This is a genomic window from Defluviicoccus vanus (genome assembly GCF_014672695.1).
GTDB classification, from domain to species: Bacteria; Pseudomonadota; Alphaproteobacteria; order Rhodospirillales; family Defluviicoccaceae; genus Defluviicoccus; species Defluviicoccus vanus.
In genome coordinates, this window is sequence record NZ_CP053923.1 from 395,791 (window position 1) to 626,476 (window position 230,686).

Below are 230,686 nucleotides of genomic sequence, written 5' to 3' on the forward strand. Positions count from 1 at the left end.
AATCGAGCGCGCGGGCATAGCCGCGGATCAATACGCCGAACCAGCCAACGGTCGCCTGGTCATGAACCTTTTCGCCAGTGGAGCGAAGCAGGCGGGCACAAAGCATCGGCACCAAGGTCAGCGAGACGACCGCGGAAATGAGGATGGTAACGGCGAGCGTCACGGCGAATTCACGAAACAGCCGGCCGACCACATCTTCCATGAACAAGAGCGGGATCAACACCGCGATCAGCGAAACAGTCAGCGAGATGATGGTGAAACCGATCTGCTGGGAGCCCTTCAGTGCCGCGGCAAGCGGCGTCTCGCCCTGTTCCAGGTACCGAATGATGTTTTCAATGACGACGATGGCGTCGTCGACAACGAAACCGACCGCCACCGTCAGCGCCATCAGGGACAGGTTGTTGAGGCTGTAGCCAGCCAGATACATCACGGCAAAGGTACCGACGATCGAGAGCGGCACCGACAGGCTGGGAATGATCGTCGCGCGGATGTTGCGCAGGAAGACGAAGATAATGAAGACAACGAGGCCCACCGCCAGCGCCAGTTCGATCTGCACATCGTTGACCGAGGCGCGGATGGTGGTGGTGCGGTCGCTCAGCACGGCAATGTCGACCGATGGCGGCAGACTGCTGCGCAACTGCGGCAGCAACTCCTTTACCGTGTCGGCGACGCGGATGACGTTGGCGCCCGGCTGGCGCTGAATGCTGATGATCACCGCCGGGACCTCGTTCATCCAAGCGGCCAGCTTGACGTTCTCGGCCCCTTCCACCACCGACGCCACATCGGCGAGGCGGACCGGAGCGTTGTTGCGATACGCAATCACCAAATCCAGGAATTGGTCGGGGTCGAGCAACTGGTCGTTGGCGTTGATGGTGAACGCGCGCGCCGGCCCGTCGAAGCTGCCCTTGGGAATGTTGACGTTGGCGTTGGCGATCGTCGTCCGCAGGTCGTCGATATTGAGTCCATAGGCGGCGAGCTTCTGCGGATCAAAGCGGATGCGCACCGCCGGGCGTTGGCCGCCACTGATGCGGACAAGGCCTACCCCTGGCAGTTGTGACAGCTTTTGCGCCAGCCGGGTGTCGATCAGATCGTAGACCTCGGTAAGCGGCAGCGTTTTCGAACTCGCGGCCAGTGTCAGCACCGGGGTGTCGGCCGGGTTGACTTTGGCGTAGACCGGGGGTGCGGGAAGATCCGACGGCAACAGGTTGCTCGCAGCGTTAATAGCCGCCTGCANCTGTTGTTCGGCAACGTCGAGGGCGAGATCAAGACTGAACTGCAGCGTGATGACCGAGGCGCCGGCACCGCTGGTGGACGTCATCTGCTCGAGGCCAGGCATCTGCCCGAACTGGCGCTCCAGCGGGGCGGTGATCGACGACGTCATCACATCGGGGCTTGCCCCCGGATAGAAGGTGCTGACCTCGATCGTCGGATAGTCCACCTCAGGCAGCGCCGAGAGCGGCAGAAAGCGGTAACCGACGAGACCGACCAGGACGATCGCCAGCATGATCAACGACGTAGCGACCGGCCGGAGGATGAAGATCCGCGACGGGTTCACGGACGCGCCTGCTGTACCGTCGTCCGCCGCTGCCTCGCNTCGCCGTCTCGCTCACGGGACTCGACCGGCGGAAGCCGGCTGCCGTTGCCCGGGATCGGATGAGTTGGATGACACTGGCGGAACCGCCGGCGCCTGCTCGGCCGCCGCTGACGGTACCGTCACCTTGCTCCCTTCGCGCAGCCGGTCGACGCCATCGCTTACGATCCGTTCGCCGACCGTCAGGCCACTGCGGATCTGGGTACGATCGCCGCCCGCCGTGCCGATGGTGACCGGCCTTACCGCAACGGTGTGGTCAGCATTGATAACATAGACGTAGGCGCCCGATGCGCCCCGCTGCACCGCCGCCGATGGGACCACGGTAACCCCGGTCAGCGTATCGACCAGCAGACGAACGTTGACGAACTGGTTCGGATAGAGCCTCTCATCCGCGTTGGCGAAGCTTGCCTTGAGCTTGATGGTGCCGGTGGTTGCATCGATCTGGTTGTCGATCGTTGCCAGCGTACCATCAGCGATCCGGGTGACACCGCTGCGATCGTACGCGGTGACAGGCAGCGAGGGTGAGCGTTGCAAACGGGAGAGCACCAGCTGCAGCTTGTCCTCGGGGATGGTGAAGATGACGGTGATCGGCTGTAACTGGGTGATGACAACGATACCGCTGGTGTCGCTGGCGCGGATGTAGTTGCCCTCGTCCTTCAGCCGCAGGCCGACGCGTCCATCCACTGGCGAAAGGATGCGGCAGTAATCGAGGTTAAGCCGCGCTTCGTCAACCAGTGCCTGGTCCAGCTTCACCTGCGCGCTATACTGGCGAACGAGCGACTCCTGGGTATCAAGCTGTTGGCGGGCGATCGAATCTTCGGCAACCAGGTTGCGATAGCGGTTAAGATCCACTTCGGCGTTACGCAGCAACGCCTGATCCTTGGCCAACTGTGCCTCGGCCTGTTCGAGGGCAATCCGGTAAGGGCGCGGGTCCACTTCGGCGAGGAAGTCACCCTTGCGCACGTCCTGACCTTCACGGAAACCGATGCGAGTCAGTGCACCGTCGATGCGGGTCTGCACCGTGACGGTGGCAAGCGGTGTCACCGTCCCCAGCGCATCGATGGTGACCGGCACATCGGCTACCGCCACGACGGCGTCGGCAACCGGCACCGGCCTCTCCGTGCGCGCACTCGTCGGCCTTGCGTGCCTCGTCAGCGCGGCGCACGAGCAGGAGGCCGACGCCGACGGCAAGCAGCAGCGCCAGTACGACCCAGAGCCAACCGCGACGGCGGTGCGGGCGTGGCTGATCAGGCGCGACGACCTCGGTTTCAGGCGTGGTATGAGCGTCCATGCCGGCTTACACCCTTCGCCTGGCGGATCCCGTGCGGTTATCAATTAGGGAGACGATGGGATCGCGTGTGGATTGGTAAAGGACGGGCGTGCTCCCGCTGAACGTCATGCCTTGCCACAACCGGGGGAATGGGCGCGCGCGCTGCCGCCTCCGCCGCAGACAACACGAGATATAGTCTGCGCTCCGATCCGGCGCAAATTACGTCACACCACGCAGGATTACGATCTCGCAGCCGTGATCACGGCCGGCCGCCGTCCCATACGACCGTAAGTACGGGCGCTCGCAAACCGCATCGACAACCCGACCCGCCGACTGCTGACACCGAAGTGACTCGATCTGTCGATGATCATTTTTTGTCCGAGCCGGAGGATTACGACAGCGGCGAGCGTCTGGCAGCAGTCACCTGGATTCAGAGCATGCTCCAGGACCAGGGCAAGCGCACGCTGCTGTACGAGCTGGCGCAATGGGCCAGCCAGATAACGCCGGACACCCCCAAAGCCACCAGCTCAACAACGTCCGCGCCAACATCGTCCGTATGTGGCCAACGGCCGCCGCGCTGCTGCTTTTGCCGCTGCGCCGTTGCGTCATCTCCTGGTCTTCGATCGTCGACGGCGCGACGTTCGGGGTGGAGCGATGCTGGGCGGGGGCTACCAGTGACGCTGTCTAGCCGCGTTCACCCACCGGCGCCATCGAGCCCTGGGCGATCGAAACCAGCCGCTCCTCGCCCTTCTCGTCGGCGACGAACACGTCGGCACGACAGACGATCAGTGTCCGTCCCGGTTTGAGGACACTGCCGCGGGCAATCAAAACCGCGCCTTGCGCCGGTGCCAGAAAGTTGACCTTGTATTCGGCGCCGACCACGTTCACGCCAACGGCGACCAGGGTCGCTGCGGCCGCCCCCATCACCGCTTCGGCGAGGCCGCCGACAACGCCGCCATGAAAGAAGCCGTTCTGTTGGCCAAGGTCCGGCCGATAGCGCAACCGATACTCCGCCTGTCCCGGCGCGCAGCCGGCAAACTGCACTCCGAGCATCGCCAGATAGCCCTGCGCCGCAGCGTAGCGGGCGAGGAACGCGGCAAATTCGGGATTTCGTGGTTTGAAGCCGGTGCCGGCAGTCGTCATCCGTCCATCCCCGCTGCTTGCAATCGCCTGCACTATATCGCGCGTCGATTCGCGCCCGCAAGGCAACGCCGGACCAATCTTCCGTCTTCGGCCAACCGGTTCGTGATTTGGCGCCATCGCCGGATTATCGCTACACCCTGATCAGTCGTGTTCCACCACCCGGGACGACAATTTTCCGACGCCCGCAAGCGTATGGTCAACCGGCAGCGGAAAGGGGAGTGCCATGGAGATCGAGGCTATCGCACCTTGGGCGGTGCTCGCCGTAACCTGCGGCATCACCTGGATGGCAACGCCACGGCGGGTGACGTCACCGCAGTTCTTCGATGGCCGCGCCGCAGACGGCGCCCACCCGGGAATCTGGCTGGTGGCGATCAGTGCTGCGATCACCTGGATCTTTGCCAAGTCAATCGCCAATGCCTCCGATCTCGCCTACACCTTCGGCCTCGCTGGTGGCGTGGGCTACACTCTCTATTACATCAGCTTCGTTGTCGCTGGCATCGCCATCTACCTCCTGCGAACGCGCGGGCGCTATCGATCACTGGCACACTTCCTGATCGAAAAATATGGCATGCTCTGTTCGCGGCTATTTCTGTTGACGATCGCTTTTCGGTTGTTCAACGAAGTCTGGTCGAATACCAAGGTGATGGCGCTTTACTTCGGTACCGAGGGCAGCCCCGCCTACTGGATCGCCACCGTCGCCGTGACCGCATTCACCCTCAGCTATGCCTGGACTGGCGGCATGCGCGCCAGCCTGCTCACCGATCGTATTCAGACGATCCTCGCCTTCGTCCTGCTGGGGATCGTTCTGGCAGTGCTGTTTCCGGGGCTGTCGGCGAAAGGGCTGCCGCAGATGCCGATCGATGTGCATCAGGCGGGACTGACCTTTTGCCTGCTCGCCCTGGTCCAGGTGCTGTCGTATCCCTTCCATGACCCGGTGCTGACCGACCGGGCGTTCCTCACTCCACCACGGCAGATGCTCAAGAGTTTCCTCCTGGCGGCGCTGATCTCNGGNGGGTTCATCTTTCTTTTCAGCCTGATCGGCCTCTACGCGCGGGCATCCGGATTGCCGGGCAGTCCTTCGGTCAGCGTGCCGGCGGCGTTCGGCCTGATGATGATGCTCGTCTTTACCGGCATTATGCTGCTGTCGGGCTGCTCGACCATCGATTCCACCTTCACCAGCGTCGCCAAGCTGGTGGCGCGCGACTGGCGCAACGATCCGCGTGAACCGGCGAGGCGCCACCTTACTGCTGGCCGCATCGCTGTCCTTGCCGTCGCCGTCATCGGCAACCTGCCGCTGTTGACGGTCTATCTCGGCGACAAGGTGGGGCCGGCAGTCATTGCCGCGACGACGATCAGCGGCACCATGGTCATGGGGCTGGCGCCAATCTTCCTCTTGTCCTGGATCAAGCCGGCCGGCCGGCTCAGCTTCCATCTGGCGTTCTGGCCGGGGCTTGCCTTCGGGGTGCTGCGGACGCTGGAGGTGTTCCTCAAGGTGCACATCTTCCCCGCCGACATGGCGCTCGGCGTTGGTAAATACGCCATCGATCTGGGCGTCAACGTCTGGGGTCTGCTGATCTGTACCACCGGCTATCTGCTGGGCGCGATGCTTGCGGCGCGGCGACAGCGCCCTGTGACAGCTGCCGCTGGCCATGTGCCGGTGCGGATCAGCGGCGGCGCCGGTTAGCCATCGCCCGGCGCGGCGAGACTCTGTGCCAGTCGCAGCAGGTATTGCGTTCCGGCGATCGCCCGGCTGCCATACCAGGAGGTCATTTCACCGTCAATCGCCACCGCCTTCGCCGCGTGCGCCGGAAACGCGGCGCGGAACGCATCCATATGCTTGTCGCCAAATGGAAATGGCTCGCTTGCAAACAGGACCAGTTCGACGCTGGCCAGTAGCGGCTCATTCAGCTCGATGGTCGGATAACGCTGGTCGGTGTCCGCCGGTTCGGTGCGCCAGTTCACTCGTGCCAGCGCGTCGGCAATATAGGTGGTGGGGCCGATGCTCATCCATGGCTTGCGCCAGATCAAATAAAGCACACGCCGGTGGGGCAGCTTCGCCGCCGCCGCCGTTGTCTCGGCCAGGGCGTGCACCAGCCGCTCTGCCAGTGCCGCCGCCGCCGCGGTGCGATCGAAGATCCCGCCGAGGAGTTGATACAGGCGCAGGTTGTCGTCGACACGAACCGGATGGGTGACGACGACGGTGTAACCTGCCGCAGTGAGTTGTTCGAATACCGGCCGCGGCGTCTCATCGATGTTGACGATCACGTGGCTTGGCCTGAGTGCCGCCAAGGCGGCGAGGTCGACGGTCTTGGTGCCGCCCACGCTGGCGAGCGCCGCCATTTCCGCCGCGGGATGGCGGCAAAAGTCGGTTCGCGCCACCAACTGTTCGCCCAGCTGCAGATCAAACAGCAGTTCGGTAATGCTGGGAACGAGGGAGACGACCCGGACCAATCCAGCGGCAATAGGATGGCACTGGCCGGCATCATCACTGAAATGCTGGGTATGCCCAATCATTAATCACAAGCACTTTTCTGCAGCATCCAAACAAAGTCACTCCATTAATGCGCGAATAACAATATGATTTGTGATCGTAGTCACAGAGCGCCGGCGGCATTTCGCGCATGATCACCCCCGGATGGAGTTTTCATCCGGAGTTCTCCCTTCCCTCAAGAGCACACACTGGGGCCGGATTTTCCGCCCCCTCTTTTTCCCGGCCGCGTCCACCTTGCCTCCTCCAACCCTTGGCGAGGCTATAAGCCGCCGCACCTTGCCCCCGCCGCGGAGAGCAGCACCGGATCCGCAATCGACCGGCGATGGCTGCCGAAATTTCGAAACCGGGCAAGGCAGACGCAAAAGGGAGAGACGCCACATGGCCGTCGAACGGACTCTGTCGATCATCAAGCCCGACGCCACCGCACGCAACATCACGGGCAAGGTCAACGCGCTGTTTGAAGAGGGCGGGCTGCGCATCGTCGCCCAGAAGCGCCTTCACCTGACCAAAGCCATGGCGCAGCAATTTTACGCGGTGCATGCCGAGCGCTCCTTCTACGACGAACTGTGCGAATACATGTGCTCGGCCCCGGTGGTCGTACAGGTGCTGGAAGGCGAAAGCGCAGTAACCCGTAACCGCGAAATCATGGGCGCAACCAACCCGGCGAACGCTGCCGAGGGGACAGTGCGCAAGGCCTTCGGCCTGAACGTGCAGGAAAATTCGGTGCACGGCTCCGATTCGCCGGAAAATGCCGCGATCGAAATCAGCTTTTTCTTCAGCGGCATCGAAATCGCCGGTTGATCCACGCCACTGGCGTGGCCGGGTACGGCGGCACGGAAGCATAATCCGACGATCCTCGTTCGGAGCGGCCGCCGGCCGCTGTCCGCGCATCCATCCGCGCATTCAGAGACCAGCGTTCTGCCGTTGGGCGACGCTTACCGGCGGATTGATCAGGCAGCTTGCCAGGACATCGCCGCCCGGAACATCGCCGCCACGGACGATGACGCGCGCGCCCTCCACCCGTAGCCGGCCATCGGCGAAAAGGCGCACGGCCAGCGGATAGATTTGGTGTTCAGCCGCCAGCACGCGTGCGGCCAGCCGATCCTCGTCGTCATCAGCCTGCACCGGCACCGCCGCCTGGACAATGATCGGACCGTCATCCATCGCCGGGCGGACGAAATGCACCGTGCAGCCGGCAAAGCGAACACCGGCAGCAAGCACCTGGCGGTGGGTGTGCAGGCCGCGAAACGCCGGCAGCAGCGACGGATGGATGTTGATCAGGCGATCCCACCACCGCTGCACGAAGCCGTCGGTCAGCAGTCGCATGAAGCCGGCAAGACAGACCAGTTCCACGCCCCTTGCCGCAAGGGCCGCGGTCAGCGCGTCCTCGAAGGCCGCCCGGCTAGCGAAGTCGCGGTGATCGACGGTGTGGGTTGCGATCCCGGCTGCCCTCGCCCGCTGCAGACCGTAGGCGTCGGACTCGTTGCTGATGACGACGGCGATCTCCGCTGGAAAGTCGGCCGCCGCCACGGCATCGATCAGCGCCTGCAGATTGCTTCCCCGTCCGGAGATGAGCACCCCCAGCCTCAATCGCCNCCATGCGTCACCGAGTCCCTTGATCTGCACCCGCGCCGCGGCATTGGTCGCCGGCACGATCTCGCCTACCACCGAAACCGCTTCGCCCGCATCCAGTAGCGCCTGGCGGACCGCCTCGGCGCGATCGGCGGCAGCGATCACGATCATGCCAATGCCGCAATTGAACGTCCGCGCCATCTCCAGCCAAGGCACCGATGCCTGCCGCTGCATCCAGCGGAACACCGGCGGCAGCGGCCAAGCGGCAGCATCGAGCAGGCAGGCGAGCCCTTCGGGAAGGACGCGGGGAATATTGTCGAGCAGGCCGCCACCGGTGATGTGCGCCAGCCCGCGCACGCCACCCGCCCGCACCGCAGCGAGACAACTGCGAACATAGATGCGGGTAGGGATCAACAGCGCCTCACCCAGCGAACGCTCGCTGGCGAAAGGCGCTGGCTCCGCCAAGGCACAGCCCGACCGCTCGACGATTCGTCGCACCAGGCTGAAGCCGTTGGCATGGATCCCGGAAGAAGCCAGGCCCAGGACCACATCCCCGACCGCCGTCCCACGGCCGTCGATGGCAGCGCCGCGCTCGACGGCGCCCACTGCAAACCCCGCGAGGTCGAAATCGTCGTCGCGATAGACCCNCGGCATCTCCGCCGTCTCGCCGCCGATCAGGCCGCAGCCGGCTTCGCGGCAACCATCCGCAATGCCGGCGATGACCGCCCGGCCGGTCGCCACCGACAGCCGCCCGGTAGCGTAGTAGTCGAGGAAGAACAAGGGTTCAGCGCCTTGAACGACGAGGTCGTTGACGCACATGGCCACCAGGTCGATCCCGATCGTGGCATAGCTGCCGCAGGCAGCCGCCAGCTTGACCTTGGTACCAGCACCATCGGTGGTGGCCACCAGCACCGGATCTTGAAAACCGGCGGCGCGCAGATCGAACAGCGCACCGAAGCCGCCGAGGCCGGATGCGACGCCCGAACGGTTGGTGGCGCGGGCAAGCGGCTTGATCGCCTCGACCAGCGCCGCTCCGGCGTCGATATCGACGCCCGCCTCTTTATAGGTGAGTGGGCTAATGCGTCGCCTCGCGCCGGCATGATAGAGTTCAGACGAAGGATGCTCACAATAGCGCCCCCGATGTGCGAGGCAATCCCCGTTATGACAATGATACGTCTTTGGCTCGCAGCACTGCTGCTGTTGGTCGCCGCCGCCTGGACCGCTCCGGCCAGAGCCCAGGCCGCGGCCGACAACCCGTACGAGGTAACCGGTGTGCACGTCGACGTAACGGCGGAGAATGCCGCTGCCGCCCGCGGCCTGGCGCTCGCCGATGGTGCACGTCAGGCGCTCATGCAGTTGGTGGAGCGCTATGTCGCCGAGGACAAGCGCGGCCGCTTTGCCAAGATGTCGCAGCAACAGATCGAGGACATGGTCAACGACTTCTCGATCCGCGACGAGAAGACGTCGGGCGTCCGCTACATCGCCACCCTCGATTACAGGTTCAAGGCGAGCCGTGTCAGCCGCCTCCTCGCCGCCGCCGGGGCAACACCACCCGCTGCCACATCGCAAGCTGCAGGCTCAACCACCGACGTGCCGCCTCCCCCGCGGCCAATCGTGGTTATCCCGATTCTCGAAGCCGGGCCCGGGCAGGCGCCGGGTGGCGGCGCCGATCCCTGGCGCGACGCCTGGCAAGCCCTCGCCGAACGTTCCGATGGCCGCTACGTCCTTGCCTCCGGTGACACGGCGGCGATCGCCAGCGATCAGGAGCGGCTTAATGCCCTGGTGCGGCGAACCGGCGGCGACAGCGCCCTCGTCGCCGTCGCCAGCGTCGGCGACGCGCCGGAGGGCGGAACGCAGGGCATCAATGTTCGCTTCCACCGCCAGAGCAGCTACCGTCAGGCGACGGGCGGGCAGACCTATCTCCCCAGCGATGGCGAAACGCCGCAGGCCTTCTTCCGTCGCGTCGCCGTGGCAACGCAAGCCGAGGCAAGCACCGCATGGCGGCAAGCGGAAGCCAGTCCTTCGACGCAACGGGCGCGGCTGCAGTTGGCAGTCGTCGTGAGCAGCCTTAGCGACTGGCTCCAGTTGCAGAAGCAGATACGCCAGGTGGATGGCGTGCGCGGGATCGACACGGTACTGATGTCGCGGCGGGAAATGCTGGTGAATCTGTCCTTTTCCGGCAGCGTTGAGGATCTGACGCAGCGGCTGGAGGACGCCGACCTGACGCTTGCCGATAACGGAGGTCGCCGCGTTCTGCGGCGCGACACAACGCCGATTGAGCCAACCGAAAGCGAGAAACCATGAGCACCGAACGACGCGTTGTCCTCTGGCTAAGCGTCTTTGCCATCGTCGCCGTACTCGTCTACCTGCTTCGCGGTGCCCTCCTCCCCTTCATCGCCGGCATGGCCGTGGCCTACCTGCTCGATCCCGTGGCGGATCGCATGGAGCGATGGGGTGTTCCCCGCTGGCTTGCGTCGTTGCTCATTGTCGGCACCTTCATCATTGCCTTCGTTGCCGTGCTCGTCGTCCTCATGCCGACGATCATCGACCAGCTTACGCGCTTCGTCGCCAACGTTCCCGATCTGGTACGCACGCTGACGTCCGAGGGACAAGGCTTGCTGCGACGGCTGCGCGGCAACCTCACGGCGTCGCAGGCGAAAGAGGTCAATGACGCGCTGTCCGGATACGCCGGGCAACTGGCCAACTGGTTGGCGAGCTTGGCCGGACAGGTGGTAAGCGGCGGTGCCGCCCTGTTCAGCGTCGTCAGCCTGGTTCTCATCATGCCGGTGGTGGCGTTCTATCTGCTGCGCGATTGGGATCTGATCGTCGCTCAGATCGATGCGCTCTTGCCGCAACGGGGTGGCGATGCCATCCGCACCGTCATCCGCGAGATCGACGATCGCCTGTCGGGCTTCGTTCGCGGTCAGGCGCTGGTCTGCATGCTGCTGGGCGCCTGGTATGCCATCGGCTTGACCGTGATTGGCCTGAACTATGGCTTGGCGGTGGGGCTTGGCGCCGGCATGCTGTCGATCATCCCCTTTGTCGGCAACATCGTCGGTCTTGGCGCCAGTCTCGCCATCGCCCTCACCCAGTTCGACGGCTGGACCGAGGCGGCCCTCGCCGCCGGCGTCTTCCTCTCGGGCAACCTCCTCGAAGGCAACTTCATCTCCCCGAAGATCGTCGGTGACCGGGTGGGGCTGCATCCGGTTTGGTTGTTGTTCGCGGTGATCGCCGGCGGCACCGTGCTCGGCATCACCGGCGCGCTGCTTGCGGTGCCGGCGGCCGCGGCGATCGGCGTCATCGTCCGCTTCCTGATCCAGGAGTATCGGGAGAGTCCGCTTTATGTGGATACGGGGGACGCGCCGGAGGATCCCGCCGTCGCCGTCACCGTGGTCAATGCAGCAGCGGTGACCGTGGTAACCACACCCGTCGACGAGGCTGCGAACGGCAAGGAGGCGAGCGGCGGCGGCAGCCATNNGGCTGATCGGCAGATGATCTTCGATTGGCCGCGACTGCGGTCGGATCGCTGGCATCCCGACGACTTCCTGATCAGCGACGCCAACCAGGACGCGGTGCGCTGGCTGGAACGCTGGCCGCAGTGGCCAGCACCGGCGCTGATCGCTTATGGACCCGCCGGCTGCGGCAAGACGCACATGGTAAGCTGGTTTCGCGCCCGAACTGCCGCGGTGCAACTCTCGCCGGGCGCGCTCGCCGCCATCGATCCCCACGCCATGGCCGCGCGCGATACGCTTTGCGTCATCGAGGACGCCGATCGTCTGGACGGCCTGCCGATGCAGCGGGCGCTGCTGCATCTCTACAATTGCTTGGCTGCCGCCGAGGGCCGGCTGCTGCTGACGGCGCGGCAGCCTCCCAAGGCATGGCCGCTACAACTGGCCGACCTGCGATCGCGCCTGCAAGCGGCGCCGACCGCTGCCATTCTCGCCCCCGACGATGCCCTGCTCGGGGCACTGCTGATCAAGCTGTTCCGCGATCATCAGCTGGCGATCGACGACGACGTGGTAACCTATCTGTTGCCCCGCATCGAGCGATCCTTTGCCACCCTGCCGCCGCTGGTCGATCAATTGGACCGGGCCAGCCTCACCGCCGGTCGGCGGCTTACCGTTCCCTTCGTCCGCCAAGTCCTCGGCCTCGAAACCGTCCAGGGGCAACAGGATTAAGCGGCAGAATCAGGCGTCCTGCGGCGGCTGCCCCGAAGCGGCACCACTGCTGGCAATGGTACTGGTACTCACCGAGGGCTTCTTCGCCGCCGGCAGGTCGAGGCGGATGTGCAACTCCTTCAACCGTTTCGGCTCCACTTCCGCCGGCGCGCCCATCAGCAGGTCCTGCGCCTGCTGATTCATCGGAAAGGCAATCACCTCGCGGATGTTACGCTCGTCGGCGAGCAACATGACGATCCGGTCGATGCCTGGCGCCGAGCCTCCGTGCGGCGGGGCGCCGAACTGGAAGGCATGGAACAAACCACCGAAGCGCCGCTCCACCTCGTCGGCGCCGTAGCCGGCAATCTCGAACGCCTTGACCATGACGTCCGGCCGGTGATTGCGAATCGCCCCGCTCGACAGTTCGACGCCGTTGCAGATGATGTCGTACTGGAACGCCTTGATCTCCAGCGGATCGCAGCTGGTGAGCGCCTCCAATCCGCCTTGCGGCATGGAGAAAGGATTGTGACTGAACTCGATCTGGCCCGTGTCCTCGTTGCGCTCGAACATCGGGAAATCGACGATCCAGCAGAAGCGGAAGGCGCCCTCCTCGCGCAGGCCTAGCTCGTCGCAGAGCCGTTCGCGGACGACGCCGGCGAATTTCTCCGCCTGTGCCTGCGCCAGGCAGACGAAAAACACCGCATCGCCATCCTTGACACCGAGGCGCTCCTTAATCGCCGCCACCCGTTCGGCTTCGAGGTTCTTGCCGATCGGCCCCTTTACTTCGCCCTCGGCGAAGACGATGTAGCCAAGACCGCCGGCGCCCTGCTCGCGTGCCCATTCGTTGAGCTTGTCGAAGAAAGCCCGCGGCTTCGCCGCCGCACCCGTCGCCGGTATTGCGCGCACCACCTTGCCCTGGGCGACACCGCGAGCGAAGAGCCCGAAGCTGGAGTCGCGGAACGCATCGCTGACATCGGCGATGACCAGCGGGTTGCGCAGGTCGGGCTTGTCGGTCCCGTACTTGAGCATGCTGTCGTCAAAGGCAATGCGCGGGAACGGCGGCGGCGTAACGGCGCGATCGCCGCCAAACTCGTCAAATACCCCGGCCAGCACCGGCTCGATGGTGTTGAAGACGTCATCCTGGGTAACGAAGGCCATCTCGAAATCGAGCTGGTAGAATTCGCCCGGAGAACGATCGGCGCGCGCATCCTCGTCGCGGAAGCAGGGCGCGATCTGGAAGTAGCGGTCGAAGCCCGATGCCATCAACAGCTGCTTGAACTGCTGCGGCGCCTGCGGCAGGGCGTAGAACTTGCCCGGGTGATTACGGCTCGGCACCAGGTAGTCGCGCGCGCCTTCGGGCGAGCTGGCGGTCAGAATCGGTGTCTGGAACTCAACGAACCCGGCATCAACCATCCGCTGACGGATCGACGAGATCACTTGGCTGCGAAAAACGATGTTCTGGTGCGGCTTCTCGCGGCGCAGGTCGAGGAAGCGATAGCGAAGACGCACCTCTTCGCCCAGTTCCTGATCGACCGCAACCGGCATCGGCAGCGTCTCCGCCGGTGACTCCAGATGGAAGTCGGCGATTCTGATCTCGATCGTCCCGGTCGCCAGATTCGTGTTGATCGTCTCCGGCGACCGCCGCACCACCCGGCCGGTGATGGTGACGACACTTTCCGGACGCACCGCGGTGGTGGCGTCGAACAGCGGCGTTTCGGCCTCGATCACGCACTGGGTGATGCCGTAATGGTCGCGGAGGTCAATGAAAAGCAGATTGCCGTGATCCCGCTTGCGATGCACCCAGCCCGACAGACGAACGGTCTGACCTTCATCCTCGGCGCGCAGTTGGCCACAGGTATGGGTGCGGTAGGGATGCATGGGAGGGTTCCTTCGGCGAATCGATCGTCTCGTTTAACGCGGTGGTGTACCGCAACATCGTGGGTGGACCGCCTGGGTCGACCCGCTGGCAGCCGCGCAGCGACGCCGCCGGATCCATCCTACCATCCCGGTTCTCGGTTTGTTTACTGCGAGTGCGGGCGGTGAAGCGGCGTTGGTGGGGGAAAAGCACACGGATGGCCAGCGGTTGTCAAGATAGGGTATGAAGAAGCTTCACCTCGTCCCCAGCGGTCGCTTCGGCGCGCCGCCTTGTTCCGGGACGTTTGCATTAACCCCCATTTGCAGGTTAAGCCGCTCTTATGACCCTGATCAGTGACACCCCAGAGCTGATACGCTTTTGCGGGGAGCTGGCCGGGTGCGAGTTCATCGCCGTCGACACCGAGTTCATGCGCGAGCGCACCTACTGGCCGAAGCTCTGTTTGGTGCAGGTGGCCGGTCCGGATGCCTCGGCCGCCGTCGATCCGCTCGCCAAAGGCATCGACCTCAGTCCCCTGTTTACCCTCCTGTCGGCGCCGGAAACGGTGAAGGTCTTTCACGCCGCACGCCAGGACCTGGAGATCTTCTACCATCTCATGGGGCAACTGCCGGCGCCGGTATTCGATACCCAGGTCGCCGCAATGGTCTGCGGCTTCGGAGACCAAGTGGCCTACGAGACGCTGGCCGCCAGACTGGCCCGGGTGAAACTCGACAAGGGATCGCGTTTCACCGACTGGGCGCTGCGGCCACTGAGCACGCGCCAGATCGACTATGCCTTGAGCGACGTCATTCATTTGCGGCCGATCTACCGCAAACTGCTGCAGAAGCTGCAGGCAACCGGCCGCGCCGACTGGCTCGGCGAGGAGATGGCGGCGCTGACCAGTCCGGCCGCCTACGCCGTCGATCCGTTGTTCGCCTTCCGCCGGTTGCGCAGCCGCAGTACCAACGGCCACGTACTGGCGGTACTGCGGGAGGTGGCCGCGTGGCGGGAGCGCGAGGCGCAGGCGCGCGACATCCCCCGCACCTGGCTGCTGCGCGACGAGGCGCTGCTCGAAATCGCCCACCATATGCCGCAGAAGGTGGACGATTTGGCACGGACCCGCAATCTGAACCGCAAGATGGCGGAAAGTCAGCAGGGGACGGACATTCTGACAGCGGTGGCGCGCGGGATGGCAGTCCCGGACAGCGAGTGCCCGCCCGTTGACGAGCGACGTGACCTGCCGCGTGGCCTCGCCCCGGTTGCCGACCTGCTCAAGGTGTTGCTGAAGATGAAGTGCGACGAATCCGGCGTGGCGCAGCGGCTGGTGGCGTCCTCGGACGAGATCGAACTCATCGCCGCCGACGGTGACAGCGCCAACGTGCCGGCCCTGCATGGCTGGCGCCGCCAGCTGTTCGGCAATGATGCGCTGCAATTGCGCACCGGCCGTCTGGCTTTGGCGGTCAGGGGACGCAAGCTGGCGCTGGTGCCGCTGAGCGGCGCACCGGAAGCCGGCGAGAACGCGGCCGAGGACAGCGCTGAACCAGCCAACTTCGCCGAGGACTAGAACCGCGTCACCGCGCCAGGGTTGCCTTGAGGCCGAGGGCGCGGGCTAGGCGGCCGAACCGGCGCTCCACGGCCTCGCTCAAATAGCCGCCGTCGGGCGGAACCCGCAGGATGATCGCGTCCTTTTCCAGCTTCAGCCTTGTCGCCGTCAGCAGACTGGCGGCGCCGCCGGACAGGGTATAGGCAAGACGCAGAGCCAGGCCCGTGGTGCGGGCACGCGCCAGTCGGCGCTCGTCGAGGAGGGTCCGCACCTGAGTGAGTATCCGATCGTCTTCATTGCCGCCGTAGCGGATGAGGATCGAGAGGGCCAATTCGGCACGATCCGAATGGAACAGGCCCGGATAGGGCACCCTGAGAACGCGGTAAAAGGCGTGCTGCGCCCGATAGTCCGGATGTTCGTTCCAGCCGATGTCGCAGAGAAGACTGGCGGCGTAACGCAACCGGCGTTCCGCCTCGGTTTCATGCGGGAAGAGCGGCGTCATCCAATCGAGGATCTCCTGCCCGTGCAGGGCAAAGCGGCCGGAGCGCTCGACACGGCTTTCGCAGGCACTGATCAGCGCATCCTGCGCGCGCAACGCCGACGGCAACATTTCCAGCATCTGCCCCTCGCGCATGCCATAGGCGGAGAAGATCACCTCCTTCGGCTTCGCCGCCTGCAGCAGCGCCGCCAGCGTCGCCGCGGCGTAGGGCAGTGAGGCGAGACGCGGCGCGTCGATGCCGGTCAGGCGATCGAGGGTGCTGGAACTCAGCGACGAAACCAGATCGGCGATGCGCAACGCATCGAAGAAGCCGATGGCGAAATTGTCGACCACATGCAGCGGATGATGGATCTGATCGATGAAGATACGAGCCAACGCCCGCCAGGAACCGCCGACGGCGTAGATCGAACGGCCGCCGATGCTGCCGAGCCAGGGAACGCTAGCCAGTTCCTGCTGCAGGATTTTGCGGAGTTTCACCCGGTCGCCACCCGCGGCCTCGGCCAGGCGCAGGTGTCCCAGCGGCAGCGTGGCGAAAGACGTCACATTGCCCAGATCGAGGCCGACCAGATCGAGACTACCGCCGCCCAGGTCGCCCAGAACGCCATCGGCGCCAGGGACGCCATTGAGCAGGCCGACCGCCGCCAGCCGCGCCTCTTCGGCACCGCTCAGCACATGCACCGGCAGGCCGACCAATTGTTCCAGTTCTCGGGTAAAGGCATGGCCGTTGCTCGCGTCGCGGACCGCCGCCGTCGCCACCAGTTCCAGCCGCTCGACGCCCATTGCCTCCGCCAGGCGGACGAAACGGCGCATGGAGGCGAGCGCCAGTTGCATGCCCTTGGCATTGAGCTGGCCGGTCCGGCCGATTCCGGCGCCAAGTGCGCACTGCGCCTTTTCATTGAAGATGGGCATCGGCAATCGCGTCGGGACGTCATAGACCACGAGGCGAACCGTGTTCGAGCCGATGTCGACGACGCCGACGCGGCCGGGCGAAGTGTGCAGTTCGTGGGTCGAAGAAATATCCGCTGCCGCCCCAACGCTCAGGGCGTCGGTCGATTGCTGTTCCGAGAGTTTGCTCATCGCCGGTGCCCGCCGTCCATTTTGTTCGCGCATCAAGGACCGACTGCACCGGTAGAACTTGCACCGATGGCCTTCGGCATCGCGAGCGCGCTTCGTTCATCACTTCGCCACGCCCAACGGTAGCCGTTGGCAGACGCTATCGCAAACGTCTACCATAATCGCCCACGCACAGGGATGGCGAAACATGTTCAGAACGGCAGAGTTGGGACGAACGGTTGCGAAAGAAGCCTTCCACGAGGCAGTCACCGTCTTGCGTGCCGGGCTGCTCGAATTGCAACAGGAGCTGAAGTCTGCCCCCTTCCCTGTGATCGTCGTCTTCGGTGGCGTCGACAAAGGAGGCAAGATCGAAACGATCAACCTCTTGAACGAATGGATGGATCCACGCTGGCTGGTGACCCGCGCCTACGGTACGCCGTCGGACGAGATGATCGAACGCCCGGAGTACTGGCGCTACTGGCGCGATCTGCCGCCAAAGGGCCGGATCGGCCTGTTCATCCGCTGCTGGTACTCGCAGCCGCTGATCGACCGGGTGTTCGAGCGGACCAGCGAAGCCGAGTTCGACGAGGCACTGGATCGCATCGTCGCCTTCGAAAAGTGCCTCGCCGATGACGGTGCCCTGATCCTGAAATTCTGGATGCATCTCGGTAAAAAGCAGCAAAAGGAACGGCTGACGGCGCTCGAGCACAACCAGCTTACCCGTTGGCGGGTCAGCCAGACCGACTGGGATCACTGGCACATGTACGAAAGCTTCGTCGGTGCCGCCGAGCGGGTGATCATGCGCACCTCCAGCGCCCAGGCACTCTGGCACATCGTCGAGGGCTACGATAAGCGCTACCGCAGTCTCACTGTCGGTCAGACCATTCTCGATGGCATTCGCCGCCATTTGGAAGACATGGAACTGCGCAACAAGGTTACCGCAGAGGTGAAAGCGCGGAAATCGCAGTCGGCCGACACCTTCGACAAGGACGCGACCAGCGATCCCTCGCACGAAACCGACCGCTTGGCGCAAGTGATCGAACTGCCACGGGTCACCATCCTCAGCCGCCTCGATATGAGCCGGACGATCGAAAAGAAGGCCTACGCCAAGCGTCTGGAGGAATTGCAGGGCACCTTGAACCAGAGCTGCCGCAAGGCGAAGGAACTCGGCGTTTCCACCATCTGCGTTTTCGAAGGTTGGGACGCGGCCGGCAAGGGCGGCGCCATCCGCCGCATTACCGCAGCCCTCGATGCCCGCGACTACCAAGTGATTCCGGTCGCCGCACCCACCGATGAAGAACGGGCGCATCATTATCTCTGGCGATTCTGGCGGCATCTGTCGCGGGCGGGCCGGATCACGATCTACGATCGCAGCTGGTACGGCCGGGTCCTGGTGGAGCGGGTCGAAGGCTTCGCCGCCGAACCGGAATGGCGGCGGGCCTACGCCGAGATCAGCGATTTCGAAGACCAGCTCGTGCGTCACGGCATCGTGCTGTGCAAGTTTTGGGTGCACATCAGCGCCGACGAGCAGCTCGAACGCTTCAAGGAACGCCAGGGCATCGCCTACAAGCGCTGGAAGCTGACGGAAGAGGACTGGCGCAACCGCGACCGCTGGGACGCCTACGAACTGGCGGTAAACGACATGGTGGAGCGGACAAGCACGTCCCTCGCACCGTGGACGCTGGTTGAAGGCAACGATAAGCGCTACGCTCGCCTGAAGATTTTGGACACGCTGTGCGANGCGGTTGAACGCCGGCATCGAGCACGCTGTGGCTGCCGCCGCCAAAGCGCAAAAGCTGCATAAGGTCGGGAGATCAGCATGACCGAGACGAAGACCGCCGCTCTTGCCACGGAGGAGACGGACGCAATGCCCCTGGCGGGGTCGTTTCCGGCTCCGGAACGTGCCATGGCGGACGAGGTCGAAGAAGATGCGGAGCACCCCGAGGATGCTGCGCAACCTGCCGTTATCCCGGGACTGACGACGACGCAGGCGCCCTCGCCGGCCAATCTGGCGGCGCCCGAACTCTACCTCAATCGCGAGCTCACTTGGCTGCAGTTTAACTTTCGTGTCCTGAACGAAGCCCGCGACAAGCGCACGCCGCTGCTGGAACGGGTCAAGTTCCTCGCCATCGGCGCCAGCAACATGGACGAGTTTTTCATGAAGCGGATCGGCGGCCTCAAGCAGCAGATCGGCGCCGGCGTGACCAAACTCTCCATCGATGGCCGCACGCCGGTGCAGCAACTGGAGGAGTGCCGGACGGCGATGACCGAGTTCCGCCGCCAGCAACGCGAGGTTTACCTCGAACTGGTCGGTGAACTGCGCCGTGCGAACATCCGTATCCTCTCCTATTCGAAGCTGGCGTCGGCACAACGGGAAGTGGTGCGCGACTACTACCACGAGAACATCTTCCCCCTGGTCACGCCGCTGGCGATGGACCCGGCACATCCGTTTCCCTTCATCTCTAATCTCTCTCTCAACCTGCTGGTCACCTTGCGTTTCCCCCATGAACCGCAGCTGACGCTGGCGCGGGTCAAGGTGCCGGTCGGCAGCGGCGTTCCCCGCTTCATCCGCGTCGGCAGCGACGACCACTTCGTCCTGCTGGAAGACGTCATGGCAAACAATCTCTCGGAGCTGTTTCCGGGGATGGAGATCGCCAGCGTCGAGCTGTTCCGCGTCACCCGCAACGCCAACACCGAGCGCGGCGAGGAAGGGGCCGATGACCTGGTATCGCTGATCGAGGCCGAACTACGCGACCGCAAGTTCGCGCCGATCGTCCGGCTCGAAGTGGCGGAAGGCATCAACGCCAACCACAAGGGGATGCTGGCGGCGGAACTAGGGCTGGACGAGGAGCGCGACGTCTACGAATCCGACGTGATGATCGGCATGCGCGACCTCTGGGAACTGGTGGCGCTCGACAACCAAGCGCTGCACGACCCGAAGTTCCAGCCGACGGAGAACGTCAAGCTGCTGGACCGCGACCTGATCTTTCATACCATCCGCGAGAATGGGCCGATCCTGCTGCACCACCCCTACGAATCCTTCGCCAACTCCGTGGTGCGCTTCGTCCGCGAGGCGGCAGAGGACCCGAAGGTGCTGGCGATCAAGATGACGCTCTATCGCACCTCGGAAGCGACAATGATCGTCGATCACCTGATCGATGCCGCCAGCAACGGCAAGCAGGTGGCGGTGGTGGTGGAGCTGAAGGCGCGTTTCGACGAAGCGGCGAACCTGCGCTGGGCAAGCCGGCTGGAGGAAGCGGGCATCCACGTCACCTACGGCGTCCTCGGGCTCAAGACCCATGCCAAGGCGGTACTCGTCGTTCGTCGCGACTACAACGGCCTGCGCCGCTACGTTCATGTTGGCACCGGCAACTATCACGGCGGCACCGCCCGCCTTTACTGCGATTTCGGTCTTCTCACCTGCGATCGCGAGATCGGCCTCGACCTGACCGAACTGTTCAACTACCTGACCACCGGCTGCAAGCCGGCGCACGCCTATCGCCGATTGCTCACCGCGCCGCACCTGATGAAGAAGGCGTTGCTCGCCAAGATCGACCGCGAGATCGCCGTCCACAATGCCGAGAAACCCGGGCTGATCCGCTTCAAGTGCAATGCGCTTGAGGATCCGGACGTGGTCGCCGCCCTCTACAAGGCATCGCAGGCGGGGGTGAAGGTGGAACTGATCGTCCGCGATACCTGCCGACTGCGCCCGGGATTGCCCGGGATCTCCGAGACAATCACCGTGGTCAGTATCGTCGGCCGCTTCCTTGAGCATGCCCGCATCTACTACTTCCGCAACGGTGGCGACGAGGAGTACTTCATCGGCTCGGCCGACCTCATGACCCGCAACCTGGAGAGCCGGGTCGAAATCCTGACCCCGATCGAGCATCCCGACCTGCGGCGGGAGCTGAACGCGCTGATCGAGACGCAACTCGCCGACCGTCGCAGCGGCTGGGACATGTGCGCGGACGGCAGCTACGTGCAGCGGCGACCGCGCGGCGGCGGCCACAAGGTGCGCTCGGCGCAGGAGATCATGATGGAGTCGGCGCGGCTGCGCTCTGAGCGGGCGAAGCGGATGCGCAAGGTGAAGCCGCGGGCCTTCGCCCGCCGCGGACCGAAGTGAGCGGAACCGGATCGGGACGCCGGCGGTGAAGACCGTCCTCCTGCTGCGCCACGCCAAGTCCAGTTGGAAGGACGTGGCGTTGCCCGACATTGACCGGCCACTCAACGGCCGCGGCCGGGCAGCGGCGCGGCAGATGCGCGACTACATGGTGCGCGAGCGATGGCTGCCGGCACAGGTGCTGTGCTCGCCGTCGAAGCGGACCCGTGAGACGCTCGACGTGATTCTCGAAGCCTTCGGCGAGGCGGTGCCGGTACGCTACGAGAAGGGCATTTACCTGGCCGAAGCACCGGTGCTGCTGCGCCGGTTGCGCCGCCTCAACGAAAGCCTCGCCTCGGTGATGGTGGTCGGCCACAATCCCGGACTCGAACGCTTGGCATTGATGCTGACCGAGGGCGAGGACGACCCGCTGCGGCACGAACTCGCGGCGAAGTTCCCCACCGGCACCTTCGCCGCCATCGGCTGCGACATCGACCACTGGACCGAGTTGAAACCCGGCTGCGGCAACCTCGAAGCCTTCACCCGCCCCCGCAAAGCCGGGAAAGACTAGGCCACGGACTGATGACTGCGCAGCCACCGGACGCAGGGCGCTAGCAACCATTAAGTCGTGAGTTGAATGGCCTCTTCGCGCCGGTTCAAGATGAGCAGGACGAGCCCTTCGACAACAAGTGCGGCGAATGACAGGAGTTTCATCTCCCGTCAACGCTGCGAGAATGGGCGAGACCCTATCCTCTCTGTCTTCAGAAGCGGAGCTTTCGCAGTATGACACCCGAGGAACGGCAACTGGTGACGGGCCTGTTCGAACGGCTACGCCAAACTGATCATGGCGACCGTGATCAGGAGGCGCAGCAACTGATCGAGGCAGGACTGCAGGCGCATTCCGGTGCCCCTTACCTGATGACGCAACTTCTCCTGGTGCAGGACAGAGCGCTGTCCGCGGCACAGGAGCAAATCCGCAGACTGCAGCAGGACTTGGCCAGTGCCCGAAACACAGCGGGATCAGGCACCACTGACGGCAGTTTCCTCGCCAACACGCCGCTGCGCGGGCCATGGAGCCCGGGGATACCCAGCACCAGCCCCGCCGCTGCACCGTCGCCGCAGCCGCAGTCTGCCGCTTCATCGGGGGCGGGTTTCTCCGCGGCGCGCTGCAGACCGCGACGGGTGTCGCTGGTGGCGCGCTGCTCTTCGAAGGGATCAGTTCCCTCTTCCGCATGGGCGGTGGTGGCTGGGGTCACGGCCTGATGCCGGGGAGTTTCCTTGGTGGTGGCGCGCCGACGCTGGTCGAGGAAACGGTGATTAACGACTACGGAAGCCAAGCGCCGTTCGAGCCGACGCCAACGGCGGACAACGCCCCTTCCTTGTCAACCGATGACCTGCAGGCAGACGATCTTGACGGGTTGAGTGGCGACGACTCGGATATGGTCTGAAGACGCGACCCGAGGTGGACGACCGACGCCGAGTGGGCGCTGATCAAGCCGCTGATCCCATTAGCTAAGCGCGGCAGGCGCCGGCCCAGCGTCGATATCCGGGCGATCCTGAATGGCATCTTGTACGTGCTGTGTACTGGCTGCCAGTGGCGAACCATGCCAAGCGACCTGCCGCCGCGGAGCACGCAGCATGACTGCCCGCAACGCTGAGACTACGGCCGCGCGCTGGCGATGGTCCATCACACGCTCTACCGGTGCATCCGGCGGATGTGCAGGACCGTGATGGCGGTGTTCTGGTGCTGGTCACGCTGTTCGGCCTGCAGCCATGCCTGAAGAAGCTATTTGCTGATGGCGGCGACCAAGGCACGAAATTTGCCGATCGGGTTGCCGACGTCCTGCCACAGCTCGCCATCGAGATCGTCAAGCGTTCTGACACGGCGGACGGCTTCAAAGTGCTGCCGCCGTCTTGCAAGGGATTTCGAGAAATCCATCGCCAGCGTCAAACTCCTCTCGCGACGTTTCGCACAGAGGCTGAACAACATAGGCGATTCTGAGTCAGGCACCACGACCAACGTTCGATCAGCGGGATTAGCTTTCGTAGTCGGCTTGCCGTCACGGGATTTGCGCTTCCAGTAGCCGCGACGCCACGATCGGTCGTACGCAGGGAACGCCAGATGTAGCGGGCTTGCCTTGCTTCTTCACAGGCGCACGCACCTGCCATACACCTCTGCGGGAAAATAAGGTCGCCATGCCCACAAAATGCCTACTTCGGCTTTCTAAACCGTTGATATTGTTAGGCGTGCCTACACCGTGCCTACACCCACACCTGGGGTTATGAGATTGATTTGGCTTTGTTTTCTGCAATGAAGTGGCATTTCTGGATCGATCGAGGCGGGACCTTTACCGACGTGGTGGCAAGGACGCCCGCGGGGACGATCGTTACCGCCAAGCTGCTCTCGCACGACCCGGAGCACTACGAGGACGCGGCGGTGGAGGCGGTGCGGCGGCTGATGGGCGTCGCAGCCGGGGAGCCGCTGCCCGTCGCCGCCATCGGTGCGGTAAAGATGGGGACCACGGTGGCGACCAACGCGCTGCTCGAGCGCCGCGGCGACCGGGTGGTCCTCGCCATCAGCCGCGGCTTCGGCGACGCCTTGCGCATCGGCACCCAGAACCGACCGCAGCTGTTCGCCCGCCACATCGTCCTGCCCGACCTCGTCTACGAGCGGGTGGTGGAGATCGACGAGCGGCTCGATGCCGAAGGCAGCATCCTCACCCCGCTGGATGCGGCGACGGCGACCGCCCGGCTGCAGGCGGCCTTCGACGACGGCATTCGCGCCATCGCCATCGTCCTTTTGCATGGCTACCGGCACCCGGCGCACGAGGCCAGGCTGGCGGCGATCGCCGAAGCCATCGGCTTTACCCAGATATCGGTGAGCCATCGGGTAAGCGCGCTGATGAAGCTGGTCAGTCGCGGCGATACCACCGTCGTCGACGCGTATCTGTCGCCGATCCTGCGCCGCTACGTCGACCAGGTGAGCTCCCGCCTCAGGGGCGACGACGGCACGGCGCCGCCCTTGATGTTCATGCAGTCGAATGGCGGACTGACCGGTGCGGCGCTGTTTCAGGGCAAGGACGCAATCCTCTCCGGCCCCGCCGGCGGTGTCGTCGGCATGATCGAGACGGCGCGGATCGCCGGCTTCGAACGCGTCATCGGCTTCGACATGGGCGGCACCTCCACCGACGTCTCCCACTACGACGGCAGCTACGAGCGGACGCTGGAGACGCAGGTGGCCGGCGTGCGGATCACTGCGCCGATGCTGGCGATCCACACCGTTGCCGCCGGCGGCGGCTCGATCCTCGCCTTCGACGGTGCGCGCTTCCGAGTCGGTCCTGCCTCCGCCGGCGCCGTGCCCGGCCCCGCCTGCTACCGCCGCGGCGGCCCGCTCACCGTCACCGACGCCAACGTGCTGCTCGGCCGCATCCAGCCGCAGCATTTCCCGCGCGTTTTCGGGCCGGCCGCCGATCAACCGCTCGACCCGGGCATTGTCCAAAGCCGCTTCGCTGCGCTAACCAAGGCGATCAACGCGGCCACCGGCAGCAGTCGCAGCAGCGAAGCGGTGGCCGACGGGTTCCTTACCGTCGCCGTCGAAAACATGGCGCACGCGATTAAACACATCTCCGTCCAGCGCGGGCGTGACGTGGGGCGCTACGTGCTCAACTGCTTCGGTGGTGCCGGCGGCCAGCATGCCTGCCGGATCGCCGATGCGCTCGGTATGACGACGGTGCTGATCCATCCGCTGGCCGGCGTGCTGTCCGCCTACGGCATGGGCCTGGCCCAGGTACGGGCGATCCGCGAACACGCGGTCGAACGCGTGCTGAGCGCCGATCTGCTGCCAGAGCTGGCAGTGATCGGTGATGACCTCGCCGCCGCGGCTATGGCCCAGGCGCAGCACCAGGGTACTGATGCCGCCTCCTTCCACCTCGAACGACGTCTGCAGCTGAAATACCAGGGGACGGATACGCCGCTGACCGTGGACGAAGCGGACATTGCCGCCATGACCGCCGCCTTCACCGACCAGCACCGCCAGCGGTTCGGCTTCATCATGGCCGAGCGGCCGCTGGTGGTGGAGGCGATGGTGGTGGAAGCCATCGGCAGCATGGCACGCAGCGAGGAAAGCGCCACCGAACCCGCAGCCGATCGCCCACCGCGNTTGCCGGTCGAACACGTCCGCGCCTGGTTCGATACCGGCTGGGTCAAGACGCCCGTTTTCCGCCGCGACGATCTCGCCACCGGCGACGCCATCGACGGCCCGGCGATCGTCGTCGAGGCCAACGCGACGACAGTGGTCGAATGCGGCTGGCGGGCGGCGATGACACCACGGCGGCATCTGCTGCTGACCCGGGCGACGCCGCGGCCGCGGCGCCACGCCATCGGCACTGCCGCCGATCCGGTGCTGCTGGAGGTGTTCAACAGCCGCTTCATGGCGATCGCCGAACAGATGGGGGCGGTGCTCGCCAACACCGCCCAGTCGGTCAACATCAAGGAACGCCTCGATTTCTCCTGCGCCGTCTTCGATCGCAATGGCGGACTGGTCGCCAATGCGCCGCACCTGCCGGTGCACCTCGGCTCCATGGGCGACAGCATCGAAACGGTGATCCGCGAGCGCGCCGGCCGCATGCGCCCGGGCGACGTCTACGTGCTCAATGCCCCCTACAACGGCGGCACCCACCTGCCCGACATCACCGTGATCACCCCGGTCTTCGATGCCGCCGATCGCGAGCTGCTGTTCTTCGTCGGCTGCCGCGGCCATCATGCCGACGTGGGCGGCATCACCCCCGGCTCCATGCCGCCACACAGCCGCCGCATCGACGAAGAGGGCGTACTGATCGACAACGAGGTGTTGGTGGACGCCGGTCGCTTCCGTGAGGAGGCGATGCGCACCCTGCTCGCCTCCGGTCGCTGGCCGTCGCGCAACATCGAGCAGAACCTGGCCGACTTGCGTGCCCAGATCGCCGCCAACGCCTGCGGCGTCGGCGAGTTGCGCCGCCTCGTTGCCGACGTAGGTCTCGAAGTGGTCGAGGCCTACATGCGCCACGTCCAGGCTAACGCCGAGGAGCAGGTGCGCCGGGTGATCGACGTGCTGCGTGACGGCCACTTCGCCTACGAGATGGACAACGGCCTCGTCATCCGCGTCGCCGTCCGCATCGATAAGGCCGCCCGCGCGGCGACGATCGATTTCACCGGCACCTCGCCACAGCAGGACGGCAACTTCAACGCCCCGCCGGCGGTGTGCAAGGCGGCGGTGCTCTACGTCTTCCGCACCCTGGTCGACGACGACATCCCGCTCAACGCCGGCTGTCTGAAGCCGCTCCGGATCATCTTGCCCACGGGCTCGATGCTGGCGCCGCGCCATCCCGCCGCTGTGGTCGCCGGCAATGTGGAGACCTCGCAGGTGATCACCGACGCGCTGTTCGGCGCCATGCGGGTGATGGCGGCGGCGCAAGGGACGATGAACAACTTCACCTTCGGCGACGCCCGCCACCAGTATTACGAGACCATCTGCGGCGGCTCCGGCGCCGGACCGGGTTTCGATGGCACGTCCGCCGTCCACACCCATATGACCAACACCCGGATCACCGATGCGGAAGTGCTCGAGTGGCGGTTTCCGGTGCTGGTGCGCGCATTCGCCATCCGCCGTGGCTCGGGCGGCGACGGCCAGTTTCACGGCGGCGACGGTGTGATCCGCCGTATCGAGTTCCGCCGGCCGATGACCGCCTCCATCCTCACCAACCACCGCCGCATCGCCCCCTTCGGCCTCGAAGGCGGCGAACCAGGCCAGCCCGGTCGCAACGCGGTGGAGCGCGCCGACGGCAGTCACGAGGAGCTTGCGGCGACGGCGCAGATCGAGGTCGGCCCCGGCGACACCCTGGTGATCGAAACCCCCGGCGGCGGTGGCTACGGGAGGCCAAAGACGTATTGGCGCAGCACAGGCAAACTCCCCGCAAACTTCCATAAGGGCAGGAATATCCATGTGTGGACGGCTCTCCGTTGGCAAGGATTTTCGTGCGAGATCTGCGGCGTTGGTCGGTGCGACCATGTGTTCGGCCTTGTGATGCGGCGCGTACATGGCCGCAGGCCCTGATGCCTTCTTCGCGGGGACGAGTCCCAACCAAGAGCCCGCACTCGAAAGACGTGCGCTGGGATAAATGGGTTTTCCCGCCCCGACGGTGTCGACCGTTGTCCGCATCACCTGCCTGATTGCCCTTGCCAATCTCCTTGTCCTGCTCGGTGGATCGCGTCTTTACTTCCAAGATCAGGCCGTGGCCGCCTTCGGCTCGCGGTAGGATTCACCCGAGGTCATGATCGCCCAGGCCATCCGCGCCGTTTTGTTGGCAAGGGCCACCGCCGCGACCCGGGTGGCCCGCCGGCCCATCAGCCCGATCAGCCAGGCCCGCTTGCTGCCGTATCGCTGGGCTTGGCGGATGACGGCCAGCGCGCCGACAACCAGCAACTGCCGCAGATAGCGGTTGCCCTGCTTGCTGATGCTCCCCAATCGCTCCTTGCCGCCGCTCGAGTTCTGCTTCGGAACGAGGCCGATCCAGGCGGCGAGGTTGCGGCCGGACTTGAACGTGGCCGGATCGGCAATGCTGGCGACCAGGGCACTGGCGAGCAGCGGACCGACGCCGGGGATTGCCATCAGCCGGCGGGCGACCTCGCTGGTGCGGATCGTTTCACGGATGGCACGGTCGTTCTCTTGGATCTGCACACTCAGAAGCTGCAGCTGTTCGGCCAGCATTGCGAGGCAACAGCGCATGGCCGCCGGCAGCCGTGCGTCGGTCTCGTCGGCGATGATCGCGAGCAGGCTCGCCAGCCCCTTGCGGCCGACCGGCGCCACGATGCCCAGTTCGGCCAGGTGCGCCCGGATCGCGTTGCCGACCTGGGTGCGCTGGCGGGTCAGCATCAGCCGGACGCGATGCAGCATCATCACGCTCTGCTGCTCGACCGTCTTCGGTGTGACGAAGCGCATGGTTGGCCGCCCGACCGCCTCGCAGATCGCTTCGGCGTCGGCGGCGTCGTTCTTCTGCCGCTTGACGTAGGGTTTGACGTAGGCCGGCGGCATCAGCCGGACTTCATGGCCAAGGGTGAGGAGTTCACGCGCCCAGTGGTGCGCCGTGGCGCACGCCTCGATGCCGACGCGGCATGCCGGCTGTTTGCGGAAAAATGGCAAGACGCGGGCGCGGGTCAGGCGCTGGCGGAGGACGACCTGTCCATCGGCGTCGACGCCATGGACCTGAAATACGGACTTGGCGATATCAAGACCAATCGTCGTAACCTGTCCCACGGGCGGCTCTCCTTTTCAGCGTGGTTACCTCAGCAATAACCACTCTATGGCACTCCGATGCCGGGTGGAGAGCCGTCCACAGCATCAGGTGCGTCCGTTCAGCGGTTGCTCTCGCCCACGTCCGGTGTGCTGCGCATCGAGACCGAAGCAGTACTACAGTTGCGTTTCTAGTCGTTTCTTGCGGTGACTGCTGGCGGCTGTCGTTTGGTGGCTGCGGCGCCATCGTGAGCAGGCCCAGACGAAGGCGGGATGGGTTTTCGCCCGGAACAGGATCCTTTCGAGCATGTGGCGGATTTCCGGCGTGGCGAGCGGGACGGTCATGCGGCCGCGGCGGCCGGACTCGTTTTGTCCCGTTTATCGAAGGCGATCCGGCGCTGGTCGGCCGACAATTTGGCGAGGAAGGCGGCGGCAGCGAGGACCAGGCTCATGTGGCGATGCCATCCGTGCCAGGAGCGCGCCTCGCAGTGATCGAGGCCGAGGTCGTCCTTCGCCCGCAGGAAGCACTCCTCGATCGTCCAGCGGAGGCCTGCGGCAGCGGCAAGCTCGGGCAGGGACGTGCCTTGCCGGGCATAGGCAAGGTAATAGGCGAGTGCTTGCGCATCACGCCGGCTGCGGCGGATGAGCAGCCAGCGCTCGAAACCGTCATCCGTCGACCATCCGAGCGGCAGCCTTGCCCAGTCGTAGAGCCTTGGACCCTTCGCCCCCTCGCCGGCGGTCAGCGACGACCACGCATCGTCCGCCAGCGTGTCCAGCATGGTGGCAGGGTCGGTCTGGACGAGGGTCCCGTCCTCGAGGAAGCGAAGGGTGTGGTTGGAGCGTACGGCAAGGACATAAGGCTGGCCGCGGCCCTCGAGCAGGTGCCGGAGTTGACTGTCCGAGCCGTAGAGCGCATCGGCGAGAACCCAGGCGCAAGGCGGGCCGGCGTCGAGCGTCCGCTCGATCATCTCCCGCGCCATCGCCGGCTTGGTCTTGAATTCGACGTCGTCCGGCACGGCGGCCGGCCGGCGGCGCGTCGCATCGTCCGCCCAGTCTTTCGGCAGGTACAGCTGCCGGTCGATGAGCGCGTGGCCCCAGCGGCTGGCGTAGGCGACGAAAACGCCGACCTGGCAGTTCTCGATCCGGCCGGCGGTGCCCGAGTACTGACGGCCGACACCCACCGAGTGCCGGCCCTTCTTCAGGAAACCGGTCTCATCGACAACGAGCACGCCGCCCGGATCACCCAGCGCGTTCGTCACGTACCCGCGCACCAGATCGCGAAGCTGGTCTGCCGACCATGAACTGCGTCCGAGCAGTGACTGGAGGCGATAGGGTGCCTCGAGGCCCGCCTGTTCGGCCAGCATCCAGCCGGTCTTGCGCGATGCCGCCGAGAACAGCCCGTCGATGAACATCCCGGCCGAACGGCGCGTCTCCGCCCGCCCCAGCGCCGGCGCGATCACCCGCCTCAACCCCTCGAGCTCCGCCTTCCAATCAACAAGCGTGCCCGCCCATTCCGCCACACCCATCCGTCGCCCTCCCACAGCCGCAGGCAACGGAACCATATTAGAGGATAAAATGCAACTGTAGTAGTAGGCCACGTAGCGGCGGCGATTGGTGCGGCCGCGCCAGACGTCGACCGGAGCCCGGCCCAGCCGCAGCAGCGTCCGCGCATCCGGCAGGTTCTCCAGCCGCGAGATGGTTGACTGCGAAACACAGGTCCCGGTCCGACGGCAGCCGTTCGAGCGCCAACTTGAACAGCGGATCGCCGCGCAAGCCGGTGGCGTCGTTGCCGTCCTCGTAGCCGGCGGCAATCATCAGCATCCGGAAGCGGATGATGTCGGCCAGCGTATGCACGGTGCTGCCGGGATCGCGCGGATCGTCGATGCAGGCGGCGAGGCGATCGGCGACTTCCAGCCGGCGCTCGATCTCGCGCAAAACCAACAGGCCGCCGTCGGACGACAGCCGGCCGCCGTCGAACCGGGCGACGATTTGATTGCCGGCAACCGGTGACAGGCCAAGCAGCGGCAGCGTCGGATCAACCATGGCGGGTGGGCGCTGCGGAAACGACGTGGATTGGCTTCGACAACCGAATCCTAGGCGATTCCAATGGACTACCCTACACCCGCCAACCTCTACGCATAATCCGTTGGGGTGGACGGCCCCGCGGCATCTGGTGCCAAGGTTCGCTGTCGAAGTGAACAGGAGCCGTCCATGACCGAGATTACCCGCATTGCGATCGACACGTCCAAGTCCGTCTTCACCCTACATGGCACGGATGCCGACGGGCGGGCGGTGCTGCGACGAAATCTGCGCCGCCAGGACATGGTGCCATTCTTCGCGCGCCGACCGCCGATGGAGGTGGTGCTGGAGGCCTGCGGCGGCTCGCATCATTGGGGACGCGTGCTGGCCGGGCTCGGCCACACGGTGCGGTTGATCCCGCCGCAATACGTCAAACCCTTCGTCAAGCGCGGCAAGAACGATCGCAACGATGCCGAGGCGATCAGCGAAGCCGCGGCCCGGCCGGAGATGCGCGAGGTCGCGGTCAAGTCGGCGGACCAGCAGGCCAACGCGATGCTGCTGTCGGTGCGCGAGTTGCTGGTGCGCCAACGCACGCAGCTGGTCAACGCGCTGCGCGGACACGCGGCCGAGTTCGGTCACGTCGGCCGCCTTGGCCGCCAAGGCGTGGCAAAGCTGCTGGCCGACGTCGCCGAGGACGCGGATCTGCCGACGCCGGCGAAGGACGCATTGGCGTTGCTGGGCGCCGAGATCGGTCGGCTGGATGCGCGGCTGGCTGAGGTCGACGCCCGGCTGGTGGCGCAACACAAACAGACGCCAACCAGCAAGATGCTGGCGGAGGTGCCGGGGATCGGGCCGATCGGCGCGTTGAGCCTGGTGCTGCGGGTCGATTTCAGCCAGTTCAAGTCGGGGCGGTATTTCGCCTCCTGGCTGGGGCTGACTCCGCGCGAGCATTCCACCGGCGGCAAGACGCGGCTGGGCGGGATCAGCCGCGCCGGCGACGAGCGGCTGCGCCAGTTGCTGGTGCTGGGAGCAACCGCGGTGATCCGACAGGCCAAGCCGGGAAAGGCCTCGGCGTGGCTCATCGCTTTGCTGGCGAGGCGGCCGCGCAAGCTCGCGGCGGTCGCGCTGGCCAACAAGATGGCCCGCATCGTCTGGGCGATGATGACGAGTGGAGAGGCGTATCGCCAGCCGGCAACCGCTTGACCACTCGTTGATGCCGCAGGTGCAGGGCTGAGGACGGAGAGATGCTGATCGGTCGAGCCGACGATCCACAGAACCCGGGTAGCCCGGTGGCCATCAAGGCCGCTAATCCGTTTGGGCGTGGATCGCGGAACCCATCTGGGCCAGCGGACATCGTGCCGCGCAAAACAGGCCGGACACACGACTGCCATCGCACCAGATCAGATTTTCTCCCCCTCACCCCTTGCACCCAGGGGGCCGTCCACACACGGGCCACTGTAGCGGAGTCAAAGCAGGCCATTTGGGCGAGAGCGGTGCAATCACGGCAAGGGGCCCGATCGGGCCCCTTGCCGTGCGTCGGCTTTGCCTCGGGGATCAGGGCTTGCTGGTTTTGCCGGTCTCGGGATCGACGGTCTCGGCGGTGGTCTGGTTTTGCTCCGCCCGATCGGCTGCGGTGGGGGGGACGACGACGTCCGGCGGATTGCTTCAACCGGTAGCTGTCGCCGTTCATGGTGAGGATATGGACGTGGTGGGTCAGGCGGTCGAGCAGCGCGCCGGTGAGCCGTTCCGATCCCAGCACCGAGGTCCAGTCCTCGAACGGCAGATTGGAGGTGACGAGGGTCGAGCCGCGCTCGTAGCGCTGGGAGAACACCTCGAACAGAAGTTCCGCCCCGGTCGGCGACAGCGGCAGGTAACCGAGTTCGTCGACGATGAGCAACATCACCGACTGGAGATCGCGTTGCAGCTTCAGCAAGCGGCGCTCGTCACGCGCCTCCATCAACTGGTGCACGAGGGCGGCCGCGGTGGTGAAGGCGACGGTGAACCCCTTCTGGCAGGCGGCAAGAGCGAGGGCGAGCCCGACATGGGTCTTGCCGGTGCCACTGTTGCCGAGCGCGATGACGTTCTCCCGGCGCAGGATGAACTCGCAGCGGGCCAGCTCGAGCAGCAGCATCTTGTTGAGGCTGGGAATCGCGGTGAAGTCGAAGGTGTCGAGGCTTTTGACCGCCGGGAAGCGTGCTGCCTTGATCCGCCGCTCGACCATTCGGCGTTCTCGGTCGATCAGTGCGAGTTCCACCAGGCGCAGCAGATAGCGGGGATGATCGACGCCGTCGCGTGCGCATTCGCGGGCGATCTTGTCGTATTCCCGCAGAACGGTCGGCAGCTTCAACTGCTTGAGGTGATGCGCCAGCAGAACCTGCGGTGTGCCGCTTGTCGTTCCCGCCGGCATCGCATCAGCGCCCGCCTTGCCGGTCATGCCGTTGTCCCGGGAACGAGAACGGCGTAGTCAGCCGCCGCCGTCATCCTGACGTCCATTTTCGGCAGATGTGGATAGGCCGTCAGGTCGAGCCGGGCCGGCCGCCGCTCGACGCGCGCCAGAGCAATCTGCTTGACCGCATCAAAGCCGATGACGCCGAGCCGGATCGCTTCGCTGACCGCGCTCGCCACCATCTCCATCGGGATCGCCTCCATCAGCCGCAGCACCTGGATGAACTCCCGCCTGCCGCGGTTGCCCATGCGCGCCTCGAGGAGATGGCGCAGGTGCTGGAACGCCTCCGGCAGATCCCAGTCTTTCAGCGCCGCCGCCTGGTCGAGGGCATTCGGCTTCGTCTCGATCAGCGCCAGATAGTGCAGCGGCTCGAATACGAAGGTGCCCGTGCCATAGCAGCGACGATGCCGGGCGATCGCCTCGCCGGCACAAAGGATCACCACCTCGTCGACGAAGCCCTTCACCACAACATCCCGGAAGCCGTATGCCGTCGGTACCGAGTAGTCGTTGCCGCGGTAGCGGACCAGGGCGGTCGATGAGACACGGGCCGCCCGCTTCTCGCTCGGCTCCAATGGCACCGCCGGCAAATCCCGGAAGGCTTCGAGGTCGGCGACGAGACGCTCGCCGATGGTTTCGCCGTGGCGACCGGCGCGTTCGCCTCGTCGCTGCCGGCAGCGCTCTTCCAGCATGGCATTGAGATCGTCGAAGCTTGCCGCCTGGGGGATCGGCGTCAGGAAGTTCGATCGAGCATACTTCACCAGCCCCTCGACCTTGCCCTTGTCGTTGCCCTTGCCGGGACGGCCGAAGCGATCCTGGAACAGGTAATGGCTCTGCAGTTCCGTAAAGGCCCGGGTGCGCTCCCGCCTGCCGTCGCCGCAGATCTTCGCCACCGCGAGCGTCGTGTTGTCGTAAAGCACCGACAACGGCACGCCGCCAAAGAAGGCGAATGCCGACACATGCCCGTCGAGGAAGGCTTCCGTCGTCTCCGCCGGATAGGCCTTCACGAAAGGAGTATCCGATTGCGGCAGGTCCATGCAGAAGAAGTGGATCTTCTGCCGGACGCCGCCGATCACGCCGATCGCCTCGCCAAAGTCGACCTGCGCATGACCGGACGGATGAGCCAGCGGCACGAAGGTCTCCCGCAATCTCCCCGAGCAACCCGGACGTAGTCCCTCACCACCGTCAGACCGCCGGCATAACCGTGCTCGTCGCGCAGTCGCTCGAAGATCCGCTTGGCCGAATGCCGTGCTTCGAAGGCGCCGTCCTGTCGGCCTCGAGGATGGCGTCGATCACCGGCAGCAGCACCCCGAGCTTCGGCTTCTTCACCGGCTTCGTTCGCGTGTAGCCGGGCGGCAACGAGAACCGGCACATCTTCGAAACCGTCTCACGGCTCAGCCCGAACACCCGGGCCGCCTCACGCCGGCTGTTGCCCTCGATGAAAACGAAATGCCGAACGGCGGCGTAGACTTCCACGGCAAACATCCCCGGCCGCCCCCACAAAAAAGAGACCGCCTAACCACTGGCCAGATTTTACTCCGGCGCGGCAGCACCAATCACCGCCGCTACGTGGCCTAATTTGTCACCGCCATACACACACCGATCCGGAGAGCAAACTCCCCTCCGGCTATGCCCGCCCGGACTGCACGGTCGCGGCCGATTACCTTGCCTCGCTCGCGCCGCGCATGCAGATCACCTCGTCCGCGGCTCCGGCGCAGGCAACCGGAGGCGGCGTTCGCCCGGCGTGGGAGCCGTGCATGGATTACGATCCGGCGGACGTGGCAACGCATCTGCGCCGCTGCCTCGGGATTGCCGAAAAATCCCGGCCTCGTCGTTCATGACCCTCACAAGCTGCCAGAGTGTGCGCAGCGCCTACGAAGCGGGCCTGACCAAGGCTTACGGCAGACTGCCCGACGGGTACGTCGTCCTGCCGTGCTCGGTGGCGGATACGGTCGTTGCCGACGTGACGGCGGAAAAGACCCGGATCGAGGAAGAAAAGCGGCTCGCGAATGCCGAGATTCAGCGCCAGGTGGCCTTGTCCGCGTCCACGGTGCCCGCGCCTGGCCGGGGCTTCTTCTCGGGCGAGCGGATTACCTGGACGATCCTCGCCGTTATCCTCGCTGGCGGCCTGTTCATGGGCTGGCGCTTCATCAAACGCCGCGCCAAAACGGCGGGGTGAGAGCGGCGGCGATAGAACGATAGAAAGGCGCTTCCTCGTGCCTCCTATCGGTCACCTTCCTCGGACAGTTCGTCGCCGGGCTGGGGCGGCTGCCCGCCCTTGCGATTGAGGATGCGGTCGAACGCCTCCATGTCCGCCCGCTCCCTGCGTTCGGTGAAGTATTCCGCCGTCGTCATCGCCGCGACCTTTTCGGCGGCGGCCATGACCACGAACTGATTGACGCTCGTGCCGTCGCGCTTGCTCAGCTTCTCGATCGCCGCCTTCAGCGAGCGGGGAAGCCGGAGCGGGTATGTGCTGCTTCTCGTCGTCATTCCTGCATCCTCCTTAATGCCTGGCCGGGGTTCAGAACCTCGATGCCGAAGGTCCCCGGCTTGTCGCCATAGTCGCGGCGGTTAAAGGTCACGAGCGCATGCGCCCGGCCGTTCACCGCCGTTTCCAAAACCATTTCATCGCCCGGATCGCGAAGCTGGGGCCGCCAGCGGTAATGCGTCTCGACGGGCTGCGCCAGAAACACGAGGCCGTCGAGAAAGGCTGCAACCTCGCTCTCATCGAGCCCTGCCGCCAGCCGGTGCTCGGCGAGCTGGCATATGGCCTCGTATTCGATCAGCAGCGGCACGCTGAGCAGCATCACGCCGCGTCCGCGCCGGATCGCCCGGAGCAAGGCGGCCGATGCGCCCGTCGGACTGCGCAGGGCGGCAACGATCACGTCCGTATCCAGAACAACTCTCATATCCTATATGATGTCATATCTTATATGATATTACAAGAAATCCGCAAAACCAATGGCACGGCAAGAGAACCGGGCGGGGATCAGGGGCGGCGCTGGAAAGCGCCGGGGCTGACGCGACAAACAGACTCGCCCCGGCACGGGACGGGCCGGGGCCGCGAATTCCACCCCCTTTCAGAACAACGCAAGCTGCCGGTCGGCGGGATCGGGGATGCCGTAAACCTCGCGGGCCTTGGCGATGGTGGCCTNTGCAAACAAGGGCCTCGCGGTATGGATGTTCTGGATCTCCCAGCTTGCCCAGATCCGCAGGCCCGCGCCGTTCTGGCTGATGGAAAGCCCGTCCGGGCCGCTGCTGCCGCCCTGCCCCATCTCGAAGGCGAGCGCCGCTTCAAGCTCCCGGTCGCTCATGCCCCTGGCGGCGCGTTCCTTCCAGCGTTCCGCCGCGCCGGACATGCCGCCGGTCGCCTTCACGAACGCGCGGATCTTGTCCTCTTCGGTCAGGCTAAGGGGCTGCGGCGGGGGCGTGTTCTCATAATCCTCGGACCACACGCCCTGCGCTTTCATCATCTCGCGTAGTTCGGGCCGCTCCCGGACCCGCTCCATCAGCAGGGCCAGAACCTGCGCCCCGTCGCCCATTTCGAAACAATCGTCATAGGCGCGGCTGAATTCTCCGGAGCACCTTCCGCCGCGAATGAGCAGCGCGGCGCGGTTTGCCCGGCCCTTGGTGGTCTTCGGGCGATCGGCGTAAAGGCGGTCGTATTCGGCTTCGGATATCATGGGGTGTTTCTCCTTCTTGTTGGGAAAGGGGTCGCTTCCGCCTTCGCGGGGGCAGGCTCTTCACGCCGCTTCCTTTTCCTCGGGTTTCGGTTCCGTCGATTCCTTCGGCTGCAAGCCGTGCAGAAAGTCGGCGGCCTTTTGCGCGTGCGCGGCGGCGGTGAATATCGCCCGCTTGTCTTCCTTCAGCACCTTCAGCCATCCGGCGATATAGGGCGCGTGGTCCTCGCGGATTTGCGGCCGCAATTCAAGGTCGGCGCAAAGGAACGCCGCACCAAGCTCGGCAACCATTTCTTCCATTGCGTACCCTTCATCGCCCCAGCGCTTGCGGCCAAAGTCCCGGTCAAGGCGCTTTTCGTGCCTCGTCCAGTGGGTGGTATGCCGATATCGGCATAACACCCATAATGCCGTAACTGGGATTATGCCGCATGGCCTCTGCCAGAGGCCTGTTTTCCGGGCGTTGACCATGCGGCGGTTCGGCATAATCAGAGCCCTTCGAGGAACGCGAGGAACTGGTCGTCGGGCCGGAACCGGCTCGACGGTGTTGCCGGAGCGGCGATGCGAGCGAGGGCCTTTTCCTTCATCCGCATGTCGGCGTGGATGTAGATCTGGGTGGTCGCGACCGACTCGTGTCCGAGCCAGAGGGCGATCACCGCTTGATCGACGCCATGATGGAGCAGGTCCATCGCGGTGCTGTGGCGAAGCGTATGTGGCGTGACCCGCTTCGCGGCGATTCTCGGGCAAGCGCGCGATGCCGTGAGGCAGTGCTTGCGGACCAGATGTTCGAGCGCATCGCGGCTCAGCCGTTCGCCTCGGATCGACGGGAACAGTGGCCTGTTGTCGTCCGAACGGTCGCCGATCCATGCCGCAAGCAGCTTGGCCGTGTCACGACGGAGCGGCGTGCAGCGTTCCTTCCGGCCCTTGCCCATGCAGCGGATATGCGCGCCGCTGCCGAGCGCCACGTCACCACACCGCAGGTTGACCAGCTCAGATGCCCGCAAGCCTGTCTGGATCGCGAGCAGGAGCAGCGCATGATCACGCCGTCCTGCCCATGTCGAACGATCCGGGGCCGCCAGCAACGCCGCGATCTCTTCGGCGTCGAGGAACGTCACCGCGCGCTTCACATAGCGCTTGTTGGGCATCGCCAGGATGCGCTGGCAGTGGAGCAGCCAGGTCGGATCGGTCATCGCGACGTAGCGGAAGAACGAGCGGATCGCGGCGAGCCGCGTGTTGCGGCTGCGTGCAGTGTTGCCGCGCGTGGTCTCGCCATGAACGAGGAAGTCGGCGACCAGATCGACGTCAATGTCCTCGACGGTGAGCTTGACCGGCGGCTTGCCATGTCGAGCGCTCGCGAACCGCAGGAGCAGCCGGAACGTGTCGCGATAGCCTGCAACCGTATGGCGGCTGGCCTCCATCTGGATGCACAGCCGGTCGGTGAAGAAGCGCTGGATCAGCGCCGGCAAGGTGGCGGTGTTCATTGGTCCGCCTCCCCGCCAGCGGTTGCGCGCGCCATCGCCAGATCGAGCAGCTCGGGTACCGCCTCCAGATACCAGAACGTATTGTCGGGGTCGGTATGGCCCAGATAGGTCGTCAGCCGGATCATCTCGCGCGCCGGGTCCTTGCCGGTCCGGTACCAGTTGATCATCGTCCGCACTGCAAAGGTGTGGCGAAGATCGTGGATGCGCGGTCCCCGGCCATGCCGGCAGTATTGCTGATCCGCGCGCAAGCCGATCCGCTGGCAGACATGCGCGAAGTTGTAGCGTGCGCCGCAGTCGGTCAGCCTCGTTCCTTTGCAGGAGACGAAGAACGTATCGGCGGTGCGCCCGAGCAATCGGTCACGCTCGGCGGCATAGGCGACGAGCTGCACCACCACGGTCGAGTCGAGCGGGAGCAGCCGCTCCCTGCCGAGCTTCCCGCGCCGCACGCGCAGCACGCCATCCCCGGCATCGAGGTCGTCATCGTCGAGCGCAAGCGCTTCGCTGATCCTGAGGCCGGTGGCTGCAATGAGCCCGAACAGGGTCGAGCAGGTCAGCCCGCGCAAGCCGTAGACCGAGGGCAGCGCCTTGGCCGCTGCGATGATCGATGCGATCTCGGCCTCGCTGTAGATATGCGGGCGTGGCCGCCCGGAACGGTCAGGCAGCAGTCCGCGCGGCGGCACTTCATGGGCCGGGTCGATGCTGCACAGCCACTGTGCGAACAGCCGCACCTTGCCGAGCCGGGCCGATCGCGTCGATGTGCCCACATCGGGCAGGCTCACGTCCCAGCGCAGGAACAGCGCCGTGTCGATGTGCGGAGCACCTTCCTGATCGGCGAACCGGGCGAAGCGGCGGAGCACCCGCTCATCGGTGCGAAGGTCGTAGCCAAGGCTGCGTCTGACGCTCAGATAGCCGTCGAGCTGGGGCGCGATGCTCATTGCACGCCTCCCGCCACCGGCCAGGGCTGCGCAATGGATCGCAGCCCGTCGATATCGAGCCGCGCATACACCATGGTCGATGTTCGCGAGCGGTGGCGCAGCACGTCGCCCACCTCGTCAAGCGACGCGCCCGCATTCACCAGCCGGGTCGCAAGGCTATGACGCAGGAGGTGCGATCCCACGTAGGGCGTGACTGGCTTCTGGCCGGTCGCCGCCAAGGCGTCCTTGAGGATGGCATTGATGATCTGGCCGTTGTTGAACGCACGATGCGGCGCGCGGTGCGTGACGAACACCGTTCGGCAACTCGTCGGCCCACGTTCCTCGCGAAGATACCGGCTCAGGGCTTCGCCGACCTCGGCGGATATCGGCAAGCGGTCGTGCAACTGCCCCTTGCCGCGCACCAGCAACTCGCCCGCACGCCAGTCGATATCGTCGAGCTGGATCGCGATGACCTCGGGCGCGCGCAGGCCGAGCCGCGCCATGAGGAGCAGCATCGCATAGTCGCGTGCGCCGTGTCGGGGGTTGCCGCGCACCGAAGCAAGAACCGCCTCGACCCCATCGGGCGACAGGTGCCGGGGCAGTCGCGCATCCCAGCGCTGGGCCGCCTTCGGGATGCTCAGCGCGAGGTTGGTTGCCGTTGCCCCGCGCGCGAACAGATACTAGAAGAAGGTCCGCAGATGGGTCGTGACCGTCTTGTCGCGGTACGGACGGCTGCCTGCCAGCACATGCTGGACAAAGCTGATGGTATCGGCGGCGCGAAGACGCGTCAGATCGATCATTCCGGTTCTGTCAACGGCGGAGCAATTCTGGGCCACTGTAGCGGAGTAAAAGCAGGCCATTTGGGCGAGAGCGGTGCAATCACGGCAAGGGGCCCGATCGGGCCCCTTGCCGTGCGTCGGCTTTGCCTCGGGGATCAGGGCTTGCTGGTTTTGCCGGTCTCGGGATCGACGGTCTCGGCGGTGGTCTGGTTTTGCTCCGCCCGATCGGCTGCGGTGGGGGGACGACGACGTCCGGCGGATTGCTTCAACCGGTAGCTGTCGCCGTTCATGGTGAGGATATGGACGTGGTGGGTCAGGCGGTCGAGCAGCGCGCCGGTGAGCCGTTCCGATCCCAGCACCGAGGTCCAGTCCTCGAACGGCAGATTGGAGGTGACGAGGGTCGAGCCGCGCTCGTAGCGCTGGGAGAACACCTCGAACAGAAGTTCCGCCCCGGTCGGCGACAGCGGCAGGTAACCGAGTTCGTCGACGATGAGCAACATCACCGACTGGAGATCGCGTTGCAGCTTCAGCAAGCGGCGCTCGTCACGCGCCTCCATCAACTGGTGCACGAGGGCGGCCGCGGTGGTGAAGGCGACGGTGAACCCCTTCTGGCAGGCGGCAAGAGCGAGGGCGAGCCCGACATGGGTCTTGCCGGTGCCACTGTTGCCGAGCGCGATGACGTTCTCCCGGCGCAGGATGAACTCGCAGCGGGCCAGCTCGAGCACCAGCATCTTGTTGAGGCTGGGAATCGCGGTGAAGTCGAAGGTGTCGAGGCTTTTGACCGCCGGGAAGCGTGCTGCCTTGATCCGCCGCTCGACCATTCGGCGTTCTCGGTCGATCAGTTCGAGTTCCACCAGGCGCAGCAGATAGCGGGGATGATCGACGCCGTCGCGTGCGCATTCGCGGGCGATCTTGTCGTATTCCCGCAGAACGGTCGGCAGCTTCAACTGCTTGAGGTGATGCGCCAGCAGAACCTGCGGTGTGCCGCTTGTCGTTCCCGCCGGCATCGCATCAGCGCCCGCCTTGCCGGTCATGCCGTTGTCCCGGGAACGAGAACGGCGTAGTCAGCCGCCGCCGTCATCCTGACGTCCATTTTCGGCAGATGTGGATAGGCCGTCAGGTCGAGCCGGGCCGGCCGCCGCTCGACGCGCGCCAGAGCAATCTGCTTGACCGCATCAAAGCCGATGACGCCGAGCCGGATCGCTTCGCTGACCGCGCTCGCCACCATCTCCATCGGGATCGCCTCCATCAGCCGCAGCACCTGGATGAACTCCCGCCTGCCGCGGTTGCCCATGCGCGCCTCGAGGAGATGGCGCAGGTGCTGGAACGCCTCCGGCAGATCCCAGTCTTTCAGCGCCGCCGCCTGGTCGAGGGCATTCGGCTTCGTCTCGATCAGCGCCGAGATAGTGCAGCGGCTCGAATACGAAGGTGCCCGTGCCATAGCAGCGACGATGCCGGGCGATCGCCTCGCCGGCACAAAGGATCACCACCTCGTCGACGAAGCCCTTCACCACAACATCCCGGAAGCCGTATGCCGTCGGTACCGAGTAGTCGTTGCCGCGGTAGCGGACCAGGGCGGTCGATGAGACACGGGCCGCCCGCTTCTCGCTCGGCTCCAATGGCACCGCCGGCAAATCCCGGAAGGCTTCGAGGTCGGCGACGAGACGCTCGCCGATGGTTTCGCCGTGGCGACCGGCGCGTTCGCCTCGTCGCTGCCGGCAGCGATCTTCCAGCATGGCATTGAGATCGTCGAAGCTTGCCGCCTGGGGGATCGGCGTCAGGAAGTTCGATCGAGCATACTTCACCAGCCCCTCGACCTTGCCCTTGTCGTTGCCCTTGCCGGGACGGCCGAAGCGATCCTGGAACAGGTAATGGCTNNCTGCAGTTCCGTAAAGGCCCGGGTGCTCCCGCCTGCCGTCGCCGCAGATCTTCGCCACCGCGAGCGTCGTGTTGTCGTAAAGCACCGACAACGGCACGCCGCCGAAGAAGGCGAATGCCGACACATGCCCGTCGAGGAAGGCTTCCGTCGTCTCCGCCGGATAGGCCTTCACGAAAGGAGTATCCGATTGCGGCAGGTCCATGCAGAAGAAGTGGATCTTCTGCCGGACGCCGCCGATCACGCCGATCGCCTCGCCAAAGTCGACCTGCGCATGACCGGACGGATGAGCCAGCGGCACGAAGGTCTCCCGCAATCTCCNCCGAGCAACCCGGACGTAGTCCCTCACCACCGTCAGACCGCCGGCATAACCGTGCTCGTCGCGCAGTCGCTCGAAGATCCGCTTGGCCGAATGCCGCTGCTTCGAAGGCGCCGTCCTGTCGGCCTCGAGGATGGCGTCGATCACCGGCAGCAGCACCCCGAGCTTCGGCTTCTTCACCGGCTTCGTTCGCGTGTAGCCGGGCGGCAACGAGAACCGGCACATCTTCGAAACCGTCTCACGGCTCAGCCCGAACACCCGGGCCGCCTCACGCCGGCTGTTGCCCTCGATGAAAACGAAATGCCGAACGGCGGCGTAGACTTCCACGGCAAACATCCCCGGCCGCCCCCCACAAAAAGAGACAGCCTAACCACTGGCCAGATTTTACTCCGGCGCGGCCGCACCAATCGCCGCCGCTACGTGGCCTAATTTGTCACCGCCATACACAGCTCCCCGCCTTCGCGGGGACAAGCTTTACCCCAGAGGCTGCGGGGTGCCCTGTAGGGTCCGCGCTGATCGAGGTCCGCGGGCGGCCTCAGCTCGGCGGGGAAACCGTCTGCCGCGTCACGGGGTCACCGCGACTCCCAGCGCTTGCAGCATGGCGGCAAGGTTCTCGCACTCATCGGCGAACACCTCGTCGAGGTAGGCGTCATCGCTGTCGCTCTCGATGCCCCACAGGTCGGGGCTGGTGATCGTCTGGATGACAAAAGTGGTTGCCGAGCGGAATCAGGAACGTCGCCTCAGCCTGAATGCCGATCAGGTATTCGTCGCGCGTGCCGGCGCCGTCGGGTTCGTCCTGCCGCGGCGGGTCCGACCATTCGTCAGCGCGGGTGATGCGCTGGAAGGCGCTGCGCGCGACGGTCATCGCCCTGCCGGTGTCGATGCAGCGGAAGGGGCTGATCATGGGCTGCCTCCTTCGACCGGGGAGGCAAGAGCGATCGCCCGCTCGCACTGTGCCGCGATGGCGTAGCTGTCCATCGCCAACTCCGGCACCCTGAACCGTGGTGCCGTGTTCAGCGCGACGAGCGCATGTCTCAGCGCGTCCAGCATCGGCCCCGCCGCGAGGCGAAGGCGTAGATCGTCGTCCTGCCAGACGGCGAGTTCGTTGCCTTCATCGTTCTTGATCGCGATCTCGTTGATTGGATCAAGATCGTAAGGCTCGAAATCGAGCCGGCCGGGATCTTCGTCGGCATAGCGTCGCGCGAGGGCTAGGGCCTCCTCCGGGGTGGCGGCGTCGAATTCGCAACGCGACCAGTGGGCGTCGGTGCGGAAGGTAGCGGTGTAGGTCGTCATGGGATGTTTCTCCGTCGATGGTGGCGGGAGGCGGCCCCGGCGGGATTGCCGGGGCCGCGGCTCGGTCAGCGGGTCCAGACCAGGGCGTGGCCCTTGTCCGTTTCGACGAGGCGTCCGACGATCGGGGCTGCGAAGCTGGGATCGTCGAGCTTGACCGAGAGGTAGGCGTTGCCCTCCTTGCTCTTGGCCGACCACGCCGCGCCGATCTCCGCCTTGCCGGAGAAGATGCGGAAGTCCGGGGCCTTCTCGCTGGTCTTCTCGACCGGGGTGATGGTGACCTTGGCGTTGACGACGAGGGTCGCGATCGCCCCCTGAAAACCGCTGTCCTGCTTGGTGAAGGTTCCGATGATAGCCATGACATTGTTCCTTTCGGTTTGGTGAGGCCGCTCCATGCGGCCTCGACAGCGATCCGTCGAAGCGCAGAGGTCTCCGCAGCAGAAGGGCGAGCCGCGGAGGGGGATCACCCGGCCTGCACGACCAACGGAAGGAAGGCCGGGGACACCGCGGCGAGGGCAAAGCCCTTGCCCTGGCGCGCGGAGATGCGCTTCAGGATCAGCGCCCGTCGAGGCTGAGTGGATTGAGGCGGCTCACCCGAAAGGAACGTCGTGTGTCGGTGGCTTGGAACCACGCCCCAGAACGAAAGCGGCGGGGGCGACGGCGCTCGGTATTACCGCCGGCCAAGGCCACCCCGGCGAGATACGCAACAGAAGGCTTCCACGGCCGAACGCCCAGAAGGGGTTCGGGGCAAGGTGGGCCAAGAGCTGGGCGGTGCCGTAACTCGGTCTGCCGACCGCCGCTCGCAAAACCGGAGGATGCCGCGAACGGATCAGGGGGATTGTGGTCAGGACTCGGGATATGTGAGTTCGCCGCGCTCGGCGATGGACGTGATGTCGCGCGCACCATGAATGACGCGCACCAATGACCAACTCGCCGGGACGCACGAGATAGTAGATTGCGTATTTCTGGTGGAAGGTGACTCGCAGGCCGGGGGCGAGATGCTCGCGCTCCGGGCCGCTCAGCGGGAAACTCTGAAGGGGCTCAAACGAGCTGCGGAGCGCATGAACAAAGTTGGAGGCGATGCTCTCCGAGGCTTCGGAGGCGATCGTTACCCATATTTCGACGAGGTCGGCTTCCGCCGCCTCGGTCAGACGGAGGACGAGCGGCGCGTTAATAGTTCTCTCCCACGCTCGATGATCCGCGCCGGGTCAAAGTCCGCGACGCGCCCGGCGGCGACGTCCGCGAGTCCTTTGTCGATGTCGGCCTTGAGGGCCTCCAGCTCCTGAAGCTGCAGGGCGCGGTTGGCCTTCCAGAGGCGCAACGCGTCGCGAACGACCTCGCTGGTCGAGGCGTATTCGCCGGCGTGAACGGCATCCTTGACGTCTTCGGCCATCTGCGCCGGCAGGGTGATCGTCAGTCGTTCAATCTCGGGCATGGTCGCCTCCCATCGTTCATCATCATACTATATCATACTTTTGATGACTTGTGGGGGCTTCCGATGAGCGGCGCTCGGGTAGCGGACGGGTTGATTGGCTAACCACCTGGCTTCGCTGTGTCTTTTGATGAGAGGCACAGCCGCGGTTAGCCCAACAGACCAAACTTCATCAGGTGCGGATATGTCGCCAGCAGCTTTCTGGCAAAGCTCCGCGCTTCGGCTTCGGTCGGAAAGTCCATGAAGCAATCAACGCCGCCGGCAACCCTGTGGCCGAACACGGACCAGACCTCGGCCGCCTCGGGCTCGCACTGTTCCTGAAGGGTCGATCCGTCGGCGGCGGTCTCGGTCCGGCAGGGATGAACCTCGACCCCGTCGAATTCGTGAATGCGGGTCATCCACCACGGCGAGCGGGCGGGTGCGGTTGGCTTGCGGCGGGTCATGGTCATTCTCCTTGGGCTTGAGGTGCAGCGCCTGCTGCACCTCTGCCCGTCGGCGAGACCGGGGGCGGCAAGGGCAAGGGCGCGGAGCGCCGAGGGGGATCGCCCGGCCTGCACAGGCCCTTGCTCGATTCTCAAGCCGCCCCAATTCGCCGGCCCGACCTGGAAGGTCGGGGACACGGCGCCCCGCGCGCATCCGCGGCACCCTTGCCCGCGCCAGGGGCAGCGCCCCTCAGAACCTTCAGGAATGATTGACTGGATCGAGGGAATGGCCAATCATAGAATTATTGCCTGTAGATTCGTTCGCTGACGGAGCGCACAATGACTAGTTACGTATACATAGATAATTCAAATTTATATATAGAGGGGTGCCGTGTATCCGCGGTCGAAAAAGGGTTGGCGACATCCATTATTCACGCGATGGGCACGGGAATAATTGATCATACCTGGCAACTAGATTATGGAAAGCTCTATGAATTTGTTTGTGGACAAGACTCTGTAGCTCGGCTCTGGGGATCTCCACCGCCAGGGGACAGCTTCTGGAATATGCTAAACAGAAAGGGGTTCAACCCTACAGTTTATGAACGAGGGGTTAGTGGCGGCGAGAAGAAAGTTGATGTGGCAATTGCACACAGAATTACTAAAGATGCATTCACAATAATAGATAAGGACAATGACAGCATAATACTAGTTGCCGGAGACAAAGACTTCATGCCAGTTATAACCGATTTAGTTTCTGAAGGGTATAATGTGGAATGTATATTTTGGGATCAGGCGGCACGAGAAGTGAAAGAAGGGGTGAGAAAATTTACATCATTGACTCCTTATCATAGCCACTTCACTAAGTGAAAAATTCGCAGAACAATGGTGCCCTTCCGGATTAACTAAGATCGAAGTGTCAATTTCCAGAGCCTCCAAATACGGGTGGGCTTGGCACGAGCTGTGAAACGTTCCGTCGTCATTCGCGCATCCGATACGAAAGCGCCGCGAGCCGATGGCACTCCCGAGACAGCACACGCCCAATCACTTTCCGCACATCTCCTCCATCGTCAAGCACACCCACGGCGTCCTTCTGCGCCGATCAGGCGCCACACGTCGGCGAGTCGTCGCAAGTGCTGCGCACTCCTCCTCTCACGTTGCGGTCGCAAGCGATGCGGCACGCCTCTGGCGGCGCAGCTCCGTCGCATGAAGGCCGCGATGGGTGCGGCCAGAAGATGATGGAGGAAACGATGAGAATACTGACCGTGATCGTGCGGCTACGCCTGTTTCGGCGCGAGATCCTGCGGCTCTATATCCTGGTCTCGCAGCGCATGCCGCGAGGTTGGACAGGTCGCCTCGCGCCGCTCGCCCAGCGCCTGCTCAGCTGGGCGCTGACGCGGGGCCGTGCGCCGCCGGCCTGATGCCAGCCGCCACGCGCGTTCGTCGGACGCGCGCGGTACCCAAGCTTACGGCAACGTCCTGCCGATCCGAAGGGGGCTGAGGATCATCGGCGACGGCTGCGCTGCAGCGCGCAGCCGGATCGTCGGGTCCCCGAGGCACGGGAGCGTGCCCGGGGACTTGTTCGTCGTCCATTCGATGGATTGCAGGACGTTTCGCGCGAGGGATCATGACCGCATGGCCGAGACGCCGCTGGGCGGCTCGGGGCGCTCGCGCCTCAGAGCCCGGTCCGGCGAAGGCCGGACGCGCCCATGATCATGTTTGGCCTTTCGCAAATTGCAGGCCCACGGCCTCCAATCAGCCGTGGGCGATTTACCTTCGCAAGTGTCACTCAAAGCAAAATCGACAACTAAATAGGTCACAAATTTTGACCTTAAGACCGGCTCTTCGCTGTGTCCCCTTAGTATGCTATGTTGACGACCACGAGCACGCATAGAAGTGAGATTGCCAACCTATAAATAATGTAAATGCTATGCCTACTTCCGATATATCCCGACAACACCACTTTGTTCCGAAATTTATACTCAAGCCATGGCTGATTTGTGTGCTTAAACAGCAACGTAACTTGCATGGATACTGGTGGGATCAGACGAAGGCGACGTTGTGCTGCGCGTAAAGGGTTAGACGCATTTTGTTTTCAAATCGATCTGTTGTGTTTCTCAGAATCCCCTCATTTTGAGTTTTGATACGGATCAATGGGTTGCTACGGATGAGCTTGGCGGCGGCGGTCGGTTATGCAGGGTGAGAGGAAGGTTTCGAGGGTTGGGGTGGGGAAGTGAACGGGGTAGCGCGTCCTGAGTTTCGTTTGACCGACGTTCGTCGGTTTCTTGATGGGGTTTTCGCGGGGCATGTTCACGCCAAACGGATCGCGTCGCTGGCCAACGGCACGCTGGGGGTGATGACCGGTGCGTCGCTGGCGGTTTCGATGATCGGCCATGCGTTGGCGCAGGCGCGGGGATTGCTGACCAAGCATGCGGTCAAACAGGTCGACAGGCTGCTGAGCAACGCCGGCGTCTCCGTCTGGGAGATGTTCGGGCAATGGGTTCCGGAGGCGGTTGGCGGCCGCAAGGAAATCGTCGTCGCCATGGACTGGACCGATTTCGACGCCGACGGGCAGGCGACGCTGGCGCTCAATCTGGTGACCGGGCACGGCCGGGCGACGCCGCTGTTGTGGCTGACGATGCTGAAGGCGGAACTGGCGGGCCAGCGCAACGCCATCGAGGATGCGTGTCTCGGCCGCCTTGCCGGGGTGTTGCCGGCGGGGACGACGGCGACGATCCTCGCCGACCGCGGCTTCGGCGACCGCAAACTGTTCGATTATCTGACGAAATTGGGCTTCGCCTATGTCATCCGGTTCCGCGGCGACATCCGCGTCGACGCCGCCGACGGAGAAAGCCGGGCGGCGGCCGAGTGGGTCGGCAAGGGCGGCCGGGCGCGCCATCTGCGCGGCGCCTCGGTCACTGCCGCCGCGCAACCGGTCGGCGCCGTCGTCTGTGTCCACGCCAAGGCGATGAAGGAGCCCTGGTGTTTGGCGACGAGCAAGGCAGACGCATCGGCCCGCGAAATCGTCAACCTCTACGCCAGACGCTGGACCATCGAGCCCAGCTTCCGCGACACCAAGGATCTGCGCTTCGGCATGGGGCTCGGCGCCGTGCGCATCGGCGATCCGCAGCGCCGCGACCGCCTGCTCCTGCTCAACGCCTTCGCCGTGCTGTTCCTCACCCTGCTCGGCGAGGCCGGCGAAGCGCTCGGCATGGACCGCCACCTCAAGGTCAACACCGCCAAACGCCGAACCCATTCCCTGTTCCGCCAGGGCTGCATGCTCTACGACCTCATCCCGGCCATGCCCGAACCCCGCCTCCGGCCGTTGATCGAAAGGTTCCTCGAAATGCTAAAAAACAAACCAATCACCGCCCAACTGACGAACATAGCTTAAATGAGGGGATTGATGAGGTTGTGTTTAAAAGCCCACAACCTTGGAAGGGATGCTATTGAGCGTTTGTTTTTTGGGGAAGTCGATACAAAGGGAGCCGCCATACGAGATATTCTCGTGGAACGTGGTGCTGAAGGACTCACAGGAGATCAGCGATGCGATTTCGCGCGTCTGCTGCTTTCCCTAGATGCGCGTCGTCCGTGTAACATTAATAAACTTCGAACGGACATTGCCGGTAGTTTTGAAACCGATCTTGACGCAGATTCAGAAATCCGCGCCGCGATGGCCGAGCGTGGCATTGATGATATCCCGTCTAACTACGTGAAAAACCAGCTTGGCTGGTCCCTTGAAGACCGTGCTCTCACGATTATTCAGAGGCTTGTGGATAATCCGCACGTCGGAGGGCGTCTGATCAACGCAAACTGGGCGGTGAAGAGGCTTGCCCCACGTGATGGTTCGCTCGTGTTGTCTGATCGTCCTCTCATCCGAATTTATGGTTACGATAGTCCGGGAGCAACTTGGGTTCTTCCACTGACTCCGCACACAGCGTTCATCGCGGCCAACCATGAGGAGAATCTTCGTAGGCTACTACGACTAACGGGACAACGCTTCGCGAAAGCGATAAATGTTTCTAGTGCAAAGCAAGCTGACAAATTCGTGTTCAGCATTGAGGAGAGCCACGAACGCTGGATTCGGAATTACTTATCCCAGAATCAGCATGAGCCTCGATGACCGCTATCCTTGAGGAAGAGGATACCTATGCGGGAACCTGCGAAGTCCGCTCGTGGCACGACACGTCACCATCAGGACGTGTCATCCGCGGTAAAACCGGAAACGCAACCGTCGAACACAGCCATGAACTTCTTTGAAGAAAGAAGGCCCTTCGGCCAGGAATGAGGGGCCAAGCCCCTCATGGGGCGCCCCCGAGGGGCGCGCTGCCGAGCCGCTACCGGCTCGGTCAAAGAAGTTCGGGTTGGTCCTCGCTCTTGATGCTCTTGCGCTTCGGTTTGACGACTCTCGGTCGAGGCCGGCGCACATTGATCGCCGCCGCGTCGAGCGTGTTCTTGATGTGCGCCGCATAGAATTTCTCGATCATCTCGACGCTGGTGCGGCAGTTTTTGGCGATCTGGTAAATGTCGGCGCCTTCCATCAGGCGCATGCAGATGTAGGTGTGGCGCAGGCTGTAGGCGGTGCGACGGTTCCCGTCGCGATCGGTTTTGAGCTTGGTGCGTGTCAGCACGCCGTTGAACAGCTTGATGTGATTGCCGGGAAAGACCGGGTCGGTCGGCTGCGGATATTCCCGCGCGATCGACTCCGGGTCCTGGCTCACATCCTCGCCGCGGCGCTTGCGCGCGCGGCGTCCCTGCGGCAAGCCGGGCTTCGCACGCTTCAGCAGGCGCTCGTAAGGCGTGACGGCGCTCGACGTGCTCTTGCAGTAGCCGATGCCGCGCTTGCCGCGCACCTCGATTTCGAGGATGCGCTCGCCGGTGCGGTCATCCTCGACGATGGTGACGTCGCGATGCTGCAGGTTCTTGGCCTCGTCCGGCCGCAGGCCGGTGTTGGCCATGAACAGCACGTAGTCGTGCACCTGCTCGGCGTTCCACTTGTAATGCTCGTGGAACGGCTTGTTCGCGTAGTCGCGCGTCGCCTGATAAAGCTTCTTGTATTCCTCGGGGCTGAACCACGGCCGATGCACAATCTTGCCGCTGGTCTTGTAAGGCGGGGAGAAGTCCGGCAGGTGGGCAAGCCAGCCATGGCGGATCGCGGTTTTCAGCACCTGCCGCAGCGTCACGATTTCATCGTGGATCGTGCTGCGGGCGGGCGCCTTGCCGGTGCTTGATGTGGCGATGCGGTGGATGCGGTATTCCTGCACCTTGCCTGGCGTGACCTCGGACAGGCCGAGTTCGCCGAAGAAGGGGATCAGGTGCAGGCGCAGCCTGATGTTATGCCCTTCGACCCAGCGGGNGGACCGCTGGCCTTCGGTGATGATGCCGTATTCCTTCTGAAACTGCTCGGCGGCGTCGGCAAAGGTCTTTTCCGACTTGAGGAGGCCTGCGCGGGCCTTGCCGCGGATCTCCAGATACCAGTCTTCGGCGAACAGCTTCGCCTCGGTGAGGTTGTCCTTCTTGGTGCTGGTTCGGAGGCGGTTTTTTCCGATTGAGGTCGAGCAATGCCAGTAGCGGCTGTTGTCGCGCCGATAGAGGTGGAGCTTTCCGTCGAACATCTCATAGCTGGCCATCGCACGCCCCCTGGTACAAGCGGTACGTGCATCAGCTTATCAGGTTTCGCGGAAACCTGGAAGACTGTGTCACAACTGTGCCAGCTGTTTTTGGGGTTTTTGGCATCAAAAAAGGCGTCAGCCAAGTGGCTAACGCCTTGATATTATGTGGGGATTTTGGTTGCGGGGGCTCGCAACCTGCTTGTCCTGCTATTTCAATCGCATGACATAACCGCGTACCTAAGACGCTGATTTCGTTTATAAATCAGCGTCCAATGGTTGCGTGGTCTGTCAGAAAGTTTGAGATGGCAGACGACGACAAAATCTTTGCGGTGCCGTTCTCGTTGCGCCTGAGCTTCGAGGAACGGGCGCAGCTCGAACAGGAAGCGGCCGGCATGCCGCTGGGCCGCTACATCCGCGACAAAGTCCTGGATGGCAAGGCGAAGCCGCGGCGCACGCGCGGCAAGTTCCCGGTGAAGGATCACGAGGCGCTCGGGCGCGTGCTCGGCGCGCTCGGGGCCTCACGCCTGTCGAGCAACGTCAACCAGCTCGCCCGGGCGGTGAACACCGGCTCCCTGCCCGTCACGCCGGAAACGGAAGACGCGATCAAACAGGCCTGCCGGGAGATCGCGCAGATCCGGCGGGACCTGCTCGCGGCCCTCGGGCTGCCCGGGGAGTGATCCGATGATCCTCAAGGGCAGCCAGCGCGGCGGCGCGAAACAGCTCGCAAGCCACCTGCTCAAGACAGAGAACGAGCATGTCGAGGTTTACGACATCCGAGGCTTCGTCGCGGATGATCTGCACGGGGCGCTGCACGAGGCCTATGCGGTCGCGCAAGGAACGCGCTGCAAGCAGTTCCTGTTTTCGCTGAGCCTCAACCCGCCGCCGAACGAGACGGTCCCGGCGAAGGATTTCGAGAAGGCGATCGAGGCCATCGAGCGCAAGCTCGGCCTCGAAAACCAGCCCCGCGCCATCGTCTTCCATGAAAAGGAAGGCCGCCGCCATGCGCACTGCGTCTGGTCGCGGATCGACGCGGAAACGATGACGGCGATCAACCTGCCCCATTACAAGCTGAAGCTTCGGGATGTGTCGAAGCAACTCTATCTGGAGCACGGATGGCGAATGCCGCGCGGGCTGGTGGACAGCCAGGAACGGGACCCGCGCAACTTCACCCGCGCGCAGTGGCAACAGGCGATGCGGGCGAGCCAGGACCCGAAAGCGATCAAGACATTGTTCCAGGAATGCTGGGCGGTCTCGGACTCGCGCCAGGCCTTCGCCAAGGCGCTGGAGGAACGCGGCTATTATCTGTGCCGCGGCGACCGGCGCGGCTTCGTCGCGCTGGATTTCCGGGGCGAGGTCTACGCCGTCACGAAATGGACCGGCGTGCGCACGAAAGAGGTCGTGGCAAAACTCGGCGATCCGAAATCTCTGCCCAGCGTCGAACAGACAAAGGCGGTGATCGCAGGCCGGATGACCGCGCAGATCCGGCGCTACATCCAGGAAGCAGAGACCGCCCGCAAGCGGGAATATGCGCGCCTGGCCTTCCAGCGCGCAGACCTCACCCAGCGCCACCGGGACGAACGTCAACGGCTCGCGGCGGCACAGGAAGCAAGGCGCATCGCCGAGAACAACGAACGGGCGGCGCGACTTTCAAAAGGCGTGCGGGGCATCTGGGACCGGCTCACCGGCAAGCACGCGAAGATCCGGCAGCAGAACGAGGCGCAGGCTNNCGCGAGTCCCGGCAGCGCGATCAGGCCCAGGAACAGGCGATGATCGAGCGGCAGATGCAGGAGCGTCAGGCGCTGCAGCAGNGACATCCACCGCGTCCGCGAGATGCACGCGGAGGAGATGGCCCGCCTGAACGAGGACGTCGCGCACTTCCTCAAGCTNGGCCGAACCCGAAGCGCCGGAGCTGCGCGAGGAGTTCCACGAAGCCGCCCAACCGCAACAGGACCGGAAAACCCCGGGCCTGGACCGCGACGACGGAATGGATTTCGGAATGTAAGCCCATAGCCCTTGCAACTGGGCCTGCGGAAGCGCGGGCTTGCAATATTGACAAACTTTGCCAATTTCTGCCATCCTAAGAATAGGAGGTGCATCATGGCGACAATGAACGTGTCCCTCCCCGATCCGATGAAGGATTGGGTGGAAGCGCAGGCAAGGTCCGGCCGCTACAGCAACGCGAGCGACTATGTGCGCGATCTGATCCGGCGCGACCAGGAACGTGCCGGCAAGCTGGCGGAACTGCAGGCGCTCCTGACGGAAGGGCTGGAAAGCGGTGTCAGTGACCGGACAATCGACGAGGTGCTCAAAGCCGCCCGTGAACAGGCAAAAACTGCGCGTGGTGCATGAGCTACAGGACAACCAAGCGAGCCGATCAGGATATCATCGACATCTATGTGCATGGCGCAACAGCGTTTGGCGTCGATCAGGCCGAACGCTATCACGAGGGCATGGTCTCGGTTTTCGAGCTGCTGGCAGAAAATCCGCACCTAGCAGCCTGTCGGACTTGCGTCTCGGGCGTCGCCGGACCTGCGTAGGGATCGGTGCGTCGGCGCCTCTGTCAGCGCCATTTTGGGCGGTGCGGTCGCGCTGGCGCGCCTGCGGAACTGGCCGCGCAGGCTAGACGGCGCGGCTGAGGGCGAACATCCGCTTCAGGTTCCATGCCATGGTCACAAGCCTCCACTCGCCACGGGCGGCATTGAGCCCGCGCAGCAGGAACTGCCGGAACCCCAGCACGGACTTGATGATGCCAAACACTGGCTCGGGCGTCTGCTTGCGCAGGGCGTAGAGCGCGCGGCCCTGCGGCGTGCGCAGCCGATACGCCATCGCCTGAACCGGGGTGGGGTCTTCGGGCGCCGGTGGCGCCGCAGCGAAGCGCTCTTGCAGGCTGAGATGATGCGCCTCGCGACCAAGTGCGATCAGCGGTTCGATCCCGCCGGCCACACAGGCCTGCACATTCGCCTCGCTGAAGTAGCCATTGTCCGCCAACAGCATGTCCGGCCTGCCGAGCACGTCCGGCAGAGTGCCGATCTTGTCCAGCATGGGTGTAAGCTGCTGCTTGTCGTTGGGCGCCTGCACCACGTCGGCGACCACCACCAGCAGACTGCCCGCCGCCACCGCCGCCTGCGCATTGTAGCACTGCTCAAAACCGCCGCCCGCCACCGCCATGATGCGGCTTTCCTCGTCGGTCAGATTGATCTGATCCGTGGGCAGCGGCGTCGCCACCGGCGGCTTCGGCTCACGGCCCGTGGGCTTCTTGCCGGTGGCCGCTGCCTTGGCGTCCCGTGCTGCGAGTTTCGCCTGATGGTCTGCCTGCTCCCGTTCGAAGCGTTCCTTCGCGCGGGCCTCGATCTTCGCCCGGGCCTCGGCGAGCCTGGACAACCGTTCCTCACGTCGCGCCAGTTCGTCGGGGATCGACATGCCGTCAGCGATGTCCACCTGGTCCGCCGCTTCTGCCTTGGCCATGAGATCGGCCACTTCGGCCTGCAGTTGGGCCTCCAGCTTGCCCGCATGGTCATAGGACAGCGCGCTGTGCCGGCTGGCATTGGCGTGGACCTTGGTCCCGTCGAGCCCGACCGTTCCCAGCTTCAGCACGCCCATCTCGCGCGCGAGCACCAGCACCTGGACGAACAGCTTCTCGATCTGCGGCAGAAAGCGTCGGCGGAACGCGGCGATGGTGTCATGGTCCGGATGATCGTTCGCCGCGATGAAGCGGAACGCCACGCTGTCATAGGTCGCCCGCTCCAGCTTGCGGCTGGAGAACACCCCGGTGGCGTAGCCGTAGATCAGAATGCCCAGCAGAAGGCTGGGGTGGTAGGACGCTTCCCCAGAGCCACGGTAGCTGCCGGTCATCGGCCGCAGATCCAGCCCCGCGATCACCTCCACCACGAACCGCGCCAAGTGCCGCTGCGGAAGCCACTCGTCCACCGACGGCGGCATCAGAAATCCGCTGTCGCGGTCGATCGGGCGGAAGTTGCTCATGCCGAAGAGGTCCGGGCCGGGGGCGTGAATCCATGCCCGGATTCTATAACCCACAGCTCCGCCTCGCGTTAAGTCCGACAGGCTGCTAGCCCGCGAACGCGCGGAGTTCGACCCACCGGTGCGGCTCCATCCCTATCAGGCGCACATGATCGCCTATATCATCCGGGATGACGGAATCCTGATCATCCGTGTTCTTCACGGACGGCAAGACTGGGAGCGGTACCTGTGATGATACGCGGTATTATCACCATTCCAACCACGATCACGGCACGCACGTAGATCTCCCGCATCCTCAGACATAACGTCCGTCGGGAAACCGTAGAAATCTATCCAACTTGTCTATGTCGTGCAGGCTGGCAACATGGTGCAAAAATGCCTGATTGGCAGAATCGGGCGCCGTGATTAAATCACATAGCAATTTGGTATTTTTTAGAGCTGTATTACTTAACGCTAAACGATCTTTTTCAATATCTTCAGCGGATGTATTGGATAGATAGGTATGCATCTTGCCCAAAACCCCTACTATGACGTCTGAAAGCTGAATACCGGTTTCGGTCTTCGAGTCCGCGAAGCGATAATTTGTAACCGGTTCCCCTGCATCGGTCAGTGGGTTTTTCAGGAACGCATCACGGATTGTCTCCTCCAAATCCATGATATGCTCAGAGTTTTTAAAAACGGCAATGCGGTTTATGTAGAATGCGCTGAACTCTTCTATCAGCTTGTGAGCAGGATAGCCTTCGATAAATGAAAGCTCCTCCAGCTTCCGGCCTTCTTGCAAGATGCCCTTCAACATCATGGCATTCATCGTTCTATCAAGAATGCCCGCGTTTCTCTGTACGAGTTCAATCAATTCATTCAGGAATGGTTTGCGGTTTTCCGAAGCAAGACCGGGATAATCGTAGCGCCGAAACAGATCGATCGCGAATGGCAGCTCCCTCCTGATCACCGCGGCCAGATCGCTTTTCAATAGCGCGTGATGGGGAATAAGCGACGGCACGCCGATCTTGAACAAGATAGAGTCAATTATATCGACAACCGACCAATATAATGGATCTAGTTCATGGTAGTGGATCAAAAAACCGCTATTCGCGATCCATTGTAAAAATATCTCCAACTTCGACGAATCTATAATGTCCATGAATTCACCCTTGGCAACGTGTTTGAGCTTGAGTTCATCGGCTGAGTCCTGGATACGCATAGCTTGGCGTAGAGTACTTACGTCAATTGGGCGAGGACGCCCTTCATGGGCTATTCCACCGAGAATAAACACTTTAAGCTCTGCGACATTGAGGCCGCGATCGTCAATGTGAAGCTTACGAATATTGTTCGTCTCATCATGATAAAATGTATAAATATTATCTGCACCCGATAAACAAAACATTTGTATTTGTGGATCTCGTATTTCGTTAACATCCAACACAATATTTACCCCGCACTCATTGACTGCCCTCTTTGCTCTTCCTGTCGAGGAAGCGGTCGAAATCAAGAGGCGTCGAAAGACCGCTCTGCTCGCCCTCGATAAGGGCGTTCCTGAGCGTTGCGAGCTTGAGTTCATGTTCCTCAAGCAGGCGTAACCCCGCGCGGACAACCTCGCTGGTCGAACCGAAGCGCCCTTGCGCAACCTGGTGCTCGACAAAGCTGGTAAAATGCTCCCCAAGCGAGATGGACGTATTCTTAGCCATGATTGATCTCCAAGCGATACCATACCAATATATAATATTTATTGGTATACAGCAAGCCGCCGTTGTTCCCGCCTCCAGGGACGGTCCCTGGTCGCCGTGCAGGGGGCGAAACCTCTGCCGCAGGTCCAAGCGGCGCACGCCGGGCTTGCCCCGCCGAAGCCTTCGGCGAAGGCGGGTCGATGGGAATGCAAAGGGAGAACCGACATCTCCCTTGCTCGAAGCCGGTGGCGAAACACCGGTCGTGGTCCAGCGGCGAAACGCTGGCGCGCATCCAATCCGCGAAGGGTTGGTCTCCATGACATGGTCAGGGGTCCAGTGGGGCAGGAACGCCCCCTGGTCGATGGGGTCCAGGGGAGAGCGAATTCGCCCCGGTCTCAATGAAATTGTCATGGGGTTTTCAGGGGAGCAGGAACGCTTCCCTGAATGGCGATGCAACGGCCAGACGTTGCGCTGGCGCGGGATCGGGTTCAATGCCCGGAACGCGCCACAGGCCGGGGGGATCCAACGGGGGCGCGCAGCGGGACCCCTTGGCAAGATGGTGTTGTAGTACAACACACATCTTGCAGTGCGCCTTATGATGAGGGGCGAAGCGCCATAAAAGGCACTGGAGGGCGCTGAATGACGGGCGGCTCCGATGCACGGACAGGAAGCACCGGCCTCTCCGCCCTGCCCGACGCTTACCACAAACACCGGCGCGTGACGATGGGTCGCGGACGTTGCCGTCAGCACCCCGGCCCGCGTTCGTCGGCCATCGCCTTTGGTCGGTCCCCTCAAAGCGGGCCGGTTGCCGTCAGGCAAGCCGGACGGGGAATTTTGCGCGACGTCGTGGCATCGCTCAAAATGGATGGAAATGGACGGACAAATGGATGGAGGCATAGGATGGCCAGGGCGTAGCGGTGCAGGCTGTCGCGATTTGACCAATCGCTCAAAAACAGCTATTATAGTTATTATGACCGTTACCGGAGATTCATCAATGCGCACCATGGCCGCCCTCGAAGCGAAGAACCGCTTCGGCGAACTGCTGGATACGGCGCAGCGTGAACCGGTGATGATCGAGAAACACGGACGTGCCGTTGCCGTCATGCTCTCGGCGGAAGAATACAAAGAGCTGGAAGCGCTGAAGCTGGCCAGCCTGCGATCCGAGATCCGCAAGGGCCTCGACGATATCGAGGCGGGCCGGACGGTTGACGGCGATGAAGCCTTCCGGGCCTTACGTGAGCGGCTTGCGTAGTGCCGCGGTTCCAGCTTTCACGCGAGGCGCAGTCCGACCTCGACGCGATCGCAGATTACACGCTCGAACGCTGGGGCAAGGAGCAAGCCCGCATCTACATCGACGCGCTTCACGGCCGGCTGACAGAATTGGCGCACCAGCCTCTGCTCGGCCGGAAACGGGACGAAGTGGCAGAAGGTTTGCTGTGCTTCCCATTCGAAAGTCATGTCGTTTTCTACGCCCTCGCGGATTTCGGCATCGCGGTCGTGAGAGTCCTCCATAAACGGCAAGATCCTTTCCGGCACATCGACTGACCTTCCGAATAGACAGCGAGCAAGCCCGCAAGGGGATCTGCGGGCTTGCGATCGGTATGCGGCGATCAGGCGCTGGTCAGGCGGGCGATTGCCCACTGCGCGGCCTGCATCGCGCTGCCGATGTCGTCCTTGACACCGGCGACGACGATGGCGGCGTAAGCGCCGTTTTCCTGGCAGTAGACCTTCGCCAGCGCCATCGACACGCCATAGGGGGCGTGCCAGACGAGCTGGTAATGGTCGGGACCGGCGGGCGTCCATTCGAACGCTCCGCTTCCGGGACCGCAGCGTTCGTCGTCAACACCGCAGGCCGCGCCGTTGAACAGCCCCGGCAGCCATACCCGCAGGAGGCGCTTGTGCTGGCGCGGGTCCAGTTCGGTGTTCTCCCGAACCGCCGCGGCGAGCAAGGCGCTTTTCCAGCTCTCGCAGTGGCGGTCGGTTTCGGATGCGTCAAATGTGATCGTCATGGCGTGATCCTCCATCGGCCAGAGGGGGCGTGTGTAGGGCGGTGACAAATTAGGCCACGTAGCGGCGGTGATTGGTGCTGCCGCGCCGGAGTAAAATCCGGCCAGTGGTTAGGCTGTCTCTTTTTGTGGGGGCGGCCGGGGATGTTTGCCGTGGAAGTCTACGCCGCCGTTCGGCATTTCGTTTTCATCGAGGGCAACAGCCGGCGTGAGGCGGCCCGGGTGTTCGGGCTGAGCCGTGAGACGGTTTCGAAGATGTGCCGGTTCTCGTTGCCGCCCGGCTACACGCGAACGAAGCCGGTGAAGAAGCCGAAGCTCGGGGTGCTGCTGCCGGTGATCGACGCCATCCTCGAGGCCGACAGGACGGCGCCTTCGAAGCAGCGGCATTCGGCCAAGCGGATCTTCGAGCGACTGCGCGACGAGCACGGTTATGCCGGCGGTCTGACGGTGGTGAGGGACTACGTCCGGGTNTGCTCGGGGAGATTGCGGGAGACCTTCGTGCCGTTGGCTCATCCGTCCGGTCATGCGCAGGTCGACTTTGGCGAGGCGATCGGCGTGATCGGCGGCGTCCGGCAGAAGATCCACTTCTTCTGCATGGACCTGCCGCAATCGGATACTGCTTTCGTGAAGGCCTATCCGGCGGAGACGACGGAAGCCTTCCTCGACGGGCATGTGTCGGCATTCGCATTCTTCGGCGGCGTGCCGTTGTCGGTGCTTTACGACAACACGACGCTCGCGGTGGCGAAGATCTGCGGCGACGGCAGGCGGGAGCGCACCCGGGCCTTTACGGAACTGCAGAGCCATTACCTGTTCCAGGATCGCTTCGGCCGTCCCGGCAAGGGCAACGACAAGGGCAAGGTCGAGGGGCTGGTGAAGTATGCTCGATCGAACTTCCTGACGCCGATCCCCCAGGCGGCAAGCTTCGACGATCTCAATGCCATGCTGGAAGATCGCTGCCGGCAGCGACGAGGCGAACGCGCCGGTCGCCACGGCGAAACCATCGGCGAGCGTCTCGTCGCCGACCTCGAAGCCTTCCGGGATTTGCCGGCGGTGCCATTGGAGCCGAGCGAGAAGCGGGCGGCCCGTGTCTCATCGACCGCCCTGGTCCGCTACCGCGGCAACGACTACTCGGTACCGACGGCATACGGCTTCCGGGATGTTGTGGTGAAGGGCTTCGTCGACGAGGTGGTGATCCTTTGTGCCGGCGAGGCGATCGCCCGGCATCGTCGCTGCTATGGCACGGGCACCTTCGTATTCGAGCCGCTGCACTATCTGGCGCTGATCGAGACGAAGCCGAATGCCCTCGACCAGGCGGCGGCGCTGAAAGACTGGGATCTGCCGGAGGCGTTCCAGCACCTGCGCCATCTCCTCGAGGCGCGCATGGGCAACCGCGGCAGGCGGAGTTCATCCAGGTGCTGCGGCTGATGGAGGCGATCCCGATGGAGATGGTGGCGAGCGCGGTCAGCGAAGCGATCCGGCTCGGCGTCATCGGCTTTGATGCGGTCAAGCAGATTGCTCTGGCGCGCGTCGAGCGGCGGCCGGCCCGGCTCGACCTGACGGCCTATCCACATCTGCCGAAAATGGACGTCAGGATGACGGCGGCGGCTGACTACGCCGTTCTCGTTCCCGGGACAACGGCATGACCGGCAAGGCGGGCGCTGATGCGATGCCGGCGGGAACGACAAGCGGCACACCGCAGGTTCTGCTGGCGCATCACCTCAAGCAGTTGAAGCTGCCGACCGTTCTGCGGGAATACGACAAGATCGCCCGCGAATGCGCACGCGACGGCGTCGATCATCCCCGCTATCTGCTGCGCCTGGTGGAACTCGAACTGATCGACCGAGAACGCCGAATGGTCGAGCGGCGGATCAAGGCAGCACGCTTCCCGGCGGTCAAAAGCCTCGACACCTTCGACTTCACCGCGATTCCCAGCCTCAACAAGATGCTGGTGCTCGAGCTGGCCCGCTGCGAGTTCATCCTGCGCCGGGAGAACGTCATCGCGCTCGGCAACAGTGGCACCGGCAAGACCCATGTCGGGCTCGCCCTCGCTCTTGCCGCCTGCCAGAAGGGGTTCACCGTCGCCTTCACCACCGCAGCCGCCCTCGTGCACCAGTTGATGGAGGCGCGTGACGAGCGCCGCTTGCTGAAGCTGCAACGCGATCTCCAGTCGGTGATGTTGCTCATCGTCGACGAACTCGGTTACCTGCCGCTGTCGCCGACCGGGGCGGAACTTCTGTTCGAGGTGTTCTCCCAGCGCTACGAGCGCGGCTCGACCCTCGTCACCTCCAATCTGCCGTTCGAGGACTGGACCTCGGTGCTGGGATCGGAACGGCTCACCGGCGCGCTGCTCGACCGCCTGACCCACCACGTCCATATCCTCACCATGAACGGCGACAGCTACCGGTTGAAGCAATCCGCCGGACGTCGTCGTCCCCCACCGCAGCCGATCGGGCGGAGCAAAACCAGACCACCGCCGAGACCGTCGATCCCGAGACCGGCGAAACCAGCAAGCCCTGATCCCCGAGGCAAAGCCGACGCACGGCAAGGGGCCCGATCGGGCCCCTTGCCGTGATTGCACCGCTCTCGCCCAAATGGCCTGCTTTTACTCCGCTACAGTGGCCCAGAATTGCTCCGCCGTTGACAGATCGCTCAGCGCTGGGATTTTTGAGCCAGCCGTCATTGAGTTGGACATGATTGAAGAGCGGTTAGCTCGTGGTGGCTCCATCCTCTCAGAAGTTGGAGCCGCCGGCAAACCCGGGGCGGTTCAATCATCATCGCCCCGCAGTAACGACCGTCATCGGCAATGGGTGTGCGCTCCGGTTCGACGCACCGATCCTGCCTCGACCAATCCATTCGGCGGGTCACCCTTCGCTTGCGACCAGCCCTACGTGGGCCACAGTCGGCTAGCGACTACCTGCTGTAGCGGGTGTAGTTGTTGAAGCCGTGGTCGCCGGCACCGATCTGCGCCGCGCTTGGCATCGGCCTCGAACTGCTGCCGCTATCCGAGTCTGGATAGCCGGACCGGTTGGCACTGCCGCCGAAGAAAACGCCGGAGGAGTGTTGCTGGTCGGTCATCTTCTCGGTCGAGGCATCGGAATCGGCGAAACGCGGCGTTCCGTCGGCATTATTGCCCGACTCGGAGTCGAGTGTGAACGCATCCGCCGGCGTCAACGCCATTGACCGCGCAGACGCCGTCCCAAAACACGGTTCTTTGAGATGTCCCCTTATGGCCGCGGGCACCACCGCATCAAGCTTACGTTTTCTCGTGCTGAATTTGAACGAGGCGCATGACATTGGTGGGGCTCAGGACGTGCAGGGGCAATCCTGTGGTAATGATAAGGTGGTCGCCGCCTTTCGCGAAGTTCTCATCCGTGGCCACCTTCACCGCCAGCGCATCCATGTCGAGGTGGTCGTCCATCATTTCCGCCAGGACGGCATGAATACCCCATGCGCCCGCCAGGTTACGAGCAATCCAGAGGCTCGGTGTGAAGGCGAGGATGGGAACCAGTGGGCGCCGGCGTGATGCCCTGAGCGCGGTCACCCCTGAGATCGTAAACGTGACGATGGCGGCAGCCGGCAGCGTGGCCGACGCCCGGCTGGCCGATTCGGTAATCGTGTCCGCTGTCGTTCGCCTCGGTTTGGCTTGACCTGCGTTCAACAATTCCGGGTAAGCCGGATCGTTTTCGCTGTGTCGGATGATCCGATCCATCATGCTCACCGCCTCGACGGGATACTGCCCAACGGCAGTTTCGCCCGAAAGCATCACGCCGTCGGCGCCTTCGTAGACGGCATTGGCCACGTCCGAGGCCTCGGCTCGCGTCGGCGTCGGGGCGGTGATCATCGACTCCAGCATCTGCGTCGCAACGATCACCGGCTTGCCGGCCTGCCGGCAGGTGCGAATGATCCGCTTCTGGATCGCGGGAACCATTTCCGGCGGGAGTTCGACACCGAGGTCGCCCCGGGCAACCATAACGCCGTCGGTCAAATCGACAATTTCTTCAAGCTTGTCGATGGCTGTCGGTTTCTCGAGCTTGGAGATCAGGTGCGCCCGCCCGTTGATCAGGCGCATGGCTTCTTCCACATCCTCAGGGCGCTGCACGAAGGACAACGCAATGAGGCTGATGCCGATTTCCAGCGCGAACTCCAGATCCCGCCGATCCTTTTCCGTGAGCGGCGAAACGTCGAGCACGACGTTGGGCAGGTTTACGCCCTTGTTGTTGGAGAGCGTCCCGCCGGCGACCACCTGTGTATCGGCGAAATCCGCACCGCAGGCGGTCACGCCGAGGCAGAGGCGCCCATCGTCCAGCAGCAGCCGGGCACCGGGATGAAGCGCTGCGAAGATTTCGGGATGCGGTAACTGGACCCGTTCGGCGCTGCCCGGTTCTGCGGACAAGTCGAGGCGAAACGCCTGCCCGGTTTCGAGGCTGACCTTGCCGTTTGCAAAGCGGCCGACGCGCAACTTTGGCCCCTGCAGGTCGGCAAGGACGCCAATGGGACGGCCGACGCGCTCCTCCAGGGCCCGAACGCGCTGCAGCTGCGCCGCATGTTCCGCATGGGTGCCATGACTGAAATTGAAGCGAAAGACATCCGTGCCCGCCCGGAACAAGCGCTCAAGCATCTCGTCGGTGCCACTGGCGGGGCCAATGGTCGCAACGATTTTTGTTTGTCTCAATCTGCGCATGCGTCTCGTCCCCTGTTGTTGGTCACGCTGCATGCAATCGGCAGGCCGCGGCCTCAATCTCATCGCGCCCTGCGTCGGCACATTGCTGGCAGCGTTACGTTGATGGACGACCCGGACGTTCATGCCGGCAACTGGCGAACGGCCGCCGGATGCACCACCGGTGGCCGCCTGCTCAGCACACGGTGTCTGACCGACACGGCTCCCAGGCGAGGGCGTGATCGTCGGCGGCGGAGGGTAGCGGTGCTGATGGATCGGTGATCCAGGCGGCGATATCCGTCCACACCACCTGCCGCTGCAGATCGTGCAGCAGCATGTGCCAGCCATGTGGATAAAGACCGACACGGCGGTGGCCATCGAGATTGGGCGGCATTCGTTTCAACATCTCGGCAGTGGCGCCGGCGGGAATCAGCTGATCGTTCTCGCCGTAGAGAACGAGCGCCGGGCTGCGCAGCGACGCCGCGGCAGCCATCGCCCGGTCCATCAGGTTGACCAGGCCAAAGACCGCATCCACCCGGGTCTGCTTGATCACCAGCGGGTCGCGGCCGCGCGCCTTCAGCATCTCGATGTTGTCCGACGCCATGATGCCGAGGCCGCGTCCGGTCAGCTCGGTACCGGGGATGGTGTGGGCGGCCACCCACAGCGCCATCGTCTGATACCACGGCATCGAAGCACGGCCCCACACCGCCGGCGCCAGAAGGATGACCCCGGCCACATCGGGGGCGTTTGCCGNCGCCATCAGCGTCAGGATGACGGCACCGCCCATGCTCTCGCCCAGGAGGAAGACCGGCACCCCCGGATGGCGGGCGCGAATGCTGACGATGGCATCTGCCAAGTCGTCGGCCATGACATTTTCGCCCGACCAATAGCCGCGATTGGCGGACGCACCGAAGCCGCGCTGATCATAGGCGTAACTGGTTATCCGCTGCTCGCTGGCGAACCAGTGCCCCGCATCATCGAAAAACATCGAGTATTCGTTGAAGCCGTGCAGGGCGATGATCACCGCCCGCGGTGCCTCGCCGTCGGCAACCGGCCAGCTTCGCAGCGGCAGCGCCGCACCGTCGCCGACCAGCAGACGGTCACCCGCTATTTCTGGCGGTACCGCTGCCTGACCAGGGGGAATGACCACCGGCATGCAGCCGCCCACGAGCGCCGCCAGCGTGGCAATGAGCAGGCTGCGCCGGTCAACGGTCCTGCAGCAGTCAAGCGTCCGGCGCCTCTCAGTCATGCTACCGCCTGGGGTTGAGGGGTCGGGCTGACATCGCTGGTGAGCTTGAGGAAAATGTCCTCCAGTTCAGTCTCCCGCGTGGTCACGTCGACGACGTGACAGCCGGCAGCAGTGATCGCCGCCAGAATCTCGCCGGCGTGCACCCGGCTCGGCGGATATTGAAACACCAGCTTCTGCGGCGTGGCGAGTTCGACCGCAAAACCGCTGAGCGCTTCGGGCAGCCGGGTCAGTGGCCGATCGACGGTTACCGTCAGCGTCTTGGCATCAAGCCGCCGCAACAGCGCCTCGGTGCTGTCGCAGGCAATCAGGTGACCGTGGTTGATAATGGCGATGCGATCGCACAGCGCCTGCGCCTCTTCGAGGTAATGGGTGGTGAGCAGAACCGTCGTCCCGTTGGCGTTCAGTTCCCGCAGGTAGCTCCACAGTTGGCGTCGCAGTTCCACGTCGACGCCGGCAGTCGGCTCGTCCAGCACCAGCACCGGCGGCGCATGCACCATCGCCTTCGCCACCAGGAGACGACGGCGCATGCCACCGGACAGGCTGCGCGCGTAGCTGTCTGCCTCACGGCTGAGGCCGACGGCGGCGAGAATCGCATCCGTCCGCCGCTCGGACTTGGGCACGCCGTATAATCCGGCCTGCACCTCCATCGCTTCGCGCGGGGTGAAGAAGGGATCGAGATTGAGTTCCTGCGGCACGACGCCGATGGCGCGGCGGGCGGCACGCATCTGCCGGTCGATGTCGAAGCCCCAGACCCGCGCCTCGCCGCTTGAGCGCAGCACCAGACCGGCGAGAATGTTGATCAGCGTCGACTTGCCGGCACCGTTGGGACCGAGCAGGCCAAAAAAGGCGCCCACCGGCACCTGCAGGGAGACTTGGCTGAGGGCAACGACCGGCGCACCGTTCCGCTTACCGCGGTAGGTTTTGGCAAGATCGACCACATCAACCGCATAGGCGGGCTCAGACATCACCACGGACATAATCTCCCGCCCACTCGGGCGCTATCGGACGGCGGTCGTTGATTGTTGCAGCGCAATCGCTATCATCCGGCCGTTCGCTTGGTCAACGGTGGCTGGTTCGGAGGTTCCGCCTTCCTGCTGCCGTCGTCCGTTTTCGGCTCCCTTGTCCAGATGATCCCGCTGACATGACCATTGTTTCTTCCTCTGCTTCCACTCAAACGAGGCCGCCCTTGGAAATCGACGAGACGATCCTGACCGATCACCCGGTGGTGGGCTGCGACGGCGGTGGCGGCGCCCTCGGTCACCCGCTGGTCTACCTGCGCATCGGCGCCGCCCGTGACGTGGTCTGCCCCTACTGTTCGCGGCATTACGTCCTGAAGGACGGTGTCGCTCCGGTCGCGGACCACTGAGCGACCCCGCCATTTCTGCCGCGCCGCCCGCGCCACGTCTTTCTCGTCGACGGCTCGGGCTTCATCTTTCGCGCCTTCCACAAGCTGCCGCCGATGACGCGGCCGGATGGCACGCCGGTCAATGCCGTCTTCGGCTTCACCACCATGTTGATGAAGCTGCTGCGGGAGACGGACGCCGATCACTTGGCGGTGATTTTTGACGCTGCCCGACATACCTTTCGCAACGAGATCTACCCGGCTTACAAGGCGCAGCGACCGGATCCGCCGGAAGAACTGATTCCGCAGTTCGCGCTGATCCGCGACGCGGTCAACGCCTTCAACGTCGCCTGTATCGAGTCACCCGGCTACGAGGCGGACGATCTCATTGCCACCTATTCCCGCCTCGCCCGTGAGGTCGGCGCCGAGGTCACCATCGTCTCCTCGGACAAGGACCTGATGCAGCTGATCGGCGAAGGCGTCAGCATGTTCGATCCGGTCAACAACAGGATGATCGGCGCCGACGCGGTGAAGGACAAGTTCGGCGTCAGTCCGGCCCAGGTTATCGATGTCCAAGCGCTGGCCGGCGATCCCGTCGACAACGTTCCCGGTGTATCCGGCATTGGAGAAAAACCNGCTATTCATCTGATTCAGCAGTTTGGCGATTTTGAAAGTCTTCTTACAGCGGCATCAGATATGAGCTACCTGGATTCAGTCCACTTAGATTTAAGGAACAAAATCAGTAATAGAATTGAAGAGATCGCAGGCCGTCCTGTCAAAATTAATGATCAAAAAGACCTTGGAAAGCTATTGTTTGACGAATTTAAATTCNNGAAGGTGAAAAAAGATAGTAAAGACAAATACGTAGCCGACACAAAGACTCTGGAGTATCTTGCGGCGCGTGGTGTTGAAATAGCGCGCTTAATCTTGGATGCTAGACTGCATTCAAAGTTTGCAAGTTCCTTGGCGAGAAAGCTCAGAGAGCAAGCCGAAGCGGCGCGCATCTCGAAACAGCTGGTCACCTTGCGCGATGACATTGCGGTGCCGCTGCCACTGACCGGTCTGGCGAAGCAAGCGCCGGACGATCAGGCGCTTAAGGCCTTCCTGCAGGCACAGGCGTTCAAGTCGCTGCTGACACGGCTGGATGGTCCGGCCAGCACCACCGCAGCAGCACTGCCAACCGGCAGCCCTCCGATGACGCCAGCCGCGCCNGGGGAAAGCGCCTACGAGTTGGTTACCACCGAGGCAGCGCTGCAGCGCTGGATCGAGACCGCCAGCGCAACCGGCTATGTCGCTGTCGATACGGAGACCACGTCGCTGGATGCGCTCCGTGCCGAACTGGTGGGTGTCTCGCTGGCAACCGCTTCCGGCCGCGCCTGCTACATTCCCCTCGCCCACCGCTCGCCGGACGGCCCCCTTGCCGGCGGTGCCCCGATCATCCAGATCGATCGCGCCCGGGCACTCGCGCTGCTGCAACCGCTGCTGCAGGACGAAAGCGTCCTCAAGATCGGCCAGAATATCAAGTACGACATGGAGGTGTTCGCCCGCTACGGGGTCAGCGTTCACCCCATCGACGATACGATGCTGCTCTCCTACGTCCTCGAAGGTGGGTTGCACGGCCACGGCATGGACGAGTTGGCGCAACTCCACCTCAACCACACGACGATCAAGTATGCGGAGGTAGCCGGTAGCGGCAAGTCACAGATCACCTTCGACCTGGTACCCCTGGAGCGGGCCTTACGCTACGCGGCGGAAGACGCCGATGTGACGTGGCAGCTGCATCAGGCGCTGAAGCCGCGCCTGCTCGCTGAGCGACTCGTCTCCGTCTACGAGACACTGGAGCGGCCGCTGGTGCCGGTGCTGGTGGCGATGGAACAGGCGGGGGTGCTGGTGGATGCGACACAACTGGCGCGGCTGAGCCTGGATTTCGCCCGTCGGCTGGAGGAACTGGAGGGGGAGATTCACCGCCTCGCCAACGTTCGATTCAACATCGGCTCGCCGAAGCAGCTGGGAGAGGTGCTGTTCGACAAGCTGGGCCTCGCCGGCGGCAAGAAGGGCAAGACCGGAGCCTACGCCACCGGCGCCGAGGTGCTGGAGGACCTGGCGGCACAGGGGCTGGACCTGCCGGCGCGGGTGCTCGACTGGCGGCAACTGGCCAAACTGAAGTCCACCTACACCGACGCGCTCACCGGCCAGATCAACCCGGAGACCGGCCGCGTCCACACCAGCTATCAGCAGGCGGTCGCCAGCACCGGTCGGCTCTCGTCCTCCGATCCCAATCTGCAGAACATCCCGGTTCGCTCCGAGGAAGGACGCAAGATTCGCCGTGCCTTCATCGCAGCGCCCGGTTGCGTCCTGCTGAGCGCCGACTATTCGCAGATCGAGTTGCGGTTGCTGGCGCACGTGGCTGACATCGCCGCGCTGAAGGATGCGTTCAGCGCCGGGCTCGATATTCACGCGATGACCGCAAGCCAAGTCTTCGGGGTGCCGGTGGAGGGGATGGACCCGTCGATTCGCCGCAAGGCCAAGGCGATAAACTTCGGTATTATCTATGGTATTTCGGCATTCGGCCTCGCCCGTCAACTCGGTATTCCACGCGCCGAAGCCGGCGCCTATATCGATGCCTATTTCGCCCGCTATCCCGGAATCCGTGACTACATGGAGCGCGCCAAAGCCGATGCGCGCGCACGCGGTTTCGTCACTACGCTGTTCGGCCGCCGTTGCCACGCCCGCGGCATCGCTGATCGCAATGCGTCGGTACGCAATTTCGCCGAACGAGCGGCGATCAACGCGCCGATCCAGGGTAGCGCCGCCGATATCATCAAGCGCGCGATGATTCGGCTGCCCGACGCACTCGCACACGCCGGGCTCTCGGCACGGATGCTGCTGCAGGTACACGACGAACTGCTGTTCGAGTTACCCGCGGCCGAAGCAGAAGCGACGCGCGCGTTGGTCAAGCGGGAGATGGAGACGGTGATCCGGTTGAGTGTGCCGCTCGTCGTCGATACCGGCCTGGGGGCCAACTGGGACGAAGCCCACTGAGCGGAGGTTGGGAGCGCCGCCCCCTCCTGTGGGGGGGGATAGAGGGGACGGCGCCCCCTGTGGCCCACTCACGTGTTCAACTGAGGAACCCGATAAGGCGGACCACAATCTAGAATGCCAAAAGGATTAAATGCCTATATGATTAACGAATCTAGCTGCAACCGCGAACTTCCTAATAGATATTAAACCATACGGCTCACGCCTCGACAATCGAACAATTATGACAATGTGGCCATCATCGTGCGTAAGGTGGTGTCAGGAACTGCGCTCACGCTGACGCCAGTCCCCTCGGGCCGGCTCGCGCGCTGGCCTACGGCTCATAGCACCAAACGCATCGCGTATCGCCAAACGTCGCCGTGAACGGATCGCTACGGCTGGGCCGCTGATCCCGAATCGGACCCTACGCTGCGGCGTTTTTCAGCTTCGCACTGAGTTGCAACGACAGCGGCGAGGCGGCATAGGCATCGGTCACCACTTCGATGTAGGCCCCGGTTCCGCCATTGCCGGCGGCATCGAGCGCCGCGTCGAGTTCGCCGCATGTGGTGACGCGGCGTGCAACCCAGTCGTCGCAGCCGAAGGTGTGCGGCAGTTCGGCGTAGCGCCAGCGGGCGATGTCGTTATAGGCGGCGGCCGGGTCCTTGCAGAGCAGCCGCTCGATCAGATAGCCGTCGTTGTTGAGCACGAAGACGACCGGCTTCAGGCCGAGCCGGGCAAATTGTCCCAGTTCCTGTACCGTACACTGATGCGAGCCATCGCCGGTGATGAGGATGACGCGACGATCCGGCGCCGCCACGGCGGTGCCGAACGCCGCCGGGGTCGCCCAGCCGATGGCGCCCCACAGGGCCTGATTGTAAAAATTGGCACCGGCTGGCATGTGCGCGAAGGCAAGACCCATCGATGCGGTCCCGGTCTCGGCAACGAGCATGTCCTGCGGCCGCAGGAATTGCGCCCAGCGGGGATAAAGAGCTTCGGCGGTAATCGGATCGTCGCCGGTGCCGGTCACCGGGCCGAGAGATCGGACGTTGAGCCGGCTCCACCCGCGGTGCGGCAGCGCCACCGCCAACGCGGCGAGCAGGTCGCCCATCTCGACGCTGGAAAAGACATGGCCGTCGAGGCTGACGTTGTGCTGGTCGATCGCAATGGTCCGCGCCGGATCAAGCCGCGCCGTGAAGGCGCCCGTGTTGAAGTCGGTCATCAGCGTGCCCACCGTAAGCAGGCGGTCGCTACCTTCAACCAGTTCCCGCACATCGTCGTTCATCAGCGCGCCGTCATACATCCCGGCATAGGCCGGCTGCTGTTCGTCGAGCACGGTCTTGTCGTGGAACATGGTGGCAAAGGGTAGGCCGGATGCGTCGACCAGGGCCTGCAGGCGGCCACTCAGACCGGCGCGAGCCACCAGCAGCCCCGGCAGCAGGCAGGCCGTCTCCGCCGCGGCGAGCGCCTCGACGATCGCCTGCGTGGCCTCGGCGAGGGCGGTCGCGTCGCTGCGCGGCCGCAACAGCGGCGCCCCCTGGCCCACCACCTGCTGGCGCGCCAGATCGGCAGGAAAGGACATATAGACGGGCCGCCGGTGATAGAGGGCCTCGGCGATGAGCCGCTCCGTCTCGTAGACCGCGTTCTGCGGCGTTAGCATCGCATGGGCGCAGACCACTGGCTCGCTCATGCGGTGAAACAAGCTATATTCGCCGTCGCCGAGCGTGTGATGGACGATGGCGCGCGCCCGCTGGACCGCCATGCGCGGCATTCCAACGAGATGAAAAACCGGCAGCCGTTCCGCATAGGCGCCGGCAATGCCGGCGAGAGCGGCCAGTTCACCGACGCCATAGGTCGTGCAGACAGCACCAACACCGCGGATGCGGGCATAGCCTTCGGCAGCATAGGCGGCGTTCAACTCATTGCAGCAGCCGATCCAGCGCAGTTGCGGGTCGGCACAGATGGCGTCGTTCACCGGAAAGGCGAAGTCCCCGGGCACGCCGAACACGTCGGAACAGCCGATCTCGCGCAGCCGGCGCAGGACATACTGGATGACGGTCTCGTCCATCAGTTCCTCCTTTGCATGTGCGGCTTGAAGGCCTTGCGCCGGTGCTCCAGTTTTGTTCGTAGCCAGTCCTGTTCGCAATGGTGCGGACGGGGGACTCGAACCCCCACTCCCTTGCGAGAAGCAGATTTTCGTACCACTTCGGCTTTCGCCGCCGCCAAACAACCGTCTCCCTGGCGTTCGTGGTCTGGACTATCCCTTCGCCATGGCCGGCCGACAGCGCCGCGAGGCAGTGTCGACAGGCCGCAGGCGCCGCCCGTCTAGTCTCTACACCGTCCCCCTGCAGGCGAGGCACCCTCGTCCCCACCCTCAGAAGGCTTGGCTCGGGATTGGCCTGGGTTGCCCGTTAGCGTTCCCCGAGTTTGAGCGGTTCTGCACCGCGGGTTTCCCCGCGGGCACTCCAAATCAAGTCTGCTGCGTCTACCGGTTTCGCCACGTCCGCATTCGCGCCCGGTGCCTGCCCGGGATCAGCCGACCCGTCATGCGGGCCGCTGCACCCCGAGGAAGACGCCCCGGCACTGGTGGCGGGCATGTTAGCAGAGATGGAGGACAGTCTGCACGCTGCAGAAGCGACAATCCTGCAACGCCAGCCCCGTCGGCGCAGCCAAGGCGGCCGCATTCATCGGCTGATGTTGGACAAGGCTGCATCACCGCCGGCGAGGTGGTCAGCCCCGCTCTCGCCGGCGGTGTAGTCACGCAAAAAGCGGATGAAGTCCGCAAACGGTCGCGGTGGGCTGAATCTGAACCCCTGCGCCCGATCGCACCCCTCGGCGCGGAGAAATTCAAGCTGAGCCGCCGTTTCGACGCCTTCGGCGACAACGCCGAGGCCAAGATTGTGCGCCAGGGCGATGATAGCCCGGACGATCGCCTCTGCCTCGCGATCGTGCCCCAGATTGGCGATGAAGGTGCTGTCGATCTTCAAGCGATCCACCGGCAGCGCGTGCAGGCTGGCGAGGTTGGAATACCCGGTCCCGAAGTCGTCGATTGATACACTGACCCCGAGATCACGCAACCGCGCCAGGCTCTGCAGGCTGGAGGAAGTCAACTCGGACGGCAAAAACATCTGCTCGGTGACCTCTACCTCCAGCCAGCCGAAATCGCAGCTCAACCGCTGTGCGACCTGCTCCAGGGTTCGAACCAGTTCGTCGCCGCGGAATTCATTGGGCGACACGTTGATGGCGACGGAGAAGGGTGGTTGCAGTAGACGCTGATAGGCGATGGCGTCACCGCAGGCGTGTTCAAGAACCCAACCGCCGAGGCGGCCGAGGAGGCCGCCCGACTCGGCAACGTCGAGAAACTCGGCCGGAAGGAGCAGGCCGCGGCCGGGATGCCGCCAGCGCAGCAGCGCCTCAGCGCAGACAATACGGCGATCAGCCAGGTCGATCTGCGGCTGATAATGCAGCTCGAACTCCTGACGGATGAGGGCATGCCGCAGGTCCGCTTCCACCGCCTTGCGCAGCTCGACGCGGGCGGACATTTCGACGGAGTAGAACCGGTAACTGCCACGGTGATCGATCTTGGCGCGATAGAGAGCCAGATCGGCATTGCGCATCAGTTCATCCACCATCTGGCCATCGCCCGGACTGAGGGTGATGCCGATCGTTACGCCGATGTGGATGTCCTGGCCGTCGAGAAGAAACGCCTCGGTGAGGCGATCGGTGATTTTCTGCGCCACCGAGGCGGCGACGGTCGCTGCTTCCTGATCTTTCAGGTCGGCGAGAATGATGGCGAATTCATCGCCGCCGAGGCGCGCCGGTGGCTCCGACTGCCGGACACAGGCACGGAGCCGGCAGGCAACGTCGATGAGAAGGCGATCGCCGGCGGAATGGCCGAGTGAGTCGTTGACGTCCTTGAACCGGTCCAAGTCGAGCAGGAGAACCGCCAGCGTCTCGCCAGATCGCTGCGTCCGCGCCACTGCCTGCATCAGCTGGTCACGAAACAGCGCCCGGTTCGGCAGCCCCGTCAGCGGGTCCCTGAGCGCGAGTTGCTGAATATCATGCTCTGTCGTCTTGCGGTCGATCGCCGCCGCCAGCATGTTGGCAATCGACTCAAGGTAGGAGACGTCGGCGAGGGCAAAGTTGCGAATTCGCTGGTCGGAAGCCTCCAACACCCCCAAGGGCCGCTTGCCGCCGAGAATCACCACATCAACGACGCTTGCCACGCCACCGTCGAGGAGTGCGGGCGGCACATTGAACCGGGTCTCTTGCGCCAGATCGGGGCTAATCACCGGCCGACGCGTCATCAGCGCGTATCCTGCGGGCGAATCATAGCCCTCGGGCAGTTGGTCACCGCTGCTCGATGCATCGGCACCATCCAAAGCGAGGCGAACCGTAAAGCCGCGCCCGTCAGAGGGGTGATCGAGGATCGCCGCCCGCGGCACGCTCAGCCCCTTGCGCACCAGCGCCAGCGCCTCAAGAAAGAGGGTATCGAGATCGATGCCGGACAGGGCCTTTTGACCGAAGGCAGCGATTGCCGCNNACTGACGTTTGGCGTATTGCTCCAGTGCTGCCTCAGCGCGCCTGCGGACCGCAATGTCGCGAAACAGCCGCGCATTGATCGCTTCCAGCTGCACGGTCCGTTGCCCGACACGCGCCTCCAGCGAGCGAACCAGTTCGGAATTCTCCGATCGCAGCGCCAGCGACTGGACCAGCCAGCGATTCGTCCGTTGGCCAAGCAGAACGATGCCGACAAGGTAGACAGCGCACGCCGCCGCCATGACCAGCTGTGGCGGATTGCCGACCGCCAGCAGACTGGTGGTAAACGGCAGGATCGACGGCAGCAGATAGGCATAAAAGGCGGGCATCACCGGCGTCAGCGAGGCAACCGTTCCTGCCCCCATGCCGCCGAGCACGAAGCCCATGACCATCTGCCCTGGTTCGCCCGCCTGCAAGCAGAACATGGCGCCGGCGGCGCCCCACAGCAGGCCGCTCGTGGCTGAACCGATAACCGCGACCCGGCGCCACCGCCGGCCTTCGCCCCCATCCGTCCGCCGCTGAAATTGCCGCCACAGCACGAGACGGACCGCGACCATCGCCAGCATCGACAAGTACCAGGCAAGCAACAGCGGTTGCGGCACGTCATTGACGAACACCGCGGCAACCAGCGAGGCATTGATCACATTGGCTGCCAGCACCACCGGCCAGGAGGCAAACGCTGTTACCAGCAACGCCTGCCTCAGCGCCAGGTCACGTTCGCTCGCGGCCCCTGATACGCCTGCGGAGCAGGCGTGGGCTGGTTTTCGTCCGCCTTGCTCATTGCGACGTGCGCCTCGTCCCTGCCCTGATTGCGCATCCCTGGTCTATCAGGCGTCGCGGCCCAGTACCCCCCGCCGCTTCAGCCTTGGACGCACCACAGGCTCTGGGACCCATACGGGTCGGCTGTCAGCATCCGTTCTAGACAGCATCTTCACCCGTACGAGGACAAAAGAAAAGTCCATCTTGCACCGTGAGGCGAGCCGAAAGTCGTATCCGTTGGCCTCGGTTGGCCTCGGCGCTTCCGGAGTGCCGACGTCAGCCCAACTGGCCGTGGCAATGTTTGAACTTCTTGCCCGACCCACAAGGACACGCTGCATTGCGGGCAACACGCCCCCAGGTGCTTGGATCGGCAGGGTTGACGCTGACGGTCGTCTGGCGGGATCGCACCGGACTCGCCGTCATCACCGATCCGGCCTCGAAATCGCCCTCCTCCGACTGTCCGGCGAAGGCCGGGTCTTGACGGGATTCCACCATGTGCGACGGCAGAGTTTGCGGCGGCAGTGCCTCCTCCAGCGGCTGCTCCTGGCGCAATTCCACGTGCGCGAGCACCTGCGTCACCCGTTCGCGCAATCGTTCAAGCAACGCTTCGAACAGATTGAACGCTTCCCGCTTGTATTCATTCAGCGGGTCACGCTGACCGTAGGAGCGCAGATGAATGCCCTGGCGCAAGTGGTCGAGCGTCAGCAGGTGCTCTTTCCACACCTGATCGAGCAACTGCAACAGCAGACTTTTCTCGATCATCCGCATGATGTCGACGCCGTAATTGGCCGCCTTCTCTGCCATCATCCGGTCGGCGAGGTCGGTGAGGCGGTCGCGGATCTCCGCATCGGCGATGCCTTCTTCCTTCGCCCAGTCAGCAAGCGGCAGATCGAGGGCGAAAATGCGCATGACCTCGGTGTGCAGCCCCTCGACGTTCCACTTTTCGGCGTAGGCATTGGGCGGAATATGCCGCTGCACCAGCGCCTCGATGACGCTGTGGCGCATCTCGGTAACCGTCTGGGAAACATCTTCAACCTGCATCAGCTCGCGCCGCTGCTCGTAGACCACCTTGCGCTGGTCGTTCATCACGTCGTCGAACTTGAGCAGGTTCTTGCGGATATCGAAGTTGCGCGCCTCGACCTTCTGCTGCGCCTTCTCCAGCGCTTTGTTCACCCAGGGATGGGTGATTGCTTCGCCCGCCTGCAATCCCAGCCGCTGCAGCATGCCGTCAATGCGGTTGGAGCCGAAGATGCGCATCAGGTCGTCTTCAAGGGAGAGGTAGAATTTCGATGCGCCAGGATCGCCTTGCCGGCCAGACCGGCCGCGAAGCTGATTGTCGATCCGCCGGCTCTCGTGCCGTTCGGTGCCGATAATCATCAAACCGCCCGCGGCCAGCACCGTCTCTCGGTCAGCGGCAACCTCGGCGCGAATGCGGGCGCGGCCGGCGTCGTCATCAGCGTCGCTGAGCTCGTGGCGTATGCGCATATCGGCGTTGCCGCCGAGCTGAATGTCGGTGCCACGGCCCGCCATGTTGGTGGCGATCGTCACGGTGCTGCTGCCGCCGGCCTGTGCGACGATCTGCGCCTCGCGGTCATGATAGCGGGCGTTGAGCACGTTGTGACGAATCTTGTGCTTCTTCAGCAGCGCCGACAGGTGCTCGGACTTTTCGATCGAGACGGTGCCGACGAGCACCGGCTGGCCACGCTGCTGACAATCCTCGATCTGGGCAACGATGGCGTCGTTCTTTTCGCTGGCGGTGCGGTAAACCTCATCGTCGAAATCTTCGCGGCGGACCGGAACATTGGTCGGAATATCGACAACATCGAGATTGTAAATCTCGCTGAACTCCTCCGACTCGGTCATCGCCGTACCGGTCATGCCGGCAAGCTTGGGATAGAGGCGGAAGTAATTCTGGAAGGTGATCGAGGCCAGGGTTTGATTTTCCTGCTGGACGGTCACACCCTCCTTCGCCTCCAGCGCCTGATGCAGGCCGTCGGAATAGCGGCGACCTTCCATCATCCGGCCGGTAAACTCGTCAATGATGATGATCTTGTCGTCCTTGACGATGTAATCCACGTCGCGCGTAAACAGCTTGTGCGCCCGCAGTGCCTGACCGCCGTGATGCACCAGCGATACGTTGGCAATGTCGTACATGTCGCCGGCGACCAGCAGGCCTTCCTCGCGCAGCAACTCTTCCATCCGCTCGTTGCCGCTCTCGGTCAACGAGACGGCGCGCGCCTTTTCATCTTTCTCGAAATCTTCGTCGGCAAGGTGCGGAATCAAGCGGTTGATGCGAATGTAGAGTTCGGAGGAATCTTCCGCCGGCCCGGAGATGATCAAAGGCGTTCTCGCCTCGTCGATCAGGATCGAATCCACCTCATCGACGATCGCGTAGTTGAAGGCCCGCTGGACCATGTCCGGTAGGCGGAACTTCATGTTGTCGCGGAGATAATCGAAGCCGAACTCATTATTGGTGCCGTAGGTCACGTCGCAGGCGTAGGCGGCGCGCCGCTGGTCATCGCCCAGACCGTGCACGATGCAGCCAACGCTCAGGCCGAGAAAGCGATAGATCGCCCCCATCCAGTCCGCGTCACGCTGTGCCAGATAGTCATTGACGGTAATGACGTGCACACCCTTGCCGGCGAGAGCATTCAGATAGACCGGCAGCGTTGCCACGAGCGTCTTGCCTTCGCCGGTCTTCATTTCGGCGATCTTGCCCTGGTGGAGGACGATCCCGCCCTTCAGCTGCACGTCGAAGTGGCGCTGTCCCAACACCCGCCTCGCCGCCTCGCGTACAGTGGCAAAGGCGTCGGCGAGGATCGCATCGAGCTGCTCGCCCGCCTCCAGCCGCCCGCGCAACATGTCGGTGCGGGCAATCAAGTCGGCATCGCTGAGAGACGTGAGACCCGGTTCGAGAGCATTGATCGCCTCGACCGATCGATTAAGCGTCTTCAGAAAGCGCTCGTTGGCGGTCCCGAATAACCGCTTGGCGATGGCTCCGAACATCCGTGATTCCTCAGATTGCCGGGCGAAAACGGCGGCGACATCCTCGCACCACCCGTGCCCGCTGAGATAAAGAGCCGCCCAACCCCTGTCAATGCAAGTGCCGGTAACACTCCGCCTAGGCTCTACTGGATGCAAGCGGGCAACTGCGTGGCGGTCGCCACAATGATGGCAGTGCGCCATGTCCCCTTGTCCGCCGGATACGGGTGTGCATCATGGCGGCGTTTCCTCGAGTTATACCCTCCCATCGCGGTGTCAGTCATGACCAAAGTCTCGCCCTTCGCGCCTGCGCACTTTCCCGATCTGCCTGTCGTCGGCGGCGTGCGTCTCGCCGTGGCCGCCGCCGGGATTCGCTATCGTGATCGCAACGACCTGCTGTTGGCCGAGTTCGATCGCGGGACGAGCGTCGCCGGCGTGTTCACCCGCTCGCAAACGGCGGCGGCGCCGGTGCAGTGGTGTCGTGACGCCATCGGCCAGGGCCAGGCGCGGGCGCTGGTGGTCAACGCCGGCAATGCCAATGCGTTCACCGGCACCGATGGCCCGGTGGTGGTGGAAACGACGGTCAGTGCGACAACGCACCTGTTCAATTGTCGTCCGTCGCAGGTGCTGGTCGCCTCCACCGGCGTCATTGGTGAGCCGCTGCCGGTGGACCGCCTGACCGCCGCCCTGCCCGACCTGCACCTACGGTTGGGCGAAGCCGATTGGCAGGCCGCGGCGCGCACCATCGCCACCACCGATACCTTTGCCAAGGGCGCCGGCTGCCGCGTCGAGATCGAAGGTACGCCGGTGGCGATCGCCGGCATCGCCAAGGGATCGGGGATGATCGCCCCCGACATGGCGACGATGCTGGCATTCATATTCACCGATGCATCGATCACCGCACCGGCGCTGCAGACCATTCTCGCCGCGGCGACCGCCCGCAGTTTCAACTGCATCACCGTCGACGGCGATACCTCCACCAATGATACGGTGCTGATGTTTGCCACCGGCAGCGCCGGCCCGCGCTCCTTCGACGATCCCGCCGACCCGAAACTGGCCGCCTTCCGCGCTGGCGTCGATGCGGTGTGCCTCGATCTGGCACAGCAGGTGGTCCGCGACGGTGAAGGGGTGAGCAAGTTCGTCAGTATCACCATCACCGGTGCTCAGGACGCCGACTCGGCCCGCCACATCGGCCTCACCGTCGCCAATTCGCCGCTGGTGAAGACGGCGATCGCCGGCTCCGATGCCAACTGGGGGCGGATCGTCGCCGCCGTCGGCCGCGCCGGCGAATGGATCGACCGCGACCGCTTGGCGATCCGCATCGGCGGCGTCCTGATCACCGAGGACGGCGGCCCCCTGCCCGACTACGACGAGACGCCGGTGGCCGAACACATGCGCGGGCGGGAGATCGCCATCGAGATCGACGTGGGCGTCAGCGACGGCAGCGCCACCGTCTGGACCGGCGATCTGACCCACGGTTACATCGACATCAATGCCGACTACCGCTCCTGAATCGTCAGTCCCCCGGCGGCGCGCGGCTGCCTCGGCATCGCCACCCGCGCGCCATCGGGACTGCCGCGCCTCCTCGTGGTCGCTGCAGCCTTGGTCGATCTTGATGGCCGGGTGCTGCTGGCGCAGCGACCGGCGGGCAAGTCGCTGGCCGGGCTGTGGGAATTCCCCGGCGGCAAAGTCAAGGACGGCGAGACGCCGGAGGCGGCACTGGTGCGCGAACTGAAGGAAGAGATCGGCATCGACATCACCGAGAGCTGCCTCGCCCCCTTCACCTTCGCCAGTCACACCTACCCGACGTTTCACTTACTCATGCCACTCTATCTCTGCCGCGTCTGGCGCGGCACCCCGACCCCCTCNGAAGGCCAGCCGCTGAAGTGGGTCCGCCCGCTCGACATGCGCCACTACCCCATGCCNCCCGCCGACATTCCGCTCGTCGCGATGCTGCGAGATTGGCTGTGAGCAATCCAAGAACGTTAAGAAGGCAAATTAGTCATGCGCCGACTAACGCGCAGTGCTATTGCTCCTACCTAATCGTTCAGCAATTGGCTTTATGCGATTAATAAGTTTAGTTCTTAAATCATCCGCGCTATCATTCCAATAAAGTACAGGAACATCAAAAATATCAAACGGAATATTTGTTTTATCTTTGCATGTTGTTATAATATCCTTGGCAATGCCCCTAGCATAGCCAAGCTCATAAAACACATTTGGCTTCGGCTCTGTTATATCTGCTATGACAAAAGCAGATCTNNTTATTCCATCATAGATCTCTGGAACAATATTGCTAAATGATCTATCTTCTATACGGTCAATTCGATATGCATTTAACTTAAATTGTTTTGCGGCATCAACAAAAGACTTATATATCTCATTGTATTCAATACTTTTTGCAAACGACATTATTATAAATACGGTACTTGGAGATATAATTCTTTCCGCAAGAGAAACTATATCGGCCGCATAACTCGCAGCAACGTCCTCGTTAAATTCCTCAAAATACTGATTTAGTACTTCATAATCATTACGAGACACCCTGTCACAATACGCGTTGTTAAAACTATCAAGTTCTTGATGGTAGATCTCCTGAGCCGCTAAACCAAAACCTGCAATTGGCAACAACGGTTTATTCGCTAGGCGAGCCCAGTTAGCGGCAACATGGGTTCCTTCCCATCCACCAAGTAAAATTAGCACATCGCTCTGACCAACAGGCTCAGGTATTCTTAGTTTTCGACCTATCCTGTCCCAGCTTTCGGCTGCAGATCCTCTAATCGTACCGATAGAATGAGATGGGGACGATCCAGGGCAAGTGTAAGTTACCACACACTCGTTCGGATTCCGTTTAATACTGCGAGCTTTTGTTGCTGCGGATTCCGCGACAATCCTGTCTAGATGCGTTAGAGCACCCGTATATAATGTATGTCCTTGCCCGACAATTTCTGATCCCAGAGCTGCCGCCAGTAGTCTTGTACGCGAGGCACACTTCGCTTCGTTATCCGATGTAGTTTTAGCGCTTCTTCCCAAAGCAGCGGCTTGCTCCGCCTGCACTGCCTCTATGCGTTCGTTGAATCCTCCGCCGACCATAATTTTAGCCATTTTTAAAGTATCCCTCCCCGTAGATATTCCTGTTAATGTTACACAAAATAGTCATGATATGGAATAGCCTGCGTAGCCTGGGTAATTTTGTAAGGCGGGTTTGAAGCGAAGCGCAACCCGCCGCACGCGGTAGATGCACCGGTGCTACGGGAGTCAATCGCCGACGATCCAGGTCGCTCACCGTCACAATGCGCGGCATAGCGAACGCAGACAAGAGCGACCTCCGAACGGTAGCGAATGGGATTTCGCTTTCTGTCGATGAGTGCCAACCGGTGACGTTAGGCGAACATGCGCCGGCGGCGCGGTTGGGGACGACGAGTTGGGGTTGACCACACCGTGATGGCTGGCGTATGTTCGCTGTTTGTTCTTGTGCGGAAGCAGCAAGAAAGGCGCCAGCAAACCGGAACAGGACGACAAATGACGACACTTTCAAGTCACTCTTGAACTGTGCCGATGAATTTCAAATGGTTAGGCAATTTAACCCGCCGATCAACGGCATCCGAACCACTGAAAACGGCATCGCCCCCACCATGGGCGAGAGCCAAGCCGCAGCAGGAACGTGGTCTCCGGAAAAGAACTAACCAAGCGAGAAAGTTTCATGCTATCAGGGCGTAGAAAGAACTAAACTGACGTTTCCATAAGAAAAGAAGCCGTGGTTTACACGTATCTGGGATTTCTAGCCTGCACGAACGCTCCACGATGAGCGCGAGACGCCGGAAGGTTCAGGGCGCGATCAGCGGGCTCGCCGTCGGGGTGTTAATCCTCCGGCTGCTGCTGGCGGCGATACCGATGCCCTCGCCGGCTGCGGCATCCGAGCTGACGCTGATTCCCATCTGCACCGCTGCCGGCCTGAAGTGGATTCACTTCGATTCCAAGGGACCGATAAAGCCGGCGCAGACGGCGGCGATCGACTGTCCGCTGTGCGTCGCAGCACATGGCTTCTCATTGCTGGTGACGGTTGTCGCCTTGCCCTTGCCCTCACAGGCGATCGGCACCGTCGCCCCTGCGTTCCATCGCGACGCGCCGGTGCTGCGTATTGCCGCGCGGCCACCGCCGTGTCGCGCTCCTCCTCTCCTGTCAGATAGCGAAACCGAGCCCCGAAGCCTCTGACGGTTTGCGCCGTCACATTCGCTCCTGACAGGAAAGTCATGTCCGATGTCATCCCCGTTTCATCGCCGCGCCGTCTGCGCGGCGCTCAACGTTGCCGTGCTTACCCTTTTCGAGCTCCCCGCCGTTGCCCAGCAGCCGGCCGAGGCCGATCCCGAAACGGCCGTTGCCGCTGACAGCGATGCAGTCGCGGTCTCCCTACCCTCGATCGAGGTGGAATCGCCGGAGCAGACGCCGCTGATCACCGCACCATTGACCAGCACGACGCTCACCGCGCCGCAGATGAGCGAATGGCGGACGAAGTCCAGCGATACGGCGCAGATGATGTGGTCGATCCCGGGTGGCAGCGCCTATCAGACCGGCGGTGTTTCCGGATTGCCGGTGCTCAACGGTCTCGCCGACGACCGGGTTAACACCCTGGTCAACGGGATGCCGATCGCGTCGGCGTGTTCCAACCACATGAACCCGCCGCTGTCCTATCTCACGCCGACAAGCGTCGGCGACTTCACCGCCATCGCCGGGATCACCCCGGTGAGCAAAGGCGGCGACAGCATCGCCGGCACGGTGATCGTCAATTCGTCGCCACCGCTGTTCGCCGATCCCGGCGAGACCTATCGCTTCACCGGCGAGACGCAGGGCTATTACCGCAGCAACAACGACAATTATACCGCCGCGGTCGACACCACCGTCGCCAACGACGCCTACAGCATGAACTACAACGGTTCATTCAACACCGCTGGCAACTACAGCGGCGGCGGCAACAACGGCACGCTGCACTCGACCGAATTCCGCGCCTATAACCAACAGCTCACCGGCGCCGTCCGCGGTGACAACGATCTGGCGACATTCCAGTTCGGCCAGCAATACATCCCCTACCAGGGGTTCCCCAACCAATACATGGACATGACCGAGAACCGCTCGTACCTCGGCAATGCCGCCTACGAACGTACCTTCGACTGGGGTCAACTAAACGGCCGCGCCTACGTCCAGTCCATCGATCACACGATGAACTTCCTCGACGACAAGGGCGGCAACGAAACCGGCGGCATGCCGATGGATACCAACGCCTGGAACTCCGGCTACCGGCTCGCGGCGAAAATCCCGCTCAATGAGCGCGATACGCTCAACGTCGGCAGCGAGTACTACTACAACTTTCTCAACGACCGCTGGCCGGCCGTCTCCGGCAGCATGATGATGAGCCCGAACGAGTACGTCAGCATCAATGACGGGACGCGCAACCGGCTTGGCACCTTCGCCGAGTGGGAGGCGCAGTGGGCGCCGCAGTGGAGCACGCTCCTCGGCGTCCGCAACGACACGGTTTGGATGAACACCGGCGACGTGCAGGCGTACAGCTCGATGCCGTCGATGATGAACCCGGATGCCGCGGCGGCGGCGGCGTTCAATGCCCGCGGCCACGCCCGCACCGATGTCAATTTCGACTGGACGGCGCTTGGCCGCTTCACCGCCGACGAGAACCAGACCTACGAACTCGGCTACGCGCGCAAGACCCGCTCGCCCAACTTCTATGAGCGCTACGCCTGGGGCACCGGCTCCATGTCGAGCCGGATGATCGGCTGGTTCGGCGACGGCAACGGCTACGTCGGCGATATCGGCCTGAAGCCGGAAGTGGCCCACACGGTCAGTGCTACTGCCGACTGGCATGGCGGCGGCGAAGCACCGTGGCAGGTCAAGGTCACGCCCTATTACTCGTACGTCGAGAACTACATCGGCGTCGACAAGATCAAGGATTTCACCAATTCGGCCGGCGAACCGACCGGCTTCGTCCAGCTGCAGTTTGCCAATCACAATGCCCAGTTCTACGGCGTCGATTTGGGCACCAGTACCGAGATTTGGGAAAGCGGCGATGTTGGTCGGTTCACCTTCAGCGGCACGCTCGGCTGGGTGCGGGGGAGNGACCTGACCACCAACACCAACGCCTATCAGCAGATGCCGCTGAACTCACGACTGACGCTCTCTCACGATCTGGGGGCCTGGGCGTCAGCGATCGAAGTCGTCGTCGCCGCCGAGAAGTCGAAGGTGGACAACACCCGCAACGAGTTGCGCACCGACGAGTATGCCCTGCTCAACCTGCGGACCAGCTACGGCATCGGTCCGGCGCGCATCTACTTCGCCATCGATAACATCTTCGACAATGGCTATGACCTGCCACTGGGCGGCATCGCCGTCAGTGAGCTCGACTTCAACGGCGGCCAGCGCGAGCAGGTCTGGGGCACGGGCCGAACGTTCATCGCCGGGCTATCGCTGCAGTGGTGACGGCAGCGACCATACCGCCCCAGGGTACGCCGACGGGTAAGCCAACGGCCGCTCCGTTGGTGGAGTTCGTCTCCGCGGCCGGCGATTATCGCCGGCCGTCCGCTGCCCTGCGCCGCTCGTCGCTAACCGGCGCCGTCATCGCCTCCGCCATCTTGCACGCCGGCATCTGCGGCCTCACCTTGAGCGCCGCGCTGCCAACCTCCGGGAGCGAGCCGGAGGCAGCGTTGACGATCGAACTGATAATGGACGCACCGACGGACGCGGTTGCCGGTGAAGCGGCGGCAAGCGGATCGGCAGCTCCCGGGCCTTCGCCGGACGTGGCGGCGACCGAAAGCAGCGGTGCCGTCGCCGTATCGTCGGCAGCCGACGATACGATAGCCGCACCGCAGCCGTCGCCGCAGGCGAGACCGCCGACGCTGGTGAAGGCCGCCGCTGCACCACAACGGCAGGTGAAGCCGCTGAAGCCACGCGCCGCCGCCACTCCGCTGCGCAAGGACGCCAAGCCAGCAGCGTCCGTACCTGACGGGACCGCTGCCGCAACCAACGCCGGCGAAGCGGCTTCGGCTGTCGATGATCCGGCCGGATCGGTCGATGCAGCCGGGCCACCGACATCCTCAGGACGCGCTGGGGTCGCAATGGCGGGCGCAGTGACCGGGCGCGAAGAGCTCTTGGCGGCGTATGGCCGCACCGTCCGGGCGCAGATCGTCGCCCACAAGCCGAGAGGCGTCAGGCTTCCGGGCCGCGCCGAGATATCCTTCACCGTCACTGGTGATGGCACGCTTCTCGGCGCGCGCATCGCTGGGTCAAGCGGCAACACCGAGTTGGACCGCCTTGCATTGCTCGCCGTTCAGGCGGCAGCCCCGTTGCCACCGCCGCCGGCGGCGCTCGGGACGCAGCCGCTAACCTTCACCCTCCCCTTCACGTTTCGCTGAAGCCACATAAGCGAGAGCCGGCACGCCATTCTGACGGCAAGCCTCTGTGCCTCGACACGCAGACCAAAGCATGGATAAAGCGAAGCCTAAACCGGGATTAAACCGCACCGCCATTCTCTGTCGCACGGCCAATGATGGTTGCACTCGGTAGTGTCTTAGCTTGACCCCTGAGCTTCAACGGTTGGAGCCGCACTATCCCATGTGTGGACGGCTCTCCGTTGGCAAGGATTTTCGTGCGAGATCTGCGGCGTTGGTCGGTGCGACCATGTGTTCGGCCTTGTGATGCGGCGCGTACATGGCCGCAGGCCCTGATGCCTTCTTCGCGGGGACGAGTCCCAACCAAGAGCCCGCACTCGAAAGACGTGCGCTGGGATAAATGGGTTTTCCCGCCCCGACGGTGTCGACCGTTGTCCGCATCACCTGCCTGATTGCCCTTGCCAATCTCCTTGTCCTGCTCGGTGGATCGCGTCTTTACTTCCAAGATCAGGCCGTGGCCGCCTTCGGCTCGCGGTAGGATTCACCCGAGGTCATGATCGCCCAGGCCATCCGCGCCGTTTTGTTGGCAAGGGCCACCGCCGCGACCCGGGTGGCCCGCCGGCCCATCAGCCCGATCAGCCAGGCCCGCTTGCTGCCGTATCGCTGGGCTTGGCGGATGACGGCCAGCGCGCCGACAACCAGCAACTGCCGCAGATAGCGGTTGCCCTGCTTGCTGATGCTCCCCAATCGCTCCTTGCCGCCGCTCGAGTTCTGCTTCGGAACGAGGCCGATCCAGGCGGCGAGGTTGCGGCCGGACTTGAACGTGGCCGGATCGGCAATGCTGGCGACCAGGGCACTGGCGAGCAGCGGACCGACGCCGGGGATTGCCATCAGCCGGCGGGCGACCTCGCTGGTGCGGATCGTTTCACGGATGGCACGGTCGTTCTCTTGGATCTGCACACTCAGAAGCTGCAGCTGTTCGGCCAGCATTGCGAGGCAACAGCGCATGGCCGCCGGCAGCCGTGCGTCGGTCTCGTCGGCGATGATCGCGAGCAGGCTCGCCAGCCCCTTGCGGCCGACCGGCGCCACGATGCCCAGTTCGGCCAGGTGCGCCCGGATCGCGTTGCCGACCTGGGTGCGCTGGCGGGTCAGCATCAGCCGGACGCGATGCAGCATCATCACGCTCTGCTGCTCGACCGTCTTCGGTGTGACGAAGCGCATGGTTGGCCGCCCGACCGCCTCGCAGATCGCTTCGGCGTCGGCGGCGTCGTTCTTCTGCCGCTTGACGTAGGGTTTGACGTAGGCCGGCGGCATCAGCCGGACTTCATGGCCAAGGGTGAGGAGTTCACGCGCCCAGTGGTGCGCCGTGGCGCACGCCTCGATGCCGACGCGGCATGCCGGCTGTTTGCGGAAAAATGGCAAGACGCGGGCGCGGGTCAGGCGCTGGCGGAGGACGACCTGTCCATCGGCGTCGACGCCATGGACCTGAAATACGGACTTGGCGATATCAAGACCAATCGTCGTAACCTGTCCCACGGGCGGCTCTCCTTTTCAGCGTGGTTACCTCAGCAATAACCACTCTATGGCACTCCGATGCCGGGTGGAGAGCCGTCCACAGCATCAGGTGCGTCGCGATTCAGCCGTTTTCTTGCTGTCGTCTGCTATCCGTCTCAAAGCGAGCGGCGGTGGTACGGATGAAATCCGGGGACGCCGGCCCGCCGCGGCGGAAGGATAGCCGGGTGTTTGAGGTTCGTTCCGGCGGACGCTCCGCTTGCTGCAGAGGGTGTCCCGTAATTCATTCGCGCTACCGCTTGCTGTCGTCGAACAGCAATGCCTTCAACTGGCCCGGTCCCAGCGCAAGGTTTAAGTACTTAACTGCAAAGTACGGGATCAGGGCGACGAAGAGGATCACCGCGACACAGAGTAGCCCGACCACGCCCCCGCCGCCGATGACCGGAATGCTGGCCCGAACCGATTCGTCATGGATGAGGCCGATCACCAAGTCCTCGATAACATGAAAAGCGATAAACAACACGGCGAACAGAAAGGCATCATGCAGGATCGGATAGATCAGCGGCCGTCTGTTCAGCCACCGGCTGAAGTTGAGACTCTCGGCCACCAGCATGACCTTCGCAAGCACCAGCGCATTGACCAATGCAAAGCCCTGCGCAGTGAAGTTAATGCCCTGTTCTCGCAGGACGATCCGTTCATGCAACGCAAACAGGCCGAACAACACCCAAAGATAGAGGAACAGCACGACGAAGCGCTTGAATTCTTCAATGGCCCGCTCTTTCAGGCGGGCGGCGCGGGCACGCTCGTGTCCGCCGCATTGCGGAGCCGGCTCGGCTACTTCCGATTTCATGGACAGCATCCCTTCAGGCAGAGTTTCGATCATTTGCCGAGCGGTCGGCCAACTGCTCGGCGAGGTACGGAATGGCCATGGTACAGGCTTGCACCCGCTGCACCACAACAGCTTGAAGACCCGTCCTGCAGCGCGTTGTGAATGTGACGTCGCGTTCCCGACACGTACGTGGCTGGCTTTGGAGCAGCATCCTAGGAATCGACGTAAGAGCTTGTTTTTGCATTGCGTTCACAATGGCTTTTCAGCGGCCGCTGGGCTATGCAACTGACTGGTGCTCGTATCGATTTCGCGGAGACGAGAGAGCGCTAGAGCAGACCGCTATGGTTTCGCTCGATATCAGGAGGGAGGGAACGCATGCCTATTTCACGTCGTGACGCACTGATCGGCAGCCTCGCGCTGCTGGCTGGCGCGGCCGGTCCGGCGCGCGCCGCCTGGGACAAGCCGATCGTCGAGGGCATCGAAGGCCTCGAAGATTTCTGGCCGGCCGTCGAGGCCTACATCTACGGATATCCGCTGGTGACGATGGAGATGACCCGGCGGGTGATGACCAACGTCGCCACTCCNGGGGCGACGCGCGGCCCGATGGGGCAAATCGTGAAGATGCGCAGCTACCCCGACGCATCGTTCCGCGACGTGACCGCCCCGAACGCCGACACCCTCTACACGATCGCCTGGATCGATGTCGGCAAGGAGCCGTGGGTGTTCAGTTTCCCCGACATGAAGGATCGCTACTTCCTGTTTCCGATGCTCGACGGCTGGACCAACGTCTTCCAGGTGCCCGGATCCCGCACCACCGGCACCGGCACACAGACCTATGCGATCACCGGCCCCGGCTGGAGCGGCACGCTGCCGGCGAACGTCACGCAATACAAATCGCCGACCAACCTCGTCTGGATCCTCGGCCGCATCTACTGCACCGGGACGCCCGAGGACTACGCCGCCGTGCATGCGCTGCAGGATGCTTGCAGCCTCAGTCCGCTCAGCGCTTACGGCAAGCCCTACACACCGCCGGCGGGAACCGTCGATCCGCAGATCGACATGAAGACGGCGGTGCGCGAGCAGGTCAACCGCATGGACGCGGTCGCCTTCTTCACGCTGCTCGCCGAACTCCTGAAGACCAATCCGCCGGCTGCCGAGGACAAGCCGATGGTCGACAAGCTTGCACGGCTCGGAATCGTTCCGGGACAGGATTTCGACCGAAGCAAGTTCAACGTCGACTTCGCCACCCGCGTTCCGCAGGTCGGCTTCGACCGGATCATGCTGCACTTCCGCTTCAGCGATGGCGATATGATGGACGCGAACGGCTGGGCTTACACGCTGAAGACCGGCCTTTATGGCACCGACTACCTTCAGCGCGCGCTCATCACCGCGATCGGCCTCGGCGCCAACCGTCCGCAAGACGCGGTCTACCCGATCTCGCGGTCCGACGCCGACGGCAACACCTATGATGGAAAGAACAAATACGTCCTTCGTTTCCCGAAGGGCGCACAGCCGCCGGCGAAGGGATTCTGGTCGATCACGATGTACGACGAGAACTACTTCTTCGTGGCGAACCCGATCAATCGCTATTCGATCAGCCCGCGCCAAGCGCTGAAGCAAAATGCCGACGGGTCCGTCGACATTCTCCTGCAGAAGGATGCGCCCGCCGCCGACATGACGTCCAACTGGCTGCCGGCGCCGTCCGGCAAGTTCATTCTGATGATGCGGCTCTACTGGCCGAGCCCGGACAAGCCGTCCATCCTCGACGGAAGTTGGACGATACCTCCCGTGCGTGTGCAGCAGGGCTGACGCGGACCGGCCGCGGCGCCGAGGCGCACCGGTTCGGCGAGAGGGTGATCCATGCGACTGTCCAGCAGGAGCCCGTTTAGCCTCGGTCGCCTCGGTCTCCGGCATCCGAGAAGCGGAACCGATCGCAAGTGTCCGCCCGAAACCGGACCAGGCACGGCTGCCGGATGAGCGGTCCGGCAGCACGCCAAAGGGTCCGGTTTGAGTTTCACTGGTGCCGTAAAACGCGTCCGCTCTCCAGCACCCGCATTCCTTGACCGCATCATAGCCGGCGCTATATTCTCTATTTGTTCTTAAGGCTGGGCGATAAGGAAAGGATGAGGCGACCGTAAAATGACGACAAATGACGACACTTTTGGGCGGTTTTTGGCCTTTTTTCCCGCAAATTTCAATGGGTTGGCTAATTTAATTTGCCGCTGAACGGCATTGGTCCGGCGCTGAAACGGCTTGCGTCGGCAACAATCTTCCGGTTGGCTGCCGGTATTCGAGGCGTGAAAGATCGTTCCGACTGTCAAAGAGAACTGACGATAGCCTCGCGAAGATTGATCGAGGCGCTGTCTCTTGATTTCGAATCAGACTTCGCACTGGCATTAAAGATAATTGAAAGTGTTTGGCCAGAACCATGCAAATACCCACCAATCACTGCTTCTCAAATCAAAATATCTAAATAAATTGGCTTTTGATTATACCACCATAGAATTGAATTTTGTTTCGATCCAAACGCTCCTCTTTTCAATATTGAAAGGCAACCATAAACAATATTGCCATTAAGCTGAAGATCATGCACAACCACATGTCTTCAGTTACCGGCTTCTTGGCCAGGCGGCTCAGCCCCGGCCGCGATAGCTCGGCACGCTCTGGTCGGGGAGCCACAGTCCATCCGGCGGCGGCGCTGACTGCCAGAAGACATCGATGGGGATGCCGCCGCGGGGATACCAGTAGCCGCCGATCCTAAGCCAGTGCGGCGTCGTCGCGACGATGATCCGTTTCGCCACCGCCAGTGTGCAGTCCTCGTGAAAGCCGGCATGGGTGCGGAAGCTGGCGAGGTAAAGTTTCAGCGACTTGCTCTCCACCAGCCGCGCCGCCGGCGCATAGTCGATGACCAGATGGGCGAAGTCCGGCTGGCCGGTCACCGGGCAAAGGGTCGTGAACTCGGGGCAGCTGAAGCGGACAAGATAGAGCGCGTCCGGATGCGGGTTGGCCACCGTCTCCAGCACCGCCGCCGCCGGCGATGCCGGTAGCGCGCTCGGCTGTCCAAGTTGCGTCAGTCCCCTCTCGCTCGCCTCCGTCGCCACCGCTGCCTCTCCGCGCCTGGTTTGCTATCCCGCCCGCAGCCTCGCCTTCAACGCATCGACTCGTCAAGGCGCTCCCGGAACGGGAGGGCAAAATCGGCTGCGCCGGCGCCACCACCCTCAATTGTAGTATCGCAACGTCACAGACAGCTCTGGTTGTAGGGCATAGCATTCCATGCTGATGGGATCAGACAGCTCGACGCTCGCATAGAAGGAGGATTTTGTCCGATGCGCGGGATATTGTTGCTGGCGCGAAAATGCCTTTGTTTCCGTTTCGCTGCGGCGTTGTTTGTCGCCGGACTGTGTATCGGCCTGGCGCCGCCGCCGGCGTTGGCCGCCAATCCGATCCAGACCGAAAACGCCCTGCCGGGCGACTGGGAGTGGTACCTTGATGGCCCGCTCGCCACCAACGGCGAGATCGAAGGCTATACCAACTTGCCGAGCTATAACCTCGGCCAGACGATAAGCTTCTACATCAGCAGCATATCGCCAAAGTACAAGATCACCATCTACCGGATCGGCTGGTACGACGGAGTCGGTGGCCGGCGGGTCACCAACACCCTCACCCGCACTGGCGGCGTCAAACAGACGATACCGGCGCCGAATGCGACCACCGGTCTCGTCGATGCCGGCTGGAAAGTGAGCTACACGCTGAAAGTGCCGACCACCTGGATCAGTGGCTTCTATCTCGCCAAGCTGGAAGCGGTCACCGGCGGCTACCAGCGCTATATCCCCTTCGTCGTCCGCAATGATTCCTACGCCTCCACCTATCTGTTCGAGAGCCCAGTGAACACTTGGCAGGCCTACAACGGCTGGGGAGGCAAGTCGCTGTACAGCTACAACAGCACCAATGGCATCCCGGCGAGCAAGGTATCCTTCAACCGGCCTTACGAAGGCGACGGCTCCGGCGCCCTGTTCGCCTGGGAAATCAACATGGCGCATTTCCTTGAACGGGAAGGCTACGACGTCACCTACGCCACCAATTACGAACTCGACAACACCCCCAGCCTGCTGCTCAATCACAAGGCATTTCTCTCCGTCGGCCACGACGAATACTGGACCTGGAACCTGCGGGCCAACGTCGAGGCAGCGCGCGCCAAGGGCATCCATCTCGGCTTCTTCGGCTCCAACGACTGTTACTGGCAGATCCGTTACGAGGCCAGCCCGGTCAACGGCGCGGCGCGGCGGACGATCGTCGCCTACAAGTACGACGCGTTGAGCAAGGACCCCTACGCCCTCGATGCCAACACCAGCAACGACAAGTACATCACCACCACTTGGCGTGATGCGCCGGTCAACCGGCCGGAAGACGCGTTGATCGGCGTGATGTACCATGGTGATCCGGTGGACGGTGATATCGTCGTCTCCAATGCATCGCATTGGATCTACGCTAACACCGGGCTGAAAAATGGCGATCTGCTCAAAGGCTTGCTCGGCTACGAAACCGACGCCAGCTTCGGCAACGCCCCCGTCGGCACGCAGGTGATTGCCCATTCGCCCGATCCCTTCGGCTACGCGGACATGAGCCTCTACACCTGGAGCGCCAGCGGGGCGATCGTCTTTGCTGCCGGCTCCCTTCAGTTCACCTGGGGTCTCGACGACTGGTGGGAAGGCCTGGAGAATCCGGCGGTGCAAACAATGACCCGCAACCTACTCGCTCGCTTCGCCGGTTCCGCCAATTAGACACCACACGCCACAAGTGTTGCAGCTTACCCGCCGCGTCCACTGCCGCGACGGGTAAGCCAGAGGGCGGGGATGCCCATGCCCGCGACCACCGCGGTAACAACAAAAGCTGTCCCCCACGACGCTGGCGTACTGTTACCTTTGCTCAGATCGAGCACCCAGCCGAAGATTAGCGGACCGATACCGGCACAGCTGAATCCAAACAACGCGTGCAGCGCCAGCGTTGCCCCCTGGTGGCCGGCCCGTGCCACTGCGACAACGCCCGCGGTCAGCGAAGCCGAATCCAGCTGCACCAAGGCGGTATAGAGCAGCGCCAACAACGCCACCCAGCTATACGGCAGGTGCACCAGGAAGCCGATCACCGCCGCCGCCAGCGCCGAGGCGGCCATCGTCCAGCCGATCGCCCGGGCGCGGCCGAAGTGCAGCGCCAACTCGTTACCAGAGATGCTCGCCGCCATCGCCACCAGCCCGCTGAGGGTTGCAACCGTGGTGGGAACCAGGGCGAGTTGGACCTCGCCAGTGGCAGCACCGGCAGCGGCACTGACGGTCAGAAACGCCACCAGCCACGACCGGAGGGTAAACAGCTCCCAGCAGTGGGCACCGTAGGCAAGAATGAAGCCCAGCGCCGCCCGATTGCGCACGACCGGGCGAAGGGCGAGAACGGAGCCGCGCTGCTCGCGGCGAGCGTCGGCACCGCCATTCACTTGGGCGTTCGGTGTGGCCACCGGAAGGGCGAAGACGATGGCGAATGCGACCACCGCGGCCATGGCGGCGCCGCCGAAAGCCCAGCGCCATCCGAACGCCGACGCCAGCGCGCCGGTGGCAAAGAAGGAGACGGCCGTCCCGAGACTGAAGGAAGCGGTGTAAAACGAGATCACCCGCGACGGCTTCTCACCGCGATAGCGGTCAACGAGGATGCGCAGCCCCGGCATGTAGGTTGCAGCAAGCGCCGTCCCCGCCAGGGCACGGAAGACCATCGCCGTCCAAAATCCATCAGCGTAGACCGCGAAGCCAACCGACGAGACAGCGGCAACAAGCGTGCCGCCAAGGTAAGTGCGCCGTGCATCCTGCCGGTCGGTGCTGGAAATCAGCAGTGGCGCCACCAGCGCATAGGAGGCGAAGTATACGCCGGCGATCCAGCCGGCCTCGGTCTTACTCAACGACCAATCAACGATGAACTGCGGCAGCAGGGCCGGAAAGGCGAACACGCCCAGCATGGTCAGCACTTGGCTCGCGCACAGACTAGCGACGAGGCGACGATCCTTTGCTGCGTGTCGCTTCCGCGGAGTCTGCCGCTCATCGCCAAGCCGCATTCGATTCTACTCACTCTCGTCTTTGCCGCAACCGATCCCAGTCGCCAGCCATCCCCATCAGGTCCGGCCGGCGGCGGCGCGCCAGCGCATATGCCCGGCGCATTATGCATCGCGAACACACCTGCCGCATGCCCCTGAGGGGGTCCCCCGGCTTTTCTCCCAAGATTGCCCGCCCCCGCTGTGTATCGGTTAAGGCAGCGACGCGAAGGTCGTCGCTTGTCAGACACGATAGTCCGCCCCGACTGCGTAGACGTCGCCCTATTCCCACGCGTCTGCCCTTGGCATCTTGTCCGCGCCATCAATCACGATCGGTGGCAGCGTAAATATTGTGGACAGATGACGGCCAGGATCCCAGCTGTGGTGGTCGTTCGCGAATCGCCTGCACAATCTCCACCGGCTGTGCTTGGTCGCGAAGCCATCAGCACTGGCCCCGTCCCGCCGGCACCGGCGGCAGATTCGCGGCAAATCCTGGTTGTTACGCCCCGTTCTTAATCCCAATTGACAACGCTTAAAGAGTGCGCTGTGACACCGCTCCCGACCTCGGGCATGATGGCCCCGATTCGCTGATGAGGTTTATGACAACGCATGCCAAGCGCAGACGCTTTGCCCGAACCCGCCGCTCCCGTGAGCAACACCTCCGCGCGGACCGCCCTTTCGGCGTTCCATCTCCGCGGCGGCGCGTTCACGCTTCTGGTGCTGCGGCTGTCCGATCCCAAGGACCCGTCGATGTTCCAGTTCCTCGCCGACAAGGTGGCGCAGGCACCGAACTTCTTTCGTCATGCGCCGCTGGTGATTGATCTGCAGGATCTGGCCGACGCGCCGCCGTTTAACATCGCCGAGTTGGGGCGCCGGCTGCGTCAGCATCAACTCGTTCTGGTCGGCGTCCAGAACGGTACCGATGACCAGACCAAGGCGGCGCTCAACGCCGGTTTGTGCCTATTTCCCGCCGGCAGNGAAGGCGTCGCTGGCGGTTGCGGCAGAAACGACGGCACCGCTCGCTCCGCCCCCACCACCGGCTGCCGTGCCGCGGCAAACGCCCGCCGCCACCGCCCCAAGCGTCGCNNCCCGCCAGTGCCGGTGGTCGAGACTGTGGTCAGCGGTCAGGCCGATGGCGCGGCCAGTGCTCCCGCGAGCGGTAAGTCGACGCTGATGATTCGCAATCCGGTCCGCTCCGGTCAGCGGGTCTATGCCCAGGGCGGCGATCTGGTGGTGGTAACCTCGATCAGCCCGGGTGCCGAGTTGCTTGCCGACGGCCACATCCACGTCTATGGCGCATTGCGCGGACGCGCGCTGGCTGGCGTCTCCGGCAATCCGGAAGCACGGATATTTTGCCATAGTCTGGAGGCGGAATTGATCTCGATCGCCGGCTATTGGCGGGTACGCGAAGACATGCCCGAGGGACTCATCGGCAAGCCGGTACAAATCGCTCTCGAAGGCGGNCGGCTGACCATCGAGCCGTTGCCGTGACCAAGCGGCGGCACGAAGCAGGAAGGCATCTTGGTTGCAAGGTTGGAGGAAGCGTTGGCTAAAGTTGTCGTCATGACATCCGGGAAAGGCGGCGTGGGGAAGACGACCTCTGCCGCCGCATTCGGCGCCGGGCTCGCACAACGGGGCTACAAAACCGTCGTCATCGATTTCGACGTCGGATTGCGAAACCTCGATCTGATCATGGGCTGCGAGCGCCGTGTCGTCTTCGATTTCATCAACGTGATCAACGGTGATGCCAAAATCAGCCAAGCGCTGATCAAGGACAAGCGGATCGACAATCTGTTCATCCTGCCCACCAGTCAGACCCGCGACAAGGATGCGCTCAGCCGCGACGGCGTCGAACGGGTCTTGAACAACCTGAAGGAGAGCTTCGACTATATCATCTGCGACAGCCCAGCCGGCATCGAGCGCGGTGCGCTGATGGCGCTCTATTTCGCCGACGAGGCAGTCATTATCACCAACCCGGAGGTATCCAGCGTTCGCGACTCCGATCGCATCCTGGGCGTCCTGCAAAGCCGCTCGCGGCGGGCGGAGAATGGCGAGGAGCCGGTCAAGGAACACCTGCTCATCACCCGCTATGACCCGAAGCGCGTTGAACGCGGCGATATGCTTAAGGTCGAGGACGTACTCGAAATCCTGGCGATCCCCCTCCTCGGCATCATTCCGGAAAGTGAATCAGTGTTGGCAGCATCGAACCTGGGGCAACCGGTGATCCTCGATGCCACGTCCAAAGCCGGCCTTGCTTATGCAGACGTCGTTGGCCGCTACCTCGGCGAGCAGATCGAGCATCGCTTCATGACCGTGGAACGGCGGGGATTGATCCAGCGTCTGCTGTGGAGGACTGCATGAACATTCTGTCGTTCTTTCGCACCAGACCGCAGCCAGCGACAGCCACGCAGGCGAAGGAACGCCTGCAGATTTTGCTTGCGCATGAGCGCGCCGACCTTTCCGGCCCCGACTACCTGCCACGGCTGAAAACCGAGCTGCTGCAGGTGATTGCCAAGTACGTTGCCGTCGACAATGAGAAGATCGCCGTCAGTCTGGCCAATTCGGGCAACGTCTCTGTGCTCGAAGTCAACATCGAACTGCCGAAGGGCGTTGCCGCCGCCAATGTTGCTTCATGATGCCGGCCTGAGCCTGGCCAGTCGGCCGCGGCGATAATTCGGCCGCGGCGATAATGTGGGCCGCTAAGCGGTGCGTGCGGCAAAGGAATGCAGGCCTGCTTGCGGCGCAGCCATCCCAGCGATTGGTCCGTGCTTGGCCAGAGTTCGCCGGCAACCCAGACTCTGCCGGCAACGATGACGGGCTACCGCTGGAACCAGCCTTGTGGAATGGTGGTACGAGTTCCCCCCCGTCCAGCGTCAGGGAGGCCCGTCCGTCGATGCCATTCNCTCTTGCGGTTGTCGGCTGCCATCGACCGCCTGAACGAGCGCGTGGGATCTGCCGTGCGCTGGCTGATTCTGCTGGCAGTTGTCATCAGTGCCGGCAATGCGCTCGTTCGCTACCTGTTCAGCACCAGTTCCAATGCCTGGCTGGAGCTGCAGTGGTACCTGTTCGCGGCGGTCTTTCTCCTCTGCGCCGGTTATACGCTGCTGCGCAACGAGCATGTGCGCATTGACGTCATCTTCGATCACCTTTCGCATGGCACCCGCGCCTGGATCGATATCGTCGGAACGCTGCTATTTCTCTTTCCCTACGCGCTGCTAATCATCTGGTTCGCTTGGCCGCTGTTCGTCGAGTCCTTCGCCCGCGGCGAACTGTCCGCCGACGCCGGCGGGCTGATCCGCTGGCCGGTGAAGCTCTTGATCCCCACAGGCTTCCTCCTCCTGTTGCTGCAGGGCATCTCCGAATTGATCAAGCGGATCGCCTTCCTGCAGGGACGGCTCGATGATCCGTACGCCCATCCAGGCGATCACGGCGGCAAGAGCCTTGTTCTCGACCCGTTTCGGGACAACGGGACCGCGCGATGATCGACGTCATTGCGCCCAACATGGCGCCGCTGATGTTCCTGGCGCTGATTGTCTTCTTGCTGCTGGGCTATCCGGTGGCGTTCTCCCTGGCGGCGCTCGGCCTCGTCTTCGGCGCGCTCGGAATCGAACTGGGGTTGCTGCGCGCGGAGCTGCTGCAGGCTCTGCCGGAACGCATCTTCGGCATCATGCGCAACGACGCGCTGCTGGCGATTCCATTCTTTACCTTCATGGGGCTGATCCTCGAACGCAGCGGCATGGCCGAGGACCTACTCGATACCATCGGCCAATTGTTCGGGCCGATCCGCGGCGGCCTCGCCTATGCGGTGATTTTCGTCGGCGCGCTGCTGGCGGCGACCACCGGCGTCGTCGCCGCGTCGGTGATCTCCATGGGCCTGATCTCACTGCCGATTATGCTGCGTTATGGCTACGACCGGCGCATTGCCGCCGGCGTCATCGCCGCTTCGGGCACGCTGGCACAGATCATCCCGCCCAGTCTGGTGCTGATCATCATGGCCGATCAACTGGGCAAGCCCATCGGCGACATGTACCAGGGCGCCTTCATCCCCGGCCTCGGATTGGCCCTGCTCTACGCCAGCTGGATCGTCGTCGTTTCCCTGGTCCGGCCCGACCTGGTACCGGCACTGCCACCGCAGGCGCGATCGCTGCAGGGTCTGAAGCTGGCGCGCAGAGCGGTGGTGTCGCTCATCCCGCCCTTGTTTTTGATCTTCCTCGTCCTCGGCACGATCTTCCTTGGCGTCGCCACNCCCACCGAGGGCGGGGCGATGGGTGCCGCCGGCGCCCTGCTCCTGGCGCTCGCCAACCGGCGGCTCAACCTGGACCTGCTGCAGCAGGCGATGGACAAGACGGCAAGACTTTCCGCCTTCGTGCTGTTCATCCTCATCGGCTCCACCGTCTTCGGTCTCGTCTTTCGCGCCGTCGATGGCGACCTGTGGGTCGAGCAGATGTTGCTCAGCCTGCCGGGCGGTCAGATCGGCTTTCTGGTCGTCGTCAACTTGATGGTCTTCGTCCTCGCCTTCTTCCTCGATTTCTTCGAGCTCGCCTTCATCGTTGTGCCACTGCTGGCACCGGTGGCGGCGAAGCTGGGGATTGATCTGATCTGGTTCGGCGTGTTGCTGGGCGTCAACATGCAGACCTCGTTCATGCATCCGCCCTTTGGCTTCGCCTTGTTCTTCCTGCGCAGCGTGGCACCCAGCAAGGATTACGTCGATCGCGTTACCGGGCAATCGATCAAGGGCATCTCCACCATGCAGATCTATTGCGGGGCGATCCCCTTCGTCCTGATCCAGCTGATCATGGTGGCCTTGGTCATTGCTTTTCCGGCCATGGTCATGCCCTCGGCGCACGCCCCCGCCAACGCGCCAACCAGGATTCAGATTCAGGTGCCGACCTTCGAAGACGAAGACCCACCGCCGATGCCGAGCTTCCGCTAGCAGGGAACGCTCCGCCTTTTCCTCCGCAACCACGGTCGGCGGAAATTACTCCTTGAATAACCTCGAAGCCGGCGCCATCCAGCCGGTCATGAATCGTCGTGAAGCGACCGTTCAACTGCGGGATCGCGAACTGATCGACAACCGGGTGCATGACTTGGGATGCTGCATGACCGCCGCGGCTTGATGAAGGTCTCCTGGCCAAGAGTGCAGACGCCGGCAATGTCTGCCGGGCCCTGACGCTACAACCCCGTTGGCGAAGCGCGGAGAATGTCGATGAAAGTTTTGATCGTGCATGCCCACCCGGAACCACACTCGTTCACCGCGGCAATGCGGGATGCGGCGGTCGAGGTGCTGCAGGCAGAGGGGCATGCCGTGCGGGTGTCCGATCTCTACGCCAAGGGGTTCGATCCGGTGGCCAAGGCAGCTGACTTTCCGTCGCGGCAGAACCCCGATTACCTGGTCTATGCGCTTGAGCAGCGGCACGCCTGGGACAGCGGTACGCTGCCGGACGATATCCGCAATGAACTGGACCTGGTGCTGTGGGCCGACCTCCTGATCCTCAGCTTTCCCATGTATTGGTTTTCGGTGCCGGCGATGCTGAAAGGATGGATCGACCGGGTGCTGCTGTCCGGCCCCACCTACGGCGGCAAACGTTTCTACGATCGCGGCGGCCTCGTCGGGAAGAAGGGATTGCTCGCCTTCACCCTCGGCGCTCGGCCACACATGTTCGGCGAGCGCGCCATTCACGGCCCGCTCGACGACATGCTCCGGCCACTGCTGCGCGGCACCCTCTACTACGTCGGCATGGAGGTGCTNGCCCCCTTTGCCGCCTATCATGTTCCCTACCTCAACGATGCAGCACGCGGCAGCATCCTCGACGCCTACCGCGCTTATCTGCGACAGCTTGAGGCGCTACAGCCGCTCCGTTTTCCCCGCCTTGAGGACTTCGACGACAGGCTCTACCCCCGCGACTAAGCCGCCGGCACCGGTCGCCGGGGGATGATCAGGTTCATGGTGAAAATCTGCACCGGCTCGCCGTTCTGGTTGCGCGTTTCGCTGCGCATCGTGGCGGTACCGCGCTCGGGTCGCGATCGCGACGGCGTGATCGACAGAACTTCCGTATCCACCGTCAGCACGTCCCCGGGCCGGGTCGGCCGCGGCCAGGCGAGTTCGCCGCTGGCGCCGATCACACCGCCGGCAATGGGCAGGCCGCCGTCAACGATCAGGCGCATGGTCAGCGCCGCTGTGTGCCAGCCGCTGGCGGACAGTCCGCCGAAGAGCGTGCCACGGGCGGCGGCATCGTCGAGGTGAAACGGCTGCGGATCGTATGCCGCCGCGAAGGCCTTGATCCCGGCCGCATCGATCGTGACTGAGCCACTGCGGAACCGCTGACCGACCCAAAGGTCGTCGAGATAGAAGCCGCCGGTCTCCGCGTGACTGCCGGACGCCGCAGGCGTCGTCACCCCATCCGGATTTGCACCCACCTGTTCCTTAGCTTCGAACATCGTCCTGCCTCCCAAATTTCCTGCTCGCCGATCCGGCCTGGCTGCGTACCCGGTTTAACCGCGGCTCGATCGCCGGCCGATTGCTACCATATTGTAACTTCAAAAATTAAAGTCAATGCTGGTCCACGGGATTGACTTTGCCGGCTGGCAGCGAGTCAAATGGCCGCGAGCCAAGTGGCCGCGAGAATGCCTGCAGGTAAGGCGGCGAGCGGTATGATGGACGCGGCTTCCCGTTCGCAACTGCAGGCTCGAAAGGAACAGGACCATGGGCTGGGACGAGATCGCCAACAGCGTCTGCCCGATCGCGCGCTCACTCGCTGTGCTGGGCGATCGGTGGACGATGTTGCTTATTCGCGAGTTCTTCCTCGGCACGCGCCGTTTCGATGCGCTGCAGGCTCAGACCGGGATGTCATCGCATCTGCTTGCGTCACGATTGAAACGGCTTGAGCGGGCCGGCATCGTCGAACGACGACAATATCAGGCGCGCCCGCCGCGCTACGAATACCGGCTGACACCAAAAGGCCTGGACCTGCATGGGGTCGTGCTGGCGTTGCGGGCATGGGGCATGCGCTGGTCTGGCCTCGATCCGGCCGACGAACCCGCTGTTGCGCTCATTCACAAGACCTGCGGCAGCGCGATCAGCGATCTGAGCTTTCATCACGATTGCGGTCAGGTCCTGCTGCCGCAGGACATCCTGACAACCTTCGGCGATGCCTTTAGCGCCGAACGGATAGCGCGAAGCACGCACACGGCGAAAGATGCGGCGGATGCGCCGTAAGCCTGTCGTGCCCGCACCATTGCTGATCACGCCCTAGCAGCCTGTCGGACTTGCGTCTCGGGCGTCGCCGGACCTGCGTAGGGATCGGTGCGTCGGCGCCTCTGTCAGCGCCATTTTGGGCGGTGCGGTCGCGCTGGCGCGCCTGCGGAACTGGCCGCGCAGGCTAGACGGCGCGGCTGAGGGCGAACATCCGCTTCAGGTTCCATGCCATGGTCACAAGCCTCCACTCGCCACGGGCGGCATTGAGCCCGCGCAGCAGGAACTGCCGGAACCCCAGCACGGACTTGATGATGCCAAACACTGGCTCGGGCGTCTGCTTGCGCAGGGCGTAGAGCGCGCGGCCCTGCGGCGTGCGCAGCCGATACGCCATCGCCTGAACCGGGGTGGGGTCTTCGGGCGCCGGTGGCGCCGCAGCGAAGCGCTCTTGCAGGCTGAGATGATGCGCCTCGCGACCAAGTGCGATCAGCGGTTCGATCCCGCCGGCCACACAGGCCTGCACATTCGCCTCGCTGAAGTAGCCATTGTCCGCCAACAGCATGTCCGGCCTGCCGAGCACGTCCGGCAGAGTGCCGATCTTGTCCAGCATGGGTGTAAGCTGCTGCTTGTCGTTGGGCGCCTGCACCACGTCGGCGACCACCACCAGCAGACTGCCCGCCGCCACCGCCGCCTGCGCATTGTAGCACTGCTCAAAACCGCCGCCCGCCACCGCCATGATGCGGCTTTCCTCGTCGGTCAGATTGATCTGATCCGTGGGCAGCGGCGTCGCCACCGGCGGCTTCGGCTCACGGCCCGTGGGCTTCTTGCCGGTGGCCGCTGCCTTGGCGTCCCGTGCTGCGAGTTTCGCCTGATGGTCTGCCTGCTCCCGTTCGAAGCGTTCCTTCGCGCGGGCCTCGATCTTCGCCCGGGCCTCGGCGAGCCTGGACAACCGTTCCTCACGTCGCGCCAGTTCGTCGGGGATCGACATGCCGTCAGCGATGTCCACCTGGTCCGCCGCTTCTGCCTTGGCCATGAGATCGGCCACTTCGGCCTGCAGTTGGGCCTCCAGCTTGCCCGCATGGTCATAGGACAGCGCGCTGTGCCGGCTGGCATTGGCGTGGACCTTGGTCCCGTCGAGCCCGACCGTTCCCAGCTTCAGCACGCCCATCTCGCGCGCGAGCACCAGCACCTGGACGAACAGCTTCTCGATCTGCGGCAGAAAGCGTCGGCGGAACGCGGCGATGGTGTCATGGTCCGGATGATCGTTCGCCGCGATGAAGCGGAACGCCACGCTGTCATAGGTCGCCCGCTCCAGCTTGCGGCTGGAGAACACCCCGGTGGCGTAGCCGTAGATCAGAATGCCCAGCAGAAGGCTGGGGTGGTAGGACGCTTCCCCAGAGCCACGGTAGCTGCCGGTCATCGGCCGCAGATCCAGCCCCGCGATCACCTCCACCACGAACCGCGCCAAGTGCCGCTGCGGAAGCCACTCGTCCACCGACGGCGGCATCAGAAATCCGCTGTCGCGGTCGATCGGGCGGAAGTTGCTCATGCCGAAGAGGTCCGGGCCGGGGGCGTGAATCCATGCCCGGATTCTATAACCCACAGCTCCGCCTCGCGTTAAGTCCGACAGGCTGCTAGTGAGCATCCACTTCGCCGGCGAGGTCCTATATGGCCCCTGAGCGGTCATCATGCCGCCGTTTGCCGCCGCCCAAGGATGCGCATGACCGCCGACAGCCGCTCCGCGACCGCCGCCTCGCTGCCGCCCCACGCTGGTGTGCCCGCATCCGGCTGGGTCGCTTTTCGTTCGCGCGACTTCACCTTGTTCTGCATCGCCCGCTTTGTCTCCGCCATCGCCTTCATGGTGCAGTCGGTTGCTCTGGGCTGGTTGATCTATGACTTGACGGCGAGCCCCCTTGCCCTCGGCCTCGCCGGTTTGGTCGCCTTCCTGCCGGTGGTCAGTCTGGCGTTGTTCGCCGGACACGCTGCTGACCGCTATGACCGCCGCGCCATTCTGCTGATCTGCGCCGCCATCGGGACCGCCGCCGGCATCGGACTGCTACTGACGGTGGCAAGCGGCGCGCCACCGATCTGGCTGATCTACCTGCTCATCCTCGTGTTCGGCACCACCCGCGCCTTTGCCATGCCCACCGGCCAGGCGCTGCTGCCGGGACTTGTCCCGGTCGAGCATTTCCCCAACGCCGTCACCTGGACCTCCTCCGCCTGGCAGGTGGCAACCGTCATCGGTCCCGCCCTGGGTGGCATCCTGTACGCGTACGGCAGCACCGTCGTCTTCGCGTTCGCCACCACCTGCTACGCGATCACCATCGGTCTCTATGCGTTGATCCGCACCCGCTCGGCGCTACGACCACGCCAGCCGATCTCCTGGAATTCGCTCCTCGCCGGCCTGCGATTCATCCGCTCCCGACCGGTCATTTTTGGGGCGATTTCGCTCGACCTGTTCGCGGTCCTGCTCGGCGGTGCGACGGCACTGCTGCCCATTTTCGCCCGCGACATCCTGCACGTTGGCCCCTCGGGCCTCGGGCTGCTGCGCAGCATGCCTGCGGTCGGCGCCATCAGCATGGCGCTTTGGCTTGCCCGCTTTCCCGTCCGCAGGCATGCCGGCCCGATCATGTTCACGGCGGTCGGTGTCTTCGGCCTCGCCACCATTGGCTTCGGCGTTTCGCAAAGCATGCCGCTGTCGCTCGCCTGCCTGTTCGTTCTTGGCGCCTCCGACATGATCAGTGTGCTGATCCGCCAAACCCTGGTGCAGATTGATACGCCCGATGCTATGCGCGGGCGCGTCGCCGCCATCAACGCGCTTTTTATCGGCGCTTCCAACGAGTTGGGCGAATTCGAGTCCGGCGCCGTCGCCGCCATTACGGGTGCAGTTGCCGCCGTGGTCATCGGCGGCGCCGGCTCGATCTTGGTCGCCGCGCTGTGGACGCGATTGTTTCCGCCGCTCTGGCAACGCGACCAGTTGGTCGACCAGCCGTTGCTATCGACAGCAGCAGAGACGTCACCGCGCACCGACTGATGCAGGAGCAATCGCGCACAGAGGCAATGCCAACAGCGAACAGCATCAAGCGGTTCCTCTGGCTTTTGCCCTGACGGCAGCGAGCGGTCATTGACAACGACTGGTTTGCCTCTAAAATTTCGCGGCTCAATTAATAAGGTTCTGAGCTATTCTTGGGGGTAAGTCAGCAGAGTGCTCAAACTAGATCTATGAATGTCGGCGGCGTTCCTGCTGGTATCAATCGCATGAAGATGTGTCCTGCTTAACTATGATTGGCAGGTGTATTGAGTGTATTTTCACTTCTTCCGGAGCAGAAGAATCTTTGGCCAAGTTACTGGCCGACGTCTTCAGCGCAATGACGATCAACCTCTGCGCATCAGCCCACGATTGTCGATATGGATGGAGAAGACATGTCATGAGACGACGAAATGACTTGCTTGCTGCAGTGTGTATGACGATCGCTGCCGCGAGCATCATCCCGGCCACGGCGCAAGCCTGGACGGCCGAGTTGCCCGACCCGATGGATTTCGGCGTGGTCTACGAGAAAATCGCTTTCGAAGCCGCTGATACCGACGGTAACAATCTGGTGAGCGAAGGGGAATTCGCCCGCGACGCAGCGGCCGCATTTTCCGGCCTCGATCGCAATCACGACGGCAAACTGACGTCGGAAGAGCTTGGTTCACCAGACCCGAAAAAGTTTGCGGAGATCGATGCCAACGGCGATGGATATCTCACATTTATTGAGATTATGAACTACAAAATGAAGGCGTTCAGAGCTGCTGACAAAAATAATGACAATGCCCTTTCATTCGATGAAATGGTCAGCGCCGTTACCGCGGAGGTGAACAAGTAATCATGCGAGCATTGTACACAGAATCCCGCCTGTCCCTTCGTGCACTTGTTGTTGTCGCGGCGGTCACCTTGAGCGTTGCCGCCTGCGAAAGCGGCAGTGGCGGTCCAGGAGTGGGAACGGTCGGTGGTGCGGCACTGGGTGCCGGGGCCGGTCGCGCCATCTTTGGCGGCAGCACGTCGGCCATGCTCATCGGTGGCGCCGTCGGCGGGATGGCTGGCAATATGACCGTCGACCGGGCGGCGGAAGAGCGTCAGTTCCAGCAGCGGCAAGCATCGCAAGATATGGCGATGCAGCGTCAACTCGATTTCGAACGCCAGCGCGCCCTGCAGCAGGCCCAGGTTCAGCGGCAGATCGAGGAAGAACAGCAATTTGCCGAGTGGCGCCGGCAGCAACAAGGGATGTAATTGCCGCGAGCCATGTTCAATCGCCGATGAGGTGGGCAGCGACAGCCTTGGTGGATTTCGCTGCCCATCGTTTTCCAGGCGCCCAGTGGGCGCCACGTCTAGGTGGGCGTCACGCCTATGGATCGTTCTCGCGCTGCAACAGTTCCCCGGTTTCCGCCGGCGGCGGTCCGGCAATGCTGGCTGGCCGTCCCCCTGGCAGGTTGCGGGCACAAAAACTCGGAGCGGAACTGGACGCACTGGCGCCACTGTGCCTCCGCGCGTTCGGCGTTGGCGCTGGTGAACGGTATCGTCAGCCGCGTATCGGTCATCCCCGTCGAGGGGTTGGTCGACGATCGCAGGCAGCCACTGCAAGAATGAGTGGCAGCCAAAAGAGCTTCTGTCGCATGATGCTGGGTAATCCTGCCCCATCTTGCCGCCACATTCAGGCGATCGCCTGCAGGGCCCGCGTTACCGGCTGTTCCGCCTCGTATCCCTGAGCGACAAACGCACCGGAAGCCGCCTCGGCGACAAAGACCAGACGCGTCCATTGGTTCAGCACGGGCCGCCGCAACCAGGGAAAGGACGGGTCGATCGTCAGTTTCGCCGTTTGCATTACCCGTTGGCGCTCCACGTTATCACTGCCGCGCGGCCGTCCCGACCAGTGGGCCGCCTGCCACGCGTTCGCTGCGGCCGCCGTTGGCCCTTCGACCACGTGCGCCGCTTCCGGCCGGCGTTCAATGACGCAGGTTTCGCCGGCGCGTATCCCGGCCAGCGTATAGATGGCCGGCAGCGCGATCGGTGTGTCCCGCAGCATCGCTTTCGCCGCGGCAAAGTCCGGTGCCTGTTCAAAGACGCGCCGCAGCAGGTGGGCGGCGATCAGATGCGGTTGGCGCCAAACCCGAGTCCGGTTGACCATCCAGTCCAGCGGATAAAGCCCCACGGGCTGATCCATCGGTGCCTGGTTAAGTGCCGCCGCAAAGCGGCCAGGGGCAACCGCCTGCAGTGCACCGGTATAGCCGGGCCAAGTGAGCGATGCCCAACGCCCGGCGGCACTGTGAATGCGGGCAGCGATGACGTGGCGACCAAGCCCACGCTCCGGCCAGTCGAGTACGCGACTGAGCAGCGGCGGTGAACCGTCCGCTGGCGAACAGGCCGAGGACGTACACCCCCACTCGTAGCTGACGTTGAGGAAATGTGCGCCTGGTCGGTTGATGCGCGCGGCGATGCGATCGATCTCCTGCAGGTATGGCTCATGCCAGCGGGCGAGCCAGCGCCGCGAGACGGAGTCCACCAGCCGGAGGGCAAATGCGGGAACATGGCCGCTGCCTTCGTCGAGCAGCGCGTGCGCCCGATCGATCGCGGCATCGAGAGTTGCCAGCGGCCAGTCGGCTCCCACATCGACGAGCGGGATCTCCGGCAACGGCGCGGCTGCCGCATCCGCACTAACGGGGCTGGGCATCGACCACCGGTTCGGCTGCGGGAGCCTGCTTCAGTGCGGCGAGTTGCGCCAGCTTCGCCTCCACGTCGTCGCGTTGCTCGACAATATAGTCACGGTAGACGCGACTGAAGCGGCGGAAAGGCGTTCCGCGGACGGTCGCCATACTATCGAATTCCTCTTTGTGGGTCGCAAGGATTGCGTTGTAGCGATCAAGGAAATACTGCAGGTTCGTTTCGAGATCGACGTTACGCTTTTCCGAGAGCACGCGAACCGTATCCGCGCGCTTGCCCATGCTTAAGGGCGACTGCAGCGTAAACAAGCGAAACTCGGTGCGGAAGATATCGTTTGGCTCATGGACCGGCAGCGTCTTGACCAGAGCGCCATGCCGCGTCGGCAGCCACTTGAAGTCGTTGAGAGCGTCGCGCATTGGGTCGTCGCGGTAAAGCTGCCGATAATCATCGAGTTCGCCGTCGCCCTCGGTGGCGAGGACGGCGAGATTGACGAACTCATGCGCCGGTACCGCCAGTTGCAGCAGATGCAGCAGCTTCACCCGGCGCACCGAATACGGTGACCAGAAGTTGGCAGCGGCAAGGGCATTGCGCACCGTGTGCACGCAGTTGTCGGAAATCAGGTTCCAGTGGTAGTCGGCTTTGCCGGTGGCGTATTCGGTATTCTTGTCGTTGAGGAAAGCGATGACTTCGTCGAGCACCGGCTCGGGAACCGGAACGCGGGTGCAGAACACGTTACGGGCGTAGCGCAAGGCAAAGTCTGTGGTAATGGAGCTATTGGCGGCAAAGTCGTAGATGCTCGTCTGCTCCGGGTTACGCACCCAGCGGTCGCTCACTTCCACCCCTTTGAAGACGCCCTTATCGACGGCGTCGCGCACCGTCGCATCCACCTTCGCCTGCGTCAGGCGCTCTCCCGGCTTGAGATTGCCCTCGAAGAACAGGTCATAGCCCGGCACCGCCACCCAGTTGACGCTGCGGAACCAGCGGTTGACACTGACGCCGGCGCCGTGCTCCGGGTCATGGGTATCGGTGGCGATCCGCCGGCAGCGGCGAAGCTGCGGAAAGGGCGCGTCCTCGTCCTTGCACGCCCCCTTGATGTAGAGCGCCGCATGACCAAAGGGATTGCCGCGGCTGCCATCGACCTCTGCCGTCTGGCTGACCGTGCACAGATCGACGTAATAGGGGAAAAGCTTCTCGTAGTTCTGGTCGGGCGTCCGCTCGAGAACAACCTCTTCCGGCTTCAGCCGAAACCGGCTGAACAAGCCATCGTCGTCACAACCAGTCAGAACAGTAACGCAGCCGAAGAGCAGCGCCATCAGCGCCACAGCACCATAGCCGCCATACCGACGCCGTAGCTGTATTGCCCGGTCCATCATCCGTTCCCGCTCCTTGCGCTTGCTTACGCCGCGCTCTTCCGCCGAACTTTCGCTCGCGTGAGCCGCACTCATGCCCTCATCGCTCGTACTGACATCGGTGCGAACACTGTCAGCGAATGCGGCGCCTTCTCGCGAAGACGTCGCATATAATCCTATATGACCGAGTCGGGCTGCATTGAAGCGTCATGTTTAGCGTTGTGTCGAGTCGAAACAGCGCCGTAGAGTGGCGGCAGGCCGTACACTCTTTCGTGTGCGAGGAGAGCCGGCGTTGCCGCACTGATCTTGCTTGCCGGGCTTCTATGCTCTGGCATGCGGTGTCGGTTGATCAACAGTAGCGGACGCTGGTTGCTGATCGGTACGGCGCCTGCCAACGCCCTGTTCCGGGTCGCCTTGCTGCTGTCGTTGGCGATGCTTCTCGGTGGTAGGAGTCCGCGCGTTTTCGGTGCATCCACACCCAGCACAGTTGATGCGCCCGCCATCCAGCCGGTATCACCTTTCGCGGTTTCAGCCATTATTCATCGCGTGAAAATCGCCAAGGCCAGTTCGCGGACGGGACGTCATGACGTTTGAAGTCGACGTATTCGGTACAACGACGATCGCCATCTGTGTGTTTTTTCTTGGATATGCAATCGTCATGCGCTCCCAGTTCATGCGCACCTATGGCATTCCGGAGCCGGTGATCGGTGGATTTGCCTTCGCTATTCTGATCGCGCTGGTCTATCTGATCACGAATGTCGAAATAACTTTCGACATGACCCGGCGAGATACTCTTCTTATCTATTTTTTCGCGGCACTTGGCCTTCGCTGCAATATTCGCGACCTCATCACCAACGGTCGACCACTACTGCTGCTGGTGCTGCTCGCCACGGTGTTCATTTTCGTCCAGAACATCGCCGGCATGAGCATCGCCCGGGCGTTCGGTTACGATCCGCAGATCGGCATCGTCGGCGGCTCCATGTCATTGATCGGCCGCTCCGGGACCACTGTCGCTTGGGCACCGTTTTTTCGCGAGCAGTTCGGCGTCGACAACGTCTCTCGGCTTGGCCTCGCGGTCAATATGGCCGGGCTGATCGCCGCGTGCTGCCTCGGCGGACCATTGGCACAGCAGTTGATCACCCGCCACCGGCTCAAGGCACCGCAGACAGGCGGTAATCTCGAAGTCGGTTTCGCCAATGACAGTGAAGCGCCAAAAGTCGACTATCGCGCCTTTCTCTTGGCGTTGCTGCGCATTCACATCGCCATCTTCGGCGGCCAATTGATCAGTGCCGGCATTAACGCCACGGGCCTGCACATGCCGCTGTACGTGTCGTGCCTGCTTGCCGGCATCGCTCTTGGCAACCTTAAGCCGCGGATCGCGCCGCAGATCGACTGGACCGGCAGCGACCAGTGCCTGACCTTGATCGCCTATGTCAGTCTCGGCCTGTTCTACTCGATGACCTTAATGGGCATGCAGCTATGGACGGCGGGAGATCTTCTGGTCTTTGTGCTCGTCGTCGCCCTCATTCAGGTCGTCCTTGCCCTCGCCTATGCCTACCTGATCGTTTTCCGCATCATGGGGCGAGACTACGACGCGGCGGTCATTGCCGCCGGCTTCATTGGTATTGCCCTCGGTTCGACGGCGACGACGATGGCGATTATGACCGCTGTTGCGAAGCAGTACGGCCGTGCCCATAAGGCATTCGTCATCGTTCCGCTGGCCTGCGGGATCTTCATCGACATCATTAATTCGTTGGCGATTACGTTTTTCGCGACGCTATAAGGCAGACTACCGGGGCGACATGTTGCCACGATCGCTCAGCCGCGTGCGAACCCTGCATATTGAGCGGCGGCAACTCGTCGGAAAAGCTCAAAGATGGACAAGACGGGCCAATGCGGCTTGTGGATTGGCCCTAGGGCGAGCGTAGCGAAAGGAATGGGATAAATGCGGTCCAATGCCATACGCGGACTGTTTGCTCTAGCCGTGGCTGCCACGCTGTCCGGCTGCGGTAAAGAAGCCCCGCCAATACCGGAACAGGTACGCCCCATCCGCGCGATCACCATCAGCGACGTCGCCAGTGGCCAGACGCGCAGCTTTTCCGGCGTTATCGAAGCGATTGATTCCTCCAACTTGAGCTTCGAGGTCCCCGGCAATGTTCGCCGCGTCCTGGTGAACCAGGGCGACGCGGTGACCCGGGGGCAGGTGTTGGCTTCGCTCGACGAAGAGCCGTATCAGTTGAATGTCCGCGCGGCAGAGGCCGAACTGCAGCGGGCGCGAGCGTTTCTAGCGCAGGCGCGGGCGGACTACGAACGGAACACTCGTCTCCTAGAGCAGCGCGCCGTCGCGCGTGTCCAGTTCGAGGTCTCGCTACGCGAATTCCAGGCAGCGACGAGCCAAGTCGACTTCGCCGTCGCCAAGCTCAACCTGGCCCAGCGCGACCTCCGCAATACCACCCTGGTTGCTCCCTTCGACGGCACCATTTCAGCCCGGCTTGTCGATCCTCATATTCAGGTGCAGACGGGGCAGACGCTGTTTCGCGTTGATGCGCGCGGCGGGATGCAGGCCGCGCTCGGCGTGCCGGAAACCGCCATTGGCCAGTTGAAACCGGGAATGCCGGCGCTGGTCAGACTGCCGCAGAACGACACCACACTGAAAGCCCGCATCTCAGAGATTGGCAGCGCCGCCGGCGCCGGGAATGTGTTCCCGGTCAAGGCAGCGCTGATNCGCGCGCCGCCGCCGACGGTGCGCGCTGGTATGACAGCGGAAGTGACGCTGGTGCTAGGCAGCGAAGCGGGGAGAACCAGTTATTTCGTTCCGCTCTCGGCCATCGCTCCCGGCGATGCCTCGGGTGAAGGGTTTGTCTTCGTCTTCGATCCGACCACTTCGACGGTGCGACGAACCCTTGTTCGCTCGGTCGGCCCACTGGCGGGCAACGCTGTAGCCATCACCGGGGTGAACGTCGGGGACACGCTGGCAACCGCAGGCGTGAACTTTCTGGTCGATGGGCAACGGGTCAAGTTGATGGACCCGGAGCCTGCATCCGCACGCGGTTAGCCCCTGACGCCAGGACAGAGCACAGCCGATGTTTGGTAAAATCACCGAGTTCGCCATCAAGGCGAACAGAATAACCATCCTTGTTCTGATCGGCATACCGCTGATCGGCCTGTTGGTTTTTCTCGACTATCCCCGCCAGGAAGATCCGTCGATCGAGATTCGCCAAGCGATCGTGACCGCCTTTCATCCCGGAATGGATGCGTATCAGGTCGAAGATCTGATCACCCGAACGCTGGAAGAATCGATCCGGGAGATCGGTGAAATCGATAACGTCTGGTCGTCCTCGCAGGACGGTCGCACCACCATCTACGCCGAGATCGATGATTGGGTGAAGGGCGCCGACATTCCGCGAGTCTGGCAAACCCTGCGCAACAAAATGAACGATGTCGCGCCGCGGCTGCCGGCCGGAACCGCCGGTCCGTTCGTCAACGACGAATTCGGCCTCACATCGGTCGCAACGATCGCCCTGTGGAGCGACGGCTTCTCCCTTGAAGACATGCGTCGGGTGGCCCGCGATATCCGTCGGCAACTGGACGGCCTCGACGGGGTCGAGCGGATCGAACTCTTTGGCGTTCAGCCGGAACGGGTGTTCCTCACCGTCTCCAACGCAAGACTGGCCAGCCTCGGGATTACGCCGCAGGTGATCGTCGATACCTTGCGTGCCCAGAACATGATCCTGCCCGGGGGAACGATCAACGCCAGTGGCCAGAACGTCATCGTCGAGGCTTCGGGAACGTTCGACAGCGTTGCCGAGATCGCCTCGGTGCTGGTGCCGATCCCCGGCAGCGATCGGACGATCCCGCTTGAAGATATCGCCACCGTGGCGCGAGATTTCGCCGATCCCGCCGTGCGGCCGGTCTTCTATAACGGTCATCCGGCGATCGTCATCAGCGTCTCCATCCTCGACGGCGTCAACTCGGTCGAGTTCGGCCGCCGCCTGACCCAGCGGATCAAAGCGATCGAGCAGAGCCTGCCGGTCGGCTACGTTCTTGATTTCGCCACCTATCAGCCGGACCTGGTGGAGCGCGCGGTCAACGGGGCGATCAGCAACCTTGGCCAGACGTTGGTGATCGTCACCGTCGTCGTCATTCTCTTCCTCGGCGTGCGCGCCGGGCTGATCGTCGGGGCCTTCGTGCCGGTCACCATCCTCCTTGCCCTCGTCGGCATGTCGATCTTGCACGTCGAACTGCAGCGGATGTCGATCGCAACGGCGATCATTGCCCTCGGGATCATGGTCGACAACGGCATCGTCGTCGCCGAAGGGATGCGCAACCGCCTCTCGCTCGGCGAGGACCGCAAACAGGCAGCGATCGACACTGCCAGTTCGCTGGGCCTGCCGCTGCTGATCTCTACCCTGACGACGATCCTCGCCTTCATGCCGATCGCCCTCGCCGAAGGCTCGACCGGCGAATACACGCTGTCGCTGGGACAGGTGGTCATCCTCGTGCTGCTGGGGTCATGGTTCATGTCGATGTATATGACCCCGACCATGTGCTACTGGTTTCTCAAGGCACCGAAGGCAGCGGAGAGCAACACCGATAGACAACAGCCATATTCTGCCGGAATCTATCGCTACTATCGGGCATTCCTGAATACCGTCCTCCGCCACCGCGCCATCTGCATGATCATCGTTCTGCTGTTTGCGGCAGGCGTTGTCTTTGCAGGCCGCTTCGTCGTCACCGAGTTCTTTCCGGCCAACGACCGCAACCAGTTTCTTCTTTACCTCGATCTTGAGGCCGGAAGCAGCATCGATGAGACGGCACGCGTCGTCGAGAGCGTGAGCGCTTGGTTGAACGACCGCGAGGTCAATCCCGAGGTGACCAAAACCGTCGCCTATGCCGGCAGTGGTGGGCCTCGCTTCTTCCTGTCGCTGGCGCCAATTGATCCCGACCCCCACGCCGCTTTCGTCCTTGTCGAAACCAAAAGCAACGATCAGGTCCCGGAGCTGATCAAACGAACCCGCGCCTATGTCGACAGCCATTACCCTGAGATTCGCGGCAAGCCGAAGGCGATGTGGTTCGGGCCGACCGAGGCGGGTCTGGTGGAGGTTCGCATCAGCGGTCCGGATGAAGCCGTGCTACGAGCAAAGGCGGATCAACTTCTCGCCGCCTTCCGGGCGGTACCGGGGACGATCGAGGTCGAGCAGGACTGGGAAAACAAGGTCCTTAAAGTCGAGGTTGTCGTCGATCAAAACCGTGCTCGACGGGCGGGTATCACCTCCCGCGACATCGCAACCTCGCTCAACGCGTTCGTCAGTGGCGGGGCGATCACCGACTACCGAGAAGGCGATGCGGTGATCCCGATCGTTCTCCGCGGCAGCGAAGATGAACGCAATCAACTGGCCTCGCTGTTTGGCCTTCACGTCTATTCGAGCGCGACCGGTGCCAGCGTGCCGTTGTCGCAGATCGCCGACATTCGCAGTGTCTGGGAACCCTATCGGATCAACCGCCGCAACCTGCAGCGCACCGTCACGGTCAGTGCCAAGCACCTGCATATGACCGCCAGCCAGCTTGTCGATGCCGTCAGGCCGGCGATCGACAAGCTCGACCGGCCGGCCAACTACCACTGGGAGATAGGCGGTGAACTGGAGAGCTCGGAGACAGCGCAGGAGCGCCTGTTCGCCACCTTCCCGCTCGCCGGCTTCCTGATCGTCACCTTGCTGGTCTGGCAGTTCAATTCGTTCCGGCGCGCCGGGATCATCCTGTTGACCATCCCGATGGCGTTTCTCGGCGCGGTGGTCGGGCTCCTGGTCACCGGAGCGCCCTTCGGCTTCATGTCGCTGCTGGGGCTGCTCAGCCTTGCCGGGATCATCACCAACAACGGCATCATCATGATCGACAGCATCGAGACCAACCGACAGGCGGGCGCCACGACCTACGATGCCATCGTTGATGCCGCCCTCTCCCGCTTCCGGCCGATCCTGATGACGACGATCACCACCATCCCCGGGCTGCTACCGCTGATCGTCTGGAAGGACCCGCTGTTCTATAGCATGGCGATCGTCATTTCGTTCGGCGCCGCGCTCGGCACCGTTTTGACATTGGGAGTGGTGCCGGTGCTCTACAGTCTCCTGTTCAAAGGTACTCCCGCCAAAGGCTCCGTTCCCGCGCCGTCATGAGCCAGAGCCGGAGCGTTTCAAGCCACCGCTGACAAAGCAACGGCCCCCGACGATCACTCGCAAACGGGGGCCGTTCTCGTGACGCATTGATTGCCGGCGAAGTGCCCTTAAAACGAGCCAACCATTGTTGCCACAGCAATGAGCACCACAAGCGAGATCATCGGCCCGACGACCGAGGTCATGAGGACGTCGAAATACGAATCCCGGTGGGTCAGCTTGCAGACAGCGAGCAGGGTAATCACCGCCCCATTGTGCGGTAGCGCATCAAGCGCCCCCGAAGCCACCGCAGTGACCCGGTGCATCGCTTCGAGCGAAACGCCGGTGGCATTGGCAGCGTCAACAAAGGTGGAGCCGAGCGCATCGAGCGCAATCGACATGCCGCCCGAGGCTGAACCGGTCATCGCCGACAGCACCGCCACCGAACTGGCTACAGAGATCAGCGGATTGCCGCCACCCAGGGAAACCACCGCCTGGCTGATGTAGTCGAACACCGGCAATGCGGCGATAACCGCCCCGAAGCCGACGAGACTGGCGGTATTGAAGATCGGCAGCANCACCGAAGCATCAGCGCCTTTATCCAAACTTGCCCGGAGATCGCTGAGGCGACGCCAGTTGCCGGCGATGAGCAGCAGGATGGCGAGGAACAGGCCAATGATGACGGCCCAGACGCCGCGAACGCTCTCAATGTTGGTCTCCCCAAACAGCGGCTCCTCCAGGAATGAGGTGTCCATCAGCGGTAGCACCAACTGGACGAAGACGAAGTTGGAGACGATGACGGCAAGAACCGGCAACAGCGCCAGCCAGAACGGCGGCAGGTTTTCGACGTCCGGCTGCGGCGTGGGCTCTACCAGTTCGGCAATATCAAAGCCCTCACATTGGGCATGTTCGCGCATCACCAAATCCGGTGCCGGCAGACTGTCGGCATGGAGGCCGTAGCCTTCGCCCTTGGCCTTGGCGCTGGTGGCACGACGCTGCAACCAGAATAGCCCGAAGCTGAACATGATGATCGCCGCTAGGATGCCGAGGCCGGGGGCCGCAANAGCGGTCGTCCCGAAGAAGGGCATCGGGATCGCGTTCTGGATTGCCGGGGTTCCCGGCAGGGCCGACATGGTGAACGAAAAGGCGCCGAGCGCGAGGGCGCCCGGAATCAGCCGCTTCGGAATATCTGCGTCGCGGAACAGTGCGGCGGCCACCGGATAGATGGCAAACGCCACGACAAACGCCGAAACGCCGCCGTAGGTCAGCACCGAACAGCACAAAACCACCGAGGCGATCGCCCGCTTCGGTCCAAGCCACGTGCTTACCGAGCGGGCGATGGACTTCGCTGAGCCGGTATCATCCATCAGCTTGCCAAAGATGGCGCCGAGAAGAAACAGCGGGAAAAACGAGATAATGAACTGACCGGTGTTAGTCATGAAGATCTGGGTGTACGCCCCGAGGATCGGCAGACCTCCAGTCAGCGCTGCTGCGAACAGGGCGGTGGCGGGAGCCAACAGTATCAACGTAAATCCCCGGAACGCCAGGTACATGAGCAGACCCAGCGCGATCAGGACGGCGATAATATCAAACATATCTGCGGCTCCGTTGGCGAAGTCGGCAGCTTGGCCGGAAACGGGGAATCTTAGGGCTTGACGGCGATGCGATCAGATCAGGCCGTTTCGGGATAGCGCGCATCGTACGGGTAGGATGCGAACTCATTGCCGAGCCGATGCCAGTCCGCCAGCCATTGTCGGGCGACGCGGCGCCCTTCCTCGGCCAGGTGGGCGAGATGCTGCGGACTACGATCAAACTTGGTGGTGTGGCTCATTCCCCAGGCGATTTCCTGCGGCATCTTGATTGTCCGCACCGTGATTTNTTTCAGCTTGTCAAAGGGTGGATTGGCCGAACCGTAGCGGTCGATCCAACGATTGATGGTCAGGATATGGTCGAGTTCCTGGTTGAGCGAAAGGTTGCCGGCGAGATCGTTCTCACGATCGCGAATAGCCTCCAGGTCCATGCCAGCTGATAGCGTGTGCATTTCCTGCGGATTAATGCGCACGACCCAGATTTCGTCCGGCTTCTCCTCTTTCTTTGGCGCATCCAATAAATCTCTTACCGGTGGATTCTGTGAATACAGCCCATCCCAATAGAACGCATCGCGTTTCACCGTCTTACCCGGCGTACAGCTCGGAAAGACGGTGTTGCTGATTTTCTGGGCCGGGAGCAGTTCGGGCAGTGTTCCAGACGCGGCGACGCCTTCGAAAGTGAACGGGCGCCGCATCCGCCAGCGGGTCGAATTATACTGCTCGATATTCTCACCATTGGGATGCAGACCCATGGCTTCGAGAGTCTTGTCGGAATCGAAGATTTCGAAATTACCGCTGATGACTTCGATCGCGCCGACGACGACCCGCCGATCGGCGGTGGCTACCTTCTCCCAGTCAATGCTCGCAAAGTCCGGACACACCGCTTGCAACAGCGCCGGAAAGCCCAGGTATTCGGGGCGAGCGCCGAGCATGGCGAGGCCGCTCAGCGCTATTTCGCCTTGCACCCCGTTCGGATTAGCACCTGGAAACGGCACCCCCTTCGCCTTCATGGTCAGGAGGGTTCCCATCATCTGATTGTGGAACGCCTCTGCCGGCGTCTGGGCGGCAAAGACCGTCCACAGGAAGTCGAGCCGTTCGATCGCCTTGTCCACCGTCCCGCATGCCGGATCGGCCTTGTTCGGGACCAGTCCATACCACAATGCCATGGCGCAGAGCGCCCCGGCAGACGTTCCGCTCATGGCTGTGATGTTGATCGTGTCCCCCGCCGCGGCGTCGGCGTCCCAGGCTTTCTTCGCCTGCAGAATCTCGGTGAGGACCCNCCAACTGAATGCAGCGTGCGTGCCGCCGCCCTGACAGGCGATTGCAATCTTCTTCACACCCATTTTCTCCGATCTCCTCGTTGCTGAGCGGCCGTGACGACACGCAGTTCGCGCGCCCACGACAATCCACCGCCCTTGTGTGACACAATCAGCATCCACATCGGCGACGGTGCCACGCCAATATGCGCGGCCAACGTCAAACGACGCCGCGTCTTGCCTCAGGTTGGGCCCCCTCCCTGAGCCTGACAATGATGCAGGCCCCGACGTCTTAGCTGACTTTCTGTTGCAGGCGTTTGAAAGGCATGAGCTCTGCAGCGATTTGTTCACTGAGCTGGCCTACGGCGACGCTCATCGCCGCCACCACGTCGGGAATCGACTGGCTGACGTTGGCGATGCGGATTTGTGCGCTCGTGCTGGTCAGCGCACGCCCGTCGGGCTGCGACAGAATGTTCCAGCGCGCATCCAGCACGACGGTGCCGTCGGCCAGGCGTTCGAAGCGCTCGACACTTATCCGCACTTCATAGTCGAGCGGAAGTTCCGAGCGAAAGGGAGGGGTAACCGCGCGAGGTGTGGGTATCATCGCTCGCAGGTTGGCGGCGACGGTACGGGTGAAGTCCTCGTCAGGAGCGCTGCCCCATTTGTCGAACTGATGCACCACCAACTGGCTATCGGTGGCGCGGGTGACGATTTCCTTGCGCTCAAGGTACGGCGGAAAGCCAACCGTACTGACACCGATGGTGGGTTGATTGCCGACTGCCGGGTTACCAGCCGCAGCGGGCATGCCGCGGTCCTCCGCCGTGCTCAGCACGTAGACCGTGGTCGGCGGCTGCTGCCCCAAGGCCGACAACCCGCACGCCGACAGTATGGCGACGCTGGCAACGGCCGCCGCCAAGCCAATTACGCGCTTCAAGACCGCGATCCTCATTGGTTGGTTCCTTTGATCGCTCCGAAGAGGATCGAGTTGGGGTTGTCTTCCAATGCCGTGACCAGACTTCGCACCGACGCCGATGTCCTCGCCAGATCGCGGAGAGTCACCGCGAGCTGTTGTTGCATCGGCGAATCCGGATTGACCGTCGCGTTGGCGTTACGCATCAGCGTATCTGCGGACGTCAGGAGGGTATCCAGCTTCGCCAGCGCCGGGCCCAGTCGCTCCAGATCGCCCCGCAACGTCGGCAGCGCCTTCTGCGCCTCGCCCACCAGTCCCTGCGCGCCGCGGGCGGTGTTGCGCAGGCTTGCCAGCAACTCCGGTGTCTCGGCTTTCATCTGCGCCAGGAGCTGACGCAGGTCCTGGACCGCGTCATGACCGTCGACGACGGTCTCGCGCAACTCCGGCATGGTCATCAGCGCGCTGACGCTTTGCAGCGCCCGCTCCACATCCCGAGACAGCCCCTCCATGTCGGCACCTTCGAGGATCGCCAGGATCTTCTGCAGCGACGTCTCCATCCTCTCCACCGTGGAGGGGATGGTCGGAATTTCAACGGTTCCCGGCTTGCTGCCGGACATTCGGACCGGAGTACCGGGGTAAAAGCCCACCTCGATTCCCAGCTGACCGGTCAGCATACTCATCTGCACCAGACGGGCGCGCAGACCGCGGCTGATCATTTCGCGGATCGAATCTTCATAGTTGCGGGCGCTGATATTTACCCGTTCGAACCGGTCCGGGTAGATATTGACCAGCACCGCCGAATCGTTTTCGAGCGTTTCTTCGTTGAGGCGCAAGACGATGTCGGTGACCTCGCCGATGGGAACGCCGCTGAACATTACCGGTGAACCCCGGCTCAGCCCCTGCATCGACGCAGAGAAGTTCATGACGAACTGCCGCGACTCGCGAAAGAAGCGCCCGCTGCCGAAGATGGTGATCGCGGCCACGATCAGAAGAATCCCGACGATAACGAACGCGCCGATGCGTGTGGTATTCGCGCCTTTAGCCATGTCCTATCGCCTTCTTTACCACTCGAGCATTCGGTTCGTTCTTAGATCAACACGCGTTCCGTACCGCCACGGGTCAGAAACTCACGGACTTTGTCCTGATCCGTTTCCGCCAGTAATATCTTCGGATCGCCCTGGGCGATCATCGTGCGGGTATCGGCATCAAGGAAAACCGAGTTGGTGCCGATCGCGAGCAGACTGGACAATTCGTGCGTGACGATGACGAAGGTCATCCCAAGACTCCCTTTCAGCTCCAGAATGAGATCATCCAGATGTTTCGAACTGATCGGATCGAGGCCGGCCGATGGCTCGTCGAGAAACAGGATGTGCGGATCAAGCGCCAGGGNGCGCGCCAAGCCGGCGCGCTTTTGCATCCCGCCCGAGATCTCCGAAGGATAGTAGCCGTCGAAGCCGGCAAGCCCCACCAGCGAAAGCTTGAACGCCGTCATGTCGTTGATCTCGGCGGCACTCATATTGGTGTATTCCTGCAGCGGCAACGCGACATTTTCGGCCAGCGTCATGGAGCTCCATAGCGCACCACGCTGATAGAGCACGCCAGTGTTCTGCAGAATGCGCTGTCGCTCAGACGGTGCCACACCCCAAAGGCTGACACCGCTGTAGTAGACGTTGCCCTCGGCTGGCGCGCGCAGGCCAATGAGATGGCGCAGCAGCGAACTCTTGCCGCAGCCACTCCCGCCCATGATGATGAAAATGTCGCCAGCGTTGATGGTGAAGGTCAGGTTGCGTTGCAGCACGAAGCTGCCGAACGCCATCGTGATATTATCGACGCAGATCGCCGCCGCGTGGTCCGCCATTTCCACCAACCCCGTCAGACGCCGAGTATGTTGGTGATCACCGCGAACACCATGTTGGCGACAATCACGGCAATGATCGACTGCACCACCGCCGAGGTTGCCGCGGCACCAACCGCTGCCGCGCTGCGACCGCATTTGATGCCGCAGTAACAGCCGAAGAAGGCAACAAGGGCGCCGAAGACCACCGATTTGGTCAGTCCGACACCGATATCGACCAGATCGATGGCGCCGGCCGTCTGGTGAAAATAGGCAAAGCCGGTGACGTTTAGCGTTCCCAGCACCACCCCGGCGCCGCCCAGCATGCTGAACAGGCTGGCGTAGAAGAACAGCAGCGGCATCATCAGCACCAGGGCGACGATGCGAGGAATGACGAGGAAATCAATCGGCGGGATGCCGAGCGTCTGCAACGCGTCGACCTCTTCATTGACCTGCATCGTACCGATCCGTGCGGCGAACGCCGCCCCGGTTCGCCGGCCATGACAAAGGCGGTCATCGTCGGTGCCATTTCGCGCACCGTCGATAACGCCACCAGATCGGCCACGAAGATTTCGGCGCCGAACCGTGCCAACTGGATGGCACCGACGAAGGCAGTACTCATGCCGGTGAGCAGGCTGATCAGGCATACGATCCAAGACGCCTCTGCGCCGCACTCCTGCAGCAGTTGCCACAGATCGGCGCGTCGCAGTCGCGTCCGGCCGGTGAAGAGGCGACCGAAACCGAGCGCCACCTGCCCAAGAAAATCGACCGTATCGCGAACGCCGGCGATCATCCCCAGCCAGCCGGCACCCAGGCGCTGCAGCAGTGGTGGACGCTCGTTCGTCCGGCGGGCGCCTTTTTTTTTCCGGAACCGCGGAGGCCAGGCGCAGCAGGCGCTCAGCCCCGTCGGGCAGCGTGCCCGGATCGAAAGCAACGCTGCGCGCCTCGCATATGCGGGTGACGTTCAGCACAAAGGTCAGCAAACGGCTGTCCCATTGCCCGACATTCGCCACATCGAGCTGGACGCGCGTTGCCGCAGGCTGCTGTTGCAGCCGGCCATCGACGTCGGTCGCGGATGGCACTCGCTTCGCCAGCACCCAATCACCGCTCAGGTGCAGAGCAAGCGTACCCGCGCCGCCATCGCTGAAGGTCAGCGTCGGCTCGTCATCGCTGGCCGTCGAGTCCGTAGGCATCGTGCGCGCGTGGCCCAAAACACGTTCCTTCAGGGTTGAGCGAATTCACGGCTGCTTACCCCGCGCGCTGAGAGGACGTCAATACCCCCTCAATTTTCAGGTGCATTTCCGCAAGCGGCCGTAGACGCCGGTGGTTACGCGCCATGCGTCGCCGCGAGTGCAGCTGCCCACGGCGGCACTCGCGGTCGTGGTGGGATCGGCGAGCGGCCGGAGGATCAGTTTGCCGCGGTTGCCGCCGCTTTCAACTGCTGGGCGTCGAGCGGTACGGCACGGCGTACGGCCCCGGGCTTGCCGAGGGGGCAGCACCTNNCGCCATCGACCACCACCTCCANAGCCCCCGCGTTGCCGGTCATCAGCGTCAATCCCGGCCGATCTGGCACGGCAAAGGTTTCGCCCGCGCGCATCAGCCGCGACAGCAAGGTGGCACGCGGGGAACTGCTGCGCACTTCCACCCAGGTATCGGAGTTGGCCTTGAGGACGATCCGCGAGGGGACGTCGCCTGCNNGGCCGCCTCTCCCGCCGTGGCGGAGGGCATCGGTGTTGACGATGCGGGAGCGACGGCTGGCGGCGGCGGAGCCACGGCCGTATTCACCTCGCTCGGCGATGGCGATGGCGTTGACGATGACGTCGCGGCNGGCCACAGGCGGTGTTTCGCTGCCGCCGTACGCAGGTGGTACATCGGCAGTAGACGGGGCAGCGTTGCCCGGTTGTGCCGTGGGCAGTGCGATCGGTACATCCACACCCCGCTCGTCGCCCGGTAATATTTTGCGCAGGTGCTCCGGCAGTGGCAGTACCAACTCGGCCACGTCAAGATAGCGGTTCGACGACAGGTACCAGATGCCATAGGCAACGAGGGCAATCACCGCGCCGATCAACAGCACCGCTGCCTTGGGCGCGGTGCTCTCGGTCATCGGCGAGGGAAAGTTGAGTTTTGACTTCGGCGCCACCTGCCCGCTTTCGGCCTTGAAACGGCGGACGATTTCTTCGCCTTCGAGGCCGAGATGTTCGGCGTAGGTACGAATGAAGCCAAGCGTGTAGGCGGGACCGGGCAGGTCCGCATAGCGTGCCCCCTCGATCGCTTCCAGAAACGCCCGACGAATGCGCAGATCACGCGCCGCGTCGGCAATGGATTGGCCCAGGGACTGCCGCGCCTGGCTCAGGATCGCCCCGACGTGAGGCCCTGTGGTCCGGCCGCCCACCCCCGTATCCGCCTTCGTCCCGGCGCCAAACATGGCTTCCGTCGCTCTCCTCGTGATTTCGAACGCTTTGTCGCCACTAAACCGCTAGCACCAGGCGTGGATAACCAAGCCGATCCGGCGGGATTACCAAAGGCAAGGACTGAATTGTGAGCGATTGCGCCAGAGATGCAACCGCCAAGATGGGCGACATCCAGCGGCGCCCTTTCCTGCTGCGCTCTTTGCCGGCTGCTCGCTTTTTCCGCGCGAGCGACACGGTTCAGGTATCAAAACACGCGGCAATGCGCCACCGGGCTCGCGTCGGAGCCGATGCCCGGCGGCGCTCAGAGCGCGACGTGATGATCGCTGGCGAAGGCACGCAGGTGATCGCGTACGCTGCACTGCCCATGCGTGGTCAGCGATTCGATGTAATCGGTCACCGACTGCAGGTTGATGCTGCGAATCATCGCCTTGACCGGCCCCAAAGCCGGCGGCGCAACCGAGAGGTTGCGAAAGCCGATGCCAAGTAGCGCCATCGCATCGAGTGGCCGTCCCGCCATCTCGCCACACAGGCTGATCGAGACATTGGCACGCGCGCACTCGCCAAGGATGATCTTCAGCAGNNGCGAAAAGGTGACCGGTGACAGCACGTCATAGCGTTCGGAAATGCGGTAATTGCCGCGGTCACTGGCAAACAGGAACTGAAATAGATCGTTGGTGCCGATCGACAGGAAGTCGAGTTGCGGCAGCAACTCCGGCAACTGGTAGATGAGGGCTGGCACCTCCAGCATCGCCCCGACCAGCACCCGGCGGGGCGGAACATGGCCGCTGGCACGCTGCCGGTTCACTTCGGCCATCAACAGCGCATGCGCGAAACGAAACTCGCTGACCTCGGCGATCATCGGGAACATGACGTAGAGATCTTCGTCCGCGGCCGCCTGCACCAGCGCGCGCAACTGCTGGCGCAGCATCGCCGGCCGATCCTGCGAAACACGAATAGCCCGCCAGCCCATGGCGGGGTTTTCGTCATGGCCATGATCCCAGTACGGCATGACCTTATCGCCACCGACATCGAGGGTGCGGAACACCACCGGCTTGCCGTGAGCGTAATCCAGAACCTTGCGGTAGAGGGTGCGCTGAGCAACCACGTCCGGCATGGACGAGCGAACCATGAAGGGAACTTCGGTGCGATAAAGGCCGACACCGTCCGCATCCAGTTCCGCCAGGTTCTGTACATCAAGGAGCAGGCCGGCGTTCAGGTTGAGGCTGACGCGTACGCCATCGGCGGTCGAGGGCGGCAGGCTGCGCAATGCCACATATTCCGCCTTGCGCTGATCGCGCGCGGCGACACTGCGGCGGAATAACTGGCGAACATCATCGCTCGGCCGGACCAGCACCTGCGAATGGTCGGCATCGACGACGAGGATGTCGTTTGGATCGATTCGCTGCAGGCCATCACGAACCTGGCCGACCACCGGCACATCAAGGGTGCGGGCGACAATGGCTACGTGCGCGTTGGGCGACCCTTCCTCGAGAATAACGGCGCGCAACCGTGTGTGATCAAAGTAATCGAGGAGCTGCGCCGGCCCCAGGTTGCGCGCCACGAGGACAAAATCCTCGCCGGGCGGAATATCGGGTGCGGTTTCCTCAGTGCCGAGCAGATGCTGTAGCAAGCGGTTGGCGAGGTCTTCCAGATCGTGAACCCGCTCACGCAGGTATTCGTCGGAGACCTGGCTCATCCGCGCATGAATATCATCGTTAACCCGCTGCACCGCCGCCTCGGCCGTCAGCCCGGTATTGATGGCATCGCCAATACGGCGCAGCCAACCCACGTCTTCGGCGATCATCCGGTAGGTCTCGAGAATGTCGCGCGAGGGGCCAAAATCGGCGAGACCGCTGCGACGCAGCATGTTGTCGATCTGCCCGTGCATCTCGGAAACAGCTGTCCGCAGGCGATCGTGTTCGAAGCGAATGTCTTCCGCGACCATGCGGCGGATGAGGAAGCGGTGTTTGTGAAGAACGGCGACACCAATGCCGATGCCTGCGTTGATCCGCGCCCCCTCAAGTCGCATCGGTACGATAGCGATGCCTTCGGTTGGCGTCAGTTCGCCACGACCGATCAGGTTGCCGCCGGCCACCAATTCGGCCAACACCATTGCAACGGTCTGCAGCGCCTCGATTTCTTCATCGGTGTATTGCCGGTTCACCGCAGTCTGCACCGCAAGCACACCAACGACGCGACCGCCGTGCAGGATCGGAACCCCCGCCAGCGACTTGTAGCGCTCCTCGCCGGTTTCCGGGCGGAAGGCGAAACTGGGATGGCTCGGCGCATCGGCCAGCGCCATCGGCCGCCCTTTGGCAGCGATTTCGCCCACCAAGCCCTCGCCGATGCGCAGTCGGGTACGGCGGACAGCCGCTGGATTGAGCCCTTGCGTCGCGAACAGTTCCAGCACATCGCCAGCGCGGCGGATATAGATGGAGCAAACCTCCGCCACCATGTCGGTGGCAATGATCGAGACGATCCGCGCCAGCCGGCTTTGCGCCGTTCCCTCACTCGCCATCACGTCACGGATGCGCGCCAGCAGTCGTCTGAGGACGAGCACGGTCTGTCCGTATTCCATGACGCTATCCGACCTCCTGCCTCGCCTCATCGGCCAGCGCCGTCAGCGCCTGGCCGACCAACTCGCGAAGTATATCGGCGGTCGGCTGTTCACGTAGCACCATCCCGACACTCTGGCCTGCCATCACCGAGCCGTTCTCCACGTCGCCGTCTACCACCGCGCGCCGGAGCGCACCGGCCCAGAACAATTCGATCTCCAGTTGCGCCTGCTCCTGGCTCAACTCGCCACACCGATACCGGGCAGCAATCTCGCGTTGCGCCGCATTGAATCGGTTGGTGCCGTTGTTCACCAAGGCACGAACCGGAATGACCGGCAGATCCGGATCGATTTGTACCGTGACCACCGCATCGCGGGCACTGGCGCGGATAAACGCCTGCTTGAAGGCGGCGTGAGCGATCGACTCTGCGGCGCAGACGAAGCGAGTCCCCAGCTGACATCCGGAAGCGCCCATCCGCAAATAGGAGACAATCGCCTCACCACGACCGATCCCACCGGCGACGAAAACCGGCACGTCGCGCACCTGCGGCAGGATCTCCTGCGCCAGGACGCTCGTCGCCACTGGTCCGATGTGCCCCCNCGCCTCCGCGCCTTCGATGATCAATGCATCGACGCCATTGCGTACCAGCCGCTTGGCCAGAGCCAGCGAGGGCGCGAAGCAGAGCACTTTGCATCCGCCTTCCTTCAGCAATTTGATCATCGGCGCAGGGGGAACCCCGCCGCCAAGGACCACGTGGCCGACACGAAGATCGAGGCACACACGAGCGAGAGCATCCAACTGTGGATGCATGGTAATCAGGTTCACGCCAAAGGGCTGTGACGTCTGTTGCTGGGTCGCACGAATTTCATCGGCCAGGGCTTCGGGTCCCAGCGAGCCGCCGGCAATCACGCCAAAGCCGCCGGCGTTGGAAATCGCCGCCACCAGGCGGTGCTCCGAGACCCATGACATGGCGCCGCCGAGTATTGCCCAGCGGCAGCCGAGAAAGGCACAGCCCCTTTGCCACAGCCATGCAGCTTGGCTTCTGCGGTTAAAGGTCCATCCATCTGTTTAGTGGGCGTCGAGCCTGTACGCGGTATGGAGTGCACGAACGGCTAATTCCGTATATGCCTCGTCGATGAGCACGCTGACCTTGATCTCTGACGTTGATATGACCTGGATGTTTATGCCCTTTTCAGCGAGAGTATGAAACATTTTCGAGGCGATGCCTGCATGGCTTCGCATGCCGACGCCGATGACCGATACTTTTACCACGTTTGGATCTGAAAGCAGGCGGGCGTAGGTAATCGTTTCACGACTCGCCTCGATCACCGCCCGCGCCCGCTCCAAATCCGACTTGGAGACGGTGAAGGTGATGTCGGTCGTATCGCCTTCGGCAGAAATGTTCTGCACGATCATATCCACATTGATGCTGGCGTCGGCGAGCGGACCGAAGATCCCGGCGGCGATGCCCGGTCGATCTGCAACCCTCAAAAGGGTTATTTTAGCCTCATCACGGCTGTACGTCACACCGCTAACAAGTTCATGTTCCAAAATTTCGTCCTCCCCAACGACGAAAGTTCCCGGGCTGTCATCGAAACTCGACAGCACCTGCATCCTAACGCCGTACTTCATTGCCAGTTCAACGGCACGGGTTTGCAATACCTTGGCACCCACCGAGGCCATCTCCAGCATTTCCTCGAAGGTAATCTTTTCCAACTTGCGCGCCCGGCTGACGATGCGCGGGTCGGTGGTGTAAACACCGTCCACGTCGGTGTAGATGTCGCAGCGGTCCGCCTGCAGTGCCGCCGCGATCGCCACCGCCGTTGTATCGGATCCACCTCGGCCGAGCGTCGTTAGCCGATTGTCACTGCCAATACCTTGGAAACCGGCGATGACCGGCACTTCGCCCTGACGCAGCCGCTGATCGAGCGCTTCCCGGTCGATGCCGCTGATCCGCGCCTTGCCGTGGGCGCTGTCGGTATGCAATTGGATCTGCCAGCCAAGCCAGGAACGCGCCGGAACCCCCAGTTCCTGGAGAGCGATCGCGGTGAGCCCGGCGGTCACCTGCTCACCGGTGGCAACGATGGTGTCGTACTCGCGCGCATCGTGCAGCGGCGCCATCTTGACGCAATAGTCAACAAGCTGATTGGTGACACCGGCCATTGCCGAAACGACCACGACGACTTCCTCGCCGGCGTCGTGTGCGTGTTTTACCCGCGCGGCTACAGAGCGGATTCGCTCCAGATCAGCGACCGATGTCCCACCAAATTTCTTCACCACTCGCGTCATGCCGAGATGCTCACCTGCGATTACCGGACGTGCGAAGCCACTCGCCCCAGGTTCGTAGGATCGACGGCATCCGCGCCACGCACGAGCCAGCCAATGCCCGTACACGGCACGACCGGTTGCGACTGGCCGAGCATTGCCTACATACTGACCGGCGGGCGGGCGTGCAAGAGTGCGGCGCCAAGCGCCCGCATTGCCTGCCGACGATAAACCATCCCGCGATAAACCATTGGTCCGGTCTGTCATGCCTCTCACCCAAACCGCTGCCGCGGCGGCCCCTGCCGTCTCCACCGTCGCAACCGATGAAATCGATCGGTTCCGTCGCCTCGCCGCTGAATGGTGGGATCCAGAGGGAATGTATCGCGCCTTGCATCGGCTCAATCCGGTGCGGACGGCCTACATCCGTGATCGCCTCGTCGACCATTTCGGGCTCGATCCGGCCAGCGAGCAGCCGCTGGCCGGGCTCGCGGTAATCGACATTGGCTGTGGTGGCGGGCTGCTCAGCGAATCGCTCGCCCGCTTCGGTGCCAGTGTCGTCGCCATCGATGCCGAGGCAGAATCAGTGCGAGTCGCCGAGACGCACGCGCACGACCAGGGCCTCCGCATCGCCTACCGCTGTGCCGCAGCCGAAGATCTGGTGCGTGAAGGGCTTCGGTTCGACGCCGTCGTGACCATGGAAGTCATCGAGCACGTCGCCGATATGCCGGCCTTCGTACATGCCGCCGGCCAACTGCTGCGACCGAACGGTGCACTCATTGTCGCGACGTTGAATCGAACGATCAAGTCCTTGGCCCTGGCGAAGGTCGCTGCCGAGTATGTGCTGCGCTGGGTACCCCCCGGCACCCATGACTGGCGCAAATTTGTCCGACCGTCCGAACTGGCCGCACGCCTGCGCGCGGAAGGCCTGCACTTGGCTGACCTCAAGGGCTTCCACTACGATGTGGGCAGGGATGAATGGTCGCTCGGTCGCGACCTTGGCATGAACTACGTCGCATTCGCGACGGGAGGGGCATGAACTACGTCGCACTCGCGACGGGAGGGGCATGAACTACGTCGCGTTCGTCACGGAAAGACGTTAGCCGGACACCGGCGCCAGCGCCGTTCAGCCGTTGCGGCGGGTAAACCAAGGCAGAGGCTGCACCGTAATTCCCTCTTCGCCGAGCGCTGCCGCTTCTTCGGCGCTCGCCTCGCCGTAGATGTCGCGGGCAACCTGCTCACCGTAGTGAATGCGCCTCGCCTCTTCGGGAACCGCTCCCCACGTAGTCACAGGACGTCTCGACATGATTGCGCAGCTGGTGGAGTGCTTGCGCGAATTCGGCCGGGACGGGTAGCGCCGCCGGCTTGGACTCGTCGCCGGCCTGCGCTTCCTCGCCGTCCGACCGCCGGCGTGATTGCGCCACGTGCATCGCCGTCGGCGCCTTGACCACGTCGGCATCCGAGCACACCGGACAGCGAATGGTCGACGCGCTGCGCTGTTCATCGAACGCGGCGCCGTCACGGAACCACGCCTCAAAGCGGTGTCCGGATGCGCAGAAAAGGTCGAAAACGATCATTACCTAGGCGGCCCTGGAGACGAGTGGGTGAGCCGTAGCGGTTGCAGCCGCTGGGTTACGAGACAGATCCCGACCCCGGCGGATGATTTAGTGGCTGACGAACGACGCGTCCAGATCGATCGGCGCCAGGCTGCTATGTCGCAGTCGCTATCTTCGTGCAGCATCTTGATTCGAATTGCTTCCGGCGCGGCACAACCCGGACGTCTCGCCTACGGCTATTCCGTCGCGCTGCCCAAGCCCTCTATACTGCAAGGGCAATAGAAGGGCGTGGCGATTGGCCGCCGCCCGAGGTGCTGGCATTCGTGCATAAGGGAGATGGGCCTTGGAGAAAGTCACCAGAGAAGCGGTGCTGCGGTATCACTCCGAGGGTCGCAAGGGGAAGATCGAGGTTGTTCCCTCGAAACCGAGCCTGACGCAGTACGACCTCAGCCTCGCCTATTCGCCGGGTGTCGCCATCCCGGTGCAGGAAATTGCCGAAAACCCGGAGAATGCCTACGAATATACGGCGAAGGGCAACCTCGTTGGGGTCATCTCCAACGGCACCGCCATCCTCGGCCTCGGCAACCTCGGGCCACTCGCCGGTAAGCCGGTGATGGAGGGCAAAGGGCTGTTGTTCAAGCGCTTCGCTGATATCGACGTCTTCGACATCGAGATCGACGCCTACGATCCGGACGAGGTTATCAACATCGTCCGCGCCCTGGCGCCCACCTTCGGCGGCATCAACCTTGAGGACATCAAGGCACCTGAGTGCTTCGCGATCGAGACGCGGCTGCGCGAACTGCTCGATATCCCGGTGTTCCACGACGACCAGCACGGCACCGCGATCATCCTCGTTGCGGCGATGCTAAACGCGCTGGAACTGACCAACCGCAAGCCACACGAGATCCGGGTGGTGTTCAGCGGCGCCGGTGCCGCCGGCATCGGCTGTGCCGAGCTCTTGGTGCGCACCGGGGTGCCGCGCGAGCACATCACCATGTGCGACAAGGACGGTGTCGTCTACAAAGGTCGCGAGGTGGGGATGAACCCCTACCTGGAGCGCTTCGCCCAGGAGACCGATGCGCGCACCCTCGCCGATGCGATCAAGGACGCCGACCTGTTCATCGGCGTCTCGGTCGGCGGCGTGCTCACCCGCGAGATGGTGCGGACGATGGCCGAGCGGCCGATCATCTTCGCCATGGCCAATCCCGATCCGGAAATTACCTACGAGGACGCCAAGGCGGCGCGCCCCGATTGCATCGTCGCCACCGGGCGCAGCGACTATCCCAACCAGGTCAACAACGTGCTCTGCTTCCCGTTTATCTTCCGCGGCGCCCTTGACGTGCGCGCCCGGCAGATCACCGACGGAATGAAGCTCGCCGCGGCACGGGCGCTGGCGGCACTTGCCCATTCCGACGTGCCGGATTCGGTGCTCAAAGCCTATGGCGTCGACAGCATGCTGTTCGGCCCCGACTATATCATTCCGAAGCCGATCGACCCGCGGGTGCTGCTCTGGGTGGCGCCGGCGGTGGCCCAGGCCGCGATGGCTGAAGGCGTCGCCCGCCGCTCGGTCGACACGACGACCTATCGCGAAGAGCTAGAAAGCCGGCTCGGCAAGGACTGGGCGTTGATGCGGACGATCTTCAACAAGGCGCGCAGTGCGCCGAAACGGATCGTCTTTGCCGAAGGCGAGGAGGCGAAGATCATCCGCGCCGCCGCCGAGATCCAGGACCAAGGAATCGGTGAGCCGATCCTGCTCGGCCGTGAAAGCGTCATCATGGCGACGGTCAACGAGCTCGGCCTCGATTACCGGCCGCGGATCATCGATCCGCGCGAATCACCGCGGGGCGAGACCTACGCCAAGGTGCTGTTCCGGCGCCGGCAACGCAAAGGCATCACCCTGCCGGAAGCGCGGGAAATCGCCCGCCGGCCCAATTACTTCGGCCTGCTCGCGGTGCAGAGCGGCGACGCCGACGCGTTCATTTCCGGCCTGACCACCAACTACGTCGAAGCGTTGCAGCCGGCGTTTCAGGTCATCGGCACCCGCCCCGACGTCCGCCGCGCCGCGGCCTTGTTCATTATGGTCATCCGCGACCGGGTGTTCTTCTTCGCCGACTGTGCGGTCAACATCGCGCCATCGGCCGAGGACTTGGCCGACATCGCCGAATTGTCGGCGGAGATGGCGACCAACTTCGACATTCACACCCGCATCGCCATGCTGTCGTTCTCCAATTTCGGCAGCGTCGCCCACCCCGGCGCCCAGGCGGTGGCCCGGGCAGTCGACCTGCTGCGCAAGCGTCAGCCGCATCTGCAGGTGGACGGTGAGATGGCGGCGGATGTGGCGGTGACGCCGGAGTTCATCGACCGCCTCTATTCGTTCAGCCGCGTGCGTGACGCCAACGTCTTGATCTTCCCCGACCTGAACGCCGCCAATGCGTCATACAAGCTGATGCAGCGGCTGGGAGGTGCCGAGGCGATCGGTCCGGTGCTGCTCGGCATGGCGCGGCCGGTGCATATCCTGCTGCCGAGCGATGACGTGCGCGGCATCGTCAACATGGCGGCGATCGCTGTCGTCGACGCGCAGATGCGGGCGCTGGTCTAGCCGCAGCGGGCGAGACTTGGCCCATCGGGAAGACGGCGGCGGCGGGCCGCGACCGGACGCCGGGAATCTGTTCGCGGGCCTGCCCCGCAAGCTCGCCGGCGAGCAGTTCGTGAGACGCTGCTGCAGTTACCGGGAACGCGGATCGAGCGGATCGTCTCGACCGGGCAGACGACACCGGTCGGCGAATGGTTCGATCAATCCTGGGACGAGTGGGTACTGTTGCTGCGCGGTGGCGCCGAACTGGTGATCGAGGGCGATGCCGCGCCACGGCGGCTGCGCCCCGGTGACTGGCTGCTGCTTCCGGCGCGCACCCGCCACCGGGTGACCTGGACCGACGAGACGACGCCCACGGTCTGGCTCGCCATCCACATCGGTGAGCCCTGCTAGCCGCCGCCTGCGGCAACGCGATAGCGGCGATCGGACGCTCTCGCGTCACACAAGGTTCCCAATCCGCAAATGTCGGTTCTGACTTGCATTTCGTTCGAACTCGATCCTATATAAGGAGCATGTACATTAGCATTTTATAATTAACGAACTCCTGCCCAAGGAAGGCAATCGGTGCCGATCCCTGACCCTCCGCCTCCTTCCGCAACTCCAGCCCCCGAAGTCCCCTCGGGAGCGGTCCCTCGGCCAGAGGTCACGGCCTTCTTCGATGAAGAGACGATGACCGTCAGCTACGTGGTGCGGGATCCGGCGAGCCGCGCCTGTGCCGTCCTCGACTCGGTGCGCGACTACGATCCCGCCTCCGGGCGAACCCGTTACGCCCATGCCGATGCCCTCATCGCCTATGTCAGGCGCGACCGGTGGGTCGTCGAGTGGATTCTCGAAACCCACGTCCACGCCGACCATCTGACGGCCGCCCCCTACATCCGCAACCGCGTCGGCGGACAGACCGGCATCGGGGCTCACATCACCACGGTGCAGAAGACATTCGCCGCACTGTTCAACGCCGAGGCGTCGTTCGCCACCGATGGCCGCCAGTTCGATCAGCTATTCCAGGATGGCGAAACCTTTAGCATCGGCAACTTGCCGGTCACGGTCCTGCATACCCCCGGGCACACCCCGGCGTGCCTGACCTACCTCATCGGCGATGCGGCGTTCGTCGGCGATACCCTGTTCATGCCCGACTACGGGACCGCCCGCTGCGATTTCCCCGGCGGTGATGCCTGCCAGCTTTATCGGTCGATCCGCCGCATCCTGGCGTTGCCGCCGGCCACCCGCCTGTTCCTCTGCCACGATTACAAGGCGGAGGGGCGAAGCGAATACCGCTGGGAAACCACCGTTGCCGAACAGCAGCGCAGCAACATTCATGTCCACGATGGGATTGGCGAGGAAGAGTTCGTCCGCATGCGCACCACGCGTGATGCCGGGCTCGCCATGCCACGGCTGATCCTCCCGTCCGTGCAAATCAACATGCGCGCCGGCAACCTGCCACCGGCAGAGGAAAACGGCGTCTCCTATTTGAAGATCCCGATCGATGCGCTTTGAGCCAAGCAGGCGTGATCTTTCGGCGTTCAAGAAAGGCTGACCTTGTTTATCGCGCAAGACGCCCTGTCGATCGGCTGCGGAGCCCTCGTCGGATTTACCCTCGGCCTGATCGGTGGCGGTGGTTCGGTCCTCGCCGTGCCGCTGCTGGTTTACGTCGTCGGTACCGCCTCGCCACACATCGCCATCGGCACCAGTGCGGTCGCTGTCGCCACCAGTGCCCTGACGAACCTCGTTGGCCATGCCCGCTCGCACACGGTCAAGTGGCGTTGCGCCGCGGTCTTCGCCGTGGTCGGCGTCCTGGGCGCGGCGCTGGGGGCGGCTCTCGGCAAAATGGTCGATGGCCAGAAGCTACTGGCGCTGTTCGGCGCCTTGATGATCGTGGTCGCCCTCGCGATGCTGCGGCGCCGCAAGGATGGCGGCGATCCTGACGTGCGGCTCGCCGCGGAAAGTGCCCGTCAGTTGCTGCCGGCGCTGGTCGGCACGGCGCTGGTCGTCGGCGGCCTTTCGGGATTTTTTGGAATCGGGGGCGGCTTCCTTATCGTCCCTGGCCTCGTCGGGGCGACCAACATGCCGCTGATCAATGCGGTCGGCTCATCGCTGGTTTCGGTCTCGGCGTTTGGCCTGACAACGGCGATCAGCTATGCGCTTTCCGGCCTCGTCGACTGGCGCATTGCCGGGTTCTTCATCCTCGGCGGCATTGCCGGCGGTATCGCCGGCATCTGGTTGTCGCAACGCCTCGCCGCGCGCAAGCGAGCCCTGAGCCTCGTCTTTGCTAGTGTCGTGATGATGGTTGGCGTGTACGTGGTGATCCGCGGTGTCCTCGCCCTGGTTTAGCGCGTTCGCCGATCAGCTTGGATCGTCACTGGCGGCTAGCAGCCTGTCGGACTTGCGTCTCGGGCGTCGCCGGACCTGCGTAGGGATCGGTGCGTCGGCGCCTCTGTCAGCGCCATTTTGGGCGGTGCGGTCGCGCTGGCGCGCCTGCGGAACTGGCCGCGCAGGCTAGACGGCGCGGCTGAGGGCGAACATCCGCTTCAGGTTCCATGCCATGGTCACAAGCCTCCACTCGCCACGGGCGGCATTGAGCCCGCGCAGCAGGAACTGCCGGAACCCCAGCACGGACTTGATGATGCCAAACACTGGCTCGGGCGTCTGCTTGCGCAGGGCGTAGAGCGCGCGGCCCTGCGGCGTGCGCAGCCGATACGCCATCGCCTGAACCGGGGTGGGGTCTTCGGGCGCCGGTGGCGCCGCAGCGAAGCGCTCTTGCAGGCTGAGATGATGCGCCTCGCGACCAAGTGCGATCAGCGGTTCGATCCCGCCGGCCACACAGGCCTGCACATTCGCCTCGCTGAAGTAGCCATTGTCCGCCAACAGCATGTCCGGCCTGCCGAGCACGTCCGGCAGAGTGCCGATCTTGTCCAGCATGGGTGTAAGCTGCTGCTTGTCGTTGGGCGCCTGCACCACGTCGGCGACCACCACCAGCAGACTGCCCGCCGCCACCGCCGCCTGCGCATTGTAGCACTGCTCAAAACCGCCGCCCGCCACCGCCATGATGCGGCTTTCCTCGTCGGTCAGATTGATCTGATCCGTGGGCAGCGGCGTCGCCACCGGCGGCTTCGGCTCACGGCCCGTGGGCTTCTTGCCGGTGGCCGCTGCCTTGGCGTCCCGTGCTGCGAGTTTCGCCTGATGGTCTGCCTGCTCCCGTTCGAAGCGTTCCTTCGCGCGGGCCTCGATCTTCGCCCGGGCCTCGGCGAGCCTGGACAACCGTTCCTCACGTCGCGCCAGTTCGTCGGGGATCGACATGCCGTCAGCGATGTCCACCTGGTCCGCCGCTTCTGCCTTGGCCATGAGATCGGCCACTTCGGCCTGCAGTTGGGCCTCCAGCTTGCCCGCATGGTCATAGGACAGCGCGCTGTGCCGGCTGGCATTGGCGTGGACCTTGGTCCCGTCGAGCCCGACCGTTCCCAGCTTCAGCACGCCCATCTCGCGCGCGAGCACCAGCACCTGGACGAACAGCTTCTCGATCTGCGGCAGAAAGCGTCGGCGGAACGCGGCGATGGTGTCATGGTCCGGATGATCGTTCGCCGCGATGAAGCGGAACGCCACGCTGTCATAGGTCGCCCGCTCCAGCTTGCGGCTGGAGAACACCCCGGTGGCGTAGCCGTAGATCAGAATGCCCAGCAGAAGGCTGGGGTGGTAGGACGCTTCCCCAGAGCCACGGTAGCTGCCGGTCATCGGCCGCAGATCCAGCCCCGCGATCACCTCCACCACGAACCGCGCCAAGTGCCGCTGCGGAAGCCACTCGTCCACCGACGGCGGCATCAGAAATCCGCTGTCGCGGTCGATCGGGCGGAAGTTGCTCATGCCGAAGAGGTCCGGGCCGGGGGCGTGAATCCATGCCCGGATTCTATAACCCACAGCTCCGCCTCGCGTTAAGTCCGACAGGCTGCTAGGAAGTCGTTTCGGCATTCGGTTGGGGTGAAGCGATTGACGAAGCAGCCGAACCGGCGATCATCTCCGTCAAGCGCTTTCGGGACGGAACGGCACTGCCCTGCTCGCACTCCCACGTCCGCCAGCTGCTGACGCTGGCCGCGCTTACCCCAAACCGAACAGCGGCCAGAGGATGCATCGCACCCGCCACTGACGTGCCTGTTCAGCGCCTCGCCAAGCCCAGGTCCGCGATCCTAGCAGCCTGTCGGACTTAACGCGAGGCGGAGCTGTGGGTTATAGAATCCGGGCATGGATTCACGCCCCCGGCCCGGACCTCTTCGGCATGAGCAACTTCCGCCCGATCGACCGCGACAGCGGATTTCTGATGCCGCCGTCGGTGGACGAGTGGCTTCCGCAGCGGCACTTGGCGCGGTTCGTGGTGGAGGTGATCGCGGGGCTGGATCTGCGGCCGATGACCGGCAGCTACCGTGGCTCTGGGGAAGCGTCCTACCACCCCAGCCTTCTGCTGGGCATTCTGATCTACGGCTACGCCACCGGGGTGTTCTCCAGCCGCAAGCTGGAGCGGGCGACCTATGACAGCGTGGCGTTCCGCTTCATCGCGGCGAACGATCATCCGGACCATGACACCATCGCCGCGTTCCGCCGACGCTTTCTGCCGCAGATCGAGAAGCTGTTCGTCCAGGTGCTGGTGCTCGCGCGCGAGATGGGCGTGCTGAAGCTGGGAACGGTCGGGCTCGACGGGACCAAGGTCCACGCCAATGCCAGCCGGCACAGCGCGCTGTCCTATGACCATGCGGGCAAGCTGGAGGCCCAACTGCAGGCCGAAGTGGCCGATCTCATGGCCAAGGCAGAAGCGGCGGACCAGGTGGACATCGCTGACGGCATGTCGATCCCCGACGAACTGGCGCGACGTGAGGAACGGTTGTCCAGGCTCGCCGAGGCCCGGGCGAAGATCGAGGCCCGCGCGAAGGAACGCTTCGAACGGGAGCAGGCAGACCATCAGGCGAAACTCGCAGCACGGGACGCCAAGGCAGCGGCCACCGGCAAGAAGCCCACGGGCCGTGAGCCGAAGCCGCCGGTGGCGACGCCGCTGCCCACGGATCAGATCAATCTGACCGACGAGGAAAGCCGCATCATGGCGGTGGCGGGCGGCGGTTTTGAGCAGTGCTACAATGCGCAGGCGGCGGTGGCGGCGGGCAGTCTGCTGGTGGTGGTCGCCGACGTGGTGCAGGCGCCCAACGACAAGCAGCAGCTTACACCCATGCTGGACAAGATCGGCACTCTGCCGGACGTGCTCGGCAGGCCGGACATGCTGTTGGCGGACAATGGCTACTTCAGCGAGGCGAATGTGCAGGCCTGTGTGGCCGGCGGGATCGAACCGCTGATCGCACTTGGTCGCGAGGCGCATCATCTCAGCCTGCAAGAGCGCTTCGCTGCGGCGCCACCGGCGCCCGAAGACCCCACCCCGGTTCAGGCGATGGCGTATCGGCTGCGCACGCCGCAGGGCCGCGCGCTCTACGCCCTGCGCAAGCAGACGCCCGAGCCAGTGTTTGGCATCATCAAGTCCGTGCTGGGGTTCCGGCAGTTCCTGCTGCGCGGGCTCAATGCCGCCCGTGGCGAGTGGAGGCTTGTGACCATGGCATGGAACCTGAAGCGGATGTTCGCCCTCAGCCGCGCCGTCTAGCCTGCGCGGCCAGTTCCGCAGGCGCGCCAGCGCGACCGCACCGCCCAAAATGGCGCTGACAGAGGCGCCGACGCACCGATCCCTACGCAGGTCCGGCGACGCCCGAGACGCAAGTCCGACAGGCTGCTAGGCGGCGGCCTCTGTCGTCGGCGACGCTGTCGCGCTGGCTGAATCCTCACGCGCCGCGCGCAGGAGCCACATCCGCGCCCGTGCCGCGTCGCCGTTCTCCGCTTCTTCGAGCGTCGCCATCAGTCGGCAGACGCGCGGTGAGGCGTCCTCACCGGCGATGGATTCAAGATTGCTCCGCGCCTCGCCCCACAACTGCGCTTCCAGTGCCGCGGTAGCAACGGTGATCCGGCTCTCCGGATGGTCAGGGTTGCAGAGCTTCAACTGCTGCGCCGCCTTCACTTTCTTCAAGGCGTCGGTGCACTCTTTCGCCGTCCAATACACTTCGGCGAGTTCTGGATCGGGTTGCTTCGCCCACGTACGCTCGATGATGCCAACCGCCTTGCGGTGACGGCCCTCGGCGATGAGGAGGCGAGCGAGCCGTGCCGCCGCGCCGACGTGACCGGGATCGATATCCACCGCTTTGCGAACAATGCGCAGCGCATCTTCACCCGTGGTCTCCAAACTCTTCCGATAAAGCAGCTCGGCGCGCTCCGGCCCGGTATCTGCTGCCGACAGCACCTTCGCTGTGGTCGAGCGATCGAGAAGCTGTTCGGCCTCCGTCCAGCGCCCGGTTTCCTTGTTTAGGTCGTACAGCGTGCGGACCAGCCATTCACTCTTCGGATTGAGCTGATAGGCTTCCTCCGCAAGGCGAAGGCTCTGCTGCCAGTCCTGGCGCTTCATTGCCTGCGACAGCAGGCCTCGCAAGCCAAGAAACGCCGTCTCCGATTGCGACCGCATGGCGGTGAAAAATTTCGTCGCTGCCAGCTCATCGCCGCGCAACTGTGCCGACTGCGCCTGCAGAAGCATGGTCAGTGGCCGGTCGTCGAGCAAATGCGCCGCCCGGCGCGCCTGCTTGTCGGCAGCGTCGGCATCACCGGCGGCGACAGCGACAAGCCCGCGGCTGAGGGCTTCGAAGCCGCGGCGTTGACGGCGCTCCTGGCGCATGTCGATGAGGCTTTGCGGCGCCCGGCGGACCGCCCGCCACATGCGATACAGCAGGGCAACAACCACCAGCAAAACCAACAGCGCCAGGGCGAATACGGCAACAGAGGTGGCAATCCGATAATCGCCCCACTCAAGCAGCATCGTTCCCGGCACCGAAGCAAGCGTTCCGGCGAGGCCAGCGGCGATTGCCAACAGTGCGATCAGTGCAAACCAACGGAACATCGCCCTACCCCCGCGCCTGCGCCAGCCGCAACGCCGCCTGCTCTTGCAGCCGGGAGAGAGCTTGCATCGCCGTCAAGCGCAGGTGCGCAGCCCTCAGCCAGTCAGCCGCCGGTGCGGCAGCGGTGCCGTCCAATCGGTCGAGCAGCGAAACCGCCGCGCCCAGGTCGCCACCAGCCAATGCCGTCTCTGCTTCGGCAAGAATTGCGTCAACCCCGCCGGCATGCGCCGCGGTGTCACCGGTGACGCGCACGGTCACAAGCGAAAGCACCTTGTCGAGGGCGCGATTGTACCATTCCTCGCCGCCGGTGGTCGGTGCCGCCCGGGCAACCGCGTCAGCCACCGCGGGAAATTGTGCATGCAGCGCGGCAAACGTCGGAATGCCGTTTGCCGCATACGGTTCCAGTAGCACCAGAACCGCCGCGATCTCGCGATCGTCGCCGGCAACGGATCGGACAGCGGCAAGTGGCCGCGCGTACGGCAGACCATTGTCCACCGCCTGCGCCAACTGGTTGGTGGCAAGAATGGTTGCGTTGAGCCCGGAGAACCCGTCACGCAGCGCCACCGCCCGCTTGCTGAGGTCGCCGAATTCCCGCTGGAGCTGAGAAATATCGGCGGATGTTCTCTCGATGCGCGTCACCCGTTCGGCAAGGAGGTTGACGGCCGCTGCNNCAGATCCTTGGTGGAGGCGGAGTCACTGCTCAGCTTGTCGACGGACTGCGTCAGCTGGGTGACGCTCGCTTCCATCGTCGTCAGGCGGTCGCTCAGGCCCACCATCTGCGCTGCCAGCGCGTCGCTGGCCGCCGCTGCATTCGGCGCGCTCGCCATTTGGCCAGCCGCCGGAGTCGCNCGTTCCCGTCTCTTGCGCATCGATGCCGACCATCGGGCCGACGAGTGGCAGCCAGTGATCTCGGGTAACGTAAGCGCCACCACCGAGGAGCGCCAGGACAGCGACAACGCCCACCGCAGTGCCGACGCCAGCTGCCGATTTTGGCGGTGGCGCGTTCCGTTCAACCGGGGCGGCCTCAGCCGCTGCCGTTGCCGGCTTCGCCAACTGCTCATCCGTCGCCGTCGGTGCAGAGGGGTCTGCAGTCGAACGCGTTTCGGACGTGCGGTTGGTATCGTTTGTTTCTTCGCTCATGAGTCCTCCCCGGGCTTCGGCCAACCGTCCCTCGCGGCCGCGGACCATATCAGGGAACCGACCCTGGTGGGGAGCGGGAATCGGTGGAACCTTGCGCTCCCCAATCATCATCAGNNCCGTTTCAATGCCCGCAGCACGGCAGGAGGCGAGAATGGTTTCCACCAGATCGGCCTGTGTGGGTCGACTTGCCACCAACGTATCACGCCAAGCGAGCCGGGTAGCAGTGGCGGTCACCGCCGGGCTGAGAGCAAAGCAGACAATCGACTGCAAGGCGGCGGCGAGATCCGCGGCATCCACCAGGCGGGTAAATGTCCCGGCGGTGCGCGGCGAGAACAGCACCACCCCATCTACCTGTCGCGCGCGCAGGTGGCTTATCGTCGCCTCGCTGAGCGCGGTGGCCACATGCGCTTCATAGAGGACCGCCCGTCGATAGGCGAAGCCGGCGCGCGCCAGTTGCCCGGCAAGATCACCGGCAACGTGACTCGCCGCCGCGTGCAGCAGGGTGCCAGCGGCCGGATCGAGACGTCCGATCACCAGTCGCGCCAGCGCTTCCACATCACCTGTGGCGCTCATCACGTGAACAAAGCCCTCGGCAATCGCCGTACGCGCTGTCGCGTCACCCACGGCAAACAGGGGCAGATCACGACGCCGGCTGCGCCGAATCAGGGCACGAACACCGTTGGCGCTGGTGGCAAGCAACGCCTGCACGTCGGTCAAATCAAGCGGCGGACCAGCGCGGTAGTCGATGGTCAACAGCGGATCAATCAGGATCTCTACGCCGTGCTCGACGAGGAGCCCCGCCAGCGCTTCGGCGTCTTCACGTGGCCGGGTTATCAAGAGACGCATGGACGGACGGCCCCCTCGTGGTTGTTCAGTGCTCGGGGGTGAAAAAGCCGGGGCCAGCCGCGGCCTTCAGCTCCGCCCCAAGGTCCGCGCCCAATCGCCGCGCATCTGCCATACCGCCACGCCGCTCGCCGGCCACCAGCTGGCTGCCGTCCTCGCGCGCCACGAGGCCACGCAGCCAGAGGCCGCCAAGGCCGTCGATCTCCGCCAGTCCGCCGATTGGCGTGCGGCAGGACCCATCGAGCACATCGAGCATTGCCCGTTCCGCCGACACCGCGTCGCAGGTTGCCGGATCGTCGATGGCGGCGAGGAGTTGCCGGCAAACGCCGTCCTCAGCACGACAGGTAATTCCGACGGCGCCCTGCCCCACGGCCGGCAGCAGCTCATCGGGGGCAAGCACCGCCGTCGCCCGATGAGCAAGGCCAAGGCGCTTTAAGCCGGCAAGTGCAAGTAACGTGGCATCCGCCTCGCCCGCCGCCACTTTCGCCAGTCGCGTCTCCACATTGCCGCGAAAGGACGTCACCCGCACGTCGGGACGTCGCCAGCGCACCTGCGCCTGTCGTCGCAACGATGCCGTGCCGATGACCGCACCGGCTGGTAGCGCTCCCAGCGAAGTCGCCGCGCGGGCGATGAGCACGTCGCNGCGCGGATCTTCCCGCGGCAAGAACGCCGCCAGTTCGATCCCGGCCGGCAACCAGGTGGGGATATCCTTGACCGAGTGGACGGCAAGGTCGATCTGACCGGCGAGCATCGCTTCGTCAAGCTCACGGGTGAACAGGCCCTTGCCACCCAAGTCGGCAAGCGGTCGATCCTGCACCCGGTCGCCGGTGGTTCGGATCAGGATTACCTCCAGCGCCCCTTTCGCGGCGAGGCCAGCGTGGCGCGCGATCAGCCGCTCACGAACAGCTTCCGTTTGCACACGGGCAAGTGGGCTGGCACGAGTGCCGATGCGGATGGGGAATCGGGGCATTTGGCGGAGCAACGTATTGTCGATGACATCTGCCGGCTATTGTGTCCCTTCAAGGCAGGAAAAGGCGAGAGCGATGTTGGTGCTCGGGATCGAAACCAGCTGCGACGAGACGGCGGCGGCAGTGGTGAGCGACGATCGTCGTATCCTGTCCGACGTGGTGCGGGCGCAGATCGAAGAGCACCGGCCCTGGGGTGGGGTCGTTCCAGAGGTAGCGGCGCGGGCGCATTTACAGGTTCTCGACCACGTCGTCGCCCGGGCAATGGCCGAGGCAGGAACCGAATTTAGCCAGCTCGCCGCCGTTGCTGTCACCGGCGGTCCAGGGCTGATAGGCGGTGTCATCGTCGGCGTGATGACGGCAAAGGCGATCGCCGCCGTGCATTCGTTGCCGTTTCTGGCCGTCAACCACCTCGAAGGCCACGCGTTGACCGCGCGGCTGACCGATCGGGTGGCATTTCCCTACCTCTTGCTGTTGATGTCCGGCGGACACTGCCAGTTGCTGATCGTTGATGGCGTCGGGCGCTACCAACGCCTCGGCACCACGATCGACGATGCCTTGGGCGAAGCCTTCGATAAGGCCGCGAAGCTGATGGGACTGGGCTACCCGGGCGGTCCGGCCCTGGAACAAGCCGCGCTGCGCGGTGATCCGCGGCGCTTCGCCCTGCCACGGCCGATGCTCGGCCGACCCGATTGCCATTTTTCCTTTTCCGGCCTGAAAACAGCGGTGAAGCTGGCGTGGGAACGACTGCCGGCGGAGGCACGCTCACCACAGGCGGTTGCCGATCTTGCTGCGTCATTCCAGGCGGCAGCGGCCGATGTCCTCGCCGATCGTGTGGTACGGGCCATCCACCGCTTCCGCCAGTGCGCGCCCGAGGGCCGGCCGCTCGTCATTGCCGGCGGCGTCGCCGCCAACCAAGTTTTAAGGTCACGCCTCGCCCGCGTCGCCGAAGGCGAAGGAATGTCCCTGGTCGCACCGCCGCTGCGCCTGTGCACCGACAACGGGGCAATGATTGCCTGGGCAGGACTGGAGCGTCTCCAGCTTGGTCTTAGCGACGGACTGGATTTTGCGCCGCGTCCGCGTTGGCCACTCGATCCGAGCGCAGCGGCGGTACACTATGCCGGGGTGAAGGCCTGAGCTGAGNNCTCTCGCCCTCGAAACACTGTGCGACACGGACGGCCGTTGTCGTCGTCGCTGACTGCGGGCATAAGGAAAGGCATGCAACAGATCGGAATCCTCGGTGCTGGAGCTTGGGGGACAGCGCTTGCTGCCGTCGCCGCGCGTGCGGGCCGGCAGGTCGTCCTGCAGGTGCACGAACCGGACGTGGCCGAGAGCATGTCCCGCGACCGGGAAAACCACGCGTTCCTGCCGGGCGTCAGTCTCGACCCTTCAATCCGCATCACCACCGATCTGGTGGAGGCGGTGAATGCCGACGCTGTGCTGGTGACGGTGCCGGCGCAGTATCTTCGCCAAGTCTTGCGACGCGCCGCAGCCAACTGGCCCCCCGGCACGCCAGCGGTGATCTGTGCCAAGGGTGTCGAGCACGGAACCTGTGCGTTGATGAGTGACGTGGTAGGAGCGACCCTGCCGGATGCGCCGATTGCCGTGCTGTCCGGCCCCAGCTTCGCCATCGAGGTGGCGCGCGATCTGCCGACCGCAGTGACGCTGGCATCTGCCGACGCCAAGCTGCGCGAGGCACTGCCGGTGGCGCTCGGCACCCGCTCCTTTCGCATCTATTCCTCCGAGGACCTCATCGGTGCGGAAGTGGGCGGCGCCTTGAAGAACGTCATCGCCATCGCCGCCGGCGTCGTGCACGGGCGCCAGATGGGTGACAATGCGCGGGCAGCACTGATCACCCGCGGACTGGCGGAAATGGCCCGTCTCGGCGTCGCCTTGGGGGCCAAACCGGAAACCTTGATGGGTCTGTCGGGTCTGGGCGACCTGATGCTGACCTGCAGCGCCATGCAATCGCGGAACTTTTCTCTCGGGGCGGCGCTCGGCGAGGGCCAGCCGCTGGCAACGGTGTTGGCGAGCAGAACCTCCGTCGCCGAAGGCGTGTTCAGTGCTGCCGCGGTCACCGAACTGGCGCGCCGGCATGGCGTCACCATGCCCATCGCCTCGGCGGTCGACGCGGTGGTCAATGCCGGCGCATCCGTCGACGCCACCATCGAAAGCCTGCTCACCNNCGGCCGCTGCGCGCCGAAGGCTGGGCCGAATGAGGCGACATCGAGCGGACAGGCGCGACGAAAAAGCGATCAACAGGCGCGGGAGGACTGACGAATGCTGTTTGTGATCATCTGCACCGACAAACCTGAGCACCTTTCGGTGCGGCAGCAAAACCGGCCGGCACACTTGGCTTACCTCAGTCAGTTCGAGGACACGCTGTTTGCAGCCGGCCCCACCTTCGCTGCCGACGGGACGACGATGAACGGCAGTGTGTTGATTCTCGATTTCGCCGACCTGAGGAAGGCCGAGGCCTTCGCCGCTGGCGATCCCTATGCCAAGGCCGGTCTGTTCGCCAGCGTAGATATCCGCCCGTGGAAGAAGGTGTTGCCGGCGTAAGTAGCCGGTCTTACAGGAGCACCCTCCATGCCGCATTGGCTGGTCAAGTCGGAACCGTCGTCGTGGTCGTGGGAGCAGCAGCTGGCGGCGGGAACAACCCACTGGGACGGCGTGCGCAACCATCAGGCGGCGAATAACCTGAAGGCGATGCAGCTCGGTGACTGCGCTTTCTTTTACCATTCCGGCGACGAGCGACGAATCGTTGGCCTCGTCGAGGTTGTGCGCACATACTATCCAGACCCAAGCGACGCCAGCGGCCGGTTTGGCATGGTCGACATGCGTACCGTGCGCCCGCTGCCGCAGCCGGTGACACTGGCACAGATCAAGTCCGATGAGCGGTTGCAGACTCTCGCCCTGGTCCGCCAGTCGCGCCTGTCGGTGATGCCGATTGACGACGCGGCGTGGGCGCTGTTGACTGCCATGGGCGGTGTCACGGCGTAGCGTGCGGCGGCATCATGCCCGAGCAAGTGATCGGCCAACGCAGTGCGATTGCCAACGGCGGCTCGGCAGCACTGTTTCTCACACGACCGGACGAGCTCCTGCCGCTGATGGCCGTGCGCCTGGACGAGCGCGTTTTCGTCTATGTCAATTCCTGCCCGCACCTCGGCTGGCCGCTCGACTTCGAACCTGGACAATTTCTGAGCCACGATCGCCGCTACATTCCTTTGCAGCGGCCACGGCGCATTGTTTCGCATCGAGGACGGGCGGTGCATCCGTGGCCCCTGCGCTGGTGCAGCCTTGACCCTTCTCCCGGTGCGTATCGAAGGAGACGACATCGTTGTTGCGGACGAAGCTGCGGGCGAAACCACAACGATGGCTTCGCCAGCACCGCCGGCGACCGCGGTGGGGAGTAACTGTGGGGGGGAACTCCCCGACCGGGGAACTCGCTGCGCTGCCCCTTGTGTCACTCGCGCGATTTGCGATACAACCCGGCGACTTGTTCGATGCGATCCGGCCTGGTGTGGTTTCGCCACACCCAAATAAAAATATAGAAGCTGCTGGCCCAATCCCAGGGAGGACGTAAAATAGCATGACTGAAGATAACGTATTTCCCGTGCCCGAGGCACTTGCCAAGACGGCATGGTATGACAATGAAAAGTATCTCAAGGATTACAAACAATCGATCGATGATCCTGCAGCCTTCTGGGGCGAGCATGGCAAGCGAATTCACTGGTTCAAGCCTTATACCCAGATCAAGGATGTCAGCCTGAAGGCTCCCGACGTCCATATCCGCTGGTTTCATGACGGCACCACCAATGTCGCCTACAATTGCCTCGACCGCCATCTGGCGACGCGTGGCAACCAGACAGCGTTGATCTGGGAAGGCGATAATCCGGCCGAGAGCAAGAGCATCACCTACGCCGAATTGCATCAGCAGGTATGCAAGTTCGCCAACGTCTTGAAGTCGCTGGGCGTCAAGAAGGGTGATCGGGTTACCATCTACCTGCCGATGATNTCTGAGCTGCCCATTACCATGCTGGCCTGCGCCCGCATCGGTGCCATCCATTCGATCGTCTTTGGCGGCTTTTCCCCGGATTCGCTGAGCAATCGCATCGAGGATTGTGACGGTTCGGTCGTCGTGACCGCCGATGAGGGCTTGCGCGGCGGTCGCCCGGTGGCACTGAAAGCAAATGTCGACGAAGCCCTGAAGATCTGCCCGAAGGTCACCAAGTGCGTCGTCGTCAAGCGCACCGGCGGCAAGGTCAACTGGACCGACGGCCGCGATGTGTGGTGGGACGACCTGATGGCCAAGGCATCGACCGACTGCCCGGCCGAGGAGATGAACGCCGAAGACCCACTGTTCATCCTTTACACCTCCGGCTCAACGGGCAAGCCGAAAGGGGTGCTGCACACAACCGGCGGCTATCTCGTCTACGCATCGATGACGCACCAGTACGTCTTCGACTATAAGGACGGCGAAGTTTATTGGTGCACCGCCGACATTGGCTGGGTTACGGGGCACAGCTACATCGTCTACGGCCCGCTCGCCAACGGCGCCATCAGTGTGATGTTTGAAGGCGTGCCCAACTATCCCGACACGTCACGTTTCTGGCAGGTGGTGGACAAGCACAACGTCTCGATCTTCTACACCGCACCCACCGCGATCCGGGCTCTGATGCGCGAGGGCGAAGCCCCGGTGAAGAAGGCGTCGCGGAAATCGCTGCGCATCCTCGGCAGCGTCGGCGAGCCGATCAATCCGGAAGCCTGGATGTGGTACTACAACGTTGTCGGCGAAGCGCGCTGCCCGATCGTCGATACTTGGTGGCAGACGGAAACCGGCGGCATCCTGATCACNCCCTTGCCGGGTGCCACAGCGCTGAAACCAGGCTCGGCAACGCGCCCCTTCTTCGGCGTCAAGCCGGAAGTGGTGGACGCCGACGGCAAGATCCTGGAAGGCGCCTGCACGGGCAATCTTTGCCTCGCCGACGCTTGGCCGGGAATGATGCGGACGGTGTACGGCGACCACGACCGCTTCATCCAGACCTATTTCTCAACCTATGCCGGCAAGTACTTCACCGGCGATGGCTGCCGCCGCGACGAGGACGGTTACTACTGGATCACCGGCCGCGTTGACGACGTCATCAACGTCTCCGGTCACCGGCTCGGTACCGCCGAGGTGGAGAGCGCGCTGGTTGCCCATCCGAAGGTGGCAGAAGCTGCTGTCGTCGGCTACCCGCACGATATCAAGGGCCAGGGCATCTACGCCTACGTCACTCTCAACATGGGTGAGAAGCAGACGGAAGAGCTGCGCAAGGAGCTTGTCTCCTGGGTTCGCAAGGAAATCGGGCCGATCGCCTCACCGGACGTGATCCAGTGGGCACCCGCACTGCCGAAGACCAGATCCGGTAAGATCATGCGCCGCATTCTGCGCAAGATCGCCGAGAACGACTTCGGGGCGTTGGGCGACACCTCGACTTTGGCTGATCCGACGGTGGTGCAGGACCTGATCGAGCACCGCTCCGGCCTGTAAGACCAGCTCAGGTCATTCCAGAGCGACAGCTACACTCGGGCGGGCCAAAAGGCCCGCCCGTTTCGTTAGCGTCCAGGTGGGTGCTAAAGTAGAAAGTCTGCCGCGGTCCATTGGCTGGGCAGACTGGCGCCGTCGTGAACGAGAATCTCCATTTCGGCACCGCCGGCCCCGACCGTGTTGATCTGAACGAGGGTATCGGTTCCGCTGGCAACGACTCGTACTTGGCCGGCCGCGCTGAACGCCGCCGTGCCAATGAATGACAACACGCCGGCATACACATCAATCAGGTCGATCCGATCGCCGAGGGCGGCACCGACACTGGCGAACGCACTGATTTCATCACGGGCAAGGACGCCTGGACCGGATTCGCTGGTCGCATTGTATTCGAAAATGTCGTTTCCACTCCCTCCCGCAAGAGTGTCGGCCCCGGCGCCACCGATCAGTCGATCCGCGTCGTCGCCAGCGTCAAGACGATCGTTGCCAGCACCGCCCTGCAAATTATCTGCCCCCAGAGCGCCGCTCATGGTGTCGTTGCCGCCATTGCCAATCAGGGTGTCATTCCCGCCGACGCCATTTATGATGTTTGCCGCATCGTTGCCGGTGATCAGATTGGCAAGATCGTTGCCGTTGGCGTTGATCGCCGCCGTACCGGTCAGCGTCAGATTCTCGAGGTATTGTCCAAGCTTGTAGTTCACCGAGCTTTGCACCCGATCGAAGCCGTCATCGGGGCTATACTCGATAATGAGATCGCCGATATTATCGACGTAGTAAAGATCGTTGCCGATGTTACCGATCATCGTGTCGGCGCCAGTGCCGCCGTAAAGCGTGTCGTTGCCGCTCCCACCATCCATGTAATCGTTGCCAGAGCCACCATTCACCGAGTCGTTATCGCCGCCTACCTGAATGTAGTCATTGCCGGCACCCGCGTTTATGGTGTCGTTACCACTTGCTGCATCAATGCTATCATCGCCACCACCAGCATTGATCAGATCGCTAAACTGGGTTGGTGAGCCGATCACACCGCTGCTGACAAAACCGACATAGATTGTATCAGCACCTGAAGTCCCTGTAACTGTCGCCACGTAGGTATATCCCTGTCCAATAGTCGCTAATTTTGTTCGAGGGCTGTGGATACTGCTAGAATATGCGTAATGCGTCGCCCGATACCGACTCACTGTCGTTTTACTTATCTATTCATCTCACTTGCGGGCACCTGCCGTCGCACCACACGACGAATTATGTCGGATCCGCGCGACGCCTGGCCAAGTATATAATCGCTTGGAAAAATAAAGGCCCCACTCGAAATTTGTATTGACATTGAAGCCACTGATGGCGGCGGCGAGGCAGTATTGCGGGGTCGAGTGGGGATGAAGGACGATCTGCTGGAACCAGCCCAAGCAGCTGTCGAGATATCGGGAAGCAATGCCGCGGCGGGCACGGAGGAAATCCTTGAGGCGGAAATCCCGGTTATTGACGGTCTGAATATGTAGTTCGCCACCGCTTCCGCCTTCTGCGCCTCGCTCAGCGGGGCAGCGGCAGCAGCAGATAACCCTCATTGACGTAGAGCGGCGGCAACGTTCGCGGCATGGAACTGGCGTCGCTGCCTTGCGGCAGAACCAGATACGCCGCGTCGATGCTGCGGGCGTAGTCGCGCCGCATCGTCGCGTCGGCATGGGCAGGCCAGATGGCCGCCCGCCGGCCGGTGAACAGCGCAATGGTGGTCGGCTCCGCGGTCAGGATCACCGCATCCTCGGCCGTACGCTGGCGGATCGCCCTGAGCAGCCCCTCCCCTTCGGGCGAAAGCATCCATGGCCGAGGCGAATCGAGCGCCACGTGACCGGCCACCAGCACACTCCCCAGCATGGCGATGATGCTCCCGGTGATCCCCGCCCCCGCCGGCCGCGAGAGGTGCCGCAGCAGCATTCGCAACCCAACCGCGGCATACAGAACGAACAAGGGATACAGCGGCAAGGCGTAGCGTGCCGGCTCCTCACGAATTGGGTAAACGACGAGGAACGCCGCATAAACGGCGGTAAACGCCTCGAAGACAGTCGGCCCGCGGCGCACCGCAGCGGCAAAGCCGATGGCGGCAGGAAACATCGACGCCGCTGCCAGCATCCATGCCAGCGGTACGATCGCCGCACCCACCGCCGCAACGCCGCGCAGCGCCCATATGCTGAATAATTCAAAGGGAATGGTGCGAAGGTACAGCCAGACGGCGCCCGGCAGCGCTGCCCAGTCGTAGGCGTGAAAGTAATCGAAATAGGTGCTGTTGCCGTGGGGAAAACTGATCTGGAGTGCGGCGACGACGCCGATGCCGATGGCGACGACGCCGATGGTGTCGATCAACGGCATCCAGCGCCGCGGACGGTGCCGTGGCATCGCGGTGGTGAGAACGACAGGTATTAACAATAGACCGATCACACGGGTCTCGACGGCGAAGCCGATGAGCGCACCCGCCGCCAGAATGCTGAGCAGGCGCCGCACCGGCGATCCGCCAGCCCGCTGCCGGATGGCCTCGCACAACCACAGCGCCGTGTAGGCCGCCAGCATGAACGGGTATTCGGAGTAGATGGCGCTGGCGAAACGCCACAGCATCGGGTTCACCCCAACGACCAGCATCACCGCCAGCGCCGCCGCGGTTGGCAGATAGCGACGAGCGATGAGGAACAGGACGATGAGAAAGAGAGCGTAGCAGAGAACGATCACCGTCTTCATCGCCAACAGATCGAGGCCATACAACCAATAGACGGGCGCCAGCAGCAAAGGCAATCCAGGTGGATAGGCGGCAGGATGGATGGCGTTAAGCGGGTTGAAGATATAGCCGGTCCGCGCGTAGGGGGCGCCATTGACGATATTGGCCGCATGCATCAGGTAGAGGGCGCTGTCCGGATCCCATTCGAGCAGCGCCGGCCGGCCAAGCACGTGGGCCAGCACGACGATCAGGGCAAGACCTGCGGCGGCAACCAGCCCCTGGCGTTCGCTGCAAAGCGGCAAGTGCGGACGATTCGGCCCACCGGTGGCAGCGGCACTGTCGCCGCCTAGGGCGGCACCACTGTTCGCAGCCTCGCCTTCTAAGCGAAACACGTGCGCTCTCCCTCGGGTTCGTACGACCTCTGATACCCAGGCAGGGTGCGGCGAAGAAACAGACGACCTTTTTTAGCCAGCCCGCACGAAAGCGCAAATCGCAAACTTGTCGTTCAACCGATGCCCGGCGAAGATGGGGCATCGTATCAACGGGCGGGGCCAAGGGAGTGGGAGAGATGGAAGGTTATTCGCTTATCGGCATTCTGATTATCGGGCTGATTGCCGGTTGGCTCGGCGGCAAAATTATGCGCGGCGGCGGCTTCGGGTTTATCGGCAACATCATCGTCGGCGTCATTGGCGCGATCATCGGCGGCTTCGTCTTCAGCAAGCTCGGCATCGCCGCAGGCGGCACCCTCGGGACGCTGCTCACCGCAACCATCGGCGCGGTGATCTTGCTGTTCGTCGTCGGCCTGATCAAGAAGGCCTGATCCACAGGGCTTCGGCCAAGCGCCATGGCCGCGCTTCGTCGCGACGGGGCCGCTGACGGCGGTGGTTGCGGATCTGTTCGCAACCACCGCGGTGCGCCGGCTGGTGGTTCAGGCGGCGCCGACGCGATAGCGGCACGGCGCGCGCCGATCGCCATCCGACGGCGTGTCTTGCCACTGCCGTCGTTGCATCGCTGCATGGCAATTTTCCATTCCTGCATTGTCATCGGCTCTTGCCCGTGTCGCCAGAGCGGGTATAGGCGCGGTACCTATAGTCTGAGCGAGGCCTCCCGTGGCGAACATGAACGGTGTTGATTTCCTCTGTGTCGCCGACGCCCGCCTGGAGTATCGCCTGCTCCCGGCGCGGGTAGCCGGCGGCCCGACCCTCGTCCTCCTACACGAAGGGCTCGGCTGCATCGATTTGTGGCGGGATTTTCCCCAACGGCTGGCCGACGCCACCGGGCTTGGTGTCTTCCTGTGGAGCCGCGCCGGCTTCGGCCGCTCGTCACCGATCACCCTGCCGCGACCGCTCGACTACCTGCAACGGGAGGCATACGCAGTGATGCCGCAGGTACTGGCAGCAGCCAACCTTGGCCCTGTCATCCTGGTCGGCCACAGTGATGGCGGAACGATTGGCCTGTTGTACGCTGGCGGACCTGCGCGTGCGCAGGTGACGGCAGTCATCACCATGGCGGCGCACGTCTTCGTCGAAGACGTGACCATCGCAGGCATCGTCGTCACCAAACGACAATTCGAGGCGGGTAACCTAGCAGCCAAGCTGCGCCGCTGGCATGGCGACAACCTCGATGGCGCCTTCTACGGCTGGTGCGATACGTGGCTCGATCCCGCTTTTCGGCAATGGAGCATTGAAGCGGACCTGGCGGCCGTGCGCGCGCCAGCGCTGGTGATTCAGGGTGCCGATGACGAATACGGGACGCCGGCGCAGGTGGACGCGATTGTCGCCGGCGTTGCAGGACCCGCCCAGCCGCTGCTGATGCCTGGGCTGGGCCACGCGCCGCACGCTGAAAATCCCGACGCCGTCATCGCCGCAATAGAGCATTTCCTCACGACCACTATTTGAGTAAAGAAGCAAGTCAACGAGAATGCCGGCAACGGCGCAACCTTGCAGTGAGTTAGCAGCAAGCCGGGGAGGACTTCCACGCCGATGTCATCGAATACGCGTACGTATGTGCTTGTCCACGGCGCTTTTCACGGTGGCTGGTGCTGGCGTCGTGTCGCCGACCGGCTCTGCGCCGAGGGTCACCGGGTTTTCACCCCCACCTGCACCGGCACCGGCGAGCGTCTCCACCTGTTGACCGCGCAAGGTGGATTGGAGACGGTGGTTGCCGACATCGTTAACGTGCTGATCTTCGAGGAGCTTGAGAAGGTCATCCTCGTCGGCCATAGCTTCGGCGGCGTTATCATCACGGCCGCTGCCGATTGCGAGGCGGAGCGAATCAGCCATCTGGTCTACCTTGATGGTGTCGTGCTGGAAGATGGCGAGTGTGCCCTCGATCATATTCCGGCTGGCTTGGCAGCGCAGCGGCGACTCGACGCGCGGCGAACCTCGCAGGGGCTAACGATTCCGCCGCCGTCGCCGGAGGTGTTTGGCGTCACCGACGAGGCAGACGCAGCCTGGCTGCGCCGGCGACTAACGCCACAACCGCTCGCGACCTACACCGATGCGCTCAATCTTTCGGCACCCTTCGGCAATGGCTTGCAGCGGACCTACATCGCCTGCATCAAGCCCCGCTACACGCCGCTCGCCACCAGCCATGAGCGTGCACGCAGCCAGCCGGGGTGGAATTGGCAGGAATTGCCGACAGGCCACGACGCGATGATCACCGCTCCCGACGCGGTTGCCGCGCTGCTGCTCGACCTCGCCTAACACCGTTGATCACAAGAATTAGATCACAATACGAAATAATTCTGTCACATCTGTCGCCTCGCATGGGGCAGAATGCAGCCGAATCCAAGCTGATCAGGAGCGCTGCGATGGGCGTCAGACTCAAGTTCAACATGGTCCTGTTGTCAGTATTCTGCGGCGGATTATTGTTATCGGCCTACGTCTCGCGTGCGATCCTTGAGCACAACGCCCGCGAGGATGTGATCGGCAACGCCCGGATCATGCTGGAGGCGGCGCGGGGAGCCGCCAACTACACGGTCCAGGAAATCCAACCCCTGCTTGCCAGTCAGATGCAGCAGCTGTTTCTGCCGCAGTCGGTGTCGTTTTATGCCGCAACGCAGTCGACGCAGGTGATTGGCAAGAACCTGCCGGAGTACACTTACCGCGCGGTTGCCCTCGACCCGACCAATCCGCGCGACCGGGCGATTGACTGGGAAACCGAAGTCATTCGCGAGTTCCGCTCCAATCACAAGCTCCAGGAATTGATCACTGAGCACGATGGGCCGACGGGGCGGATCCTCAATCTGTCGCAGCCGATCGTCATCACCAACGAAAAGTGCCTGCTGTGCCATAGTGATCCGAAGATCGCGCCCCGGACGATGACCGATATTTACGGGACGGCCAATGGCTTCGGCTGGACGCTGAACGAACCGATCGGTGCGCAGATTGTCTCGGTGCCGATGGCGGTGCCATTGCAGCATGCGCACGACGCCTTCGTCGCCTTCATGGCCCTGCTCGCCGGGATCTTCGTGCTGTTGTTTGCCCTCATCAACCTGCTGCTGCACGTGGTCGTCATTCGACCGGTGGTACAGATGGCGGATGTCGCCAACGATATCAGCCTGGGCAAGACCGACGTCCCCTACTACACCCGCAGCGGCAAGGACGAAATCGCGTCGCTGTCCGCCTCATTCAACCGTATGCGGCGCAGCCTCGAAACCGCGCTCAAAATGCTGGGAGAAACAAACTAGGGCGAGGCCCCAGGGACGACGGCTAGACGTAGCGGGCGACCGCGGCACGAAACTGCAGCCGGTCATCCTCACGCTCGATGTGGCTGAGGAGGCTGGCGCACAGTTCGTCGGCCGTTCCGCTCTGTGCCACCGCGCGCTTGAGAACGACCTTGGCGATCGGTCCAATATGACGGGCAAGCGCTTTTTCGATCTCCCCCAGGCTAGTGTCAGCGATGCGCAGTTGGTGCCCGCCAGCAGCACAGGGCCGGTCCGCTGACGATGTGGCCGTATCGGCAACCACCGGGGGCCGCTTCGCCCACCCCGGCCGATCGGTCGAAACGGGCGACATCGTGGAGGAACTGATTACGGTCGTCTGCCGCCGGTATGGATTTGGCCAGCAGCCGGATCAGCGCAGCGAGATTGTCAGCGTCCGGCAAGCTCCGGGCAACAATGACCCGCGCAATCGGGCCGACATTTTGCGCGAGTCGTTGCGCAATCGCCTGAATATCATGCGCATCCCACGCCACCGCCGACGCCGACCCCTGCACTTCCCGTGCGAGAACCCGGATTGCCGACTCGGCGGAGACAGGCAGGAAGTCTGTGGTCATGGTAGCGATCGACGGTCGCCCCGGCACCATCGGCTGAGTTGAGGTGAGTTGCGATGCCGGGAGTGTATCCGCTGGGCTCGGCATCGACCCCCGCGCCGCAAGACCTCGCCAATATCCTTGATCAGCTGGTCGAAGCCGACGTGAACGGCCGATCCGTCCCAACCGATGAGATCGGCCGCGTGGATGCGACGGAAACCAAGGGGTGGTTCAACTTCCTCGATCATGACCGGAACGAAGACGCCACGCTCCCGCGCCGTCTCGGCCTCCTCGACAACCCATTCGGAGTGAACGGCTGCCTTCGACCACAACGCGAGTACGCAATTCGCGGCAGCGAGCCGCTCAGCGATCACCTCGTCGAAGCGGCGGCCTGCCGGGATATGCCGGTCCCACCAGACGGTCCAGCCGTGCACCGTCAGTGCTGACGCCAACCGCTCAGCAGTGCCGCGATCTTCGCGCGCGTAGGAGATGAAAAGTTCCGCCATTGCTTTCACTCACCCAGACTACCCGCTTCGCAAGCAAAAAGCCGATAGACCCGCCAAATGGGTTACGCTACTTCAGAATGCGTCAGATTCGACTCTGGCTCCACCTGCACTTTCATCCTCAATGGTTAATTAAACGTTAGCCAATCGCCCGACTCGCGGCGGCACCGTGGTGTCAAGGCACGGCAGGCTTGCTGTCGAAAAACAGCAGCCGCGTCGCTTCGGGAATGCCGAGGCGACCGGTGGACGCAAGCCCGTTGGCGGCTTGAAACTTCCGGATGGCATCGCGAGTCTGTACGCCAAACTGGCCGTCAATCGGTCCTGGATAGTATCCCAACGCCTGCAGACGCGATTGCAAGCGCCGACGCTCGGGGCCGGACATCTGCCGCTCCACGTCACTGACGCCATCATCAGGCGCTTTTGCCGCGGCGGCACGAGCGCCGAGGACTGCCGCATCACCGCGGAGATAGACGTCATTCGCCGGCAGTTCGGTGAGTGCCAGCGTCGTTCCCGGTTGGCCCTTCCATTCATCACGCGCTCCCTCCAGCAACCCCCGCAAGGTCACCACCGGCATCCGCAGCCAGTCGGCGAGAACGTTGCCAGGTCCTCCGGGCGTTGATTGGCTGATCGCCAGCATCGCCGTCGCCGCGGCAGGCGCTGCTGGGGTGAGAGACGCGGCGGTGACCAGTTCAGACTTGCCGGGCGCCGGTGCCACATCGACAATGGCGATCGCCGCCAGGGGATTGTACGGCCAAGGACGTTAACGAACGATGCGGCAACGACGCCTTCGACCATGATGCGATCCGGCGTATCCAATGTTGCTGAGACCGGGACAAGGAAGGTGCGGCCATTGTAATTAACGGCATAGCCGCAGTAGTAGGTGAACAGAGTTGACTGCGGTGCCGCCTGCTGGGCGAAACTGGCTAACGTGCCGTTCAGTTCACCGTTCGAAACATCGAATGCTTCGCGCACCTCGAAACCGGCCCCGCGCAGCGCTGCGGCAACATTACGGGCGGCAATAGGGCATTGCGGCAGCGGCGGTAGCGCCTTGTAGTTCGCCATGGCCACGACCATGGCGCGTTTCGTCGCCAGCGTGTCGGCAGCGACCGCCGCGACCGGCGGTACAAGTCCCGCAGCCACAGCTGCACAGGCAAGCAAGAGCGGGCGACAACGGAGCATTGGCACGAAATGTGACTCTATCTGCTCATGACTGGACCCAGCACAATGCACCATCCGGGGCAAAATAAGTCATCCGAGGGCTGAGTGCGCCTGCCAATGCGGATGCCTGCCAAAAAAGGTCGGCAAGACAAACGGTCGTTCCGGCGGCCGGGTGGTTCAGGCCGCTTCCTGCTGCGGTCAATTCCGCTGCGCAGCGCCATGATCAATGCTATATCTCGGGGATGCTGGATGTGAGCAACACTATGGACAGTTCCACCACTGCGACCCCCGCGCTGCACTCCGCGACCTATCTCGATGCGCTCAATCCGACGCAGCGGCTGGCGGTGGAAGCGGTGGACGGGCCGGTACTGGTACTCGCCGGCGCCGGCACCGGCAAGACCCGGGTACTGACGACCCGCCTCGTCCATATCCTGGCGAGCGGGCGGGCCAAGCCGTGGCAACTGCTTGCCGTCACTTTCACCAACAAGGCGGCGCGCGAGATGCGCGAGCGGGTGGCGCTCACTCTCGGTACGTCGGTGGATGGCTGGTGGGTCGGCACCTTTCACGCGGCCGGTGCGCGCATGCTGCGACAGCACGCCGAGCACCTGGGGCTCAAGCCCAGCTTCACCATCCTCGATGCCGACGATCAGCAGCGGCTGTTGAAGCAGCTCACCGAAGCGCGTGGCCTCGATGCCAAGAAACTGCCGCCGCGGCTGTTCATGGGGATCATCCAGCGCTGGAAGGATCGCGGCCTGACGCCGGACCAGGTGTCCACCGCCGAAGGAGCAGACGCCGCCGATGGCCAGGCGCTGCCGCTGTACCGCGACTACCAGGAGCGCCTCCTGCAAGTGAACGCCGTCGATTTCGGCGATCTCCTGCTGCATGCGCTGAAACTGTTCCAGCAACAGCCGGACATCCTCGCCCGCTACCAGCAGCAGTTCCGCTATCTGCTGGTGGATGAGTATCAGGACACCAACGTCGCCCAGTACCTCTGGCTGCGGGCGCTGGCCCAGGGGCACCGCAATCTTTGCTGCGTCGGTGACGATGACCAGTCGATCTATTCCTGGCGCGGCGCCGAGATCGAAAACATCCTGCGCTTCGAGCACGACTTTCCCGGCGCGCAGATCGTCCGCCTGGAATGCAACTACCGCTCCACCGCCCACATTCTTGCCGCCGCGTCGGCCCTGATCGCCCACAACAAGGGCCGCCTCGGCAAGACGCTGTGGACGCCGCGCGACGGCGGCGAACCGGTCACTGTCCAGGCAGCCTGGGATGGCGCCGACGAAGCGCGGATCGTCTGCGAGCAGGCGGATGCATTGCGCCGCAAAGGGCAGCAACTCAATACCATGGCAGTCCTCGTCCGCGCCGGCTTCCAGACCCGCGAGTTCGAGGAACGCTTGATCACCGTCGGCATCCCCTATCGGATCGTTGGCGGAGCCCGCTTCTACGAACGCCAGGAAATCCGCGACGCCATCGCCTACTTCCGCATCGTCGCCCAGCCCGACGACGACCTCGCCTTCGAGCGGATCGTCAATGTCCCCAAGCGCGGCCTCGGCCCCGCCAGCCTGCGCAGCATCCACATCCTGGCGCGCGCCCGCAACCTGTCGCTGACCCAAGCGGCACGGCAATTGATCGAAACCGACGAACTCAAACCACAGCCGCGCAACACCATCCGCCGCCTGCTCGCGGACTTCGACCGCTGGCGTGGCCAGCTCGACCACCTGCCGCATGCCGATCTGGCGCGGCTGCTGCTCGACGAGAGCGGCTACACGCAGATGTGGCGGGCTGACCGCAGCCCGGAAGCGCCAGGCCGGCTGGAGAATCTGCGCGAACTGGTGGTCGCCATGGCCGAGTTCGACTCCCTGGGCGGTTTCCTCGAACACGTCAGCCTGGTCATGGATAACGACGAAGCGGCGGGCGAGGACAAGATCACCCTGATGACGCTGCATGCGGCGAAGGGCCTCGAATTCGACACCGTCTTCCTGCCCGGCTGGGAGGAAGGGATTTTCCCCAACATGCGGGCGCTGGAGGAAGGCGGCGCCAAGTCGCTGGAAGAGGAGCGAAGGCTCGCCTACGTGGGCCTGACCCGGGCGCGAGCGCGGGCAATCATCTCCCACGCCGCCAGCCGAATGGTCTACGGCATGTGGCAGCCGGCGATGCCGTCGCGCTTCATCGGCGAGCTTCCGCCGGCGAACGTCGCCCACGCCGCGGCGCCCACCGCCGCCCGCCACGACGGCGGCTGGGAGCGCAGCGGCGCCTTTGGCCCGACGCGACGGTGGGGTGAAGCGGCGCGGCTCCAGCCAAAAGTTATCGAAGGCGAAGCGGTGCAGATTCCCGACATCCCGCCCGCTGCCGGGGTCGCCGCCGGCGAGCGTGTGTTCCACCAGAAATTCGGCTACGGCCGGGTGCAGGCGGTCAATGGCGATCGGCTGGAGATCGAGTTCGACAAGGCCGGTCGCAAAACCGTCATCCAGTCCTTTGTCGAGCCGGCGTGAGCGCGGCGTCGATGTGGCAGCTGTCGCTGATCGTCCCCCGCACCGCCGTACCGCTGTGCGAGGACGTTCTCGCCGAGCATTGCCTCGCGGTATCGCAACAGCTGACGGACGACGGTTATATCACCCTCCTTGGGCTGACCGCCGGGCCTCCCGCCGCCGAACTGGCGGTGGCGCTGGCGTTAGCTGCGGCGGCAGCGGGGATTGCGGCGCCGGAGATCGCCATCGAGCCGGTCGGTGAACGTAACTGGCTGGCGGAGAACCAGGAATCCTTCACGCCCTTCCGCGTCCGGCGTTTCTTCATTCATCAACAAGACGACCCGACACCAGCGCCGGCCGACGCCGTAGCGCTTGCCGTCGATGCCGGGCTCGCCTTCGGCAGCGGCCGCCACGCTTCCACCGCCGGCTGCCTCCTGGCATTGGGCACCCTGCACCGGCGGCTGCCGGAGGGGCCGGCGCTTGACCTTGGATGTGGCTCGGCCATCCTCGCCATTGCTGCTTCCCGGGTTCTCCACCGGCCGGTGGTCGCCAGCGACATCGATCCGGTGGCGGTGCGGATCGCGGCCGAAAATGCGCGGCGCAACGGCGTCGGCGCCTGGATACGAACGGTCACCGCCGACGGATGCGCCCATCCGTTGATCCGTGCGCACGCTCCCTACGCGCTGCTCTTTGCCAATATTCTCGCCCGGCCATTGCAGCGGCTGGCGCGCGCGGCGGTCAGGCATACCGCGCCCGGTGGGACAGTGATTCTGGCCGGGTTTGTCGTTGGCGACGCCCGGCGCGTCCTCGCCGTCTACCACGCCCTGGGATGTCGATTGCAGCGGCAGATCGTCATCGACGGCTGGGCAACCTTGGTGCTCCGCCGCTCGCGTGCTGCCGACTAAAGCCGCGGCAGCAGTTCGACGAAATTACACGGCCGATAGCGGGCATCGAGCTGGAAGACGAGGATATCGTCCCAGGCATCGCGGCAGGCGCCGGGCGAACCAGGCAAGGCGAAGAGGTAGGTCCGTCCGGCAATAGCTCCCAGCGCCCGCGACTGAATGGTCGAGGTGCCGATCTTGGCATAGCTAAGCCAGCGGAAGAGTTCGCCGAAGCCGGGAATTTCCTTTTCCATCACCGCCTGTACCGCTTCCGGCGTGACATCGCGGGCGGTCACCCCGGTACCACCGGTGGTCAGGATCACCTCAACCGCCGGATCGGCGATCCACTCNNGCAGCTGCGCGATGATGGCGTCGCGGTCATCGCGGACGATAGCGCGCGCCGCCAGCCGATGACCGGCGGCGGTGAGCCGCTGCACCAGGGTGTCGCCGGAGCGATCGTCGCCAGCCTGACGGCTGTCGGAGATGGTCAGGACGGCAATGGCCAGCGGGCGAAAGGAACGGTCGGCGTCAATCCCGGCCATGCTCAGCGCCGGTCCTGCCAGCTAGTACCGGGCATGCTCCGCCACCTCGACCGGCGTCAACTCGCTGCCGTCGTAGCCGGGCCAGTTGCCGGCGGCCAACGCATCGAGGGACGGGCTCTGCTGCCCCAGCCGATTGCGGTAGATCCACAGGTTCGCCAACACCCTCTCGATGAAATCGCGGGTCTCGGAGAGCGGAATGCTTTCGATGAACAGGAGGGAATCCTGCATCGCGGTGCCGTCGCGGGTCCACCGGCCAAGATTACCAGGGCCACCGTTCCAGGCAGCGGTGAGACGGAACAGATCGCTGCCAACGTTGCCGTCGGCGAGCAGCATCTCGATGTAGCGCTGGCCCAGCGCCATGTTGGACTCCGGCTGTACCAGTTCGCCGACGCTGCCCTCACCGATACCGGTGCGCCGTGCAACGAAGCGTGCCGTCGCCGGCATCAGCTGCATCACGCCGCGGGCGCCGGCAGAACTCACCGCCTTGGGATTGAAGGTGGATTCTTGCCGCATCACTGCGTAGACCAGAGCCCGGTCGACGGTGAAGCCGCCATTCGGCACCCAGTGCGGAATCGGATAGGCGGCGCGGGCGTAGTCGATCCCGTAATGGTCGAGCATCCGGTCGAGCTTCATCGCCAGCTCGGCCATACCACTGGCGTCGGCGACGATCATCGCCCCGTGCGCCAGATCGGTGTCGTCCTGCAGCACCAGCTGCTTCAGTTCATCCTCGGCCAGAAGGTCTTCGTTGATTTCGAGCAAGGCCAGCGCCCGGCGGCCGCCGTTGGTGGCGCAGAGCGCCTTCAGCGCCGCGCGGTCCCGGTCGCCCATGTGCCAGCTGTAGGGAAACGGCAGGCCGAGGATGCGGCGCGCCATCAACCCATAAAAGGTGTGGCTCCATTCGCTCGCCTGTCCCAACCAGGGCGCCACCTTCTCCGGCTCGCCGGCAAACAGGTGCGCGCGCGCGGCCCAGAATGCAGCGGCAGCACGCGTCCACTTGGACAGGTCTTCGCGATCAACGATCGGTTCGAAATAGGCCGCCGCAGTCTGATAGTCGCCGCTCCGCCAAGCATCGAGACCGGAATTCCATTCCGGCGGCGTGGCACGACTGGGGCGTGAGGCAACCCAGGCGGCCTTGGCGATCGCCCATAGCTGCGAGCTCTCAATCTCCGGCCCTGAGGCATCGACGGCAAGTCCCGGGTGAAACGTGCGGCGATGCGCGCTGCCTGCGGATGATCCCCATAAGCGGCGAGCCAGGCGCTGATCTCCTCCTCACTCGCCGGGACGGCCGTGCTGCCGAGATAGCGCATCGCCAAGAGGTGGCCGACGAGCAGCGGATCACTCAGCTGCGCCGCCGCCTCGTCGATGGCCTGCCACTGATGCTGGCGGGCGAGCGAGAATAGCTCCTGGTACAGCGCCGCATCACGATCGGAGAGAATCACCGGCAGTCGCTGCGGCTCGGCCGGCCGGGTGGGCGTGAGGGTCGAAGGAAAGCGCGCGGTCAGCTCTGAAGCGTTGCCTATGGCCGGAATACCCAAACCGAAAGCAAAGCAAGCAAGCAATACACCGAATCGAAATCGCACCGGTCCCCACTCCGCCAAATATTGGATCGTCATTTGTAACAAGATGAAACATACGCTGGCAAGGGCAAACGGGCAATCGCCGCAGATGGGGCATAAGGCGGCCGTGCTTTGGCCTCAATCGCCCGCGCTGTCCTCCATCGCTGCCAGACGTTGCTTTATAGCGAGCAAGTCTCGCCACGCCAATCGCTTCTGCGAAGGTGAACGAAGAAGGTACGCAGGATGAAAAAGCGCCGTTGCGGCGACCTGCATCGAGCCCGCGCGGGTCCGAAACGCGAACCATCGCCCGCGCAGTCGACCGACGCTCTCCTGCGCGCCCAGCAGCGCATTTGCCGCCGGGCCACCCAGGGCGATCAGCAACTGCGGCGCAATTAGCTCGACGATTCGCTCAACGAACGGGGCACAGACCGCGATCTCGAAGGTGGTGGGAGCACGATTCCCCGGCGGCCGCCAAAAGACCGTGTTGGAGATGAACACCTGCGGCCGGTCGAGGCCGATGGAGCCCAGCATGCGATCGAGCAGCCGGCCGCTGGGGCCGACGAAAGGCAGGCCCTGACGGTCCTCTTCTGCGCCCGGCGCCTCGCCGATGAGCAGGACGCGAGCTTGGGGATTGCCGTCGCCGAACACCAGGTTGGTGGCGGTCTCCTTCAGCGGACAGCCGTCGAAGCCGGCGATGATCGCCTTGAGCTCGGCGAGGCTGTTGGCGGCACGGGCGCGGGCATAGGCCTCATCGCTTCCCGCTGGTGGCGCCTGCGCGGCGCGTCGTGGGGCGCCCACTGGCTCCAACCCGGCGCTGGCAGCGGGCGGCCGGGCGGCGGCCGGTGCGGCCACGCCAACTTGCGTACTCACTTGCGCACCGGCATGCGCTCTGGGAGTGGCCGTGCGGGGTTGCGGCAATGGTGGTGCGGCGGCAGCAGACGGTGGATCCACGACAAAGCGGTCCCACGGCACATCGGCCACGCTCTCGTCGATGCCGGCGGCCAGATGCCAACGCAGCAGTGCTTCGACCGTCTGTCTGCGCTCGCCCACGCTCAACCAGTGATCCTTTCCAGCCGCCTTCGTTTTGCAGTACGAAGCGTGTAGTCCTACTTTATAAGTTGGCGCAGAACCAGGGGAGCGAACGAAAATGAGGGGTGACGCAATGGCGCGCGAACAAATGCAATTCGACGTGGTGATCGTCGGCGGCGGACCGTCGGGGTTGTCGGCGGCGATTCGCCTCAAGCAGCTGGCGGCACAACACGACCGCGAGATTGGCGTCTGCGTCGTCGAGAAGGGTTCGGAGATCGGTGCGCATATTCTCTCCGGTGCGGTCATCGAAACCCGTGCCCTCGACGAGCTGATCCCGGACTGGAAGGAACAAGGGGCGCCGCTTGTCACCCCGGCCAGCGATGACGAATTTCTCTTCCTGACCGAGACGCGCTCGATCCGGCTGCCGACGCCGCCGCAGATGCACAATCATGGCAACTATATCGTCAGCCTCGGCAACGTCTGCCGCTGGCTTGCAACCCAGGCGGAAGCGCTCGGCGTCGAAATCTATCCCGGCTTCGCCGCCGCCGAGGTGCTCTACGACGACAGCGGCCGGGTTGCCGGCATCGCCACCGGCGACATGGGTGTCAGCCGCGAAGGCAAGCCCACCGACAACTACCAGCCGGGGGTCGAACTGCTTGCTACCTACACCATCTTTGCCGAGGGTTGCCGCGGCTCGCTGACCAAGGGGCTGATGCAACGCTTCAACCTTCGNCGCGGGGTGCAGCCGCAGACCTACGGCATCGGCATCAAGGAACTGTGGGAGGTGGAGCCGGCCAAGCACAAGGCGGGCCGGGTGGTGCATACCATCGGCTGGCCGGTGGACCGCAAGACCTACGGCGGTTCCTTTCTGTACCACATGGAGAACAACCAGGTCGCGGTGGGATTCGTCATCGGCCTCGACTACCAGAACCCACATCTGAGCCCCTTCGATGAGATGCAGCGGTTCAAGACTCACCCCGCCATTCGCCCCATCTTTGAGGGCGGCCGACGCATCGCCTACGGCGCGCGCGCCCTGGCTGAAGGTGGTTTCCAGTCGATCCCGAAGCTGGTGTTCCCCGGCGGGGCGCTGATCGGCGATACGGCCGGATTCCTNAACGTGCCGAAGATCAAAGGTACGCACACGGCAATGAAATCAGGAATGGTTTGTGCCGATGCGATCTTTGCCGCCCTCGGCGAGGAGCGTCCGCCGGCGCTGGTGGACGCCTACCCGGAGGCGCTTAAGGCAAGCTGGGTGTGGGAGGAACTGAAAGGGGTGCGTAACGTCCGGCCATCCTTCCACTGGGGCATGTGGGCGGGACTGGTTTACGCGGCGCTCGATACCTACGTCCTGCGTGGCAAGGCACCTTGGACCTTGAAACAACACGAGGACCATGCCTGCCTCAAACCGGCCGACCAATGTCCGAAGATCGACTATCCGAAGCCGGATGGCACGATCACCTTCGACAAACTCTCCTCGGTCTACCTGTCGAGCACCAACCACGAAGAAGACCAGCCGATTCATTTGACACTGAAAGACGCGTTGACGCCTGTTAGGATCAACCTCGCGACGTACGATGGGCCGGAGCAGCGCTACTGTCCGGCCGGCGTCTACGAATTCGTCGACGACGGCGGCAGCAAGCGGCTGCAGATCAACGCGCAGAACTGCGTCCATTGCAAAACCTGCGATATCAAGGACCCAACCCAGAATATCAACTGGGTGGTTCCGGAAGGTGGCGGAGGACCGAACTATCCGAACATGTAAGGCAGACTGTACGATTGCTGCGGCCGGGCGTTCCCTGCTCGGCCGCCTCGGTCGGCGGCCAGCGATCCTCCTGGCCATCCTGGCAGCAACGCTGGGACCGGTCGTCGCCTGTGGTCTCTATGCCGAGCGCGTACCCCGGGCCGATGCGTCGACGGACATCCATGCCAGCCGGTCGCTGACCGGCAACTATCTGGCGGCGCGGCATGCCGCGTCCGACCACGTCGCCGATTCGGCAGCGAAGTATTACGCTGCGGCGCTCGAGCGGGCGCCCAACGATTCCGTCTTGCTGTCGCGGATGACGGCAGAGCTGATTCTTGACGGCCGCACCAAAGAGGCAATCCCCTATGCCCGCCGGCTGGTGGCTGTCCAACCCGCCAATGAGCTGGCGCGGGTGGTGCTCGCGGTGGCGGCAATCCATGATCGGCACTACGCCGAAGCCGAGGCGGAGTTGCAAGCGCTGCCGCAAGGATCGCACGGCTTCGCCACCGCACCGCTGCTCGCTGCGTGGGCGGCATTCGGCCGCGGCGACCAAGCAGCGGCGTTGCACAAGATGAAGGACGTCGAGGGCAATGCTGCCACCGCCTATCTTGGTCCGCTGCATTCGGCGTGGCTGAAGGACGCAGCCGGCGATCCTAAGGGCGCCGCCGATGACCTCTCGACATTGACGCAGGAGCAGAAGGATCCATGGCTGCGTCTGACCGAACTGGGCATCAGGCTTTACGAGCGTGCCGGACGCAGTGCCGACGCGGCGGCGCTGCGGGAGCGCTACCTCAGCCGCCATCCGGAATCGGCCGCCCTCGGCTTCGTGGCGACCGGGACGAAGAACCGCGACGGCGACTCCGAATTCCGCACCGCCAGCGATGGCGCCGCCGAAGCGTTGTTCGACACGTCAGGCGTGTTCGCACGGCTGAATGATCGTGAGACCGCACTCGTGCTCGCCCAGCTCGGCCTCTATTTGAAGCCGCAATTTCCTGCACTACAGCTGGTGGTCGCCGACCTGATGGAAGGCTTCGACCAGCTCGCTGAAGCCAACCGCGCCTATGCGGCGATCGACGCATCCTCGCCGCTCGCCTGGGTCGGACGGCTGTCGATGGCGCAGAACCTCGATCGTCTCGACCAGTTCGCCAAGGCGGAGGTGATCCTCCGCGCCATGGCGCGGGAACGCACCGATGATCCGGAGCCACTCATTCAGTTGGGCGATCTGTTCCGCCGTCACGAGCGGTTCGCCGAAGCGGTGGTGGTCTACGATGAAGCAGCGGCGCGCATTCCGACGCTCGACAAGCGCTTCTGGCGGCTGCTTTACGCCCGTGGCATTTCGCTCGAGCGTTCGAAGCAATGGGACCGCGCCGAAGCCGATCTTCTGAAGGCGCTGGAGCTGCAACCGGACCAGCCCTTCGTCCTCAACTATCTTGGCTACTCCTGGGTCGAACAGGGCCACAACCTTGAGCGGGCGGAAGCGCTGATCCGCCGTGCCGTAGAACTGCGGCCGAAAGACGGCTACATCGTCGATAGTCTGGGCTGGGTCCTCTACCGCGTCGGCCGTCCGGAAGAGGCAGTGGTACAACTGGAGCGGGCGGTGGAGCTGCAGCCGGAGGATCCGGTGATCAACGACCACCTCGGCGATGCCTATTGGGCAGTCGGCCGTCAGCGCGAAGCACGTTTCCAATGGCGGGCGGCGCTCTCGCGCAACCCCGAGCCCGACCTCAAGGCTGCCCTGGAGCAAAAGCTCGANGCGCGGCCTGATCAAGGAAGCGAGCGCGACACCCTGATGCCGCTGATCCACACTCACCCCGTCGCCGACCCGGTGAAGGTCGGCGCCTTCGCCCCGGCAAAGATCAATCTCTACCTGCACGTGGTCGGCCGCCGTGCCGACGGATACCACCTGCTCGACAGCCTCGTCGTCTTCACCGCCGCCGGGACCATCGACGGAGCCATCGATGGCGTCATTGCCGGCGACCAGGTGGAGGTGGCCTGGGCCGACGACCTTTCACTCACCATTGACGGGCCGTTTGCCACCGACCTGCCCACCGACCGGAGCAATCTGGTCCTGCAGGCGGCGGACGCGCTGGCAGCCGCCTTGCCGCCCCGCGACGATCAGCGGCCCTATGCGGCGCGGATCCGGCTCATCAAACGCCTGCCGGTGGCGTCGGGAATCGGTGGTGGCTCGGCCGATGCGGCGGCGACGCTCCGGGCGCTGCTGCGACTCTGGGATGTCGCCTTGCCGGCAGCGGACCTGGCGGCGCTGGCATTGCGGCTGGGGGCAGATCTGCCCATGTGCCTGACCAGCCGTCCGGCCTTCGTCGGCGGCATCGGCGAGGCAATCGATGCGACACCGACGCTACCGCGCTGCTGGATCGTGCTCGTCAACCCTGGCCTGGCCTTGCCGACGCCACAGGTTTTCCGCCGCCGCCAGGGCGATTTCTCCCCGGCGGCGCGATTCACCCATCCCCCGCCGACGTGGCGGCCTTTNGCCCGGCTGCTGGCCGGGCGCGGTAACGATCTGAGCCCGGCGGCGATCGCCCTCTGTCCGGAGATTGCCCTGNNGTGCTTGACGTGCTCGCCGGATGCCGGGGCGCCCTGCTCAGCCGGATGAGCGGCAGTGGCGCCACCTGTTTCGCCCTGTTTGCCGACGCAACAGAGGCAGCGGCAGCAGCAGCCGGCATCCGCCAGCAGCGACCGAACTGGTGGACTGCAGCGGCCCGGGTTGCAGGCGACGACGATAACGTCTAGTTTCCCTCGCAGCGCGGTCGGCAAACGTACGGCCGCGACGATTGGGGCGTCGCCAAGCGGTAAGGCACCGGATTTTGATTCCGGCATTCGGAGGTTCGAATCCTCCCGCCCCAGCCACCACTACGAGGTTGTAGACCTTAGGAAAATCAAAGGGTTATGGAACGGTAAACCGGCTGAAAATGGCTGATTCACGGGGCTTGTGGATCACCTTTGTGGATCAGTCTGCAACCGGCCATGACTCTGCGTTCGCACCTCACCCGAAGAGGCAGCCGCTACTACTTCCGCCAGCGCGTTCCGACCGACTTGACCGATCGCCTGGGCGTTAAGGAAATCCGAAAGTCCCTTCAGTCATCATCACCGCAGGAAGCGGCAAGACGGGTCATTGCCGTGTCGGCGCTTCACGCCGATTTTTTCGAGCGGATTCGCGCGATGACGGACGAGACGGAAATCGAGAAGCAAGAGGACGTGCTTCAGCAGAGTGTGCGTGTGCTGTTGCTGCAGAACCGCGTGCTTCGCATCGGCAAGGCTGAGGTCGACGAGAATTTCGACGCCTATCGGAAAACCTACGCCCTGGTCACCAAGGACGAAAAGAACCGAGCCGTTTCGCCCAAGCTGGCAGCAGCCGTATCCGCTTTCCTGGAGACCTTCATCGTTGAGAAGGGTGGCCAGTGGGATGAAAGCGCCCATCGCCACAACATCAACTACATCAAGCTGTTCTTGAAAATTGTCGGCGACAAACCGTTGAACGCCTACACGCGGCAGGACGTGCTCAAATGCGTTCGCACGTTGGAGTGCGTCCACAAGAACTACGGTAAATCAAGCAAGGATGCGGGTCTGGATGTTGACGAGGTGCTTCGCTTCTCGGAAGACAAGGAGAGCATGAACATCACCACGCTGACGAAGCATTTCCGATGCGTGAAGTCGCTCTTTACGGCAGCCAACCATCACCTGGACAGCGAGGTCAACGTCGAGAAGCTGTTCGGCGGTATTCGCTTCCGTGACAATGTGCCGAAAGCGAAGGAGCGGAAGCCCTGGTCCGTTGATGATCTCAACCGGTTGTTCGCAACGCCGATCTGGAAAGGCACCAAGGCGCAGAAGCCGAGCCTTCGTTACCAGAAGGGCCGGCGGATCATCAGGGACGCCTACTGGTGGCTGCCGATAATCGCAATTTTCACCGGCATGCGCCTCGAAGAGATCGCCCAGCTTCAATGCGGCGATCTCAAGCAAACCAAAGACGGCATCGCCTACATCGAGGTGGCCGAGGGCGAGGGCAAGCGGTTGAAGACGGACTCCAGCACCCGCGCCGTTCCCGTGCATCCCACGCTTGTGGACTTGGGCTTCACCGCCTTGTTCCAAGGCAGCAATGCCGAAGATCGAATCTTCCCCGAGCTAACCGGCGGCGGGCCGCAAGGGAAGTTTGGCTACCAGTATTCCCAGGACTTCACCGTCTACCGGCGGCAGACCGGCTTGTATGAAGACCTGAGAGATTTCCACTCGTTCCGGCACACCTTTGCAACGCACCTGCGACGGGCGATCAAGGACATCTTGATGGTCGGCGAAATCGTCGGTCACGAAACGCAGCAAATTGAAACCCAGACCTATACGCACCCCACCGTGACCGACCGGTATGCGGCGATCTGCAAACTCGACTACGTCGCCGAAGGGTTGGAGATTGGCCACCTTTTTCCTCGCTCGGCATCTTAGGCTGGCGGCTGGCTGCAGCCGTATTCCGAGCTTTGCGTGGCCTGTCAACGGCGGAGCAATTCTGGGCCACTGTAGCGGAGTAAAAGCAGGCCATTTGGGCGAGAGCGGTGCAATCACGGCAAGGGGCCCGATCGGGCCCCTTGCCGTGCGTCGGCTTTGCCTCGGGGATCAGGGCTTGCTGGTTTTGCCGGTCTCGGGATCGACGGTCTCGGCGGTGGTCTGGTTTTGCTCCGCCCGATCGGCTGCGGTGGGGGACGACGACGTCCGGCGGATTGCTTCAACCGGTAGCTGTCGCCGTTCATGGTGAGGATATGGACGTGGTGGGTCAGGCGGTCGAGCAGCGCGCCGGTGAGCCGTTCCGATCCCAGCACCGAGGTCCAGTCCTCGAACGGCAGATTGGAGGTGACGAGGGTCGAGCCGCGCTCGTAGCGCTGGGAGAACACCTCGAACAGAAGTTCCGCCCCGGTCGGCGACAGCGGCAGGTAACCGAGTTCGTCGACGATGAGCAACATCACCGACTGGAGATCGCGTTGCAGCTTCAGCAAGCGGCGCTCGTCACGCGCCTCCATCAACTGGTGCACGAGGGCGGCTGCGGTGGTGAAGGCGACGGTGAACCCCTTCTGGCAGGCGGCAAGAGCGAGGGCGAGCCCGACATGGGTCTTGCCGGTGCCACTGTTGCCGAGCGCGATGACGTTCTCCCGGCGCAGGATGAACTCGCAGCGGGCCAGCTCGAGCACCAGCATCTTGTTGAGGCTGGGAATCGCGGTGAAGTCGAAGGTGTCGAGGCTTTTGACCGCCGGGAAGCGTGCTGCCTTGATCCGCCGCTCGACCATTCGGCGTTCTCGGTCGATCAGTGCGAGTTCCACCAGGCGCAGCAGATAGCGGGGATGATCGACGCCGTCGCGTGCGCATTCGCGGGCGATCTTGTCGTATTCCCGCAGAACGGTCGGCAGCTTCAACTGCTTGAGGTGATGCGCCAGCAGAACCTGCGGTGTGCCGCTTGTCGTTCCCGCCGGCATCGCATCAGCGCCCGCCTTGCCGGTCATGCCGTTGTCCCGGGAACGAGAACGGCGTAGTCAGCCGCCGCCGTCATCCTGACGTCCATTTTCGGCAGATGTGGATAGGCCGTCAGGTCGAGCCGGGCCGGCCGCCGCTCGACGCGCGCCAGAGCAATCTGCTTGACCGCATCAAAGCCGATGACGCCGAGCCGGATCGCTTCGCTGACCGCGCTCGCCACCATCTCCATCGGGATCGCCTCCATCAGCCGCAGCACCTGGATGAACTCCCGCCTGCCGCGGTTGCCCATGCGCGCCTCGAGGAGATGGCGCAGGTGCTGGAACGCCTCCGGCAGATCCCAGTCTTTCAGCGCCGCCGCCTGGTCGAGGGCATTCGGCTTCGTCTCGATCAGCGCCAGATAGTGCAGCGGCTCGAATACGAAGGTGCCCGTGCCATAGCAGCGACGATGCCGGGCGATCGCCTCGCCGGCACAAAGGATCACCACCTCGTCGACGAAGCCCTTCACCACAACATCCCGGAAGCCGTATGCCGTCGGTACCGAGTAGTCGTTGCCGCGGTAGCGGACCAGGGCGGTCGATGAGACACGGGCCGCCCGCTTCTCGCTCGGCTCCAATGGCACCGCCGGCAAATCCCGGAAGGCTTCGAGGTCGGCGACGAGACGCTCGCCGATGGTTTCGCCGTGGCGACCGGCGCGTTCGCCTCGTCGCTGCCGGCAGCGCTCTTCCAGCATGGCATTGAGATCGTCGAAGCTTGCCGCCTGGGGGATCGGCGTCAGGAAGTTCGATCGAGCATACTTCACCAGCCCCTCGACCTTGCCCTTGTCGTTGCCCTTGCCGGGACGGCCGAAGCGATCCTGGAACAGGTAATGGCTCTGCAGTTCCGTAAAGGCCCGGGTGCGCTCCCGCCTGCCGTCGCCGCAGATCTTCGCCACCGCGAGCGTCGTGTTGTCGTAAAGCACCGACAACGGCACGCCGCCAAAGAAGGCGAATGCCGACACATGCCCGTCGAGGAAGGCTTCCGTCGTCTCCGCCGGATAGGCCTTCACGAAAGGAGTATCCGATTGCGGCAGGTCCATGCAGAAGAAGTGGATCTTCTGCCGGACGCCGCCGATCACGCCGATCGCCTCGCCAAAGTCGACCTGCGCATGACCGGACGGATGAGCCAGCGGCACGAAGGTCTCCCGCAATCTCCCCGAGCAACCCGGACGTAGTCCCTCACCACCGTCAGACCGCCGGCATAACCGTGCTCGTCGCGCAGTCGCTCGAAGATCCGCTTGGCCGAATGCCGCTGCTTCGAAGGCGCCGTCCTGTCGGCCTCGAGGATGGCGTCGATCACCGGCAGCAGCACCCCGAGCTTCGGCTTCTTCACCGGCTTCGTTCGCGTGTAGCCGGGCGGCAACGAGAACCGGCACATCTTCGAAACCGTCTCACGGCTCAGCCCGAACACCCGGGCCGCCTCACGCCGGCTGTTGCCCTCGATGAAAACGAAATGCCGAACGGCGGCGTAGACTTCCACGGCAAACATCCCCGGCCGCCCCCACAAAAAAGAGACAGCCTAACCACTGGCCGGATTTTACTCCGGCGCGGCAGCACCAATCGCCGCCGCTACCTGGCCTAATTTGTCACCGCCATACACACGCCAGTAGATGCGCAGGATACCCAGCAGCTGTGCCGACAGCATGACGGTGCGATCCTTGCCGCCCTTGCCGTGCTCGACCCGGATCACCATCCGGACGCTGTCGATGTCGCCGACCTTTAGGCCGACCGCTTCGGACGCCCGCAGCCCCGCCGCATAGGCCGTTGTCAGCGCAGCACGGGTCTTCAGGCTGGGCACCGCCTCGAGAAAGCGCACCACTTCATCGGCATTCAACACCACGGGCAGCTTGTGCGGCTCGCGCGCGTAGGGGATCCGCTCCGGGATCTCGCCGTGCCCGAGCGTCACGCCGTAGAAAAACCGCAGGGCACACACCGTCTGGTTCAGCGCCGGCCACGAAATGCCAGTCGACACCAGATGTACCTGGAAAGCGCGCACGTCCTCCAGGCCAAGCTGGTCCGGCGAGCGACCGAAGTGGCGGCTGAACTTGCTGACCGCGTGCAGATAGGACCGTTGCGTCGCCGGCGACAGATTGCGGACCGTCATATCCTCGGTCATGCGCCGGCGCAGAGGGCTCATCTCGGCCATCGGGGTGCTCCTGTCTGAGAATAGGGCTTCAAGACGCCGTAATCCTCTCAGACGGGAGCTGTCCCTGCTAACCGATCACCCCACTCCCGCGACAGCGGGTTCGTTCAATCCCCAGCGATTCCCAATGATCAGAAAACGCTCTAATAAACCGTAAACGCGGCGCTACGGCGAAATTCGGCCCCGCCACTGGTAAAGGTGGTCTCAAGGGTATAGGTGCCGGGCGAAGCCTGCGCCGGGATAAGAATATTCGCGTCGACCGCCCACTGCCCCGGGATCAGGACGTAGTTCTTGTCCACGTTGGCGACCACCTGAGTCCCCTGCAAGGAGATGCGAGTCAGCAGCGTGCCACGCAGCGATTTCACCGTTGCCTGCGGACAGAAGGTATAGGTAAAGCGGTGGTTGATGGTGCTGTCGGCGGGTACCCGGTTCGGTGTCACCTCAACCGCGTCGATCCATAGAAAGCGGCGCGTGTAGTTGACGCATGACTTGAGCAACGCCGGATCGTCGGTGCCGCGTAACAGCTTTTCCCCCGGCGCGGGCAGTTCCGCCGTGGTTGCTAACGATGCCGTATCGGACGGACTCTGTGCCGGTGGCTGGCCACCACGGCGACAGCCGGCGAGGTCCAGGGCAACGATCGCCACCAGCAGCATTCCCTTAGGCAAACAATGCCGCACCGCGCCCAACTCCTCTTATGTCTGTTGCTGCTCAATAGACGGTGAAATCGGCGCTGCCATTGAACGAGGCGCCTCCGCCTGCGAACGATAAGGTTAATGTGTAATCCCCCGGTGGTGCTTCCGGCGGCACGGTGATCCGCGCATCGACCGCCCATTGACCCGCACCTAACCGGTAGCCGTCCACGGGTTCAGAGAGGATGACCGAGCCACCTTGGGAAATGGTCGTGGTGAGCCGACCGGTCACGGAACTCTGGCCTCTCGGGCACAGGGTATAGACGAAGCGGTTGTTGATGTCGCGGCCCGCCCGGACCCGCGCCGGTTCGACACTCACTTCATTAACCGTCAGAAAGCGCTGCGCCGAGGCGCCAACGCAAAGCGACTGAAAGGCCGGATCCTGCGGACGAATGACGTACTTGGCTCCCGGTTGCGGCAGTACCACCATCGGTTCACGCGGAATATCGACGCCCTTTTGCCGCTCCGGCATGCATCCACTGACACCGAAGACGAGGACGAGAAGAACGGCAGTTGTTAATCGCGCCTGATGACCCATCCAGATCCCCCTTGATTTGTCGGCGTTTCACTGCTGCTTCGTCTTGAGCCTTCGTCGCCACGCGCGACGGTTTTCTTTGTCGGTGGTTTGGTTGCTTTTTCTCGCTCTTCTTTGGTTCGCTGGGCGATTCCTCAACCGGCTGCTTCGGCTCGACGGAGCCGACGGCGGGGCCCTGCTTTGCCGGCGGGGTCACCGGCGTCAACGGCGCGAGCGATCCGGGCGGCTGCAGCGTCACCGGCGTTGCCGGCGGCGGCGACGGTGGCGACGGCGTTGGCGCGACCGACGGCAGCGTTATCGCCGGCTGGCTTACCGGACTCTCCGTTGATGTGACCTTGCTCCCCGGCTCCGGTTGCTCGGCGACGGGAGCCGCCGGCTCTGTCACCTCCTTTGCGGCGGGCACCGGTGCATCCGCCGGTGCGGCCACCTGCGGCGGGCGCGAAGCAAAGAAGGTATCCTTGAGGATGAAGCCGATCCCGGCGATGAACAAAAGCACCACGCCGCCCAGAATCATCATCGGGATGCTGAGTCCGCGCCGACCGCTCGCCGAGCCAGTCGGCTGCGGTCGCGGCGCCGGGGCAGGCGTTTGCTCCGGCGTCGGCCATGGCGCCGGCGTCGCTGCGGACGCGGCCTCCGTGGACAGGCTCCCTGGGAGCGTGGCGGCCGCAGAGGTGGACGGTGTCGACCCGGAAGCGGCAAACGTCGGCATTGCCGTTGGGTCAGTTATCATCGGCCGTTGCCGCGTGGCAGCAAGCTGACTGACCAGCGGTGCGACACGCCGCACCATCGTCTCCTTTGCCGCAGTCAGTCCCATCGTGCTGCCAAGCGCACGCGAAAACTCCGTCATGGTCGCGAACCGCGCATCGGGGTTCTTCGCCAATGCCTGCATCACCGCACGATCAATGACCGGGTCGATCCCTGGCACCCGCTCCGCCAGCGAGCGGGGGATTTCCTCCACCTGGGCGCGGATCAGCTGATATTCGCTGTCAGCCATGAAGGNGAGATCACCCACCAGCAATTCATAAAGGACGATGGCAAGACTGTAGATGTCTGAGCGCTCATCGCCTTCATGCCCTTGGATTTGTTCCGGCGCCATGTACGCCAGCGTCCCGATGATATGGCCGGTCCGCGTCATCCGCTGGCTGCCGCGAATGCGGGCGATACCGAAGTCCATGATCTTCAGCGAGCCGTCCGCGGTCACCATCAGATTCGCCGGCTTGATATCGCGATGGACGACCCCGTTCGNATGCGCGTAGGCAAAACCCTCGGTTGCCTGCGCCGCCAGCGCCAGGCACTCGTCCGCACTGAGCCGGCCGCTTGCCCTGAGGATGTCCTCGAGCGTCCGTCCCTCCACCAGCTCGATGATCATCAACAGTTCCTGCCCCTCGCTGTGCAGGCTGTAGAGCGTGGTGATGTTCGGATGGTTGAGACGCGCCAAGCTTGCCGCCTCGCCACGGAAGCGATCGAGGAAACGCGCATCGTGCGCCAATTCAGGGCGCAGCAACTTGATCGCCACCGGCCGACCGAGCATCCGGTCGATGGCGGCGTAGACGGCGCCGATGCCGCCTTCACCAAGCAGCTCGGTGAACTGGAAATTGCCGACCACCCGCCCAATCATCGCGCCTGCTCCGGCAGACGGATGGGCCGGGTNTGCCCTCGCCGCGGATCGCTGCGAGCGCGCCCGATCGACGATAAAGACGCCGACCGAAATGTTGTCGAATCCACCCGCAGCGAGCGCCGCGTCGATCAGCCGTTGGCCCACCTGGTGCGGCTCGCCAGCGGCGGTCAGATCGCCAATGAGCCGATCATCCACCAGATCGCACAATCCGTCGGAGCAGATGAGCAATCGGTCGCCCGGGCGAAGCGGCATTCCCTCGCTCCATACCGTTACCGTGACGTCGGGCTTCGTTCCCAGGGCGCGCAGAATAACGTTGCGGTCCGGACGGTGCTGCGCCTCCTCCGGCGTAATCGCACCGCTGCGGACCAGTTCGCCGACGAGGGAATCATCCTCGCTCAACTGGGTCAACTCGCCGTCACGTAAGATGTAGGCACGACTGTCGCCCACATTGGCCAGATACAGCATGCCGCTGGCGAAGACCAACGCGGTGCAGGTTGTCCCCATGCCACGACAGGCCTCGTCTGCCTGCGCCTGGTCGAAGATCGCCCGATTGGCCGCCTGGAAGGCGGCATCGAGCGATTGCGCAATGCTGCCGTCGTAGGCGTAAAACGTCTGGTCGATAACCCGGGCGGCGATTGCACTTGCCACCTCGCCGGCGGCGTGCCCGCCCATGCCGTCGGCAACCAGGACCAGAATGCCCTTGGCGGCGCGTGGATCGTTGCTGCGCGGCACGTCGTGCAGCACCGTGTCCTCGTTGTGCGCCCGCACCCGACCAACGTCGGTCAGCATCGCACCGACGAAGCTTAGATCAGGGTCCCCGAGGGGGACGATCGCTGTAGAGTCTAGGGACATGAATAAACGTTCGTTGCACCAACCGTGATCTCGTGCATGGTTCGTTGCCCGAGTGAGACCGGCCGGCATTCGAAGGTGAGCTTGGTTCCGGCCACGGCCCGAAACCAAACGCCATCGGCGTCAGTGGTTCCACAGCTGACGTCGTTGACCCAGACCTCGAAGGTGCCGCTGTTGCCTTGAATATTGACCGGAAATGTCCGGCCATTGCTAGCAACTTGATCACAGCTGGCCGCCTGCGGCACGGGCACGTCTTCGGAGGATAGCAGAGCGTACGAACCGGCGCCGAGAGCAACAAGCCCAGCGGATCCAGCCGCGAGCTTCCACGCCAGCGGCGGGATGGTGATCCCGCGGCCGCCACTGCCGGACCGCTTCTGTCCTCGCTTCAACCCTGCCGCATTGCCGTGACTGCTGCCATCCACAGCCGAACTGTCCTCGCGCATCAAATCGCGCACCAACCTGGCGAGGTCCGCCCCGTCCTGCGGACGGTCGTCGGGGTTCGGCTTGAGGCAGGATTTGACCAAGCGATCAACCGCGGGAGACAAACTGGCGTCGATAACCGTTGGCAACGGAAAGCGGCTTTTCCGCACCTGGCTCATCAACTCGCTCAGGCTGTCGCTGGCAAAGGGCAGCCGCCCGGTGAGGAGTTCGTACAGCAGGATGCCCAACGCCCAGACGTCGGAGCGTTTATCCGCCGTCTTTCCTTCCAGCTGCTCCGGTGCCAAAAACTGCAGCGTGCCGACCACATTGCCAGTCATCGTCAGATTAGGCGTCAGCGAATCCTTGGCGATGCCGAAATCCAGCAGTTTCGGCCGCCCATCGCGGCTGAGCCGGACGTTACCCGGCTTGATGTCGCGATGAATGATGCCGTTGGCGTGGAGATAGCCGACACCATCGGCGATGCCGGTAAACACGCGCAGACGTTCATGCCAATCAACGGAGCGCGCCTGCTGCATCCAGTCTTTCAGCGTCGGCCCCTCGACAATCTCCATCACCAGATAAGGCGGCTTGGCGTCGCTGAAGAAGCCGAATAATCGGGCAATGTTGGGATGGAACAACCGGGCATGCAATCGCGCCTCATTCTGGAAGCGCTCGAACAGATCCCGCCGTGCCGTCGGCGCGTGCAGAAACTTGACCGCAACCCGGCGATTGACGCGGGTGTCGAAGGCGACAAACACCTCGCCCATTCCGCCCGCGCCAATGCGCTCAAGCAACCGATAATGCGAAACAACGCTTCCTGGCTGGACGCTGACTGACATGCTGCTGTAGCGATACTGTCTGAAGCTAAGATTTACCGATCGGTAACACGCGACAGGTGCATCAACTCCTGAGCAAACTTGATCGGGACCGCACCGCTGACGCGACCGCCGGCGAGGCCGTACGTATAAATACCGATCACCTTGCCGTTGCTATCAAATACCGGGCCGCCGCTGTTACCGGGACCGCTGGTATTGATCGTCAGCTGATAGTAGTCGCCATACCAGACAATCTTGGTGCCAGAGGAATCGGCGCCTTGTGCCTCCGTCTCGAACACTTTGGAGACGATGCCCTCGGTGACCGTCGGTTCGGGAACGAGNNGGTGACGACCGACTCGCCCGACCCCATCAGTTCCCGTGATTTGGTTACCGCATANGCGCTCACCCGACAACGCGGGATAGCCGATCACCGTAACCGGCTCACCCAGTGGCGGCGAGTAGCCAGTCGGCGCCATCTCCACCGTCCGCAGCGGCGTGTTTCCGGGAACGTCGATCTTGATCAGCGAGGCATCATTATCCTGGGATGCGCGCAGGAAGCGGCCAGCGACGCCGAGTTTGGTACCGGGAAACGTCACCGTCAGATCCTGCTTGGCTTCAAAGGCCCCCCGCTGCAAGGGGGCGCTGCCGTCGACAGAAAACAGCAGCGATGGATTGCCGGGAACCCACTGCTTCAGTCGTCCGGCCGCGACCATGTCGGCGACCTTGATCAATTCGGCCTTGGGATTCAGGATAACGACGATCTTATTGTTCACGCGCTTGCGCTCGAAGGGGACCACATTCGGCGGAAAGGCGATTCCCATCGAGTCACCGCGCTCGAAGTCGGGATCCCACGGCATCAACCAGCCGGCACCCACGTGCTTGTTGGTCAGAATGGAGCCATCCGGCGTAACGACGAAACCGCTACCGCGGCTGGCAATGCCGATGGCCGGATTGTTCAGGTCCTCACTCTCGGTAACCAGCCAACGAACAAGGCTGCCATCCTCGTTCATAACGAAAGCCGGCAGCAGCGGCAGTTGGTGCGCTTTGCCGTTCTCGTCGATAAACAGCTCGCCGTGGCCGCCGACGAACTTGTGAAAGACCTGCTTCGAATTCACCTTATCGTAGAGGTTCCAGCTCGATTCGATGAACACCGTCGCGTCGCCATACTTCGCCGCGATCTGCTTCGGCGTCATGCCCTCGACTTGGCTTTTCACCGCGGCGACATTCGCTTCCGCCTTCTTCGCCGCGTCCGCGAGCTGCTCCTTCAGCGCCTGCTCGGTCTGCATGTTGCGATAATAGAGGATGCCGCCGACCACGCCGATGACGAGGAGTGCCGCAGCAGCACCGATCATCCACTTCTGGCCGGAAGCCTTTCGCTCCTTCGACAGTTCGCGCTCCAGCGTCTCGCGACCGATACCCGACTTGGGCGGCGGCACCGCAGTGCGCCCCGAACCGACCGTGGTCGCCGATGCTCCGGTGGCATGCACGGAGGTCACCGGCGCCCCGGAACCATCCGACATCTTCGTTTCCTTGAAGGAAGCGTTCGAAATGATCCGCGTCCGCTCCACCAGATGCGCCGGTCGCGGCTCCACATCGAACACCATCTTCGGACCGCCACGGCCGAACTCGATGGTGTCACCGGGCAACAACTCCTGCTCGGCGAGGATCCGCTCGCCATTGAGAAAGGTGCCATTCGTGCTCTGCAGGTCAGCGATAGAGAACGCCAGCTTGATGTTGTCGGTGACCCGGATCACCGCGTGTTGCCGGCTGACCAGGTCGTCCTTGTCAGGGTCGAAGACGATCGCCGCGTTAGGGTCGCGACCGATCATCAGTTCGATCACCCCTCNCATCGGCACCTGTTCGATCTGATTAGCCTTAGAACCCGTGAGATACCGAAAGACAAGCCGTTCCATGGTCGTCCGCCGCCACCTGTTTTTACCGAACAATCAAGAATCTGGATAGACTATCACTAAGGTTGTGACTACTCAAACTACTGCATGCAAGCATTTCGTCAAAGTAGCGTCACAAACTCGCCGAGTCTCTCGCCGCACGTCTGCGGTCGCAGTCGTCACCATTTCGACGACGCATAATCCCGCCACATCCCCCTCCTTTTGAAGGGATTCGGAAGATCATACTCCCATGAAACGACGGTTGACACTATCCTGGTCGCTACAAGTGGACGAGTCGAGCACACAGTCACCCAATCGCGGGAGAACCGATGCCAATCTCACTGCTGAACGTCCGCCAATTCACCCCCACCGACCGAAGCGCCTGGGTCCACGTCGGCAACATCGCCGCCGTGCGCCAGGAGGGTAACAACTTTACCCTGCAGCCAGCCGCCGCCGCCCTCGCCCACTGCCCGCTGCACGTGTCATTCTTGTCACCCACTTGCCTGCGGGTCCGCTTCGCCCCGCCTGCCGCTACCGGGCGCACCCCTCCCTCCGCCGCGGTCATCGCCGCGAGTCTGGCGCCGGTGCAACTGCGGCTGGTGGAGGATTCCGAGCTTGCCCTGGTGATCGATACGGGTGTGCTGCGCATAATCATCGATCGCCAACCCTATCGGCTCAGCATCTTTCGCGACGGTCAACGCATTCACGCCGACGAGGAAGGTTTCAACGTCGTCTATTCCCCCGGCAGCCGACGTGTCGCCAATCTGAAGCAGGCACCAACCAACGCTCGCTACTGCGGCTTCGGCGAAGCCGCGGGCGCGACCCTGCTGAAGAATTTTTGCAGCATGACCCAATTCAACTTCGACAACTTTGCCTGCCAGCGAGCGCCCCTGCCAGCGGACAATGAGGCCGGTCCACTCAATCCGAGCGGCGCCCTCTACGCGTCGATCCCGTTGCTGATCGAAGTGAATCCACGACCCGTTGGCGAGTACGCCGGTCCCAGCTACGCCTACGGCGTATTCCTCGACAATCCTTCACAATCCTTCTTTAACATTTTCGCCAATGATTATTCCGACATGTCGGGGCGATATTACTTTGGGGCAGTTGCTGGCGCGCTGGATTATTATATTTTTGTCGGCGACGGAACGGATCAGGTGCTGGCGCAATACACCGCACTGACCGGTCGAGGGGCGATGCCGCCTCGCTACGTCTTCGGCTTGCATCAGGGCTGCTATGGCTACTACGACTGGGGGCGGCTGGAAGCGGCTGCCGCCGGTTACCGTCAGGCGCACATCCCCTGCGATGGCCTGCATATCGATGTGGACTTTCAGGACAACTACCGCACCTTCACTCACAGCGAGCGCAAGTTCCCGCATGCGCGAGAGATGCTCGACGCCCTGCGGGCCGATGGCTTCAAATGCGCGACCAACGTCTCGCCGCTGTTGAGCGACAACCCGCTCGACGAGACCGGGCATTTCGCCCCCTACCCGCAACGGGCGGCGCTGTTGGCGATCGCCGGGCTTCTTTATGATGTACGGGCGGGGCAGCAACAGGCCGGCGATGCGGCCAGCGGGGTGCGGCTGTTTACCGGCCGCCTCAATTACGGCACCAACAACCGGGTCAACCCCTACCATTACCCTCCGTTTAGCGCTCACCCGCCGCTTGCGCCAAACCGCAACGACGCGGCGCCGCTCGGAGCTTCGGGCAACTATGCCGACTTGGGCCGCACCGACGTTCGCCACGCCTGGGGCGAGCAGTATGCGCACCTGATCGACGAGCTGGGCATGGACATGATCTGGCAGGACATGACCTGCCCTGCGCAGGACGCGACGGTGGCCGGCCCCATCCTCACCCTGCCGCTGGATCTGATGCTGCACGATGGCGAGGGGTACCTGCCGCACGGACTGATGCATAACGCCTACGCGCAATGGCTGTTGCGAGCCACCTGGGAAGGGCTGACCCGTCTCCGACCCGACCAGCGCCCTTTCATTCTCGCCCGCGGTGGATACGCCGGCATGCAACGCTATGCGGCGCTGTGGACCGGCGACAACGCTTCCAGCTGGGATTTCCTCCGCATTAACATCCCGCAGGTGTTGAATATCGGCCTCTCCGGGGTGCCAATCTCCGGCGCCGATATCGGCGGCTTCGCCCGCGGCAGTGGCAGCAGCAGCGAGCCAATCTATCCAGGTGAACCCGGCGGCCGGATCGACGGCGGCGTCACCGAGCCGGAACTGTTCGTCCGCTGGATGCAACTGGGCGCCTTCCTGCCCTGGTTTCGTAATCACTACAATGGCTACGACAAGGCGTTCCAGGAGCCATGGGCCTATGACGCGACGATCGCCGACCACTGCCGGCGGATTGTCCACCTGCGCTACCGGCTGCTGCAGGTCATCTATGACGCTATGTATCACTGGACGCAGACGGGAATGCCGATCGCCCGTGCCCTCTTCCTCAACGATGCGGACGATCGCGAGGTATACGATCACCTGGACGATCAGTTCTTTCTCGGCCGCGATCTGATGATCGCGCCGATCGTCCATCCTGCCGCAGTGGGTGAACCGGCGCGGCGCCAAGTTTACCTGCCGGCCGGCGTCGACTGGTATCCGTTCAGCATCGAGGACGCGGCGCTGCCGCCACCACTCGCCGGCGGCAGGCTGATCGATGTGCATGCCGACCTGGGCATGCTACCGCTGTATGTTCGAGCGGGGGCCATCCTGCCGCTGCGAACCCTGGCGGAGGACTGGGTTGGCCAGCGGCCGGAAAATCCGCTGTGCATCACCTGCTATCCTGGCGCCGATCGTGACTATCTCCTCTATCAGGATGACGGCATCACCACAGCCGCGACGACCACTGCCGCTTACCGAACGACGCGGATAAGCCAGGCGACGCTTGGGACAACCCGGAGCGTACGCCTGGAGCGGCTACACGACGGCTATACGCCGCCGGAAACATGCTGCTTTGTCGCTTTTCGCGGCTGCCCGTTGCCGGTGATGGTCAGCATCGACGGCGAGACGCTGCCAAAGGAAACGTTGCCAGAGGAAAAGTTGCCAGAGGAGATGCGGCCAGAGGATACGCTGCCAGGCGCAAATGAGCGCGCCGCTCTCGGCCGCAGCGCGGGCGAGGCCTACGTCTGGAATGCCGCCACGGCGAGCATCGTCGTCAGGATCGCAGCTTGCCGCGCTCGAGCCGATATCCGGGTAAGCGCGGCGTAGGCCCTGCAAGGCAAACAACGGCTGTCGAGGACACGGAGGCGAAGATGGTGCAGCGACGGGCGAAGGGCCTCCCGGCCCGGATCACCTTCAGCCGCGATTTCCACGAGTTGCTGACCGGCGATCTGTGCCGCGGCCAACCGCTGCACATCGCTTACGATCCAAGGCGTATCGTCCCCGCCGACGCCGCGGTCAGATGCGGTGAACCGGACCGTCCGGTTACCCTCCATGCGCGTTTTTATGCCAGCGGCCCTGAGATGACATTACCCCTCGTCTCGCCCGCCGGGATTGTCGTCGCACCGGTGGAGGATGCAACTCGTCGCGCCTGTCTGGTCACGGGCACTCTAACCGTACCGGCGGACGCCAACGGCGTCAGTCTGTGGTTCAGCTATCCGGCGGCGGATGGCGAGCGTCAGGATAACGACTATGGCGCCACCTTTCGTTTCCGCTTTCCCTGTCACGATCTGCTGCTGAACCGGGCCGAGGTCGTACCGCTGCCCACGGGCGGCAGTGCCGTCTTCGCTGTCGACGTGGCCGCCGTGCCCGACATCGAGCGGATGCAGGTCCGCTACCGCCTGCTCGGCGAGGGCAGCCCGCGGGTCGGGGAGAGCGAGCTCAGCGTCGACGCCGCGATCGCCGATGTAGCTGGCAGCCGGCGGCGCTGGACCAGTCCACTCGTACCGGTCCCGACGGCAGCGATAGTCCGCTTCAAGCTCTTCTACTGGATCGGCGGCATTCGCTTCAAAGACGACGACGGCGGCAACTACTTCCTCGCCCCGGACCCGGGCGACGCAAAGCTGCCAGCGCCGCCGCCGGAGCTGCTCGCCAGTGCCGCCACCTGGGTGTGGTAACACTCCCTGCCGCACAGCCCCTGCGCCAGCCCCCTGCCTCGACGTATCCATAGCAGCCTGACTGCCTACTCCTTTGCCGGCAGCAGGTTGGTTGGTGGCTGGCCGATCTCGGGGACGGTGGATCTTGGCATGACCTGGCCCGGGCGCACCGGCTGCGTCGGCGCGGGGCGCATTGCCGGTGCCGCCGGCAACGCGACCGGAACCTTCTCGATCCCGGCAGGCGGCACTGTCTGCCCCACAGACGGAACACTCATCCCTGGAACCGCATCGGGTGGTGGTGGTGGTGGGAGGGGTTCCGGCGCTGCGGCGGGGCGGCGTTGCAGGAAGCGCTGGCTCTGCGGGCCGGGGGGCGGTTTTCCAGCGGAAACAGGTTGGTCATCCGCCGCTTCACCTCGTCGGTCAGCCTTCCCGCCTCCTCCTGATTCGCCACCACCCTGGGCGTCAGCAGCACCAGCAGTTCGGTGCGGGTCGAGCTCTCGGCCCGCTGGCCGAACAGCCAGCCGATGAAGGGAATGCGCGACAGGAACGGCACCCCCGACGACGTCGCCGTCTGGTTGTCGCGGATCAGCCCGCCCAGCGCCACCGTCCCNNCCGACTGCACCGCAACCGTGCTCTCGACCCGCCGCTGGGCGATGGTCGGGCTGTTGGTCAGCGTCGAGATGTTGGAGTTGGTCTGCGTCTGCACGTCGCTCACCTCCTGGACGATGTCGAGGGTGACCAGGCCGCCGGCGTTCACCCTGGGCGTCACCGCCAGGATCACCCCGGTGTCGCGATACTCGATGGAGTTCACCGTCGGCGCATCGGCGGAGATGTTGCTCGTCGACGACTGGGTGGCGATCGGCACCTGGTCGCCCACCTGCAGCGTCGCCGTCTCGTTGTCGAGGACGAACAGCTGCGGCGACGACAGCATGTTCACCGTCGACACCTGATCGAGGGCGTGGACCACCACCTTGATGTCCGAGGTGTTGAGGAAATAGTTGAAGCCGGACAGCGCCGGCCCCACCGGGGTGAACGTCGCCGCACCGGTGGCCAGGCCGGTCAGCGAGATCTCGTTGTTGCCCGTCTTGAAGAACCACTCGACGCCGTAGCGCAGGGCGTCGTTGAGCACCACCTCGAGGATCGTCGCCTCGATCAGCACCTGCAATGGCGTCACGTCAAGCTTGCGCAGCGCCGCTTCCACCAGCCGGTAGTCCTTCGGCGTCGCCAGGATGACCAGCGCGTTCTTCACGTCGTCGGCGATGATCCGCACCGGCGCCACCTCGCCCAGGTTCGCCTCCTCGCCGCCGGCACCACCGCCAAGGCCGCCACCCAAACCACCGCCAAGACCGGCCGCGCCGCCCGCCGCCTGCTGCTGCCGCCGCTGCGCCGCCGTGCCACCGATCCCACTGGTACCGCTGCCGCCGAGGCCGCTGGTGACGCTGCCGCCACCGGCTCCCGTCACCCCACCCGACGTCACACCCGACGTCCCGCCCGTCGACGCGCCCGTCGACGCGCCGGTGGATGCCGCGCCGGTGTTGCTGAAGCCGGTGACGCTGCTGCCGAGGCGGTTGCGCCCGGCAGTGGTGCCGCTGCCGCCGCCGATCTGCGTCCCGCGCAGCCCCGGCGCCAGTTGCCGGCTGCTCGTCGCCGCACCAGGATTGAAGATCTCGTTCAGCACCATCGCCAAGTCCGCCGCCCGGCTGTTCTGGCAGTAGTAGACGAAGATGCGCGCCACCGTCTCATTGCCGAGATCGAGCCTGGACACCCACTCCCGCGCCCGGCGCAGGTAGAGCGAGCGCGAGGTGATCACCAGTACCGACTGCAGCCGGTTGATCGGCACGAAGCGCACCACCCCGGCCAGCGGCCCCGTCTCCTGGTTGCCGAAATNCTCCTCCAGCAGCTCGCCCACCACCGTTTCCGGCTCCGCCTGCTGCAGCGGCAGCACCGCGAAGGACATCCCCCNCAGCCAGTCCACGTCGAAGGTGGCGATGATCTCCTGCAGCGTCGACAGTTCGGCGGCGTTGCCGCTCAGCAGCAGCACGTTGCGCGACGGGTCCGCCCGCACCACCGCCCCCGCCGGGGTCAAGGGCTCGATCACCCCCTTCATCTCCGCCGCCGAAACATAGCGCAGCGGTACCACCACCGTCCCCGTCCCGGCGCCACGGTTGCTGCCGCCGGCAGAGACGCCGCCGCCGCTCTTCGCCGCCCGGTCCGCCGGCACCACCCGGTAGGCCGCGCCGTTGCGCACCAGGGCCGCGTTGTTGAAACTGAGAATGTCCTCGAGGATGCCGAGCAGTTCGCCGCGCGGCACCGGCCGGCTGGTCCGCAGCGTCACCGTCCCCTGCACCGCCGGGTCGATGGCATAGTTCGCCCCCAGCGCATCGCCGAGAATGGCGCGCACCACCTCGCGGATATCGGCATCGACGAAGTTCACCGTCACCTGGCCGCCGGCGCCGCCGGCTGCACCGACGCCGCCGACCCGCCGCCCGCCGCTGGCGGCCGCGCCAGCACGTCCGAGCCGCGCACCATCTCCGCCGACCGCTCCGACGTCCACGCCGGCGCCTCCACCGGCCGCATCCCCGCCGCCGACCCCGTCCACTCCGATGCGTCGCCCAAGGGCTGGTCCCCGTCAACGTCGGCGACACCCGCGTGTCATACATCGGCGAACCAACACAGCCCAGCAGCAGAAAGAAAAGAAGCAACGGCAGCAGCGCGGTAAACCGCCGCCAGCGGAAAAGTCCCTGCTGCCGCATCTGCATCCTGTTCCTTTCAGCTCGCCGCCGAAAATACACGCATCCCGGTTAATTCACGCCCGAAGCACGCGCGCCGGCTTCGCCGGCCGACTTTGTATCCGCACGCATGAAACCGTAGGCATCGAATGAAATCGTCAGCGCACTGTCGCGGCCGTCGCGGCCGCGCGATTGCTCCCCGGAAACATCGACGTTATCGAGAAAGAGATACGGCCGGTCACCCTCCAGCCGGAACAGAACCTTCTGCAGTTCCGCGGTGTCAGCCGTCATCGTCACCCGAACGCCAATGCGGCGGAAGCCATCGTCATCGATACCGGCGAGCACCTGGGTAGTGGTCAGCCGACCGCCACTGGTTTGCACCACGTCACGGATGCGGCTCTGCAGTCGCGCCGCAACCAACGTTTCGTTGTCACCCTGCAGGTAGCCTTCGCCTGACATGGGCTTGCTGCGCAACACCGTCAGGCGCTGCGAAAGGTCGGCCGCGTCGGCAGCAAGGCGCTGGTAGCGGCGCAGCAGCTCCTGCTGTTCGCTGATCGTCTCCTTATTCTCGGCATAGGCGCGCCAGATCGGGGCGATGCCGAAGGAATAGACCGCACCGATGAGCGCAAGCAGCAGGCCCACCGCAACCAGACGACTCGCCGGCGGCGAAAGCTGGATCATTGCTGTGCTGCCTTCTCCGGCTGCTGGCTGGATGGTGCCTTTTCCAGCTGCAGGCTGATGGTGAACCGTTCGGCGTCGACGCGCGGATCGCGCATCAGCGGCGCCATGAACTGCGGTTCCTTGAACAGGGGTGAGTTATCGAACGGTCCGATCAGATTGGACGCTGCGGCGGAATAGCCGAATGTCTGCACCTCGTCGCCGGAAAAACGCACCCGATACAGCCACGAGTCGTCTGGCATGATCCGCGTCAGTTCATCAAGCGTCGCCAGCCGGGTTGGCCGCGCCATCTTGCGTTCGATGAGAAAGCGGTCGAGAGCCGTCAGGTGATCGATCTCTTCTTGAGTCTTGCGTGCCGCGTCTGCCGCTTTCCGCGTCTTCGCCACCTCGGACGCCAGCGCCTCGCTCAGTTGCGCCTGACGGTACAGCGGTACCGTGATCAGACCGATGCCGAGCAGCACCGCCATCGCTGCCATCGTCGCCGCGATGGCGATCCGCTGAGTGCGGCTCGCCCGCACTGCCACCGTCTGCGCGGCGAGCGGGATCACCCGTGGCGGCCCTGCCGGGTCAGCCACTTCGATCCCGTTGATCGCCACGCCCCAGGATTGGAGGGCGCGCACCGTCGCATCCACCTGCGAGCACGGCACCACCGTCAACGCCACGGCAATCCGCTGGCGGTCCGGCATCCGCCGCACCACACGGGCATCGAAGTAAACCTGCTGGTCGGTAAACGGCGTTTGCCGTTCCATGTCGAAACTGATCACCTCACGCAGGTTTTCTTCCGTCGCCGCAGGCAGCTCGATCGTTCGTCGCAACGCCGATCCGGCCGGCAGACACAGCAGCACGTCGCGTCGGCTGGAATCGAGGCCGGCAAGAATCTGCCTGATTTCCGTTGCCACCACATCGTCCGGCACACTGGCAACCGATAGCCGACCCAACTCGTGGCTGCTGCCGTTGTTGGCGTGATGGATAGTCAGCGTCTCGTCGCCAGCGATGAAGAGCAGACGACTGCGCTCGCGGAACAGCCAGCGCTGCAGCCGCGGCGGAATGCAGGCCTTCAACTCCCCCAGCCACCAGCGGAGGAAGGCGAGCCAAAGCGCCTTCAGACGGTCCATCGGCATGCCATGCGGTTCACGATCGTCTCCTCTTCAATACGCCGCCTCGCGCACCGTCGGCGCGACGATCAGGTCGGGCCAGACGCGACGATCGCCGCGCGGAAAGCTGACCCGAACCGAAACCAGTTCCGGCAGCAAGGTCCGGGTGAGCCAAGTGGGCTGCCAGCTGCGCACCGGCGAGTTTTCCCCCGGTCCGAAATAGACGAAATCGATGGAACTCGCCCCATCGATAAGGACGACGGTCTTTGCCGCCCCGCCGCCTGCCGCCGCCTGCCGCGGACGCGCCGCTGCTGCCACCGGGGCAAAATCGCGCACCTGCAGCACCAGTTGGTCGCCGCTCCGGCCACGCACCCGCGCCAGGGTGATCGCATGCAGCCCACCGACAAAAAGCCTGCACGGGCGCCGGTCCGACAAAGGAGACAGCATCGGTGCTGCCTTGAAACTGAATGGTGGCCTCGCCGCTTAACGTCGTCGTTGCCAGCGGCAGCGCGGTAGCTATGAGACGGCGCACAATCGCGTAGGCAGACTCCACGCCGGTCACCTGCTCCGCAACCGCGTCCGCTTGTTCCCACACTCGCGCACCAAAGCGGAGGCCGCTGGCGAGGATCGCCGTCAGCAGCGCGAAGAGGGTGATCGCCACCAGCAGTTCGATCAGCGTGAACCCAGCGTTCGATCGTCGCCGCCATGCAGCAGCCACGCGCCAGTAGGCGGTGCACAGATGGACCGTGCACAGCTGCCGTCCGCTCATTGCCCATTATCCGTCTGCCCGGCCTCATCGCCGCTTTCTGTGGCGACGACGCGAAGCGTCGTCAGTGTCACGGCCTGGTCGCTGCGCTTGCTGTTCCTGCTGCCCCACGAGACCACGACGGTGAGCTGGTAAAGGGCAACGGGGGCGTCGCGCAAATCGTCGGCAAGCGGTTCAGTGTACAAGGAAACATCGGCCAGCCACCGGTAGCCATCCGCGGTCTCTCCCGCCAGGCGTCTGACGGTAGGAGCGCTATCCGCCTCTAACTCCGCAAGTTTCGACTGGGCCATCATCGTGGCGATCACGTGACGTTGCGACGCGCTGGTGCCGCGAATGCCACCAGAAAATAGCTGCAGTGCCGCGGCGAGGACGAATGCGCACAAGGTGAAGGCGACCAGGACCTCCAGCAAGGTAAAGCCGCGCGCCGAGTCATCGCCCACCATCGCCCGCCTCAACCACATCGGCCCGGCCGGTCAGCCAGTCGACCCGGACCAGATACGTCTGCTTCGCCGATGTCAGCGTAACCTCGCCGCCGGTCGAGCTGCCATCCGGGAAGAAGCGGATCCGGCCGGCGGTCCGACCAAGCCGCTCGGTTTCAGCCGCGAAGAGCGATACGTTTAAACCTTCGGGCAAGTGGTGCGCTGGTCGTCCGTCGGTAGCGTAGGTCAGTGCGTTGGTATCGATGGTCAGCGCCAGATCGCGATTGCCGGCGATCGCCGCCCCGCGCGTCTGCCGCAGCACCGTCGCCAGATCGCGCGCCGCGGTTCGCTCGCGGGCGGCACTGAGACGGCCACCGATGGATGGCAGGGTGACGGCCGTAACCATGGCCAGAATCATCATCACCACCAAAAGTTCGAACAGCGTGAAGCCGCGCGTCGACGCTGCGATACGAGGAGAGCCCCGGCGCGGTCGCGCTGGCAACGGAGGCTGTCGCCGCTTCAGCCGTCGGCTCCAGATACGCCGACGGTTGCGATCCATGCCAATGGCCCACGCATCGCCCTGCCTCACATGGCCAGGGTGTTGATGCTGAGCATCGGCAGTAGGATCGAGACAACGATACCGCCGATCATCAGGCCCATGAGCAGCGTTATCGTCGGCACGAGCAGGGTCAACAGTCGCTGAATGCCACGCTGGACTTCGACCTCGTAGGTTTCGGCGACGCGGAACAGCATGTCCTCCAATCGGCCACTTTCCTCGCCAATGCGCAGCAGGTGCGTCGCAAGTCGCGGCAGTACGCCNNCGCTTCCTCCAACGGCCGGGCGAAGGACTTGCCCCTCCTTCACCTTCTTCTGCACCGCCTCGAATGCCACCGCCATCACCCGATTGCTCAGCGTTTCGCGGGCGACGCCAAGTGCGGCCAACAGCGGCACACCGTTGCCAAGCAGGGTACCAAGGGTAAAACTCACCCGCGCCGCCTCCGCCTTGGTCAGCAGATCGCCGATCAGTGGCAGGTTAAGGAGGCGCCGGTCCCAGCGCAGCCGCCCTGCTTCGCTCTGCCGCGCACGCACGATCCACAGCACGGTGATCAGGAACGCCAGCACCGGCAGCCACCAGAACCGTTCCGCCACCGTACCGACGCCAAGGACAATTCGGGTTATCAGCGGCAGCGGGAAGCCTGCCTNCGGTGAAAAAATCTGCTGGAAGTTGGGGATGACGACGGTAACGATAACGCCGACCGAAATGATCGTCGAGATCAGCAGAATCATCGGATAGAGCAGCGCCGAGCGCAGATTCTGCAGCGACTTGTGCGTCCGCTCCATGAACTCCGCGGTTTTCGCCAGCACCAGATCGAGCGCACCCGAGGTCTCGCCGGCGCGTGTCATGCCGATGACGAAACGATCGAAGGTATCCCCCTGCGCCGACATGCTCTCTGCCAGCGACACGCCACTGCGGACCTTGTCGAGCAGGCGCTTGACGACAGTCTTGACCAGCGGCTTTTCCGCGTACTGGACCGAGGTTTCCAGCGCCTGATCTAGTGGCAGGCCGGCCCGGATCAGCATCGACAGATCCTGCAGCAACATGGTCAGATCGGTTCGCGAAAGTCGTTCGCGGCGGCGAACCTCCCGATCGAACCACTGCGTCAGTGAACCGCTTTGCTGCTCATCGGCGCGGATCGGCAGGTGGCCCAGCGTCCGCAGATGGGCGATGACGGCCGCCTGTGTCGGCGCCTCGATTTCGCCTTCGACCACCTCGCCGGTTTCGGTGACGGCCTTATAGCGAAACATTGCCAAGGGCTGCCTCACGTATCGCGGGTTACNCCGCAGCACATCCTCAATCGAGGTGATGCCGCGGACCGCCTTGCGCAGGCCGTCTTCGTAGAGGGTGCGCATGCCACCTGCGACGGCACAGCGCTGGATTTCCTGGGCGTCTGCTCGCTTCAGCGTCAGCCGACGGACATCCTCGGTCAACACCAGGATCTCGGCGATCCCGGTGCGACCGCGATAACCGGTGCCGGTACACTTGTCGCAGCCGACCGGACGATAGAGGGTAAGCGGCCCTGCATCGGTGAAGCGATCGAGCCGCAGATCGGCAGCGAATTCCCGCGCCGACGGGTGTGGCTGGCGGCAGTGAACGCAGAGCGTGCGCACCAGACGCTGCGCCGAAATGGCGTTGACGGTAGAGGCGATCAGGTAGTCCTCCAGCCCCATGTCGAGAAGTCGGGTGACAGTGCCGGCAGCGGAGTTGGTATGCAAGGTGGAGAGCACCAGGTGGCCGGTAAGCGCTGCCTGGGCGGCAATCTGCGCCGTCTCCAGGTCGCGGATCTCGCCGATCATGATGATGTCGGGGTCCTGGCGCAGCATCGAGCGCAGGACGTGAGCAAAGGTTAGGCCAATCAGCGGCTTGACCTGCACTTGGTTGACGCCCTCCAGTTGATACTCGATCGGGTCTTCCACCGTCAGGATCTTGGTATCGGCGGTGTTCAGGCGCAGCAACGACGTGTATAGCGACGTGGTTTTGCCGCTGCCGGTGGGACCAGTCACAAGGAGCACGCCGTTCGGCCGTTCGAGGACTTTAAGATATTTCTGCAGCGTATCATCGGCGAAACCGAGAGCGCTGAAATCGAAGACAGCGCTGCCCTTGTCGAGAATACGCAAGACCACACTTTCGCCGTGCATCGTCGGCANGGTGGAGACGCGGAAGTCCACCTCCTTGCCGCGGACGGCGAGCTTGACGCGGCCGTCCTGCGGCAGCCGGCGTTCGGCAATGTTCAACTTGGCCATGATCTTGACGCGCGAGACGATGGCGGCGCGCAAGCTGGGCGGCGGAGCCTCCACCTCGCGCAGCACGCCATCGATGCGATAGCGGATGCGCAGCTTGTTCTCGAAGGGCTCAATGTGAATGTCCGACGCGCTGACCTCGACGGCACGGGTGATCAGCAGGTTGACGAGGCGAATGACCGGCGCTTCGCTGGCCAGGTCCTTGAGGCGCTCGGCATCATCGTCGGCCTCGTCGAGTCCGGCTTCGCCCAGTCCTTCGACCATCTGATTGAGGCCGGCATTGCCGCGACCGTAAAGCCGCTCATGCGCACGCTCGATATCTGCCGGCACGCCCACCCGGCGCTCGACCCGGCGGCCGCTGGCGACGGCGATGGCNNGCTGGCGACGAACGCGTCGGGGATCAGCCATCGCCAGCGTCACCGTTGCGTCGGTGGCGGCGAGTGGCAGTGCCTTTGCCTCCTTGAGGAATTTACCGCTGATCAGTTCGGCGAGGACCGGCTCGTCCGGGTAGTCTTCGGCCACGAGCAAGCTGACCCCGAGCGCGCCGGCAAAGGCCTCCGCCATCGTCCGTTCGGCGACTAGGCCGAGCTTGACCAGGATCGTCCGTAGCGGTTCGGCCCCTTCCGCACTCAGGCGGCGCGCGCGGTCCACCGCCGCACGCTCCACATGCCCCGCCTCGATCAGGTTGCCGACGAGATCATCCTCGATCACATCCACGTCGGCGACGACGTCGGCTGCCGCAACGACATCCATCAGCGCGTTCGCTCCGCTCCTGTTTAGCGTCTTGGCCCCCTGCTCGCGACCGGGAGTTGCCCGGTTTCGACGGCTGATCGGAAGTGTGCCATGACGATCGCCCGAAGCCAAACCACCACTCGACCGCTCCGGCCTCCCCGCCCAAACAAACCTCGATCGGTTGAGATTATAGCCGCCAGTGCACGCGGGTGTGCATAAACTTTTTCCATGTTCGGGCGCCGGCTGGGCGACAAAATTGACCGTCCCTTGGCGACGATCACAGTAGGGCGCGGATGGGCTTGCTAAGGTCAGCGTTATTGCGGTCGGCCACAGGTGTGCACAAGGGCGCCTGACTGCACCGCGTCCACTGTCTCGACGCCCGTTAATGCTGAGGGAATCATGATTGCAGGCCTGCTGGGATATGGCATCGTTCTGTTGGCGCGACGGCTGCACAGCCGGTGTGGTTTCGCTGCGGTGCTATGTCTGGTTGCCTTAGCAGCCGTCGCCTCGTCCGGCACGGCCATGGCCGGCACCGCACCCGCCTGTCTCGCCGCAGATATGGCATCGTGGGCGAACCGGTCGCAGCTGATGGTCGGGGCGATGATGGAGGACCAGATCGCCAGTGCGGCGCCCTTTGATCTGCGCTACGTCTATATTGCCGGCCAGTTTCCCGACGGTGGTTCGCCTTGCGCGTCCTGCGCCGCGGCCTGTTCAGTCAATGGCCGCAGTTGTAGCAATGACGATGGCGGCGACTGCGGTTGGTGGGGATGCTGGCAGGATTCCCAGAACGCGCCTGGCGCCTTCGCCCGGCAGCTGATCACCATGACGACCGCCGGTAAACAGCTGCCAATCTTCACCTATTACACTTTTTTGCTGGCAAGTGGTGTTGACGAGGGCAAGCCCGAAATCGCCAAGGCCGCTGACGCCGCCTTCATGCGCACCTATTATGACGACTTTCGTTTCCTGCTACGGCAGATCGGCACGGCGAAAGCGATCGTGCATCTGGAGCCGGATTTCTGGGGCTATGCCCGCCAGGTAAATCAGGACCCACGGCTGATCGCGGCAGCAGTCGCCAGCGCCAACGCCCGCGACTGCGCCGGCCAACCTAACAGCATCGCCGGCATGGGCCACTGTCTCATCCAGATGGTACGGACCTACGCACCGGCGGCAAAGGTCGGCTTCCATGCCAGTGCCTGGAACGCCTCGCTCAACAGCCGCAGCAGCTTCGATGTGGACGGCGATGCCCGCGCCACCGCCGCGTTTCTGGCGCTTTTGGGCTCGGCCGATCTGGTGGTAGTGGAGGCCGACGACCGCGACGCCGGCTACTATCAGGCGGTGAAGGGCAGCAATCACTGGTGGGATGAAACCAACGCGACGCTGCCCAACTTCAACCAGATGTTCCAATGGGTGACGACGTTGACCACGTCGTTGCAACTGCCGGCGCTGTGGTGGCAAATGCCCCTCGGCAACATGGCTCTGGCCAATACCGACTCCGGCTGGCACGACAACCGGCTCGACTATTTCTTTGCCCATATGCCGGAGGTGGCGCACACCAACAGCTTCGGCGTCGTCTATGGCCCCGGCGCCACCGGTCAGACCACCCCTTCCACCGACGGCGGTCTGCTGCGGCAACGCACGCGTGCCTACGTGGCGGCGGGACGAACCGACATGTGTCAAACCCTTGCCGTGATGTGAGCGGTACATGAGCGGTCGTGCGGCGGCTACCGCGCGCGCCCACAAATGCCTCCACCTCATCGGCTGCCTCGTCGACTTCGTCATCCGCTCTGGACGAGCTACCTGGAGCAGGCGCATCCCATCCACCGCCGCCGGAGGCGCTTGATCGCCGCCAAGCAAGTCCGTAGTCTCCGCCATCCCTGTTGCATTTTGGATGTCGCGGTCGGTCATGGATGTGCGGAGCGGGTTTATCGAGACGATTGGCAATACGCCGATGATCCGCCTGCGCCGGGCGTCGGCGGAAACAGGGTGTGAAATCCTGGGCAAGGCGGAGTTCCTCAATCCCGGCAGTTCGGTCAAGGACCGGGCGGCACTGGCGATCGTTCGCGACGCGGAAGCGCGTGGCCTGCTGCAGCCGGGTGGCGTCATCGTCGAAGGCACCGCCGGCAATACCGGCATCGGCTTAGCGCTGGTGGGCAATGTCCGTGGCTACCGGACGATCATCGTCATCCCGGAGACGCAGAGCCAAGAAAAAAAGGACATGCTGCGGTTGTGCGGTGCCGAGGTGCGCGAGGTGCCGGCCGTCCCCTATAAGGATCCCAACAATTACGTCAAGCTCTCCGGCCGGCTGGCCGAAGAACTGGCGCAGCGCGAACCCAACGGCGCCATCTGGGCGAATCAGTTCGATAACGTCGCCAACCGCCGCGGCCACTACGAAACCACCGGCCCCGAGATCTGGCGGCAAACCGATGGGCGGGTCGACGCCTTCATCTGCGCCGTGGGCACCGGCGGCACGCTCGCCGGCGTCGGTCTCTACCTCAAGGAGCGTAATCCCAACGTCGTCATCGGCCTTGCCGACCCCTGCGGCGCCGCGCTTTACAGCTACTATACCACCGGCGAGTTGAAGGCCGAGGGCGAGTCGATCACCGAGGGCATCGGCCAGGGGCGGATCACCGCCAACCTGGAAGGGGCACCGGTGGATCGCGCCTACCAGATCCCCGATGCCGAAGCGCTGCCGATCGTCTTTGATCTGTTGCGCACCGAGGGCTTATGCCTCGGCGGCTCATCGGCAATCAACATCGCCGGCGCCATCCGCCTCGCTCGCGACCTGGGACCAGGCCACGTGATCGTCACCGTCCTCTGCGACTATGGGACCCGCTACCAAAGCAAGCTCTTCAATCCGGCATTCCTCCGCAGCAAGGGGCTGCCGGTCCCCGACTGGCTGGAGACGACGCGATGATGCTTCCGGAAACGGCTGGACTCTGTGATACGGCGTGGCTTGCGACGCGGCTGGAGAGTTCGCAGGTGTGCGTTGTCGACGGCAGCTTCTTCCTCCCCGGCAGCGGTCGCAACCCACGCGACGAGTTCTGTGCACAGCATATTCCCGGTGCCATCTTCTTCGACATCGATGACATTTGCGATCCCGAATCCCAGCTGCCGCACATGCTGCCGAGCCCCGAGGCGTTCGGGGCAAAGATACAGAGTCTCGGCATTACCAACGCCCATCTGGTGGTCGCCGCCGACGACGCGCCAGGTTCGGCAGCGGCAGCACGGGTATGGTGGATGTTCCGGGTCTTCGGCCATGACCGGGTGGTCATCCTCGACGGTGGGCTGGCCAAGTGGCTGGCCGAGGGCCGCCCGGTTGTTGCGGGAGATCCCCCGGCGCCGATCCCCGCTCCCTCGCCCTCGCGGCGCCGGCCGGCACGGCGACTTCGCGGCCACAGGGCACCCCGCACGCCCCAACGCTATATTCCAGGATTCCGCCCTGCCCTCGTTCGTTCCGCCGACGAGGTATTACGGACGGTGGCAACCGGCGAGGCGCAGTTGATCGACGCGCGCAGCCCCGATCGCTACCGCGGCGTCGAGGCCGAACCGCGACCATCGCTCCGGCAGGGACACGTCCCGGGCAGCCTTAACCTGCCTTTCAGCGCGTTTCTCGACCCTGAGCGGCTCAACAGCTGGCGTAGCGAAAGCGAAATCGCCGATCTGTTCACCAAGTCCGGCGTCGACCTGGAACTGCCGATGGTCTGCTATTGCGGCTCCGGGATCACCGCCTGCGTCGCCGCTTTTGCCGCTTTTCGTCTCGGCCACCAGACGGCAGCGGTTTACGATGGCTCCTGGGCAGAATGGGGCAACCGTGACGACACCCCGATCACCACGTAGCCAGGATCATCTGGCGACGGCGACGCAGCTCGCGCACGCGGGCAACGCGCCGGCCGCNNGAACCATGGTGTTGTCAATCCACCTGTCTACCACGCCTCGACCATCGTCTACCCGACTCTGGAGGCACTCGAACACGCCGACCGTACCCCCTACGAGGGCACACGCTATGGCCGGCGCGGAACGCCGACCACCTTTGCCCTGGAGGAAGCGGTGGCAACCCTCGAAGGTGGCGACCACTGCGTCGCTGTGCCCTCGGGCCTCGCCGCCATCACCACGGCGCTGCTCGCTTTTCTTAAGGCCGGCGATCATCTCTTGATGGTCGATACCACCTACGGTCCCGTTCGCCGCTTCTGTGACGTCTTGCTGAGCGGCCTCGGTATCGAGACCACCTATTACGATCCGCTGGCGGACGTCACACCGCTGCTGCGCGACACCACCCGCGTCGTCTACCTGGAGAGTCCCGGATCGCTCACCTTCGAGGTGCAGGACGTGCCGGCCGCTGCCACTGCCGCCCGCGCCGCCGGCGCCGTCAGCATCCTCGACAACACCTGGAGCGCCGGCCTGCTGCTCAAGCCCTTCGCGCACGGCGTCGACGTGTCAATCCAGGCGGCAACCAAGTATCTCGTTGGCCATTCCGACGTCATGCTGGGGACGATCACCACCACAGCTGACACCTTCCTGCGGGTCAAGCGTGCTTCGGCATTGCTCGGCACCGCGGTGGGACCGGACGACTGCTACCTCGGCCTGCGTGGCATGCGGACGCTATCGGTACGCCTTCCCCGCCATCAGGAAACGGCGCTGCAAGTGGCGCGGTGGCTCGCCGGCCGCGCGGAGGTGACGCATGTCCGCCATCCGGCCTTTGGTGATTGTCCCGGCCACGCCGTCTGGCGACGCGACTTCTCTGGTGCGAACGGCCTCGTCACCATCGTCCTGCAACCAGCATCGAAGCGGGCGCTGGCGGCGATGCTGGACGGTATGAAGCTGTTCGCCATGGGTTACAGCTGGGGCGGTTACGAGAGTTTGATCGTCCCGATCGATCCTGCGGCGGCACGATCGGCGACAGTATGGCCCTATTCCGGTCCCTGCCTGCGGCTGCATTGCGGTCTCGAGGACCCCGCCGACCTGATCGACGACCTGGAGCAAGGGTTCGCTCGTCTGCACGCGGCGTCCTGACCGTTGTCCGGTGCCTGCTCCGTTCGCCTGATCACGTCCCTTCACCAGTGCTTGCCACGTCGGCGGGAAACAGCCGCTGCTGCATCTGCTCGCAATGGCGCACCAGGTTGCTGTGCGCCAGCGTCGCGTCCTTCAGCGGCGAGGCGATCGGCGGCACGATGATTTCGGCCACGAACGCGTAGGTCCATAGATCAAGCAACGTCGGCCGCGCGGCGGCGAAGAAGTACGTGTCCGTGGCAAGCAGTGTGCTCAGGGCCTGCACGTCGGCCATGCCCAGCGCGTAGATCTCATTGCGCCGATGGCGGCCAATGCCCTGCGCCCGAAGCGCCCGCATGATTCGCCGCCGCGGCAGCGCCGCCAGCAACCCACGCATGGACGCCGGCACGCCGCTGAACAGCTGCTCGCGGACGACGGACCAACCGGGTTGGTCAAGCCAACGCGCGTATACGCCCACCCAATAGGTATGTTCATCGAGCATCCGCCGGCAGGCATGCGCAATGGCACGCTGCCGCGGATTCAGCGCGGCATCGAGATCAATCCCGCGCTGACGGGAGAGGTGGGCGATGATCAGTGACGAGTCACCGACAACGGTGCCATCCGTATCCTCGATGAAGGGCACCTTGCCCTTGGGCGCCCGGCGGAATGTTCGGCGCAGATCGAAGGGAACCACCCGTGTAGGNNCGATAGCCGTCTCGTGGAGAAAGCTTTCGAGCTTGAGGCAGAAGGGACTGGGATCAGCCAGCCCCCAGGCCGGTCCGAACTTATGCAATTTTACTGTCATCACGCGGGCTCACTCCCCACATACTGGCTGTGTTCATCGGCTGGCATCAGGGATCTGACGTCGCGCGCGCAAGGCGGTCGTCACTACGAGGACTCTATTGCTCGCCGGTTGTCGGCCGAGGGAACTCGGATTCGTCTTCGATAATGGTCGCAGCATGCGATCGTCACTGCCTTGCGGACACTATGGGTGCATTGTGGCAAAGCTGCACGCGTTGGCGGAGCAGCGCTAACTCGTCTTTGGTTTGCCAAGTGCATACAGATGCAGCATATGCAATTTTTGCGAAGCAGCTGCCGCTAAGTTGGGCTATCGCAACGATTGGAGGATGATTATGATGACGTTTGCTTTGGCGTGCACCCAGCGGTCAACGACAGCATAGAAGATTGCCATGTGGGCCTCCTGGACTCTCAATTGGGACGAGATTCGCGAGGACATCGTCATCGGCTCCTGTCCGATGACCACGGCGGACATCGATCGCATCGTTGCCGAACTCGAAGTGACAGCGATGCTGTCACTGCAATCCGACGAATGTCGCACTCACTTCCAACTGGACTATGACGCGTTACGTGCGCATGGGAAAAAGCACCGATTGACCATGGTCAACACGCCCATGCTGGACTTCGATCCGCCCGACCAGCGTCGCCATCTCGCCGAAGCGGTGCGGAGCCTGCACGAGTTACTTGCTGCCGGTCACCGCGTGTACGTCCACTGTACCGCCGGGGTCAATCGCGCNCCCCTGGTCGTCCTCGGCTACATGACCTTCGTGGAGATGCAATCGCCGGATCTGGCACTTGCCGTGTTGAAGGAGGCTCGTCCGGGGGCCGATCCGTCAATGGAGGCGTACTATGGTTGCCGCGATGATCTGACCGATATCCTCCACGATCACATTCTCGTCCGCGCCTATTATCTCGCCGAGGGAAGCCCACGCCAGGACACGGCTTCCAACTGGTTTGAAGCTGAACGGGACGTTCTGCGTGGCGCGTTCGTTAACGCTCGGTTTTTCCACGCCGCCGCCTGGATCCACATCGTGAAACCTGGACAGTCGCTGCGGAGCCGCAATCGCTGTAGCACGGAGCTAGAGCAGGAACATCGGTCGTCAGGCGTAGTGAACAACCGCCTTCACGCATCTTAGTTGCATGGCTTGGTAGCTGCCAACGATGTCTTTTGTTGATCGAGACACCGGAAAGCCGTTTCGTACCTTCACCCGCGGAGCGAACTGTTGCTGGTTCATGCCCGACAACGATGCAATGGCGGCACCTCCGCCTCTCGTTCTGTTTCTGCATGGACAGGGCGAACGGGGCAGCGGCGGAACGGATCTGCAGCAAGTCTGTCGCTGGGGCCTACCCAAGTTTCGTAGCGTCGGCACGCCGCTCGCCGACGCCCCCTTCCCGTTTCTGGTCATCGCTCCCCAATGCCCGCCGCAACGGTTCTGGCATGACGACGATATGCAGGCAGCGATCGAGCGGCTGCTCGACAACTTAGTGAGTGAGGGCTTGGTCGACCCCGATCAACTTTTTGTTGCCGGCTTCAGCATGGGCGGGATCGGCAGCTTCTGTCTGGCGCTGCGGAATCCCAGCCGCATCGCCGCCCTGGTCTCGGTCTGTGGTCGCTGTCCCCTACCGGAGTCGCTGGCCGGTTTGGCGACCTTGCCGATGTGGATCGCCTATGCTGAAGACGACGAATTCAGCGAGCTTGCCGAAGGCTCACAGCTGGCAATCGACGTCCTGTCGCCCTTCGGCAAGGTGGTCAAACGCACCTACCGTCTTGGTGCCATCGATGGTCTTTCGGCACACCTCCGGACGGCAGACGCCGCATTTGCAGACCACGAACTCTATCGTTGGCTTGCCCGCCAGCGGCGCCCCGTCGCACCGGCCGTTGCTCAAGCGTCCATGCGGCCGTAGCTGCTGCGCATCTCCCGCTTCAAGGTCTTGCCGGCAACGTTGCGCGGAAACTCCTCATAAATGACAACGTCGACAATACGCTGAAACTTCGCCGCCACCCGCTCGTTTGTCCAGGCGATGAGGGTTGCCCTGTCGAGGCTCTCGCCAGCGCGCACGGTGACCGCCGCAACCGGCACCTCTCCCCATTTGTGGTCGGCGATCCCGAACACGGCGACTTCGCGCACCGCCGGATGACGAACGATGACCTCTTCGATGTCATAGGGATAAACGTTGACCCCGCCGCAGATGATCATGTCCTTGATCCGGTCGACGAGAAACAGGAATCCCTCTGCATCGACGTAGCCGGCATCGCCAGTGTGCAACCAGCCATCAACGATGGCCTTCGCCGTCAGGTCCGGCCGCTTGTAGTAGCCCGGCATCAGGCAGGGACTGCGGCCGCAGATTTCCCNCACCTCGCCCACGTCACACTCGCTGCCGTCATCGCGGAGAATACGCATTTCCATGAATGGCGGCGGGCAACCGACGGATCCCAGCTTACGGATGGCATCGTGCTTGTCGAGGACGGTCATGAACCCTTCGGTGAGGCCATAAAGTTCATAGAATCGGCCGGGTAGTTCGTCGTTGAGTCGTTCCTTGAAGCGGACGTGCAACGGCGCCCCAAGATTGTGCAGCATCTCGAGACTCATCAGCTTTTCGGGCGCGTAGGCTGGGCTTTCGAGGATGGCAATGATCTGCGACGGGACAAGGACGATATGCGTGACCTTCCAGCGGGCGATATCTTCGATCACTCGCTCGGGGCTGAAGGCCTCATGCAAGACGTACGTACCACCGACAAACATCCACGGCATCAGGTCAACCATGCAGCCGTTGAATACAATCGAACCAGCGTGCAAAACAACACTTTCTGGCGTCATCCGCCATGCCTGCGAGAACAACGTACAATACATTGCTCGCACGTAATGGGAATGGACAATTCCCTTCGGTAATCCCGTCGTACCGCTCGAATACATGATGTTGAATTCGTCAGCATCTACCAGACCGGGATCGCCGGGATCGCTGTCATTAACGCTGGCAAGTGCATCCTCGTAGGCGCGGTAACCAGGCACCGGGCCGCCGACAACCAGCCATCGATCGGCGTCGATCAGCGGCAACCGGTCCCGGATGCGATCGAAAACAGGCGTAAAGGCGACATCGCCAATCACCAGTCGCGTATCGGAATCAGTCAGCAGCGTCTGCAGCCCGCTCTCCTGCAGCAGCGGGCTCATGGGGACGATGACGAAGCCGGTTCGAGCCGCCGCCCAATAGGCCGCCATCAAAGGCAAGCCATTGCCCAGCACCGTCGCGAACTTGTCCCCTTTGCGCAATCCGGCAGCAATAAGGGCGTTCGCCAGACGATTGACGTAGGCGTTGAGCGCTCGATAGGAAAATTGCTGCCCCTGCGTCACGAGGGCGATGTGATCGCCGCGGTAGCGGGCGTGACGCGGCAACAGTGTACCGATGTTCATGTTCCCTCCCTCATTTTGTTGCACTGCACAAAATTCTGCGGTTGTCCCGGTTGTCCGGCGTGCCAGGCGATAAGCGTTCAGCAGCAGGGGCGCTGCGCGCAACCTCTGGCATTGGATCCAGGAGCGTGCTAAGCCAGCCTAATACCGTCAAGTTCACAGTGTCGCGAGAAATTCGTGGAAACCGTTACCGCCAAGTTTGCGGTGGGCCAGGTGGTTCATCATCGCCTGTTCAATTACCGGGGCGTAATCGTCGATGTGGACCCGGTCTTCCGCGGCAGCGATGAGTGGTATGAGAAAATGGCACCCAGTCGGCCGCCAAAGCGCCGGCCTTGGTACAAAGTACTGATGCACGGGACTGACAACCAGACCTACGTGGCAGAGCGCAACTTGGAGCCTGATGCTTCGGGAGATCCGGTGCACCATCCTGATCTTGATGCCTATTTTTCTCAATTCGTCGACGGTGTGTATATTCTTCGCCAGCGCGGCAACTGAGCTCGCGTTTGCGTTTGCCTAGTGTCCGGTCGTGGTCAGCGACGTCAGACGGCGCTGGAAATGTCTATCTCGCGATTGCACAAAAGAAAGTCTGTGGTTCGATCGCGGTGGGTGCTAGAAAGGCCCAACCTCCCAGGACGGCGTGGGCACAATAACCAATCCGAGGGAACGAACATGGAACTCAAGGTCCTTGCCTTCGTGCTTGCAGGCGGCGAAGGAACGCGTCTATTTCCCCTGACGAAGGAGCGCGCCAAACCGGCGGTACCCTTTGGCGGCAAGTATCGGCTTGTCGATTTTGTTCTTAGTAATCTTGTCAATTCCGGCATTTACTCGATCTACGTGGTCGTTCAGTTCCGCAGCCAGTCGCTTTTGCAGCATCTGAGCGAGGGCTGGCAGCTGGGTAGCTTGCTCAAAAGCGAGTTTATTGTTCCGGTGCCGGCGCAGATGCGCACCGAAGGCAAGGACTGGTACCGCGGAACCGCAGACGCAATTCATCAGAACATCAATCTGATCGAGCAGTCGGCACCGAACATCGTCTGCATCTTTGGCGCTGACCATATCTACCGGATGAATATCCGCGACATGATCGAGTTTCACGAGCGCAAGCGCGCGCACGTCACCGTCGCGGCGATTCAGGTCGACAAGCAATATTCAAAAGAGTTCGGTGTCATTGAAACCACCACCGGCAACCGCATCGTTGGTTTCCACGAAAAGAACCCCAACGCACCAACGATGCCAAACGACCCGTCGAAGGTGTTTGCCTCGATGGGTAACTATATCTTTTCGACTGACATGTTGCTGAAGCTGGTTCAGGAAGACCAGGAAGACCCGAATTCAAGCCATGACTTTGGCAAGGATATTTTGCCAAAGGCGATGAAGCATTGCGAAATGTTTGCTTATGACTTCATGAGCAACAAAATCCCAGGTGAATTGCCAGGGAAGCTTCCCTACTGGCGCGATGTCGGTACGCTCGATGCCTATTTCGATGCCAATATGGATCTTCGATCCATTACGCCAGAGTTGAATCTATTCAATCGCCAGTGGCCACTGCGGACGTCCGGCTATTCCGATCCGCCGACGAAGTTCGCCTTCGACGAGGAAGATCGGCGCGGTCAGGCCATCGACTCCGTGCTCGCCGGTGGCTGCATCATCTCCGGTGGCTTGGTCCGCGACTCGGTGATCGGCCGTAGCGTCTACGTGCACGCCGGCGCCGAAGTGGATAGCTGCATCATCTTCGACAATTGCCATATCGGCCGCCGGGCGAAGTTGCGTCGTTGTATCCTCGAGAAGAACGTGCGCATCCCCGAAGATGCCGTCATTGGCTACGATCTGGAAAAGGACAAGGAAAAGTACTTTGTCAGCGATTCCGGCATCGTCATCATCACCGGGCCACGCTCGCCGGTGCAACTGGCAACGCTGACGGTTTGAGCCAGCAAGCAACGGCGCCGCTGTCGGCGCCGTTGCCGCCTTACTTCTTCGCCGACCCCAGCTTCAGGCTTTGGCCTGTGGGACAGGTTGCGGCGCCGTTTGTGTCCCAGAGGACAGGCTGCATGTCGGTGTTGGTCCAAAATGGGGCGTCATCGGCGACGCAAACACAGGCACGGAACTGACACATCCCCGAAAGTTCCGCGTCTTTGCGTGCCCCCGCCGGGGACGCACATCCGGCCAGCGTTCCGCTGGCAATCAGGGCGGCAATCAGGGCAACTCCAGGCGCAATCACGCGGCACCATCTTCGGCCGGCGCTACGCGTGCGGGAGGTGACGTTGTGTGTGCGTGCTTGCATCGACGCTCCACTTATCCAGATGCATCTCTACAGCCGCGGCATGACCACAGCCGCGTTGTCGTCTTAGGCGTCGCCGTCAGCCGCCACCACCGGTAAAATGCACGGGCAACGCTGATCTCACACCAGCCAGCCTCGCAACGATGCCATTCTTTTTCTGCCGCAACGGAGCCCGCCTTGTCCAGCCTCCCCGCCACGCCCACCGGTCATGAAGCCGCCTCGATCCTGCTCGACATCGGGGCGGTTGGGATTCGCCCGGCCGAACCATTCACCTTTACGTCGGGATGGGTCAGCCCGGTCTACATTGATTGTCGGCGGCTGATTTCCTTCCCGGCGGAGCGAAGCCGCATTATCGCCCTGGCCGACGCGCTCATTGATCGCGAAATCGGCTACGCCGCGGTCGACGCCATCGCTGGCGGTGAAACGGCAGGAATTCCCTACGCCGCTTGGCTCGCCGATCGTGCCGCCAAACCCATGCTGTATGTGCGCAAGAAGCCAAAGGGATTCGGTCGCGATGCCCAGATCGAAGGGGTTATCAGCGACGACGCCCACGTCCTCCTCGTCGAGGATCTGGCCACCGACGGCGCGAGCAAGCTCGCGTTTGCCGAAGCGCTCCGCCGCGCCGGCGCCCGGGTAACCGAGGCGCTGGTGGTGTTTTTCTACGGCATCTTTCCGGGTAGCATCGAGACTTTGCAGGCGGCAGGATTGCGGCTGCACTGGCTCGCCACTTGGTGGGACATAATCGCCGCCGCTGAAGCGCGNCGGCATCTGCACCCCGACGAACTGCGCGAGGTACGCCAGTTCCTTGCCGATCCGGTCGCCTGGTCAGCGGCACGCGGAGGGCGCGCCGCCCTGTAGCAGCCTTTGGTGTCAGGCGCGCACCAGCATTGCCAGCAGGCGATTGTTGTATTGCATCATTCTCCTGGCCACGTTGGTACCGGCAGCGGCAGCATACCCCAGCAACGTGGGCTGGCCTGCGAGGGTGAGCATGTGGATGCTGACGGGCGATGCGGCTCGCTCAATGCCCGTCGCCTGCCCGTCTGGGCACATTCTGCTTCCTCGTCCGGAACTTCTTGCCACCCGGCACGGCCTCAGCAATGCCGGCAAGGCTCTGGCGGATGGCGCCTACAAAATCAAGGTCGAGGCCAAGCGCAGCGACGGCACCAGCCTCGACGTCTCGACGCATGTGCTGGTTCTGGTGAGCTGGATCGTCAATGCTGGCAGCAACCCACAGCTGGTGATCGGCGACGCGCAGGTCCCGCTGTCCGAGGTCCTGTCGGTCAACTTGCCCGCCGCCATGACCAGCACCACCGTCGACGGCTGAGGCATCCCTGCTTCGCCAGCGTCGGCTGCCCCCGCCACGACTGAACAGGCCCCGGACCACCACGCCACCTTCGCTGCCAACGGTGCACGAATTAACCGCTTCTTCAGCACAGCCGCCTATGCTCTGCCCTGCGATGCCCGTTCGGCAGTTGCGCCGAACGGCCCGATGCAGGGACAGATATGCAGAAGCTGACTGGCATACTCCGCACCTTTGGACCGGCTCGACTGGCGATCATGGGGCTGACGGTGGCCGGGCTGATCGGCGTTTTAGCCTGGCTGCTCGTGGACAGCGGCAAGCCGTCGCTGTCGCTTCTCTATGCCGATCTGGAGATGACCGACGCATCGCGGATCACCGCGCAACTGGACGCCGCCAAGGTCACCTACCGTCTCGGCAACGATGGAACATCGGTTTTCGTCCCCAGCGATCAGGTGGCGAAGCTGCGGGCGACACTTGCCGAACAGGGACTGCCCACCGGCGGATCGATGGGCTACGAGATCTTCGATCGCACCGATGCTCTCGGCAGCACCAACTTTCTCCAGAATGTCAACCTGGTACGCGCGCTTGAGGGCGAGCTGTCGCGCACCATGCGCTCGATCGACACCGTAAAGTCGGCACGCGTGCATCTGGTCCTGCCGCAGCGGGAACTGTTCAGCCGCGAGACGAAGGAACCCAGCGCCTCCGTCTTGCTGCAAATGCGTGGCACCGCGCGCTTGACGCAAGGTCAGGTGGCGGCGGTGCAGCATTTGATCGCTTCTGCGGTTCCTGGACTTACACCCGGGCGGATTTCGATCATCGACGGCCAGGGAACCCTGCTTACCACCGGATCGGAGGGCGATGATGCGGAAGCCGGGATCGACACCAAGGCAGACGAGCGGCGACGCCAGCTGGAGGCGAAACTGACGCGGGCGGTCGAACAACTGGTCGAGCGAACCGTAGGCCCCGGCAACGTACGCGCAGAAGTCTCCGCCGACATGGATTTTGATCGGGTCAATACCAGCCAGGAGATTTTCGATCCCGACGGCCAGGTCATCCGTTCGACACAAACCGTTCAGGAAAACAACGCCAACAGTGAGCGCGACGCTAATCCGCCGACCACGGCGGCAAACAACCTGCCAGATGCGAACGCGGGCGCCACCGCCGGTGCCGGATCGACCAACTCGGAGAACCGCAACGAAGAGACGGTCAACTACGAGTTCTCGAAGAAGGTTATCAACCACGTCAAGGAAACCGGTGTCGTCAATCGCCTGTCGGTGGCAGTCCTGGTTGACGGCAAGCGCACCGCCGATGCCGCAGGCAAGCCGGTCTATACCGCCCGTACACCTGAGGAACTGGAGCAGTTGACCGCCCTGGTGCGCAGCGCCGTTGGCTTCAACGCCGCCCGCGGCGATAAGGTGGACGTGGTGAACATGCCCTTCGCCACGCTGGAGATGCCGGAGGCAGAGGCAGCCTCCGCCCTGCCGCTTGGTCTGGAGCGCAGCGATGTGGTGCGGCTGGTGCAGTACCTGATCGCCTTTTTTCTCGCTCTCCTCGTCCTGCTGCTGGTTGTGCACCCGCTGTTCAAGCGCTCACTGTCGCCAATGCAACTGGCCGCCGCCGGTGCAACGTCGTCAGCCTTGCTCGAGAGCCAGCTGGGAGCAACCGGCAACACCCCGGCGATTGCCGGCCCGGGGGCAACAGCTACCGGCACGGGTCTGGTGCCAGGAAGCGCCGATGCGAAACGCGACGAAGGTCAATCCGAAGAATTGCTGGATCTGGCTCAGGTAGAAGGTCGGGTCAAGGCATCCTCGCTGAAGAAGATCGGCATCATTGTTGAGCGTCATCCCGAAGAGAGCCTGGCGATCATCCGCTCGTGGCTCCACGCGGGCGAATAGGAAGGCGGTTGCATGAGCCAGCACACCGACATCAGCACCTTGAGCGGGTCGGAGAAGGCGCCGATCTTCATGCTCGTCATCGGTTACGTCCAAGCGGCGAAATTGTTAAAGGTGATGGATCATGATGAGATCCGCGCCATCTCGCAGCACATGGCGCATCTGGGGACGGTCAGCTCCAGCGTTGTCGAGGCATTGGTCAACGAATTCACCATGACCATCGACTCCGCCAGCTCGCTGATCGGCACCTACGGGTCCACCGAACGACTCCTCAGCAAAGTGCTCGATCCGGAACGTGCGCAGCAGATCATGGAAGAAATCCGCGGTCCCTCCGGTCGGACGATGTGGGACAAGCTTGGCAACGTCAACGAGGGCGTCCTCGCGAACTATCTGAAGAACGAATACCCACAGACCGTTGCCGTCGTCCTGTCGAAGATCAGGTCGGTCCACGCTGCCCGCGTCCTCGCCCTGTTCCCGGAAAGTTTCGCCATGGAAGTGGTGATGCGCATGCTGCGGATGCAGTCGGTGCAGAAGGACATCCTCGACCACGTTGAAAAGACGCTGCGCACCGAGTTCATGAGTAACTACGCACGTAGCAACCGGCGCGACGCGCACGAATTGATGGCGGACATCTTCAACAACTTCGATCGCAATACCGAGTTTCGCTTCATGGCGGCACTCGAAGAGCGCAATCGCGAATCCGCCGACCGCATCAAACAACTCATGTTCACCTTTGAGGATCTGTCGCGGCTCGATTCCGGCGGCGTGCAGTTGCTACTGCGGCGGGTTGCGAAGGAACAGCTGACGGTCGCCCTCAGGGGTGCCTCCGAGACGTTGAAGGAGCTGTTCCTGACCAACATGTCCGAACGCGCCGGCAAGATGATGCAGGAGGACATCAACGCCATGGGTCCGGTTCGCCTGCGTGATGTGGACGAAGCCCAGGCGGCCATCGTCGCCGCCGCCAAGGCATTGGCCGAAGCCAACGAAATCGTTATCGCCGGCAGCGACGGCGCCGACGAACTGGTCTACTGAGCCGGGGGAGACATGGTGGCACTGTGGCGCGAAATCGAAATCACCATCGATCAAATTCTGCGCCCGCTCGCACCCGCCGCGGTCGATGCGTTCGCACCCGCAGAGCCGATGCCGAACGTCTACGACCTTGCGATGCAGCCGATCGACGGCCACCCGGACGATCGAGTGCCGGAATCCTCCATCGTCCTGATCAACCCCAACCAGGGAGCGGACGCCAATGCCCAAATCGAAGGATTTCTCGCCCGGCCCGTTCAATGGCGCCACGCCGCCAGATGACGCCACAGCCGACGATCTGGTTGCGGTCGCAGCGGTAAGGCCGCCGGCAACGCTCCACGCTCCTTCCAAGAGCTCGACGCGGTCTACGACATCCCGGTGCAGGTTTCCGCCGTTCTCGGCCGGGCGACGATGAACGTGAGCCAGCTGCTGAAGCTGGGCCGTGGCGCAGTGGTCGAATTGGACCGCAAGGTCGGTGAGGCAATCGACATTTACGTCAACAACCGCTTGGTTGCCCGCGGCGAGGTGGTCGTGGTTGAAGACCGGCTGGGCGTGACGATGACCGAAATCGTCAAGAGTGAGCGGTGAGCCGCCGATGTCAACCGGCTCCTCCCGTCCCCTGCCCGTGGATGCCGCACTGACCGGCAGCCGACCGCAGCGGTTGCTGGACGCCAGCACTCTGTTCGGGCTCATGGCCGGCTTTACCCTCCTTGCCCTGGCGATGGTCCTCGGCGGCGCACCGGCGCTCGGCCTCATCGGCACGCTTGTCGGTCTGATGCAGATGCTGCGCAACCTCGATAGCCCGGCGCTGATGGGTCCGGCCATGGCGGTGGCGCTACTGACCACCTTCTACGGCGCTGTCCTCGGCCACATGGTGTTCACATCGCTGGCGGTAAAGCTCGAGCGCAAGGCGAACGCCGAGGCTGGGACGTGGCAGCTGTACATTTTGCCCGCCCTCTCCGTCAGCCGGCGGGAGAATACCCACCTGTTCGAGAACGCGATAAGCAGCATCCTGCCTCCCCGCAAACGCATCAACGTTTTCGATTGACTGTCCCTAGCAAGGAACCGCTGCCATGCGTCTCCTGATCGTCGGCAACCTCGCGGGTCAAGTCACCGCCACAAGCCAGATTGCCATGCGCCGCGGCGCCGAAATGATCCATGCCGACGGATTGCCCTCAGCGCTCAGGGTGCTGCGTGCCGGCCAGGAGATTCAGCTGGTGTTGATTGACGCGGCACTCGACGTGGCGGCGTTGACCGCAGCCCTCGGTGCCGAGCGAATCAGTGTTCCAGTAGTGGCCTGCGGTGTGGGAACGGATACGTGGGCGGCAGCGGCGGCGATCCGCGCCGGAGCGCGCGAGTTCCCGCCGCTGCCACCCGATGCGGAGCTGATTGGCGCCATCCTCGCTGCGGGCACCGCCCGATCTCTCGGCATCAGCGCCGATACGCCCTGTAAGACGGGACTGGTCGGCCGTACCGTCGCCGACGTGGAACGGGACCTGATCCTCGATACCCTCGACCATTGCCTCGGCAACCGCACCCACGCCGCCAACATCCTCGGGATCTCCATCCGGACGCTGCGCAACAAGCTGCGGCAATACACTGACGAGGGGGTCACCGTCTCGCCGCCCACCGGGCCGATGCGACCCCTGGCAATGCCCTTCGACGCTGGAGTCTGCTGATCGCCATGACCGAGGCACAGAGCACCGCCGCGGCAAATCTGTTTTCATGGACGACACTGGCGCGGCGCGCCCGGGGCGCGCTCCGCCAGGGCGACATGCTGCTGGCACCGGGGGTGATCAGCATACTGGTGATGCTGATCCTGCCCCTGCCTCAGTGGCTGCTCGACATCTGCCTCGCCTTCTCCATCACGACCATGGTGATGATCGTGCTGACCGCACGCTTCATCCATTGGCCGTTGGAATTCAACGCCTTCCCAACGATCCTGCTGCTGTCGACGATGATTCGTCTCGCCCTTAACATGGCGCCGACACGGCTGATCCTCACCCATGGTCACGAGGGCAGGTCTAGAGGCGGCTGGCAATGATGCGGCTCAAAACCTTCAATGCTCCGACGATCAGTCAGGCGATGCAGAGGGTCCGCACCGATCTTGGCGAGGACGCCATCATCGTCTCGACCGAGTCGGAGCGCGGCAAGCGTTCCGCTCGCATCGTCGCTGCGATCGAGGACGATCTCTTGCCGCCGCGTGCCATGCCTGCACGGGTGAACGACACCAGCGAAGCCACGAACGACGCTCTCGCGCACGCCCTGGCCTTTCATGGCGTGCCGGGTCCTCTCGTCTCCCACATGCAAGACGTCGCGCACGAGTTTGCCAACGAGGCGCCCCGCCTGGCGCTTTCAGCCGCCATCGACGCCGTCATCGACTTCCAGCCGCTATGCGAGCGATCCCAGTCAAGACCGATCATGCTGGTCGGCCCGACAGGCGCCGGCAAGACGCTGACAGCGGCCAAGCTGCTTCTGCGCGCCCACCAAGCGCAGCGCCCGACGTGGGCGATCTCCACCGACACGGCGCGCGCCGGCGGCATCGAATACCACAAAGCGATCACCCACCGCAGCCACCTGGCTGACGAGCGCCTGTGGTGTCGGCGCAATGACCAGCGGCAGCTCAAGAATGCGGGTAAACGCCTCCAGCTGTTCGCCGCCGCCGTCGATGCGGAACCGGTCGTCGTCTTCGCTGCCGCCGGTGGCGTCACCGAGACCATGAAGATGGCCGAGCAGGTCGCGTCAGCCTGCGCTGGGAGAAAAATGCCGTGAAGACCGTCATCGCGCCCACCAACCTCCGTCCATCGGCCCATGCGTATGGTTCGCAGACGATCGCCGTGGCCTCCGGAAAAGGCGGAGTCGGCAAAACCTGGTTTGCGATCACCCTGGCGCATGCGCTCGCCCGCGCCAACCGCAGCATCTTGCTGTTCGACGGCGACCTGGGACTGGCCAATGTGGACATTCATCTAGGGCTGATGCCGGACCGGAACCTGGGAGATGTCCTGTCCGGTCGTCTGGCGCTACCGCAGGTGGTGACCCGCTTCGCCCCGGGTCGGTTCGACATCATCGCCGGCCGCTCCGGCTGCGGCCGCCTGGCAACCCTGCCGCCAACCCGGCTGCAGCAGGTCAGCGATGATCTGCAGCGGATGACCGACCACTACGACCATATCATCCTCGACCTAGGCGCCGGCGTCGAACGGACAGTGCGCCAGCTGGTGCGCGGCGTCGGCCGCGTGGTCGTCGTCACCACGGATGAGCCCACCGCCCTCACCGACGCCTATGCATTCATCAAGCTGAGCCAGATGGACCGGCCGCAGGGCGACATCGCCATCGTCATCAACATGGCGTCATCCCGCCGCGACGGCGAACGCACTTATCACGCCCTGCGCAAGGCCTGTGAGGGCTTCCTCAAGATCTCGCCGCCACTGCTTGGCGTTATCCGCCGTGATGGCCATGTGCGCGAAGCCATTCGCGCACACAATTCGCTGCTGACCCGCTTTCCCAATACGGACGCGGCCATGGATGTCACCTCGATCGCCACTCGCCTGCTCACTGCAACGCGATAAGACGATCTCCGCCCCTCCGCGCCTCCACCTGCCGGCGTAGCGTCGAGGCCATTTGACGGCAGTAGCCCCGCGGGCGATCTGACGTGTCAGCGCTTGATGTTGCGAAAGGCTGTCTGGTTCGATTTTTCCACCGCGTGGCGAAGGCGAGTTCCCCAGCGCAGCAATCGACGGGAAAGACCGACCTGCAACTGCTCGTATACTGTCAGGCGTTGTGCAGGCGTGCCATCGGCCGAACCAAGACGAGCCTGCGTGTGGACGCCATGACGTTGCAGCAGCGCGTCGACTTCGGCGGTTACCCGAAGCTCGCCGGGAAAAGCAGCGAGAATGGCACAGAACAACTTCGGTTCCTGATCGAGGTCGTGATAGGTGCCCGCCTTGCGGTCCGCCGGGCCGTAATACTTTTGTGCCCCGCCGGGAGCGGTGCCAAACATGGTGAAGCCGGTTACGAACAGGCGTTCAAGCTGCAAAATCTGCGTCAGCAGGTAAATGGCATAGGTGCCATGGCTGAGCAGGCGTGTTCGGCCCTGCTGCGGGAAGCCGATGATATCGGGTGGAACCAGACACAGGCAGGGCGTATGGTCACCGACCCAGGTACGAAACGGCGTGATATCGAAGTCTGGCCCGCGCAGGACAAAGCTCAAGACGCAGCGCGGCGCTAGGGTATCGGCAGGAGACGGCGCCAAAGCGAGCGAATTGGTTTCATTGGCGACGAGCAAGTCGGTGCGCCGACCAATCCTGTGCTCCACATCGGTGACCTGCGCCCGGTTGAACCGCACCACCATGTCGTAGCTGTCGATCAGCGCCCCGTTGTCATAGTCGAGGATCGTCGCGGCGTTGCCGACAACCGCCAGCGAGCGAACCGACGCGAACATCTGCCGCAGGTCGAACTGGTCGAATCGCGGCGATGAAGCGCTCATCGCCGCCGCGCCGGGCAAATCATGCGGCGGCATGTAAACGATACTCGTCCCGATAATCGAGCCATATCTTGCCAAACGGATGATCGCGATAATTGTCGAACCAGGGTCCACCACTAGTGTAATGGATCAGCTTTGTCTGCGCATCCATCCGATCAAGAACATTCCATGTATTTGGAATCTCATCGATTTGTTCGTCTGGAACGTCCTGGAATCGATGCAGGTAACCACCGGTTTGCGTTTCCACGACCTGCTTCGTCCACAAACGGAGATGATCGCAATTCATCACCATTAGGCTCGACCAGTTTTTGCGCGGATAGACGGTTTGCACCTTGCCGTCCATTTTCACTTTCTCCGGCGGCCGGTGGTCGTGCTTGACGACGCGCAATGCCAACCCGTCCATCTTCAGATCGTCGAGCTCCTTGATATCACCAAGGCAAAGCATGTCGCAGTCCATAAATATCGCCTTGCCCTGATAACCACACAGGAAAGGTACAAGAAACCTCGTGTAGGTAAATTCGGTTGATTGCAGCGGATCATGCGTGCGGTTGAAGGCAAGATCTGGAAGACGCAGATATTTTATCTCAAGAGGAATGCTTGAATGTTTGCGCAGGCTATAGGCCAGTACATCCGAGCACTCACCTTCGCGTGAATCCCAACCGATGAAGATACGTAGAGCCATGAAGGAGTTCCATTGCAATCGGGTTTGAGGGTTAAGGTTCCGAACGACTCAAGGAGCGAACATCGGCCGCGAATAAAGGACGCGCGTCGTTCGACTGAGCCGCCAAACTCAGGATTTCCACCGCTTCAACTGCGCCGGAGCCACGACGCGACCGGCCTTCCGCTCCAGGCGACGGCGAAGGGAAAAACCCCAACTCAGCAAGGTCCACGCCAGCTTAGCGATGATGCGGCGGCGTAAACCGCTGAAGAAAGCGACGATGCGGCCGCCAACGCCGCTCGCAAACCTCGGCACCCGTGGAGAGAGCACAATGGCACCTCCCCTGAAGGATTTGCTGCGTTGAAGCGCGGCAGTAACCTCAGGAGTCATCTCCAACTGACCCTTGAAGGCGGCAAGAATTTCGCAAAAGACCCTGGCGTCCTCATCGAGATCGTGTTGGAATCCCAGCAGCCTGACCTCCGGCTCGTAATACTTCTGCGCAGCGGCAACAGGAGAGTAAAACGTAAATCCGGTTAGAAATAATCGTTCGATTTTAAACAGTGACAAAAAAGCATAAAGTGCATAAGTACCATTTAAAAATTGCCGCGACCTACCTGCCTGGGTGACATTGCGGATGTCAGGGGCGAACGTGATCAGAGCTGGGACATCGCCTATCCATTGGCGAAATGCCTGTGAATCGATATCTTTCCCCTTTGGACTCTTCGTCACGAAACAAACCAACGCCCGCGGGTTTAATGCTTCAGCAGGCGCCGGCGCGCGTTCAAGCGTGTTGCCAATATTGGCGACGAGAATATCGGTCCGAGATCCGATTTTGTCTTCGACGCCTTTCGTATATGCTCGGTTGAAGCGCACAATGATATCATAAGAGTCAATGGTCGGCCCGTTTTGATAATTGAGAATAGTCCCTGCATTGCCGACAATTGCCATCGACCGTGCATTCGCAAACATATCGTACAGTTGAAGAACGTCAAGACGGGGCACGCCGGCTCACTCCCGTAGTCCGATCACAAATTATGTCATTATGCGATCGCAAGTTTAGCTTCAAGCAACACATCGTCGAACGGCACGCGGCCTTGATAACCGGGATGCCACACCGGTCATAGCGAAGGACGCAAGCGCGACGCGACGTTAGACGTCGTACCGGCAATTCCATCATTTCGATCTGCGCCTCGCCGGCTTACACGCAGGCGTGGTGGCCCTTGACGCTGCAGCCGAAGCGCGTCAGACGACAACTTCAGAAGGCCCGACAAGACAGTGAGTGGGAGCGGCACGTGCGAAAATGGCAGTTGTCCGGGGCGTATCGACGGCTTGCCGCCAGTGCGGGGTTGATGGCGCTCGGCTTTCTCGCCGGCACAGCGGTACGGTATTTATTCGTTCAGACACCCGAGCTGGCCTGGGCATGCAGCGGCGCAGACGATCCATGGTGGTGTGCCCTGCGGGAAGCCCTGATCGAAACCTTTCGTTGGCAGGGTTTGGGACTGATCGCCATTGCCGCCGGTGCCATAGCGCTGCTGCGGCGGACGCAGACCGCCACCGGGGGCCGCCTCGCTGCCGCTTTGGCAATGGCAACCGGCGCCGCCGGTCTCTTCCTCTACGCGCCGGAACTGTCTGCTGCCGGGCTGCTCCTGGGGCTGCTGCGGATGACTCGCGCATGAGGCTCACCAGCAAGCAGCCGGCCGGAGCGGTGGTGCGTTTCGACCCACACCGCCAGCGCCAGGAGGAGATTGGCGCCCATCAGCCCCCAGGCCTGAAAATTCCACGGTGCTTCCGACAAGCCGACGAGAATGCCGCCCACTCCAATCAGCAGGGCGAGGAGGCGTTCCTCGCGTAGATCGTCGCCCGGGCGCGGCACCGCTGCCTGCCGCCGCTCCACCCAGGCGATGGCCAGGAACGCTGCCGCCGGGAGTGCCGTCAGCGCCACCGGAAAATCGCGGTAGCGGGCATCGAACAGGAAACACAGCGTGGTCACCGCGGCTCCGAGCAGCACCGCGGCGCGGATGGCACCAAGCGTGATGCCAAGGTGTTGGGTCGCCGGCCGGTGGTGCTGTCGCCACCAGGCGATTAGTTGAAAGATTGAGCACGGCAGTGCCGGACGCGCTTCCGCAGGGCGGACGAGGGCAACGCAGGCAAGCATCACCGCGGCGGCGGCCAGTATCCACCGCGAGCCCCAGACGAGCGCATCGAGAAAGCCGAGGCTGGCATCCATCGCCGCCAGGCCGCCTACGACCAGGAGTACTCCCGCCGCCTGACCTGCCACCGCCAGCGCAAGCCATCCCACGGAGTNCAATCGACGGGCGCGGCAAAACGCCGGGATGATCAAGATGACGCCAAGACCTGCACCGACCAGGAAGTGAACGAACCAGTGCGGATCGTTGCTCACCGGCCCCTGCAGCGGGAATTTGGGCTGCCGATCCTCCGTGTAGACGCCCCAGTGGCCGCCGACCGTCCCCTCCAGGCGGCGTTTCCATGGTTGATCGAAGCTCTCGATCAGGTTGAGTCCGAGGTCTTCGGTTGCCGTCGCCCGCATCAGTTCGCGGACGAACCGCGCCTGGTTAACCAGGCTCGGCAGTGCTCCTTCGCGCATCCGTCCGGCACTCGGCCAGCCAGCCTCGCCGATGAAGATGCGCTTGCCCGGAAACGCATCGGCCACGTGGTGGACGATGGCAAGGACATGTGGAACCGCTTTGGCGATGCCGACCGGATCGTCCTCCCAGTAGGGCAAGGTGTGGATGGTGACGAAATCGACAGCGGCAGCCACCGACGGATTCTTCAGCCAGAATTCCCACACGTCGGCATAAGTCACTGGAATCGAGGACGGCAGGGCAGCCCGCGCGCGATTGATCAGCGCTATCAACCCGGCGGCAGGTTGCTCCTGACGCAACAGCACCTCGTTGCCGACGATCAGCGCGGCAACGGTTTCGGGATAGCGACGGGCGAGGTCGACCGCCCGGTCCAGTTCGATCCGGTTCTTTTGCTGTTCCCAGCCAACCCAGGCGCCGAGCATGACCTTCATGCCCAACTTGGCAGCGACCGGCACCACGGCATCGAGCCCGAGCCTTACGGAGTAGGTACGGACGCAACCGGTGCGCTCGGCGAGGAGGCGCAGGTCGCGTTCAACCTGCTCCGGCGGGATAACCAGGTTTTCATCGAACGGCGTCTGATCATCCATGAACGGCGCATAGGACAGGCAGGAAAAGCGGGCGTCCGGCGCCTCGACGATGGCAACCGGTCGGCCAATGCCCCACCAGGCGGCGAAGGCGGCGGCGATGGCGATCGCAAGGGCGAGCGTGATCACAGCAATTGGTAAGCGCATGTCAGCGAGTGACCGTAAGGGGGAGTGTCAGCGGCGGGTGTAAAGCGCGGTTTACCGGCACGTGGGCGCAATACATCATCGTTGGCATGCCTTCTTCTTCCGCCGCGGTCGGTTGCTGCCTCTCCGCGAGCCGGGTTGCCGTCGCTAGCGTCTTTCTCCGTTCTGGGCAAGAGATAAGCCTGGGCAGACGAGAGCGGATCACTGTCAAAGGCGGTCGGCGAGCGTTTCGTCGTTGACTCGGCGCCGATAAGGAACGAAATACGAACAACCCTGTCAGACAGTTGAGAGCGCCAATGCCACCGGATAGTCGCCATTCCGTCATCGTCGACCTGCGGGCGCACTTCGACCGCCTGGAACAGGGCGGTCGTCGGCGCGACCGCCGGGTGATCCCCTTCGAGGTTCCCGCCATCGACGCGCATCTGCCCGATGGCGGCCTCGCCACCGGTGCGTTGCACGAGATTGCTGCCGCCGGTAATGCCGCCCACGATGTCGCCGCCGCCACCTTGTTCGCCGCCGGTATCCTTGCCCGGTCGTCCGGTCCTGTCCTCTGGTGTCTGAAGGCGCACGACCTGTTTGCACCAGGACTAGCCGGCGTCGGCTTGCAGCCGGACCGTGTCATCTACGCCGAGACCGGTGACGAGAAAACGGTGCTGCTGGTGATGGAGGAAGGGCTCCGCCACGGCGGCCTCGCCGGCGTCGTTGGCGAATTCACCCGGTTGCCGACGACCGCCGCCCGCCGGCTGCAACTGGCAGCCGAAACGTCCGGCGTCCTGGCCTTGGCGCTTCCGCGTGGTATAGCTGGTGGCAAGCCGGAGGACAGGGCAGACGAATCCACCCCCGCAACGACCCGCTGGCAGATCGGTGCCGAACCGTCTGGCCCTCGGGTGGTAGAGGGCCTCGGCCGAGACCGCTGGCGGGTGGCGCTGACCCGCTGCCGCGGTGGAGCGTCGGCCGAGTGGATTCTGGAAGCCTGCGATGCGGCGGGTCGTCTCGCGGTTCCTGCCGACGCGACCGACCGGCTGGCTGCAGCAACCTCACCCATCTTCGCCATCGCCGGATAAACGGACTGCACAGCTTCGACACTCAGCGGAAGGCGAATTCGGCGACAACGGGCGCGTGGAACGACTCCGGCGAACCGCGGACCGCGTGCGCGGTGATCAACTCGTCACCCAGCGCTTCGTTGTGAATCTCGAATGTCCGATACCAGGCAAGCAGCGGCCGCGACACCAGAACATGGTCGAGCATCTGCGGACGACCATGGTGAACAACCGAAAACCGCCGCGAATCGGCAAGCGAACGCTCCAACGGCACGAGAGTGCGCATCGCCAAATGTGGGTTGCCTGCATCCTCTTCATCACCGCAAATAGTCCGCACTGGAACCTGGTGCGTTTCGGCATTGAAGTCGCCGCAGACGGCGATCAGTGCCTGTGCATCAGCATCGAACAGCCGCTCCACGAACAACCGAACTTCCAGCGCTTGGCCTGCCCGCTTCACCGCCGCGAGAAAAATCCNCTCCGCCCAGCCAGCCATGCTGCGCCATATCAGCGAATCTGCTTTCTGCCCGGCGATAAAGGCGGCACGAGGAGCCCGCAGGTGCACGTTGATCACGTGCAACCGCCGACCTTGCGGCAGGTCGACGGCCATATAAAGGAACGGACGATCCCATTCGATCGGCTCCGCCTCAGCATCCGCATTCGCCGTCGTCAATCGTCTGTGCATCAGCGCCGGTACCAGGTCGTGGAAAATCTGCCGTTCTTCGCAGAACGGCCAACGGCTGAGAATCAGCAGGTTATGCTTGTCGCGTGGACTCCCGCGACTGCGACTGTGCGAACTGAAGCGGTGATAATCGGCATAGGGGGTGTGGACGAGCAGCCGGTCGAGAGCCGCTAGCGTCCGCCCCTTGCCGTGCTCCGCTCGTTGGCTGTCAATTTCTTGCAAACAAAGAATATCGGCGGCAAGTCGAACCAATTGCGGGCGGATAAGCTGAATACGCTCGTTCAGTTGATCGTTAGCGATCGTCGTGTCAGTTCCGGATAGCTGGCCGAAGGTTTCGACGTTGAAAGTAGCGATACGGCAAGTGTGGGTGACCTCCCTGTCCGCCACAGCCCACCTCTCCTGCTCACGCAGCCGGGGCAAGACAGGCGGTGAGGAACTCGATCGTCGCCGGAGCGTCCCATTCCGCCGCCCCCACCACGCGTCCTACCTGGCGTCCCTGGGCATCAAAGAACACTGTCGTCGGCAGGCCGACGATGTCGAGGGTCCGTGCCACCTTGCTGAGTGCGTCGATGGATACCGGCAGGCCGGTGAGCCCGTTCTTGTCGAAGTACTGCCGCACCACAGGCGCGCCTTCGCGGTCGGAGGAAAGCGCCAACACGACGATCCCCCTCTTTTCCACTTTCTTGGCGAGAGCATCGAGCGCTGGCATCTCCTTGATACAGGGCCCGCACCAAGTGGCCCAGAAATTGACCACCAGCGCTGCCCCCGATACGCTGCGAGCGATCGCGCCTTGCCCGTCTCGTCGGTAAACAGCTGATCCGGAGCTGGAAGCGGCTTCGCCGCAGCGGAAAAATTGCCGAGTGATGACGGCGGCCGACTGCAGTCGGCCGTCGTGGCGCTTGCGTGCCAAGGCGAGATAGCGACAATGACACCGATCAGCCCTCCGGCCATGCCGGTGACGATACTGCGCAGGTAGCTCATGACTGTTGTCCCGTGATGAACGAGCCGAATTCTTCAATCGCCGCCGCCGGCTCCGATACCAGGAGCGATGAAGCAGGTGAATCGACGACGACGAGTCCAATCTGGGGCGGCCGTTTCGCCCGCGGGCCGTCCGCTATCATGGAAGACATCAACGTTTCCATCGACTTCGACTGCCGGTTGATCCGTCAGGACGTCCGCGCCTCAAAAGCGCATGCAGCCATGCTGGCGACCTGTGGCATCATCTCGCAAGCGGATTCCGCGGCTATCGTCGCCGGCCTGGATTTAATCCTTGCCGAGTCCGAAACTGGTCAGTTCGTGCCCACGCGGGCGCTCGAAGACATCCATATGAATGTGGAGAGCCGGCTTGCCGTGTTGAGCGGCGAGGCGGCTGGACGACTGCACACTGCTCGCTCCCGCAACGACCAGGTCGCAACCGACTTTCGGCTGTGGGTCCGTGATACGATCGACGACCTGGACCGTGCCCTTATCCGACTGCAGGCGGTGCTCATTGACCGCGCCGAACAACACGCTGACTGGATCATGCCAGGATTCACCCACCTGCAGGCAGCCCAGCCGGTGACGCTCGGCCATCACCTGCTCGCCTACGTGGAAATGCTGGGCCGTGATCGTGGCCGCTTCACCGACGCACGGCGGCGACTGAACGAATGCCCGCTCGGCGCCGCGGCCTTAGCCGGCACGTCGTTTCCAATTGATCGGCGACAAACAGCGGCAGCACTAGGATTCGACCGACCGGCGGCAAATTCGCTCGACGCCGTTTCCGATCGCGATTTCGCGATCGAGTTTCTTGCCGCGGCGGCGATTCTGACGACGCACCTATCGCGTCTCGGCGAGGAGATTGTGATCTGGTCGTGTGAGCAGTTCGGCTTTCTCAGGTTGTCCGACGACTTCTCCACCGGCAGTTCAATCATGCCGCAGAAGCGCAACCCTGATGCCGCCGAATTGGTACGCGCCAAGAGCGGCCGCATCATCGGTGCCCTGACTGGGCTGCTGATCGTGATTAAGGGCCTGCCGCTTGCCTATGCCAAGGACATGCAAGAAGACAAGGAACCGGTGTTTCAAACAGCCGACACGCTCATGCTCTGCCTCGCGGCGATGACCGGCATGATGGAAACGGCGGCATTCGACCGGGCGCGGATGCGCGCCGCTGCGGAGCGCGGATTTCCTTCAGCGACGGACCTAGCGGACTGGCTGGTGCGGGTTAAGGGGATGCCTTTCCGGCGCGCCCACCATGCGGCGGGCTCGCTGGTCCGCTTGGCGGAAGGCGTTCCTTGTCGGCTGGAGGAGTTGACGCTGGTGCAGATGCAGAGCGTCGAACCCTCGATCGATGCGAGCGTCTTCGATGTGCTCGGCGTTGAGCGTTCGGTCGAAAGCCGCACCTCGGAGGGCGGCACCGCACCGGCGAACGTCCGTGCCGCCGCAGCTGCCGCCCGGACACGCTTCCTCTCTCTATCTACGTGAAAAGCGTTGCGCCGGTCCCGTACGCGTCATCCCTCGTTCTGCTGCGACTGCGGGTATTTCGCAGCATCGACGTGACATCCTGCCTATGCTGATTAAATGATACCTTGACGCGTCGCTGAGAGTGACGGATTACCCGCATCGATTCGGGCGGCGCCTTCTGGCGACACGCGTCGGTGGGACGGGAGATACAAACGTGCAGCAGCGTAAGCATCGGCAGTCACTCGCACTCCGGTGGACGGACAGCATCATCGAAAAGGCGGCGCGACAACGCGCTGCGGCCTTTGCCGGCAGGAGTCAATCGCGACTGGCGATGGCCACCCTGATGCTGGGGATTATCGGCCTTGCCGCTTGCAGTTCCCCGCCAGCCAATCCGGCGAGGAAGCCGACGAGCACCCTCTCCCCCCCTGCCGCCAGTACACAGCCGGCAGCGAAGCCGGTAACCACGGCGCGGCCAGTTCCCCCGCTTCGACGGCGGAGGGCCAGCCGGGCCCGACCGCCGCCAGTCGACCCATGGTCACCAGCGTAACGCTTCCCCCGCCGGGTGCGAAAGTGACGAGCACGGCGCCCGTGCACCCGGCGGAACTTCCGGCAGGGGCGGCAGTCACGACGGCGAGACTGGCGAGCGCTTCCCCGGCAGCACAAATCCAGTCAGCGACCACTGCGCCTGCTGCCGCTGCCGCGCCACCCGCCTTCGCCATCGCCCGCTCACCGCAGGCACCCACTGTCGCCGGCGCCCCGGTCCAGAACACGGTCGCGACCGTCTCTTCGGTGGCTCGCCCCGCTTCCGGAGTGGCCACCAATCCCGAAGCACCTGACGAAGTGATCGGCGATCTCAAAATTTACTCGGCTCGCTACGATACGCTCCTCGATATAGCCCTCGACAACGATTTAGGTTTCCTCGAACTCGTCGCTGCCAACCAGGGTGTCGACCCATGGCTGCCGGGCGCCGGGACCAAGATCATGCTGCCTAAGGCTCGGATCGAGCCGAAAGGCCCTCGCGAGGGAATCGTCATCAACATCCCCGAACAACGGATGTACTTTTACCAAAAGGGGCTTCTGGTCGATACCTATCCCATCGGCGTGTTCCGCGACGGATTCTCAACCCCGATCGGCAGCACCAGGATCGTCCGCAAAACAGTCGACCCCACTTGGTATCCAACCCAATCCTCGCGCGAGGAACATCCCGAACTGCCAGCTGCGGTGCCGTCCGGTCCTGACAATCCGCTCGGCAGCCGCGCCATGTATCTTGGTTGGGCGCGCTACATCATCCATGGCACCAACAAGCCCTACGGCGTCGGACGACGGGTGAGCCATGGCTGTATCCGCATGCAGCCACAGGACGTGGAGGCACTCTATGACATGGCTCCGGTGGGCACCCGGGTGCACACTGTGAGCCAGACGATCAAAGTTGGCTGGTGGCGAGGCGAGCTTTTCCTGCAGGCTCATCCCACCCTCGAACAGGGGATCTCACTGGAGGAAACCGGCAAAATCGATCCGATCGACGTTCCGGATGTGCGCGAGAAGGTGACGGCAAAAGCCGGTGCATTCGCCGACCGGGTGGACTGGGCTGCTGTGGAGACGGCGTTGAAGGAACGTCGGGGAATCCCCTTGCAGATTACCAACCGCCAGTCCCCGGTTGCCACCGTTATACCGACACCGTCGTCACCGTTGTTGGAAGCAAAGGCAGCCGCCGCGCCGGTAGCGCTGGCCACAGCACAGAATGTAATCCGCCAATAGCGCACAAGGTTCATGACCACTACATTATTGTTTATGGTTTATTGCCATGCTGCTCGTGAATGGTTCGGGGCGGCTGAGGAGCGATAAGGAGAATTTAGGACATGACGGGACTTCTCGGCTTCCTGATCATCGGCCTGATCGCGGGTTGGATCGCCGGCAAGCTGATCAAAGGATCGGGATTTGGCCTGCTTGGTAATCTTCTCGTCGGCTGTGGCGGCGCGATCGCCGGCGGATTGCTGTTTTCGCTGATCGGGCTAAAGGGCACGGGGCTCATCGGCTCACTGGTGACGGCAGTGGTTGGCGCCATTGTCTGTCTCTTCATCGCCGCGAAGTTAAAGAATCGCTCAGCGTAGCGTCACGACAGGTCCGCCCACGAGAGGGCCGGCCGCGGCATCCATCATCGCCGCGGTTCGCCCGCCGGACTACAGAAGCGCGCAGCGGCGGCAACAACTGCCGCTGCCACCTGTTCACGAAAACGAGGAGTCTGCACCGTCAGCTCTTCGCTTCGATGTTTGATCACGCCTGCTTCCAGCAGGACCGCCGGAGCACGCGCTCCACGCAGCACCGCAAGACCATCATAGGCGTAGAGTCCGATAGCGGCATCCAACAGCGGTCGGTTTTCCCCGGNGATCGGCTCGGCGTGGTGCAGCGACGGTTGCAAGCCACTCGCCGTTAATGCTTCGCCAATGTTGCGGGCGAACCGCTCGCTCTCAGCGGCGAAGATATTGGCACGCGAGACGAACAACGAATAGCCGGCAAAGCGATCGCTGAAATCGAGCTTACGGCCGTCTACCGTCCAGGGATCCAGGTATTTTGGCTGCACCGAGTCGTGGTGGACCGACAGCAGCAGCGTCGGCTGCAGTTGATTGATCGCCTTCACCCTCTCAGCCAGCGACAGACTGGCCCCTTCCGCATTGAACAGCAGCGNGATGCCCCCAGCCCGAGCCAGCGCAGCAGCGATCCCGTGCGCCAGATCCCGATTGAATAAAAATTCGGATCGGCCGCGCGCGGACAACGATCCTCCGTCCTGGAGGCCATGGCCAACATCAATGATGATGCGGGGTGAGCCGTCGGGACAAGCTCCCAGCATCGGTGCTGGCGCGGCAGCGATGCCGGTTATTCCCAGCACCAGCACACAGAGAAGCGCTAGCAGGACAATCTGGCACCACCGGCCAAGGGTAATGCAGTGATTGGCAGGAGGCTGGAAGCAAAGTCCGGTGCAGAATCCGTCCATCTCCCTCCCCGCCCTGCTCTTGTTCACTCCACCGCGTCTGACGCTTCGATAAAGCGCGTGTAGCCATCCGCGCGAAGCCGACACGCAGGGCACTCGCCGCAGCCGTATCCCCAGGGAAACCGCTGCCCTCTCTGTCCCATATAGCACGTGTGAGTATGCTCGAGCACGATGTCCTGCAGCGATCCACCGCCCAAGGATCGGGCGAGTGCCCACGTCTCCGCCTTATCAAGCCACATCAAGGGGGTGTGCAGGACGAAATTTGCCGCCATGCCAAGGTTGAGCGCGAGTTGCATTGCCTTGATCGTATCGTCGCGGCAATCGGGATAGCCGGAGAAATCCGTCTCGCACATGCCGCCAATAACGTGGCGAATGCCTCGCCGGTAAGCGACGATGGCAGCAAACGTCAGGAACAGAAGGTTCCGACCTGGAACAAACGTGTTCGGCAGCCCTAGCTCGCCGATGGCGATCGCCACTTCGCGGGTTAGCGCAGTCTGGCTGATCCCGCCCAAGGCCGACAGCTCGATAAGATGATGCTCTCCCATACGCGCCGCCCAGTCGGGAAACTGTTGGCGGATTTCGGCCAGCACCGACTTCCGACAGGTGAGTTCGATCACATGGCGTTGACCATAGTCGAAGGCGATCGTCTCGACGGTGGCGAAGCGATCCAAAGCCCACGCCAGGCATGTGGTTGAATCCTGCCCCCCGGAGAAAAGAACGAGTGCGCGATTATCGGTCAGCATCATCCACCGTCAGTTGCTGTGATTATGTGTAGCATGATGAACGTTTCCGGTGAAGCCACGCGGTTGCCTCGCCAAAAACGCGCATTCCATGCCCCCTGGACAGCACTGACAGTAGATGGCGAAGCAACATCGTGCGGGTGAGGCTAGCCCGTCTTATTCAGGAGGTTGATACCGGGTGACGCTTTTGTCAGCATTGTCAATGCGTTACGCGAAACTGACGTGTGGCAAATTTTGCCACGGCACGGACGCTGGAAACGATTGCGTTCCATGCGGTTGGGCTTGGATGGCGGCATTCGGCGCATAAGACGGGCTAGTGGGAATGCTTAAGGAATAGGCGCATCCTACGAAGGGTTGTTATCTGTGAGAGCGTCTATAATTTAGGCAGGTTGGCGACGGGTCGAGAATAAAAATAAATGGGACGCCTATCGAATGGAGGTGAATGCGAAAATCCTCGTTACCGGCGCGACCGGAACCATTGGCCGCGAAATCATCCGGCAATTGACTGTACGTGGCATTGCCGTGCGCGCACTCGTCCGCCAAGCAGGACGGATCCGGTGGGATACGCCGCTGGCAGAGCAAGCCGAAGGAGATCTTGACGACGTAGCAAGCCTAGAACGGTCCATGCGAGGGATCGAAAAGNNGTCATTTGTCATTGCTGAATTGCATGAGGCCATGGCGAACAGGGTCGCCAATGTGATTGCCGCGGCCCGCAAAGCCGGAGTCAGGCATCTGGTCCGTTTCTCAACACTCGGCGCGGATCGCGGCTCACCCTGCCAAAGCTTCTGCCTGCATGGCGAGGCGGATGCGATGGTAATTGCGTCCGACTTAGCCTTCACCATTCTCCGGCCGAACGCATTCTTTCAAGAACTGCTTAGCAATGCAGCGAGTATCAAGTCGTCCAGTCGGCTTGTTTCGGCCGTGGGAACGGGTCGTCAGAGCCTAGTTGATCTGCGCGACCTGGCTGAGGCAGCGATGCGCGTGCTGACGGAGCCGAACCATACGCAACACATCTACACATTGACCGGGCCAGAGGCTCTCTCCCAGCATGACATCGCCCGTGAATTGACCAGCCTGCTTGCTCGTCCTATTGTCTGTCAGCCGCTGACGCCGAAAGAGGTGGAGCAGTCGCTCCTCGCTGCCGGCGTCTCCGTCTGGCGGGCGCATGCAATGGCCGAAGTTCAGGCGGAGATGGTTACCGACGCTTTTGCCGAATCGACGCCGGAGCTGTCCGCTTTACTTGCCCGCCCAGCCCGGCGCTTTGCCGAATTCGTGCGCGAAAACGCCGCTGCCTTTCTTTAGCCTTTTGCGTCATCCCCTCATCAGCCACGGACATCGCTGACCATAGACTGCAGGCGACGCATGTCGTGAATGACGAGCGCACCCTTGCAACGTTCCAGAATCCCCTTCCGCGCCAAATCGTTCAGGACACGTGCAACGGTCTCGCGCGTGGTCGACACGCGGCTCGCAATATCGCTGTGCACGGGAATGGGCTCGATGATCGCCGCGTTCGGTCGATTTCGGTGTGCCTGGGCTTGGCGCAGGAGTTCCGCTTGCACCCGACTCTGCGCCGCAAGCGTACTCAAGTCGAGGATACGATCCTGCGCCGCGCGAACCATCGCTGCCAGACGCTGCATCACTTTCAATGCCAAGTTAGGGTAGCGCGTGCAGAGATCGAGAAAAACCGAGCGAGGCAGCGCCAGAACGAGAGAATCTTCTATCGCCATGACGCCGGTGGAGCGTGGCGCGCCGTCGATGGCGGAGATTTCGCCGAGGAAGGCACCAGATGTCAACTCTTCGTAAGTAATTTCACGCCCGCTCATCGAGTAGTTAACGATGCGCACCTGTCCGCGTACGAGAAACAGCAGATCCGTGCTCGGGCTGTCGCGATCGACAATAAGCTCGTCTGCAGTAAAGCGACGGTAGCGACACTGCTGCTCGATCCGCGTCAAATCCTGCACCGGCAATTCGCTGAGCAGCGGAACCTGGGATAACAGACTGCGCTCCGCACCTCTTTCCGCGCTTACCTTCGCCTGATGCCCAGTTGCGACCGTTTCCAGCATCGTCACCCCCATCCACTATTAGATGTATGCACATCGCCGTGCACAACCTAAAGATACAGAAGATGCTCGAAACACGCCAGTGTTTTCTGCCTCCTATAGTAGAATTATTTTTTCGCAACCTACTTAAAATAGATGCCTTGCGGTCATTTGCAGGCTCCGCCAGAAGCTAACGCAGGACAACCGTCTTGCCGTCGTTGATCAGGACTCGGTGCTCGATATGGTAGCGAATCGCCCGAGCAAGCACGACATTTTCGCTATCACGCCCTAGGCGGGCCAAATCCTCCGGTGAGGATGTGTGGTCTACCCTCTCCACCGCCTGCTCAATAATCGGCCCGGCATCCAGGTCGGCGACCACATAATGCGCGGTGGCACCGATCAGCTTCACACCCAGAGCGTGTGCCTGATGGTAAGGTTTTGAGCCCTTAAAGCCTGGCAAAAACGAATGATGGATGTTGATGCAGCGCCCTCGCAGCCGATCACAGCTTCGGGNGGTCAAAATTTGCATGTAGCGGGCGAGGATCACCAGATCGATGTCCAACTCGTCGATCAGCCGCAGCACCTCGGCCTCCTGTTCCGCCTTGCTCGCCGNCCGGACGGGGAGATGATGGAAGGGAATGTCGTGCCACGCCGCAAGCGGCTCCAGGTCGGGATGGTTGGAAACGATCGCCGGAATCTCCACCCGGAGATCACCCGTACGATAGCGGTAGAGAAGATCATTCAGACAATGATCGGCGCGCGAGACCATGATCAGCAAGCGCTCCTTGCGGTGCGCATCGTGAATTCCCCACACCATCTGGAAGCGTTCGGCGATGCGAGAGAATTGCTGCGCCACCACGTCGAGCGGCGGCGTGTTCTGACCCGGGCGAAAGCACGTGCGCATGAAAAAGCGCTGTGACAGTGGATCACCGAAGTGGGTTGATTCGGTAATGAACGCTTCGCGATCGGCGAGGAAGCTCGCCACCGCAGCGACGATGCCGGTGGCGTCGGGGCACGAGATAGTCAGGATGAACAGTCGATCGTTGGTCTCGCCCATGCTCTCAACCCCTTCGCTTACGTGAGAAATGCGGCCCTGCCTGCTCGCGGGTCAAGCGGCCGCGACAGCGCCGCCACGACGCGCATCGGCGGCAGCGTCGAGAGCGCCGCCCCTCCCGCACATTGCCGCGTGTACACCACCGAAAAACATGCTGGGACGATCCCAGCGCTCCATCGTCTCCGCCTCCGTGGCCAGATGACGGAGCGCCGCTTCGTCGAATCCTGGCTCAACCGAAACCTTGTTTCGCTCCCAGTGCAGACGTGGTGATGCCACCGCCTGCTCCAGAGGTTGCGCAAAGACCAGCAGATTGAGCGCAACCTGTAGAATCGCCGAGCGAATACGGTTGGAACCGCCGGAGCCAAGAACGATGCGCTGACCGCTGGCGTCATCGATCAACGTTGGCGCCATCATCGATCCCATTCGCATGTCGATGGGCCAACTACCGATCCCGTCGGGGCTAAGGTCATCCTCGCCCAGCATGTTATTGAAGAGGATGCCGGTGCCCGGCAACAGATAGCCGGAACCGGAGCCGTTAGACAGGGTGAGCGCAGCGGCATTGCCCTCGGCATCGACAACACTCACATGCGTCGTGCCGTGCCGACTAACCGGCCGCTGGTTGAGTGCCACCTCAAGTTCGCCTGCGAGTGCGGTGATACGCGCCGGCGCCAGCAGCGATGCCGCCTCTGCGGGTGGCAAGGCGTGGATACGGCTGCGGTAACGCTCGTCATCGATCGTTGCCAGCACACGCACCAAGCGTTGGAGATGCAGCGGTGAGCCGAAGCGCGCGGCACTGAGGCCGTCCGCAGGCATCAGCAGCAAACCGAGGCCGACGAGAAGGCCGCCGACAGCGGGCGACGGATTGAGCGTGATCTGCGCGCCGAACCGCTGCAGCAACAACGGCAGCCGCCGTTCCACCTGGTATCGCTCTAGATCCTGACGGGTAAGATATCCACCGTGCGCCGCACATTCGTCTGCGAGCAAACGCCCCATCTCACCGCGATAAAACAGATCGTCACCTTCGACGGCGAGAATGTCGAGCGCGTCGGCGAGTTCGGGCATGCGCAGCATCTCGCCCTCGCCCACCAGTTCGCCCGGCCGCGATGGGCTGGCGAACAACGCCGCGGTGTCTGGGCGGTGCTGCAGGATTGCCGCAACGATGGTCGCGACGTCAGCCTGCGTCGCATTGACGCGGACTCCGGCGCGCGCCAGTGCCACCGCAGGCTCCAGGACTTGGCGCATCGGCATACGGCCGAGATCGCGATGCGCGGCAAACAGGCCGCGGATCACACCGGGGGTAGCAATGCTGCCGAGCCCCACATGGAAGGTCTGTCGCGTGGCACCAAAATCGGCTTCCACCGCTTGGAGATCAACGTCATCGTCCGGCCGTTTGCGACAGGGTGTCTGGGTGAAAAAATCGTAGATCGCCGTATGCGCCGGAAAGCTGATGCGCCGGTCGCGGACGAGGAGGAAACCACCGCCGCCGAGCGAGGCGAGCACCGGTTCAGCGACGCACGCGACCGCAAGGCCCGCCAGCGCCGCGTCCACCACGCTGCCGCCCGCCGCAAGCACATCTGCCGCTGCACTTGCCGTCTCCGGGTGACCGGCTGCCACTACGCCCTTCGTTGCCACATCGCTTCCCTTCGGTGCTAAGCACACTCCGGGCGGGTGCTAGCCAGCGGCGCAGGTCGAGTCAACCATTCGCCAAAAGTCGCAGCCGCTAAGCCAACTGTCGTCGCCCGGCGCAATTCCGCTTTCTAGCGCCCGACGCATCTGCTTAAAAGCGGCGGGGGATCAGGGCGGCTGACTGTTCGTGACTGCGGACCGGCCCATAACGCCTCGCGGACGCAAAGGCGATACCATTGGCGATAATGAGCAACGGGACAAATTCGGCCCTGCTGCCGGCCGGTCTGATGGATGTGCTGCCGCCGCGTGCTGCCTTCGAGGCGGCAACGGTAGAGCGACTGATGAGCAGCTTCGCCTTGTTCGGCTACGAACGGGTGAAATCACCGCTGATCGAATTCGAAGATACGATGCTGGCAGGTTCAGCCGCCGCTCTGACCACGGAAACCTTCCGGTTGATGGATCCGGTTTCACAGCGGATGCTGGCCTTGCGACCAGATGTGACCATGCAAGTGGCACGCATCGCTACCACCCGCCTCGCCCATTGGCCGCGACCGCTTCGTCTTGGCTACGCGGGTCAGGTGCTGCGCGTGCGGGGCAGCGAGCTGCGACCGGAGCGCCAACTGGGTCAGGTGGGAGCAGAGATCATCGGCACCGATGCGACCGCAGCAGGTGCCACCGCCGCTGACGTGGAAGTAATCCTGATGGCAGCGACGGCGCTGACCGATGTGGGCGTCGAAGGGCTCAGTGTCGATCTGGATCTGCCGACGCTGGTACCGGCAGTGCTTGCCGACCGGACGATCGACCCGGCAACGACCGCGCGGCTGCGCGTCGCCCTCGACCGCAAGGACGTGGCTGCCGTCCTTGCCGAGGCAAATGCCATCGGTGACGATCTGGCGGCGATCCTCGCCCGTTTGATTACCGCCTGCGGTCCGGCCGAAGCGGCGCTGCAGGACATTATGGCCATCGACCTGGCGCCCACTGCCGCCGCCGAACGGCAGTTGCTGGCCGAGGTATTCACCCGTCTGCGCGCCGCGGCACCCAATCTGCAGCTGACGATCGATGCGGTGGAGAATCGCGGCTTCGAGTACCATCGCGGCATCGCCTTCACGCTCTTTGCTCGCGGCGTGCCAGGAGAACTGGGACGCGGTGGCCGTTATGTGACCCCGGGCGGCGAGGCGGCCACCGGTGTAACCCTGTTCATCGATGCAGTGATCGCCACCCTGCCCTTGCCACCACCCACGTTGCGCCTACTGGTGTCGGCGGAAACGCCTCCGGATGTGGGTCAACGGCTGCGGCGCGACGGCTGGACGGTCATTGCGCTCCTCGATACCGTTGCCGACTTGCCGACCGAGGCGAAGAGACTGGGCTGCAGCCACATCTTGCACGAGAATGCGGTCCAGGCAGTGACGCATGTTGCCGACAACGAAGCCGGCCGCGCCGGCACGAACCAAGCCGGGTAAGAGTAACGATGGCGAATGTAGTGGTAATCGGCGCCCAATGGGGTGACGAGGGAAAAGGCAAGATCGTCGACTGGCTATCGCAGCGTGCCGACGTGATCGTCCGCTTTCAGGGCGGACACAACGCCGGACACACGCTGGTGATCGATAGCGTCACCTACAAGCTCAGCCTGCTGCCCTCTGGCGTCGTCCGGCCAGACAAGCTGTCAGTGATCGGTAACGGTGTCGTCCTCGACCCCTGGGCGCTGCTGAGCGAAATCGATCTCCTGCGCAGTCAGGGGGTTAGGGTGAGTCCGGACAATGTCCGTGTCGCTGAAAACGTGCCACTGATCCTGCCACTGCACCGCAACCTCGACAAGGCACGTGAGGTGGCGGCCGGTAAGGCGCGANNGATCGGCACCACCGGTCGCGGCATCGGCCCTGCTTACGAAGACAAGGTGGCGCGACGGGCGATCCGACTCGGTGACCTGGCGGACCCTGGCGTGGGNGTCGAGGAGAAGATCGAGGCGCTGCTCTTTCATCACAATGCACTGCTGCGCGGCCTCGGCATGCCGGAGGAGAACGGCGACGCGCTGGTGACGGCATTGCTGGACATCGCACCGCAAGTGCTCCCCTATGCGGATACGGTGTGGAAGACGCTCGACGAGGCGCGACGGGCTGGCCGGCGCATCCTTTTCGAGGGGGCGCAGGGGACGATGCTCGACATCGATCACGGCACCTACCCGTTCGTCACTTCGTCAAATACCGTCGCCGGGCAGGCAGCCGCCGGATCAGGTCTCGGCCCGACGGCGCTCGATTACGTCCTCGGCATCAGCAAGGCGTACACAACGCGGGTCGGTTCGGGACCGTTCCCAACTGAACTCGACGACGAGGTGGGCCGGCTGCTCGGCGAGCGCGGCCGCGAGTTCGGCACTGTCACCGGCCGCGCCCGGCGTTGTGGCTGGTTCGATGCGGTCCTCGTCCGCCAGGCGGTGAAGGTGAACGGTATCTCTGGCATCGCCCTGACCAAGCTCGACGTGCTCGACGGCTTTGAACAGATCCAGGTCTGCACCGGCTACCGGCTCGATGGTGAGTTGTTTGACCACCTGCCTGCCTCGTCGATCCGTCAGGCGCGCGTAGAGCCTATCTACGAGGTCATGGAAGGCTGGAGCGACAGCACNCAGGGGGCCCGCCGCTGGGCCGACCTGCCGGCAACCGCGGTCAAATACATCCGCCGCATCGAAGAAATGATCGAGGCACCGGTGCACCTGCTGTCCACCAGCCCCGAGCGCGACGACACGATCATGGTCCACGACCCGTTCGTCGATTGACGTCCCCTCACTGCCGATCATGGCGTCACAGATGAGGCCGAAAGTGCAAGCCCCGGTCTTTTCGACCACGCGTCCGGACGATCCGTTCCCGAGGAAACGGACGTGCTCCGTCTTTTGCCGGCGAAAGCGCTCGGCATCTGCGATGGCGACTGCATCAAGACGTCGTTGCACGAAGGTGTCTAAGCCCAGGCGACTCCACGGGGCTACAGCGGCAAGCCGCTGCCGTGCCGACCATCGTGAACAGGCTGCTTGGAAACGTCAGCTAGGCTTTTTGCGCAGGGTGGGCTCGCGCAGCATGAAGGCGGGGACGTGATCGCCCATGCCGACGACGGGGATGTCGGGCGGCTCCTTGCTGCGGCGGGGGCTGCGGCCGCGGGCGGGCGGCGGGGGAGGAGGAGCCGGGTTGATCACCGCAGGTTTGCGGGCGGGGGCGCCGCTGGACGACCGACGTGCCGTCGCCCGTGCCATCTCCGACGAACCTATCTCCGATGAGCGGGACGGCAGCGCCTCGGCATCACGCTGGCGTGGTGGCGCAAGCTCGGCAGGCTGGGTCGCTGGCAGCGCTGCCTCCACCGGTCGCCGGCCGCCGGTATGCGTCGCACTGTGCCGCTGCTTCTCCGCCGGCTTACCACCGCGGCGGCGATGCTTGCCGTTGCTGGAGGTAGACGGAGCGAGGTCGGCGGTTGCAGTGCCGCCAACGGCGATCCGCGGGATCTCCGTGCCAATCAGCCGCTCGATCGCCGTGACATATTTGCCGTCCTCCGGTACCGCCACGGTAAAGGCACGCCCCAGGCGTCCGGCTCGGCCAGTACGGCCGATTCGGTGCACATAGTCCTCGGCGTTGCTGGGAACGTCGTAATTGAAGACGTGACTGACGCCCTCGATGTCGAGACCGCGCGCTGCCACGTCGCTGCAGACAAGCAGCCGCGTTTCGCCGCGGCGAAACTGCTCCAGCACCTCGGTGCGAGTCGCCTGGGCGAGATCGCCGTGCAGCATCGTCGCATCATAGCCGTGACGCACC

Annotated in this window: 190 protein-coding genes, 1 tRNA gene and 18 pseudogenes (2 of these 209 running past the window's edge); 104 read left to right on the forward strand and 105 right to left on the reverse strand. The window is 63.5% G+C overall.

The annotated features are described in order from the left end of the window. Positions 1 to 1,504, reverse strand: the beginning of a protein-coding gene (locus HQ394_RS01790) for a multidrug efflux RND transporter permease subunit (RefSeq protein ID WP_456151520.1). The gene continues 1,544 nt to the left of window position 1, outside the view; 1,504 of the gene's 3,048 nt are visible here — the first part of the coding sequence; it begins with the start codon at positions 1,502 to 1,504; its stop codon lies off the left edge, out of view. 102 nt (positions 1,505 to 1,606) lie between these two features. Further along, positions 1,607 to 2,926, reverse strand: a complete 1,320-nt coding sequence (locus tag HQ394_RS01795) for an MdtA/MuxA family multidrug efflux RND transporter periplasmic adaptor subunit (protein WP_190261770.1) — start codon at positions 2,924 to 2,926, stop codon at positions 1,607 to 1,609. A 419-nt stretch (positions 2,927 to 3,345) separates the two neighbouring features. Here HQ394_RS01795 and HQ394_RS01800 point away from each other — a divergent pair, with 419 nt between their 5' ends. Then, positions 3,346 to 3,549, forward strand: a complete 204-nt coding sequence (locus tag HQ394_RS01800) for a hypothetical protein (RefSeq protein WP_190261771.1) — start codon at positions 3,346 to 3,348, stop codon at positions 3,547 to 3,549. On the opposite strand, the gene HQ394_RS01805 is transcribed toward HQ394_RS01800, so the two are convergent. Continuing rightward, positions 3,546 to 4,004 carry a hotdog fold thioesterase gene (locus HQ394_RS01805; RefSeq protein WP_190261772.1) on the reverse strand — a complete coding sequence of 153 codons (459 nt, stop codon included), beginning with the start codon at positions 4,002 to 4,004 and terminating at the stop codon, positions 3,546 to 3,548. The genes HQ394_RS01800 and HQ394_RS01805 overlap by 4 nt on opposite strands. A gap of 1,680 nt (positions 4,005 to 5,684) precedes the next feature. Then, positions 5,685 to 6,518, reverse strand: coding sequence for a helical backbone metal receptor (locus HQ394_RS01815; RefSeq protein ID WP_190261774.1), 834 nt, complete (start codon positions 6,516 to 6,518; stop codon positions 5,685 to 5,687). 355 nt (positions 6,519 to 6,873) lie between these two features. Here HQ394_RS01815 and ndk point away from each other — a divergent pair, with 355 nt between their 5' ends. Beyond that, positions 6,874 to 7,296 carry a nucleoside-diphosphate kinase gene (ndk, locus tag HQ394_RS01820; RefSeq protein WP_190261775.1) on the forward strand — a complete coding sequence of 141 codons (423 nt, stop codon included), beginning with the start codon at positions 6,874 to 6,876 and terminating at the stop codon, positions 7,294 to 7,296. Positions 7,297 to 7,398: 102 nt separating this feature from the next. Here the strand turns inward: ndk and purN are convergent, their stop codons facing one another. Both purN and purM read right to left on the reverse strand, forming a co-directional pair. Beyond that, positions 7,399 to 8,085 carry a phosphoribosylglycinamide formyltransferase gene (gene purN / locus HQ394_RS21425; RefSeq protein WP_223292006.1) on the reverse strand — a complete coding sequence of 229 codons (687 nt, stop codon included), beginning with the start codon at positions 8,083 to 8,085 and terminating at the stop codon, positions 7,399 to 7,401. Positions 8,086 to 8,136: 51 nt separating this feature from the next. Beyond that, positions 8,137 to 9,345 (reverse strand): annotated as a pseudogene (purM, locus tag HQ394_RS21430) (phosphoribosylformylglycinamidine cyclo-ligase); the annotation flags it as partial. Here purM and HQ394_RS01830 point away from each other — a divergent pair. Together HQ394_RS01830 and HQ394_RS01835 are read left to right on the forward strand one after the other, a co-directional pair. Then, positions 9,340 to 10,371, forward strand: a complete 1,032-nt coding sequence (locus HQ394_RS01830) for a hypothetical protein (protein ID WP_190261777.1) — start codon at positions 9,340 to 9,342, stop codon at positions 10,369 to 10,371. The pseudogene purM and the gene HQ394_RS01830 overlap by 6 nt on opposite strands. Continuing rightward, on the forward strand, positions 10,368 to 12,245 hold the full coding sequence (locus HQ394_RS01835) for an AI-2E family transporter (RefSeq protein ID WP_190261778.1): 1,878 nt from the start codon (positions 10,368 to 10,370) through the stop codon (positions 12,243 to 12,245). Before HQ394_RS01830 ends, HQ394_RS01835 begins: the two co-directional genes overlap by 4 nt. A 9-nt stretch (positions 12,246 to 12,254) precedes the next feature. Here the strand turns inward: HQ394_RS01835 and aspS are convergent, their stop codons facing one another. Continuing rightward, the gene (aspS, locus tag HQ394_RS01840; protein ID WP_190261779.1) at positions 12,255 to 14,102 is read right to left on the reverse strand and encodes an aspartate--tRNA ligase; all 1,848 of its coding nucleotides are present in this window, start codon (positions 14,100 to 14,102) and stop codon (positions 12,255 to 12,257) included. Between the two features lie 317 nt (positions 14,103 to 14,419). On the opposite strand from aspS, the gene rnd reads away from it, so the two are divergent. Further along, positions 14,420 to 15,640, forward strand: coding sequence for a ribonuclease D (gene rnd, locus HQ394_RS01845; protein ID WP_190261780.1), 1,221 nt, complete (start codon positions 14,420 to 14,422; stop codon positions 15,638 to 15,640). A 7-nt stretch (positions 15,641 to 15,647) separates the two neighbouring features. On the opposite strand, the gene HQ394_RS01850 is transcribed toward rnd, so the two are convergent. Next, complete coding sequence (locus HQ394_RS01850) at positions 15,648 to 17,195, reverse strand: Ppx/GppA phosphatase family protein (RefSeq protein WP_190261781.1); 1,548 nt, start codon at positions 17,193 to 17,195, stop codon at positions 15,648 to 15,650. Positions 17,196 to 17,379: 184 nt separating this feature from the next. On the opposite strand from HQ394_RS01850, the gene pap reads away from it, so the two are divergent. The 7 genes and pseudogenes from pap (at position 17,380) to HQ394_RS01885 (ending at position 27,361) form a co-directional block, all read left to right on the forward strand. Next, positions 17,380 to 18,975, forward strand: coding sequence for a polyphosphate:AMP phosphotransferase (gene pap, locus HQ394_RS01855; RefSeq protein ID WP_190261782.1), 1,596 nt, complete (start codon positions 17,380 to 17,382; stop codon positions 18,973 to 18,975). A 15-nt stretch (positions 18,976 to 18,990) separates the two neighbouring features. Further along, positions 18,991 to 21,294 (forward strand): polyphosphate kinase 1, encoded by a 2,304-nt coding sequence (ppk1, locus tag HQ394_RS01860; protein ID WP_223291782.1) that lies wholly within the window; start codon positions 18,991 to 18,993, stop codon positions 21,292 to 21,294. Positions 21,295 to 21,319: 25 nt separating this feature from the next. Continuing rightward, positions 21,320 to 21,841, forward strand: a complete 522-nt coding sequence (locus HQ394_RS01865; protein ID WP_190261783.1) for a SixA phosphatase family protein — start codon at positions 21,320 to 21,322, stop codon at positions 21,839 to 21,841. A gap of 212 nt (positions 21,842 to 22,053) precedes the next feature. Then, positions 22,054 to 22,718 (forward strand): annotated as a pseudogene (locus tag HQ394_RS20355) (DUF2076 domain-containing protein). A gap of 33 nt (positions 22,719 to 22,751) precedes the next feature. Next, a pseudogene (locus HQ394_RS20980) lies at positions 22,752 to 22,928 on the forward strand (transposase); the annotation flags it as partial. A 44-nt stretch (positions 22,929 to 22,972) separates the two neighbouring features. After that, complete coding sequence (locus HQ394_RS01880) at positions 22,973 to 23,272, forward strand: hypothetical protein (RefSeq protein WP_223291783.1); 300 nt, start codon at positions 22,973 to 22,975, stop codon at positions 23,270 to 23,272. A gap of 309 nt (positions 23,273 to 23,581) precedes the next feature. Then, positions 23,582 to 27,361, forward strand: a complete 3,780-nt coding sequence (locus HQ394_RS01885; protein WP_190261786.1) for a hydantoinase B/oxoprolinase family protein — start codon at positions 23,582 to 23,584, stop codon at positions 27,359 to 27,361. 171 nt (positions 27,362 to 27,532) lie between these two features. On the opposite strand, the gene HQ394_RS01890 is transcribed toward HQ394_RS01885, so the two are convergent. The 4 genes and pseudogenes from HQ394_RS01890 to HQ394_RS01905 form a co-directional block, all read right to left on the reverse strand. Continuing rightward, positions 27,533 to 28,561, reverse strand: a complete 1,029-nt coding sequence (locus HQ394_RS01890) for an IS110 family RNA-guided transposase (RefSeq protein WP_190261523.1) — start codon at positions 28,559 to 28,561, stop codon at positions 27,533 to 27,535. Positions 28,562 to 28,714: 153 nt separating this feature from the next. Next, positions 28,715 to 28,882: a hypothetical protein gene (locus HQ394_RS01895; protein WP_190260090.1), complete on the reverse strand. Its 168-nt coding sequence runs from the start codon at positions 28,880 to 28,882 to the stop codon at positions 28,715 to 28,717. After that, a complete protein-coding gene (locus tag HQ394_RS01900; protein ID WP_190263072.1) occupies positions 28,879 to 30,063 on the reverse strand; it encodes an IS701 family transposase in 1,185 nt (394 codons plus the stop codon). Before HQ394_RS01900 ends, HQ394_RS01895 begins: the two co-directional genes overlap by 4 nt. A gap of 99 nt (positions 30,064 to 30,162) precedes the next feature. Further along, a pseudogene (locus tag HQ394_RS01905) lies at positions 30,163 to 30,580 on the reverse strand (transposase); the annotation flags it as partial. 168 nt (positions 30,581 to 30,748) lie between these two features. Between HQ394_RS01905 and HQ394_RS01910 the strand changes: the two are divergent. Beyond that, the gene (locus HQ394_RS01910; protein ID WP_190261787.1) at positions 30,749 to 31,759 is read left to right on the forward strand and encodes an IS110 family RNA-guided transposase; all 1,011 of its coding nucleotides are present in this window, start codon (positions 30,749 to 30,751) and stop codon (positions 31,757 to 31,759) included. A gap of 466 nt (positions 31,760 to 32,225) precedes the next feature. Here the strand turns inward: HQ394_RS01910 and istB (HQ394_RS01915) are convergent. Together istB (HQ394_RS01915) and istA (HQ394_RS01920) are read right to left on the reverse strand one after the other, a co-directional pair. Then, positions 32,226 to 32,990: pseudogene (gene istB, locus HQ394_RS01915) on the reverse strand (IS21-like element helper ATPase IstB); the annotation flags it as partial. Next, positions 32,987 to 34,484 (reverse strand): annotated as a pseudogene (gene istA, locus HQ394_RS01920) (IS21 family transposase). The pseudogenes istB (HQ394_RS01915) and istA (HQ394_RS01920), both read right to left, overlap by 4 nt. 376 nt (positions 34,485 to 34,860) lie before the next feature. Here istA (HQ394_RS01920) and HQ394_RS01925 point away from each other — a divergent pair. After that, the gene (locus HQ394_RS01925; RefSeq protein ID WP_223291784.1) at positions 34,861 to 35,178 is read left to right on the forward strand and encodes a hypothetical protein; all 318 of its coding nucleotides are present in this window, start codon (positions 34,861 to 34,863) and stop codon (positions 35,176 to 35,178) included. A gap of 44 nt (positions 35,179 to 35,222) precedes the next feature. Here HQ394_RS01925 and HQ394_RS01930 read toward each other — a convergent pair whose 3' ends face one another. The 14 genes and pseudogenes from HQ394_RS01930 to HQ394_RS02000 all read right to left on the reverse strand — a co-directional run bounded on the left by HQ394_RS01930 (position 35,223) and on the right by HQ394_RS02000 (position 45,210). Then, positions 35,223 to 35,489 (reverse strand): type II toxin-antitoxin system TacA family antitoxin, encoded by a 267-nt coding sequence (locus HQ394_RS01930; protein WP_190261789.1) that lies wholly within the window; start codon positions 35,487 to 35,489, stop codon positions 35,223 to 35,225. Next, complete coding sequence (locus HQ394_RS01935; RefSeq protein WP_190261790.1) at positions 35,486 to 35,908, reverse strand: putative toxin-antitoxin system toxin component, PIN family; 423 nt, start codon at positions 35,906 to 35,908, stop codon at positions 35,486 to 35,488. Before HQ394_RS01935 ends, HQ394_RS01930 begins: the two co-directional genes overlap by 4 nt. An 834-nt stretch (positions 35,909 to 36,742) precedes the next feature. Next, complete coding sequence (locus HQ394_RS01945; protein WP_190261792.1) at positions 36,743 to 37,162, reverse strand: zincin-like metallopeptidase domain-containing protein; 420 nt, start codon at positions 37,160 to 37,162, stop codon at positions 36,743 to 36,745. A 2-nt stretch (positions 37,163 to 37,164) separates the two neighbouring features. Then, the gene (locus tag HQ394_RS01950) at positions 37,165 to 38,157 is read right to left on the reverse strand and encodes a tyrosine-type recombinase/integrase (RefSeq protein WP_190261793.1); all 993 of its coding nucleotides are present in this window, start codon (positions 38,155 to 38,157) and stop codon (positions 37,165 to 37,167) included. Beyond that, a complete protein-coding gene (locus HQ394_RS01955) occupies positions 38,154 to 39,092 on the reverse strand; it encodes a tyrosine-type recombinase/integrase (RefSeq protein WP_190261794.1) in 939 nt (312 codons plus the stop codon). The genes HQ394_RS01950 and HQ394_RS01955 overlap by 4 nt, the downstream gene beginning before the upstream one ends. Then, a complete protein-coding gene (locus tag HQ394_RS01960; protein WP_317629029.1) occupies positions 39,089 to 39,748 on the reverse strand; it encodes a tyrosine-type recombinase/integrase in 660 nt (219 codons plus the stop codon). Before HQ394_RS01960 ends, HQ394_RS01955 begins: the two co-directional genes overlap by 4 nt. A gap of 257 nt (positions 39,749 to 40,005) precedes the next feature. Continuing rightward, entirely contained in the window at positions 40,006 to 40,884 is an 879-nt protein-coding gene (gene istB / locus HQ394_RS01965; RefSeq protein ID WP_317628947.1) for an IS21-like element helper ATPase IstB, read from the reverse strand. After that, positions 40,881 to 42,381, reverse strand: a pseudogene (gene istA, locus HQ394_RS01970) (IS21 family transposase). Before istA (HQ394_RS01970) ends, istB (HQ394_RS01965) begins: the two are co-directional and overlap by 4 nt. A 313-nt stretch (positions 42,382 to 42,694) precedes the next feature. Then, positions 42,695 to 42,949, reverse strand: coding sequence for a hypothetical protein (locus HQ394_RS01975; RefSeq protein ID WP_190261795.1), 255 nt, complete (start codon positions 42,947 to 42,949; stop codon positions 42,695 to 42,697). Further along, positions 42,946 to 43,338: a hypothetical protein gene (locus tag HQ394_RS01980; RefSeq protein WP_190261796.1), complete on the reverse strand. Its 393-nt coding sequence runs from the start codon at positions 43,336 to 43,338 to the stop codon at positions 42,946 to 42,948. Before HQ394_RS01980 ends, HQ394_RS01975 begins: the two co-directional genes overlap by 4 nt. 65 nt (positions 43,339 to 43,403) lie before the next feature. After that, on the reverse strand, positions 43,404 to 43,694 hold the full coding sequence (locus HQ394_RS01985; RefSeq protein WP_190261797.1) for a DUF736 domain-containing protein: 291 nt from the start codon (positions 43,692 to 43,694) through the stop codon (positions 43,404 to 43,406). Positions 43,695 to 43,925: 231 nt separating this feature from the next. Beyond that, positions 43,926 to 44,510 carry a type II toxin-antitoxin system RelE/ParE family toxin gene (locus HQ394_RS20985; RefSeq protein WP_190263073.1) on the reverse strand — a complete coding sequence of 195 codons (585 nt, stop codon included), beginning with the start codon at positions 44,508 to 44,510 and terminating at the stop codon, positions 43,926 to 43,928. Continuing rightward, a complete protein-coding gene (locus tag HQ394_RS01995; protein ID WP_190261798.1) occupies positions 44,483 to 44,770 on the reverse strand; it encodes a type II toxin-antitoxin system ParD family antitoxin in 288 nt (95 codons plus the stop codon). The genes HQ394_RS20985 and HQ394_RS01995 overlap by 28 nt, the downstream gene beginning before the upstream one ends. Positions 44,771 to 44,916: 146 nt before the next feature. Then, the gene (locus HQ394_RS02000) at positions 44,917 to 45,210 is read right to left on the reverse strand and encodes a hypothetical protein (RefSeq protein WP_190261799.1); all 294 of its coding nucleotides are present in this window, start codon (positions 45,208 to 45,210) and stop codon (positions 44,917 to 44,919) included. 318 nt (positions 45,211 to 45,528) lie between these two features. On the opposite strand from HQ394_RS02000, the gene HQ394_RS02005 reads away from it, so the two are divergent. The 8 genes from HQ394_RS02005 (at position 45,529) to HQ394_RS02045 (ending at position 53,335) form a co-directional block, all read left to right on the forward strand. Continuing rightward, positions 45,529 to 46,056, forward strand: a complete 528-nt coding sequence (locus tag HQ394_RS02005) for an NYN domain-containing protein (protein WP_190261800.1) — start codon at positions 45,529 to 45,531, stop codon at positions 46,054 to 46,056. A gap of 380 nt (positions 46,057 to 46,436) precedes the next feature. Continuing rightward, positions 46,437 to 46,607 carry a hypothetical protein gene (locus HQ394_RS02010; RefSeq protein ID WP_223291785.1) on the forward strand — a complete coding sequence of 57 codons (171 nt, stop codon included), beginning with the start codon at positions 46,437 to 46,439 and terminating at the stop codon, positions 46,605 to 46,607. An 842-nt stretch (positions 46,608 to 47,449) separates the two neighbouring features. Continuing rightward, positions 47,450 to 48,580 carry an IS4 family transposase gene (locus HQ394_RS02015; protein WP_190260604.1) on the forward strand — a complete coding sequence of 377 codons (1,131 nt, stop codon included), beginning with the start codon at positions 47,450 to 47,452 and terminating at the stop codon, positions 48,578 to 48,580. A gap of 18 nt (positions 48,581 to 48,598) precedes the next feature. After that, positions 48,599 to 49,309 (forward strand): DUF4238 domain-containing protein, encoded by a 711-nt coding sequence (locus tag HQ394_RS02020; protein WP_223291786.1) that lies wholly within the window; start codon positions 48,599 to 48,601, stop codon positions 49,307 to 49,309. 1,791 nt (positions 49,310 to 51,100) lie between these two features. Beyond that, on the forward strand, positions 51,101 to 51,475 hold the full coding sequence (locus HQ394_RS02030) for a hypothetical protein (RefSeq protein ID WP_190261804.1): 375 nt from the start codon (positions 51,101 to 51,103) through the stop codon (positions 51,473 to 51,475). Between the two features lie 4 nt (positions 51,476 to 51,479). Then, positions 51,480 to 52,568: a relaxase/mobilization nuclease domain-containing protein gene (locus HQ394_RS02035; RefSeq protein WP_190261805.1), complete on the forward strand. Its 1,089-nt coding sequence runs from the start codon at positions 51,480 to 51,482 to the stop codon at positions 52,566 to 52,568. Positions 52,569 to 52,895: 327 nt separating this feature from the next. Continuing rightward, a complete protein-coding gene (locus HQ394_RS02040; protein WP_190261806.1) occupies positions 52,896 to 53,147 on the forward strand; it encodes a type II toxin-antitoxin system ParD family antitoxin in 252 nt (83 codons plus the stop codon). Next, positions 53,144 to 53,335 (forward strand): type II toxin-antitoxin system RelE/ParE family toxin, encoded by a 192-nt coding sequence (locus HQ394_RS02045; RefSeq protein ID WP_190261807.1) that lies wholly within the window; start codon positions 53,144 to 53,146, stop codon positions 53,333 to 53,335. The genes HQ394_RS02040 and HQ394_RS02045 overlap by 4 nt, the downstream gene beginning before the upstream one ends. Before the next feature lie 82 nt (positions 53,336 to 53,417). Here HQ394_RS02045 and HQ394_RS02050 read toward each other — a convergent pair whose 3' ends face one another. After that, on the reverse strand, positions 53,418 to 54,779 hold the full coding sequence (locus HQ394_RS02050; protein ID WP_190260069.1) for an IS1182 family transposase: 1,362 nt from the start codon (positions 54,777 to 54,779) through the stop codon (positions 53,418 to 53,420). An 82-nt stretch (positions 54,780 to 54,861) separates the two neighbouring features. Between HQ394_RS02050 and HQ394_RS02055 the strand changes: the two genes are divergently transcribed. Continuing rightward, positions 54,862 to 55,008: a type II toxin-antitoxin system RelE/ParE family toxin gene (locus HQ394_RS02055; protein ID WP_190263074.1), complete on the forward strand. Its 147-nt coding sequence runs from the start codon at positions 54,862 to 54,864 to the stop codon at positions 55,006 to 55,008. A 63-nt stretch (positions 55,009 to 55,071) separates the two neighbouring features. Here the strand turns inward: HQ394_RS02055 and HQ394_RS02060 are convergent, their stop codons facing one another. Further along, the gene (locus HQ394_RS02060; protein ID WP_190261808.1) at positions 55,072 to 56,196 is read right to left on the reverse strand and encodes a DUF3800 domain-containing protein; all 1,125 of its coding nucleotides are present in this window, start codon (positions 56,194 to 56,196) and stop codon (positions 55,072 to 55,074) included. Between the two features lie 19 nt (positions 56,197 to 56,215). After that, complete coding sequence (locus HQ394_RS02065; protein ID WP_190261809.1) at positions 56,216 to 56,461, reverse strand: type II toxin-antitoxin system ParD family antitoxin; 246 nt, start codon at positions 56,459 to 56,461, stop codon at positions 56,216 to 56,218. 982 nt (positions 56,462 to 57,443) lie between these two features. Here HQ394_RS02065 and HQ394_RS02070 point away from each other — a divergent pair. Then, a complete protein-coding gene (locus HQ394_RS02070; protein ID WP_223291787.1) occupies positions 57,444 to 57,692 on the forward strand; it encodes a type II toxin-antitoxin system prevent-host-death family antitoxin in 249 nt (82 codons plus the stop codon). After that, positions 57,692 to 57,985, forward strand: a complete 294-nt coding sequence (locus HQ394_RS02075; protein WP_190261811.1) for a type II toxin-antitoxin system RelE/ParE family toxin — start codon at positions 57,692 to 57,694, stop codon at positions 57,983 to 57,985. Before HQ394_RS02070 ends, HQ394_RS02075 begins: the two co-directional genes overlap by 1 nt. A 65-nt stretch (positions 57,986 to 58,050) precedes the next feature. Here HQ394_RS02075 and HQ394_RS02080 read toward each other — a convergent pair whose 3' ends face one another. Continuing rightward, on the reverse strand, positions 58,051 to 58,464 hold the full coding sequence (locus tag HQ394_RS02080) for a hypothetical protein (RefSeq protein WP_190261812.1): 414 nt from the start codon (positions 58,462 to 58,464) through the stop codon (positions 58,051 to 58,053). A 126-nt stretch (positions 58,465 to 58,590) separates the two neighbouring features. Between HQ394_RS02080 and istA (HQ394_RS02085) the strand changes: the two are divergent. Further along, positions 58,591 to 60,089: pseudogene (istA, locus tag HQ394_RS02085) on the forward strand (IS21 family transposase). A gap of 23 nt (positions 60,090 to 60,112) precedes the next feature. Further along, positions 60,113 to 60,963: pseudogene (gene istB, locus HQ394_RS02090) on the forward strand (IS21-like element helper ATPase IstB). Between the two features lie 393 nt (positions 60,964 to 61,356). Here the strand turns inward: istB (HQ394_RS02090) and HQ394_RS02095 are convergent. The 4 genes from HQ394_RS02095 to HQ394_RS02110 all read right to left on the reverse strand — a co-directional run bounded on the left by HQ394_RS02095 (position 61,357) and on the right by HQ394_RS02110 (position 65,317). After that, complete coding sequence (locus HQ394_RS02095) at positions 61,357 to 61,623, reverse strand: hypothetical protein (RefSeq protein ID WP_190261813.1); 267 nt, start codon at positions 61,621 to 61,623, stop codon at positions 61,357 to 61,359. Positions 61,624 to 61,699: 76 nt separating this feature from the next. After that, entirely contained in the window at positions 61,700 to 63,190 is a 1,491-nt protein-coding gene (gene pyk, locus HQ394_RS02100) for a pyruvate kinase (RefSeq protein ID WP_317628981.1), read from the reverse strand. A gap of 109 nt (positions 63,191 to 63,299) precedes the next feature. Beyond that, the gene (locus tag HQ394_RS02105) at positions 63,300 to 64,352 is read right to left on the reverse strand and encodes an alpha/beta hydrolase (RefSeq protein WP_190261815.1); all 1,053 of its coding nucleotides are present in this window, start codon (positions 64,350 to 64,352) and stop codon (positions 63,300 to 63,302) included. Next, positions 64,349 to 65,317 (reverse strand): ABC transporter ATP-binding protein, encoded by a 969-nt coding sequence (locus HQ394_RS02110; protein ID WP_407644728.1) that lies wholly within the window; start codon positions 65,315 to 65,317, stop codon positions 64,349 to 64,351. The genes HQ394_RS02105 and HQ394_RS02110 overlap by 4 nt, the downstream gene beginning before the upstream one ends. A gap of 221 nt (positions 65,318 to 65,538) precedes the next feature. Between HQ394_RS02110 and HQ394_RS02115 the strand changes: the two genes are divergently transcribed. Next, positions 65,539 to 65,718 carry a zinc-finger domain-containing protein gene (locus tag HQ394_RS02115; protein WP_407644709.1) on the forward strand — a complete coding sequence of 60 codons (180 nt, stop codon included), beginning with the start codon at positions 65,539 to 65,541 and terminating at the stop codon, positions 65,716 to 65,718. Positions 65,719 to 65,733: 15 nt separating this feature from the next. Beyond that, positions 65,734 to 68,736, forward strand: coding sequence for a DNA polymerase I (gene polA, locus HQ394_RS02120; RefSeq protein ID WP_223292008.1), 3,003 nt, complete (start codon positions 65,734 to 65,736; stop codon positions 68,734 to 68,736). Positions 68,737 to 69,136: 400 nt separating this feature from the next. Here the strand turns inward: polA and HQ394_RS02125 are convergent, their stop codons facing one another. The 3 genes from HQ394_RS02125 to secA form a co-directional block, all read right to left on the reverse strand. Further along, positions 69,137 to 70,777 (reverse strand): alpha-keto acid decarboxylase family protein, encoded by a 1,641-nt coding sequence (locus HQ394_RS02125; RefSeq protein ID WP_190261819.1) that lies wholly within the window; start codon positions 70,775 to 70,777, stop codon positions 69,137 to 69,139. 616 nt (positions 70,778 to 71,393) lie between these two features. Continuing rightward, positions 71,394 to 73,814: a putative bifunctional diguanylate cyclase/phosphodiesterase gene (locus tag HQ394_RS02130; protein ID WP_456151521.1), complete on the reverse strand. Its 2,421-nt coding sequence runs from the start codon at positions 73,812 to 73,814 to the stop codon at positions 71,394 to 71,396. 469 nt (positions 73,815 to 74,283) lie between these two features. Next, complete coding sequence (secA, locus tag HQ394_RS02135; protein WP_190261821.1) at positions 74,284 to 77,013, reverse strand: preprotein translocase subunit SecA; 2,730 nt, start codon at positions 77,011 to 77,013, stop codon at positions 74,284 to 74,286. A 258-nt stretch (positions 77,014 to 77,271) separates the two neighbouring features. On the opposite strand from secA, the gene argJ reads away from it, so the two are divergent. The 5 genes from argJ (at position 77,272) to HQ394_RS02165 (ending at position 84,407) form a co-directional block, all read left to right on the forward strand. Beyond that, complete coding sequence (argJ, locus tag HQ394_RS02140) at positions 77,272 to 78,501, forward strand: bifunctional glutamate N-acetyltransferase/amino-acid acetyltransferase ArgJ (protein ID WP_190261822.1); 1,230 nt, start codon at positions 77,272 to 77,274, stop codon at positions 78,499 to 78,501. 36 nt (positions 78,502 to 78,537) lie between these two features. Continuing rightward, entirely contained in the window at positions 78,538 to 78,960 is a 423-nt protein-coding gene (gene mutT, locus HQ394_RS02145) for an 8-oxo-dGTP diphosphatase MutT (protein WP_223292009.1), read from the forward strand. A gap of 1,833 nt (positions 78,961 to 80,793) precedes the next feature. After that, positions 80,794 to 81,204: a DUF2946 family protein gene (locus HQ394_RS02155; RefSeq protein WP_190261824.1), complete on the forward strand. Its 411-nt coding sequence runs from the start codon at positions 80,794 to 80,796 to the stop codon at positions 81,202 to 81,204. Between the two features lie 45 nt (positions 81,205 to 81,249). Beyond that, positions 81,250 to 83,475, forward strand: coding sequence for a TonB-dependent receptor (locus HQ394_RS02160; protein WP_190261825.1), 2,226 nt, complete (start codon positions 81,250 to 81,252; stop codon positions 83,473 to 83,475). Positions 83,476 to 83,534: 59 nt separating this feature from the next. Then, positions 83,535 to 84,407 (forward strand): energy transducer TonB family protein, encoded by an 873-nt coding sequence (locus tag HQ394_RS02165; protein WP_223291788.1) that lies wholly within the window; start codon positions 83,535 to 83,537, stop codon positions 84,405 to 84,407. A gap of 483 nt (positions 84,408 to 84,890) precedes the next feature. On the opposite strand, the gene HQ394_RS02170 is transcribed toward HQ394_RS02165, so the two are convergent. Together HQ394_RS02170 and HQ394_RS02175 are read right to left on the reverse strand one after the other, a co-directional pair. Further along, on the reverse strand, positions 84,891 to 85,919 hold the full coding sequence (locus tag HQ394_RS02170) for an IS110 family RNA-guided transposase (protein WP_190261523.1): 1,029 nt from the start codon (positions 85,917 to 85,919) through the stop codon (positions 84,891 to 84,893). Between the two features lie 268 nt (positions 85,920 to 86,187). After that, positions 86,188 to 86,778: a hypothetical protein gene (locus HQ394_RS02175; protein WP_190261827.1), complete on the reverse strand. Its 591-nt coding sequence runs from the start codon at positions 86,776 to 86,778 to the stop codon at positions 86,188 to 86,190. 549 nt (positions 86,779 to 87,327) lie between these two features. Between HQ394_RS02175 and HQ394_RS02180 the strand changes: the two genes are divergently transcribed. Beyond that, positions 87,328 to 88,533: a DUF1254 domain-containing protein gene (locus HQ394_RS02180; RefSeq protein WP_456151522.1), complete on the forward strand. Its 1,206-nt coding sequence runs from the start codon at positions 87,328 to 87,330 to the stop codon at positions 88,531 to 88,533. Between the two features lie 824 nt (positions 88,534 to 89,357). On the opposite strand, the gene queF is transcribed toward HQ394_RS02180, so the two are convergent. Beyond that, positions 89,358 to 89,825, reverse strand: coding sequence for a preQ(1) synthase (queF, locus tag HQ394_RS02185; protein WP_190261829.1), 468 nt, complete (start codon positions 89,823 to 89,825; stop codon positions 89,358 to 89,360). A gap of 225 nt (positions 89,826 to 90,050) precedes the next feature. On the opposite strand from queF, the gene HQ394_RS02190 reads away from it, so the two are divergent. After that, the gene (locus tag HQ394_RS02190) at positions 90,051 to 91,505 is read left to right on the forward strand and encodes a N,N-dimethylformamidase beta subunit family domain-containing protein (RefSeq protein ID WP_190261830.1); all 1,455 of its coding nucleotides are present in this window, start codon (positions 90,051 to 90,053) and stop codon (positions 91,503 to 91,505) included. Between the two features lie 26 nt (positions 91,506 to 91,531). On the opposite strand, the gene HQ394_RS02195 is transcribed toward HQ394_RS02190, so the two are convergent. Next, entirely contained in the window at positions 91,532 to 92,818 is a 1,287-nt protein-coding gene (locus HQ394_RS02195; RefSeq protein WP_190261831.1) for an MFS transporter, read from the reverse strand. Between the two features lie 585 nt (positions 92,819 to 93,403). On the opposite strand from HQ394_RS02195, the gene minC reads away from it, so the two are divergent. From minC to HQ394_RS02225, 7 genes are all read left to right on the forward strand, one after another. After that, positions 93,404 to 94,285, forward strand: a complete 882-nt coding sequence (gene minC / locus HQ394_RS02200; RefSeq protein WP_190261832.1) for a septum site-determining protein MinC — start codon at positions 93,404 to 93,406, stop codon at positions 94,283 to 94,285. Positions 94,286 to 94,339: 54 nt separating this feature from the next. Continuing rightward, positions 94,340 to 95,155, forward strand: coding sequence for a septum site-determining protein MinD (gene minD, locus HQ394_RS02205; protein WP_190261833.1), 816 nt, complete (start codon positions 94,340 to 94,342; stop codon positions 95,153 to 95,155). After that, positions 95,152 to 95,430 (forward strand): cell division topological specificity factor MinE, encoded by a 279-nt coding sequence (gene minE / locus HQ394_RS02210; RefSeq protein ID WP_190261834.1) that lies wholly within the window; start codon positions 95,152 to 95,154, stop codon positions 95,428 to 95,430. Before minD ends, minE begins: the two co-directional genes overlap by 4 nt. Positions 95,431 to 95,751: 321 nt before the next feature. Further along, entirely contained in the window at positions 95,752 to 96,276 is a 525-nt protein-coding gene (locus tag HQ394_RS02215) for a TRAP transporter small permease subunit (RefSeq protein ID WP_223291790.1), read from the forward strand. Next, the gene (locus HQ394_RS02220) at positions 96,273 to 97,727 is read left to right on the forward strand and encodes a TRAP transporter large permease (protein ID WP_190261835.1); all 1,455 of its coding nucleotides are present in this window, start codon (positions 96,273 to 96,275) and stop codon (positions 97,725 to 97,727) included. The genes HQ394_RS02215 and HQ394_RS02220 overlap by 4 nt, the downstream gene beginning before the upstream one ends. Positions 97,728 to 97,779: 52 nt before the next feature. Further along, positions 97,780 to 97,911 (forward strand): hypothetical protein, encoded by a 132-nt coding sequence (locus HQ394_RS20360; protein WP_263053761.1) that lies wholly within the window; start codon positions 97,780 to 97,782, stop codon positions 97,909 to 97,911. 89 nt (positions 97,912 to 98,000) lie between these two features. Then, positions 98,001 to 98,702 carry an NAD(P)H-dependent oxidoreductase gene (locus HQ394_RS02225; RefSeq protein WP_190261836.1) on the forward strand — a complete coding sequence of 234 codons (702 nt, stop codon included), beginning with the start codon at positions 98,001 to 98,003 and terminating at the stop codon, positions 98,700 to 98,702. Here the strand turns inward: HQ394_RS02225 and HQ394_RS02230 are convergent. Continuing rightward, the gene (locus tag HQ394_RS02230) at positions 98,699 to 99,232 is read right to left on the reverse strand and encodes a MaoC family dehydratase (protein ID WP_190261837.1); all 534 of its coding nucleotides are present in this window, start codon (positions 99,230 to 99,232) and stop codon (positions 98,699 to 98,701) included. The genes HQ394_RS02225 and HQ394_RS02230 overlap by 4 nt on opposite strands. A 265-nt stretch (positions 99,233 to 99,497) precedes the next feature. Here HQ394_RS02230 and HQ394_RS02235 point away from each other — a divergent pair, with 265 nt between their 5' ends. After that, the gene (locus HQ394_RS02235) at positions 99,498 to 100,010 is read left to right on the forward strand and encodes a winged helix-turn-helix transcriptional regulator (RefSeq protein WP_190261838.1); all 513 of its coding nucleotides are present in this window, start codon (positions 99,498 to 99,500) and stop codon (positions 100,008 to 100,010) included. Positions 100,011 to 100,173: 163 nt separating this feature from the next. Here the strand turns inward: HQ394_RS02235 and HQ394_RS02240 are convergent, their stop codons facing one another. Continuing rightward, the gene (locus HQ394_RS02240) at positions 100,174 to 101,535 is read right to left on the reverse strand and encodes an IS1182 family transposase (protein ID WP_190260069.1); all 1,362 of its coding nucleotides are present in this window, start codon (positions 101,533 to 101,535) and stop codon (positions 100,174 to 100,176) included. Between the two features lie 171 nt (positions 101,536 to 101,706). On the opposite strand from HQ394_RS02240, the gene HQ394_RS02245 reads away from it, so the two are divergent. The 3 genes from HQ394_RS02245 (at position 101,707) to HQ394_RS02255 (ending at position 104,256) form a co-directional block, all read left to right on the forward strand. Beyond that, on the forward strand, positions 101,707 to 103,020 hold the full coding sequence (locus HQ394_RS02245) for an MFS transporter (RefSeq protein ID WP_190261839.1): 1,314 nt from the start codon (positions 101,707 to 101,709) through the stop codon (positions 103,018 to 103,020). 430 nt (positions 103,021 to 103,450) lie between these two features. Continuing rightward, positions 103,451 to 103,852 (forward strand): EF-hand domain-containing protein, encoded by a 402-nt coding sequence (locus tag HQ394_RS02250; RefSeq protein WP_190261840.1) that lies wholly within the window; start codon positions 103,451 to 103,453, stop codon positions 103,850 to 103,852. A 2-nt stretch (positions 103,853 to 103,854) separates the two neighbouring features. Continuing rightward, a complete protein-coding gene (locus tag HQ394_RS02255) occupies positions 103,855 to 104,256 on the forward strand; it encodes a hypothetical protein (protein WP_190261841.1) in 402 nt (133 codons plus the stop codon). A gap of 421 nt (positions 104,257 to 104,677) precedes the next feature. On the opposite strand, the gene HQ394_RS02260 is transcribed toward HQ394_RS02255, so the two are convergent. Together HQ394_RS02260 and HQ394_RS02265 are read right to left on the reverse strand one after the other, a co-directional pair. After that, complete coding sequence (locus HQ394_RS02260) at positions 104,678 to 105,694, reverse strand: hypothetical protein (RefSeq protein ID WP_190261842.1); 1,017 nt, start codon at positions 105,692 to 105,694, stop codon at positions 104,678 to 104,680. Next, the gene (locus tag HQ394_RS02265) at positions 105,678 to 107,129 is read right to left on the reverse strand and encodes a hypothetical protein (RefSeq protein WP_190261843.1); all 1,452 of its coding nucleotides are present in this window, start codon (positions 107,127 to 107,129) and stop codon (positions 105,678 to 105,680) included. The genes HQ394_RS02260 and HQ394_RS02265 overlap by 17 nt, the downstream gene beginning before the upstream one ends. 249 nt (positions 107,130 to 107,378) lie before the next feature. Here HQ394_RS02265 and HQ394_RS02270 point away from each other — a divergent pair, with 249 nt between their 5' ends. From HQ394_RS02270 to HQ394_RS02285, 4 genes are all read left to right on the forward strand, one after another. Continuing rightward, positions 107,379 to 107,627: a hypothetical protein gene (locus tag HQ394_RS02270; RefSeq protein ID WP_223291791.1), complete on the forward strand. Its 249-nt coding sequence runs from the start codon at positions 107,379 to 107,381 to the stop codon at positions 107,625 to 107,627. Beyond that, on the forward strand, positions 107,617 to 108,816 hold the full coding sequence (gene gltS / locus HQ394_RS02275) for a sodium/glutamate symporter (protein ID WP_190261845.1): 1,200 nt from the start codon (positions 107,617 to 107,619) through the stop codon (positions 108,814 to 108,816). Before HQ394_RS02270 ends, gltS begins: the two co-directional genes overlap by 11 nt. Positions 108,817 to 108,978: 162 nt before the next feature. Continuing rightward, positions 108,979 to 110,088, forward strand: a complete 1,110-nt coding sequence (locus tag HQ394_RS02280; protein ID WP_223291792.1) for an efflux RND transporter periplasmic adaptor subunit — start codon at positions 108,979 to 108,981, stop codon at positions 110,086 to 110,088. Between the two features lie 28 nt (positions 110,089 to 110,116). Further along, on the forward strand, positions 110,117 to 113,206 hold the full coding sequence (locus HQ394_RS02285; protein ID WP_190261847.1) for an efflux RND transporter permease subunit: 3,090 nt from the start codon (positions 110,117 to 110,119) through the stop codon (positions 113,204 to 113,206). Between the two features lie 107 nt (positions 113,207 to 113,313). Here HQ394_RS02285 and HQ394_RS02290 read toward each other — a convergent pair whose 3' ends face one another. The 10 genes and pseudogenes from HQ394_RS02290 to HQ394_RS02340 all read right to left on the reverse strand — a co-directional run bounded on the left by HQ394_RS02290 (position 113,314) and on the right by HQ394_RS02340 (position 126,026). Beyond that, positions 113,314 to 114,777: a GntP family permease gene (locus HQ394_RS02290; protein WP_190261848.1), complete on the reverse strand. Its 1,464-nt coding sequence runs from the start codon at positions 114,775 to 114,777 to the stop codon at positions 113,314 to 113,316. A 77-nt stretch (positions 114,778 to 114,854) separates the two neighbouring features. Beyond that, complete coding sequence (locus HQ394_RS02295) at positions 114,855 to 116,114, reverse strand: patatin-like phospholipase family protein (RefSeq protein WP_190261849.1); 1,260 nt, start codon at positions 116,112 to 116,114, stop codon at positions 114,855 to 114,857. A gap of 205 nt (positions 116,115 to 116,319) precedes the next feature. Further along, on the reverse strand, positions 116,320 to 116,976 hold the full coding sequence (locus tag HQ394_RS02300) for a PqiC family protein (protein WP_190261850.1): 657 nt from the start codon (positions 116,974 to 116,976) through the stop codon (positions 116,320 to 116,322). After that, entirely contained in the window at positions 116,973 to 117,983 is a 1,011-nt protein-coding gene (locus HQ394_RS02305) for an MlaD family protein (protein WP_190261851.1), read from the reverse strand. Before HQ394_RS02305 ends, HQ394_RS02300 begins: the two co-directional genes overlap by 4 nt. Before the next feature lie 41 nt (positions 117,984 to 118,024). Continuing rightward, positions 118,025 to 118,795 carry an ABC transporter ATP-binding protein gene (locus HQ394_RS02310; RefSeq protein ID WP_190263077.1) on the reverse strand — a complete coding sequence of 257 codons (771 nt, stop codon included), beginning with the start codon at positions 118,793 to 118,795 and terminating at the stop codon, positions 118,025 to 118,027. Positions 118,796 to 118,809: 14 nt separating this feature from the next. Further along, a pseudogene (locus HQ394_RS20990) lies at positions 118,810 to 119,564 on the reverse strand (MlaE family ABC transporter permease). A 615-nt stretch (positions 119,565 to 120,179) separates the two neighbouring features. Beyond that, positions 120,180 to 121,196 (reverse strand): helix-turn-helix domain-containing protein, encoded by a 1,017-nt coding sequence (locus HQ394_RS02325; RefSeq protein ID WP_190261854.1) that lies wholly within the window; start codon positions 121,194 to 121,196, stop codon positions 120,180 to 120,182. A 287-nt stretch (positions 121,197 to 121,483) separates the two neighbouring features. Further along, a complete protein-coding gene (gene ptsP / locus HQ394_RS02330; protein ID WP_456151474.1) occupies positions 121,484 to 123,790 on the reverse strand; it encodes a phosphoenolpyruvate--protein phosphotransferase in 2,307 nt (768 codons plus the stop codon). After that, on the reverse strand, positions 123,765 to 124,763 hold the full coding sequence (locus HQ394_RS02335; protein ID WP_223292010.1) for an NAD(P)H-dependent flavin oxidoreductase: 999 nt from the start codon (positions 124,761 to 124,763) through the stop codon (positions 123,765 to 123,767). Before HQ394_RS02335 ends, ptsP begins: the two co-directional genes overlap by 26 nt. Before the next feature lie 42 nt (positions 124,764 to 124,805). Continuing rightward, positions 124,806 to 126,026: an aspartate kinase gene (locus tag HQ394_RS02340; RefSeq protein ID WP_190261857.1), complete on the reverse strand. Its 1,221-nt coding sequence runs from the start codon at positions 126,024 to 126,026 to the stop codon at positions 124,806 to 124,808. Between the two features lie 241 nt (positions 126,027 to 126,267). Between HQ394_RS02340 and ubiG the strand changes: the two genes are divergently transcribed. After that, complete coding sequence (ubiG, locus tag HQ394_RS02345) at positions 126,268 to 127,038, forward strand: bifunctional 2-polyprenyl-6-hydroxyphenol methylase/3-demethylubiquinol 3-O-methyltransferase UbiG (RefSeq protein WP_190261858.1); 771 nt, start codon at positions 126,268 to 126,270, stop codon at positions 127,036 to 127,038. A gap of 87 nt (positions 127,039 to 127,125) precedes the next feature. On the opposite strand, the gene HQ394_RS20375 is transcribed toward ubiG, so the two are convergent. Further along, on the reverse strand, positions 127,126 to 127,305 hold the full coding sequence (locus HQ394_RS20375; protein WP_263053762.1) for a DUF1178 family protein: 180 nt from the start codon (positions 127,303 to 127,305) through the stop codon (positions 127,126 to 127,128). Then, complete coding sequence (locus HQ394_RS02350; RefSeq protein WP_263053763.1) at positions 127,238 to 127,576, reverse strand: DUF1178 family protein; 339 nt, start codon at positions 127,574 to 127,576, stop codon at positions 127,238 to 127,240. Before HQ394_RS02350 ends, HQ394_RS20375 begins: the two co-directional genes overlap by 68 nt. Positions 127,577 to 127,898: 322 nt before the next feature. On the opposite strand from HQ394_RS02350, the gene HQ394_RS02355 reads away from it, so the two are divergent. The 4 genes from HQ394_RS02355 to HQ394_RS02370 all read left to right on the forward strand — a co-directional run bounded on the left by HQ394_RS02355 (position 127,899) and on the right by HQ394_RS02370 (position 132,476). After that, positions 127,899 to 130,154: an NADP-dependent malic enzyme gene (locus HQ394_RS02355; protein ID WP_190261859.1), complete on the forward strand. Its 2,256-nt coding sequence runs from the start codon at positions 127,899 to 127,901 to the stop codon at positions 130,152 to 130,154. 219 nt (positions 130,155 to 130,373) lie between these two features. Beyond that, positions 130,374 to 130,541 carry a cupin domain-containing protein gene (locus tag HQ394_RS02360; protein WP_263053764.1) on the forward strand — a complete coding sequence of 56 codons (168 nt, stop codon included), beginning with the start codon at positions 130,374 to 130,376 and terminating at the stop codon, positions 130,539 to 130,541. Positions 130,542 to 130,817: 276 nt separating this feature from the next. Next, a complete protein-coding gene (locus HQ394_RS02365; protein ID WP_190261860.1) occupies positions 130,818 to 131,642 on the forward strand; it encodes an MBL fold metallo-hydrolase in 825 nt (274 codons plus the stop codon). 42 nt (positions 131,643 to 131,684) lie between these two features. Next, positions 131,685 to 132,476 carry a sulfite exporter TauE/SafE family protein gene (locus HQ394_RS02370; protein WP_456151475.1) on the forward strand — a complete coding sequence of 264 codons (792 nt, stop codon included), beginning with the start codon at positions 131,685 to 131,687 and terminating at the stop codon, positions 132,474 to 132,476. Between the two features lie 165 nt (positions 132,477 to 132,641). On the opposite strand, the gene HQ394_RS02375 is transcribed toward HQ394_RS02370, so the two are convergent. After that, entirely contained in the window at positions 132,642 to 134,003 is a 1,362-nt protein-coding gene (locus HQ394_RS02375; RefSeq protein WP_190260069.1) for an IS1182 family transposase, read from the reverse strand. A gap of 409 nt (positions 134,004 to 134,412) precedes the next feature. Between HQ394_RS02375 and HQ394_RS02380 the strand changes: the two genes are divergently transcribed. Further along, positions 134,413 to 135,774, forward strand: a complete 1,362-nt coding sequence (locus tag HQ394_RS02380; RefSeq protein WP_190260069.1) for an IS1182 family transposase — start codon at positions 134,413 to 134,415, stop codon at positions 135,772 to 135,774. A gap of 126 nt (positions 135,775 to 135,900) precedes the next feature. On the opposite strand, the gene HQ394_RS02385 is transcribed toward HQ394_RS02380, so the two are convergent. The 4 genes and pseudogenes from HQ394_RS02385 to hemC form a co-directional block, all read right to left on the reverse strand. Further along, entirely contained in the window at positions 135,901 to 137,109 is a 1,209-nt protein-coding gene (locus tag HQ394_RS02385; RefSeq protein WP_190261861.1) for a heme biosynthesis protein HemY, read from the reverse strand. 4 nt (positions 137,110 to 137,113) lie between these two features. Then, positions 137,114 to 137,758, reverse strand: a pseudogene (locus tag HQ394_RS02390) (COG4223 family protein); the annotation flags it as partial. A gap of 42 nt (positions 137,759 to 137,800) precedes the next feature. After that, positions 137,801 to 139,093: a uroporphyrinogen-III synthase gene (locus tag HQ394_RS02395; RefSeq protein ID WP_190261863.1), complete on the reverse strand. Its 1,293-nt coding sequence runs from the start codon at positions 139,091 to 139,093 to the stop codon at positions 137,801 to 137,803. A 25-nt stretch (positions 139,094 to 139,118) separates the two neighbouring features. Next, positions 139,119 to 140,060 (reverse strand): hydroxymethylbilane synthase, encoded by a 942-nt coding sequence (gene hemC / locus HQ394_RS02400; protein ID WP_190261864.1) that lies wholly within the window; start codon positions 140,058 to 140,060, stop codon positions 139,119 to 139,121. A 73-nt stretch (positions 140,061 to 140,133) separates the two neighbouring features. Between hemC and tsaD the strand changes: the two genes are divergently transcribed. From tsaD to acs, 6 genes and pseudogenes are all read left to right on the forward strand, one after another. Beyond that, positions 140,134 to 141,192 carry a tRNA (adenosine(37)-N6)-threonylcarbamoyltransferase complex transferase subunit TsaD gene (gene tsaD, locus HQ394_RS02405; protein ID WP_190261865.1) on the forward strand — a complete coding sequence of 353 codons (1,059 nt, stop codon included), beginning with the start codon at positions 140,134 to 140,136 and terminating at the stop codon, positions 141,190 to 141,192. A gap of 69 nt (positions 141,193 to 141,261) precedes the next feature. Then, positions 141,262 to 142,274: pseudogene (locus HQ394_RS02410) on the forward strand (NAD(P)H-dependent glycerol-3-phosphate dehydrogenase). 61 nt (positions 142,275 to 142,335) lie between these two features. Further along, a complete protein-coding gene (locus tag HQ394_RS02415; RefSeq protein WP_190261866.1) occupies positions 142,336 to 142,617 on the forward strand; it encodes a YciI family protein in 282 nt (93 codons plus the stop codon). Between the two features lie 27 nt (positions 142,618 to 142,644). Further along, the gene (locus HQ394_RS02420; protein ID WP_190261867.1) at positions 142,645 to 143,058 is read left to right on the forward strand and encodes an EVE domain-containing protein; all 414 of its coding nucleotides are present in this window, start codon (positions 142,645 to 142,647) and stop codon (positions 143,056 to 143,058) included. Between the two features lie 14 nt (positions 143,059 to 143,072). Beyond that, the gene (locus HQ394_RS02425; RefSeq protein ID WP_190261868.1) at positions 143,073 to 143,471 is read left to right on the forward strand and encodes a Rieske (2Fe-2S) protein; all 399 of its coding nucleotides are present in this window, start codon (positions 143,073 to 143,075) and stop codon (positions 143,469 to 143,471) included. Between the two features lie 176 nt (positions 143,472 to 143,647). Then, positions 143,648 to 145,588, forward strand: a complete 1,941-nt coding sequence (gene acs, locus HQ394_RS02430; protein WP_190261869.1) for an acetate--CoA ligase — start codon at positions 143,648 to 143,650, stop codon at positions 145,586 to 145,588. A gap of 83 nt (positions 145,589 to 145,671) precedes the next feature. On the opposite strand, the gene HQ394_RS02435 is transcribed toward acs, so the two are convergent. The 3 genes and pseudogenes from HQ394_RS02435 to HQ394_RS02440 all read right to left on the reverse strand — a co-directional run bounded on the left by HQ394_RS02435 (position 145,672) and on the right by HQ394_RS02440 (position 148,675). Beyond that, positions 145,672 to 146,670: a calcium-binding protein gene (locus HQ394_RS02435; protein WP_190261870.1), complete on the reverse strand. Its 999-nt coding sequence runs from the start codon at positions 146,668 to 146,670 to the stop codon at positions 145,672 to 145,674. Positions 146,671 to 146,919: 249 nt separating this feature from the next. After that, positions 146,920 to 147,084 (reverse strand): annotated as a pseudogene (locus HQ394_RS19420) (IS1595 family transposase); the annotation flags it as partial. A gap of 25 nt (positions 147,085 to 147,109) precedes the next feature. Then, the gene (locus tag HQ394_RS02440; RefSeq protein WP_190261871.1) at positions 147,110 to 148,675 is read right to left on the reverse strand and encodes a hypothetical protein; all 1,566 of its coding nucleotides are present in this window, start codon (positions 148,673 to 148,675) and stop codon (positions 147,110 to 147,112) included. 176 nt (positions 148,676 to 148,851) lie between these two features. On the opposite strand from HQ394_RS02440, the gene HQ394_RS02445 reads away from it, so the two are divergent. The 4 genes from HQ394_RS02445 (at position 148,852) to HQ394_RS02460 (ending at position 151,974) form a co-directional block, all read left to right on the forward strand. Next, positions 148,852 to 149,103 carry a GlsB/YeaQ/YmgE family stress response membrane protein gene (locus HQ394_RS02445; RefSeq protein WP_190261872.1) on the forward strand — a complete coding sequence of 84 codons (252 nt, stop codon included), beginning with the start codon at positions 148,852 to 148,854 and terminating at the stop codon, positions 149,101 to 149,103. 298 nt (positions 149,104 to 149,401) lie between these two features. Beyond that, the gene (locus tag HQ394_RS02450; protein ID WP_190263080.1) at positions 149,402 to 150,181 is read left to right on the forward strand and encodes an alpha/beta fold hydrolase; all 780 of its coding nucleotides are present in this window, start codon (positions 149,402 to 149,404) and stop codon (positions 150,179 to 150,181) included. 84 nt (positions 150,182 to 150,265) lie between these two features. Continuing rightward, positions 150,266 to 150,988: an alpha/beta fold hydrolase gene (locus HQ394_RS02455; protein WP_190261873.1), complete on the forward strand. Its 723-nt coding sequence runs from the start codon at positions 150,266 to 150,268 to the stop codon at positions 150,986 to 150,988. Positions 150,989 to 151,095: 107 nt separating this feature from the next. Beyond that, positions 151,096 to 151,974, forward strand: a complete 879-nt coding sequence (locus HQ394_RS02460) for a c-type heme family protein (protein WP_190261874.1) — start codon at positions 151,096 to 151,098, stop codon at positions 151,972 to 151,974. 206 nt (positions 151,975 to 152,180) lie between these two features. Here HQ394_RS02460 and HQ394_RS02465 read toward each other — a convergent pair whose 3' ends face one another. From HQ394_RS02465 to HQ394_RS19425, 4 genes are all read right to left on the reverse strand, one after another. Next, positions 152,181 to 152,561, reverse strand: coding sequence for a hypothetical protein (locus tag HQ394_RS02465; RefSeq protein WP_190261875.1), 381 nt, complete (start codon positions 152,559 to 152,561; stop codon positions 152,181 to 152,183). Further along, positions 152,558 to 153,043, reverse strand: a complete 486-nt coding sequence (locus tag HQ394_RS02470; protein ID WP_190261876.1) for a toll/interleukin-1 receptor domain-containing protein — start codon at positions 153,041 to 153,043, stop codon at positions 152,558 to 152,560. The genes HQ394_RS02465 and HQ394_RS02470 overlap by 4 nt, the downstream gene beginning before the upstream one ends. 172 nt (positions 153,044 to 153,215) lie before the next feature. Then, positions 153,216 to 153,605, reverse strand: a complete 390-nt coding sequence (locus HQ394_RS02475; RefSeq protein WP_223291793.1) for a peptidoglycan-binding domain-containing protein — start codon at positions 153,603 to 153,605, stop codon at positions 153,216 to 153,218. Continuing rightward, entirely contained in the window at positions 153,602 to 154,180 is a 579-nt protein-coding gene (locus tag HQ394_RS19425) for a caspase family protein (RefSeq protein ID WP_223291794.1), read from the reverse strand. The genes HQ394_RS02475 and HQ394_RS19425 overlap by 4 nt, the downstream gene beginning before the upstream one ends. A 260-nt stretch (positions 154,181 to 154,440) precedes the next feature. On the opposite strand from HQ394_RS19425, the gene HQ394_RS02480 reads away from it, so the two are divergent. Next, the gene (locus tag HQ394_RS02480; protein WP_190261877.1) at positions 154,441 to 156,693 is read left to right on the forward strand and encodes an ATP-dependent helicase; all 2,253 of its coding nucleotides are present in this window, start codon (positions 154,441 to 154,443) and stop codon (positions 156,691 to 156,693) included. Continuing rightward, complete coding sequence (locus tag HQ394_RS02485) at positions 156,690 to 157,574, forward strand: 50S ribosomal protein L11 methyltransferase (protein ID WP_190261878.1); 885 nt, start codon at positions 156,690 to 156,692, stop codon at positions 157,572 to 157,574. The genes HQ394_RS02480 and HQ394_RS02485 overlap by 4 nt, the downstream gene beginning before the upstream one ends. Here HQ394_RS02485 and moaB read toward each other — a convergent pair. Both moaB and HQ394_RS02495 read right to left on the reverse strand, forming a co-directional pair. Then, positions 157,571 to 158,092, reverse strand: a complete 522-nt coding sequence (gene moaB / locus HQ394_RS02490) for a molybdenum cofactor biosynthesis protein B (protein WP_190261879.1) — start codon at positions 158,090 to 158,092, stop codon at positions 157,571 to 157,573. The two genes, HQ394_RS02485 and moaB, sit on opposite strands and share 4 nt — an antisense overlap. Positions 158,093 to 158,113: 21 nt before the next feature. After that, positions 158,114 to 159,007, reverse strand: a complete 894-nt coding sequence (locus tag HQ394_RS02495) for a lytic transglycosylase domain-containing protein (RefSeq protein ID WP_190261880.1) — start codon at positions 159,005 to 159,007, stop codon at positions 158,114 to 158,116. A 314-nt stretch (positions 159,008 to 159,321) separates the two neighbouring features. Between HQ394_RS02495 and HQ394_RS02500 the strand changes: the two genes are divergently transcribed. After that, positions 159,322 to 159,492 carry a hypothetical protein gene (locus tag HQ394_RS02500; protein WP_190261881.1) on the forward strand — a complete coding sequence of 57 codons (171 nt, stop codon included), beginning with the start codon at positions 159,322 to 159,324 and terminating at the stop codon, positions 159,490 to 159,492. Positions 159,493 to 159,786: 294 nt separating this feature from the next. On the opposite strand, the gene HQ394_RS02505 is transcribed toward HQ394_RS02500, so the two are convergent. Beyond that, the gene (locus HQ394_RS02505) at positions 159,787 to 160,698 is read right to left on the reverse strand and encodes a uracil-DNA glycosylase (protein ID WP_223291795.1); all 912 of its coding nucleotides are present in this window, start codon (positions 160,696 to 160,698) and stop codon (positions 159,787 to 159,789) included. 112 nt (positions 160,699 to 160,810) lie between these two features. Between HQ394_RS02505 and HQ394_RS02510 the strand changes: the two genes are divergently transcribed. From HQ394_RS02510 to HQ394_RS02530, 5 genes and pseudogenes are all read left to right on the forward strand, one after another. Continuing rightward, positions 160,811 to 162,439 (forward strand): electron transfer flavoprotein-ubiquinone oxidoreductase, encoded by a 1,629-nt coding sequence (locus tag HQ394_RS02510; RefSeq protein WP_190263082.1) that lies wholly within the window; start codon positions 160,811 to 160,813, stop codon positions 162,437 to 162,439. Positions 162,440 to 162,734: 295 nt separating this feature from the next. Next, a pseudogene (locus HQ394_RS20995) lies at positions 162,735 to 164,027 on the forward strand (tetratricopeptide repeat protein); the annotation flags it as partial. A gap of 186 nt (positions 164,028 to 164,213) precedes the next feature. Beyond that, positions 164,214 to 165,169: pseudogene (locus tag HQ394_RS02520) on the forward strand (4-(cytidine 5'-diphospho)-2-C-methyl-D-erythritol kinase). Positions 165,170 to 165,211: 42 nt separating this feature from the next. Further along, positions 165,212 to 165,286 (forward strand) — tRNA-Gln (locus HQ394_RS02525). Positions 165,287 to 165,403: 117 nt separating this feature from the next. Continuing rightward, positions 165,404 to 166,873, forward strand: a complete 1,470-nt coding sequence (locus HQ394_RS02530; protein WP_190261883.1) for a site-specific integrase — start codon at positions 165,404 to 165,406, stop codon at positions 166,871 to 166,873. 113 nt (positions 166,874 to 166,986) lie between these two features. On the opposite strand, the gene istB (HQ394_RS02535) is transcribed toward HQ394_RS02530, so the two are convergent. The 8 genes and pseudogenes from istB (HQ394_RS02535) to HQ394_RS02570 all read right to left on the reverse strand — a co-directional run bounded on the left by istB (HQ394_RS02535) (position 166,987) and on the right by HQ394_RS02570 (position 176,907). Beyond that, entirely contained in the window at positions 166,987 to 167,919 is a 933-nt protein-coding gene (istB, locus tag HQ394_RS02535; RefSeq protein ID WP_317628952.1) for an IS21-like element helper ATPase IstB, read from the reverse strand. Next, a pseudogene (gene istA / locus HQ394_RS02540) lies at positions 167,916 to 169,414 on the reverse strand (IS21 family transposase). The gene istB (HQ394_RS02535) and the pseudogene istA (HQ394_RS02540) overlap by 4 nt, the downstream one beginning before the upstream one ends. A 48-nt stretch (positions 169,415 to 169,462) precedes the next feature. Continuing rightward, positions 169,463 to 170,071, reverse strand: coding sequence for a tyrosine-type recombinase/integrase (locus HQ394_RS02545; RefSeq protein ID WP_190261884.1), 609 nt, complete (start codon positions 170,069 to 170,071; stop codon positions 169,463 to 169,465). Positions 170,072 to 170,211: 140 nt separating this feature from the next. After that, positions 170,212 to 170,712, reverse strand: a complete 501-nt coding sequence (locus tag HQ394_RS02550) for a hypothetical protein (RefSeq protein ID WP_223291796.1) — start codon at positions 170,710 to 170,712, stop codon at positions 170,212 to 170,214. Between the two features lie 64 nt (positions 170,713 to 170,776). Beyond that, on the reverse strand, positions 170,777 to 171,229 hold the full coding sequence (locus tag HQ394_RS02555) for a hypothetical protein (protein WP_190261886.1): 453 nt from the start codon (positions 171,227 to 171,229) through the stop codon (positions 170,777 to 170,779). Next, positions 171,192 to 173,831: a Stp1/IreP family PP2C-type Ser/Thr phosphatase gene (locus tag HQ394_RS02560; RefSeq protein ID WP_456151476.1), complete on the reverse strand. Its 2,640-nt coding sequence runs from the start codon at positions 173,829 to 173,831 to the stop codon at positions 171,192 to 171,194. The genes HQ394_RS02555 and HQ394_RS02560 overlap by 38 nt, the downstream gene beginning before the upstream one ends. Then, positions 173,753 to 175,018, reverse strand: coding sequence for a serine/threonine-protein kinase (locus tag HQ394_RS02565; protein ID WP_190261888.1), 1,266 nt, complete (start codon positions 175,016 to 175,018; stop codon positions 173,753 to 173,755). The genes HQ394_RS02560 and HQ394_RS02565 overlap by 79 nt, the downstream gene beginning before the upstream one ends. Before the next feature lie 32 nt (positions 175,019 to 175,050). Then, a complete protein-coding gene (locus tag HQ394_RS02570) occupies positions 175,051 to 176,907 on the reverse strand; it encodes an FHA domain-containing protein (protein WP_223291798.1) in 1,857 nt (618 codons plus the stop codon). 305 nt (positions 176,908 to 177,212) lie between these two features. On the opposite strand from HQ394_RS02570, the gene HQ394_RS02575 reads away from it, so the two are divergent. Together HQ394_RS02575 and HQ394_RS02580 are read left to right on the forward strand one after the other, a co-directional pair. Next, a complete protein-coding gene (locus HQ394_RS02575; RefSeq protein WP_190261890.1) occupies positions 177,213 to 180,095 on the forward strand; it encodes a TIM-barrel domain-containing protein in 2,883 nt (960 codons plus the stop codon). Between the two features lie 44 nt (positions 180,096 to 180,139). After that, complete coding sequence (locus tag HQ394_RS02580) at positions 180,140 to 180,943, forward strand: DUF6209 family protein (protein ID WP_190261891.1); 804 nt, start codon at positions 180,140 to 180,142, stop codon at positions 180,941 to 180,943. A gap of 65 nt (positions 180,944 to 181,008) precedes the next feature. Here the strand turns inward: HQ394_RS02580 and HQ394_RS02585 are convergent, their stop codons facing one another. The 9 genes and pseudogenes from HQ394_RS02585 to gspE form a co-directional block, all read right to left on the reverse strand. After that, positions 181,009 to 181,197, reverse strand: a complete 189-nt coding sequence (locus HQ394_RS02585; protein WP_190261892.1) for a hypothetical protein — start codon at positions 181,195 to 181,197, stop codon at positions 181,009 to 181,011. Next, positions 181,194 to 183,521, reverse strand: coding sequence for a type II secretion system secretin GspD (gspD, locus tag HQ394_RS02590; RefSeq protein ID WP_456151477.1), 2,328 nt, complete (start codon positions 183,519 to 183,521; stop codon positions 181,194 to 181,196). Before gspD ends, HQ394_RS02585 begins: the two co-directional genes overlap by 4 nt. A 202-nt stretch (positions 183,522 to 183,723) precedes the next feature. Next, complete coding sequence (gspM, locus tag HQ394_RS02595; protein WP_190261894.1) at positions 183,724 to 184,332, reverse strand: type II secretion system protein GspM; 609 nt, start codon at positions 184,330 to 184,332, stop codon at positions 183,724 to 183,726. Then, positions 184,329 to 185,450 (reverse strand): PilN domain-containing protein, encoded by a 1,122-nt coding sequence (locus HQ394_RS02600; RefSeq protein ID WP_190261895.1) that lies wholly within the window; start codon positions 185,448 to 185,450, stop codon positions 184,329 to 184,331. The genes gspM and HQ394_RS02600 overlap by 4 nt, the downstream gene beginning before the upstream one ends. 27 nt (positions 185,451 to 185,477) lie before the next feature. Next, positions 185,478 to 185,870 carry a hypothetical protein gene (locus HQ394_RS19435; RefSeq protein ID WP_223292149.1) on the reverse strand — a complete coding sequence of 131 codons (393 nt, stop codon included), beginning with the start codon at positions 185,868 to 185,870 and terminating at the stop codon, positions 185,478 to 185,480. 181 nt (positions 185,871 to 186,051) lie between these two features. After that, positions 186,052 to 186,192: pseudogene (locus HQ394_RS21000) on the reverse strand (type II secretion system protein); the annotation flags it as partial. After that, entirely contained in the window at positions 186,189 to 186,632 is a 444-nt protein-coding gene (locus HQ394_RS02610) for a type IV pilus modification PilV family protein (RefSeq protein WP_190261897.1), read from the reverse strand. The gene HQ394_RS02610 and the pseudogene HQ394_RS21000, both read right to left, overlap by 4 nt. Further along, positions 186,619 to 187,167, reverse strand: coding sequence for a GspH/FimT family pseudopilin (locus tag HQ394_RS02615; protein ID WP_223291799.1), 549 nt, complete (start codon positions 187,165 to 187,167; stop codon positions 186,619 to 186,621). Before HQ394_RS02615 ends, HQ394_RS02610 begins: the two co-directional genes overlap by 14 nt. A gap of 26 nt (positions 187,168 to 187,193) precedes the next feature. After that, positions 187,194 to 190,160: a type II secretion system ATPase GspE gene (gspE, locus tag HQ394_RS02620; RefSeq protein WP_190261899.1), complete on the reverse strand. Its 2,967-nt coding sequence runs from the start codon at positions 190,158 to 190,160 to the stop codon at positions 187,194 to 187,196. A 378-nt stretch (positions 190,161 to 190,538) separates the two neighbouring features. On the opposite strand from gspE, the gene HQ394_RS02625 reads away from it, so the two are divergent. The 4 genes from HQ394_RS02625 (at position 190,539) to metC (ending at position 195,149) form a co-directional block, all read left to right on the forward strand. Further along, positions 190,539 to 191,834, forward strand: coding sequence for a hypothetical protein (locus HQ394_RS02625; protein WP_190261900.1), 1,296 nt, complete (start codon positions 190,539 to 190,541; stop codon positions 191,832 to 191,834). Positions 191,835 to 192,042: 208 nt separating this feature from the next. Then, positions 192,043 to 193,053, forward strand: a complete 1,011-nt coding sequence (locus tag HQ394_RS02630) for a cysteine synthase A (RefSeq protein ID WP_190263083.1) — start codon at positions 192,043 to 192,045, stop codon at positions 193,051 to 193,053. Then, on the forward strand, positions 193,050 to 193,976 hold the full coding sequence (locus HQ394_RS02635; RefSeq protein ID WP_223291800.1) for a sulfurtransferase: 927 nt from the start codon (positions 193,050 to 193,052) through the stop codon (positions 193,974 to 193,976). The genes HQ394_RS02630 and HQ394_RS02635 overlap by 4 nt, the downstream gene beginning before the upstream one ends. A 102-nt stretch (positions 193,977 to 194,078) precedes the next feature. Further along, complete coding sequence (metC, locus tag HQ394_RS02640) at positions 194,079 to 195,149, forward strand: cystathionine beta-lyase (protein ID WP_223292013.1); 1,071 nt, start codon at positions 194,079 to 194,081, stop codon at positions 195,147 to 195,149. A gap of 31 nt (positions 195,150 to 195,180) precedes the next feature. Here metC and HQ394_RS02645 read toward each other — a convergent pair whose 3' ends face one another. Next, positions 195,181 to 195,930, reverse strand: coding sequence for a glutathione S-transferase family protein (locus HQ394_RS02645; RefSeq protein WP_223292014.1), 750 nt, complete (start codon positions 195,928 to 195,930; stop codon positions 195,181 to 195,183). Positions 195,931 to 196,315: 385 nt separating this feature from the next. Between HQ394_RS02645 and HQ394_RS02650 the strand changes: the two genes are divergently transcribed. Both HQ394_RS02650 and HQ394_RS02655 read left to right on the forward strand, forming a co-directional pair. Beyond that, positions 196,316 to 197,059 (forward strand): dual specificity protein phosphatase family protein, encoded by a 744-nt coding sequence (locus HQ394_RS02650; RefSeq protein ID WP_190261902.1) that lies wholly within the window; start codon positions 196,316 to 196,318, stop codon positions 197,057 to 197,059. Positions 197,060 to 197,156: 97 nt separating this feature from the next. After that, positions 197,157 to 197,828, forward strand: a complete 672-nt coding sequence (locus HQ394_RS02655; protein ID WP_223291801.1) for a carboxylesterase family protein — start codon at positions 197,157 to 197,159, stop codon at positions 197,826 to 197,828. On the opposite strand, the gene HQ394_RS02660 is transcribed toward HQ394_RS02655, so the two are convergent. Continuing rightward, complete coding sequence (locus HQ394_RS02660) at positions 197,807 to 199,333, reverse strand: class I adenylate-forming enzyme family protein (RefSeq protein ID WP_190261904.1); 1,527 nt, start codon at positions 199,331 to 199,333, stop codon at positions 197,807 to 197,809. The genes HQ394_RS02655 and HQ394_RS02660 overlap by 22 nt on opposite strands. 174 nt (positions 199,334 to 199,507) lie before the next feature. Between HQ394_RS02660 and hspQ the strand changes: the two genes are divergently transcribed. The 13 genes and pseudogenes from hspQ (at position 199,508) to HQ394_RS02725 (ending at position 209,389) form a co-directional block, all read left to right on the forward strand. Beyond that, complete coding sequence (gene hspQ / locus HQ394_RS02665; protein WP_190261905.1) at positions 199,508 to 199,825, forward strand: heat shock protein HspQ; 318 nt, start codon at positions 199,508 to 199,510, stop codon at positions 199,823 to 199,825. Between the two features lie 60 nt (positions 199,826 to 199,885). After that, a complete protein-coding gene (gene glgC / locus HQ394_RS02670) occupies positions 199,886 to 201,253 on the forward strand; it encodes a glucose-1-phosphate adenylyltransferase (protein WP_190261906.1) in 1,368 nt (455 codons plus the stop codon). 529 nt (positions 201,254 to 201,782) lie between these two features. Beyond that, positions 201,783 to 202,463, forward strand: coding sequence for an orotate phosphoribosyltransferase (locus HQ394_RS02675; protein WP_190261907.1), 681 nt, complete (start codon positions 201,783 to 201,785; stop codon positions 202,461 to 202,463). Positions 202,464 to 202,599: 136 nt separating this feature from the next. Further along, on the forward strand, positions 202,600 to 202,929 hold the full coding sequence (locus HQ394_RS02680) for a flagellar hook assembly protein FlgD (protein ID WP_190261908.1): 330 nt from the start codon (positions 202,600 to 202,602) through the stop codon (positions 202,927 to 202,929). A 179-nt stretch (positions 202,930 to 203,108) separates the two neighbouring features. Further along, positions 203,109 to 204,800 carry a flagellar basal-body MS-ring/collar protein FliF gene (fliF, locus tag HQ394_RS02685; protein WP_190261909.1) on the forward strand — a complete coding sequence of 564 codons (1,692 nt, stop codon included), beginning with the start codon at positions 203,109 to 203,111 and terminating at the stop codon, positions 204,798 to 204,800. A 12-nt stretch (positions 204,801 to 204,812) separates the two neighbouring features. Further along, on the forward strand, positions 204,813 to 205,829 hold the full coding sequence (gene fliG / locus HQ394_RS02690; RefSeq protein ID WP_190261910.1) for a flagellar motor switch protein FliG: 1,017 nt from the start codon (positions 204,813 to 204,815) through the stop codon (positions 205,827 to 205,829). A gap of 12 nt (positions 205,830 to 205,841) precedes the next feature. Next, positions 205,842 to 206,105 carry a hypothetical protein gene (locus HQ394_RS02695; RefSeq protein ID WP_190261911.1) on the forward strand — a complete coding sequence of 88 codons (264 nt, stop codon included), beginning with the start codon at positions 205,842 to 205,844 and terminating at the stop codon, positions 206,103 to 206,105. 54 nt (positions 206,106 to 206,159) lie between these two features. Beyond that, positions 206,160 to 206,411, forward strand: a pseudogene (gene fliN, locus HQ394_RS02700) (flagellar motor switch protein FliN); the annotation flags it as partial. A 7-nt stretch (positions 206,412 to 206,418) separates the two neighbouring features. Further along, a complete protein-coding gene (locus tag HQ394_RS02705; RefSeq protein WP_190261912.1) occupies positions 206,419 to 206,871 on the forward strand; it encodes a MotA/TolQ/ExbB proton channel family protein in 453 nt (150 codons plus the stop codon). A gap of 25 nt (positions 206,872 to 206,896) precedes the next feature. After that, positions 206,897 to 207,502: a helix-turn-helix domain-containing protein gene (locus HQ394_RS02710; protein ID WP_190261913.1), complete on the forward strand. Its 606-nt coding sequence runs from the start codon at positions 206,897 to 206,899 to the stop codon at positions 207,500 to 207,502. 5 nt (positions 207,503 to 207,507) lie between these two features. After that, positions 207,508 to 207,867, forward strand: coding sequence for an FHIPEP family type III secretion protein (locus tag HQ394_RS02715; protein WP_190261914.1), 360 nt, complete (start codon positions 207,508 to 207,510; stop codon positions 207,865 to 207,867). Continuing rightward, positions 207,864 to 208,595 (forward strand): DEAD/DEAH box helicase family protein, encoded by a 732-nt coding sequence (locus tag HQ394_RS02720; protein ID WP_190261915.1) that lies wholly within the window; start codon positions 207,864 to 207,866, stop codon positions 208,593 to 208,595. Before HQ394_RS02715 ends, HQ394_RS02720 begins: the two co-directional genes overlap by 4 nt. Next, positions 208,592 to 209,389, forward strand: coding sequence for a nucleotide-binding protein (locus HQ394_RS02725; RefSeq protein ID WP_407644710.1), 798 nt, complete (start codon positions 208,592 to 208,594; stop codon positions 209,387 to 209,389). The genes HQ394_RS02720 and HQ394_RS02725 overlap by 4 nt, the downstream gene beginning before the upstream one ends. A gap of 86 nt (positions 209,390 to 209,475) precedes the next feature. Here the strand turns inward: HQ394_RS02725 and HQ394_RS02730 are convergent, their stop codons facing one another. The 3 genes from HQ394_RS02730 to HQ394_RS02740 form a co-directional block, all read right to left on the reverse strand. Continuing rightward, complete coding sequence (locus HQ394_RS02730; RefSeq protein WP_223291802.1) at positions 209,476 to 210,339, reverse strand: glycosyltransferase family 29 protein; 864 nt, start codon at positions 210,337 to 210,339, stop codon at positions 209,476 to 209,478. Beyond that, positions 210,326 to 210,985, reverse strand: coding sequence for a glycosyltransferase (locus HQ394_RS02735; RefSeq protein ID WP_190261917.1), 660 nt, complete (start codon positions 210,983 to 210,985; stop codon positions 210,326 to 210,328). Before HQ394_RS02735 ends, HQ394_RS02730 begins: the two co-directional genes overlap by 14 nt. A gap of 108 nt (positions 210,986 to 211,093) precedes the next feature. Further along, positions 211,094 to 211,963, reverse strand: a complete 870-nt coding sequence (locus tag HQ394_RS02740) for a glycosyltransferase family 29 protein (protein WP_190261918.1) — start codon at positions 211,961 to 211,963, stop codon at positions 211,094 to 211,096. A gap of 290 nt (positions 211,964 to 212,253) precedes the next feature. Between HQ394_RS02740 and HQ394_RS02745 the strand changes: the two genes are divergently transcribed. Beyond that, entirely contained in the window at positions 212,254 to 212,637 is a 384-nt protein-coding gene (locus tag HQ394_RS02745; protein ID WP_190261919.1) for a hypothetical protein, read from the forward strand. Here the strand turns inward: HQ394_RS02745 and HQ394_RS02750 are convergent. Then, a complete protein-coding gene (locus tag HQ394_RS02750; protein WP_190261920.1) occupies positions 212,574 to 214,295 on the reverse strand; it encodes a glycoside hydrolase family 17 protein in 1,722 nt (573 codons plus the stop codon). The genes HQ394_RS02745 and HQ394_RS02750 overlap by 64 nt on opposite strands. Before the next feature lie 293 nt (positions 214,296 to 214,588). Between HQ394_RS02750 and HQ394_RS02755 the strand changes: the two genes are divergently transcribed. After that, positions 214,589 to 215,356 (forward strand): ImuA family protein, encoded by a 768-nt coding sequence (locus HQ394_RS02755; RefSeq protein ID WP_190261921.1) that lies wholly within the window; start codon positions 214,589 to 214,591, stop codon positions 215,354 to 215,356. Between the two features lie 22 nt (positions 215,357 to 215,378). Here HQ394_RS02755 and HQ394_RS02760 read toward each other — a convergent pair whose 3' ends face one another. Together HQ394_RS02760 and HQ394_RS02765 are read right to left on the reverse strand one after the other, a co-directional pair. Continuing rightward, positions 215,379 to 216,398, reverse strand: coding sequence for an endonuclease/exonuclease/phosphatase family protein (locus tag HQ394_RS02760; RefSeq protein ID WP_190261922.1), 1,020 nt, complete (start codon positions 216,396 to 216,398; stop codon positions 215,379 to 215,381). A gap of 16 nt (positions 216,399 to 216,414) precedes the next feature. After that, entirely contained in the window at positions 216,415 to 217,092 is a 678-nt protein-coding gene (locus HQ394_RS02765) for a TlpA disulfide reductase family protein (RefSeq protein WP_317628983.1), read from the reverse strand. Positions 217,093 to 217,130: 38 nt separating this feature from the next. Between HQ394_RS02765 and argH the strand changes: the two genes are divergently transcribed. The 3 genes from argH (at position 217,131) to HQ394_RS02780 (ending at position 220,561) form a co-directional block, all read left to right on the forward strand. After that, complete coding sequence (gene argH / locus HQ394_RS02770) at positions 217,131 to 218,471, forward strand: argininosuccinate lyase (protein ID WP_407644711.1); 1,341 nt, start codon at positions 217,131 to 217,133, stop codon at positions 218,469 to 218,471. A gap of 567 nt (positions 218,472 to 219,038) precedes the next feature. Beyond that, the gene (locus HQ394_RS02775; RefSeq protein ID WP_223291803.1) at positions 219,039 to 220,208 is read left to right on the forward strand and encodes a L,D-transpeptidase family protein; all 1,170 of its coding nucleotides are present in this window, start codon (positions 219,039 to 219,041) and stop codon (positions 220,206 to 220,208) included. Positions 220,209 to 220,309: 101 nt separating this feature from the next. Further along, positions 220,310 to 220,561 carry a GlsB/YeaQ/YmgE family stress response membrane protein gene (locus HQ394_RS02780; RefSeq protein WP_190261926.1) on the forward strand — a complete coding sequence of 84 codons (252 nt, stop codon included), beginning with the start codon at positions 220,310 to 220,312 and terminating at the stop codon, positions 220,559 to 220,561. A gap of 44 nt (positions 220,562 to 220,605) precedes the next feature. Here the strand turns inward: HQ394_RS02780 and HQ394_RS02785 are convergent, their stop codons facing one another. Next, complete coding sequence (locus tag HQ394_RS02785) at positions 220,606 to 221,442, reverse strand: N-acetylmuramoyl-L-alanine amidase family protein (protein ID WP_190261927.1); 837 nt, start codon at positions 221,440 to 221,442, stop codon at positions 220,606 to 220,608. 23 nt (positions 221,443 to 221,465) lie between these two features. Beyond that, complete coding sequence (gene queC / locus HQ394_RS02790; protein WP_407644712.1) at positions 221,466 to 222,185, reverse strand: 7-cyano-7-deazaguanine synthase QueC; 720 nt, start codon at positions 222,183 to 222,185, stop codon at positions 221,466 to 221,468. A gap of 426 nt (positions 222,186 to 222,611) precedes the next feature. On the opposite strand from queC, the gene HQ394_RS02795 reads away from it, so the two are divergent. Continuing rightward, entirely contained in the window at positions 222,612 to 223,481 is an 870-nt protein-coding gene (locus HQ394_RS02795; RefSeq protein WP_190261928.1) for an NAD(P)H-binding protein, read from the forward strand. A 20-nt stretch (positions 223,482 to 223,501) separates the two neighbouring features. Here HQ394_RS02795 and HQ394_RS02800 read toward each other — a convergent pair whose 3' ends face one another. The 3 genes from HQ394_RS02800 to HQ394_RS02810 all read right to left on the reverse strand — a co-directional run bounded on the left by HQ394_RS02800 (position 223,502) and on the right by HQ394_RS02810 (position 226,904). After that, entirely contained in the window at positions 223,502 to 224,242 is a 741-nt protein-coding gene (locus HQ394_RS02800) for a Crp/Fnr family transcriptional regulator (RefSeq protein WP_190261929.1), read from the reverse strand. Positions 224,243 to 224,408: 166 nt separating this feature from the next. Then, positions 224,409 to 225,275 (reverse strand): formyltetrahydrofolate deformylase, encoded by an 867-nt coding sequence (gene purU / locus HQ394_RS02805; RefSeq protein ID WP_190261930.1) that lies wholly within the window; start codon positions 225,273 to 225,275, stop codon positions 224,409 to 224,411. A gap of 51 nt (positions 225,276 to 225,326) precedes the next feature. Then, entirely contained in the window at positions 225,327 to 226,904 is a 1,578-nt protein-coding gene (locus HQ394_RS02810) for a gamma-glutamyltransferase (RefSeq protein WP_190261931.1), read from the reverse strand. A gap of 239 nt (positions 226,905 to 227,143) precedes the next feature. Here HQ394_RS02810 and HQ394_RS02815 point away from each other — a divergent pair, with 239 nt between their 5' ends. After that, complete coding sequence (locus HQ394_RS02815; RefSeq protein ID WP_190261932.1) at positions 227,144 to 228,358, forward strand: ATP phosphoribosyltransferase regulatory subunit; 1,215 nt, start codon at positions 227,144 to 227,146, stop codon at positions 228,356 to 228,358. A gap of 8 nt (positions 228,359 to 228,366) precedes the next feature. Then, positions 228,367 to 229,665 carry an adenylosuccinate synthase gene (locus tag HQ394_RS02820; protein ID WP_190261933.1) on the forward strand — a complete coding sequence of 433 codons (1,299 nt, stop codon included), beginning with the start codon at positions 228,367 to 228,369 and terminating at the stop codon, positions 229,663 to 229,665. A gap of 258 nt (positions 229,666 to 229,923) precedes the next feature. On the opposite strand, the gene HQ394_RS02825 is transcribed toward HQ394_RS02820, so the two are convergent. Beyond that, on the reverse strand, positions 229,924 to 230,686 hold the 3' portion of the coding sequence (locus tag HQ394_RS02825; RefSeq protein ID WP_190261934.1) for a DEAD/DEAH box helicase. 803 nt of this gene lie beyond the right edge of the window; 763 of the gene's 1,566 nt are visible here — the last part of the coding sequence; the start codon falls outside the window, past its right edge; its stop codon occupies positions 229,924 to 229,926.

Bases quoted from the DNA above. Each gene is read 5' to 3' on its own strand.
- HQ394_RS01800 (WP_190261771.1), top strand. From the start codon at position 3,346: ATGGGCCAGCCAGATAACGCCGGACACCCCCAAAGCCACCAGCTCAAC.
- HQ394_RS01805 (WP_190261772.1), bottom strand. From the start codon at position 4,004: ATGACGACTGCCGGCACCGGCTTCAAACCACGAAATCCCGAATTTGCC.
- HQ394_RS01815 (WP_190261774.1), bottom strand. From the start codon at position 6,518: ATGATTGGGCATACCCAGCATTTCAGTGATGATGCCGGCCAGTGCCAT.
- ndk (WP_190261775.1), top strand. From the start codon at position 6,874: ATGGCCGTCGAACGGACTCTGTCGATCATCAAGCCCGACGCCACCGCA.
- aspS (WP_190261779.1), bottom strand. From the start codon at position 14,102: ATGCATCCCTACCGCACCCATACCTGTGGCCAACTGCGCGCCGAGGAT.
- rnd (WP_190261780.1), top strand. From the start codon at position 14,420: ATGACCCTGATCAGTGACACCCCAGAGCTGATACGCTTTTGCGGGGAG.
- HQ394_RS01850 (WP_190261781.1), bottom strand. From the start codon at position 17,195: ATGAGCAAACTCTCGGAACAGCAATCGACCGACGCCCTGAGCGTTGGG.
- ppk1 (WP_223291782.1), top strand. From the start codon at position 18,991: ATGACCGAGACGAAGACCGCCGCTCTTGCCACGGAGGAGACGGACGCA.
- HQ394_RS01895 (WP_190260090.1), bottom strand. From the start codon at position 28,882: ATGACCGTCCCGCTCGCCACGCCGGAAATCCGCCACATGCTCGAAAGG.
- HQ394_RS01900 (WP_190263072.1), bottom strand. From the start codon at position 30,063: ATGGGTGTGGCGGAATGGGCGGGCACGCTTGTTGATTGGAAGGCGGAG.
- HQ394_RS01910 (WP_190261787.1), top strand. From the start codon at position 30,749: ATGACCGAGATTACCCGCATTGCGATCGACACGTCCAAGTCCGTCTTC.
- HQ394_RS01930 (WP_190261789.1), bottom strand. From the start codon at position 35,489: ATGACGACGAGAAGCAGCACATACCCGCTCCGGCTTCCCCGCTCGCTG.
- HQ394_RS01935 (WP_190261790.1), bottom strand. From the start codon at position 35,908: ATGAGAGTTGTTCTGGATACGGACGTGATCGTTGCCGCCCTGCGCAGT.
- HQ394_RS01945 (WP_190261792.1), bottom strand. From the start codon at position 37,162: ATGCCGAACCGCCGCATGGTCAACGCCCGGAAAACAGGCCTCTGGCAG.
- HQ394_RS01950 (WP_190261793.1), bottom strand. From the start codon at position 38,157: ATGAACACCGCCACCTTGCCGGCGCTGATCCAGCGCTTCTTCACCGAC.
- HQ394_RS01955 (WP_190261794.1), bottom strand. From the start codon at position 39,092: ATGAGCATCGCGCCCCAGCTCGACGGCTATCTGAGCGTCAGACGCAGC.
- istB (WP_317628947.1), bottom strand. From the start codon at position 40,884: ATGACCGGCAAGGCGGGCGCTGATGCGATGCCGGCGGGAACGACAAGC.
- HQ394_RS01975 (WP_190261795.1), bottom strand. From the start codon at position 42,949: ATGATCAGCCCCTTCCGCTGCATCGACACCGGCAGGGCGATGACCGTC.
- HQ394_RS01980 (WP_190261796.1), bottom strand. From the start codon at position 43,338: ATGACGACCTACACCGCTACCTTCCGCACCGACGCCCACTGGTCGCGT.
- HQ394_RS01985 (WP_190261797.1), bottom strand. From the start codon at position 43,694: ATGGCTATCATCGGAACCTTCACCAAGCAGGACAGCGGTTTTCAGGGG.
- HQ394_RS01995 (WP_190261798.1), bottom strand. From the start codon at position 44,770: ATGCCCGAGATTGAACGACTGACGATCACCCTGCCGGCGCAGATGGCC.
- HQ394_RS02000 (WP_190261799.1), bottom strand. From the start codon at position 45,210: ATGACCCGCCGCAAGCCAACCGCACCCGCCCGCTCGCCGTGGTGGATG.
- HQ394_RS02005 (WP_190261800.1), top strand. From the start codon at position 45,529: ATGACTAGTTACGTATACATAGATAATTCAAATTTATATATAGAGGGG.
- HQ394_RS02010 (WP_223291785.1), top strand. From the start codon at position 46,437: ATGAGAATACTGACCGTGATCGTGCGGCTACGCCTGTTTCGGCGCGAG.
- HQ394_RS02030 (WP_190261804.1), top strand. From the start codon at position 51,101: ATGGCAGACGACGACAAAATCTTTGCGGTGCCGTTCTCGTTGCGCCTG.
- HQ394_RS02040 (WP_190261806.1), top strand. From the start codon at position 52,896: ATGGCGACAATGAACGTGTCCCTCCCCGATCCGATGAAGGATTGGGTG.
- HQ394_RS02045 (WP_190261807.1), top strand. From the start codon at position 53,144: ATGAGCTACAGGACAACCAAGCGAGCCGATCAGGATATCATCGACATC.
- HQ394_RS02050 (WP_190260069.1), bottom strand. From the start codon at position 54,779: ATGAGCAACTTCCGCCCGATCGACCGCGACAGCGGATTTCTGATGCCG.
- HQ394_RS02065 (WP_190261809.1), bottom strand. From the start codon at position 56,461: ATGGCTAAGAATACGTCCATCTCGCTTGGGGAGCATTTTACCAGCTTT.
- HQ394_RS02070 (WP_223291787.1), top strand. From the start codon at position 57,444: ATGGCCGCCCTCGAAGCGAAGAACCGCTTCGGCGAACTGCTGGATACG.
- HQ394_RS02080 (WP_190261812.1), bottom strand. From the start codon at position 58,464: ATGGAGGATCACGCCATGACGATCACATTTGACGCATCCGAAACCGAC.
- HQ394_RS02095 (WP_190261813.1), bottom strand. From the start codon at position 61,623: ATGGCGTTGACGCCGGCGGATGCGTTCACACTCGACTCCGAGTCGGGC.
- pyk (WP_317628981.1), bottom strand. From the start codon at position 63,190: ATGAGATTGAGGCCGCGGCCTGCCGATTGCATGCAGCGTGACCAACAA.
- HQ394_RS02110 (WP_407644728.1), bottom strand. From the start codon at position 65,317: ATGTCTGAGCCCGCCTATGCGGTTGATGTGGTCGATCTTGCCAAAACC.
- HQ394_RS02125 (WP_190261819.1), bottom strand. From the start codon at position 70,777: ATGGACGAGACCGTCATCCAGTATGTCCTGCGCCGGCTGCGCGAGATC.
- secA (WP_190261821.1), bottom strand. From the start codon at position 77,013: ATGTTCGGAGCCATCGCCAAGCGGTTATTCGGGACCGCCAACGAGCGC.
- argJ (WP_190261822.1), top strand. From the start codon at position 77,272: ATGACCAAAGTCTCGCCCTTCGCGCCTGCGCACTTTCCCGATCTGCCT.
- HQ394_RS02155 (WP_190261824.1), top strand. From the start codon at position 80,794: ATGAGCGCGAGACGCCGGAAGGTTCAGGGCGCGATCAGCGGGCTCGCC.
- HQ394_RS02175 (WP_190261827.1), bottom strand. From the start codon at position 86,778: ATGATCGAAACTCTGCCTGAAGGGATGCTGTCCATGAAATCGGAAGTA.
- HQ394_RS02180 (WP_456151522.1), top strand. From the start codon at position 87,328: ATGGGGCAAATCGTGAAGATGCGCAGCTACCCCGACGCATCGTTCCGC.
- HQ394_RS02190 (WP_190261830.1), top strand. From the start codon at position 90,051: ATGCGCGGGATATTGTTGCTGGCGCGAAAATGCCTTTGTTTCCGTTTC.
- HQ394_RS02195 (WP_190261831.1), bottom strand. From the start codon at position 92,818: ATGCGGCTTGGCGATGAGCGGCAGACTCCGCGGAAGCGACACGCAGCA.
- minE (WP_190261834.1), top strand. From the start codon at position 95,152: ATGAACATTCTGTCGTTCTTTCGCACCAGACCGCAGCCAGCGACAGCC.
- HQ394_RS02230 (WP_190261837.1), bottom strand. From the start codon at position 99,232: ATGTTCGAAGCTAAGGAACAGGTGGGTGCAAATCCGGATGGGGTGACG.
- HQ394_RS02235 (WP_190261838.1), top strand. From the start codon at position 99,498: ATGGGCTGGGACGAGATCGCCAACAGCGTCTGCCCGATCGCGCGCTCA.
- HQ394_RS02240 (WP_190260069.1), bottom strand. From the start codon at position 101,535: ATGAGCAACTTCCGCCCGATCGACCGCGACAGCGGATTTCTGATGCCG.
- HQ394_RS02245 (WP_190261839.1), top strand. From the start codon at position 101,707: ATGACCGCCGACAGCCGCTCCGCGACCGCCGCCTCGCTGCCGCCCCAC.
- HQ394_RS02250 (WP_190261840.1), top strand. From the start codon at position 103,451: ATGACGATCGCTGCCGCGAGCATCATCCCGGCCACGGCGCAAGCCTGG.
- HQ394_RS02255 (WP_190261841.1), top strand. From the start codon at position 103,855: ATGCGAGCATTGTACACAGAATCCCGCCTGTCCCTTCGTGCACTTGTT.
- HQ394_RS02260 (WP_190261842.1), bottom strand. From the start codon at position 105,694: ATGCCCAGCCCCGTTAGTGCGGATGCGGCAGCCGCGCCGTTGCCGGAG.
- HQ394_RS02265 (WP_190261843.1), bottom strand. From the start codon at position 107,129: ATGAGTGCGGCTCACGCGAGCGAAAGTTCGGCGGAAGAGCGCGGCGTA.
- gltS (WP_190261845.1), top strand. From the start codon at position 107,617: ATGACGTTTGAAGTCGACGTATTCGGTACAACGACGATCGCCATCTGT.
- HQ394_RS02285 (WP_190261847.1), top strand. From the start codon at position 110,117: ATGTTTGGTAAAATCACCGAGTTCGCCATCAAGGCGAACAGAATAACC.
- HQ394_RS02300 (WP_190261850.1), bottom strand. From the start codon at position 116,976: ATGAGGATCGCGGTCTTGAAGCGCGTAATTGGCTTGGCGGCGGCCGTT.
- HQ394_RS02305 (WP_190261851.1), bottom strand. From the start codon at position 117,983: ATGGCTAAAGGCGCGAATACCACACGCATCGGCGCGTTCGTTATCGTC.
- HQ394_RS02340 (WP_190261857.1), bottom strand. From the start codon at position 126,026: ATGACGCGAGTGGTGAAGAAATTTGGTGGGACATCGGTCGCTGATCTG.
- ubiG (WP_190261858.1), top strand. From the start codon at position 126,268: ATGCCTCTCACCCAAACCGCTGCCGCGGCGGCCCCTGCCGTCTCCACC.
- HQ394_RS20375 (WP_263053762.1), bottom strand. From the start codon at position 127,305: ATGTCGAGACGTCCTGTGACTACGTGGGGAGCGGTTCCCGAAGAGGCG.
- HQ394_RS02350 (WP_263053763.1), bottom strand. From the start codon at position 127,576: ATGATCGTTTTCGACCTTTTCTGCGCATCCGGACACCGCTTTGAGGCG.
- HQ394_RS02365 (WP_190261860.1), top strand. From the start codon at position 130,818: ATGACCGTCAGCTACGTGGTGCGGGATCCGGCGAGCCGCGCCTGTGCC.
- HQ394_RS02375 (WP_190260069.1), bottom strand. From the start codon at position 134,003: ATGAGCAACTTCCGCCCGATCGACCGCGACAGCGGATTTCTGATGCCG.
- HQ394_RS02380 (WP_190260069.1), top strand. From the start codon at position 134,413: ATGAGCAACTTCCGCCCGATCGACCGCGACAGCGGATTTCTGATGCCG.
- HQ394_RS02385 (WP_190261861.1), bottom strand. From the start codon at position 137,109: ATGTTCCGTTGGTTTGCACTGATCGCACTGTTGGCAATCGCCGCTGGC.
- tsaD (WP_190261865.1), top strand. From the start codon at position 140,134: ATGTTGGTGCTCGGGATCGAAACCAGCTGCGACGAGACGGCGGCGGCA.
- HQ394_RS02415 (WP_190261866.1), top strand. From the start codon at position 142,336: ATGCTGTTTGTGATCATCTGCACCGACAAACCTGAGCACCTTTCGGTG.
- HQ394_RS02420 (WP_190261867.1), top strand. From the start codon at position 142,645: ATGCCGCATTGGCTGGTCAAGTCGGAACCGTCGTCGTGGTCGTGGGAG.
- HQ394_RS02425 (WP_190261868.1), top strand. From the start codon at position 143,073: ATGCCCGAGCAAGTGATCGGCCAACGCAGTGCGATTGCCAACGGCGGC.
- HQ394_RS02445 (WP_190261872.1), top strand. From the start codon at position 148,852: ATGGAAGGTTATTCGCTTATCGGCATTCTGATTATCGGGCTGATTGCC.
- HQ394_RS02450 (WP_190263080.1), top strand. From the start codon at position 149,402: ATGAACGGTGTTGATTTCCTCTGTGTCGCCGACGCCCGCCTGGAGTAT.
- HQ394_RS02455 (WP_190261873.1), top strand. From the start codon at position 150,266: ATGTCATCGAATACGCGTACGTATGTGCTTGTCCACGGCGCTTTTCAC.
- HQ394_RS02460 (WP_190261874.1), top strand. From the start codon at position 151,096: ATGGGCGTCAGACTCAAGTTCAACATGGTCCTGTTGTCAGTATTCTGC.
- HQ394_RS02465 (WP_190261875.1), bottom strand. From the start codon at position 152,561: ATGACCACAGACTTCCTGCCTGTCTCCGCCGAGTCGGCAATCCGGGTT.
- HQ394_RS02470 (WP_190261876.1), bottom strand. From the start codon at position 153,043: ATGGCGGAACTTTTCATCTCCTACGCGCGCGAAGATCGCGGCACTGCT.
- HQ394_RS02480 (WP_190261877.1), top strand. From the start codon at position 154,441: ATGCTGGATGTGAGCAACACTATGGACAGTTCCACCACTGCGACCCCC.
- HQ394_RS02500 (WP_190261881.1), top strand. From the start codon at position 159,322: ATGATCCCCATAAGCGGCGAGCCAGGCGCTGATCTCCTCCTCACTCGC.
- HQ394_RS02530 (WP_190261883.1), top strand. From the start codon at position 165,404: ATGACTCTGCGTTCGCACCTCACCCGAAGAGGCAGCCGCTACTACTTC.
- istB (WP_317628952.1), bottom strand. From the start codon at position 167,919: ATGACCGGCAAGGCGGGCGCTGATGCGATGCCGGCGGGAACGACAAGC.
- HQ394_RS02545 (WP_190261884.1), bottom strand. From the start codon at position 170,071: ATGGCCGAGATGAGCCCTCTGCGCCGGCGCATGACCGAGGATATGACG.
- HQ394_RS02555 (WP_190261886.1), bottom strand. From the start codon at position 171,229: ATGCCGGAGCGGCAAAAGGGCGTCGATATTCCGCGTGAACCGATGGTG.
- HQ394_RS02565 (WP_190261888.1), bottom strand. From the start codon at position 175,018: ATGTCAGTCAGCGTCCAGCCAGGAAGCGTTGTTTCGCATTATCGGTTG.
- HQ394_RS02575 (WP_190261890.1), top strand. From the start codon at position 177,213: ATGCCAATCTCACTGCTGAACGTCCGCCAATTCACCCCCACCGACCGA.
- HQ394_RS02580 (WP_190261891.1), top strand. From the start codon at position 180,140: ATGGTGCAGCGACGGGCGAAGGGCCTCCCGGCCCGGATCACCTTCAGC.
- HQ394_RS02585 (WP_190261892.1), bottom strand. From the start codon at position 181,197: ATGAGTGTTCCGTCTGTGGGGCAGACAGTGCCGCCTGCCGGGATCGAG.
- gspM (WP_190261894.1), bottom strand. From the start codon at position 184,332: ATGATCCAGCTTTCGCCGCCGGCGAGTCGTCTGGTTGCGGTGGGCCTG.
- HQ394_RS02600 (WP_190261895.1), bottom strand. From the start codon at position 185,450: ATGCCGATGGACCGTCTGAAGGCGCTTTGGCTCGCCTTCCTCCGCTGG.
- HQ394_RS19435 (WP_223292149.1), bottom strand. From the start codon at position 185,870: ATGCTGTCTCCTTTGTCGGACCGGCGCCCGTGCAGGCTTTTTGTCGGT.
- HQ394_RS02610 (WP_190261897.1), bottom strand. From the start codon at position 186,632: ATGGTGGGCGATGACTCGGCGCGCGGCTTTACCTTGCTGGAGGTCCTG.
- HQ394_RS02615 (WP_223291799.1), bottom strand. From the start codon at position 187,167: ATGGATCGCAACCGTCGGCGTATCTGGAGCCGACGGCTGAAGCGGCGA.
- HQ394_RS02625 (WP_190261900.1), top strand. From the start codon at position 190,539: ATGATTGCAGGCCTGCTGGGATATGGCATCGTTCTGTTGGCGCGACGG.
- HQ394_RS02630 (WP_190263083.1), top strand. From the start codon at position 192,043: ATGGATGTGCGGAGCGGGTTTATCGAGACGATTGGCAATACGCCGATG.
- HQ394_RS02635 (WP_223291800.1), top strand. From the start codon at position 193,050: ATGATGCTTCCGGAAACGGCTGGACTCTGTGATACGGCGTGGCTTGCG.
- HQ394_RS02655 (WP_223291801.1), top strand. From the start codon at position 197,157: ATGCCCGACAACGATGCAATGGCGGCACCTCCGCCTCTCGTTCTGTTT.
- glgC (WP_190261906.1), top strand. From the start codon at position 199,886: ATGTCTATCTCGCGATTGCACAAAAGAAAGTCTGTGGTTCGATCGCGG.
- HQ394_RS02680 (WP_190261908.1), top strand. From the start codon at position 202,600: ATGCTGACGGGCGATGCGGCTCGCTCAATGCCCGTCGCCTGCCCGTCT.
- fliF (WP_190261909.1), top strand. From the start codon at position 203,109: ATGCAGAAGCTGACTGGCATACTCCGCACCTTTGGACCGGCTCGACTG.
- fliG (WP_190261910.1), top strand. From the start codon at position 204,813: ATGAGCCAGCACACCGACATCAGCACCTTGAGCGGGTCGGAGAAGGCG.
- HQ394_RS02695 (WP_190261911.1), top strand. From the start codon at position 205,842: ATGGTGGCACTGTGGCGCGAAATCGAAATCACCATCGATCAAATTCTG.
- HQ394_RS02705 (WP_190261912.1), top strand. From the start codon at position 206,419: ATGTCAACCGGCTCCTCCCGTCCCCTGCCCGTGGATGCCGCACTGACC.
- HQ394_RS02710 (WP_190261913.1), top strand. From the start codon at position 206,897: ATGCGTCTCCTGATCGTCGGCAACCTCGCGGGTCAAGTCACCGCCACA.
- HQ394_RS02715 (WP_190261914.1), top strand. From the start codon at position 207,508: ATGACCGAGGCACAGAGCACCGCCGCGGCAAATCTGTTTTCATGGACG.
- HQ394_RS02720 (WP_190261915.1), top strand. From the start codon at position 207,864: ATGATGCGGCTCAAAACCTTCAATGCTCCGACGATCAGTCAGGCGATG.
- HQ394_RS02730 (WP_223291802.1), bottom strand. From the start codon at position 210,339: ATGCCGCCGCATGATTTGCCCGGCGCGGCGGCGATGAGCGCTTCATCG.
- HQ394_RS02735 (WP_190261917.1), bottom strand. From the start codon at position 210,985: ATGGCTCTACGTATCTTCATCGGTTGGGATTCACGCGAAGGTGAGTGC.
- HQ394_RS02755 (WP_190261921.1), top strand. From the start codon at position 214,589: ATGCCACCGGATAGTCGCCATTCCGTCATCGTCGACCTGCGGGCGCAC.
- argH (WP_407644711.1), top strand. From the start codon at position 217,131: ATGGAAGACATCAACGTTTCCATCGACTTCGACTGCCGGTTGATCCGT.
- HQ394_RS02780 (WP_190261926.1), top strand. From the start codon at position 220,310: ATGACGGGACTTCTCGGCTTCCTGATCATCGGCCTGATCGCGGGTTGG.
- queC (WP_407644712.1), bottom strand. From the start codon at position 222,185: ATGATGCTGACCGATAATCGCGCACTCGTTCTTTTCTCCGGGGGGCAG.
- HQ394_RS02800 (WP_190261929.1), bottom strand. From the start codon at position 224,242: ATGCTGGAAACGGTCGCAACTGGGCATCAGGCGAAGGTAAGCGCGGAA.
- HQ394_RS02815 (WP_190261932.1), top strand. From the start codon at position 227,144: ATGAGCAACGGGACAAATTCGGCCCTGCTGCCGGCCGGTCTGATGGAT.